This window comes from Pseudarcicella hirudinis (assembly GCF_900115665.1).
Classification (GTDB): domain Bacteria; phylum Bacteroidota; class Bacteroidia; order Cytophagales; family Spirosomataceae; genus Pseudarcicella; species Pseudarcicella hirudinis.
The window spans coordinates 57,672-254,167 of record NZ_FOXH01000008.1; the positions used below are offsets into that span (position 1 = coordinate 57,672).

The window sequence follows — 196,496 nt, forward strand, 5'->3', positions numbered from 1 at the left end:
CCATTGCTGCATGCTCACGTGAAGATCCTTCTCCGTAGTTTTGATCTCCCACTACAATTGTACCGATACCTTGTGCTTTATAAGCTCTTTGAGTAGCCGGAACCGGACCATATTCTCCCGTCAACTGATTTTTCACGTTGTCAGTCTTCTCATTGAAGAAGTTAACCGCTCCGATCAGCATGTTGTTTGAAATATTGTCAAGGTGTCCACGGTATTTCAACCAAGGACCTGCCATAGAAATATGGTCAGTAGTACACTTACCTTTTGCTTTAATAAGAAGTTTCAACCCTTTCACGTCTGTACCTTCCCAGGCAGTAAACGGATCAAGTAACTGCAAACGGTCTGAAGTTGGAGAAACTTTCACTTCCACAGAAGAACCGTCAATGGCAGGAGCCTGATAACCGGCATCTTCTACAGCAAATCCCGCTTTTGGCAATTCATCACCGACAGGAGCATCCAATTTAACCTGTTCTCCCGACTCATTTGTCAAGGTATCAGTTAAAGGGTTGAATGTCAAATCACCTGCAATAGCCAGCGCTGTTACCAATTCAGGAGAACCTACAAAAGCAAATGTATTCGGGTTTCCGTCGGCACGTTTAGCGAAATTGCGGTTGAATGAGTGAACGATAGTATTTTTCTCGCCTTTTTCAGCGCCTGGACGAGCCCATTGTCCGATACAAGGTCCGCAGGCATTTGCAAATACTTTCGCCCCGATTGCATTAAATGTATCGATAAATCCGTCACGCTCAATTGTATAACGAACTTGTTCAGAACCAGGAGTAATCGTAAATTCCGCTTTGGTTTTCAAACCTTTAGAAGCTACCTGCTTGGCAAGTGAGGCTGCACGGGAAATATCTTCATAAGAAGAGTTGGTACAGGAACCGATCAAACCAACTTCAACTTTAGTCGGCCAGCCGTTTTTCTCAGCCAATTCTTTCATTTTTGAAATCGGAGTAGCCAAATCCGGCGTAAATGGTCCGTTCAAATGTGGTTCCAATGTATCAAGATCAATTTCAATAACCTGATCGAAATATGCTTCAGGATTTGCATATACTTCCGGATCAGCAGTCAAATGCTCTCTGATTCCGTTTGCAAGAGCAGCCACATCTGCACGACCTGTTGACTCCAGGTAACGAGCCATTGAGTCATCGTATCCGAAAGTAGAAGTTGTAGCTCCGATTTCAGCACCCATGTTGGCGATAGTTCCTTTTCCGGTACATGACATTGAAGTTGATCCTTCACCGAAGTATTCAACTACACAACCTGTTCCACCCTTTACAGTAAGAATACCAGCCACTTTTAAAATAACGTCTTTCGCAGAAGTCCAGCCGTTAAGTTTTCCGGTTAATTTAACACCGATCAGTTTAGGGAATTTCAATTCCCAGGCAAGACCAGCCATTACATCACAGGCATCAGCACCACCCACTCCGATCGCAATCATTCCCAGACCACCTGCATTTACTGTATGAGAGTCAGTTCCAATCATCATACCACCCGGGAAAGCATAGTTTTCTAATACTACCTGGTGAATAATACCCGCACCTGGTTTCCAGAAACCGATGCCATATTTATCTGAAACTGAAGAAAGGAAATCGTAAACTTCTTTATTTTTATCAACCGCTACGGCTAAGTCAGTATTTGAAGCTACTTTCGCTTCAATAAGGTGATCACAATGAACAGTTGAAGGTACTGCTACTTTAGGGCGGCCAGCCTGCATAAATTGCAAAAGAGCCATTTGTGCCGTAGCATCCTGCATAGCTACACGATCCGGAGCAAAATCTACATAGGATTTACCTCTTTCAAAAGCTACTGATGTAGGCTCCCAAAGGTGAGAGTATAATATCTTTTCTGTCAAAGTCAGCGGTTTTCCTACCACTTTACGAGCGGCTTCAATGCGAGCAGGCATACGCTCATAAACCGCCTTAATCATTTCTATGTCAAAAGCCATAATAATTGAAGGTTTTTTATTTTTTCGGTATAAGTTCTTAAAGCAATACTTGGAATAAAAGCCTCTTCGGCACGGGAAATGTTATCTTTACGAACTTATAACAATTTATTCACCCACAAATCTAACACTGAAATGCGTAATTTGAATAATCTAGCATGCTAAATTAAATATACACAATCAATTCTTTATTTTGTGCAAAGAGTTTTTTGTTTAGTCGCAATTTAGCTAATTTCGTAAGTTTTGCACTTTAAAATAAACTATTTTATTTTCAGAGCTCAATTAACCTGCCTGCTTTTTCGTTAGTTCAGGTTAAAACATTTAATCAACCATTACTTTGATTTTCAAACATATTATTAAAAACCTTAACTCACATATCATTAACTCCATATTCTATAAGAGTTGCTTTTTATTTACTTTTTTATTCCTGCAGATTGTACCTGTTGTTTTTGGACAGGAGTCTTTTGAAACAGAATCTTTTATCAGAGAAGCTATTCAGAAGGCGCCATTCCATAACAATCAGCTTCAGGGATATAAAACGGTGGTGCATGCCCGGGAACTGGCTAAATTCAGTAATATTCTGAATTTTGTAAAAGGCCGGCTTTATACAAAAGAAGGCATTCAAAATGATATTCATTACGGAGTCGAAACTATTGCTGAGGTAACCTTCGAACAACCTAATCAATTTATACACCGGATTATTGCTTCCAGAGAAATTAACCGGAGTAATCCTGCTCCTGCCCTTTTCCTGAATCCGAATTTTTATCAGCCTGTCGTCGGAGAAAACTGCGTTTCACCTTTAGCAGGTAATGCCCTGAAATATTATTATTTCGAATTTCTGAGAAAATCAGAGGCTTTTGGTGAGGAGATTTATCATTTTAAGGTTACTCCGAAAACTATTACAGAACGCCTTTTTTCGGGAGAAATCGCTCTGAGCAAAAAAGATTACAGTATTAAAGGGCTTAAACTGACATGTGTTGCGGATGAAATCCATTATAAAATTGAACTGGAAAACCGTCCGTTTAATGCCTCATGGCTGCCCGCAGCGTTTCATGTAACAGTTTCAGGAAGAGTACTGGGATTTGCCGGAGAGTTCAGACATGATGCTATCATGTCTGATTATCAGCCTCTCACCTCAAAAACACCCGGATTCCCGGAAAAATCTGGGACAGAGATTCTAAATATCCAGGACATAAACTTTGATGCCACTTATCTAACCCAGGTTTTAAAAACCATGGAATCCAGTCTGAAAAGGAAGTGGACCAGTGACTCATTTGCGAAAGGTATCAGAAGAGATTCTGTTTCTTTTCTGAGCGATGCTTATGAAAAAACAGATGAATTCTGGCTGGAAAAGCAAAAAGACCTGCCTGCTATACTGACCGGAAGAGACAGCACTGCTGCTATGGCAAAAATTGATACTTTTCAGATTCAGAATTTCAGAATTAATCAATTGCTGTTTAGCCGTTCTTTCTATTTCGGAAAAAGAACCCGGAATTTTTATCCTTATGAACTTTATTACAAGTCTCCTCTTCTCGATTTTAACTTCAATACAGTAGAAGGCTTTGTGGCCAATATAGGGCTGGTTTTCAGAAAAAGATTTGACCTTTACAGATGGCTGGAATTTGAAGCAACCGGCCGGCATTCTTTTAACCTTGATAAAAATTCAGGGTATCTGAAGCTAAGATATAAGACAGAAACTGCCGACATTAACCTGACTGGCGGTACATTCATCGCACAGTATAATGCTGATTTACCGATTTCATATGAAATGAATTCGCTTTCTACCCTGTTACTTAAAAACAATCAGCTAAAGATTTATGAGAAAGACTTCATTTCTCTGACCCTGCAAAAGAAGTTTTCGAGCAGACTTTTTATCAGATCGGGTATTGAATTTGCGAGACGTTATCAGCTGGAAAATTCCACAGATTATTATTGGGTAAATTACCTGAACCGGACATTCACTCCTAATGAGCCAACTAACCTGGAATTAAAAAATAATGATTTTGATCCGCATAATGCGCTTTCCTATAATTTTCAGTTAGGCTTGCGGCCTTTCCTGAAATATCAGTTCGTTAATTCTGAAAAGAAAATAGACTGGGGTTCATCCCCTTTATTGATGTTTAAGCTCAGAGGGGGGATTCCGAATTTCAAGGAAAGTATCAGCAATTTCCAAAACATAGAAATTTCTGTCACACAGAACCTTAATCCTAATCCATGGGTTAAATTCGGCTATATTTTTACTACGGGTACTTTTCTGGGTAAAGAAAATGTTCCTTTTATTGATTTTAAGCATTTTAACGGAAATTTCACCCTCGTTCAGACAGGTGAAACTATGGGAAGCCATCGTTTATTAGGTTATTATCAAAACCTTGCAAACGGAGCAAATCAAAGGTTACAGGTAAACCATTATCTCTATAGCACCAGTGGCAGTTATGCAGAATTACTGACCCTGGCTCAGTTCAAGAAGCTGCTTTTGGGGAGAATTCCTTATATTAACCGTGCTGGTATTAAAGAGGTTATGATATTAAACAATACTTTTATCAATAATCTGAACCTTCATTATTCAGAACTTGGTTACGGACTGGATGGAATTTTCAGGGTATTGCGCTGTGAGGTTATTGCAAATTTCGTAAACGGACAATATCAGGGAATCGGGGCACGTATCAATATCAATACCAGACTACGGATCGGAAATATTCCTGAATAATTTTAGGAAAACTTTTCTATCAGACTGAAAACTGCGTCATTTAAAGGTCAAAAAAAGGCTCCGGACATTTTTAGAAAAAAAATTAATCTTGCCGAAAATAACTTACATATTATATATGTAGTGAATTTCTGCGACATAAAAAATGTATTAACTAAAACGCTTCAAGTGATTTTTTTGAAATGAAGTTTATATATTTGGCAAAACATACTTTTAAAACAATCCGTTTTGAAGGTAACCGGATATAGTAACCGTGCTAAATTTCCCACATAATTCTGTTGAATTATGCAATTAATACGATATGTCGAAAAACTTAGTTATAGTTGAATCCCCTGCAAAGGCAAAGACCATTGAGGGTTATTTAGGTAAGGATTTTACCGTAAAATCCTCGTTTGGTCATGTGCGTGATTTGCCGAAGGAAGATACCGCAATTGACGTCGAAAATGGTTACAAACCAACATATATTATCTCTCCGGATAAAGTAAAAGTCGTCAATGAATTAAAATCGCTTGCCAAATCCTCTGAAGAAGTGTGGCTTGCAACAGATGATGACCGTGAAGGAGAATCTATTTCATGGCATCTTAAAGAAGCGTTGGGACTTGCAGACAATACCAAAAGAATTGTTTTTCGTGAGATTACCAAAAAAGCAATCCAGAATGCTATTCAGAATCCCAGAACTATAGATACCGATCTGGTAAATGCACAGCAGGCACGTCGTGTACTTGACCGTCTGATTGGTTTTGAACTTTCTCCTGTTCTATGGTCTAAAGTCAGAAAAGGCCTTTCTGCCGGAAGAGTTCAATCTGTAGCAGTCCGTATTATTGTTGAAAGGGAAAGAGAAATTGAGGGTTTTGATTCTAAATCATCATTCAAAATTGTAGCTACTTTTAAATTGGAAGGCGGAAAGGTTCTTAATGCAGAATTGCCGAAGAATTTTGAAACCGAAGCACAGGCCCGGGAATTTCTGGAAAAGTGTAAAGGAGCTACTTTTACCATAAAAAACCTGGAAACCAAGCCTGCTAAAAAGTCTCCCGCTCCTCCGTTTACTACTTCCACCCTGCAACAGGAAGCATCCAGAAAACTGGGTTACTCAGTAGCTTCAACCATGCTTTATGCACAGAAGCTTTATGAAGCGGGTAAAATTTCTTATATGAGAACTGACTCAACCAGTTTATCAGATGAGGCTTTAGGCAAAGCTCAGGAATCCATTAATGATGCTTACGGAGATAAATACGTTCAGATACGACAATATAAAACCAAAAACGAAACTGCGCAGGAAGCTCACGAAGCCATTCGTCCTACCGATTTCAGTGTAAGTTCTGCCGGAAGTGATATTAAGGAAAAACGTTTGTATGAATTAATATGGAAACGCTCTATTGCTTCTCAGATGGCAGATGCTCAGCTGGAAAGAACTACGGCAACGGTTTCTATTTCAACCACTTCTGAGGAATTGATTGCTCAGGGAGAAGTCATTAAATTTGATGGTTTCCTTAAGGTTTATATGGAAGGCAAAGATGAGGAAGAAGATGAGGAGAATGCAAAAATGCTCCCTCCTTTGAATATCGGACAAATCCTGAACCTTGATAATCTCAAAGGTACTGAAAGGTTTTCAAGACCTCCTGCACGTTATACGGAAGCGAGTCTTGTAAAGGCATTGGAAGAAAAAGGCATTGGGCGTCCTTCAACCTATGCTCCGACTATCTCTACCATTATCAAACGAGAATATGTGGTTAAGGAAGACAGAGCGGGGAAAGAACGTGAATTTAAAGAACTGGTGCTTAAAAACGACCAGATTTCTGAGAAAACCAATAAAGAGAACTACGGTACAGAAAAAGCTAAATTATTCCCGACTTCTGTGGGAATGGTAGTGAACGATTTCCTTGTAGATAATTTTACGGAAGTGGTTGACTTCAAATTTACTGCCGAGATGGAAGATGAATTTGATGAAATCGCAAAAGGAAAAGTAGAATGGTCGAAAATGATTGATAATTTCTACAAAGGTTTTCACCAGACCATTGAAGAAAGTAAATCAGTCGACAGAAGTTCAGTTGGCTCATCAAGAGACCTGGGTATAGATCCTAAGACCGGAAAACCAATTTCTGTCAAGCTTGGGAAATTTGGTCCATACGTTCAGTTGGGAGATACAAAAGATAAAGATGAAGAGAAACCGGTTTATGTTAATCTGAAAAAAGATCAATTGGTTTCTACCATCACACTTGAAGAGGCTTTGGCTTTATTAGAACAGCCAAAACTGCCCAGAGAAATCGGTTTTTATGAAGACAAACCTTTGGTGATCGGAGTCGGGAAACTTGGTCCTTATATCAGACACGATGATAAATTTACCAGCCTTGCTCCAACTGACGATCCATTCACGATTACTGAAGAAAGAGCCATTGAATTAATTACAGAAAAACGCCAGTCTGAAGCCAATGATTCCCTGGGTGATTTTGAAGGAAGCCCTGTTTCAACCGGAAAAGGAAGATTCGGACCTTATGTAAAACATGATGGAAAATTCGTTTCTCTGCCTAAAACTGACTCTCTGACTACCATTACACTGGAAAGAGCTATTGAGATTATTTTAGCAAAAAGGAATCAGGAAGCGAATAAGTATATCAAGGAATTTCCTGAAAATGAATCGGTTAAAGTAGTAAATGGCATGTACGGGCCTTATATTCAAATCGGTAAAAGAAATATCAAAATTCCAAAAGATACTGAAGCTGCCTCTCTGACATTAGAAGATTGTCTTAAGCTCGGGGAAGAAGCCCCGGCAACTCCGGCCAGAGGCAGAAAGAAATAAATTAAAAATCCCCTTCCTGTTATTAGGAAGGGGATTTTTAATTATCAATCACCGTCTTCTGTGGCTTACAAAACACAGCTCTTCTTAATCCATATATCAATACTTCATCATAAATTCTCCCAGATTTACTTCAGTATCAAGATCCAGTTTTTTCCTGAGTCTGTATCTTTTCAGTTCAACACTTCTGTTTGTGATATTAAAAAGCTGGGCAATTTCTTTGGTAGAAAGATTCATTCTTAAATAAGCTGCCAGTTTAAGATCACTTGGGGTAAGGTTCGGATAGTTTGTGATAAGTTTTTTCAGGAATTCTTCATGTACCTGATTAAAGTTTGTCTCAAATATCTGCAAATCCTGTTCTGTTGAGATATTACTTTCAATCAAATGTAAAATCTGCTTATAAGAACCGATATTGTTCAGCCTTCCAATACTTTCATGAGGAAGCTTATTCACTTCCTGCCTGATATTCAACAATAATTCATTCTTTTTAATCAAAGTCATGGTTGAATTGGCCAGTTCTTCCGATTTTCTGACTATATCCTGCTCAAGTCTTTCATTTCTGAGCTGCATAATTTCCTTTTGGCTTAGCTCTTCCTGTCTGCGCATTCTTTTTTCCAGTTTTCGCTGCATTCTGACTTTTTGAATCAATAATCTGCGTAAATGGAATCGGTAAGAAGTATATCCAAGGCAGCCAATCAGGAATATATAAAAAACTTTACTCCAAAAATTCCAATACCATGGAGGTAAGATCTCAAACTCAAGCTGAGTCTCCTCATTACTTAAATTTGACTTCAGATGAAAAATATATTTCCCCGGGCTAAGACTATTAAACTCTTTGTGAGTAGCAGCAGAATAAGGAGACCAATTTTTAGTAGAATTTTCCAGCCAGAAGCTATACTTAACCTGATTGGTATAATTTGTTGTAGAAAAACTGATGGTCAGACTATTTTGGTTATGCTCAAAAAATAGTTCAGGAAAAACCCTGTTTTCATAGAAAATTCTATCCAGATCCGGATTATCTTCTACGCTGATACTTCGGATAAACGGGTTTCCATCCTTCGTCTCTGTCAAAGAGAAAATCCGTTTTCCGGGCAATACTGCAAAACCATTTTCTGTACATAGTACAAAATTCTGCTCATCAATTTTCCTGATATTTTCATAATCATCAACCCATTGGTTTCGTTTAATGGGAATTTCCTTCGTTTTTCCTTCAGCCTGAATAACACACAATCCTCCGTCTTTCCTGATGGCCAGGGTTTCCTTTTGTGAAAAAGAAAATACTTTACGGATTTCTGTACCGATCTGTTGTCTAAATTCAGCGGATAAGATGAATTTTTGCTGAGAGGGATCAAAAATCATCAGTCCGTTGGAGGTCGTTACAACAATCTGATTTCTGATTTTATTAAGATTAACCGAAGAGCCTTTCAATTGAGAACCGATAAAATCTTCTTTTTTCAAAACTTTCTTTGTATCGGGAGAGAGTTTAAGTCTTGAAAGACCATTTGGAGCATTATTTACCCAAATATCTCCTTTTTCATCCTCCTCCCACTGGCGAACAGATGAAGAAAAGTTTTCAACTTTGTGAGCCAGCTCCCAGCTCCCGTTTTTCCCTTTCCTGTACACACAAAGATGGGTATAGGTTCCTTGCAAAAGCAGCTCAGGATGATGTGCAAGTTTTTTTATAACCCAGCCTCCTGTAACATTTGAAATCTGACTGGCATTGGTTCCCTGAATCAGAAATGTACCATTATTATGTCCGCACAGAAGCTGCCCGTCAATGACCTCCAGATTCCAAACCTGTCCCTGTGTTTTCGGAATAAGCTGAAAAGAAGCATTTCCTGCATTTAGTACAGAACTAAATACGCCCTGATTTGTTCCAAGATAAATTCTACCTTCAAAAATAGCAGCATCATAAACTGTTCCAATATGACCATCAAAATCAGTATAAAATTTAATCGGGGAACTGAGGGCAATCAGATCGATACCTTTATCCATACCAACCCATAAATCTCCCGAAGCATCTTCCGTCAATGCCAGAACTGTATTATTTTGCAGTCCGTTTTTTGTATTGAGGTGCATCAGTATTTCTCCGCTCTGACTGGTGATAATCACACCATTCAGAATCGTTCCGAAAGCATAATTGCCATTATTCAGACAGATCCCCTTATTGAGCTGGTTTTGCTGTACAAAAAGATTGGTTTCGGCATTAAAGGGCAGGAAGTTTTTTCCGTTAAAGCGATAGATACTTTTACTGGTTCCAACCAGAATATCGTCAGTCCGCGTAGGTAAAATAATATTTACAGATTCTTTTCCTAAAAATTCACTTCCTTTTATTAATTCAAACCGGTCATTTTTCAACTCAAACAATCCTTTATCAATTACACCTACAAAAAGCCGGTTTTTAACATTGTGCATAAAAAGAATATTACCGGGAAGTTCCAGTTTCCTGACGGTATTATTCCGGTAAATAAACAGTAAAGCGAAAGACTGGAAAATAATCCCTTTTTCAGTAGGCAGAATATTCCAGACTGCTTCACGCCTGAAACCTTTGTCATGAATTAAAGGAACAAATGATTGATAGCTGAGCACTCCTGCCAGATTCGGTTTCCAGCAGCCAAACTCACCCAGTCCTCCGGTATAAATTTGTCCAAGAGAATCAATAGCTACGGAGCGCACAATCTGCTTTTGAGGTAATTCAAAAACCCGCCAGGTACTTCCGTCAAATTCAAGAAGCCCTCTGGAATTGGCAAAATAAATAAATCTGGTTTTAGGATGCCGGGCAATACCCCAATTCTGATAATTGGCATTGTAAATCTGGCGGGTAAAATGAGAAATCTCAGGTTTACATATGCTCTCAATATTTTGCGCAAAACAATTCAGACGCCATAACCAAAGAAAGATCAGGAGTATCAGAAAAGAGGTTTTCAGGAAAAATCTCTTCCGGAAAAAAGCAGTAAGGTATATTTTCATCGGGTCAGTAACATCATTATCATCAGGTCATCTACGGCATTTCAGGACTCCATTTTTTTGATTATTCACATACAGCACTTCTTATCCCGGATCAGATTAAAAATCTATATGACGTAGTAAAAACAGGCCATATATGTTAAGAAATAACGATTTGATGTAGTAATGATGTACCCCAAAATTAGGAAGAGTCTTCTAAATCACAATAAATTTGCCCTCACAAATTTAAATTTTTTATTAGAAAAGTAATAAACGATTTTTATTACCCTGTAATCTGAAACAATCTTAAATCTAAAGTACTGCCTTACAGTTCAGTAGTACTTTTTTTACACATGAAAAAAAAATTAATAACAGCCATTCTTTTTTCAGGCTTGTTTTTTGAAACAAAAGCCCAGAATGTCCCCTTACCAACTCTTGATAAAAGCCCCTTGTCTGAAAAGAAAGAGTACATTGAAACTATTCAGAAAACTACCTTTAATTACTTCTGGGATTTTGCTCATCCGGTTTCTGGTCTGGCACCTGAGAGATCTGCTACACCAAATGTAGTGACTTCCGGAGGCTCCGGCTTCGGGATAATGTGTGTCGTGGTAGGTAGTCACAGAGGCTGGATAACACGTAAGGCAGCCGTGAATCATTTGCTTAAAGTTACAAAGTTTTTGGCCAAAGCAGATCGCTTCCACGGAGCCTGGTCTCATTGGCTTGATGGCAATACCGGAAAAGTTGTTCCTTTCGGAGAGAAAGATAATGGCGGAGATTTAGTTGAAACAGCTTATCTGGTTAACGGTTTACTGGTAGCAAGAAGTTATTTTGATGGCAACACTCCTGATGAAGTTTTGTTAAGAAACCAGATTACCAAACTCTGGGAAGGCGTGGAATGGGATTGGTATGCTTCCAGAGGAGATAATCATCTTTACTGGCACTGGTCTCCAAATTATAACTGGGCGATGAATATGCCGATCAGAGGGTATAATGAATGCCTGATTACCTATGTGCTTGCCTTAGGATCTCCGACTCATGCTATTAAACCTGACGTTTATTCAAATACCTGGAAAAAGAGTGATTTTTATCTGAATGGTAAAGAATACCTGGGTTATAAACTTCCATTAGGCTTTCCTTACGGAGGATCTTTGTTCTTTGCGCATTATTCCTACTTAAGCCTTGATCCGCGATTGATGGACGATGGAACTACCAATTATTGGAAGCTTAATCTTGCACAAACCCTGATTAACTACAAACACTGCGTTGAAGAAGCACCTAAATCCTACAATTATTCATCAGAGAATTGGGGGCTTACTGCCAGTGATGATTATAATTTTTACGATGCCCATTCTCCAACCAATGATAATGGAACAATCAGTCCGACCGCTGCACTTTCTTCATTTCCATACACTCCTTATGCATCTTATCAGGCTATGAGATATTTCTACCTGAAAAAAGGAGCTATCCTTTTTGGAAAATATGGCTTTTTTGATGCTTTTAATGATACCAAAAATTGGTACTCAAACCAGTATCTGGCAATCGATCAGGGACCAATTGTGGTAATGATTGAAAATTACAGATCAGGTCTTTTATGGAAAATCGGACAGAATATTCCTGAATTATGGAATGGATTAAAGAAAATGGGGATTACAAAACCTGAATATCCTACCGGATTCTATATGTATCTGCCTGACCCGAAAACTGATGAAGTTGATTTAATGGCTCACACAGATTTCGCAAAATATGTACTTGATTTCGCAGTCAAAGGAACTGAACCGATCCAGATCGAACTAAGCGACAATTCCGGTCAAAAGACAATTCTAATTTCCAAAACAATCTATAAAAGCGGTATGCATCAAATTTTATTTCAAAGCAGGCCAGGAAAGTACCAGGCCATACTGACCCAAGGAGCACAACAGGAAACATTAAAGCTCAATCTCAGATAATTCTTCCTTTTGCTTAACCAAAGCTACATTATGAAAAAAAAACAATTACTTAACAGCCAGAGAAGGTTGAAAACAGGCAGTGTTTTCTTGCCTTTCAAACTCGCCTGCGTACTATTCACCTTTACAATACCAGCAATAAGCGAGGCTAATGCATCTTCTTTCCATAAAATAATTCTTGCCGATGGAAAAGTAACCGGAAAAGTAACCGATTCAAACGGAGAAGGAATTCCGGGAGCCTCTATCAGGGTAAAAGGCACAGCTACGGGAACAACTACAGATGTGAACGGAAAATTTATTCTGAATGCTCCTGCAAATGCTATTCTTGTTATTTCATCTGTCGGTTATGAAACACAGGAAATAGCTGTAAACAACAGAACAGACCTTTCCGTTGTACTTGCCACCTCTTCAAAAGAGTTGGATCAGGTGATAGTAATCGGTTACGGTACACAAAGAAAATTAGATGTAACCGGAGCTGTAGCACAAATTAAAGGGGATGAAATTTCTAAGCAGGCATCTACAAACCCGGTAAGTGCTTTACAGGGTAAAGTGGCAGGGGTGCAGATTACAAACTCCGGCGCACCTGGTGCTTCTCCTCAGATTCGTATTCGAGGACTGGGAACTGTTTATGGTAACCCGAATCCTCTTTATGTTGTTGACGGAGTCTGGTTTGACGATATCAGCTTCCTCAATCCGGCTGACATCGAAAATATCAGTGTTTTGAAAGATGCTTCTGCTCAGTCAATCTATGGTATCAGAGCTGCCAACGGAGTAGTCCTGATTTCAACCAAAAAAGGAAAGTCTGACCAGTCTTCGGTAACTTATAATGGTTTTGTAGGATATCAAAGGGTAACCAATCCGGTGCAAATGGCCAACGGAAAAGAATTTGCTACCATGATCAGTGAGCTGGCTAACTATAATGGCGCTGTTCCTCCTGCTGAATATGATCCGGCAAAATATGGTCAGGGAACTGACTGGACACGTCAGATTCTGAGAGGAGCCATGATTAACAACCACCAGATCACAATGACCGGAGGTTCTGAGAAATCTACATATAACTTCTCTTTGGGTTACCTTAATCAGCAGGGGCTTGTACAGGGAAATGATTTCACAAGATATACTGCCCGTTTACAAAACGATTTCAATCTTTCAAAATACCTGAAAGTTGGTTATAATTTAACCGGAGCTGCCAATAATTCAAATGATATTGATGAAGGAATTTTCCACCAGATTTATGCCGCAGCACCAATTGTTCCGGTACGCTATGCTGACGGAACCTACGGTGATCCGAGCGACTACAATCTTGGTGACGGCGCCAATTTCAACCCGCAGGTTACTGTAGATTACTTCAATCAGAAAGCTAAGAAGTACAGATTGACCGGAAACATCTTTGCAGACGTTAAATTCGCCAACCATTTTACCTTCCATACAAGTGTCGGCGGAGACTTCATTCAGACTGAAACTACTAAATATGATCCGGTTTATGCAGCTACACTGAAACAAAGAAGAACTGTAAGCTTACTGACACTTACCAGAACAGAAAACAGAAACTGGATTCTTGAAAATACCCTTACTTATGACAATGTTTTCAATAACGATCATAGTGTAAAGGTACTTGTCGGACAATCAGCTCAGCGTTATCAGTATTACCAGTTAACCGGCTCTGCCCAGAATGTACCGAATACAAGCGAAGGTGATTTTTACCTGAAATTAGGAAATGCTGTAGGAAGAGAATTAAAGGATGAAGGAGATCTTTCAACAGTAGCTTCTTACTTCGGACGGGTGAATTATGCATTCCAAAACCGTTATATGCTGAATGCTTCTTTAAGAGCAGATGGTTCTTCTAAATTCTACGGTGATCAGAGATGGGGCTTTTTCCCTTCTATTGGTGTAGGTTGGGTAATCAGTGAAGAAGCATTTATGAAAAACCAGACTACTTTCAACAATCTGAAAGTACGTGCAAGCTGGGGTAAAATCGGAAATGCTTCAGTTCCGTCAAGTCTTTCGGTATTGCGTGTGGCTCAGGATCCTTACTTAACTGCTATTTATGGCGGCGTGGCTAATACCGGTGCAAGTATCAACTCTATTGTACCTCCGACTACCTTTTGGGAAAGAGGTGTGGGAACTGACATTGGTATCGAAGCTGCTTTTATGAATAACAGATTAACCATTGATGCTGATTATTACAATAAAAAGACTGAATTAGCCATTTTCGACATTCCCATTTTAGCTTCTGTAGGAACTAACTCAAGTAAAATCATTGGAAACCAGGCTGATCTTCAAAACCGCGGCGTAGAATTGTCAATTAACTGGAAAGACAATATCTCTAAAGATTTATCTTTCTCAATCGGAGGTAATATTTCATACAATGACAACAAAGTACTTTCTGTAACAACCGGTGATAACCCGATTTACGGAGGTGGAGCAGCTTCAACAGGCGGTTCTTTCTCTACCCGTACAATTGCCGGACAGCCTATCGGTCAGTTCTTCGGTTATATTGTTGACGGAATCTTCCAGAATAGTGCTGAGGTAGCTTCTTCTGCACAACCAAATGCAAAGCCCGGTGATTTCAAATACAGAGACATCAGCGGTCCTGAAGGCAAACCTGATGGAAAAATTGACGGACTTGACAGAGCGCCGATCGGTAATCCGAATCCAAAATACTCATACGGTATTAACACCAGCTGGAACTACAAACAATTTGATTTAGCATTGGATTTTCAGGGTGTTGCCGGGGTTGACATTTACAATGCCAATTTAGGTTTACGTTTCGGTAACGAAAACTTCACAAAAGATTTCTATGACCACCGCTGGCATGGAGAAGGCACTTCAAATACCTATCCTTCTGCAAATATTGGTGGCGGAGATAACTATAAGCCAAACTCATTCTTTGTAGAAGACGGAAGTTATTTCCGAGTGAGAAATATCCAGTTAGGCTATACACTTCCTCAAAGACTGGTTGAGAAGATGAGAATCAAAAAACTGAGAGTTTATGCCAATGCTCAAAATGCGCTGAACTTCTTTAAATACAAAGGATTTTCTCCTGAAATCGTAGGTTCATTTAAAAACAACGGAAACGTTAAAGCCAATTCTGATGCCAACATTAATTCAGGTATTGACACCAATGTTTATCCGATGTTCGCTACCTACAACGTCGGTGTTAATGTTACTTTCTAAGTTTTCATGAATTAGACGGACATTAAAATTTGTCTTTTCTGACAAAAAATCTTTAAAACATTTAAGAATATTACGATGAAAAAATATCATAATACTATAAATCTCTTACAAAAGGTGAAATGGGTTGTCCCTTCCGTTTCTCTCTTTATTCTGGCTGGTTGCCAAAGCAGCTTCCTGGATGTTCCTCCGCAGGGACAACAATCAAGCGAAGCTTTCTGGAAAAATGAAGCAGATGCTACCAAAGCAGTAAATGCTATGTATGCCAACCTTCGTGAATGGAAAAATGTAGCCTTTGCTCCGGTGGCTGTTGAAAGCGTTGGTTCAGATGATACAGAAAAAGGCAGCAGCGCCAGTGATGCCACTTTCTTCAACAAATTTGACACGTTTACCGCAAGTTCAACTGAAGGACAATTAGGTGATTTCTGGGGAGGTCAATACCAGAACATCAACTTCGCCAATCAGGTTTTAGATAACATTCCGGCGATTTCAATGGATGCAAATCTTAAATCACGCTATTTAGCTGAAGCAAAATTTATCAGAGCTTATGCTTATTTCAGACTGGTAAGAGCTTTTGGCGATGTTCCTTTGAGATTACATGTGCCTAAAAATGCTTCAGAATATAATATTCCGAGAACACCGAAAGCGCAGATCTGGGCTGCAATTGAACAGGATCTGAAAGACGCAGCTGCTGTATTGCCACAATCTTATGGTGCAGCTGATGTAGGCAGAGCGACTAAAGGTGCCGCCCTGGCTCTTAATGCTAAAGTAGCTATGTATCAGAAGAAATGGAGCGATGTACTGGCACTTACCAATCAGGTAATGGGACTTGGATATGCATTGTTTCCGAATTATGAGCAATTATTCAGAATCCAGAATGAAAACAGCTCTGAGTCTGTTTTTGAAATTCAGTGTAAGCTTATTTTAGGAAATCCGGATGCTTCAAACTCACAATATTCTCAAATTCAGGGTGTAAGAGCTTCTGTTGGAGGCGGTTGGGGATTCAATACTCCTACGCAAAGCCTGGTTGATGAATATGAAGATGGAGACCCGAGAAAAGATGCAACGATTATCTTCAGAGGAGAAACAACTCCTGAAGGTGACGTCATTCCGGCTGCCGGAGATAATCCGATGTACAATCAAAAATCATATGTTCCTTTCAGTCTGTATGTTTCGGGCTATAATGAAGGGGCTGAACAGAATATCCGTGTCATCCGTTATGCTGAGGTATTGCTAATGAATGCTGAAGCTGCCAATGAATTAGGAAATTCAGCGCAGGCTCTGACCTCATTAAACGCTGTTCGTGCCAGAGCAAGAGGCGGTAAAGCAGGTATTCTCCCTGATGTAATTACTACAGATCAGGCAAAACTTCGTGCAGCGGTTTATCATGAAAGAAGAGTGGAATTAGCCATGGAATTTGATCGTTTCTTCGACGTAATCCGTCAGGGACGTGGTGCTGCAGTTTTTGGTCCTAAAGGATTTAAAGAAGGCAGAAATGAAGTATGGCCGATTCCTCAGACTGAAATCGATTTAAGTGCCGGTTTATTGAAACAAAATGCCGGCTATTAATTCTTCAACATTTAAAATCGGAATTATGAAAAATATAAAAAATAGTTTATTTCTTGCAGGAGTGTTGGGAAGCGGACTCATCCTCAGCTCTTGTTATGAGAAATTTGATGAAAAAAGCTACGCTCCTTCTATAAGCATCGGTGGATTTACCAGTACAAAAGATATAGCACCTTCAAATCTGGTAGGATACTGGTCTTTTGACAACAATTATATTGATGCCGTTTCAAACACTGCCGGAGAAAACAGCGGAACAAGTTTCGTTCCCGGCATAAAAGGAAATGCGATTCAGGGTGCTGACAAAAAATATGTAGTGTCGAACGTTTCACCTGCGGTTCAGAATCTGAAAAGTTTTACAGTTACAACATGGGTAAATACTCCTCAGAATACCAAAGGGATTGTAGGGCTTCTGGATATCGCAAATCCTGATTCATTTTGGGGAAATCTTACCATTTTTCTTGAAAATGGTTCCACTGACACCAAAGGTTTGCTGAAAATCCATGTAAATAATAACGGAACTGATGCCTGGCTTGGAAATTATGACCTGAATAATTTCTGGAATACCTGGACAAGTATCGGAGTCTCCTATGATGAAACCAGCTCCACTTTTAAGGTATTTGTGAATGGTAATAAAATTGCCACACAGGTTGTAAAAGGATTTGGTGCTATCAAATTCCAGAAACCAACCAGAATGGTATTCGGAACTGTACAATTCCAGACTTCTCCAAGCCTTAATAACGGAACGAGTCAGGATTGGGCCAGTTATTTAACCGGACAGCTTGATGAGGTCAGAATTTACAACAAAGCGTTGAGCGAAAGCGAAGTAAATGCTTTGGTAAAACTGGAAGGCCGCGGAAAATAATTTCCTGATTACAGATTTGAAAGAGGTTGCCGCTTAAAGCAACCTCTTTTATTTTAACTACTTCTACTTTTTGAAAAAATGAAGTCTCCATTCCTTTTAATTAGTTTTTTGATCAGTTCTTTTCTGTTTTCCTGCAAAAAAGATCCGGTTGATAATCCGCAACCTCCTGTTATACCCTCATCATTTAGTTTTAATACCCTGAAAGTTGACGGAGTTTTTAATGGTTTTGACTATTCGAATGTCAGTCCTCAGCCTGTTTTAAAACTTTCCTTTAAAGCCCCCGTTAACCAGACTACCATATCATCGGCTATTTTCTTCAGAGGAGAAAACGGAGCAGTTATTCCTTATATACAGACTTTCGAAAACGGCGATAGTACCATTGTTATTCAGCCTTCGACATCTTTAAGCCCGCTTACCAGGTTTATCGTTTCTGTAACCTCTGCACTTTTGTCGAAAGAAGGCGGAAAACTGCTTTCTCCCATTGCAGTCAATCTTACTACGGATTTTGACAAATCAGACAAATTCCCTCAGATTTCCGACTCTTTACTACTTGATAAAGTCCAAAGACAAACTTTTAAATACTTTTGGGATTTCGGGCATCAGGTTTCGGGTATGGCAAGGGAACGAAATTCATCCGGAGACATCGTAACCACCGGAGGAACAGGTTTTGGCTTAATGGCAATCGTGGTTGGTATTGAAAGGAAATTCATCAGTAAAAGTGAAGGATTGAGCAGAACAGGGAAAATTGTTTCATTTCTTCAGAATAATTGTCAAAAATACCATGGCGCTTTTCCGCACTGGTTAAATGGCTCCACAGGAGCTACGATCCCTTTCAGTACCAGGGATAATGCCGCTGATCTGGTTGAAACTTCTTATCTGATGCAAGGCTTGCTGACAGTAAGACAGTACTTCAACAGTGCTACAGACACTCAGGAAATTAAACTCCGGGAACAAATTAATACCCTTTGGAAAAATGTAGAATGGTCATGGTTCAGGAAAAACAATGAAGATAAACTCTACTGGCATTGGTCGCCGGATTACAATTGGGATATGAATATGCCGGTAAGCGGCTGGAATGAAGCATTGATTACTTATGTTCTGGCAGCCTCCTCTCCTGCTTTTTCTATTCCGAAATCAGTTTATGAAAACGGCTGGGCCAGAAATGGCTCTTTCTCAAACGGTAGCAGTTATTATGGCATTAAGCTGCCTTTGGGGCCAGCTAACGGAGGGCCTTTATTTTTCTCTCAATATTCGTTTCTGGGCATTAATCCCATCGGATTGAGTGATAAATACGCTGATTACTGGACGCAAAATGTGGCACATTCTCTCATCAATTACAATTATTGCAAAGCTAATCCCAAAAGCTATAATGGATACAGCGAAAACTGCTGGGGACTTACAGCCAGTGACGACAATAACGGTTATGCCGCACATGAACCCAATAATGATTCCGGAGTCATCAGTCCGACTGCCGCCTTGTCCTCTTTTCCATATACACCAAAGGAATCTATGCAGGCACTCCGCTTCTTCTACTATAAACTGGGAGATAAACTTTGGGGAGATTATGGTTTTTATGATGCCTTTAACCTCACAAATATCTGGTTTGCCAATTCAACCCTTGCCATTGATCAGGGACCTCAGATTATCATGATTGAGAATTATCGCTCACAGTTACTCTGGAAACTTTTTATGAGCTGCCCGGAAATCAAAACCGGAATGAAAAATATTGGTTTCCAAAGCCCATATTTGTAAAATTTCAATAAAATCTTATACTTTACAAACTCTAATTAATCATACAAAGTATTTGATTTAACCTTACCTAAAATGAAAAAACTGCTTTTTTTTATATTATTACTGGTCAGTACGTTTAAGCTGACAGCGCAGAAAAATCAGACCTATTGCAACCCGATTAACCTGGATTATGGTTACTGCCCGATTCCGAATTTTTCAGAATGGGGGAAACACCGTGCAACCGCCGATCCGGTAATTACCATGTATAAAGGAGATTATTATCTGTTTTCAACGAATCAGTGGGGATATTGGTGGAGCAGTGATTTAGTAAACTGGAAATTTGTATCCCGCTCATTCCTAAAGCCTCAGCACAAAGTTTATGATGACCTCTGCGCTCCGGCAGTATGGGTTCAGGGAGATACTTTACTGGCCTTCGGCTCTACTTATTCAAAAGATTTCCCGATATGGATGAGCACTAATCCTAAAGCCAATGAATGGAAAGAAGCCATTCCAGCTTTGGAAATCGGAGGCTGGGATCCTGCATTTTTTGTAGATGATGATCGTAAATTGTACATGTACAATGGAAGCAGCAACCAATACCCGCTGTATGGTGTTGAAATGAACCGTAAAACTTTTCAGCCAATCGGGACCAGAAAAGAGCTTTTGCTATTGAATGATGAAAGATACGGCTGGCACAGATTTGGCGAACACCTGGACAACACCTTCCTGAAACCTTTTGTTGAAGGCGCATGGATGACCAAATACAAGGGGAAATATTACCTTCAATATGGTGCTCCCGGAACAGAATTCAGTGGTTATGCCGACGGTGTAGCCGTTTCAGACAATCCGCTTGGCCCGTTTACACACCAGTCTATGCCATTTAGTTATAAACCTGGTGGATTTGCAAAAGGTGCAGGACATGGCGCCACATTTACCGACAAATGGAACAATTACTGGCATATCAGTACTATTGTGATTTCGGTAAAAAACAATTTTGAAAGAAGGCTGGGACTTTGGCCTGCCGGATTTGACAAAGATGGTGTAATGTATTGTAACCAGGCATTCGGGGATTATCCTCACTATTTGCCCAATTCGGCCAATAATCCTCAGGATCCTTCTGCTTCCGGCTTTACAGGCTGGATGCTGCTTAATTATAACAAATCAGTTTTGGTTTCTTCTACTTACGGAAACTATCATGCCAATAATGCTACTGACGAAAATATTAAAACCTATTGGAGCGCATCAGGCGGAAACAAAGGAGAATGGGTTCAGACTGATTTGGGAGCTATTTCAACCGTTAATGCCATCCAGATAAACTATGCCGATCAGGATGCTGAATTTTTAGGAAAACAGACCAATATCTACCATCAGTATAAAATTTATGCTTCGGCCGACGGCAAAAAATGGGAGGTTCTGGTAGATAAAAGCACTAATAAAACTGATATTCCTCACGACTATGTAGAACTTAATAAACCTGTTCAAACCCGATTCCTGAAACTGGAAAACATTCACGTTCCAACCGGAAAATTTGCGATCAGTGATTTTAGAATTTTTGGCAACGGAAACGGAGCAAAACCTGATTCTGTATCAAATTTCATCGTACTCCGCACCGAAAACGACAAAAGAAGTGCCTGGTTGAAATGGAAACCTGTTGATAATGCCTATGCTTACAACATTTATACAGGAATTGCTCCTGATAAACTTTATAATTGTATTATGGTACATAATGCCAACGATTACTGGTACAAAGGAATGGATAAAAATATGCCTTACTATTTCTGCATTGAAGCCATTAATGAAAATGGAGTTTCTGCCAAAACTGCTATCATGAAAGCAGAGTAAGGGTAGAAAATCTGAAAACTTAAGACTTAACTTTTCATCTCATCAGGGAGTCTTTCCGCAAGGATTGACTCCTTTTTTATCAGCGATCGTTTTAAACCATAAGATTCTTCTTTTCTTTTAGACTAAGCCCTGTTCACTTTCCCTGATTTTTTTGCAAATTCGCCAAAAACCGACTGAAAACTGATGAAAAAGAAAATTGTGGTATTAACCGGTGCAGGAATTTCTGCGGAAAGTGGCATCGCTACTTTCAGAGATTCTAACGGATTATGGGAAAATCATGCGATTGAAGAGGTCGCAACTCCAGAGGGCTTCAGGAAAAATCCTGCACTTGTTTTGGAATTTTACAATCAAAGAAGAAAACAGGCAATGTCTGCCCAACCTAATGACGGACATCTTGCTTTAAAAGCACTTGAAGCATTTTATGAAGTCCAGATTATCACTCAAAACGTTGACAATCTGCACGAAAAAGCAGGATCAGTTAATGTTTTGCACCTTCATGGAGAATTGTTTCAGTCAAGAAGTACCTTAAATTCCCGTAAAATTTACGAGATAGATGGATGGGAGCTTAAACTGGGAGACCTGGCAGAAGATGGCTCACAACTCCGCCCTAATATTGTATGGTTTGGCGAAGATGTCCCGAATATTATTCCGGCTGCTCAGCATTGCGCTGAAGCTGATATTTTTATCATCGTTGGTACCTCCATGCAGGTATACCCGGCTGCGGGCCTGATTGACTATGTTCCAAAATCCGTTCCGGTTTATGTAATAGACCCTCATATTCCTTCAATGCAGTCACGAAAAAACCTGACTTTTATCCAGGAAACCGGAAGCACTGGCTTAAAACAGCTTCATGAAATTTTAAGGAATTTGTCAATTAAATTGTCAGATGCCAAAACAAGCCGTAATTTTGAGTAAAATTCCCCTCAAATAACAATTCAGAACAAAACCATGACAATAATTGACGGTAAAGCCGTAGCAGAAGAAATTAAAAAAGAAATCGGTGCTGAAGTCGAAGCAATTAAAGTTTCCGGTGGAAAAATCCCTCATTTGGTTGCCATTCTGGTTGGTAACAATGGTGCATCAGAAACCTATGTAGCAAACAAAGTAAAATCCTGCGAAGAATTAGGATTCAATTCTACCCTTCTTCGTTTTGATCCGAGTATTTCTGAAGCTGAGCTTTTGGCTGAAGTTCAAAAAGTAAATAACAACGAAGACATGGATGGTCTGATTGTTCAGTTGCCTCTTCCGGATCATATCAATCCTGACAAAGTGATGGAAACAATCGATCCTAAAAAGGACGTTGATGGCTTCCATCCTATCAATATAGGCCGTATGGCGAAAGGACTTCCTGCTTATATTTCTGCTACGCCTCAGGGTGTACTGGATTTATTGGAAAGATACAATATCGAAACATCCGGAAAACATTGTGTGGTAGTTGGAAGAAGTCAGATTGTGGGTCTTCCAATGTCTATTCTGATGCAGAGAAATCATAAAGTCGGAAATTGTACAGTGACCTTAACGCATTCAAAAACCAAAAACCTTGCAGAAGTCTGCGCCAGTGCCGATATCCTCATTGCTGCATTAGGCCGTCCTGAGTTTATTACTGCTGATTTTATCAAAGAAGGAGCTGTAGTAATTGACGTAGGATTGACACGTGTAGAAGATGCTACTAAAAAATCCGGATTTGCCTTGAAAGGTGATGTAAAATTTGACGAAGTTGCACCGAAATGTTCTTTCATCACGCCTGTACCAAAAGGTGTGGGACCAATGACTATTGTTTCATTGATGAAAAACACGCTTCTCTCTGCAAAAGGCTTAATTTATTAATTCTGAGAAGATTTCATGGAAATATCATTATGAAATCCTAATATTGCAAAAAGATCGGATATAATGCGTATCCGATCTTTAAACCTAACCTTAAAAGCTTAAAAATGAAGAAATTTTACCTTTTGCTGCTATTTTTAGTAGTATTAAAAATTGTCGAGTCTATTCTGTAAATTTCTATTGACTGGCAAACCGATAAAATACCCCAAGCGGCAATTTTTTCCGAAATTCATCCTGTAAATATAATTCACCAAATTCATGATTGAGTTTTTGGCTGAAACTGCATTTCACCAGATTTTCTACAATTAAAGAAGAGAAACCCATTGAGTACATGTTCAGAATGAGGAAATAGTTTTCCTTATCCAGAATTTCGGCAACATTTTTCAGTAATTCATTAATCTGTTCTTCCAGTACCCATTTCTCTCCATCCGGGCCCCTTCCATATGCAGGAGGATCAAGAATAATTCCCTGATAAATATTCCCTCTTTTTACCTCTCTTTTGACAAATTTCAAGGCATCTTCAACCACCCAGCGAATATTATCAAGTTTACTGGCTTCCATATTGTCGCGAGACCAGGAAATTACCTGTTTAATAGAATCAACGTGTGTAACATCCGCCCCTGCACTTTTTGCTGCAATGGAAGCTCCGCCGGTGTAAGCAAATAAATTCAATACTTTGGGTTGTTTTACAGGCATTTTTGCAATTTTCTCTGTAATAAAATCCCAGTTATTAGCCTGCTCCGGAAAAATTCCTACGTGCTTGAATGAAGATAAAGCCAGTTTAAAAGTAAGATCAAGACTCTCTGTTTTGTAAGGCATATACCAACGGTCAGGCATACCTTTCTTAACCAGCCATTCTCCTTTTTCCTGACTTCCCTTGTCTTTTTTAAAATAAGCATTGGCTCTGTTCTGCCATTCTTCGTCTGTCAGACTTTTATCCCAGGCCGCTTGCGGCTCGGGTCTGCGAAGTATAAAATCTCCGAATTTCTCTAATTTCTCAAAACCGCCCGAATCAATCAGCTGGTAGGCTTTCCAATTTTGGGGAGTAAGAAGTTGAATTGTTTCGCTTTTCAATTTTTTGAAATTTAAACCTGGTAAAAAAATAGCGGCACCTGAGTGCCGCTGCAAAGTTACAATATGAGATGTCAGAAACAAGGTAGAATCAGCGTACAGGACCTTTCCCGACTAAATAAATACCTTAAAAACTAATCTTGCTCAGGAAAAATACATTTCGTTTAGCTCCTTCATTGTCATTACTGATTTTTTGATAGCCTGATGCCAGAAAATATTTTCCGTACCAAAAATCGATGTTATCTGAAGTCGTTTTCTTCACTTTATCTCCTTCCTGATCTGTCTCAATTTGCTTCTGCTGGGTATTTTCAAGGATTTTATCACCTTTTACAACTTTGGTAGAAATTTTACCTCCTGTCGAATAAGAAAGCGTGATTTCGTCACCGTTGATTGAGGCTTTTACCTTTTCAATCAATTTCGGTTCTTTCACGTCCTTCATTTCGATACTGTTATCCCATAAAAGCTTACCATTATCATCAAATGCAGCTACAACCGCATGTGTATAAACCCAGCCATCAAAAATCTGCTGGCTTCCGTAACTGCCATAACCTCTGTAACCCCACGGGCTATAATAACTGCTGAATGGGGAGTAAAGTCCGTAATTTCCATAACCCCAGCGATAAGGATTGTAAATTGAATACCAGGGATTTCCAAACATTCCCATACCGCCATAACCATATCCTCCCATACCAAACGGATAATTATTCTGGTAACGATAATCCGGATAGAAGGCTTCGGCTACCAGAATATATTTACCATCCTGTCTGATAATGTCATGAACAAGCAGTCTGTAATCAAGGCGAAGGTCCTCTCCTTTGTCTTTTTTATCCTGTATTTTTCGTTCCTGCTTTTCCTTTTGTTTGGGCGTCAGGAAGTTAAAGAAGTTCTTGAAATCTGTAAAGCTGTAAAACTTGGTATCAAGTACCTCATTATCAATAAGTTTACTTATATAAAGCCCTTGTGAGGTTGGCCCTTTGGACGATCCTATGGTGTTTTTATGTCCGTAAGTACCAAACATAATCTGCGTACTGTCTGAAATCTGATTTACTTTCCCGTTCATCATGGCAAATTCATCATTCGGATTCATCACAATCTGCGAAACCTGTTTTCCTTCTTCATCAAAAGACTTTACTACTAATTGATAGTTTTTCCCCCTTGTTCCAACTGCGTAAGTAACATTCACCGTATTATTGGTCGTATCAATTTCCATCGACTGAATTTCAGCCTGGCTTTTCAACGCACTCGGCAAAACCTTTGTTTTTCTTTCATTTAAACTGGTAAACAGAATTACCGGCTGGGAATTGACCATTCCGGCAATGAACACAGAAGCATTAATTGCCTTAAAATCAGAAACCTCCATCCGGTCAACAGAGTAAATCTGGAATTTTTCTACAAATCCGGGTCCTACATTAACTTTGATTACTTCGTAAGAATTACTTCTGTACCTGCTGAAAAGAAGGTATAAATTTCTACCATCATAACTATAGGTCACATAATCCAGGTTAGCTTCAATCGTGCCGTTTATAGACCATATTCTATCCAGATTTGTATCAAAACGTACCAGGTTAAATTCCTGTTTACTCAGTTGAGTCAGCAGAATTACACCATTATCTCCCAACGGAATTGTAAAGTACTCAGAGCTACTGGTTAAAAGCGGAATTTCAATTCTTTTAATATTCTGAGCACTTGAAGGCAGAACCAAACATAATATCAGGCTGTAAAAAAGAAATATTTTCGAATATTTTATCATTGGCTGATGGTGGTTATTGTTTTTGGAAATAGACAAAGGAATAGTAGTCAGGATTAATTCACTCGGAATATTTCTCCATATTAAACGTAGAAATCATACAAATCCTATGCAAAAACCATAAAAATTTAACCTTCGTGTGCTAAACCAATGATAATATCAAATTCTTCAGGTTTAACGGGTGTTACAGAAAGACGTGACTGGCGGACCAAAGCCAGATCACTTAAACGCTCGTCTGCTTTCATCTGCTTGAGTGTTACCGTTTTAGGAAATTTTTCTACAGCAGTCATCTCCACCACAACCCATCTTGTATCTTCGGTGGTCGGATCCTGATAGGCTTCTTTTACCACTTTCGCTAAACCAACTACTTCCAATCCTTCATTTGAGTGATAAAAAAATACAAGATCACCTACCTTCATTGCCTGCATATTATTGCGCGCCTGATAGTTACGCACCCCATCCCATACTCCAACTCCCTGTTTTACAAAATCATCCCAGGAATACGCACTTGGTTCAGATTTAACTAACCAGTAGTTCATAATTATATTTAGTTTAGTTGCTTACTTTATTTCCTCTGTTTAAGACAATTTCCTGCATGATGGAATCATACTCAATGCAAGATTTTGAAATTTAATGATAAGTTTCAAACAAATAGTCAGATAGTTTACAAAATTTGTAGAACTACCTGACTATCAAAACCTGGCTTAAATCAAAAATTTACGGAAATTTCGGAAATTTGCTGAAATCCGGCTTACGTTTTTCAAGGAAAGCATTTTTGCCTTCTTTTGCCTCTTCAGATAAATAATATAATAAAGTGGCATTTCCGGCTAATTCCTGAATACCCGCCTGTCCGTCAAGCTCAGCATTAAAGGCCGATTTAAGCATGCGCAAAGCCAAAGGGCTTTTCTCTAAAATCTTCTTACACCAGGCAACAGTCGTTTCCTCAAGCTCTTCCAAAGGAACTACTTTGTTTACCAAACCCATATCAAGTGCCTCTTTCGCATCATACTGGTCACATAAAAACCAGATTTCTCTCGCTTTTTTCTGTCCGACCACTCTCGCCAGATATGAAGCTCCGAAACCTCCGTCAAATGAGCCTACATTAGGGCCTGTTTGTCCAAATCTGGCATTCTCAGCAGCAATAGAAAGGTCACAAACTACGTGTAAAACATGACCCCCACCAATCGCCCAACCTGCAACCATTGCTACAACCGGCTTAGGGATTGAGCGGATAATTTTCTGAAAATCAAGCACATTCAATCTTGGAACAGTGTCTTCTCCAACATAACCTCCATGTCCGCGAACAGACTGATCTCCTCCTGAACAGAATGCTTTTCCGCCTTCTCCGGTTAAGATAATCACCCCAACTCTTTCGTCATCACGGCAAATTGTGATGGCATCAATCATTTCTTTTACGGTAAGCGGCGTGAATGCGTTATGAACCTGCGGGCGGTTTATTGAAATCTTTGCGATTCCTTCATGAAACTGGAATAAGATTTCTTTGTATTCCTTAATTGTTTCCCAATTGAATTTTGAAGTCATATGATTTATTTTTTCTCTGGTAATGTTTTCAGCCTGCTTTACAAGTCAGGAATATTATTGATCAGTTTTTACATTGATAAACTTCTACGCTGCGAAATTAGGGAATGTTTATGTTTGGTAAGAATTTTTGCTCCAAAATTAAATTTTTTAATGCTTACGCAACTTCAAACGCAAACCTTCCGTATTAAGTACGAATAGACTATCAAACCAAATTTAAAATGTCAAAATTTATGGAAAGGAAAGAATTTTTATCACTTGTGGGAATCAGTGTCGGGGCAATTATTTTAAATAACTGTATGACCTCCTGTTCATCATCAAAAAATGATCCGCAACCTGCAAACGGAGGTGGTTCTACAGGTGGAGGTACTTCAGGAAAAGTCGATTTATCCCTGAATCTGAATGATGCTACCTATGTCTCACTTAAAACCAATGGTACCGGACTTGTAGTCGGAAGTGTCATTGTAGCAAGAACTAAAGACGGTGACTTTATTGCGGTTTCAAAGACCTGTACTCATGAAGGAACAACCATTAATTTTGACAATGCCTCTACAGGATTTATTTGCCCGAATCACGGATCAAGATTCGATAGAAACGGAAATGTTACTTTAGGACCTGCCGCCATAGCTCTTAAACAATACAAAACCAGTTTTGACAGTGCCTCTAATATCCTAAAAGTAACCGAATAGCATTAACTTGCAGGGCATTTGAGAAGCCGGTCTGTATCCTTCTTCCCGAATGCCCTTTGCTTTTATCGGAAACTTTCAGGTTTATGCTATTTATTGATTCATTTTCTGACTTACCTGCTCCGGCTAAGGAGTACGAACATAAAGTTATAAATTTCTGCAAGGACTGGCTCTCCGGTCAGTCGACCTTCATTCTCAAAACCTCCGGATCAACCGGAGAACCCAAACCTATCCTGCTGAGCAGAAATCAAATGCAGGACAGTGCTAAACTGACTGGTCAAAAATTTAACCTCAAACCCGGTGATCATATTCTTGTATGCCTCAATGTGGAATATATTGCCGGAATTATGATGCTGGTCAGGGCCCTGGAATTAAAGCTGAAAATGACTGTTATCGAGCCTTCCGGCAATCCTCTGGAGGAATTCAACTTACAGGACTCTTTTGATTTTACAGCTTTTGTTCCTTTGCAACTGCAGAATATTCTGTCCGATTCTCCGGAAAAAATTGAAATTCTCAACAAAATGAAAGCCATTATTGTAGGCGGTGCAGCAGTCAATGAAAGGCTGGAGGAACAAATTCAATCGCTCAGTGTACCTGTTTTCAGTACTTATGGCATGACCGAAACGGTTTCTCATATTGCAGTCAGGCGGTTGAACGGTATCGATAAAACCAGTTCATTTGAGGTATTGAATGGTGTAAAAATAGATATTGATGACAGAAACTGCCTCAATATTGTCGCAGCAGCAGGAAATTTCGAAAAAATTCAAACCAATGATGTCGTTGAATTACTGGATGATACTACTTTTAAACTGATTGGCCGTTTCGACAATATTATTAATAGCGGTGGCGTGAAAATACAGCTGGAAAAGGTAGAAAAAAGTTATGAAAACCTTTTTAAAGAAATGAAACTGCCGTGCCGGTTTTTTGCTTTCGGGATTGATGATGAGAAACTGGGTCAGAAACTGGCCTTATTTATCGAAATGGCAGAAAAATCCCCGGAAATTGGCGAAAAGCTCCGCAATTATATTCCTGAATTTCTGGGCATTTATGAAATGCCTAAAGTCTTCTGTTTCATTCCTGAGTTTAAGGAAACGCCTACCGGAAAAATAGACAAAAAACAGACCATCAAAATGATTCAATAATCTGTTAAATGATTGTTTTTACAGGAATAGACCGTAAATCGTTACAATTATCCATAACTTTGCAAAATCCGGAACTCCTGATTAGTAAAGAGTTTCAGGAAGAATTCGAATATGCAACTGAAACAGCTTCAACAACTTCAAATAAAATACGAAACAGCAGATATTATTCCTGCCCCATACTGTAATCAGATCCTGCTAAGCCTTGAACAAAAAACAGAAGGTTTATCGGCTGATTTTCAGATTGTTTATACTTACAGAGATGACCTTACCGAAGAAGATCTTTACGATGAAGGTTTTACTTCTGAAGATGATTTTTCATGGAAAGGTATCTTAAACAAAGCCTGGCGAACTGCAATTGAACAACTTTTAGCCAAAACTCCTGAAAGACCAAATCACAAAGCACTGGAAGAGGAAGAAAATTTTCTCGAAATTTCAGTAGGTAAAAACTTTGAAGGACGCCCGCAAAATCAGGCAGAATGGGAATATCTTTTACAGGAATTGATGCAGGCTGTTTATGAAACCGCTCAGAAAGAGAAAAATCTCAGCCTTATTTACAAAAAAATAGACCGTGATAAGGATGTTCAGACTTTGTTCATTGATGTGTTTTTCAGTACCCGTAAAGCAGAAGCCTACACCGAAACCGGTTCCGGGAAGACTTTAAAGCAATTTGTCTGGGAAGATGCAACCCCTTTAATGCAACAGGTTTTTGTCGGGGAGTTTATCCCGGAATTAGCCAGTCAGAATGAGCCTAAAAATCCGGGAAAATATCTTACAACAGGAGACGGCTTTTGGTATGAATTCAGTAAAAGCCTTAAAAATCCGAACGGGAATAAAAAATATACCGTCACACTTCTGGATTATTTTGACGAGCTTCTGAAATAATATTTATCGAAAAAGCAGAGATTTCCAAGAAATAAATCTCTGCTTTTTATCTTCTTGAAAGTTCATTCTGTAATTCATCCACAAGTCCTTTAATTTTCTCCAGAGACAACTGTGGTTCAGGGAGTTGTTCACTGATAAAAGCCTTCACTTCCCATATTTCCAGTACATCTTTCAAACTGACTTCAAAACTTGGGATTGATTGGTTATCAGAGCTTAACAACAGCACGCCCTTGATTTTCGCCTGATTATATACCCTGCGATAAATAATTCCCTGATTTTGAAGAATAAGAATATAATGTCTGCCATCCAAAACGCTGGTTACATCAGCGATATGTTTACCAACTACCAAAGCTCCCGGAAAAGAGAAGTCCTCTCCTACTTCAAATGCACGGTATTTTCCCGCAAAAAGATTGGGAAGATTTCCTTGTGGCAAAGCCGAAAGAAATTCAGGCTTCTGGTATTTCAGCAAATATTCCGATGTCAGATTTCTTTTCACAATGCCAAAAGAATAACTGCTCTTTATTTCAGGCAGCAAATCATGATGCTGATTATTTACCTGCGGAAATTCAATGGGCTTGGTTAAGTTCTGCACCGTCACAAATCCACGGTATCCGTCAGCTCTGTTTACTTTTTTAGGCACTACAGGCTGAGCAACCAATTTTACCTGCTCTTCATTCCGTAAGTATTTTTCAATGACATGCGCAATGGGCTTAGGCTCAGCTTCAGCAATAAAATTCTGAGAAGGTTGTGTCGGAGGATTTATTCTTTGTACTGTTTGTCCGTTAAAAGTAGGCTGGGTAGTAGACAGGACAGAAGAAGGAATTTGTCCTACAGTCTGTCCAATATTAATGCCGGGGGTTTCCCTTATTTTCCGGATGTCTGTCTTAATCAGCGAATCCACAGATGTGCCGAAAACCTGTGCTATTGTTTTAAGGTTTTCAAGATTAGGATTAGCCCTTGCTTCTTCATAAGCACCTAATAACGAACGCTTTATATTGATCCTTCGGGCAAATTGCTCTTGAGTCAATCCATTGAGACGGCGAAGATATTTTATATTGTTGCTAACGATCGACATTGACAGGATGATGTTTTGTTACAAAAATATTTGATATAATTTTGAATGCAACACAAACAGAAATTTAAATTGGCAAGAATCCGGATTTATTGACAAAATGCTTCATTTTAAGATAATCAAAACATTTAAAATGTGATTCAGCTTTGCAACATCCTATAATTTCCCTAAATTCCAATAGTAATTATGCTACTTCAAAATCAATAAGCTAATCTGAAACAACTCATGGAAGAAACCATTGTGCCAAAAGATCTTGAACAGAAAATCCAGCATTTATTTCAATTACAGAAAAGTAATGCTTCAAATATTGCCCGGACCCCGGCAAATGAGAGAATTCAGAAACTCAGAAAGCTTTTAGATTACAACAGCAAAAATATAGAAAAAATACAAGAAGCCATCTTTCTGGATTTCAAAAAACATCCTTCTGAAGTCATAATCGGGGAATTGATGGGAGTAAATGGTGAAATCAAACACCTGATAAAGAACCTTCGTACCTGGATGCGTCCCCATAAGGTACCTACTCCTTTGAATATGTTCGGAACTTCAGCTTATGTAAAATTTGAACCCAAAGGGCAATGTCTGATTATTTCTCCCTGGAATTATCCTTTCAATCTGGCAATCAAGCCACTTGCTCAGGCAATTGCAGCCGGAAATACGGTTATTTTAAAACCCTCGGAATTAACCCCCAATACCTCTGCTCTGATAAAAGAAATGCTTTCGGGATTATTCCCTGAAGACGAGATAGCTGTGATTGAAGGTGATGCCAGGGTTTCAACAGAATTACTGAATCTGCCGTTTAATCATATTTTTTTTACCGGAAGTCCTCAGGTGGGAAAAATCGTGATGAAAGCTGCCAGTAGACATCTTGCTTCAGTTACCCTTGAATTAGGGGGAAAATCCCCTTTTATTGTTGATGAAACGGCAGATATTAAAACTGCCGGAGAAAAGCTTGCCTGGGGTAAATTTATCAATGCCGGACAAACCTGTATCGCTCCGGATTATGTACTGGTTCATAAAAATGTTAAAAGTAAATTGATTTCAGCTACGGTTGAAGCCACTGAAAAAATGTTCAATCCTGAAGCCGGGGGCCTTGAAAAAACAACTGACTTTTCCCGGATTGTTAATCAAAGACATTTTCTAAGGCTAAAATCTCTGATTGAGGATGCTCTCGAAAACGGAGCCTCTCTGGTGTATGGAGGAGAAACCAATGCAGGAGACAATTATATTTCGCCTACTATTCTGACCGGAACAGAAAAGGCCGGAAGAATTATGCAGGAAGAAATTTTCGGGCCAGTTTTACCGATTATTGAATTTGAGCAGAATGCCGAGGTAATTGAGAAAATTAATGCCGGAGAAAAACCCCTGGCTCTCTATATCCATTCTCGAAAACGATCAAATATCGACTATTTCATAAATAATACCTCCTCCGGGGGCGTAGTAATTAATGATGTGCTGATTCATTATGCCCATAAAGAATTGCCATTCGGCGGGGTCAATAATTCCGGAATAGGAAAATCAGGTGGAATTTGGGGTTTTACAGAATTTTCAAACCAAAAAGCCGTTTTAAAACAAAGGCTGAATCTGTTTAAAATGATCTATCCGCCTTACACACCAAGGGTAAAGAAATTACTTGGATTTCTTTTAAAGTACGTATGACCGTTTTTATTTTCAGGAATTGAAGAACATTGATTAACACCACCGTCCAATTATTTATTTACTTAGTCTCTTTCAGGTTTTTGCATGAGAAATATACTTCTGAATTTATTCTTATATTTTTGTTTAACAATTCCCGCTTTTTGTCAAGAATCAGCAACCAATCTCCAGCAAAACCCTTCAAATTTGAAGTGGAGTCAAATTAACACCCCTCATTTCAGGTTAATTTTCCCGAATGAACTCGGTAACACTGCTCAAAAAACAGCAAATACTCTGGAAACCGTTTATCAACCGGTAGGAAATACCTTAAAAGCTTATCCGAAGAAAATTTCTGTAATTCTTCAGAATCAAACCACTGTTTCTAATGGATTTGTCACCTTGCTGCCCAGAAGAACAGAGTTTTTTATTACACCGCCACAGGATTATACGCTTTTAGGGACCAATAACTGGCTGAATATTCTGGCCGTTCATGAATTCCGGCATGTTGTTCAGAATCAAAAAGCATTGACAGGCTGGACCAAAGCCTTTCAACGGATTTTCGGAAATAACGGCCAAAGTCTTATCTCATTTCTGGCAGTACCTAACTGGTTTTGGGAAGGAGATGCTGTTGGAACAGAAACAGTACTGACCCCCTCAGGAAGAGGCCGGATTCCGACTTTTGATATGGCTTACCGGGCCAATCTTTTAAGCAAAGAGCCATATAGTTATGCGAAAGCAGCCTGTGGTTCTTTTAAAGATTTTGTGCCGAATCATTACGTAAATGGCTATCTCCTTACCACTTATACCAAAACCAGGTTCGGGGCTGATGCCTGGGAAAAAATTCTTCAGGGAACTTATCAATTTCCTTTTTATCCTTTTTCTTTTTCGAACAATATTAAGAAACAGACTGGTCTTACTACAGAAAAACTCTATGGAGAAACCATCAGTTACTTCAAAAATACCTGGCAAAAAGAAATAGATCAAATTGAGGAAACTGCTGTCAATCCATTAAAAACCTCTGAAAATAAGTATTTCACCAATTATCAGTATCCTCAGATCTTACCGGACGGAAGGATTCTTGCCCTTAAATCAGGCTTATCTGACATTCAGCAATTTGTTATATTGGATAAAGAACAAAATGAAGAGAAATTATTCGATTTAGGTATTCTCAATGACGCAGGAATGCTTTCTGCTGCAGGAACAAAAATCGTCTGGGCAGAAAACACTTTTGATCCGAGATGGGCTCAAAGAGACTATTCTGTTATCAGATTGTACGACATCAATACCGGAATCAAACGAAATATTACCTCTAAAACGAGATTGGCCTCTCCTGCTCTCTCTCCGGACGGATCCAAAATAGCAGCCGTGGAAACTTCAACCGGAAACAGGTATTCGCTTGTAGTACTTGAATGTAGCTCAGGTAAAGAACTTTACAGGTTTTCAAATCCGGATAATGCCTTTTTCCTGCATCCCAGATGGTATAACAATGAGGCATTTGTTGCTATTACTTTGAAAAACAATGCGAAAGCAATCGCTGATTTCAATATGGAGAAGGGAGAAGAAAAAGAACTGTATCATGTTGAAAATGAAAACATAGCACATCCTGTACGGCTGGGTGAGTATTTGTTTTTTAATTCCGGAATTTCCGGAATTGATAATATTTTTGCTGTTGATCTTAAAACAGGAGAGAGAAAAGTCGTGACTAATCGCAAATTTGGTGCCTTTAATCCCGCTCCTTCAGCCGATGCCGGAATGATATACTTTAATGATTTTTCTGCCAAAGGTCATCGTATTGTCAGCATGCCATTCGATTGGTCAAAAGCGTTGAAATTTGATTCTGCATTTTACAGACCGACAAGATATTTTGGAAAAATGCTCTTACAGGAAGCTGGTGAGAATTTATTAAAAACTACGCCCGACAGCTCTTTTTCTATAAAAAAATACCGAAAATCTCATATATTTAATTTTTACAGTTGGGGAATTGTAACAAATTCTACCGGAGATAATCTCAATGTTGGTGTTTCATCTCAGGATTTATTGAGCACCACTACTTTATCTGCGGGCTACGGTTATAATTCAAACGAACAAAGAGGGCAGTTCTATACCAATTTCAGCTATCAGGGCTGGTACCCGATTTTGGATTTCAGTTATACAAATACCGCAAGAAGTACCGAAATTTATATTGACAGAGACAGAAACGGACCTTTGGATAGCCTCAGAAAAGATTCCTGGAATCAGCAGCAATTGAATTTTGGTTTGAGATTACCGCTTATTCTGACGCATTCAAAATACCTTGAAAGTCTGACAGCCAGTGTAAATACCTCATTAGTTACCGTTTACGGATATGATCTTCCGGTAAGATACATTACCGAATCATTCAACGGAACCTTCGGTTCAATGATTTATAACCTTGGCTATGCAAGACAACTCAAACGGGCAGCAAGAGATATCGCACCAAAATGGGCACAGTCGCTGAGTATCTATTTCAGAAATACCCCATTTGGCGGAAATATTTCCGCCAGCTTATTTGCAATACAGGGAAATTTATACTTTCCCGGTTTTGCCAGACATCATAGTTTGAGATTTCGGGGAAGTTATCAGCATCAGTCGCAAGGAAATTATCGTTTCGGCAGTCCGGTCACATTTCCACGAGGTTACGGATATACAAGCTTCGAAGATCTTTCGGTCGGCAGTATAGAATACCGTATGCCGTTATTTGATCCTGATTGGGAACTCGGAAGATTATTATTCCTGAAAAGACTAAAAGTCAACCTGTTTACAGATTTCGCACAAGGACAAAGTACAATAGCAGACGGTAGAACCGGTACCAGAAATTATCAGTCATTTGGCTTTGACCTGACATCTCAGTTTCATTTTATGCGTTTGTCACAGCAATTGGAAATAGGAGTCAGAGGCATTTATAAAGCGAGTGAGCAGCAATTTATTTTTCAACCTTTAGTGATTGATATCGGTTTTTAAGCCAATTTTGCAGGATTTTAATACCTTTAGAATAAAACAACAAGTTAATGCGGTACGGAAAATTCTTATGGGTGGGGCATATTTTATGGTGGTTGGTTTCAACATTTTACCTGAGGTATCCTCATACAAAATTTTTCCAGGAAAGACCAAATACGTTAATCTGGTATTTGATTGTCAGTTTTTTTCTGGGACTTACAGGGACTACAGTTTATACCATCGTTTTCAAAAGATTTAATAAAGACGAGCCACGTCAAACCTTTCTCTTCCCGATTCTGGGGTCTATGGTGGTTGGTGCACTTTTCTTTATTCAGGATGGTCTGACAGGGTTCATGCGATACGGGAACCCCAGTCGGGGAATTCCTCCTGAATGGAGTGACTATATTCAATACTATGTTGAATCGGTAAGATATGTGGCGCTTTGGTTTTTGCTTTACCATTTATTGCTGTATTCAAGAATTGCCAGGGAAAGAGATCAGTTATTAACGCAAACCAGGGTATTACTTCAAAATGCCCAATTAGAAATACTTAGAAATCAGTTAAATCCTCATTTTCTTTTCAATGCTATAAACAGTATCAAGGCACTGACCATCTCTGACCAGGAACTTGCCAGAAAAGGGCTTACTAATTTATCTCAGCTATTAAGGACCTCTCTTTCAATGGGAAGTTACCCGGTAGTTGAATTTATTGATGAATTAAAGCTGGTCAGAGACTATCTTTCTCTTGAAAAAATCAGGTATGAGGAAAGGATTACTTATTCTCTGGACATTCAAAGAGCTGTATTAAGACAAAATATTCCACCGATGACGTTACAATTACTGGTGGAAAATGCCATAAAGCATGGTATCGGGAAAAACAAAAAAGGAGGAATAATTCATATTTCCGCAAAATATAATAACGGTGTATTTGAACTAATTGTAAAAAATTCAGGAAAATTGGTGAAAGAAGAAAAAAAACGCTCCAATTCCGGGGTAGGTTTGCTCAATCTGGAGAAACGATTACTGATCAATTTCCCGGACAAAGCGGAGTTTATACTGAAAGAAGAAGATGAATTTGTGGTCGCCAGTATTATCATCCGCCCCTGAAAATTAAAAAAATCATATTCAGACTCATTGAGTGTGTATTCCATTATCGGAATTTGTATTAATGTTTGTAATTTTGAGCAATGAACCGACTCAAAGTATTCTTAAGTATATACATTTTATCTTTTGTCCTGATTTCCTGCGGAAGTGATTACAGAAGAGGCCGGACTATTCCGCCATTGCCTGAAGGAACAGAAAAGTCAAGAAGAGAAATTACCCTCAACTTTCTTTCAGATGCCATCAACGCTTCACCGGGTGTTTCGGATAACTATTACAAACGTTCACTGATTTATCTGGAAGAAAACAGACTTAATGATGCTCTTCAGGACATTAATGACGCACTGGATATTAACGGGAATATCGGTTCTTATTACCAGACCAAAGCTTTAATTTTGAGAGAAACCAAGCAAATCAGGGAGGCACTGGAAGCAGCCCTGAAAGCAGAGGTTCTCAATTCTGAGTCCCCTGAACTGTATAATTTACTCGGAGATTTATACCAGCAGCTTCGTCTTTTCAACAAAGCCAAACTTTACCTCAACAAAGCCGTACAAATTTCGCCGAACAATGGAGAAACCTATTTTTTTAAAGGGGAAATTTTCGCCAAACTCGGAGATACTACTTCTGCCTTACAGCTTTATGAGCAGACGCTCGCACTGAAACCCACTTATTTACCCGCTTATGTGCGGCTCTCAGAAGTCCATACCGCGCTCAGACAATATGATATAGCTTTCCTTTACAATAACGACGGCTTAAAATATTATCCGAAAAGTGCGGAGTTATTCTTTCAGCGGGGTTATACACTTCAGCGATCCTGGAAACTTGACAGTGCTGTTTCGTGTTATCTTAAAGCAGTAGCACTGGATCCGAAATTCGTCAATGCCAGTTTTAATGCCGGAATGCTCTATTTCAAATCCAGAGCCTATCGTCTGGCACTTCCGCAATTTGAACATACATTGAAATATAATTCCAGATTTCCTGAAATTGATTTCTATATGGGACAATCTCTGGAATATACCGGAGAATATGAAAGGGCTGAAGAATTTTATAAAAAAGCCCTTTTGATTAATCCTCAGGATTACCATTCACTAAACGGAATGTACAGAATCAAAAGGAAACTGTTGTATGGAGAAACCCTTCCTCCTGATTTTTCTGAGTCGGATTTGCCTCCGGATTTCGGAGAAGACGGGCAGGGACGCAGAGTAGATACTTCCTTAAAACAGATTCAAAGTATTCAGCCTAAATCCAAATTAGGACTGAAAACAGATTCCATCAGCAGGAAATCGATCAATCCTATTATAAAATAGTGAAGGTTCTTTAGCGGAATCTGATCTATATATGTTAAATTGGGTCTTTTTAGGGTACAAAAATGCTGAAAGGCAATTGCTTAAACTCATTAACGAAAGCTTTTGAAAGCCGGAAATATATAGTCGAACAATAAAAATTAACTAAATCTGTCTGAGGCATTAAATTTTTGCCGGAAAGTATCAGTTGTATGATACAGCCCCTTAAATCCAAATCTCAGGCTTCAAACTCAAAAACAATGATTAAAATTACCTTACCGGACGGCAGTGTAAGAGAGTATGCTCAGGGTTCAACTGGGATGGACATTGCCCTCAGTATTTCAGAAGGTTTGGCCAGAAATGTACTGGCAGCCAAAGTAAACGGAAAAGTTCAGGATGCCTCTTTGCCGATCAATGAAGATTCGGAGGTAGCTTTACTTACCTGGAATGATACTGATGGTAAACAAACATTCTGGCACTCTTCAGCCCACCTTCTTGCAGAAGCATTGGAAGCACTTTATCCAGGCACCAAATTCGGAATCGGACCCGCCATTGAAAACGGGTTTTACTATGATATCGATATGGGAGAAAAATCCCTGAGCCAGGATGATTTCAAGAAAATCGAAGATAAAATGCTTGAATTAGCCCGTCAGAAAAATGAATTCAGCAGAAAAGCTGTTTCAAAAGCTGACGCGATCGGGTATTTTACTGAAAAAAATGATGAATACAAATTAGAGCTTATCGACGGACTTGAGGACGGTTCTATTACCTTCTACTCACAAGGTAATTTTACTGATTTATGTCGTGGGCCACATATCCCGAATACAGGTTTTATCAAAGCTGTAAAATTAATGAGTGTGGCGGGAGCTTACTGGCGCGGAGATGAAAAACGTAAACAAATGACACGTGTTTATGCCATTACTTTTCCAAAACAGAAAGAACTTGATGAATATCTTCACTTATTAGAAGAAGCAAAACGCCGTGACCACCGTAAACTGGGTAAAGAACTGGATCTTTTTGCTTTCTCCGAAAAAGTAGGGATGGGTTTACCTTTATGGCTGCCTAAAGGTGCTATGCTGCGTGAACGTCTGGAAAATTTCCTTCGTCGTGCGCAGGTACGTGCAGGATATTCACCGGTTGTAACACCACATATTGGTTCCAAGCAGCTATATGTTACTTCAGGACATTATGCAAAATATGGCGCTGATTCATTTAAGCCAATCCATACGCCGGATGAGAATGAAGAGTTTCTTCTGAAACCTATGAATTGCCCTCATCACTGCGAAATTTTTAAAACAAAACCACGCAGTTACAGAGATCTTCCTTTGCGTCTGGCTGAATTCGGAACCGTATATCGTTACGAACAATCAGGAGAATTACATGGATTAACCCGTGTAAGAGGCTTTACTCAGGACGATGCTCATATTTTCTGTACTTCAGATCAGGTTGAGGAAGAATTCATGAAAGTAATCGATCTGGTACTTTATGTATTCAAAGCGCTTGGTTTTGAAAATTTCTCAGCTCAGATTTCATTACGTGACCCTGAGAATAAGGAAAAATATATCGGAAGCGATCAGGATTGGGAAAAAGCTGAAAATGCCATTATAAAATCAGCCGCAGCCAAAGGCCTTCCAACCGTTGTAGAGCTTGGAGAAGCAGCATTTTACGGTCCTAAACTCGACTTTATGGTAAAAGATGCTTTGGGAAGAAAGTGGCAGTTAGGAACTATTCAGGTAGATTATCAGTTACCTCAACGTTTTGAATTGGAATATACCGGTTCGGATAACCAAAAACATTGCCCGGTAATGATTCACCGTGCTCCGTTTGGTTCATTAGAACGTTTCATTGCTATTCTGATTGAGAACACAGCAGGAAATTTCCCGCTTTGGCTTTCACCTGAGCAACTGGCGATCTTACCGATTTCTGAAAAATACGAAAATTATGCGAATGAATTATTCCTTCGTTTACAGGAAGTGGATCTCAGAGGTTATGTTGACCACAGAGATGAAAAAATCGGACGTAAAATCAGGGATGCTGAAGTTTCAAAAGTGCCATTTATGCTTATTGTAGGTGAAAAAGAATCAGCAGAAGGCATGGTTTCTGTGCGGAAGAAAGGAGAAGGAGACCTGGGCATGATGCTGGTAGAGCAGTTTATCACCCTGGCTCAGGAAGAAATTAACAAGAATATTCTCAGGTTTTAACTGACCTTCAGAATTATGAGTTAGAAACATGATTATTTTAATGTTAAAAAAATAATTAATTTTGCATTGAATTAAGGATAAAACCTATCTTATAACTCATAATTCTCTTGTTAATTTCTATTTTTTACTTTAGCTTTCGAGAGTTTTAGGACAATACCCTGAAAACTCTAAACTTTTACTATCAACTATTAACTTTAACAGATAAAATATGGCGTTACGCCCAAACAACAATTACAGAGGACAGAAAAGAGAAGAAGAGCCTTACAGAATCAATAATCTTATCAAAGCAGTACCGGAAGTACGTTTGGTAGGTGAAAATGTTGAACAAGGTATCCTGGAATTTAAGCAGGCCTTGGCAATCGCAGAACAACAAGGATTGGATTTAGTGGAGATTTCTCCGAAAGCAGTTCCGCCGGTTTGTAGAATCGTAGATTATGCCAAGTTTAAATACGATCAGAAGAAAAAACAAAAAGAAATTAAAGCTAATGCTACTAAAACAGTAATCAAAGAAATTCGTTTTTCTCCGAATACTGACGATCATGACTTTAATTTCAAACTTAAACACGCCATCAACTTTCTGAAAGAAGGTGCAAAAGTTAAGGCTTATGTACACTTTGTTGGCCGTGCAATCGTTTTTAAAGAACGTGGAGAAATGTTGTTACTTAACTTTGCAAAAGGTTTGGAAGAACATGGAAAACCAGATGATATGCCAAGACTTGAAGGTAAGCGTATGTCTATTATCTTTTCGCCAAAAGCTCCCAAAAAATAAGTAGTTATCAGTCAGATCTGAATCGTTTCCCGGTCAGATCAGCTTGTAACCCTTAGCATATTTTGAAATTATTGTCATTCAAATATATAATTCCCTTTATGTTCCTGTTTTCAGGTATAAAGGGAATTATGCTTTTTCAGGAAAGTACATTCCATCCCGGAAATGGCATAGCCACCTTTTCTCTCGGAAAACCTCATCAGAAGAGAATTGAGACTCCCAATCCTGAATTTATCCATAATACTGCCGGAGCAGAAATTCCTGAAAAATGTACGAATCCCGCATTTACTAAAAATTCAGATTCTGTATTTTTTTGGGGTAATGTTCTGAAAACGGATTATTCCAGGGCTATACTTTTTGCCGCTTTACCCACCTGCATTCATAAAATCTACCTGATTATCAATGTACTGAGGATTTGATTTTCCTTTATTTTATGACACTTTATCTGTTCTTATAACCAATTTAATGGTAAAAAGCCTGTTATAAATCAGGCTTCAGTATAAGAAATACTTTACAAGAGTCGGCTTATTCCTTTCCGGAATAAGAAAAATCCTTATAAAATCCTTTTTACAATACCAATCAGGTACATACTCAGATGAAAAAATATATCTTTCTGCTTACAGTTTTATCATTCGTAATATTTCAAAGCTGCAATTCTGAAAAGCATAATAAAAATGGACAGGTCCGTGAACAATTCTGTCTTCCGGATTCTGTAAATAATAAACTTGAAACCGTAAAAGCCGATTTAGAAATCGTTCAAAGTGAATTGAATCTGACAGCCAAAGTAGCTTCCTTTGAAAACAAGGAGGTAAAAGTTGAGCCCTTGGTTAACGGGATTATTCAAGATATTGTGGTGGATTTGGGAGATTATGTCAAAAAAGGGCAAACTTTAGCCATAATCAGAAGTACAGATGTGGCTGATGTAGAAAACGATATTATCACAGCAGAGTCAAATCTGATGACAGCTAAAAAGAATCTTAAAGTTATGAAGGACCTTTATAAGTCTGGTCTTGCTTCCACGAAAGATATCGTCATAGCGGAGAATGAATTACTGAAAGCAGAATCAGAACTTCAGAAATCGAAAACGATTTCAAGCCTTTATTCCATTGATAAATCTCTTTATACGCTAAAAGCTCCTATTTCGGGTTTTGTACTTGAAAAAAATCCGGATATTTCTGAAACTATGCCATATCATCTTGAACAGACAGGTCCGTTTTTCAGAATCGCCGACCTTTCAGAAGTGCAGATTGTAGCACATGTATATGAAACTGATATTTCGAAGATCAAATTAGGCAACAAGGCAAAAATAAAATTACTGGCTTATCCAGGAGAATCTTTCATCGGCAAAATTGATAAAATCAACAATGTTATTGATCCCTCAACCCGAACCATGAATGTGAGAATAAACCTGAAGAATCCCCGTAACCTGCTTAAACCTGACATGTTTGCGGTAGCATCAATTATTTCTGATGAGACCAGTAAGATGATTACGATTCCAAGTAATGCGATTATCTCTGACAGAAACAGAACATATGTTATGATCTTCAAAGACAAATGTCATATGGAAACCAGAAGGATTAAAGTCACAAAAACAACAGGAAATAAATCCTATGTTTCTGAAGGACTGAAAGAAGGAGAGACAATTATGACAAAATATCAGAACATTGCATATGAAGCCATGAATGACTAACTAAAAATAAGATTAAAAAATCATAAAATAAGCTAATTTTTCTGCTGATTCAGAAATTTTAGCTTTATTTTTTTGTCAGATTTTAACAAAAGGTATTGAAATTTAAAAAAATACCTGTAACTTTTGCCGTAAATCATTTAGAAAGACACCGGTAGTAATTTAAACCATTCAGAAAAAATTACATCAAACCACCGGTCAGCAAGTTAATTCCTGTGAAGGCTCTACTGAAAAAATATGTGATACCGTTTATACTCCTGCTCACCTGGGGGAACGGTTTTACTATGTCTTTGAGAACCCAGGAGCTTTCAAGACCTGTCGATAAGCACAAGTATCTTTTTACACAAACCGAGCGCCCTGCTGCCAATGTTGTAAATTCACTTTATGCTTCTTTCGATTCGGACAATCAGGAAGAGGAAGACGATGAAGCAGATACGCTTGCTCAGCTGTTTATCGTTCCTGAAGCTTTAGAGTTCAGCTTTCCTCAGGTTACTTATCTACCGTTAACTTACCATAATTATACTTCTGATTCTTTTGACCCAACCCGGGAAAAATTATTCCTGCTTAATTGTATTTGGTTGATATAGAAATTGTTAGCTCCCACAGCTAATACATTTCCCATTGCCTGATTCTTCAAATCGGGTAATGATTAACTTCAAATATAATTTAGTCATGGCAACTAATAAAAACCTATCGTTTGAGGCAATCGTCAAAAAATATCAGCGCAAAATATATTATCATGTTCGTCGTATGGTTATTGACCACGATGATGCCGACGATTTAACGCAAGACACTTTTTTAAAGGTTTGGGAAGCACTCGATTCATTCAGAGGAGAGGCAGAAATATATACCTGGATTTATCGTATCGCTACAAATGAGTGTCTGAGTTTTCTTAAAAAGAAAAACAGAATGCTCTCAAATCCGGCTTCTGAGTATGCAGATGTTCTGGCTAATAAATTAGAAGATGAAGCTCCGGTTGACGCTGATGAAATTCAGGTTCAATTGCAAAGAGCTATCATGCAGTTACCCGACAAACAACGCTTAGTCTTCAATATGAGATATTTTGAGGAGATGAAATATGAAGACATTGCCCGTGTAACCGGTACTTCTGTCGGAGCCCTGAAAGCTACTTATTCAATTGCTGTTCATAAAATTGAAAATTTCATCAATGCCTTGCCAATTACCGGATACGGTGAACTGATTGCGGCATAATGAAACAAACGTTTTTTCAAAAGTAATCTATTTGTCTGATGATAATCACTGCTGGCGCTTGTTAGCAGTGATTTTTGTTTTATATAAACTCCAAATTTTAGTAAATACTTTAGAAGTTATATACGAGTTACATAGATTTTTTGTACCTTTGCACTCTATTTTACTGAAAACGGGCAACCGTTTATTACTTTTCACAATTTAACGTTTAACAGAAATGCCAAAAATTAAAACCAACTCTGGAGCTAAAAAACGTTTCAAAGTTACAGGATCAGGCAAAATTAAGCGTAAACACGCTTTTCATAGCCACATCCTTACAAAAAAATCTACTAAACGTAAGCGTAATTTAGTACACGCAACTTTAGTAAATCCATCAGATATGGATCGCGTAACTTTAATGTTGGTACTATAATTCTTTTGAATTAGAACCCCGATTTGCGATCTCTGATTTTCAGTTATTGTTCAACCAGAAATCTGGCTTTTTAAAGTTCTATGTTAAATAGACGCCAACTTTCAAAAAACAAAAAAAATTATGCCACGTAGTGTCAACCATGTTGCGTCCAGAGCGAGACGTAAGAAAATATTGAAACTCTCTAAGGGTTTCTACGGCAGAGGAAAAAACGTTTGGACCGTTGCCAAAAACAAAATTGAAAAAGGTTTGCAGTATGCATACCGTGACCGTAAAGTTAAGAAAAGAGATTTTCGTTCTTTGTGGATCCAACGTATCAACGCTGCTGCACGCCAGGAAGGTTTATCTTACTCAGTTTTCATGGGTAAATTAAACCAATCAGGTGTTGAATTGAACAGAAAAGTATTAGCTGACCTTGCAATGAACCACCCGGAAGCATTCAAAGCAGTTATAGCAAAAGTAAAATAGATTGAAAAGGCGGTTTAATCACCGCCTTTTTCATTTTAATTTTACTCATAGATCGGTTTATTCCGGTATTTGAGCCTGCCTCCTTCTCTGTTGGCAAAATGCATTCTGATTTCAGCAATAATTGAAATAGCAATTTCTTCAGGGGTAGATGCCCCAATGTCGAGTCCTACAGGACTGAAAATTCTTTCTTCATCTTCTTCCTTCACCGGATTATTTTCTTCTGCCAGCGCCGCAAACATTTTATCAGTCCGTTTCCTGGGTCCAAGCATTCCGATATAGGGGATATTGCCCTTCAAAAGGTATTTCAGATTTCTCAGGTCTGTTTCATAATCGTGAGCCATTAGAACTGCAACAGTATAATCATCTGTCTCAATAGAAGCATCTTTAGGTAGTACCGCGTCCGCCAATTCAAACAGCATCCTGTGGACTTTCAAAGGATTGCATACTACACTGACTTTCCATCCAACTTCCCTGGCAAGTCTTACGAAAGGATAAATGTCGTAATTCCCCCCAAAAAGAATCAAATGTATCTGAGGCAGAATTATCTCTATAAAAATACTAAGCTGTGTACCGTCTGACAAAGTAAAATCCCTGATCTGAGATTTGCCGGTCGACTGACAATGTCTGATTTCCGCCAGCAGTGGATTTTTCAGTTCATCTTCTGTAAATATTTCTGAAAGTCCCTGCTCATTATTAAAATGAAAGGAATCCCCCAAAGAAACTCCGGGAACTTCACCTTTTAACGAAGTAACAGTAAGTATGGTATTAGGCGTACGGCTGTTCTGGCAGTCTTTTAAAATCGAGACAGCATTATTCGGATTCTCAACATCCAAAGGATTCAGCAGAACATCTATGATTCCGTTACATCCCAAACCAACACCAATCTGATAAGGGTCATCATCCCTGGTATCATAAGTTACGAGGGAGGCTTTTCCATTTATCATCGCTAATCTTGCCTTTTTAAGGGCATCACCTTCCAGACAACCACCACTAATTCCACCTATCCATTCCCCCGAATCAGAAACAAGCATCCTAGCTCCGGCTCTTCGATATGAAGAACCCTCCACCCTGACCACTGTAGCCAAAGCGGCTTTATTATTTGAAAAATCTATTTTTTGATACGCTTCAATAATGCTTTTGATCTCTTTCATTTCATAAAATTACCCGGATAACTTTTAGCACCTTCTTACTATTTCCAGAACCATCTACTACACAAATCCCTGATTTTCAATCATTTTCATTACACTCAAAGAGACTTTTTGAAGAGGGATAAAATGAAGTTCCGGAGTATCTGACCTGAGCTGCGTCTTAACGAATTCCCAATCCGCAAATTTAAGCATTGAAATTTCCGTCTCCTGCATCTTAAATTCTTCCGTTTTCCGGGTAGTTTTTAACACAAAAACAGCAACATGTTCCCGGTCATACAAATCATTTACAACATCAAAACCATCTACAGAAATAACATCCAGCTGTTTAAGCTCAGATGCAACAATATTCAGGCCTATTTCCTCAGCCACTTCACGAACCGCAGCTTCATGATATTGTTCTCCTACCTGCAAATGACCTGCGATAGAAACGTCCCACAAAGACGGAAAAACATCTTTGGTTTCATGCCTCAGATTAATCAAAAGTTCAGCTTTTTCATTAATAACCCAAACCTGCACGCTTCTGTGCCAGTCACCGGACTGATGAACTTTCTCTCTCAGTTTAATAAAATTCAGACTCTTGTTTCCGGCATCAAATACGTCGAAATACTCTGCATTCATAAGGGTTATATTCAGGTAAAATTGCTTTCATTTAACTATAAGAAATACGTCATTCTGTCTTAAGTAAATATCAGTTTAAGACAGGCGATTGACAAACTGATCGCCAGCAAATAACGAAGCGTTGGCACATTAAATTTCTTACTGCCCAGGTAACTGCCGATAATTCCTCCTATAAATGCGACAATCAGCCAGGAGAATGTTTCAGGATTTGGAGTAAACCCTTTAGAAAACATACCGATGAGGCCGGAAATAGAGTTGACAAAAATAAACAAGGCAGAAACAGTAGCCGTTTCCTTCATTTTCCCCCAGTTCATCAACAGCATCACCGGACTTAAAATAATGCCACCGCCTATACCAAGCATTCCGGAAAGTAAGCCTATTCCTGCTCCAACCATTAAACCACCTATTAATGGAATAGGCGTATTTTCTCCCGGTTTATCCTTCGGTCGAAAAAGCAATCGAATCAGAGATATCAGAATACAGGCAGCCAGGACTTTCTTATAGATGGTGTCAGTAATCGGAATAGTTGCCCCGATAAAGGAAAAGGGAATACTGGCTAGGGCAAAAGGATAAAATAATTTCCATTTAAAATGGCCTCCGCGATAATACTGGTAGAAAGCCATTAAGGAAACAAAGATATTGAGAATTAATGCAGTTGACTTCATCAGAGATGGTTCGACACTAAAAAGTGCCATGGTAGCCAGATATCCGCTCGCCCCGCCATGTCCGACTGAAGAGTATAAAAATGCTACCGTTCCTAAGACTAATAAAAAAAGAATAGTTAGTTCTGAACTCATATTAATTAAATTTGCAGTAATCAAATGCTAAAGTATGGAAAAAATCAAATATAAAGTCAACGGTAGAATATGGGTAGAAGCAGAAGAACGCTTTATGGGTATAGGACGACTGGAATTATTACAGCATATCGATGAAACAGGTTCTATTTCACAGGCGGCAAAAGCCATGAAAATGTCTTATAAAAGAGCCTGGGACCTGATTCAATCCATGAATACCCAATCAGACAAACCTCTGGTAACTACACAAACCGGCGGTGAAAAAGGCGGTGGTGCCGCACTTACCGAAGAAGGCCGTTTATTTGTCACTAAATATAAAGAACTTCATGCCCGTTTCCAGTTATTTATCAGTGAAGAAACCTCAAGATTGTTTGATTAAACGTTGTATCCCTGCAAATATAGCGTTAAATGTAAAGAAATCCGATTGTAATTTATGAGGCTCTTATTTTATTTACTTCTTCCGCAAGATGCGTTACGGCAAAATTAATTTCCTCCTCTGTCGTGTATTTTCCAAGGCTAAACCGGATGGAAGAATGCGCCAGTTCATCGCTCAGCCCCATGGCTTTTAACACATGAGAAGGGTTGATTGAAGCAGAGGTACAGGCAGAGCCGTTGGATACCGCAAGATGCCTGAGATTCAAAAGTAATTGTTCCCCATCGAGGTCTGCAAAGGAGATATTACTCACGTTCGGCAGTCTTCTTTCCTTATTTCCATTTAACGAAGTGCCCGAAATTTCACTCAGGATTCTCCCTTCCAACTGATTTCTCAACCCGGAGATTCTTAACTGCTCCCCTTCCATAACATTTATGGCAAGTTCTGAAGCCTTTCCCAACCCAACGATTCCCGGTACGTTTAAAGTACCAGAACGCAAACCTCTTTCATGACTTCCGCCATCCATCTGAGCAACCAGTTTTGCAACCTGATAATTTTTTCTGACAAATAAAACCCCAATCCCTTTAGGTCCGTAAAATTTATGGGCAGACAAACTCATCAAATCTATTTCTTCTTTATTTACATCAAAAGGGACTTTCCCGATCGACTGAGTAGCATCTGTATGAAAAGGAATTCCATATTTTCGGGTAACTTCTGCCATTTCAGCAATCGGCAAAATAACTCCGGTTTCATTATTCGAATGCATGATAGTTACCAGAATCGTGTCAGTTCGGATTGCATTTTCCAGCTCACTGGCAGTAACCAATCCTTCAGAATCAGGCTTTAGATAAGTAATCTTTGCCCCGGCTTTCTCAAGGTGTTTACATACATCCAGAATTGCTTTATGCTCAGTCTGCACCGTAATAATATGTTTTCCTTTGACTTGATTTAACTCAAAAATACCTTTAAGCGCCAGATTATTTGCTTCAGTAGAACCGCTGGTAAAGATAATTTCTTTATCATCAGCCCCAATTAATGCGGCAACACGCTCCCGGGCAAGCGCAATGGCTTCGGCGGCCTTCCATCCGTAGAAGTGGGTACGTGAGGCAGCGTTTCCAAAATGTGTTGAAAAATACGGTAGCATTTCTTCCAGCACCTGCTGGTCAACAGGTGTGGTGGCATTATAATCAAGATAAATCGGGAAATTCATAGTCAAAGATGCCGGAAAAATAAAAAAAGGCAAGCATAACTGCTCACCTTTTAAATCATTTTTTTGGAGAATTTGTTCATTCCCCAATTATATCAAGTATTATTTTCCTCCGAAAAGGCCTCCCAGTAAGCCTCCAAGGCCTCCCTGCTGTCCTCCACCCATGAATTTTCCGGCGATGGTAGAAACATCATTCATGTCAATTTTACCGTCACCCAAAACATTCATGATTGTACCCATGTCAAAACTATTGTCATTAGGATCATTTGTTTTAGTGATCAGCGAGTTCATGACACCCGGAAGTACTTGCGAAACAATGCCGGAAGCAGCGCTTGAATCCAGTCCGAATTTCTGCATTAATCCGCCGATAGCATTCTGTGCAATACCTGAAACAAGAGGATTTGATAAGATTCCTGATCCAGCCTGACCACCTTGTCCACCCAATAACCCAATAACATTACTTAAACCACCTTGACCACCTTGAGCCTGTTGTTGTAAACCTCCGGTAATCGCACCTAAAATTGTTTGCATTGCTGAATCATTGTGTTGATTCGGAATCGCAGGATTGTTTACAATTGCGTCTTGAGAATGGTCCTGAATAAGACCCATTAATTGTTCTAACATGGTTGTATTTATTTTGGATAAAGACTTAAATTTTAAGCGAAAGGTATAAATTTTATCTAATACTTTTTTTAAATTCAAGCCTATTTAAAAAAAAATTTCATGTATGACGGAGAACCCATATTCTAAGTCACAAACTCCTGACTTAAAAACTAAAATTTTATCTTTAATTGAAGGCCTCTATTATCCAAGTGAGTCTGATGAACCATTAGAATACGTTGAATTTGAGCTTACAATTGAAAAAGAAAGGATTCCTCTTCTCACATTCCGGCAATTCTTAGGAATCAGAATAGAAACCCTGATTCAGCATATTGAGATCAGTGATTTCTTCAAACCTCTTTTAAAAATAGAGGATTATTTTGACGAATCTGACCTTAAACAAGTTGAAAAAGCTAAAAGTTTACAGCAGCTTTTACTTGAAAATCTGAAAGAAACAGAAGTACTCAGAGTGGGAGAAACAGAAGTAACGGTTTATGTTATTGGTAAGACTCCACAAAATACACTTGCAGGTATTAAAACTCTATTAATTGAAACTTAAAAAACACTGTTTTACCTGCAAACCAATTCCTGTAAAAACAGATAACATTTCACGCTCCGGTTCCGATAAATACGACTTGCCTGGCATTTTCGGCTGCAATGATTAAACTTTCTCCTGTTTCAGGAGTTTTAGAAATAAATCATATAATTTTGTATCATGAAACAACAAATTGCCCAAATACAAGCTTCTATCAGTCAAACACGTCAGACATTAACCGAGCATCCTGTTTACCAACAAATTCACCAGCTGGAACATTTACAGATTTTCATGCAGCATCATGTTTTTGCGGTTTGGGACTTTATGTCTTTACTTAAGGTTCTTCAAAGGAATCTTACCTGCGTTGAAATCCCCTGGATTCCGGTTGGAAATGCTGATACACGTTATCTGATTAATGAAATTGTAAACGGAGAAGAAAGTGATGTAGATCAGGATGGTAACAGATTAAGTCATTTTGAAATTTACCTCAATGCTATGCGTCAGGCGGGAACTGATTGCAGCCAGATGGAAAACTTTTTAACCCTTCTGAACAAAAAGGTTTCAGTATCGGAAGCCCTGATTCAGACAAATGCTTCAGACAGTGTAAAGCAATTTGTGGATTTTACCTTTGAAATCATTAATAGCGGGAAACCGCATATTCAGGCGGCCGTTTTCACTTTCGGAAGAGAGGATCTGATTCCTGATATGTTTGTATCAATGGTTAAAGATCTGAACAGGGAAATACCGGAAAAAATATCAGTTTTCAATTATTATCTGGAAAGACATATTGAGGTTGACGGAGATCATCACAGTCACCTTGCTATTCAAATGGTTGAAGACTTGTGCGGGGAAGATGCCCAGAAATGGGAAGAAGCCGCAGCATTTTCTCAAAAAGCCCTGGAAGTCCGACAAAAACTCTGGGATGGAATTGCAGAAAAAATCAAGGATTTAGCAACGATAGAGGCTTAAAAAAGCAAGAGGATTTGACAGTTTAGTTCAAATCCTCTTGCTTTATGCGTAAACCCTCAGCATTTGAGATATTTCCAGTTTCTTACTTTCCCTTCATCAAGCCATTCAATTGTCGTAGCCAGTCTCGACGCCCGGGTAGTTTCAGTCTTTGCATCTGTTAACCAGTCAACATATTCTTTTTTATTCGAATAACTAAACCTTTCAAAATGCTCCTGAGCAATGGGATTATCCTCCAAAGCTTCCAGCAGATAATCAGGAATAATCAACTCTTTAGGCGTTGCGGGAATGGCTTTCTTAGGTAGTTTTATTCCTTTTTCATTAAGAATCATAGCTTGTCTGATATATTCAGCAAGAACTTTATCCTCAGGTAAATCTTCAAGAGTCTTAATCTGTCCCAGGTGCCCCATAGCAGTTTTTTCTCCGACTGCAGATAAAATTCCGTTATTATCTTTTAACAATGAACCTAACCAGAATCCGAAAGCACAATGCTGTTTAAAAGCGGCCATACTGCACAAAATACTGCCTGCATATTCAAAATGCGGGAAACTCCATTTCATGGTTTCCTGCACATCGGGACAGGTATCATGAATGAGTTCTCTTAAATGTATAAGAACAGGTTGGGCAAAATCCGCAGATTTCACAATGTATTCGTCAATTCTGGTATCAAACTTCGGCATATGCATACAATTTTTGGTGAAAATTATTTAAAAGCCCGAATCAATCAAATTTCCTTACTTCTTATATTTTTCCCTGATTGCTTTAAACTCTGAACCTTTTTTCCATTTAGGAAAAGTAGTTTCATTGCTCAGCCTGTTTCCGATATTGAATAAGAGGGTGGCATCTTCAACAATTCCAGACATATCCCAATGAGGACTGTATTCATCAAAAGGAGAATGATATCTGTTTTTATTATAATCTTCTTTCTTGGCATTTCCCCATTCTTCACCATCTTCCAGAGATTGTGTTCCGTTTTCGATATAAAGTGCCGGAATACCTACTTTTGCAAAATTAAAATGGTCTGATCTGAAATACCATCCGCCCGAAGCATCCGGTTCTCCTCTGACGATGCGTCCCTGCTGAGCTGCGGCCTCTTTGGCATAATCATCCAACTCCGATTGTCCGTAACCCATTACTATTACATCTTTCATTTTCCCGAAAGGCTGTAATACATCCAGATTGATATCAGCAACGGTTTTACCTAAGGGAAAAATCGGATGCGTTGCATAATACTCCGAACCCAGAAGTCCCTGCTCCTCGCCTGTCACCGACAAAAACAAAATCGATCGGGCAGGCTTCTTTTTAAGATTCGTAAAGGCTTCGGCAATGGCAAGAACTGCTGCCGTTCCGGAAGCATTATCTGCCGCACCATTATAAATTGAATCTCCTTTAATAGCTTCTCCCTTTCCGAAATGATCCCAATGTGCTGAGTAGATAATTACTTCATCAGCTTTGGTTGTTCCGGGTAAAAGTGCCGCAACATTATTGGAAATTGATTTTTTTATCGCATTATGAAGCGAAAGAGAAGCTGTAAGGCCGAGATTCACAGGTTTAAAACCTTTTTTCTTAGCCGTTTCAAGTAAATCATCTGAAAATCCTGCCAATTTGAATACTTTAGAGGCCGTTTCCGCAGAAATCCAGCCTTCAATGGCTGCACGGGATTTATTATTATCAGGTCTTTGCAAATACAATTTAGATTTCGACCAGCCACTTCTTACCACCGGCCATCCGTAACTGGCTGCTTTGGTATCATGCACAATAATTATTCCGGTAGCTCCCTGTCTGGCTGCCTCCTCAAATTTATAAGTCCAGCGACCGTAGTAAGTCATCCTTTTGCCTTTAAACAAAGCCGGATCATAAAAACCGGGATCGTTTACCATTACCACAACCGTTTTGCCTTTCACATTCAATCCGGCATAATCATTCCACTGATATTCCGGTGCTACAATACCAAACCCTGCAAAAACCAACGGTGAATCCTTAATGCTGATATCTTCCTGAACCCGACGGGTTGCCGCCACAAAATCGTCTAAAAAGTTAAAGGCAAGATTTCCGTTTTTACCTTTTATATGCAATTGTCCTTTCGCTTTGGAAAATATTTCTACCATCGGAACCTTCTGAAAATAGCTTTTCCCGTTTCCTGGTTTTAATCCCAATTTTTCATAAGACTGTTTCAGATAATTAATGGTTTTTACTTCTCCTGAAGTAAAAGGCTTGCGCCCTTCAAATTCATCTGAGGCCAAAACCTCAATATGCCTGGCTAAATGTTGTCCACTGATCGTTTCCTGCGCAAGGCCCTGTCCTATTCCTGCAAAACTCATCAGGCCGGCCGCTATTAATTTAATTGTATTCTTTTTCATTTTATTATTAGTTTGCTGACTGCTGTGGTTTAGGCACTCAAATTCATTTATTTTTTACGGCAAGTTAAAACATATTTACTTTTTTGAAACAATCTTCCCGAAATCAATCCATAAAAGGCATAATCAATCCGGTAAGCTTATTCAAAGCCAATCTATTCCTACGGGTAAACTGCGGAAAATATTCTGAAGGGAAATTTAAAAATCATGGAGCGCACAATGGGAAAGACAAGAATAATACCTTATCCGTGAAGATTCCCCTGGCCTGCCTGGAAAAACAGAGGAGAGTTGAAACTTTTTAGTAATTACAGGTAGAAGTAAGACCTGAATATTAGAGATAAGACCAAACGAAATACCTTTCTACCTGTAATATAATACAAACAAAATCGGGTGTAGAACAAAATGTAAATGCAAGAACAAAAAACCTTATCTTACTTAACCCACAGTATTCCGTTTTTTGATGTTATTTTATGCAATTTATGCTGGTTAAACAGTTCGCTTAGCACTGTCTCCGCTTCCTGTTTGGTTATGTTACTCAACACTGAATATTCCTTTGTTGTTAAGCTGGGGAAATAACTGAATAATGTCTCCGGGTTAATTGTAAGCTCATTTTTTACAGCCTTCGGGAAAAGAGTCCGAACGAAAAGTTCAAACTCACTGTAGGGTTTAACACCATAAAGCATAAGGCGATTATTCTCCTGATTTGAAAAAAACAAAGTCGGAAACCCTCTAACACCAAGCTTTTTGGCTAAATCCAGATCTTCCTGAAAAAGTTGATTTGCTTTCCCCTCAAAATCTTGTTTAAATTGTTCGCTGTCCAGTCCAACTTCAGCCACAGCCTGCAAAATATGCTCCGATTTCGCAATATTCTTCTTCTCCATAAATACCATTTCACGAATCCGGCGTAAAAATGCTAAAGCAAGCTTATCCCCTTGCAGCTGAGCAGCTTTGAAGGCTATCGAAGGAGGATACGAGGAAGACAACGGATCTTCTAACCATACATCACCATCTATAGGCATTTCATAATGCTCACTTACTTCATCCCAATGACTTGCTACGTCGGAAGGTTTACTGATACCTCCGCTGTTATAAATATTCCAGGAAGGTAATAGTCCTCCCATACGATATTCTATCTCAACATTATTTCCATATTCAAGCTTTAACTTTCTTAACTGCGGTTCGATTCCCCAGCAGGAAGAACAGATAGGGTCTGTGAAATAAACAATACGAACGGGTTTCTGTCTGGCATTAATGTCCTCAAAACCTGAGAGCTCCACCGAGTCATTTACGCCACAAATGCCTTTTTCAATATCACATATCATTGGATTTTCCATTGTCACTTTATTCATTTTCAGGATCTGTTTATTTCTCATATCTGCAAAGGACATAAAACTATCATTCATCAGGACAGGATTTGAACGATTGTTTGCAAATTTGCGACAAAGAAAATAAAGCCACAATAAGTCAGAAAAAGATGACTACCCCAAAAAACCCAAAAAGTGAAGAAGGTTGTCCGGCAGAGGGACTTTTAAAACAATTATCAGGTAAATGGAAACCTCAGATTTTCCGTTTAGCCCTTGAAAGCCCTTTAAGATTTAATTCTTTACTTCGTCAGATTCAGGGGTCTAACAGACAAAGCCTGTCTGTAGCCTTAAAAGAGCTTGAAAGTGAAGGTTTACTGGAAAAGACAGTTATTCAGTTAAAGCCCCTGCATATAGAGTACGTTTTGTCTGAAAGAGGAAAATCTCTGGTCGCAGTATTCCGGCAGTTGGAAGGCTTATTATAGTATTATTTCCTTTAAAATCTTTTTAACCCGCTCCTTTTTCCGTTCAGAGCCTTATGTCCCACGGCATATTACAAGTCATGGTAGGAGTAAATCCAATACTTCTATCTTTGCGTCGTAAACATTAAGTTCAGTCGCAAGTGCGTTTTAATACAATTACAGAACACCCTTTTCTTTATAAATTAACCTTATTTAACTTTGATTATTTGTATGAAAAATAAATTTATCCGGTTAGCCTGTCTTCTGGTAACTTTAGCTTTAACCCAAGAATCTCCTGCTTTTTATAATCCCGTAAAACCTCCTGTAAAAGGTCAAAAGGTTAATACATCAGCAAAAAACATCAAACTTCCGGCAGGATTTTCTGCCAGTATTATTGCCTCGGATCTTGGAGCTACCAGACATATAGCGATCTCAAAAAAAGGTGATTTATATGTGAAATTATCAAAATTAAAAGATGGAAAAGGGATCTATTTGCTACGAGATACCGATAAAGACGGTGTAATTGATGATACAAAACTGTTCGGAGATTATCCGGGCACAGGCATTTACATCAGCAACGGATATTTGTACACTTCTTCAAATAGTGCGGTATATCGCTATAAATTGAATGCGAATGAAGAAGTTATCAATTTCGATCAGCCTGAGAAAATCGTAGGTGGTTTAGTGGACAAAGGACGTGACAATGCCAAGCCATTAGCTGTAGATAAACAGTCGAATATTTATGTAACGATAGGTTCCTATAATGACCCATGCAGAGAAGCCGGCAGCGGAAAAGGCATGAACCCATGCTCTATTCTGGATTCTGCGGGTGGTATCTGGAAATTTAATTCAGAGAAACTAAATCAGACTTTTGCCGACGGGATCCGTTATGCCACAGGACTGAAAAATTCGGTAGGTATTGCCTGGAATTATCATACCAACTCTTTATTTGCAACACAGCATGGAAGAGGGCAGTTTCATGATTTTTATCCTCAATATTATACAGCTAAACAGAGTGCTGAACTTCCTGCCGAAACTTTGTATGAATTACATCAGGGCGACAATGCGGGCTGGCCTTATATTTATTACGATCAATTTCAGAAAAAGAAAATTCTTGCACCTGAATATGGAGGAGATGGCATAAAAACCGGAGAAGAAAAAGCATTAAACCCTGTTGTGGCTTTTCCTGCTCATTTAGGGCCAAATGCCTTGTTATTTTATACAGGTAAAATGTTTCCGGAAAAATACAGAAACGGAGCATTTATTGCCTTTCACGGCCAGTCTCCGGAACTTCACAAAGGTTATTTGGTTGCTTTCGTGCCATTTGTCAATAATAAACCTTCAGGCAAATGGGAGATTTTTGCTGATAATTTTGCCGGAACGGATCTGGCAAAGCCAACGGGGCCGATCGGACACCGTCCCTGCGGACTTGCCCAGGGACCTGACGGAGCGCTATATGTAACGGATGACCTGAACGGAACAATCTTCAGGATTAGTTATAAGAAAAGAAAATGATAAAATTCCGGAACGCAGAAACGAAATTTTATCTGTAAATGCATTTATTTAAAAACACAGCTCTAACATTGAAATTCTCATGGAATACAGAAAATTAGGAACATCAGACCTTGAAGTATCGGTAATTACTTTTGGAGCATGGGCGGCAGGAGGCTGGATGTGGGGAGGAACAGAACGAAGCGAAGCAATTGAAGCAATCAGAGTTTCTTATGATTATGGTGTAACCTCAATCGATACCGCTCCCATTTACGGTCAGGGGAGCAGTGAAGAAATTGTTGGTGAAGCCATAAAAGGTCTTCCAAGAGATAAAGTGCAGATTCTGACCAAATTTGGCATGCGCTGGGATCTTGTCAAAGGAGATTTTGGCTTTAAGAGTTTTGACAATTCCGGAAAACCCATTGATATCTATAAATATGCGGCGAAAGAAAGCATCATCAGGGAATGCGAGGATAGCCTGAAACGCTTAGGCACTGATTATATCGATTTATACCAGATTCACTGGCCTGATTCAACTACTCCTATTGAAGAAACAATGGAGACTGTGGCTCAGTTAATAAAGGAGGGTAAAGTCAGACAGGCCGCTGTCTGCAATTACAGTGCCACTCAGATGAAAGAAGCCGAAAAGTATATTTCGCTTGCCTCAAATCAAGTACCGTATAGCATGGTTAAAAGAGGTATTGAAAAAGAAGTCGTTCCCTATTGCCTTGAAAATCAAAAATCGATTCTTGCCTACAGCCCTTTGGAAAGGGGTTTATTAACCGGAAAAATGTTACCGGGACATTCATTTCAGGAAGGAGATCACAGAGCATCACTACCTTTTTTCAAAGATGAAAACCTCAGAAGAATAAATGATTTTCTCAGTAAAATCAAACCGCTGGCAGACGAGAAAAATGCGAGTCTGGGTCAGTTAGTACTCCGCTGGACCATCGAACAACCAGGAATTACCATTGCATTAACAGGTGCCCGAAATGCTGCACAGGCTATACAGAATGCAAAAGCATCAGAGGTAAAATTAAGTAAGGATGAAATTGCTTTGATTTCTCAGCATCTTAGCCAGTTGACTCTTGCTTTGTAAGCATTTTCAGGCCGGGAAGTACTGAATCATAAAGGTTTCATGCCTTTTTTAATGGCCGGAAAACTTTAAAAGCAGGCTTTGTAAAGATATATGATCTATACAAGGCCTGCTTTTATGCTAAAAATTACTTAAATCTATACTTCTCAAAATCCTTCAGCATTTTAAAATCGGAAGCCGCTGTTACTTTAAAATCCGGAATCTTATATTCCAGTCCGAGCTGGTTGTACAACCACAAAGGATCTGCCTTAAATTTCTCATAATCCCCTTTCAATCCAATCTCGAGATCATTTACTCTTTGCTGGTATTCCGGTGAAAGATGCGTAAAAGCAGCATTTTCTTTCAGCCGGAATATATAAATCAGCAGGTTATAACAAGTTGTAAAATGACCACAGGCAATAACCGCAGACTGTTCATACTCGTTCACCTGCTTTTTGTCGAACCATAAGGTAGTGGGCATTTCAAATGCGCGCTGGGCAACAATCTGCATTTCCCGGCTTGGTAATAACTCAGGGGGATTAGCAGGAACATTGGTAAGTCTGTTTGTATCATTAGAAAAAGAAAGGTCATAAATATTATTGGCTTTTACCCTGAATTTCCAGTGTTTTTCCTCAAATAATTCATTTAGTAACAGGAACCTTATGCGTTTAAGAAACACATCAACATTCAATGTTAAAACAGAATTAAACCGCTCTTTCAGCATCTTAATCAGAATTTTCAAAGGTGTTGAACTGAAACTTTTTGACAGCCTGCCCACAATATCCTGCGGAAAATTCCTTTGCAAATCGATTCCATCAGTGTTATTTATACTGCTGTCCACTTTATTTTTTACCAATAAAAATAATAACAATACTCCCACAGAAGGAATCAGAAAAAACGTACTGACAATATAATAAATCAGAGCCTCAGACGGGCTACTCTTCAATTCAAAACTATAGGTTAAACCGGCAACTGACAGCAAAGTTACAACTAAGGCAAAACCACCGATCTGTTTAATATTCAGATCAAGCAGACTCCATTTCCCGGGCTCTTCTTCCGGAAAAGTGTAGGGAGTCATAAAATGACTTGCTACGTCATTTATCATCATAAAATCAAAAGGTTTGAATTTAGTTTCTCCCCTTAATCTCCTTTCATTGGCAACAATAAGGCTTTCTATTCCCTGATTATCGGTAGTTCCTCCGTCCATCATCCCGAATTTAAATTCCTTCCTGAGTCTCAGGGTCTGTAATATTTTTTTCAGTTTAAGGGGATCGTAGGATTTATTTTTTATTACATGGTCAATATCATATTGATTGTAAAGTAATCTGAGTTCTTCCTGTTTTAGCTCGGTTAGCTCTACATGAAGATTTTCAAGTATTTCTTCATTCGAAAGACGGGGATAAGTAAAATCCTCCGGAAAAACAATCGGCTCGAACCCTCCCGGAAAACAGGAAGAGGCCGCCAGTAAATCTGCCAGTTTTAAACCTTCTGCTGCTTTATGTTTCAGATTAACGATAAAATTGCCATATAAAAATCCTTTGTCAATCTTGTCATCTTCCTTTAATTTCACACATTGCCTGAAAAGCAAGCCCCTGTAGAAATCGGTTGTATTAAAGCAAACTTCATCCAGGTGAGATTTTCCGGTTTTAAGATCACCCAATTTCCCGTATCCGAAAAGTTCCTCATCATAGGTTAAAGCGAAAGCATTAATCAGATTTCTTGATTTTTCCGGGCGTTCTGTCCAACCGATATCTTTGCTGTCATTGAGTTTCTGCAGGACAATCTCCAATAAACTGGTAGCTTTCAGGTTCCGGAAGAGTTTCCGGTAAAATTCCTCAAAAGATTCTCCTTTAGCGGTTGAAAGTGCATAAGTAGCATTGGTGATGGTTCCTCCTGATGTAGAACTGATATAAGTGACTTTCTTTAACAAAGGAGTTTGAGCCTTATCATTCAATTTAACCTGATTAAGGTAAGAAATTACGCCCAGCCCATAGGAAGCTGCACGGAATCCTCCGCCAGAGATAGAAAGTGCAATGTTTTCAAAAGGTGTTTCCAGAGAAGGTAACTGATAACTTTTCCTGTAGGAATTCTCTGTTTCCGGTTCGGTATTCATAGTTTTTCGGCTTTTGGTGGTTATTTATCCCAAAATACATGAATTTGCCGATACATTATACTGGTTGTCAGTATTTTCTTTCTGTTTTTTTTCTTGTACGGTGTAAAATTTTCATGGAAACAAACCCTATTCACCTAAACTGTCATATTCTTTAATTAACCTCTGAAAGATAGCTTCAACAGGTTTCAATTCTGTTCCGGGATGAGATTGTCCGGCCCAAAGATTGGTAAATGCGGTATTATTCATTTCCTGTACATTTCTCCGCAATAAAGTAGTAAGGCTATTCTGAATCGGATATTCAGGAATAATCAATCCGGCTTTTTCAATTTCATCCATAAAGGTGTTTCTGATTCCTCTTGCCCAGCGGCCAGAAAAAGCTTTTGTCAGTGCCGTATCACTCTCCGTACCATTTGCCAGGGCAGCTTTATAGGCCGGAAATGCCAGACTTTCATCACTTCCCAGAAAAGCCGTTCCGATCTGAACTCCCTGTGCACCAAGTACAAAAGCCGCTTTAATGGTTTTTCCACTGTTTATTCCTCCTGCTGCAAGAACAGGCCGGTTAATCTGTTCTGTCATTTTGGGCAATAAAGTCATTAATCCGGTTTGAGGTAAAGATTCATCTGATAAAAAAGAACCCCTGTGTCCTCCGGCTTCAATCCCCTGAGCAGTTATCATATCAATACCCTTTTCCTCAATGATTCCGGCTTCTTTTAAGCTTGTTGCTGTTCCGATCAGAACAACTCCTTTTTCTTTTAGTACCCTGACGGCCTCATCATTAATTATACCAAAGGTAAAACTAACCACCGGAATGTTTTCGGACAAAAGAATATCAATTTGGTCTTCATAAGGGTAAAACTTTAAATCCGCAACAGACATTCTTTCAAACCTGATATGGTTATCGGCACAATATTTCTCTAAAAATACCTGCATCCGGTCAAATTGTTCAACATCGGGCTGAGGGAAGGAATTGGCAAAAAGATTCACGGCAAAAGGCTGATTGGTAAGGGTTTTCGTTTTACGAATCAATTCCGCGGTTTTTGCCGGAGAGAGGCCCCCAACCGGTAATGAACCCAAACCGCCCAGATTACTTATTTTAGCAACCATTTCCGGTGTGGTGGCGCCAAGCATCGGAGCCTGAATAACCGGATAAGCAATTTTCAATAACCTGGTCAGCTCATTATTTATTTTCATAGATACCATATTTAAGCTTTGTTTTCCTGAAAAATTAACCATTTAATTTCCGGATAAGTTTGATTTCAGGCTTTTAAATTTCAGGTTTTACCGACTGATAACAATCATTGGAAACATAATCACAGTGTCAAAAGCATAGTTTAGAATTATTCTCAGGTGGAAATCGCTGAGAATAATTGTAAATTTGCCAAAATTTAATTCGCATATTCTTAAAAATCATCAAAATGGATGTAGTTGACAGTAACGGTACTATTCTCGCGGAAGGCGATTCAGTAACCTTGATTAAAGACTTAAAAGTAAAAGGTACTTCTACCACGCTGAAAAGAGGGAAAATGATTAAAAATATCAAACTTACTTCTAATGAAGAAGAGGTGGAATGCAGAGTAGATAAAGTGCAAATGGTTTTGAAAACCTGTTTTCTGAAAAAGGCTTAATCACTGGTTTTTTTATCATCTTCCATGATGTTCCATTCTCATGCACAAGAGCCTTATGGCCTTTTAAGTTTCTCAAAATCAGGAAAATAATAAAACAGAAGACTTCTGTGCTAAATGCACAAAAGCCTTCTGCTCACTTTCAGATGTAATTATCTTACAATTTATTGATAATCGTATTCCAATAACTTGACTTACTATACGTTTTAGGAGAACCGGCAGTATAAGCCTGAAATTGTGGTGTAATCATGTTCATCGACCCGCCGTCACCATTCCATGACCAGCCTAAAACAGTCCAGCCTTTTCCTTTGGCATTATCTACCAAACCAGACCAGTCTGCACTGCCACTGGTACCATTTCCGAATTCCCCGACAATTACCGAACGTCCTGATGTATTAAGGTAATCAAGGTCTGCGGTGTTCATCCAGCCACTTCCTGTTACGGTTCCTGAAGTGTTTGTACGTTGCTGCACCCAGTTTCCTGCATAGATGTGCGTAGAAAGAATAATATTGGTATCATTAATTTTCACGCCTCCGGTACCTCTGGCTAAAACTGCATTTACAGCTACATAACTCTCTTGTCCCCAACCCGGAATGTCAATGATAATGCTACCGGAATATACCTGACGAACAATACTGATGGCATTATTATAAGCATTTGCATAAGCAGTGGCTGTAAGGTTATGACTTCCCCACTCATTCATCAGGTTGATGGTAAATCCTCCACCCAGCGAACTGTAATTGTTTTTCCACCAATTTGCAGCCGCAGTCAATTCATTGGCATCATCCGAACCTAACACTGAAGCTTTATGGTAAGTACAAATAATGGTTTTTCCTGCTGTTTTTGCCTCTGAAATCCAGCGTTTTGCATTTGTTTCCTGTCCTGGTTCTATTTCTATACGGACAGTTTTTATTTTATTCCCGGTATCAAAATTAAATGAATTACCACTGGTCATATAACGCCAGCCCAAATCCGCATTTCCGCTATTATAATATGAAGGTTGCAAATTTACCCCGTTTCCAAAAACACCTTCTACCTGAGTTTTTGTTTCCGGCTGAACAGAAGAGCTTTTATCTGAACAACCTGTAAAAACGGGAACGAATGCACACATTAATGATACACATGCCATGGTGGATATGGCCTGGAACAGATACTTCTTTTTCATGGTTACTTGCTGGTTTATTGTTTTAAGAAAATACTATTTTATGTGAATAAATTTATTACATCACAAAGGTATAAGCTAAAAACAATAACCATATAACACTATTTTATCTATATATTGTACAATAAAACATCACTGGTATTATTTGTATTATACTTAAATACTATTTTATCCTACATTCAATTTAATTACGCTATTATTAAACTTCATTTATTGACAAACGATGATTTTTCCATATGAATATCAAATAATATTATAAATGACTTATAAGTATTACACAGTGTTCTATACATTTTTTATCCATACAAATGAAAAAACAACGAAGAAAGCTTTATTTCACTATAAAATGGGCTCTGAGAGAGGCGTGATTATTTCTATCAAGCTGATAAAAATAAGAGCCCTCTTTTAATTGAACCGGAATCTGAAATCTATCGCCCATAAAATTAAATTTCTGCACAATTTTACCCTGAATATCAATGATAGTTCCTTCATACTGATCAAATTCCTTCAGAGAAAATATAAGATTCTGCCCTTTTTCCACCGGATTCGGAAAAGTAAAAACGGAAGAATCCTTGAATCTAAAAATGGTTAAAACAGAAGAAATCACCTCTTTTCCATTCTTAAAAATGATTCTTACCTGATATAGATTCGCTCCCTCATTTACTTCATTATCAAAGGATTTATATGCTTTTTCATCAGATCTGACACTGGTTTTATCAAACTCCGCCCATTCCCCGTTTCTTTGTTTCATAAAAATAACCCTGTCAACTATTTCAGGATTTATGAGGGCTATTGAAACCTGATTTCCCTCCGCAGTCAACACCCCTTCCAGATTTTGATAATAACAGAAAACGTCAGGGTTCTGAATGTCAGTTAAAGTACTTCTGAGCCCTTTTTTACCTGAAAACAGCTCCGGTTCTATGGCCAGATAAGGATAATCTTTTTGTTTAGCCAATACAATTGAGGTATCAGATGTTGCTCCGATTTTCGCCCATACACCTGAAGAAGGGTCATATCCCAATATATCTGTTTTTGCTCCGGAAACATTCGGACTTTCCCAGCTGATTCCGATTGAATCCGCACAAACAAACTGAAGGTGTATTGCAGGGGCAGGACTGATTATGAAAGCTGCACTTTCATAAATATGATTCCCAATCTGCATTCTGAAAATACCTGTGGTAAAACTATCAGGACACTGCCATTGAGTCCACCCTCTTTGAAGAGGTACCTCATCGCTAATCAACACCCATGATTTACCATCATCTTTTGAAAACTCAAGTTTAGCCTTTTCTGTCGTAAAGGAATTTTTCCAACGGATTATCTGAGTAGTTCCCTTTTCCAATTTAGAATCGGAAACCGGATTAGTCCATTCAAATTGTTCAGATTCCTCCCATTGAAAAGCGATGCTGAAAGCCTGCTCCTCTCCGGAGATTTTACCGGCATTAATCCTGATAAGGTAGCTTCCTGCGTCCTGATTTTCCAGGCTGATCTGTTCTACATTATTCAGATGATCAGGACCTCTGAAAGCAGGTTTTAATAAGGAATCTGCATGAGGAAAGGTACTTAAAACCCAGGGATTCCAATGTACTCCTTCATGAATCAGTTCCATGTCCAGATCATTTATCAGGGCTTTTTCATTCATTTCCTGGGCAGGGAGATCGTTCCACACTAATGTCAGTTTTAAACTTTTTCCCTTTGGCACTTCAATTATCTTTTCCCAAACCTGACCTTTGATTATTTTATCGGAAAAATATCTTTTTTCAACCAAAGTTCTGGCTGCCTCAAAAGCATTCAGGTTTCCAAACCCTGTCTGATGATCAATTCCCTTAATACCTACATCCTCTGCAGAATTAATCAGAACGGCCTTCAGCAGATCTGATCCCGGTAAAACCTGATTTTCCTGACTGAAAAGTTCCTGCAATAAAGCTGTAACTCCGGACACGATTGCGCTGGCTTCGGAAGTTCCGCTGATCCCGAATGCTACAATTTCCGGTTTGATTCTTCCGTCATAAGCAGGTCCTCTGGAACTGAAACTTATTAATTCCTCCTGAGCGTTTACAGCTCCGACCGTCAGAATATTTTTTGCCATTTTGAAATTTCCGGTCAGATTCGCCATTCCGTCTATCTTACTATATTTTCCTGAAATACTTTGAGAAAAGCCATTATTTCCTGAGGAGAATATATTTAAAAGGGTGGGAAACAAAAGCGCCTGTTCATCAAATGCTTTAGCATTTTTTCCATAAAAATTCTCAATTTCTGTTCCGTAAGAGTGGTTCACTACCGAAATCAAATGCTGCTTTATAAACAGTTCATTCTCCGGCATTTCACCTGAAAATCCGACCGGAAATATTTTCAGCCCCGGCGCTACTCCTTCAGAAAAAGGAGAAAAAACGCCTGAACCTGCCATCACTTCAGCGACCATCGTAGCATGAGGGGTGATTGTCTGAGAAGAATAAGAATTTGTCATAATTCTACCGGACAAATCTATATCATTCAGATCCGGAGAATCTTCTTTCTGGGCAATAGCAATATACTTTCCTGATAAAGCAGGAAATCGGTTTTTGAGTAGTAAGACCTTATTAAGCGAAAAATCAAGTTGCTGAATGTCCGCACCAATGTGTTCAGGAATTGCCTTTTGTATAGAATATGAATGCTGATTGATCGGTAAAATCCGGTTTTGAGAAATTACCGTAAAATCAACGGCAAGCATAATTCCCGGTAAAAGGAAATACGAAAAAACACTTTTAACAATTTTCAAGTGAAACAGTTGTTCAGAAATTATGTGCTAAATGTAGTTAATGTTACAGAATTCCGCTAATTCTTTTCGTATTCCATATTGAATTTCCAAAGGCTTTTCTCTCCCTCTTTCATCCAGACTTTTACGCCTTTTCTTTTAAACTATTTTCTCAACAAAATTTAACTTTTATTATGATTTTAAAAAATTGAGCATTAGATTTCAGACAATAAACACAAATATTCCACATACATGTACAATAAAACGCAATCATCATTAAATATTACAAAAACAACTATATTAAATACCAAATAAATTACTGAGTACAAAAACACACTTTACATACTGCTATTAATCTAATCTGCTAAATTTTAAAATGATGAAACTATCAATCGGATTCTTTGCTGTTTTTTTGTTTTTATGGACTTTTACGGCATGCAAAAAGGAAACAATTATTGAAGTGGAAAGGAAGACCAGCTGGCAACTCAATGAAAATTATTTATATGAGGAGAGGATTCAAATGAATAGTTACGCTGACGGGGATGCCTTATACACAGTTGGTGCCAACTCTTTCTCTAAGATTACCGTTAACAAAACTGATACCTCCAAACTGAACATCGAATTTCCGAATACACCCTATAGCTATCAGCTTCAATATAAATATCCTATCTCGGCCAGAGTCTCGATTGGTCTGAGTCTGACAAACTCCCAGATAGGTTTTTTACCCATTAAATGGCCGGGAGGAGAAAATAGTGCTACCATTTCTATGAAAGATCAGGATCCTGCATTCTATCATTTTGATTTTCCTGAATACTGGCAAAGTGAATGCATCGGGATTAACAACCTGGATCAATGTCTGATTCCGTACCAGGCGAAGGAATCCGGTGCATCTAATGCGCTGAAGTTTATGGCTGTTAATCTGAAGGTTTCAAAAAATGCTCAGAACGGATTCGATAAGGTTGAAGCCTCAAGTGTAAAAAGAATCAAAATTGATAACAATACCGGAGCTATTATTAGTTTGCATACCATTAATAACTTTTTTTATATCACCTGTGCCAATATGACGCTCAGAATTTCCCCTGATTTAAAGGTCAATATCATCAACAAGGTAAAATTTTACAGAATTTTCTCTCTGAATGGCGCAATCTATGGTTTTACGGAATCACAGCTCTACAAATCGACCGATAATGGTTTGAACTGGGTCAGTATTGCTTCTAATATCGCCAATACATTTTCCAAACTTAATTATTATCTGATCGGGGGAAAAATATGCGGTGCCTATAACAGCCAGATTTTCATTTTTGAATTTGCCAATAATCAGATGACTACAAGAGAACTGGCCAACGACGGCATAGGTGGCAATACCATCACTTCTATTTCTGAGTTTAATAAAAAAATCTTTGTCACCACCTTATCCGGAGTCTTTACAAAGAAATCTGACAAATTCCTGACTTATAAGTAAAGTACCTGAAAGTTGCTTTTATTTTCGTTTACGGCCCGTTCAATACCTGAGGCTCTTACTTATTAGTTTGACAATAAACATACAATGCCAATGCCTTTTCGTATCAATGCAGTTTCAGCAAAGTACAAAAAGGCATTTTCTCTTTTAAAATCAGATTAATCAATGGTTCGGAATATTCTGTCCCATCTTATTTTGCCATTAAACAATCCTTTGGCCGGAGCAAGAGACATCCAGACAAAAACTGCTTTTCCGACCACATGATCAAACGGTACAAATCCCCAAAAACGGCAATCTTCGGAGTTATGGCGGTTATCTCCCATCAAAAAGTAATAGTCCTGCCTGAAAGTATATGAAGTAACAACTTTTCCGTCAATAGTGACTTTATCCCCCTGTATCACCACCGAACTGGTTCCGTCTTTCCTCCGGTATCCTTCATAATCACGAATAACCATACCGTACAAATCGATGTTACGAGCAGTTAGGGGGATTGTCCAACCCTCTTTTGGCACAGTCAAAGGGCCGAACCAATCTGAATTCCAGCCAAAGGAATCCGGAATAAATTGTGAAAGTTCTCCATGAAAACTTCCATCCTGTGCCTGTTTGTAAAATGGCTTGCCCTTTTCTCTTTTCGTGGCGGCAACGGCACTCAGAATAGCTTTCGATTGTAACATCGACTGAACATGTTCCGGGGAAGTACTTACAAGATATACATAAACCCGCTTTGAAGTAACAGAGTCTGTTTTTTCTGCCAGATAATCAAAATCGTTGGAATATTCAGGGGTAATATGATACTGATCGAAAAAACTTTTATCCAGGGGCTGAGCGGTTGTTAATTCATATTGATTCTGCATTCTCAACGGATTTTTCATGGCTTTTCCATTGAGAAAAACCTGCATATCCCGAATTTCAACTACATCACCCGGCACTCCTATACAACGTTTAATATAATATGTTCTTAAATCCAGCGGAGCGTTGCCATCATCCGGAAAATCAGGAACATTGAAGACAATTGCTTCTCCTGATTGAGGTTTTCCAAAGCCAGGCAACCTGAAAACAGGCAAGTTTATCCAATCCAGATAAGATGGAATATTGGTTCCCCAGATTTTCTGATGGGTCAGCGGTACCTGCAAAGGAGTTTTTGGCGTCCGGATACCATAATGTAATTTACTGACAAAAAGGTAATCACCAACCATTAAAGAACTCTCCATAGAGGGTGTTGGAATGGTGAACGCCTCAAAAAAGAAAAAACGGATTAAAGTAGCAGCAACAACTGCAAAAGCCACTGAGTCTATCCATTCACGGAAAGCCGATTTCATTTTATTTTTTTTCTCTGACATTTTATGAAACTGATGATATTTTATACCATTAGTCGCAAGTAATAGGAGATAATTACAGGTTTTGTGAAATAAAAAAAAGCATCGGGAAATCCCAATGCTTTTCTACCTGCTACCTGGTAATCAAACCTTAGTTGATTGCATTTGCGGAAGCGGCAACTCTTGCGTTTTTGTTGTCAACAATTCCGTTTTCAATGTATTTAATTTTAACACTTTTGGTAGTATCTGTCGAACTTGGCACTCCTACTAAAAGAACTGTATAAATTTTAGATTGTGTTAAAGTAATCTTACGGGTTGTATTAATTGAACCTGAATTACTTACCTTAACATTCACATCCCCGATACTTACCGGAACAAAATTTGAAACGGAAGCATAGGCAGCATTTTTCTTAACAACATCTGTTCCTCCGGCATTAATTGTAACCTCCGGAGACTGCGTAGAGTCGGCAATAGCATTGATATAACGGATATATGCTTTTCCTGTTACCACGGAAAGACTGTCAAAATTATCTCTTACCACTACATTTTTATAAGCTTTATTATTACCTACCAGGAATGAAGAATAGAATTTATTTACCGTAAAATTGCCGGAATTGATAGTCAGTGTGTTTCCCGTTAAATAATCATAAGTACGCACCTCTCTTGTACCCGGATAAATGCTGATATAGCCTCCGGTAAAACTTGTATAAGCCAGCGGACCCGGAAGAAGATTTCCGGAAAGTGTAACGCCTATTCCTGATTTGTCAGGAGCCAGGTTAAATGCCATTAATGCGGCAGTCGGTGTTGGCTGCACATTGTCATTGTTAAGAGAACAAGACGAGATAAATAAACCGGCTACTACACTACTTACTGCTAATAAGAACTTTACATTTTTTTTCATTTCTCTTAAACGTTTTAAATGTTTTACTTGATTGTTTTAAGTCATGATGACCACGTGAGAAATACTTTCTCCTTTCAGTCATTTCTGACATTTTACCCCTTAAAACATCTGAAGAAAAGCAAGAATCAATTCATTTATTTCATAAGCGAAATCCGTATCTGTTTTCCAAGCCACAGCCAAACAAGCCAGCCCTGACGCCGGTTGAATCTTTGTACACTTAAAAATGACTGTGGAAGTACCTGAGTTTTCCACTTCAATCGCCCAATCATTGTAAAATCTCCCTCTGCTTTACTCAACTGTTTATTCCGGAATGTTTTTTGGGTGATAAAAGTGTTTACATATTTATTTTCCGATTTGGAAGTTGACAAGAAGTCAGATCATTATTATAAACCATAACTGAGAACAGAGACGTGCATAATAATAACGTTTCAATCACTAATTATTGGTATTTTCTTCTTGTAATTAAATGATAATTTTGCCGGCTATATTAAAAAGACACTTTAAGCCCCGGAAGGGTTGGAATTAAACAGGCGTTTTTTTTTTAAATTTTCTACTCAGGCTTACATTAAGGAGATATTCCATTCATTATCAAGCCATAAGCTTTTAGAAAAATATATTTACTTTCCTGATTCCCTCTCAGTAATTTTACCATTCTCTTTACTTTTTTTAATTATCATGTATCTTTGAGATAGTTAGTAAAATTGTTCAGGTGCTTTATTTCAAGACTAAAATCATGCAATCTCAGGCAACTTCCCCCCTCGAATACATAGACTCTTTACCTGAAGACAGGAAGAAAGTCATGACAGCATTAAGACATGAGATCCTCAAAAATCTTCCGGACGGATTTTCCGAAGTAATCGGTTATGGAATGCTTGGTTATGTAGTTCCTCATTCACTCTATCCGGCCGGTTATCATTGCGATCCGAAATTGCCGTTACCCTTTATGAATCTGGCCTCTCAGAAGAACTTCATTGCCATTTATCATATGGGCATTTACATTAATAAAGATTTGCTGGACTGGTTTACGGCTGAATATGCCAGGCAGAGTAAGGTTAAACTCGATATGGGCAAAAGCTGTATCAGGTTTAAGAAAACGGACCAGATACCAATTTGTCTTATCGGAGAATTAGCTTCAAAAATTACACCTGCACAATGGATTGAGATGTATGAACGATTGAAAAATGAGCGATGAGATGAAAAGGAGCATCGGTGCATCCCTTCTTCAGTATTTCAGGCTGTCTCATTAGCAAAGTACACAGACATAAAAAAAGCCCCCGAATTTACATTCGGGGGCTTTTAAGAATTTTATAACTATTATTTCACTTCTTCAAAAGGAACATCTTCAGCCTGAGAGCTTCCTCCACCGGAATTAGCAGTTTGTTCTGTATTATCTGCATTTGGCTGAGCTTCCTGACCTGCTGCATACATTTCCTGAGAAGCTGCCTGCCATGCATTATTCAATTTCTCTAAAGCAGCGTCGATAGCTGTTACATCCTGAGAACCATGAGCAGTTCTCAATTCTCCCAATGCATTTTCAATAGCTGATTTATTTCCTGCAGAAAGTTTATCACCATATTCCTTCAACTGTTTTTCTGTCTGGAAAATCAATGAATCAGCCTGGTTTATTTTTTCTACTTTTTCTTTTTCAGCTTTATCAGCTGCTTCATTAGCTTTAGCTTCGTTACGCATTCTTTCGATTTCAGCGTCAGTCAAACCACTTGAAGCCTCGATACGGATTTTCTGCTCTTTTCCGGTTCCTTTATCTTTCGCAGAAACGTTCAGAATACCATTGGCATCAATATCGAAAGTAACTTCGATTTGCGGAACACCACGTGGTGCCGGTGGAATATCTGCAAGGTGGAAACGACCTAATGAGCGGTTATCTTTCGCCATAGGACGCTCTCCCTGTAAAACATTCAATTCTACTGAAGGCTGGTTGTCAGATGCAGTAGAGAATGTCTCTGATTTTTTTGTCGGGATAGTTGTGTTAGATTCGATCAGTTTAGTGAAAACACCACCCATTGTTTCGATACCTAATGATAAAGGAGTTACGTCCAATAAAAGAACGTCTTTCACTTCACCGGTTAACACACCACCCTGAATTGCTGCACCAATAGCAACTACTTCATCCGGGTTAACACCTTTTGAAGGCTTTTTACCGAAGAATTTCTCTACTTCTTCAGCAATACGCGGAATACGGGTTGAACCACCTACCAGGATTACCTCATCAATATCAGCATTTGTAAATCCGGCATTTTTCATAGCACGACGACATGGCTCCAATGTTCTTTGGATCAATGAATCAGCTAACTGCTCAAATTTTGCACGCGTCAATGAACGAACCAGGTGTTTCGGAATACCATCAACAGGCATGATATATGGCAGGTTAATTTCCGTAGAAGCACCTGAAGACAATTCGATTTTCGCTTTTTCAGCAGCTTCTTTCAAACGTTGAAGAGCCATCGGATCTTTGCGAAGATCAATTCTTTCATCAGCCAGGAATTCTTCAGCCAACCAGTTAATAATCACCTGATCAAAGTCATCACCACCTAAGTGTGTATCACCATCAGTTGATTTTACTTCAAAAACACCATCACCCAACTCAAGGATAGATACGTCAAACGTACCGCCACCTAAGTCGAAAACAGCAATTTTCATATCTTTTCCTATCTTATCAACACCATAAGCAAGTGCTGCTGCAGTAGGTTCGTTAATAATACGTTTTACATCAAGACCTGCGATCGCTCCGGCTTCTTTTGTTGCCTGACGCTCTGCGTCATTAAAGTAAGCAGGTACAGTGATGACTGCCTCATTAACAGTTTGTCCTAAATAATCTTCAGCTGTCTGCTTCATTTTTGTCAGAATCTGCGCTGAAATCTCCTGAGGAGTATAAAGGCGATCACCAATACGAACTCTTGGTGTATCATTGTTGCCTTGTTCTACGGTGTAGGCTACAGTTTTTAATTCACTACCAACTTCAGAGTATTTTCTACCCATGAAACGTTTGATAGAAGAAATGGTATTTTGTGGGTTGGTGATTGCCTGACGTTTAGCAGGATCCCCAACTTTGCGTTCGCCGTTTCCATTGTCCAAAAATGCCACAATAGAAGGCGTAGTACGACGACCTTCTGAGTTAGCAATTACGACTGGTTCGTTACCCTCCATTACTGCTACACACGAGTTGGTAGTACCTAAGTCAATTCCAATAATTTTTCCCATTGTTAGAGCTTATTAAGTATATTAATGTTATTTTATGCTTTTATCTGATGTCAGATTTTTACTGACAGCTTAATTTGAACAATCATAATGCCAAAACGAAACTGACATTTACAGCGTGACAGATTGTCACAAAATGACAGTTTTATTGACAAAATTGCTGAAAACAATTTAACACTAACTGACAAAATCCGATGCAGGTTTACATTCACACTAAATTTGAAGAAAGAGAAACAGAGTCGCTGAAACTATCCCTGAGTAAAAATTACAAGGTTATTATCGGATCAGAATTACCGGAAGAATTGAGAAAGGATGCTTTTCTGACTTCCGAAATCTGTCTTGGAAATGTCCCGCTTGCATGGGCGCAGGAAACGAAAAAGCTGCAATGGCTGCAATTGCATTCTGCCGGACTGGATCCTTATCAGGAATTAAATGAAATTAATTTTAAAATTACCAACCTCAAAGGCTTCTTTGGTCAGTCAGTTGCAGAAACTGCTCTCGCCGGAATTATGGCTATGTACCGGGGTATCGACAGACTTTCCAGATGGCAGACTGAAAAACATTGGGTCGGCACACCTTTAAGAGCCAGCCTGCAATTGTTAAGTAAGTCAAATGTAATTATTCTGGGTTCGGGAGCAATCGGTCTGACACTGGAAAAACTAATGAGTGGTTTTGATTGTGATGTTAAAGTTTTTTCAACGAAAAACATAGATCAGCTGGATGCACAATTACCGGCCTGTGACATTCTGATTTCCTGCCTGCCTGAAACGGCAGAAACAATAGGTCTGATTTCAGAAAAAAGACTGCATTTATTAAAAAAAGAGGCATTATTCGTCAATGTAGGAAGAGGATCCAATACAGATGAAAACGCTTTAATAAAATTATTGGAAACCAATCCAGATTTCAGAGCAATGCTGGATGTTACTGAAACAGAACCTTTACCAAAGGAAAGTCCGCTATGGCATTTGCCGAATGTATTGCTTACTCAGCATACTTCAGGCGGCTGGGATGATGAAAACATGGGGAAAGTGAAATTCTTCCTCAAAAATCTGGAAAGATTTGAAAAAGGAGAAACCCTTGAAAATATCGCAAATCTGAAGAGAGGATATTAGTTTCCGGAGAGTCAGGAGACGTTTCACCTTCATTTAGCTCTCATAAACGAATTACAATTCACCTAAAAAACAGTACTTATATTTAATCCGTTTGTATCTTCACATAACCCGACGGCTATGTGAAGGCACAAACGTGAGTGGAAATCCGGGCATTTATTTAATCAATATCGGGTATAAATTAACCGTAAGGCCTTTGGCCAGACAAATATTTATTACCTGATCAAAAGACTTTTGACTCCGGGAGCCCTCCTGAGGGGGTGCATCTCCGATCACAATGATAAATCTCTTGGTCTTCGAACTCCAGCTTGCCCTGTTCACCGTTTCATATATTCCATCATAGACAGACTCAGGAGTGTCTCCGCCTCCGTACACATTAATCGCGTTAAGAAAGGATCGGGCAATTGTATAATCGGTATTTAAATCCGAAAAGTGATACCAATTCGTATCATAATTATTATCATTGTAAGTGGCCATCCCTAACCTGGTTCCGGCAGGAAGTTTTGATATTATGCTGTTTAAGGAGCTTTTTACTTCAGAAATGTCATCCCCCATACTTCCGGTATTATCAATTAAGAAAATGATGTCTGAATTAGGCTGTGCATTTTGATTAATAATGTCAAGAATTACCTTTGGCACTTCTTTGGCACCAGGTGCATCATACCGCTTACCTCCGGTTTGTGAACCGATTTCCGTAAAGGCATCATCTGCGGTCAGTACTTTAGTGTACCCTTCCTCTACCTGACTGCTCATGGTTTTTTGTCCATTCGGATAAACTCCCGCCACACGATAATAATATCTTGATCCGGAAGTAACCTTCAAATCAGTAAAAGTGGTATCGGATATCTCTCCGACTAATACAAAATTCAGATTGCCCGGATTAGAAGTTGAGACATAATCAGTCCTGAACAACTGATAGCTTTTTACACCTTTTAAGGGAGTCCAGCTCAGTGCGACTTTCAAGGAATATGTCCCTTTTGAAGCCTTCAGTACGGGTGGGGAAATATCTATTTCCAGATCTCTGGCGCAATTAAACAGGCCAAACAGAATGAGCATTATGCAGGTAATTGCTTTAAGGTTCTTCATTTTTAAAACAGAGTTTAAATACAGTATTAGATTCCCGCCCCAATTCATCAGGTTACAGACCGGATATCAAATTATTTTACCTCTGTTTTTTTTGAATTATATATTCACCTCAATCAATGAAGAAACAGATATGCTTCTTCTGCATTTGACTCGTTTAAGTCTTCGAGAATCAGTATTTACAAACAAAAAGCCATGACCTTCGGGAAAGTCATGGCTTTTTGTTTGTAAACTTTATTTTTTCAGTTAAAATTTGGCCCTGATTCTGCTCAGTGTTTCCTGTGCTACTCCTAAATAAGAGGCCAGATGAGTAACCGAAACCCGGTTGATAATATCGGGAACCTGATTTAGCAACTGATCATATTTTTCCTTTGCAGTATTGAACTGAAGCAGTTTAAGACGCTCTTCAACTAACATGAAATTATCAGTAATGATGTTTCTCCAGAGTCTTTCGATTTGCGGGAAATTATTAAATAAATTCTCTACATCCGGAAAATGAAGTTTATAAATCTTAGAATCCTCAAGTAGTTCTATGTTGTAATTACTTGGATTTCTGGAGAAAATACTGTCAAACGCACTGACGATACGGCCTTCAAAACCAAAAGAAGTCGTCACATCTTTCCCGTCTTTTACATAGAAAATTCTGGCTGCCCCTTTTTCAATAAAGTACAGATCCTTGCAAATACTTCCCTGTTCGAACAGAAGATGCTTCTTGGGAAGATGCACTTCTTCTATCAAACCACTCAAAACTTCCTGAATGCGTGCATTCAGTTGAGTAAACTGATCAAAGTATCTGAATAAATTTTCCATAATCTAAGACAATTCTATAAATCTAAAAATATTACTGTTCAAAAGTTTTTTTGTATTTATTTTATTAAAGCAAGTGGTATTTCAAAAAAGTCGTTATTGTACTTTTCTTACAAATATATCAATTTCTATCAAAATAGGCTATAAAAAATTGTATTAATTTGGAAACAAATTGATAAAACGCATTGTTAGCAGTATATTTGAATAATTTTTGCTTTTCATCAATGATTTTTATCATCTGAAAGTCCGGACAAGGCCGGTATCTTTGAGAAATCTGAAATTAAATCATATTTGAAAAAGAACTTCGTTTAAATTACAAGAACAAACAAATACCCTAAGAAATGGCGTACAAGCAAGATTTTACTTACGTTACAGGAACAGAACCACATCGCACCCGTACCCGCGAAATCCTGAAAGCTCACCCTGAAGTAAAAAAATTGATTAGTAAAAATCCTATGACTGCCGTTTGGATACTTGCCTGTGTAAGTATTCAGATTGTTATGGCTTATTTGGTAAAAGACCAGGCGTGGTGGGTTATTCTCGCTGCAGCATGGTGTATCGGCGCTTTTCCTGTACATACACTTTTTGTATGTATCCATGAAGCCGCTCATAATCTGATCTTCAAAAAACCATCATGGAATGTATATGCAGGTATTATTGCAAACTTTCCTTCCTTACTTCCTACTGCGATCTCTTTCAAAAATTACCACCTGAAACATCATGCTTTTCAGGGAGTTCATGAACTGGATGCTGATCTTCCGGATCATTGGGAAGCTAAAATGATCAATAACTACTTTATCGGAAAAGCACTTTGGTTATTGCTATTTCCAATATTTCAGGCTATTCGTACGATCCGTTGTATTGAATTAGCGGTGTTCGACAAATGGGTGATTATGAACATTGTTGCCCAGATTGCTTTTGACGCAGTTATTGTTTACTTTCTTGGATGGCCGGCATTGGCTTACCTTGGAGCCAGTTTCATGTTCTCTGTAGGTCTTCACCCACTTGGAGCAAGATGGATCCAGGAGCATTATCTGGTACTTGACAAGAATCAGGAAACTTACAGCTATTATGGTGGCCTGAATGGAATTAACATGAATGTTGGCTTCCATAATGAACACCACGATATGCCTTCAATTCCATGGAATAATCTGCCGAAATTGAAAAATACAGCTCCGGAGTTTTATGATAATCTGTTATACCACACTTCCTATACTAAACTATTTTTTACCTTCTTATTTAGTCAGGAAGTAGGCCTTTATTCAAGAATTGTCCGGAAAGAAAGAGGAAGAGTTTCATTAACGGATACCACAATGCCGGATGTCCAAATGATAAAAGAAGAAATATCTGCTTAATGTAATGAAAGCCCCGACAGCAATCGGGGCTTTTTTATGTCATTTTGAACAAAGATTTTTTTCTATACTTCTTTTAAAATGTCATAGGCAAAACGGAGAATTATTCCCGTTACCACTACCAGAAAGAACATCCTCACAAAACTGCTTCCTTTGGTCAGCGCAAGCCTGGAGCCTGCAACCGATCCCATAATATTGAATACGGCAAGTGGCAAAGCTACTTTAAAAATAACATCTCCGGTATATAGAAAATAAACTATAGCAGGAATATTGGTGGCACAATTGATGATTTTGGCATTGGCAGAAGCATTCAGAAAGTCAAGTCCAAAGATTATCACAAAGGCAAATATCAGAAAGCTGCCCGTTCCAGGGCCGAAGAACCCGTCATAAAAGCCTAATCCTCCGCCTATCAGCAAACCCAATAGTAATTGTCTATTCCCCGTCTGCTTTGGGTTATGAATATTACCAAGGTCCTTTTTAAAATAGGTGTAAATCAGTACTAAAATCAATAAAACCAGAATCAATGGTTTCAAAACGGATTTATCAAGCGAGCTAACCAATCTTGCTCCTAACACTGAAAAAATACCTGCTGAAATAATGATGGGAATGAGAAATTTCCAGTTTAATTTTACTTTTCTGGCATATTGAATGGTGGCAACAAATGTTCCTGAAAAAGACGCCAGTTTGTGTGTCCCGATAATTGCAGGAATAGCCAGACCTGGTAAGAAGATTAATAAAGCAGGCAATTGAACCAACCCTCCTCCTCCTACCACAGAATCAATAAATCCTGCCAGAAAGGCAAAAAAACATAGATATGCTAAAATTTCAAGTGAGATGTCTGTCATGATGAAGTACAAAAAATGCCACGGGAAATTCCCGTGGCACAAAACTAATTGATATTGTCGAAAAATATACCTGATTAAAATAAACCAGGACTATTACTGAAGGCTTTAAGCAAGTACCAAAGTTTTTTGATTGACGGTAACAATTTCACCGGACTTAATCTGCACTTCGTCGCCATAAACATTAACGGATAAGGCATCTCCGGCGAGGTTTTCTATAATTACTTCCTGTGCTGTTGTTTTAATATTCAGGGTATTGGTTCTGAAACGAATTTTGAAGGAGAACGATTGCCAGTTTTCAGGCACAAACGGGCTCAAATGAATTTTCCCGTTTTTGATTCTCATTCCTCCGAAACCTTTAATAATCGACATCCAGGTTCCGGCCATTGAGGTAATATGGCAGCCATCTTCCGTATCATTGTTATAATCATCAATATCCAAACGAGCTGAACGATGATAGAATTCATAACTCCTCGCCTTATCACCTAATTTCGCAGCCAGAATCGAATGAACGCAGGGACTCAAAGAGGATTCATGAACTGTTCTTGGCTCATAAAAATCATAATTTCTTCGTAAAGTCTCTAAATCAAAGTCATCTTCAAAGAAATAGATTCCCTGTAAAACATCCGCCTGTTTGATAAAACATGAGCGCAGGATTCTATCCCATGACCATTTCTGGTTAATTGGCCTGTCTGATTCAGGTAAATCTTTCACTAATGTCAGCTCTTTATCTAAAAAGCCATCCTGCTGAAGGAAAACACCTAATTCTTTGCTTTCCGGGAAATACATATTATCGATAATATGCTGGAAATGCGCAAATTCCTCTTCTTCATTCAGGTTAGTCAAAGCAAGTAATTCCGCATATCTTCCAGGATCAGAAGCTTTTACTTTTTCAGCTGATTCTATCAGGTATTTCAAACACCAGACAGCAATGTAATTAGTGTACCAGTTATTGTTTACGTTATTTTCGTATTCATTTGGTCCGGTTACACCAAGCATCACATATTGCTTACGATATTCAGACCAGTTTACACGCTGAGCCCAGAATCTGGCAATACCTAACAACACCTCTATACCATATTCGGCAAGATATGCTTCATCTCCAGTATAGTTGATGTAATCATAAATCGCATAGGCAATCGCCCCGTTTCTATGAATCTCTTCGAAAGTAATTTCCCATTCGTTATGGCATTCTTCTCCGTTCATAGTTACCATCGGATACAGAGCAGCCCCGTTTCTGAAGCCCAGTTTTTCTGCATTTTCAATGGCCTTCCCAAGCTGTTTCCATCTGTAGATCAGCAAATTACGGGAAACCTGCTGGTCAGCGGTTGCCAGATAGAACGGAATACAATATGCCTCAGTATCCCAATAGGTTGAACCGCCATATTTTTCTCCGGTAAAGCCTTTCGGACCGATGTTCAGTCTGGCATCTTCTCCGGTATAAGTCTGGTTCAACTGGAAAATATTAAAACGTATTCCCTGCTGGGCAGCCACATCACCTTCAATAACGATGTCGTTTACCTGCCATTTGGAAGCCCATTTTTCAGCCTGTTCTTTAAGAATCAGATCAAACCCTTTCGCAGCAATTCTTTTCAGATAGGCTTTGGCATTGGGAAGAAGGTCTTCTTTAGTATGATTTTCAGAAGAAAGGTTGACAGCATATTTAATCAAAACTATCTCTTCACCAGATCTGGCTTCCAGGGTAACCTGGCTTCCTACATACTTTTCCTTTTTAATCGGTAAACTTTGGAAGTTTGCCAAAGTGCCATTTTGAAAAATCTCAAATTTCTGTCCGGTAACTACATGAAAACCAGTCTTTTTGGTCTCCATTTCAATATATCCTTCAGCAAAAGCGGTCTCTTTCTGAACTTCATCCCAGAACTTCTCATCATAATTGGCATCTTTATTTTTAATATCGCCGTCGATGTAAGGAGTCAGAGTAATTTTTCCGTCAAAATTCAAGGGAGTGATGGCGTAATGGATTGCTCCGGATTCGTCATCTACAATAGAATTCAACCTTTTTGCAAAAATTTTAACTTGTTTTCCACCTGGAAGAGCAGCTACAAAAGAACGTTCCAGGTAACCTTCTTTCATATTAAGTACTCTGCGAAACTCATGTACCTCACAAATATTCAGATCAAGTGTTTCATCTTCAATTTCAACATTGATACCAATCCAGTTGGCAGCATTTAAAACTTTAGCGAAGTATTCCGGGTAACCGTTTTTCCACCAGCCAACCCGAGTCTTATCAGGATAGTAGACGCCTGCTACATAATTTCCCTGGAGTGTCTTTCCTGTAAACGTTTCTTCAAAGTTTCCACGTTGCCCCATTCGGCCGTTTCCAAGTGAACAAACAGACTCTGTTATTTCGTTGAACTCGCGATTAAACCCTTCTTCAATGATGCACCACTCATCGTGTTTCAGGTAATTTTTCATGTTTTGTAATGGATGGTTAATGGAAATTTATGGAACATTTTCTTATCAAGCAATCACTTGGCACACACATATTTACATATTCTTGAAAATGTTACATTATATATAAACTGAATGCGAAAATAAGGCAAAATAAAAAAAGGTTCCGTAGTGTGCTAATGTGTTTTTTGAAAAAAAACACCGCAGGTTGCCCTTAATAAATTAAAAATTCAGACGGTCCAATGTCATTTCTTCGAAAGTCGATATGACAAAATCTGCTTCGGTCAGGATGTCTGAAGAACCGACACCGACAGCTTTCATTCCGCCTGCTTTTGCAGCCTGAATTCCGGCAACAGCATCTTCGAAAACGGCGCATTCAAATGGTTTACAGCCAGTTGCCTCAGCCCCCAGTAAAAACACCTGCGGATCCGGCTTCCCTTTTGTAATATTATTCCCATCAATGATAGCATCAAAAAAGTCCAGCATTTTGATTCTTTCAAGAATCAGTCTGGAGTTTTTACTGGCCGAACCCAGTGCTACTTTTATACCGTTTTCCCGCAAAACATTTAAAAATTCAGGAACGCCGGGCAGTACTTCATTTGGCGTCATTTTATTCACCAGTTCAAGATACCATTCATTTTTCAGGGTAGCCCAATGTAGTTTTTCCTCCTCAGAAAGCTCTACTCCGCCCCATTTAAGAATCAATTCCAGGGATTCCATTCTTGAAATACCTTTTAATTGTTCATTCTGATGTTCTGTAAAATCGAATCCTAGTTCGTTTGCCAGTCGACGCCAGGCTTGAAAATGATAAACTGCCGTGTCAACAATTACTCCGTCCAGATCAAAAAGGCAGGCTTTTACTAAAGTCATTTCGTTAAAATTTGTAGTATTAAATGTGGCGGTTTAAAGACGTGGAGCTTTTTCAGCCCGTTTCCGTTCAGATTACACCTTTAATTTAAGGAAAAATCTACTTAATAAAAACCGCCACCTGTATTTGGTTAAATTATTTTTGTAATTCCAGCACCGTTACAGACATTCCGGCGACCCGGATAGTCTTCAGATCCGTCAGATCTGTCTTAGTTATTACATTTCTGGCTCTGGTAAATCCGGTAGTTCTTTCTGAAAATCTTGAAGATTCTACCACTTTTTCATCTTTATTCTGATTCAGAATCACCATAATTGTCTGGTTATTATCGTATCTGAAATAGACATAAATACCACTTTCCGGTGTAAACTGCATTAATTTTCCGGTCGTAATGGCACTTGATCCTTTCCGGAAATTTGCCAGTGTTTTCACAAAATCAAATGCTTCATTTTCTTTGGCATTTCTTCCGGCAGCCAGAAACTTGTTTTCCTTATCCCCGGCCCATCCGCCCGGAAAGTCTTTTCTTACTTCGGCATCAGACGGATCTTTAAAGTTTTTGGTAAGAATTTCTGTTCCGTAATAAATCTGGGGAACACCTCTGGTAGTCAGTAAAAAGCCAAGCCCCATTTTGAACTTGCTTAGATCTTCCTTAATCACTGAATAAAACCGGTCAATATCATGGTTATCAAGGAAAATCATATTTCTGTTGGCATCCTGATAAATCATATCAGAAGCAAGTGTGGAATAAATCCTGTTAAACCCTTTATTCCAGCCAAATTCATTATTCAGGGCATCGCTGATAGCATTTGACAAAACAAAATCATTGGCAGAAGGCAGATTGCTTTTGAATGGAACATTAAAATTATTTCTTGATAAATAAGCCTGGCTCACAATATTTGAAACAGAATTTTCCCCGGTTATAAACATATCCGGATATTCCTGAAGCAAGGCCTCATTACAGCGATTCATAAATTCCAGATCATTGTACATATAGGTATCTATTCTCCAGCCATCTATTCCGAAAAACTCTACCGTCCACAAAGCATGCTGAATAAGGTAATTACCTACCAATTCATTTTTATTATTCAAATCCGGCAAAGCAGGTACAAACCAGCCGCTCTCCATAATCTTTTTATCTGAAGCTGAACCGTGCAAAATGTCAATCAGGGGTTCATCACGGTAAGTGGTATTGGTATAAGTGTCCCATTGATTAATCCAGCTTTTCATAGGCAGGTCTTTCATCATCCAGTGGTTACTGGCAATATGGTTATAAATAGCATCCTGGATAATTTTAATTCCTTTCTCATGTGCCGCGTCGATGAGTTTCTTATAGGTATCGTTTCCTCCTAAACGTTTATCTACGTTGTAAAGGTCTGTAAAATGATAGCCGTGGTAAGAAGATCGCATGCTGCCACCTTCATTTGTCTGAAACTGATTATTTTCGAGAACCGGATTTAACCACAAAGCGGTAGCACCCAATTCCTGAACATAGTCAAGATGCTGAATAATCCCCTGTAAATCACCGCCATGTCTTAAAAAAGGATTACTTCTGTCGGCCAGCGGATCAGCCATATCAGGAAATTTATCATTTGAAGGATCTCCGTTGGCAAACCGATCAGGAAGAATCTGATAAATCAGATCTTTAGAGGTGATTTCCTGCGGTTTTTTATCTCTGACTTTCAATTCATATGGCTGGGAAATTTTAACAATCTGGTCAACAGCTTTCTTTTTCCCGTTTTTCACCTGTACTGTTTTCCGGAATTCAAGCATAAATTTACCCGCCCGGGTTTCGGGTGCGATGGTCAGATTGATAAAAAGATAATTAGGACTTTCAACCTTCTGAACACCTTCAATTTTTACACCGGGATAATTGGCAGAGACCTCGAAAGCAGAGATATCTTTTCCGTAAACCAGTAATTGAAGTTTAGGGTTTTTCATGCCCGTCCACCAGTTGACCGGTTCCACTTTCTGAATGCTCTGAGCCCTTGTTTCTCCGGAAATCAGTGCAAAAAAAAGTAGTCCGAAACCGATAAAATTTATTATTTTTTTCATATGAATGATTTGGTTAATGGTAATTATTCTTCAAAATAAAGCAATCACACTATTTTATCATAGAAAAATGATGCTTACTTTTGAAGATTGAAAGAAAAATAAAACTGTGCTAAACAGTTATAATACCAAATATTATTTCGAAATATGACTAAAAATACCTTCAAAAACATAATTTTATTTGTAGCATTACTTCTACAACAAATGATTTATGCGCAATTAAAGTCAGAAAGCCCGAAAGGTGAAAATTTGATAAAAAGTCATAAAAAAATTGCAAATTCTTTCAATGACACTTCTGTAACGGGGGAAAAAGTGAAAAAAAACGGAAAAGTGATTTTGAAAAGTGGAACTTCAAAAAAAGTTTCGCAAATTGATTCTGCTATTGTGAATGATTCTACTGAAATTTTTTCAGATATCGTAAAAGTTAAACCCATAAATCCTGATAAAAAACGGACTCCGAAAGTTATTCCTGCCGTTCAAAAATCTGAAAAGAAAACCAGACCCAAAAGTATGAAATTAAGAAATGACAAAATTGTTGTTTACCAGATGATGTTCCACCTCTGGGGAAACAAAAATACTACTAACAAAATGAATGGTTCCGCCGCCGAAAACGGCGTAACGAAGTTTTCCGACATTAATACCAAAGCTCTTTCCGAACTGAAAAAATTCGGTTATTCTCATTTATACATGACTGGTCTGATTGAACATGCAACAATGGAAGATCTGACAGCTTTCGGCATTCCCAAAGACCATCCGGATGTGGTAAAAGGAAGATGCGGCTCACCTTTTGCCATTAAGGATTATTATGATGTAAATCCTTTTTTTGCGGAGAAACCGGAAAACAGAATGGCAGAATTTGAAGCCATGCTGGCAAGAGTACATAAAGCAGGCCTGAAATTAGTAATGGATTTTGTTCCGAATCATGTGGCAAGGGTTTATCATTCCGATATGAAACCTAAAGGAATCAAAGATTTCGGAGTAAGTGATGATACCAGTGTTTCTTTTAACGCTCAGAATAATTTCTATTACCTGCCCAATACAGAATTTAAAATTCCTGATGGTGTAAACTCTCCGGTAAAAGCAGATAAACCGTATAGTGAAAGTCCGGCTAAAGCCAGCGGAAATGATGTTTTTTCTGCCCATCCGGGTATTGATGACTGGTTTGAAACGGTAAAGCTGAATTATGGTGTTGATATTCAGGATCATCGCAGGACACATTTTGACCCTATCCCTTCTACCTGGCTCAAAATGACTCAGATTCTGGAATACTGGACAAAAAAGGGTGTTGATGGTTTCAGATGTGATATGGCAGAAATGGTTCCCGTTGAATTCTGGGCCTATGCTATTCCTAAAACAAAAAAACTTAATCCCAATCTGGTATTCATTGCAGAAATCTATAATCCCAATGAATATCACAATTATATCAATGTCGGTAAATTTGATTATTTATATGATAAAGTCGGGCTTTACGACGGATTGAGGAGACTGGTTGAACAGAAACCTGAGGCCACAGTAGAAGACATCACCAGAGTCTGGCAAAATGAATCGGGGGATATTTCCGAGCACATGCTCCGTTTCCTTGAAAATCATGATGAACACCGTATTAATACACCTTCATTTGCCAAAGGAAATCCTTTTGCCGTTATTCCGGCAATGGTGGTTACTGCCACTTTACACACAGGCCCTTTAATGATCTATTTTGGTCAGGAAGTTGGTGAAAAAGCCAATGATAAAGAAGGTTTTAACCAGGCAGATGACCGTACTTCCATGTTTGATTTCTGGGGTGTTCCGGCACATCAGGCCTGGATGAACGGAGGTAAATTTGATGGAGGTCTTCTGACAGACGAACAAAAAGAGCTGAGAGCATTTTATGGAAATCTTATCAAATTCACCAATAGTTCTGAAGCCATCAGAGAAGGGGGTTTCTATGACCTGCAATATGTTCAGGATGAGCGTTATGACCGGAAAAAAGTGTATAGTTACATCCGTTACTCAGACAATCAAAAGCTATTAATTATCTGTAATTTCGATTTCAGTAAGGAGCAGAATCTTAATATTCAGATTCCTGAAGGAGCCTGGAATGCGATGGAATTAAATCCTAAAAATAAATACACTTTAAAAGGCGTTTATGATCAAAAATCCAGGATTGTTATTGAATCGGAAAAGGCTATTCCTGTAACCCTTGCCCCGAATTCGGTTAAAATCTTTGAAATTTCTGAAAAGAAATAATCCGGTATTCAGATTCGTGCAGCGGCGTAGAAAAATCGGAAGAAAACATGGATTGACAAGAGGTTTCTGCTTACGGGCAAGACCTCTTTCCTGATATTAATATCATTTTTCACTCTCCCATTTAACCATTATTTATGAAAAAAATCAATAAACCCTTTCTGAGTCTTTCGCAGATTATTAATATGAGCGTGGGATTTCTGGGTATTCAATTTGGTTTTGCCCTACAAAACGGAAATGCTTCCCGTATCCTGCAAACCTATGGCGCAGATGTTGAGCATCTTTCTTTGTTCTGGCTGGCAGCTCCTTTAACGGGTATGATTGTTCAACCTATTATCGGACATTATTCTGACCGTACCTGGACTAAACTTGGGAGACGAAGACCATTCTTTCTGACCGGAGCAATTCTGGCCTCTTTGGCTTTAATATTCATGCCAAATGCCTCTTTTCTTACCGGACTTTTGCCAGCGGTTCTGGTTGGCGCAGTTTTCCTCATGTTTATGGATGCTTCATTCAACGTAGCGATGGAGCCTTTCAGGGCTTTGGTGGCAGATAATTTACCTGATGAACAAAGCACTACTGGATTTTCAGTACAAACTGCATTAATCGGGATAGGCGCTGTGGCGGGAGGATTTCTGCCTCAGATTCTGAATCAGAATTTTGGCATTTCAAATGAGTCTGTCAACGGAAATGTGCAGGAAAATGTACTGTATTCGTTTTACATCGGAGCAGTAGTTATTCTAATTGCTATCTTATGGACGGTGTTTACCACAAAAGAATATTCAGCAGAACAAAGAGCTTCGTTTGGCTTTGAAGGTGAAACGGAAAAACATGGTTTGCTTGAGATTGTAAAAGATTTTGTTGCTATGCCAAAAACGATGAAACAACTGGGACTTGTTCAGTTTTTTTCATGGATTGCTTTATTCTCTATGTGGGTATATTCTACGCCTGCGATCGCTCATCAGGTTTATGGCCTTGCTCTGACAGACCATAATTCTAAATCCTATAATAATGCCGGAGACTGGGTAAGCTCATTATTTGCTATTTACAACGGGGTCTCTGCTATTTATGCTTTACTTCTTCCGACACTTGCCGGAAAATTCGGAAAAAAAGCGACTCATGCCTTTTCATTAGTCTGCGGGGGCATCGGATTACTTTCAATATATTTTATCAAAGACCCTGATATACTGATATTCAGTATGGTTGGTGTGGGTATCGCCTGGGCAAGTATTCTGGCTATGCCTTATGCCATTTTAGCCAACAGTATTCCGATTAAAAAGATCGGTGTTTACATGGGAATTTTTAACTTTTTCATCACATTTCCACAAATCGTAAATGGCTTATTCAGTGGTCTGATGCTCAAGTATGTATTCAATTCCAATAGTATTTATGCAATAGTTTTGGCAGGTTTTTTTATGATTTGTGGTGCAATTTCCGTTATGTTTGTTAAGGAATCCAATTAAAATTTTCATTTGAGGATTCCTGTTTAATGCCGGAATACATGATAAAAAGGTATTAAACTGAAATACAAATCATTAACTGATTTAAAATCCTTACAATAATGAAATCCACCGGTATTAATACATTCAGAAGGTTTAAGCTTTATGGCTTAAGCCTTTTCTTTTTTACTTTTTCCTTATCATTTAAGGCAGTCTCCCAGGAAAATGACAAGCAGATTTTCGATAAAGTAATGAAAACTTCTCTTCCAGCAGGAAAGGCTCAGCGGATCTTAAAAATCGCAGAATATTTTCAGGAATCTCCTTATGTTGCAAATACGCTTGACATAAATCCTAAAGAGGAACTGGTTGTGAATTTAAGAGATTTTGATTGCGCCACTTTTGTTGAAAGTTGTATTGCATTAGGCCTGACAACAGATCAGTCGTTTGAAACTTTTCAGAAAAACCTGCAAAAGCTGAGATACCGGGGTGGGAAAATTGAGCATTATGGTTCCAGATTGCATTATTTTAATGATTGGCTGTCTGAAAATGAAAGAAAAGGGATCATTAAAAATGTTTCCAGGGAATGCGGGGGAAAACCATTCGTAAAAGTAGTAGATTTCATGACGGCTCATGTTGGAAAGTACCCGCAACTCGAAAATTACAGGGCATTGGAGGCCGTCAGAATGGCTGAAGTGAATCTGGATAAGCAAAAGCTCTTTTTTATTCCTAAAACACTGGTAAGCAAGATTGAAAATTATATCAGCGACGGAGACATTATTGCCATTACTACTTCGTTAAAGGGTCTTGATGTTTCTCATGAAGGGTTTGCTATTCGTCAGAATGGACGCATCCATCTTTTACACGCTTCCCTCGACCTGAAAAAGGTAGTAATAACCAATGAACCGCTGGCTGAATACCTCGCAAAACATCCTGCGCAAACGGGTATTATGGTGGCAAGAATTGCAGGAAACTAATGATTTTACGAAAGGGAATCTCCGTTGTGAAGATTCCCTTCCGGATTTAATAACTTGCCACAACTGTTATCTCAATATTTGCTCCGATTGGCAGGTTTGCCACACCAATGGTTGTTCTTGCCGGAAAACTTCCTGAGAAATATTTGCCGTAAATTTCATTGACTTTCTGGAAATAACTCAGGTCTTTCATATAAATGTTAGTGTTCACTACATGATTCAGATCCAGTTTTGCTGCTGAAAGAATGGCTTTTATATTTGCCATAATCTGAACAACCTCTGCTTCTACTCCACCCTCAACCAATTTCCGGCTAACCGGGTCTACGCCAACCTGCCCGGATACATATAAAAAGCCATTTGACTTTATGGCCTGAGAATATGGTCCGATTGGCTGCGGAGCTTTATCTGTATTAATAACTTCTTTATGCTGGCAAAATGCCTGAAAAGAGATAAGACAAAAAAGGAAAGAGATGGCTTTTTTCATGAGCTGTGTTAAAAAATTATGAAAATTAAAAGAACAGAAAGTAGAGTCTTTATTTAAGTACCGGAATTATACAGGTAGTCAGGGGCTTACAAGATATGAAATATATTTTTCAATTATTTAGAATAGCAGGTTATAGTTTTATTTCAATTAAATCTTAAATTTGAAATTATCAAATTCCCCAAACAGGAAAATCTCTCTTTACGGATAGTCAGTCCTGTTATGTTTGACCAGATATTTCAGAATAACTTTAAGCTGTATAAAGATTTTACTATAACATACCCCCTAACACTAATCTATATAATTACATGAAAGAATTTGACAAAAAAGAAGCAATTTTTAATGCCATGCTCGAACTGATTGTGAAACATGGTTTTCATGCTTCCCCGATGTCAGATGTCGCGAAACATGCCAATGTTGCGGCCGGGACTATTTATCATTATTTTAAGAGTAAAGATGAATTGATTTGTGCCTTGTACGTAAGACACAAGGAGCAAATGAATGAAATTCTGTTTAAAAATGATGACCCGAGCAGACTGTTTAAAGATCGTTTCCGAATTTTTTATCTTCTGCTGTTTAATCATTATACCAAAAATAAAAACGAGTTCATTTTCCTTGAACAATTCATCAATTCTCCCTTTGTCAATACTTTTTCAAGAGCTGATTTACAAAAGTTTGACCAACCTACCTACGATTTTATCAGAAAGGCTATTTTCACGCAGGTTTTAAGAGATATTTCTCCGAAGATATTAATTTCGATGATTATGGGAAGTGCACATGCTCTGATTAAACTTCAGCTTTCAGGAGAATACAATATCTCTCTTTCTGAGCTTGAAACAGCATTTCTGGTTTGCTGGGATGGCATAAAAAGACCTTAAGAAAGAAGCAATAATTCTATCGCAGATTTGTACAAAAGATATATTTCAAAAAAAAGGTAGGAGATCCCTACCTTTTTTTATTGAAGATTTTGAAAGCAAGATATAAACCCGCCAGCATTAAAATAAATATAAAAAGGGAAAGCAGGCTCTCCGCTGAATTACTGAGTTTTGATTGAAGGTAAAGCATTTCAAAGTGGAATTATCGTCTTTTAAACCATGAATTTATTTACTATGATGTCCTGCATGCATATTTTCTGCCATTTTTACTGCCTCATAAGCATTTACAATACCACCAGTTGAACTTAAAGAACCGAAGTCAACCAATTCTCCGCTTCCTGGCTGAGTTACTTTAGTACCGGGCAAGGTCAATGCTGAACTCAGGATAATCTTTTTAATCTGAGCGGCATTAAGCTCAGGATAATAGGATTTTAACAAGGCCGCTATTCCGGTAACCACAGGTGCTGCCATACTTGTTCCACTTAAATCTTCATATTTTGATCCTACAACAGTTGATTTCAAATCAACACCCGGTGCGAAAACATCTACGCTTTTATGTCCGTAATTTGAAAATTCCGCTACGGCTCCCGGGGGAGAAACCCATGAACTTGCTCCTACTTCTATCCAATTTTCAGCTTCTTTTCCATCAAGGTATTTTCTGGTCGGGAAATTATCATTTACATCAATATCTTCATTCTCATTTCCGGCAGCATGAATAAATAATACACCTTTAGCCTGTGCAAATTTTACGGCCTCATCAACAGCTGTTTTCTGAGGAGAAATGGCCTTTCCAAAGCTCATATTAATAATTGAAGCACCATTTTCTGCGGCATAACGGATGGCATTCGCCACATCTTTGTCTCTCTCATCTCCATCAGGAACAGCCCTTAGCACCATGATTTTCACATCGTTACAAACGCCTTCTACTCCTAAGGAATTATTTCTGTTTGCAGCCACAATTCCGGCAACATGTGTTCCGTGTCTGGCATCAGGGCCTTTTACTTCATTATTACCGTATCCTTTTTCTTTCAGGTTATTAATATCATCTCCTACGATATTTCTTGGATTATAGTCAAGGTTAATCGCGAATTTGTATTGGGAATTGAAGTAATCATAAGCCTCTTTCAGCTTTTCTTCATTTTGCCCCATTTGCTCCAGCACTTCAAAAATTCTTTTCGCTCTTTTCAGATCATCAGAAGAAGCATCATTTATTTTGGCCAGATCCTCCCGGGTAAAATCTGCTTTATTAAAATAAGTCGTAAGCAGCTGTTTGGATTCATTATATTTTTCATAAAGCTTGATAACAAACGGCCCCTGTTCTTCCAGCTCTTTCACCTTTTCTTCGTACTTAGCCTTATATTTCAGGTATAGATCATAGTCGGCTTTCATCTTTGGTGTAAGAGAACCTGCATCCTGCGTATTTTCAAAAACCTTTTTTAACCTGGCATACTCGCGGGTAATTTCAGTTGTTTCCTTATCAATATCCTGCCCGTTTTTATTGCCCAGAAAATCCCAGCCATATATATCATCTACATATCCGTTTTTATCATCATCAATTCCGTTTCCGGGAATTTCCTTCTCATTTTTCCATATCCTGCCCAATAAATCTTCATGTGCAATATCTACTCCTGAGTCAATAATCGCCACGATTACGGCATGAGATTTCTTTTTGTTCAATATCTCACGGTAAGCCTTTTCCGTACTTACACCCCTCACCCCATTTTCCTGATAATCAAGATTGAACCAATTCAAGGGAGCTTTATCAGCAGAAGATTCCTGCATCTGAGCAAATAATGGTCCTGATGCCAGGCCCAAAAAGCTCAAAAGAATACATTTTTTAACATTCATTATACTCACATTAAATAATTGAAAAGTCTTATTTTAACAAAATTAACTTAAAATCTGATCTCAGATTTCAAATTAACTGAAGTACACAGAAAATAAGTTATTAACAGGAAAATCCGGCTCTCAATATGATGTAAAATTGTTCCTGTTTCCGCTATTTCCCTGAAATTACCGGAAAGTAATAATTCAACGCTTATCCAATTATATTTTGAATAAGCCTGTTTTAAAAAACGACAAAATACATTAACAAATTATTACCTCTTTAACAAAGATATTGATTCTGCCTTCTGGTCAGTCTTTTTTTTCCCGACTGAAATATTACTTCCTGCATCACGGGCGGCAAGTCTTCCGTTTTCCTGGAATATTTTTAAAGGGGCTCCGTCAGGTGTCCGGATAATTGAATAGATATAATTGGCAGGTTTGTTAAGGTAGTAAAAAGTTTCAGGCTCCACAGCCACCTCGTATCCCTGTCCCTTAACCGCATAAAATGCAGGTTCTACTTCCTCATAGAGAAAGCTAAGCTGACAATCGAGTGAATTAGGGCTATTTTTATCAATCTTACGGATCTGCTCTCTGACCAAACCAAGTGCTTCCGGCTCGGAAAGTACAATCTTTTGATTTTTAACTGATAAAACCGCTGAACGGTCTTTCTTTATCAGCAGCTCTGCATTGAAGATGTCTTTATAAAAACGAATACTTTTTTCAAGATTTTCAACAATCATCTGCACATGATCTATTCCAAAAGTGTTGGCTTCTTTATCCTCTCTTTCCACTAAAACAACCAATTGATTATCATATCCATACATTGCTACGGCATTTATTTCCTGTTCTCCGGGCAGATAAAAATTCTCTATCGCAAATCCATACCCCGCTTTCAGCAAGGTTTTAACCGTCTTTTTCAGATTTTTGGTATTAATGGCAACCCAGTGCAAGCCATAAGATGAAATGGTTTCAGCAGCCGTTCCGAAAGATTCAGTTTTTTTCTCTTTTCCGGAATTCTGAACATTCACAGCTGAAACTTCCTGATATGAAATATTAATGGTAGCCTCCTTCGGTCTGAGCGTAAGAATATCTACATTTTCAGAGGGGTTAAGTGATTTCCCTTCAAGCCTTCTTGCTTTAAAATATAAGCGATAGAAATCACTTGTGTTTTCCTTATCAATAGAGTCTTTCATGTGAAGATGAATTTCATCTAACTGAATCAGGGTTTGGGCATAAACGTTATTAAAAAAAGCAAGAAACGGTAATACTAATAAAAGTCTTTTCATGGATCATACGTTAGAAATGTGAAGCATTTACTACCAGATTATAAAAATCAAGCTAGCAGACCTGAAAAGGTCCGTCTACACAGCACAAAACTACTTATTCGTCACTAAAGTTATAAAATTCTCAATATATCAAAACAAATTTGAAAAAAATATTAAGCATAACAAGTATTTTCCATACAAAAGCATCCATAAAAAAACCAATTTAATCTTGAAATTATCACTTTTCATTTTTTACTTCTCCAAAACCTTACGTACAATTTCCTCTTGGTGTGAACCTAAACACTCCTTAAATTGTATAAAAGACATAATCTATCTTTTATTTAGACTTTATGGACTGAGTAATTGACCAGAGTTAACCGGACTAAGTATAAAATGATACCCGAAAATAACACTACCGAAACTATTAATACGTCAAATTGGAAACATCAATACTATCCCATAATTATCTGTTTTTCAGGTTTGTTAATTTTACTGATTATTAACGGACTGACTACCACTACCATTTCTGTGTTCGACAAATCGCTTTTGGATGAATTCCACTGGACCAGGAGTGAATTGAAGTGGCGAGACTCTCTTACCAATGGAACGGCATTTGCATTTATCCTGTTTTCCGGCATCCTCATTGATAAAATAAGGGTTAAAAAGCTCATGCTTTCAGGCGCAGTTCTGCTGACTGTCGCACTTTTTTCATACAGTTTTATTACCTCAAAATTTCAGGCTTATTTCCTGCATATCCTGATGGGTTTGTCTTATGCCACAGCCGGTTCAATCTCTGCCATTATACTTGTTTCAAGCTGGTTTAAAGAACACAGAGGTATTGCTTTGGGCGTAACGCTTGCAGGAACCAGCCTTGGAGGTTTTATTTTTCCTCCCCTGATCGGAAGCTGGATTGACCTGTACAGCTGGCGGGATGCCTTTATGATTCTCTCTATTCTTCCGCTTGCGCTGTTCTTCTATATTCTGCTGATCGTAAAAAATGCACCCTCAGAAATCGGATCTGTAGCTTACGGTGAAGACAGAAATATTTCGGAAAAAACTTCAGATCTTCTTGATAACGGCCTGACTCTTTCCGAAGCATTTAAAACCCGTACATTCTGGCTAATCTGCATCTGCGGGATGTTTACATTTTATAGCGTGGTGGGCATTGTCTCCAATATTTTCATGAATGCTATCGGACTGGGATTTTCTGAAACTAATGCCCGCTGGCTGCTTACCTTGTATTTTGGTATTGCGTTTCTTGGCAAATTTGCAATTTCTTCACTTTCCGATTATTTCAATACTTATATCGTTTTCACAGTTTGCTGCGTCGCATTAATGCTCGGGAGTCTGGGATTTGCTACCCTCAATCTTTCATTTCTCATTCCTGCAACAATCATTACTGCGCTGAGCTGGGGCGGCATTTACACACTTTACAATGTATTGACTGTCAAAACCTTCGGATTAAAATCTGCCGGAAAAATCAACGGAACTATCAGCATGTTTGAATCTGCCGGAGCTTTCGTCGGGCCAGTACTGACGGGTTGTATTTATGACAAAACAGAATCGTACCGGAATGCTTTTTTAATCATCACCTTTATTATGTTTCTGGCAACCGTATTATCTTTGAATTTTAAGAAGGCCGGAATCATGGATAAACAATAAACATTCCACTTCATCACATCTCAGCATCAGCTTATTTAAAACCATTGCCAATGAATATTTTTGACGAAATTATTGAGAGACATAATACTGAAAGTTATAAATGGGATTTTTTCAATGATCCTGCCGATACAATTCCTATGCCGGTAGCAGATATGGATTTCCGGGCTCCTGAACCTGTTTTACAGGCACTCAGAGAAGTAACTGAACATGGAGTAATGGGTTATTCTATCGTTCCGGAGGAATTAGGAGAAGTTCTTCAGAAAAGACTGGAAAACTTATATGGCTGGAAAACTGAAAAAGACTGGTTTGTATGGATTCCTGGGCTAGTGCCGGCGCTAACTGCTACCTGCAAGGCCATCGGAGAGGCAACAGATGCTATTATCACTCCCATTCCGGTATATCATCCTTTCCATCTGGCTCCAAAGTGGGTTGGGAAAACCTTACAAACCTTCCCGATGAAACTGGAAAACAATCGCTGGACGTTTGATTTCGAAGCATTGGAAGCTAATATTACAGAAAACACTAAATTGTTCATGCTTTGCAACCCTCATAATCCTGCCGGAACGGTATTTACCAAAGCAGAATTAGAGCGACTGGCAGATATCTGTGCTAAGCATAACATCGTAATTTGTTCAGATGAAATTCATTGCGACCTGATTCTTGATGAAACCAAACCGCACATTCCAATTGCAGGATTAAGTCAGACTGCGGCTGACCTTACTATTACCTTAATGGCTCCAAGTAAGACTTTCAATATTGCCGGCTTAGGATTTTCAGTAGCAATTATCTCAAATCCTGAATTAAGAAGCCAATTTGAAGCTGCCAAAATGGGCTTTTTCCCTCCTCTTTCCCGTTATTCCATTAAAGCTGCTCTGGCAGCCTATCGCGACAGTAAAGAATGGCATGATGCACTTTTGAAATACCTGAAAATTAACCATGATTTACTGATAGAGAGAATTAATGCACTGCCGGGTTTGACAATGTATCCGCATGAAGCTACTTATCTGGCATGGATCCAGAGCGATTATCCTGATATCCTTGAAAAACTATTAGCTCATGGAGTAAGGGTTATTGACGGCAGTACTTTTATGGGGAAAGGATTTTTCAGGTTAAATTTTGCTTGTCCGAAATCAGTTTTAGAAGAGGCTATTTCCAGAATTGAGAAGGCTATTATCGGTTAAAAGTATCCATTTTCTTTCAACAAAATAAAGATTAAATATGTCTGAATTAAAGCTATACATGGTATTACTTGGCTGCAAACCTACCGGCAGGCATGTTGAACAACATGATATTTTCTTTGGAATTGCTGACTCTCTTAAGGAACTCGTCAATGATATGGAAGCATTTTGGCCAGAGGCTGGTAAAATCCATATTGATGCCTGGAGAGAAGTGACAAATGTCGATGGATTCAAAATTCAGGTATCATTAAAACAGGCGGCCGAAGACTTTACCGAACAAAACAACAAACTTTTCTTCATCAATCTCGGAGGTTATCAGGAGAATAAATTTGAAGAACAGCATTATTTTATGCTTACTGTAAAGCAAGATCGGGCAGCAGCTTTTAAGGAAGCCAAACAAACTTTATTCTTTCAGAACAATCATTTTGAGGGTGCTTCGTCTCATATTGACGACAAATATGGAATCGATGTTGATGAACTTTATGAAATTGAAGATATTCTTTCGCCGTCTCAAAAAGAGAAATATAAAATTAAACTCTCTCCCTCATCTGAAACAGAGCAGGATCCTATTCATTTAGGATATCTGAAACTATCCCTGCTTAAATAGGCCGGGATAGTTTTTCTATAAATAGATTACCATTCAGATCGTTTCTGTCAAAAAACCTGAAATATAGAAACCTGATACAGATCAAAATCCTTTCCTTGAAGAAATCTCTGCGTTTATATTACTCCGTTCTGATATAGATAAAAACAGGTTTTTACACCATTTCATCAGAGGTAAATCTTTATTTCTATCAACTTACATCTCTTTGAAAAAGCCAATAAAACCTCAAAAATATCTTGTTTTTCTGCAGGGAAATGCCTAAATTGATACCTTTGAAATAGAGGAAATATACGTTTTTAAATAAAACCAGCAGATCATGAATCCTGAGTTTTAACATAATACTAAAGCCTCTGTTTACCATTTTCCTGTAAAAGATCTGCATGCTTTGTGATTGTGCAACCACTAATTAAAGAAAACAAAATTTAGCGTTGTCACAAATAAAAACACAAATAATGGAACAGCAACTGGAACAAATCCGTGAACAGCAAAAAGCGTCGTGGAATAAATTTTCTGCCGGCTGGAAAAAATGGGATACGATCACAATGGATTTTTTGAGACCAATGGGTCATGAAATTATCCGATTATTGAATCCGAAAAATGATGAACTAATTCTGGATGTGGCAGCAGGAACCGGTGAACCCGGATTGACTATCGCGTCTATGCTGACCAACGGAAAAGTTATCATTACTGACCTCGCAGATGATATGCTTGCCATTGCAAGGGAAAATGCTGCCAAAAGAGGTATTATGAATATTGAAACCCGTACCTGCGATGTTTGCGAATTACCTTTTCCAGACAATACTTTTGATGCAATAAGCTGCCGTTTCGGTTTCATGTTTTTCCCTGATATGTTACTAGCGGCTAAAGAAATGGTACGTGTATTAAAACCCGGAGGAAGAATCGCCACAGCTGTCTGGAATGTGCCCAAAAAGAATTTCTGGGTTACCGCTATTATGGGAACAATCAATAAAAACATGGAACTGCCTGTTCCCTTACAGGGTGCACCCGGAATGTTTCGTTGCGCCGAAGATGGTTTTATTTCAGCTTTGTTCATGCAGGTGGGTTTAAAAAACATTTCCCAAAAAGAAATTACAGGACAATTGAATTGTCAGACAACTGATGCTTATTGGAATATGATGACCGAGGTAGGTGCGCCTATTGTTGCAGCACTCAGCAAAGCTGATGAGGCGATGAAAGAGAAAATAAAAGGAGAAGTGTATCTGACAGTTAACGAAAGGTATCCTGATGGAAATATTATGATCGACTCCAGCGCGCTTGTCATTTATGGAGAGAAATGATTGACAATATTGATTCCGGACAGAATGTTGAAAAATTGAAAAGGTGATATTCTATTAAAATCGGGATACTCAAAGATCTGAAATCGTTTATCAGTAATAAATGTGGAGACCAGAAACCACTTTAAAAACGGGGCGTAACCGAAAAGCCAAACGAGTAGAAAACTAAATGTCATGCCAAAATATGTAATTGAAAGAGAAATTCCCGGAGCGGGAAAATTAACAGCCGAACAATTAAAGGCCATTTCACAAACCTCTTGTGGAGTATTAAGTAATATGGGCCCTCAAATTCAGTGGGTTCACAGCTATGTAACCGCTGATAAAATTTATTGTGTTTATAATGCGCCAAATGAAGAAATGGTTCGACAGCATGCTTCACAGGGAGGTTTCCCGGCAAATTCTATCAATATGGTTTCAACAATTATAGATCCTGTAACTGCTGAGTAATGGTTTATAGAATGTTTTTCTCTGCTTTGCAGCTGGCAAAGCAGAGAAAAACTTGTATTCTTACATCCTTGCTTCTCCCAGATACACATTTTCCCCCTTCAATGTAATAACATCCTTCCAGTTTCCGTATTTAACAACCAGTGTTACTTTCTGATCAGCACCTGTGGCTTTGGGATTCTGGGCGGCTAACAAAATTCTTCCTTTCGAAACAAGTGCTCTGACAAGAGGTAAAGATTTTTGTCTTAATTCTGCTGCATTCAACTGAGAAAAACTTTTCCCGCCATCAAATGAAACTTCCGGAATCACTGCCTGATAATTAGTCTGTAAAAAATCATTATGCTTACTCAGTCTGTATAATCCGGCAATATAATATTCGTAACAGGCATAATTTCTCTGACGAGGATTTTGAAGTGTCGACTGGTTTTTAGTCATTTTAAAAACTTCATCCCAAAACCATGCACCTTGTGCGCCTGACATAACCGTAAAAATTGAAGTAGCCTCCGCCAGTTTAGGTGGAACGGGAGCATTGGGAAGATTCGTGGTAAACATCCATTCTACCGGAATTCTGGGAATGGAAGACCAATGTGCATTGACTTCCTGATCTGCCATAATCTGATAGATCCCGTCCCGGTTTTCAAGGTTATTGGTTAAGAAATATCCTCCGGGTGTCTGGAAATCTACAAAATCACGGTAATTTTTTTTATCTGAACCTGCCGGCCAGTCCCACATCCACATCTTGGATGAAGGGTTTTTATAGTTTTCAAGGTTAAAATTGCCCATTTCAATAGGGCAACCCGGATTATAAGTACCTACTTTTGCCCCAGCCACTACATTCTGTTTGGTAGTCTCGACCAATAAGCGATACTTTTTAGCCATTTCATTGAAATAAGCTATGTCAAATTTATCATCAGGAATATTTCTACCGGGTGAATTTGGTGCCAGATATTTCTTCTCAGGTTTATATAGTACATTTTCCAGATCCCAGACAAACAAATCAACTGTCGCTCTCATTACACTTCCCTCTGCACAGTCGTGATAATGGTTAAAGCATATTCCTTGCAATTGAGCCACATAATTCTGAAATTTCTGATCCGTCTCGGCAAATGGGTCCATCACGCCTAAAGGCGCATTCGAAAACATAGCATTAAACTGCGTAAAATAATTAGCCCCCATCATAATGGCCCGTTGAGAAACTTTGGATTTTACTTTTTCCTGATCGCTCATTCTAGAAATATCAACGTGTGTAAATCCGCGGCTGAGAATCTGATCAAGGTTATCGTTTTCCATTCTTGCGCCATGAAATACAAATTTGAACTGTGAAGGCAAATGAAAAACGGGAAATTTCTCCCAACCGATGTAATTATTATCAGTTACGGCAGAAAAAGGAAAATCTGGTGTTTCTGTCAGTCGATTTTGAAGCGTGGCGGGATTCAGTTGCAGAGAAAAATGCTCATTCTGGGAAAAATCAGCATCTTCAGGAAATTGTTCGCGGTAAAAATTATACCCGAATATGGCCGTTCCGGCCAGTATGCAAAAAGCAAAAATCTTCAAAACAGTATTCATTTTAAGGTCTGACATTAAGCGCTGAGGCTTTTTCCTCTAACGTTTCAAAATCCCGAATATTTCCGGACTCAAAATTATTGAAAAGAAACGAAGCGCAAAAATGCTTTTTATCAAGCTGAAAATTTAACATATTTGCGAATTAAGCCTTAATTTTTCATGCTCAAGCCAAACATTAAGATTCTTTTAGCTGCATTGCTCATCATTTGTCTCGTTGGTGGTATGTTTTTATATGAATCCTCAGAAAATGAAAATGATCTTTCTGAAACGTCTCTGAACCAAATTCCGGAAATTCAGGCCCGGCAAAGTTTACAGATCCCGGAAACTGTTACGGATGAATCAGACAATGAAATGGAATTCAGAAATGATGCTTTTCTTTTCAAAATAAGGAAAGACTCTTCTTCATACATTCTGACAGCCTATGAAAATTCAAAGAAAATAGCTCAAAACAGTCTCAAAGGAATCAACGGAATTATTTCGGCACAGGTGACGGATCTTAACGGAAATGGTTCTCCCGAAATTCTGATTTTCTTAAACGCCGGGAAAGGAATGGCTTTTACAGGATATGAGCTCCGGCAGAATCAGCTGATACCGTTCAATTTACCGAAATTGATCGGAAGGCCTTCGTTTGGTTATGCAGGAGAAGATACCTTGTTTCTGAGAGGAAATAAAATTGTACGGCAATTTCAATTCAGAAATGCTGAATTTACATCCTTTCCTTCCGGCACCAGAACCTGTGAGTATAGTCTTGGCTATAATTTAAAGTTTGCCATGCAGAAATCCATTGATTCCGAATAAACTAATTTTCCAGAAATGTCTCTATCGCCTCAGATTATCAAAGTTGATTCAAATGAAAATCACCTGCTTTCTCAGTTATGCAATCGTATCTACAGACAGCATTTTCCCTACCTTTGGGATGAGGGGGGCCTTGAATGGTACACCCAAAAAGTTTATGCACCGGAAGTTCTGAAACTCGAAATTGAACACCCGAATACAGATTTCTTTTTTATGAAAATGGGAAATGAACCGGTAGGTTACATTAAACTGAATTATACTTTCGGAAAAGATCCGGAAGGAATGGAGGTTGAAAGAATTTATTTTCTTGAAGAGTTTGCAGGACAAGGTTTGGGTAAAAAAATGATACTTTTCGCTTTTGATTCAGCACGTTCTCTCGGAAAATCCTGCATTTATCTGAAAGTGATGGACAGCAGTGCTAATTCCATTGCATTTTATCAGAAAACAGGCTTTGAAATTATCAGTAATTTCAGACTGGATGACGAATTCAGGCTTATGAAATCTGAATTAAGAGGAATGCATCTGATGAAAAAAACACTCTGATTTGTTAAACAGCAATCGCTCACTATTACTATTTACTATGGAAAACAAAAAACCACTTCGTTCTCAAAATTGGTTTGGAAAAACCGGGAAAGATGGATTCATTTATCGTGCCTGGATGAAAAATCAGGGTATTCCACCTGATATGTTTGACGGAAGACCTGTTATCGGAATCTGTAATACATGGTCGGAACTGACTCCTTGTAATGCACATTTCAGAGATCTGGCTGAATCTGTTAAAAAAGGGGTGCTCGAAGCAGGAGGTTTTCCGGTTGAATTTCCGGTAATGTCTTTGGGAGAGACGCTGATAAAACCTACAGCCATGCTTTACCGCAACCTGGCCAGTATGGACGTTGAGGAATCTATCAGAGCCAATCCGGTAGATGGTGTGGTTTTACTATGCGGTTGTGATAAAACGACTCCTTCCCTAGTGATGGGTGCTTGCAGTGTAGATTTACCAACGCTGGTAATCTCCGGCGGCCCTATGCTGAAAGGGCACTGGAAAGGCAAAAATATAGGAACATCCGATGTATGGCGGTTTGCAGAAGCCTACAAACTCGGTGAAATTTCCCAGAAAGAGTTTGTAGAAGCTGAAGCCTGTATGGCACGTACACAGGGACATTGTGCGGTTATGGGTACAGCCTCCACGATGGCTACCATGGTTGAGGCCCTGGGACTTTCTTTACCAAATAACGCGGCTATTCCTGCGGCAGATGTCAGACGAAAAGTGATTTCTCAAATGTCCGGAAGAAGAATTGTTGAAATGGTGAAAGAAGACCTGACTTTATCAAAAATTCTCACCCGTGAAGCATTTGAAAATGCAATTATGGTCAATGCCGCAATTGGCGGTTCAACCAATTTTGTCATACATCTTCTTGCAATTGCCGGCAGAATCGGGGTGGATCTGAATATTATGGATTTTGATAAATATTCTCAAAATGTTCCGCTTTTAGCGAATATTCAGCCTTCAGGTGAGCATTTTATGGAAGATTTGTATTATTCCGGAGGTTTACCTGCTGTAATCAAGGAATTGGCAGGTATTATTCATAACGGAGCAATTACTGTAAATGGAAAAAGTATCGGAGACAATTCTCTGGAAGCAGAGGTATATGACCGGAACATTGTAGCAACCCTGGAAAATCCTTTCAAACCGGAATCCGGAATTGCTGTTGTAAAAGGAAATCTTGCTCCGAACGGGGCAGTTTTAAAGCCTTCAGCAGCCACTCCGGCGCTGATGGTACACCGGGGAAAAGCTGTCGTTTTTGAAACCATTGAAGATTATCATGCCAGAATCGACGATCCGGCTTTAGAAGTAGATGAAAATTCAGTAATGGTTCTGAAAAATGTTGGCCCGAAAGGTTATCCCGGAATGGCAGAGGTAGGAAACATGGGGATTCCTAAAAAACTTCTGGAAAAAGGCGTTCATGACATGGTCAGAATTTCTGATGGCAGAATGAGCGGCACAGGCTTTGGAACGGTAGTTTTACACGTTTCACCTGAGGCAGCAGACGGAGGGACTTTGGCACTGGTTCAAAATGGCGACTGGATTAGTCTGGATGTTCATCAGCGAACTTTAAATCTGGAGGTCTCTGAGGAAGAGTTATCGGAAAGACGTAAAAACTGGAAACCTTTAGACCTGGCTATCAACAGAGGGTATGTCAATCTTTATATTAAACATGTAGAACAGGCTCATTTAGGTGCAGATATGGATTTTCTTAAAGGCAAATCCGGCAGCGAGGTTACCAGGGATTCTCATTAAAATCAAGTCTTTTCTGCCTGATCTCTCTTTCTCATTAATCTGAGAAAGGGAGATTCTGATCATTATTTATACAAATCCGGAAAATCTTTTCCAAAAGCAGTATAAGGGTCACTGTAAAACTTCAGAAAATCAGAAACAGATTCAAGTCCTGTTTCTGTAAAAGCAGCAGGTTTCCCTGCCTTTTTGGCATATGCATCAACTATTTTCAGCTTTTTCAAGCCTGCTTCTGATCTAAATTATATTTATTATTCCTGTCCCAAATCTCTGTAGTCGATCCGGTAAATAATTAAGATTTCCGAAACATAAAACACCGGTACAGTCTTTACGATATGAACAATGTTTTTTTGTTCTTTTAGCTTTGTCATTGGATAAATTAGTACCATATTTGAAATTCAGAATTCTTCTCAGAAAATTACCGGAACAATCTTTTTCAGGGTAAACCGGGAATCATAAACAAACCATATTATCCATTAAAAACTTACCTCAATGATGCAGACAAAGCGATTAGTTCTCACTAAAATCAGTGAAAAAGATGCCGACAAATATTATATCATGAGTTGCGACGAAAACGTAATGAGATTTATTACAGGAAAGGCACTGAACAGACAGGAGTCTGATGAAATGCTTTTAAAAATTGTTGAAAAAAGTAATCTGCATCCTCTTTTTGGAACATACATGGTAGAAGACAAAGAAAGCGGGGAGTTAATCGGAGGTGCCAGATTCACTTATGAAGAGAAAGATCAGATTGAAATAGGTTTTCGCCTGCTTGAGAAACACTGGGGAAAGGGTTATGCAGGCGAAATTGCTTTAAAACTCATTGAATTTGGCAAAGAAATCGAACCGGATTTTGATATTATTGCCTATGTGGAATCCCGGAATGCCGGATCAATCAGGGTCCTTGAGAAATCCGGCCTGAAGAAAATCGAAACACTTCCCGAGGGAAACCGGATCAGATACAAATATTCGCTTTACAAAGCCTGATGATATCAGTGGTCTCCGTAAACCTTTTCTCCCGCCTGAATATTAGCTGCCAGTCTATTCTGAGCAGGGGGTAAAGGGCATGTGGCAAAGGCTGTAAATGCGCAGGGAGGATTTATCGATTTGTTGAAATCAATAACTACTTTGTTTCCATCTGCAGGTTTAGGTACATATAAAAATCTTCCTCCTCCATAAGTAGTTTTTCCGGAAGTCTGATCAGCAAACACAATAAACAGGGAATTTCCTTCTCCTGTTGCATCCAGTTTATATTTTTTTCCCTGAATTTCAAATGACAGCGTTCCTGCCAAAGGTTGCTCGGAAGTTAAACCGATCACATCGGTGATGGCAATAGTTTTCGGGCTGGCAGGAGCTTCAAATGTCCCTTCAATTTTCCAGCTTTCCTCCACCGGAAAACGATCAATACGGGTGAAGTTTTTCAAAGATTCACTTTCAAAATCCCGGAGTCTGACTCCGTATTTATTTCCTCTTTTGATAATAAACCAGCTTAAACTTTTATAGGAAAGTACCAATGGTTTTGTATTCGTTCCGTCAAAAATCACTCCTTTGCTGAATAATTCATTATTAGCCCTGATTTGAATACCCGGAAGTACATTTAAAGTCACAATCCCATTCTTCAGTACAAAAGTTCCTAATTTGTTTTCTGCTTTACCCTTCGGGAAAATTACCTTATTTCCAATGGCAGTGCCAAAGGTGTTTTCCCCTTCTTCAAGCCAGTAAAGCCCTACCACATTCAGCCAGCCTGATTCACTTTTTAAGGTATTTACTCTCTGCTGATGCCAGAGTTCAATCTGGTTTTTATAATCAGTATCTTCCGGTTTTTCTTCTATGTTAAAGGCAGAAAGCCCAAGCAATAAGCATATTAAAGCAGTATATTTCATGATTTTATTTTAGTCTATAGGACAAATATATAAAATTATTTATTCACTGTGAAATACCAATCAGGCAATTTGAAATATAAATGGAAACCTTTCTTTCAATAAAATATTTACTGTTTGTCTGAACCATTTCCCGTAAAAACAGATTTTTAAAAAAAATAGAGTGACTAGTCGGTACTGTTTTATCCGGATTTCATTGAAAACAGAATCAGCGAAACAAGTATTTATTTTCAATAAGTCTAAAATCATATTTACCATAAATCCGTCTTTATCAGATTTAGCAAATTATTATTAAACTCTTTAAAAATGGCCTTTTCAGCTCAAAAAACAATAAAAGTAATAGTGACCGGATCAACCGGAATGGTTGGTGAAGGAGTTGCTTATGAATGTCTGCAACATCCTCTGGTTACAGAAGTGTTACTAATCAACAGAAAACCCGGTGGTATGAATCACCCGAAAATCAAGGAGATTATTCATACAGACTTCTTCAATTTCTCTGCTATTGAAGATCAATTGAAAGGATACGATGCCTGTTTTTTCTGTCTCGGGATTTCATCTGTCGGGGTAAAAGAAGAAGATTATTTCAGCATGACACATACGCTTACACTTCATGTGGCTGAAACGCTTTCCAGACTTAATACTGATATGACCTTCTGCTACATTTCAGGGGCTGGAACTGACAGCACTGAAAAAGGTCGTTCTTCATGGGCGAGGATTAAAGGAAAAACTGAAAATGATTTATTCAAACTGCCTTTCAGGCATGTTTATGGTTTCAGACCCGGATACATTAATCCGACAAAGGGTTTGAAAAATACGCTTCCTTATTACAAGTATTTCAGCTGGGCTTATCCGTTCTGGAAGGCAATTTTGCCAAAATATGTACTGACCCTGAAAGAAATCGGATTAGCCATGATTAATTCTGTCAACCACGGTCCTGAACAACATGTCCTGGAAGTAAAAGATATTGAAGCACTTGCCAGTGTACAAGGTTAAATGCTCCGGAGAATATTAAAAAGGGATAGGATCATTGTAAATAATTCTGCCCCTTTGTTCTGTTTAGCTGAGTTTGAGCAGCCTTTCCAAATGGTGGTAATCTATTCCGAAATAGGTCTTGGTCTCCTGAATTTTCTTTAAGATTCCGGCTTTTTTATCATCTCTCTCTTTGGACTTAATCCCCACAACCAGGACATTCTTAGGTGTATGAGCATCTGAGATAAATTCAAAAACCTTGGTTTTATATCCAAAATACTCAAGAATCAATGCTCTGATTCCGTCAGTTACCATTTCCGCCTGGCGTTCCAGAAAAATTCCGTATTTAGTCAGGAAATTCAATTCATTCTCTGCTTTATTTTTCTCAATTTCTCTCCGGATCTGTTTATGACAACAAGGTGCTACAACAATAAGCTCCGCTCCTGCCCTGATGCCTTTATAAATTGCATCATCAGTAGCCGTATCACAGGCATGCAAAGCAATTAACAGGTTAATATGCTCACTTTCAAACTCTTCGATCGTACCCTGAACAAAGTTGAGCTGATTAAAACCGGATTTCCCGGCAATGCGATTACATAAATCCACCATATCCTGCCGGTATTCCACTCCGGTGATTTCTGTATTCAGTTTGAGTACATTATGCAAATAATCATACAAAGCAAAAGTTAGGTATCCTTTGCCTGAACCCATATCTACTGCTTTTTTCAGCTGTGTTCCCGGTACTTCCTTAATCAAAGAACTGAGTATTTCAACATAATGATTGATCTGTTTATATTTATCCTGTGCATTTTTAAAGACCTCACCTTTCTCATCTGTAATTTTCAAATCATAAAGATATGACCCGCTTTCAGGCTTAATCAATCGCTTTTTCTCTTTATCGTGCCCGGCTGAAGGAAGTTCTTTTGCTGAAGGTTCTTTTTGTTTCAGTGAAGATTTAAGATTCCTGAGTTGTTCAAACACCAGGTCCGACTCTGTAGTAAATAAAACAGATGTTTTGAAACCTGTCAGCAAATACTCTTTCACCAGGCGAATCCCCTCGTCTGCTGCATAATTCTTTACGATATCTTTGGTTTTATACCGAAAAGTAAAGGCAAGTTTATCTTCACGTTTAATCAGCACTTTTCTGATGTAAATGTTCTTAAGATCCTGTTCTTTTCCCTGGTAATTTCCCAAAGAAACTTTTACAAAAGTATTGGAAGTTATGCTTTTGGTTAAACTACTGATAAACTGTTCTATGTGTGATTCAATCGTCATTATCCTGATTTTAAAATACAAAGATACGGGAACAGCCTGAAAGCAATGATATTTTCATAAGCAAAGCAGTTTAATAGTTCTACATTTCATAATTTCACAGGATTTTAGAGGCAGACTGATGTTATAAGAGCCCTTTTATTGACTATTTATAAACCTGTTTTATCATTATGAAAATACATATCATGGGAGCCTCCGGATCAGGGGTTACTACATTAGGTCAAAAACTTTCAGACACTCTTCACATTCCATATTTTGATAGTGACGATTATTTCTGGGTAAAAACAGAACCTCCTTTTACTACCCGCAGAGATCCTGAAGAGAGAAATCAGTTGATTGCCTCAGATCTGAAAGTCCATCAAAACTGGATTTTCGGAGGATCGGTAATTAATTGGGCTCCTCATTGGGTTGACTCTTTCGACCTGGTAGTTTTCCTATGGGTTAATCCTGAAACCAGAATTGAACGCTTAAAACAAAGGGAATACGAAAGATACGGAGAGGTTATTTTTAAAGATCCTGCCAGAAACGCACAGTATCTGGAATTTATAGAATGGGCAAAAGGTTACGACAGGGAAGAAACAACAGGAAGATCTTTGAAAACACATGAAAGCTGGTTAAAAAAGGTAAAATGCCCCATCCTGGAGCTTCGGGATAACCTTACTCCTCAGGAGAGAACATACGCTGTCTTAACCGAAATCAAAGCTTTGCATCTATCGACCGACATATAAACTATTCATTCTATTTTCTCTATCGCTGATAAAAAGGATAATATTTGATAGGAAATTTATGAAAAAGTGAAAAAATGGCAGCTCTTTTTTCAAATTATATAATTTTAATTCTAAATTGCCGTTCTGTATAACTAAAAAATCTAAATATTCCATAGAGAAAAAATACGAATAGATCACATATAGAATAATTTGCTACTTGTCTCTCGAAGCGAAAACTGGTAATTTTTAAGGGTGGACGAAAGTAGGCGAATGACTCCCGTCATTGACGTGGCTTGTTTGCTTTACCCGTCGGCATACCAGTGCCCCGCTTCCGAAGCAATTCAAGTTTCACGTCATTTTTATGTCCTGGCCTCAGGGATTTAACTATTCCTCACTACACTTTCTTATTAAAATCAATAATATGTTAAGAAAATTCATTCTTATCTTCTGCGCGCTAGCATTCACTGATTGCCAGAATAAGTCAACCATCAACTTAGCTCAGGCCGAAGCCCTCTTAAAAAAAACGATACATTTTCCACTCATCATTGAGGAAAAGATAGACCTTGAAGACTGGAGTACAGCAAGAAAAATGCGCAAAATGGGTTTGGATAAAAATGGGTACGTTTTACTGAATACACATTTTTTTTATCGAGGAAAAAGAATCCTGTTCACTCCTAAAGCTCAACCTTTCTTAGGAAAACATTATTTAAAAAGGGACATTTGGGGGGAAACCAGCATTCAGGTTATTCAACAGGGAATTAAGAATCTCGACAAAATCGTTGCCATAAAATTTGCCCGCAATGCTAACAGAGCTACAATCATGTACAAAATAAAATACTCGAACCTCAATCCTTTCAGTAATTTAAATTCCTCCATTTCCGGCTCCGATGATGATATTCATATGATTTCCTTTGAATTTGTCAATGGAAAATGGATTAATATACAATATCCCGGAGAGGAATTTATGGGTTGGTAAGCATTTTCTGTGAAAAGTGACTGATTTTAATAAGCGTAATCCCGGAGGTAAAATGATTTTTTTAAAAGAAGAAGATGACTTCGCGGAATCAGGGGAAACTTAAAGAGAGAGGTAATTAAATCTCATATTTCAGACAGAAAGACTTGTTTTGAAAAGCCTGACTCAATTCAAAACAAGTCTTTCTCAGTTCTTAGTTTGCTTTTACTTCGGTAAATACCGCTTTCACTCCGGTATAGTATAAGGTAGTAGTTGCTTCAAAACCTGAATCGGTTCCGACAATCAGCCACATCTCCCCTTTGGCATCAGATTTACCAATAAATTCTCCGGTACGCTTTACCACAACATATTTATTAGAATCCGTACCATTTGCTACATTACCAATCACTTTCATGTCATCACCACTACCGGCCTGCTGCATTTTTTTAATGTTCATGGTATAATGTTTTGAGACAGAATCTACTACTTTCTTAGGTTCGATGCTAGTCATACCAATTCCGAAATACACAGATTCTCCGGGTGCTCCCCCTACTCCCATCTGATTTTTCGCCGCATTTGAGGCAAAAGAAACTTCAAACGAAGCAGCATACGCCTGATTAGGCTTCAGACCTGAAACCTTCTTTTTCATAAACATAAACAAGTCGTCACTGTGGTTATTACCCGAAATTCTGATGGCCTTTTTCAGGGTGTCTAATGGCAGAGGAAGTTTTTCATGGCTAAACTTCAATTCGTAGAAAGTCTCCTGCCCAACCGGATAATCAGCAAAATCTCCAACCCAGCCTTCAGCTGATTTTTCAAACGTATCGTTCAACGATAACTGAGGGTTTGTGTTGTTTTTGTCGTCTTTACAGGAGAAGAGGAGTGCTGCAGCAAAAATGCTTAAAACTAATTTTTTCATGCGTGTTTTTGTTTGTTTAATTTCCTGAAAGACTCCGATCTCAAAACTTTGGTTGGAAAATAATTTTAAATATTTTGCACACATATCCTTATTTTCCTGACACACAAGCTACTTAAGTCAGAAAATATTTTTGCGCTCAAAGTCAGAAATTCTATCAGGAAACGGCGCATATTTCAGACTTTTCCCCAACAAAAAACTCGTTTTCAAAGGGTTTTATTCCTCAGAAAACGAGCCTTTCATGATTTAATTTATGTGATTCTTACTTCACTTCTGTGAATAATACCTTTATTCCGGTGTAGTACAAGGTAGTGGTAGATTCAAAGCCGGAGTCCGTACCGACAATTAACCAAAAATTGCCGTTTGCATCTGTTTTACCGGTAAATTCCCCAGTCCGTTTGATAATAGTGAATTTGCTGAGATTTGTGCCATTTGCCACATTTCCAATCACTTTCATATCATCTCCGCTCTTACTCTGGTTTATTTTCTTGATATTCATTTTGTAAGAATGGCTGACAGAATCTATTACTTTAAGCGGTTCTATACTGGTAATGCCAATGCCAAAAGATACATCTTCTCCGGGTGCTCCGCCAGCTCCCGCCATATTCTGAGCAGCAGAAGAAGCAAAAGAAACCTCAAATGCTCCGGAATATGACTTATTGGCTTTAAAACCAGTCAGCTTCTTCTTCAGAAACATGAATAAATCATCACTGTGGTTATTACCGGAAATCCTTATTGCCTTTTGAGTAGTGTCTAAAGGCTGGGGAAGGTATTCCTGACTAAATTTTAATTCATAGAAAGCTTCAGATCCTACAGGGTAATCTGAAAAACCTCCGACCCAACCCTGAAATGACTTTTCAAAAGTATCATTCAGCGTAAGATTCGGGGTGGGATCCGGGGTGGGAGTTACATCAGTACTTGATTTTTTACAAGAAAAAATGAACCCGGCAAGGATAATGCTCATAAATATTTTTTTCATAAGGATTTGATTATCTTAATTTCCGAAAAGACTCCCTTTTTCAGAATTAAGTTGGAAAAATTGTTAAAAATTGTGATCAGATATTTTTTCACTTACAAGCAAGGTCATTTACAAGTAAAAAAAATCTCAATTTGTAAAATCTTTGTTGTAAGAATTATCAATCCTAACGAGTTAGTGAACACATTATTTTGCTATCCGGAAGGATTTTCATCTTTTTCCTAAACTGTATTGAACTATCCAATGAAGTCTCAGAATTTACCGGAAAGCATAAGAATGTTTGAAAATAAAGTCGCCATCGTTACAGGGGCAGGTATTGGAATCGGCTTTGAAATAGCCCGGCAATTAGCCGCAGGCGGTGCAAAAGTGATCCTCAATGACATTGACGAAAATCTGGCTAAATCAGCCGCAGAAATCATCCGAAAAGAAGGTGGAATTTGTGAAAGCTGCCCGGGAGATACCAGTGACATTCATACTCCCCAAAAGCTTGTTGACCAATCAATTGGCTCATTCGGGAAAATAGATATTGTTGTGGCTAACGCAGGAATAACAACCTTCGGGGATTTTCTGGAATATCAGCCGGAATCCATGCAAAAACTCCTTAATGTGAACATTTTCGGGACATTCTTTCTGGCACAAGCCGCTGCAAAACAGATGATTTCTCAGAAAAACGGCGGAAGGCTTTTATTTATTTCATCAGTTACAGCTCATCAGGCACATAAATTTCTGGCAGCTTACGGGATGACAAAAGCCGCCATCGAACAGCTTGCCAAAAATCTTGTGGTAGATTTAGCACCACACCAGATTACCGTCAACACAGTAGCTCCCGGAGCCACTCTGACAGAAAGAACCTTAGAAGATTCTGCTTATCTCGAAACCTGGTCAAGAATTACACCCACCGGAAAACCTGCCTCTGTAGAAGATATTGCGGCTGCCGTCCTGTTTCTGGTTTCCCCGCTTGCAGGACATATTACCGGGCAAAGTCTGGTAATTGACGGAGGATGGACTTCCGTCGGGCCTTCGCCTTACTGATATTTTGTTAACTTTGTGCTGAATGCTCAGACAACAGACAGCTTTAGTTGTTGATTATCAATAACTTTAATTTGCAAAAGGGCTATTCTCAATAAAAGCGATAAAACTTCGTTTTGAAACCGAACAATTAAGTACACGATGAAAAAACAACAACTTTACCTAAAATTCTACTTATTCCTATTTCTTTCCATTTGGATTGCTGGCTGTAGTTCTTCCTCAGATCCGACTCCAACTCCTCAGGGCAATAAATATCTTGTCAGCAGTACCCTGATTACCAATCTGACGAAAACTCAGATTATTACCAATGCCAATGTCTTTTTTGGCAGTGATCCCACTTTAAATCTGTTCATTCAGGCGGTTGTGAAAAGTGACCTTAAAGTTTATAAGGTTATTTATAAAACAAAAAATGCCGATAATACAGACATTCAGGCCTCAGGTCTCCTGGTTATTCCTTCCACTACGGAAGCAATGCCTTTGATAAGTTACCAGCACGGTACTCAAACTGACGAAACTTTTGCTCCTTCTTACTTCAATTTAAAAAGCACTGATACTCAGGGCGTCTCACTGATTTCATCCAACAATTTCATCATTTCCTGCCCGGATTATATTGGCTATGGTGTTTCAAAGAATCTTGAACATCCATATCAACACAGAGAAAGTCTTGCTCAATCAAGTCTGGATATGACAAGGGCTTCTATAGAATTTCTCAAACAGGAAAAAACCTCCTGGAATAACAAACTAATGTTAACCGGATATTCTGAAGGTGGTTTTGCTACTATGGCTTTGATGAAAAAGATTGAGCAGCAATTTCCAACTGAATTTAGCCTGACTGCAACAACCTGTGGTGCAGGAGGTTATAACCTGAGTGCTTTTGTTAAAACCATTCTCAACGAAACTACTCAGGGCGTTTCAGAGTATAACAATTATTATGCCTGGGTACTTAGAACTTACAATAAGATTTACGGGCTTAACCGCCAGATGAATGTTTATCTGAAAGAACCGTATGCTACCAGCCTTCAGAATAACGGAATTAATGCAAGTCTTCCGGGAAGTTTCAATCTGCTGGTGACTGACAGTTTCAAAAAAGGAATCAATGACGGAACTGATACCCCTTTCATCAATGCCATAAAAGATAATGATACTTTTGACTGGAAACCGTCTTCTCCCTTACAGTTATATCATGGTTCTGCAGATAAATTGATTTTTTACAGTAATTCTGAATCTACCTATAATGCTATGATTGCTCGCGGAGCCACGAATGTGGAGTTGAAAAAAATCGAGGGGAAAGACCATATCGGGTCTATTCAGGATTATTTATTGGGCACTTTTACCTTTTTCTCTTCAAAAAGATAGAAAATCCTTAAAATATTTCCCTTTTTCAGAAAAAACTATAAAATTTTGAATAACAGAGCCCTGACAGCTATTTGAACGCTGTCAGGGATTTTTTATATTTGCATTAATAAATCAATAATTTTCATTTTTTGCTGATGCAGCTTTCCCTTATCTCAGTTATGCCGGAGTTAGAAAAGAAGGTCTTCCTGGACGTTTTTGCGAAGGTATGCTATGACGGGCGCTTAAGTAAACCTCATTTGAAAACTATTGAAGGACAACATATTCCTGCCGATCTGAAGGTTGGCTGTCCTGCTAAAATTCTTCTGAATTTTCCGGAAGGAACGATCTACAAACTGGATGCCAGGCTTATTCAGAAAAATGGCAGAAGACCCTATTTTCTGACGATCAGCCATAAAAGAATCCAAAGAGCCATAGAGTTTTTCGAATATAATCTACAGTTACAAAAAGGTATCAGGCCAGAGCTGAAAGCTAAAAAATCTGTAAGTTTTGAGAAAAATAAAAAATAACATCCTTTTCAGAAAAACATGCGTTCGGCAAGTCTGAATGTATTGCAATGGGCATTTACTATATCTGCAATTCTCGGTGAATATCCTCCTCCCATAGATACCACAATCGGTAATCCGAAAAGTTTAGCCTGCTCAAATACAAACTCATCTCTGCTATAACATCCTTGTGTTGAAACATTTAACTTTCCTAATTTATCAGTCGATAAAATATCCACCCCTGAGATGTAAAACAGAAAATCAGGTCGATGTCTGACGATCAGGGCCGGTAAAGTCTGATAAAGTATTGATAAATATTCTTCATCGGCTGTATAAGTCGCAAGGGCAATATCCAGATCAGATTGTTCTTTTTTCATCGGATAATTTTCTGAACCATGCATGGAAAATGTAAAAACTCTCGGTTCATTTCTGAAAATCTCAGCCGTGCCGTTGCCCTGATGTACGTCCAGATCAATTATTAAAATTCTTTCAGACAGCTTATTATCCAGCAAATAGTTGGCTGCTACCGCCACATCATTCAGTAAACAAAATCCCTCTCCTTTATTACTGTAAGCATGATGCGTTCCCCCCGCTACATTCATAGCTATTTTGTTTTCAAAGGCGAAATGGCAGCTATCAATTGTGCCCTGAGTGATAACAGTTTCCCTTTCTACGAGTTTCTGCGTAAGTGGAAAACCTATTTTTCTAACCATTTTAGGGTCAACAGAAAGGTTTTTCAGATCATTCCAGTAAGAAAGGCTATGTGTTCTCAGAATCCATTTTTCTTCGACCGCTTCAGGGTAAAAGAAATTGGCAGCCGTGCAGGTTCCTTCATGTAGTAATTGTTCCGGAATCAGTTCATATTTTATCATCGGAAACCGATGACCTTCAGGCAATGGGTGCTGATATATAGGCGAATAGGCAATTTTTAACATTTAAAACACAAACGATATTGAGTAAAATCATTTACAAATTAAGGAAGGTTCCCTTTTTCCTGAACAAAAATAAAACCCACAAGGTTTTCCCTGTGGGTTTATAACATAAAGATTTTTAGTTTTTACAACAAAGCTCTGTCCAGGTGAACATAACCACCGTCCACATGAATCAGTTGTCCGGTAGTATGGCTTGAACGTTTTGACATCAAAAAGGCCACCATATTGGCAATTTCTTCTGAGGTTGTCATACGATTTCCCAAAGGAATTTTGCTGTTAATCTTCGCCAATGCTTCCTCCGGATCAGGAAGTGTTTTAATCCAGCGGTCATACAAAGGCGTGTAACATTCAGCCACAATGAGGGCATTTACCCTGATACCATATTTCAGTAGTTCCACCGCCCATTCACGTGTAAGTGCATTTCTGCCTCCGTTGGCTGCTGCATAGGCAGAAGTTCCTCCTTGTCCGGTTTCAGCCGTTTTCGACCCGATATTAAGAATTACACCTTTTGTTTCTTTCAGATAAGGTAAGGCATAATGGGCCAAAAGATAATAATGAATGAGATTGCTGTGCAAAGAAGCCATAAAACGTTCATAATCTCCGCTCTCCAAACCTACTCCGTCATTTACTCCGGCATTATTAACCAGCCCGTCAATCCTTCCGAATGTTTTTACAATCTCATCAATCGCTTTTTTACATTCTTCAGGCCTTGTTAATTCTGCCACAAAAGAAAAAGCTTGTCCTCCGGTAGCATGGATTTTAGCAATTGCCAGTTCATTATCCTCTCCGCTTCTTCCAACTATTGCAACCATCGCTCCTTCGGTGGCAAGTACCTGAGAAATTCCTTCACCAATACCTTTAGCTCCGCCTGTAACGATTATTACTTTTTCTTTAAGTCCTAAATTCATATAATTTTAGTTATTTGATGCTCTATTAAAACATCTTCAATGTTAGAGATTGTAAAATCTTACTGCATTTTCACCCAGAATCTTTGCCTTTTCAGAAGCAGATAATTTACTGATATAATTGTCAATTACAGCAAGCATTTTTTCATAACTGCCTGCCACCAGACAAACCGGATAATCAGAACCAAACATCAGACGATCTGTTCCGAATGCTTCAAAAACCACATCCAGGTATCCCCGAAGATCTTCTTCTTTCCAGTTTTGCCAGTCAGCCTCCGTAATCATACCAGAGAGCTTGCAGTTTACATTTTCGTAAAGCGCCAGTTTCCTGATTTCCTTACGCCATTCATTGATTTCAGTGCCTTTTATATCAGGTTTTCCGATATGATCCAGAACAAACTTCTGATCCGGAAACAGTTTTGCAAACTGTATACTTTGAGCTAACTGATGATAATAAATAAGAATATCATAAGTAAAGTCATAAGCTCCCAATTCTGTAATGCCTCTTCTGAAATCAGGTTTCAGCATAAATTCCGGATCTTTTTCTCCCTGAACCACGTGTCTGAAACCTTTTACGTTTTCGAATTGTGAAAAATATTCCAGTCTTTCGTAAATATCATTACTCTTCAAATCAACCCAGCCAACCACACCTTTGATAAAGTCATTGCTTTCTGCCAGAGCCAGCAGAAATTCCGTTTCACTTTCAGACTGACTTGCCTGAACAGCTACACAGCCATCAAAACCATTGGCTTTGAGAACTTCCAGAGAACCCTCCGGTAAAAAGTTCTTCTGTATAACAGCCATATCATCAGTAATCCAGGAATCTCTGACCGGATCAAATTGCCAGAAATGCTGATGAGCATCTATTTTTAGTGCCATAAATTATGCCTTTTTATCTCAGAAACACATTTATCCTGAAAGCAAATTATAAGGCTTTCCAGTTTTTTGCAGTTTGTTTTTGCGTTCCCAGACCTTCGATTCCTAATTCAACCACATCACCTTCTTTCAGATAAATCGGTGGTTTGAAACCCAGACCTACGCCCGGAGGTGTTCCTGTTGAGATAACATCGCCCGGAAGTAAAGTCATGAAATGACTTAAATAAGATACCAGGGCAGGAATCTTGAAAATCAATTGATCGGTATTACTGTTCTGGAAAGTTTTTCCATTTACGGTTAACCACATTTTCAGGTTATTCACGTCAGCTACTTCATCCTGTGTTGCAAGAATTGGTCCGAGCGGAGCAAAAGTATCATTACTTTTTCCTTTACTCCAGTTACCTCCTCTTTCCAACTGAAATTCACGCTCTGAATAATCATTATGCAGGCAATAACCCGCTACATAATCGAGCGCATCAGCCTCCTCTACATATTGCGCTTTTTTCCCGATAACTACCGCAAGTTCCACTTCCCAGTCAGTTTTCTGAGAATTTTTAGGAATAATAACTTCTTCGAAAGGCCCTGTTAAAGCAGTAGTAGCTTTGAAGAAAATGATCGGTTCTTTAGGAATTTCAGCACCCGTCTCACGGGCATGATCTGCGAAGTTCAAACCAATACAAACAATTTTTGAAGGACGGGCTACACAAGAAGCGATTCTTGCACCAGCCGGAATTTCTGATAATTCTGCCTGCTTTTCAGCCAGAATTTCAGCCAGTTTTGTTAAGCCGTTTTCAGCAAAAAACGTCTCATTATAATCATTTACAAAAGCAGAAACGTCATACCATTTCTCATTTACTACGACGCCCGGTTTTTCATTACCAATCTCACCAAATCTGAATAACTTCATAATTATTTCGGTACTAATGTTAAAAAATTCGTTTTATTAATCATCTCCGGAAATACTTCCGGAATTCAGCTTATTTCGTTAAAACACTCAGCATTTTTTCAGCCACAAACTGGTTGCCCAATTCATTCAAATGCACTCTGTCGGTAGTCAGGATACCTTTTTCCTTATTTTCCTTGTTGTTTTCAAGGTTGTAGGCAAGGAACTCTTTTCTCAGGTCAACTATCGGGCAATTCATTTTTCCTGCTACATTTCTGATCGTTTGTGAGAATAAATTTAAATCTCCGTCAGAATCATTACTGAAATCTGTTCGCTCACCGATACAGGCAGGTGTACAAACAATTACCTTGATGTTATTGGTCTGAAACTTTTTGATAAGCGCTACATAAAACTTTTCAAACTTATCGATATCAGTTCCGGTAAGGCTGGTTCTTTTATGCCATACATCATTTACTCCTACATAAATTACCACCACATCCGGTTTTTTGCTTAACACATCATCTTCAAGACGCAGGTATAAATCATATACTTTATTTCCTCCTATTCCGGCACCAATCAATTCATATTTATCTTTTGCAGCCTGGCTTTCAAGAATCTGTTTCATTTTGGTGATATATCCTGTTGGTCCAACACCAGCCTGTGTGATAGAATCCCCAAAAAATATTACTCTTATTGGTTTATCCTGTTTCATAGCAATACTAAAAAATGCAAGGCAGCTGAATACAAATAATCTGATTTTCATAGTTCGGGATAATTAAGGTTTGTATCGTTGAAATTGGTTAAACAGACAAAGTTTCCTCTCTTCCTCACTTGCGCCGGCTATCATTTGTGAGGAAATAAACAATAGCAGCCTTTTTCGTTTATGACGTAATTGAAAATACACGAACAAACTAACGTTTATGAGGACACAAACGAGGACAGCGATGGCACAGAAATTTTAATGTTTCAGTACAGCTGTTAACTGTTCAATTTGATAAAACCGCCATCAATAGGGTAATCAGAACCTGTAATGAAGCCGGCTTCATCTGAACATAAATATAAAGCAAGGTTTGCTATTTCTTCAGGCTTTGCCATACGGCCGATCGGCTGGGTGGCTGAAAGTTTTGCAAACATTTCTTCCTGATTATCAGGGTAATTTTTGGCAATAAATCCATCAACAAATGGCGTATGAACCCTTGCCGGAGAAATGCAATTGCAGCGGATATTCTGCTTAACATAGTCTTTCGCCACTGAAAATGTCATGGTAAGTACTGCTCCTTTTGACATTGAATAGGCAAAACGATCTGATAGCCCGACTGAAGAGGCGATGGAAGCCATATTCAGAATTACACCGCCGTCATTAGCTTTCATTAATGGAATAGCTGCGGAAAGGCAATTATAAACACCTTTCACATTCACATTAAAAACTTTATCAAAATCAGCCTCTGGGGTATTCTCAAGATTGCCGACATGGGCAATTCCTGCATTATTAATCAAAATATCAACTTTGCCTATTTTAGCAAAAACCTCTTTCACTTGTGCCTGATCTGCCACGTTACATGAAAATGCCTGTGCTTTTCCTCCTGCGGCCAGAATCTCTTCCACAGCATTTTGTGCAGCACTTTCATTCAATTCCAGAATAGTTACAGAAGCTCCCTGTCTGGCAAAAAGCACTGAAATAGCCCGGCCAATTCCGGAGCCTCCTCCGGTAATTACGGTACTTTTATTATCTAATGCGAACATATTTTTTATATTTAAAAGCAAAGAAAACTCTTTTTAATATTTACCTGTAAAATTATCAGGTTCCCGGAAATCATAAAGAAACCCCTCTTCTCCAGAACATAAAGTCATCCTGGCCTAATAGCATCGCTTTTGTCTGATATTCTCCTGAAGCCAGTCCGATAATATACTCTAAAACCTCTTCTCCCATCTGTTCTACTGTTTTCTCTCCGGAAATAATTCCGCCACAATCAATATCGATGATTTCAGGCAATTTTTCTGCCAGTTTGGTATTGGTTGACAACTTCACCATCGGAGAAACAGGATTTCCTGTCGGTGTTCCCAATCCGGTAGTAAAAAGCTGAATGGTAGCACCAGAACCGGCCATTCCTGTGGTTGCCAATACATCATTTCCAGGCGTACAAACCAGATTCAATCCTTTATGCGTAGCATATTGCCCATAACCTAAAGTATCTTCCACCGGAGAAGTCCCGGCTTTTTTGGCTGCACCTGCCGACTTGATAGCATCTGTAATTAAACCGTCTTTGATATTTCCCGGAGAAGGGTTCATGTCGAACCCGGCTCCTACAGCTTCAGCACGTCTGGCGTATTCAGTCATCAGATAACCAAATTTATCAGCAACCTCTGCAGTAACTGACCTGTTTTGCAATTCCTGCTCTACCCCGCATAATTCCGGAAACTCTGCAATCATTACCGTTCCGCCCAAAGCGACAATCAAATCTGCGGTATGGCCTATGGCCGGATTAGCAGAAATACCGGAAAAACCGTCAGAACCTCCGCATTTTACCCCTACTCTCAATTTGCTTAGCGGTGCAGGTTTGCGTTCATTTTTATCAATATCAATTAAACCTAAAAAGGTCTGACGAATTGCTTCTGAAAGCATGGCAGACTCACCGCTTCCCGTATCCTGCTGTTGCTCAAATACATATAAAGGTTTTTGAAAGTCCGCATCCTTTTCGCTGATAGCCTTTCTGAATAAATCCACCTGTGAATGCTGACAGCCCAGGCTCAGTACAGTCACTCCGGCAACATTGGGATTCACACAATATCCGGCTAAAAGTTTTACCAGATTTTCAGAGTCCTCACGATTTTCACCACAGCCACTTTCGTGAATCAAAAACTTGATACCATCGATATTTTTAAAAACTCTTTGCTGTTTGTAGTCAGATTTCTGTTGCTGAAACTGAAAAGATTTCAAAGCATCAATTCCGGCTCCTTTCTGGTATAATTCCAATAAAGTCGAAACCTGATCCCGATATACTTCCGGTTGCGCGTAACCCAGTTCTTTCAGGAAAGCATCTTTCAGAATATTGATATTTCTATTCTCACAAAAAACCAATGGTATCACCAGCCAATAGTTCTGCGTTCCTACCTGGCCATCTGCACGGTAATAACCATTAAAGGTTCTGTCTTTCCATTTTGAAACATCCGGCGCAGTCCAGGTATAATCCTTTAATTTACCTTTAAATGTATCAGAAGCGTGTTTGAGATTAAATGTATGTATCAGACCGCCTTTTGGAATATCCGACTGCGCTTTTCCCACCAGTACCCCGTACATAATAGCCTCTTCCCCTTTTTCCAAATGTGTAGTAGTGAACTTATGCTTGGCGGTAATGTCGTCCTGTAAAATAATGGTATCACCTTTAAAGTTAATTTCTTGCCCTTTTTTCAGATCAGTTAATGCAACTAAGAGGTTATCTTCAGGATTAATTTGTAAAAATAGTTGTTTCACAATGAATATGTATTTGGATATTATTAATTGGAATCTAATTACAGGATAAAGACAATTCGTAAAAATTAATACCCAAATTTAACCTAAAGATTTTGAAAAAAATCATAGACTGCCGGGTTGAATCTATTGCAAATGCAATGGATTGCACAAAATTACCTGCAAACGAAATTCAGTATTTCATTTACTACTGAACATTACAGCATAAGCAGGGAAATAAGCCATTACGATTTAGTGTTGGAACTCTCAGATAGACAGGCATTCAGCCATTTTCTTTTCTTTAATGGCTGAAATTATAGCAAATGAGACTTCAAATATGATTGCTGAGAAGACATTCAGGAGGTCAGGATGAGGCAATTGTCAATAAAAAAGCTGCCCGAACACAGGGTTTCGGACAGCTCTTAAAATTTATTGATTTCCTTATTTCACTTTTCTTTCGATCTCTTTCAGATTTTCCATCTTCTTATTTTTAAGGAATCCTGTAATATCTTCAAAATGCTCTCTGACACGTTTATTACCGAATTCAAACACTTTTGAAGCCAGTCCGTCAAGGAAATCCCTGTCGTGAGAAATCAGGATAATTGTTCCTTCGAAACTTCTCAGGGCATCTTTCAGAATGTCCTTGGTTTTTAGATCAAGGTGGTTGGTAGGTTCATCAAGGATTAAAAGGTTTACAGGTTCAAGCAATAACTTAATCATTGCCAGACGCGTTTTTTCTCCTCCTGACAATACTCTGACTTTCTTATTGATGCTCTCTCCGCTAAACATGAATGCGCCTAAAATATCTTTGATTTTAGTACGGACATCTCCTACAGCGATATTATCAATGGTTTGAAAAACCGTCAGATCTTCATCCAGCAGCGACGCCTGATTCTGGGCGAAATAGCCGATCATTGAATTATGACCAACTTTCAGTTCACCTTCGAAATCAATTTCTCCCATGATCGCTTTTACCAGGGTTGATTTCCCTTCTCCGTTTTTGCCGACAAAAGCCACTTTTTCACCACGCTCAATCGTCAGAGACGCATCTTCAAATACGAGATGATCACCGTAGCTTTTACTTACATTCTCTACAATGACCGGATAATTACCTGAACGGGGAGCCGGAGGAAACTTGATGTTTAAAGCTGAAGTATCTATTTCATCCACCTCAACTATTTCCAGTTTTTCCAGCATTTTTACCCTCGACTGCACCTGAAGGGTTTTAGAATAGGTTCCTTTAAAACGATCGATAAACTCCTGGGTTTCAGCAATCATTTTCTGCTGGTCGTTAAACTGCTTCTGCTGCTGCTCGTGACGTTCTTTTCTTAACTGTAGATATTGAGAATAGTTTACCTTATAGTCATAGATACGACCCATTGTTACCTCAATTGTACGATTGGTAATATTATCGACAAAAGCTCTGTCATGGGAAATCACAATTACAGCTTTGGCGCTATTCACTAAAAAATCTTCCAGCCATTGGATAGACTCAATATCCATATGGTTGGTTGGCTCATCAAGAAGAATCAGGTCCGGATTCTGTAATAAAATTTTCGCGAGTTCAATACGCATCCGCCAGCCTCCGCTGAATTCGCTGGTAGAACGAGTAAAATCTGAACGCAGGAAACCTAAACCCAGTAAGGTTTTTTCTACTTCCGCATCGTAATTGATTTCTTCAATTGAATAATATTTCTCACTGATTTCAGAAACCTTTTCAATGATGGCCATATACTCATCTGACTCATAGTCTGTACGCGTTTCAAGCTGGGTATTAAGCTCATCTATTTCAGCCTTCATACTTAACACCGAAGCAAAAGCCTTAGCTGTTTCCTCAAAAACAGTGGTGTTGTCTTCAGTAAGAAGATGCTGAGGTAAATAGGCAATTACAGCATCATTTGGCGCAGAAATTTTTCCCCTGGTAGGTTTATCTACCCCTGCTATAATCTTGAGTAAAGTGGACTTACCGGCTCCGTTTTTACCCATGAGCGCAATCCTGTCCTTATCATTGATGTTAAAAGTTACTTCACTAAAAAGAGTTCTTCCGTTGAACTCGACTGCTACGTTATCTACTGAAATCATGAGTTAAATTATATGAAGTGCAAAGATAAGGCTTTGGGAGATTATACAGAGGGGTTTCATGAAAGTAAAATTAAAATATGTGCCATTACCCGGTTATCAGGATCAGACAACATATTTAATTCATTTGTTTGATACCGTTTAAAAATCCTTCTTATCTTTCGTTCAGTATTAAAAACACTGAAGTGATAATTGGTAACAATTTAAAATCTGCAAAATCATGACCATTAAAGAAGCCAATCTCACCCTTAATGTAAAAGACATGGATCAATCTATCTCCTTTTACACCTCCATTGGTCTTACGGTAAAAAGTCGCTGGGGTAATTATTATGCGCAACTCGTTGCTCCCGGAATCCTTATCGGATTGCATCCGGCCAGTGAAACCAATCTGGCAGGTAATTCCGGAAATGCCTCCATCGGTTTTACTACCGATAATTTTGAAGAAGCAAAAGCTTTATTACAAAGCCTGTCGATTGAAACATCAGACAGAAATGAAGCAGGAGGTCAATTTATACATTTCAATGACCCGGACGGGACAGCGCTCTATTTTATAAAACCTAAATGGTAAATATCCCGGAACAATCAGGCGCAGCTATTTCTTAATTAAAACAGTGTTTTGAGAAAGTGTCCAAAACTTGTTTCATATTTGTGAAAGAATTCTTCAACCTTTCAGGCACATATGATCAGGTTTCCTGTTAAAAAGCTTTCATTTAGAACCTGGCTTCAGATAATCGGTATCTGGACATTCGTTTCTGTGAGTATGGGTACGCAAATGTACCTGAATTCCAAACAAGGAAATCCTGATGCTGTTTGGCTGAATTTTGTCCTGAAGCAACTCCCAACCTGGTTTTTATGTGCCATGTTGACGCCGGTAGTAATGTTTTTTTATGAAAAATTCCCACTGGATACACCTGAATGGAAATCGAATGCGATCAAACAAACTGCCACCGCTATTATTATTCTTGCCTTCTTTGCTCATCCGAGGTTATGGGCTATGTCCTATATTGTAAACCGTGACATTCGGAATATCTCCTCTGATGAATACCTGAATTTATACCTTTCACAGATGGCCTGGGACTGGGCTATTTATGTTTTCATTGTAGCAATTTTCTTTGCGGATAAGGCTAACCGAAAGAGAAAGGAAAATGAATTACGTAACAGGGAACTTGAAAATCAGCTTAATCTAGCACAATTGGATGCCTTAAAATGGCAATTAAATCCTCATTTTCTCTTTAATACACTCAATACTGTCAATTCTCTTATCCGTACGGAACAATATCCCCTTGCTATTCAGGCAAATGCAAGGCTGGGAGATTTTCTCAGAACTACACTTTATGCAGAACCCCGGCAATTTGTTTCCTTACAAAAGGAAATGGAATTTCTTGATCTTTATCTCAACATTGAATTTCTCAGATTCAGAGATCGTCTTAAAGTAAAAAAGGATATTTCCAGAGAAAGTCTTGACATAGAGGTACCTTATTTTATTTTACAACCGCTTGTCGAAAATGCCATTAAACACGGAATTGCCAAACAAATTGAGGCAAGTCTTTTATCAATCCGGACTTTCGTTGAATCTGATTATTTAACCCTGAATATTTATAACGAAGGAGAATTATTGCCTGAAAACTGGGAAATCAGCAAAAGTAAAGGAATAGGCTTGATGAATGTTTCAACCAGACTTGCCAAAACCTATGGTGAAAATCATACATTGGAGGTCTGTAATCATGAAAGCCTCAAAGGCGTTCTCGTTACTATGAAAATCCCGAGATAAAAACCTATGAAAAACAAATTAAAAGTTATCATTGCCGATGATGAACCTGAGGCAAGGCATTCTATTGAAGTTTTATTGTCGAAACAGGACGACATTGAAATTATCAGAACAGTCAATAATGGCCCGGAAGCATTAGAAGTTATTCTCAATCAAAAACCGGATCTGGTTTTTCTGGATATTCAGATGCCGGGAATGGACGGATTTGAAGTACTGGAAAAACTTCAGCATACCTTTATGCCCACTTTCATTTTTGTGACTGCATTCGATCGCTATGCCGTCAGGGCATTTGAAAAATCCGCTGTTGATTACCTGCTGAAACCTTATGATGATGAACGTTTTTACCAAAGTCTTGATAAAGCCCGAAACCTTATCGCGCTGAACAAAACCAGACAGCAAATCGAAAGGATTGAAGATTTATTGCAATCTATTCAGGCTCCGCAAACGCCGGAAACAGTTTATCAGGAAAGACTTCCGGTTAAAAATCATGGAAAAATCACCTTTTTGCCCGTCAACACAATTGTTTATTTAGAAGCCGAAGGCAATTTTGTCAAAATCTTTACAGAATCCGGGATGAAAATCTCAGGTTATACTTTCAAACAACTGGAACAACTGCTGAATCCTGTAAAATTTGTCAGAATCCATAAGTCTTTCATGGTAAACATCGACCAGATCGAATCCCTGGAGCCATATTTTCATGGGGATTATTCTGTTTCTATGAAAACAGGTGCACAGTTAAAAATGAGCAGAAATTTCAAAGATTCGCTGAAAACACTTTTTACCTGAGCTTAATTTACAGGTTTTCTTGTACCGGAAAAGTTTGCTACTTATTCCGGTCTCAGTCCTTTTCAACAGAAATTTATCGCTTCTTGGAATTTTCAGGGAAAAATGAAGCATTTGAGTATGTTTTCTTTGTGGTAGTCAAATTGAATTTACCCAAATCATACAATCACCTCCTCCATGAAAACAAGTGCTTTTATTATTTTTTTCCTGAGTACATTTTTATCTTTTTCCCAAACTGAAGTCTCTATTCCCTGGGCCATGTTTCATGGCTGTGAAAAACATTGCGGCATTTATCCTGCCAGAGAGTTCAGAAACTTTGGCAGCAGCAAGTGGAAATTCAGGACCGAAGGGAAAATCTTTTCATCTCCTGCCGTTTTTAACAATGTCGTATACATTGGCAGTGAGGACAAAAACTTATACGCCATCAATACGGATGATGGAAAACTGAAATGGAAATTCCCAACAGACGGAGCTGTTCATTCTTCTCCGGCAGTATTCAAAAACACTGTTTATTTTGGCAGTTTTAGCGGATATTATTATGCCTTAGATGCAGTGACAGGAAAAGAAAAGTGGAGATTTAAGACTGAAGGAGAAAAAAAATCAGGTGCAAAAGGCCTTTGGTCTCTGAAACCTGCCAACCTGTTCATGGAGGATTTATATGACTTTTTCCAGTCTTCACCCGTTATCAATATGGATGAAAACGACCTGACTTTATACTTCGGAAGTGCTGACGGACATCTTTATGCAGTAGATGCGGAAAACGGCAAACTGAAATGGAAATTTAAGACAAATGGAATAGTCAATTCCTCTCCTACGCTGTATCAGGGCAAGGTTTATATCGGCAGCTGGGATACTTATCTGTATGCCCTTGATGCTAAATCCGGAAAGGAAATCTGGAAGTTCAAAACAGGAGATCAGCCTGACATTCACCTTATGGAAGGCATACAGGCCTCCGCTGTAGCAGATGATGGTTTGATTTATCTTGGTGCAAGAGATGCAGGACTTTATGCACTGAATGCAGAAAACGGGCAGTTAGTCTGGAAAGCTTCCGGAGAAGGTTCGTGGTTTGTCGGTACACCTGCTGTAAAGGGCGGCGTGCTTTATATCGGAACATCAGATTCATATTTAATGCTGGCCTTAGACGCAAAAACAGGGCAGGAAAAATACAGATTTAAGACCAAAGGCTATAATTATTGTTCTCCCGCACTGGTAGGCTCTACCGCCTATTTTGGGGATTTTACCGGAAGAATGTACGCTTTGGACCTCAATTCAAAAGGAGATTCATGGCATTTCTTTGACACAGATTCAAGAAAAAAAACAGCAGCACAAATTCTGAATCATGAGGGAATACTCAGCTTTAAACATATTGCGAAAGATTTAGATCATTCCTTATTTTCAACTACGGAATATGTCATGAATCAGCTCTATACCCTTGGCCCGATTGTCTCCTCTCCTGCCATTAAGTCAGGCATTATTTACTTCGGCAGTGCAGACGGTTATCTGTATGCCGTAAATTTAACGGAAGAAGTACAGGCTATTCCTAAAACCAATCACAGCCACCACTAATACATTAACATTATAACAAAACTTCTGAATACAATGCAAGCATCAGATTTTCAACCTGATGCTTTTTTATTGGATCTGCCTGAAACAACAATCTGATAAAATCATAAATATTATTTGTATAGTCCTATTCAAACATTTATTAAAAAGAATAGGAATAAAATGCAGCAATTTTTAAGTTTGTCTTTTTTAAAGGTGATTATGTCAAATTCCACTGAGGCAAAACTTACAGATTCAATACTTTGGAATGCTTTCAGAGCGGGAGATGAAATTGCGTTTGGACAAATCGCCGAGCAATACTACCGGAATTTATTCAGTTACGGACTAAAGTTTTCCAAAGACCGGGAATTGGTAAAAGATTGTATTCAGGATCTGTTCATGGACCTTTGGTACAAAAGGGAAACCCTGGGTGATACGGAATTTGTAAAGTTTTACCTTTTCAAATCTTTAAGAAGAAAAATCCACAAAGAAATTCTCAAAAATCACTGGATCAGTGAAGAAGACGATCTGGTCTTTGAAGCTGAAAATATTGAAACAAGATCAGTTGAGCAGCAAATCATCGAACTGGAAACAAATGAATTCCAGATACAGCAATTAAAACTTCACCTTGACACTTTACCTAAAAGACAACAGGAAATCATCTACCTCCGCTTCTATGAAAATCTTGACAATGAAGCTATCGCAAATGTAATGTCTATCTCCCGTCAGGCGGTGGCAAACCTGCTATACCGTACAATCAGGGAGCTAAAAGACCGTCTCTAACCTTCCTTTTTCGGCAAAAAGTACTATTTGTTAAAAAAATATTATTTTTTTTGGTTATTCTGAAGTAAAAGCCGCCTATGTATTAATAAACGCTTTAGAAAGAATGAATCAATATCAGCATTATTGCCTTGAAGATTTCGTTTTGGATGCAAAATTCCAATCCTGGGTTCGCTATCAGCAAGCGAATGAGGAAGATTTCTGGCAATCTGTCATACATAATTATCCTAACCTTACTGAAGATATTAATGGAGCGAAAACATTTTTACGAAGTGTCTACAAACGTTATGAAACACAGCTAAGTGACAATGAACTGCAATTTGAAATCAGAAAGCTGGTAGAAAAGGCAAGGCAGGATAAAAATCTGACGCTTAAGGGAAAACCTGCTGTTCCGGAAACGAGCCATCCTTACTTCTTAAGAACCAAAAGTATAGTCTGGATGAGCAGAGCAGCGGTAGCAATGTTTATACTCGGACTCGGTCTTTGGTTCTGGAAGATTCGCCCTCAATCTGCTTATGATAAAATGACGGGAGGATTATCTCTTACTGAAAAATATAATGATACCTCTGAAAAACAATCCTTAACACTGAGTGACGGAACACTGATTGTATTGGAGCCAGGCAGCCGGATCAGCTATCCTCAAACATTCAGCGGAGACCGCAGGGAGGTTTATTTATCAGGAATAGCCTTTTTCAAAGTCAGCAAAGACGCCAAACATCCCTTTTTTGTATATGCCAGCGAACTGGTAACGAAAGTGCTTGGCACCAGTTTCATTATTAAGGCTATAGAAAAAGAAAAGGAATCTACCGTTGAAGTAAAAGAAGGAAAAGTTTCGGTTTTCAGAAATCCTGAAGTCCGGAATCCGGGAAATCTTCCGGGAAAAGTATCAGGTGGTCTGGTGCTGACAGCCAATCAAAAGATCGTATTTGAAAAGGAAAGTACGCAAATGACGAAGACTCTCAGTGATTCTCCAGAAATTGTCAGTTCATCAAAATTGAATCCTACATTCGAATATAAAAACACACCCGTTTCAGAGGTATTTTATTCCCTTGAAAATGCGTATCAGGTTGATATCATCTTTGATGAAGAATTGCTGAAGGATTGTCCGCTGACAGCTTCCCTGGACAATCAGACTCTTTATGAAAAACTATCAATTATCTGCGAAGCAATCGGCGCACAATATGAACTGCTGGACGGACAGATTGTGGTGCAGAGTAAAGGCTGTAAAAATTAAAACCAATTTGAAATAACTTAACCCTAAAATGTGCATGACAAAACCCCAACCCATTTAAACAAAAAAGGACGGCAATAGTACGAGTATTACCGACCTTCCTCTGAGTTTTTCCCGAAAAGTTTACCGAAATAAACAACATCCTTTGGCGAGGATGCAGGGAGTCGTTTTACCAAATTTTCACCTTAATAAAACATTTCAAAAGTATGGAAAAAAACATACGTTTCCAAGTATTTATCATAGCCATGCGAATTTCGCTTATTCAGATTCTTATTGCAGGCTGGTTTATTTCAGGTGCATATGCCATTGATGGCAATGCCCAGTCATTATTAAGCCAAAAAGTCACCCTCCGGATTCAGAAACAGGAGGTAGAACAATTATTGACCAGTATCGAAAAACAGGTAAATGCAAAATTTGTATTCAGTTCAAAGATTATACAATCCGACAAACGAATCAGCATCAGTGTCAGAGAAGAACCCCTTTACAAAGTACTAAATGAGGTGTTTACCGCTCAGAATCTAGATTATCGGGTCTCCGGGAACTTAATCATTATCAGTCGCCCTCCCACTAACACGCCTGGTTCGTCAGCCATTTCACCCTCAGGCGAATCAACTGAAAAAATCGCGGGTTACTCCGTTTCAGGAAAAGTTACAGATTCCAAAGGCGAAGCTCTGATTGGTACAACTATCCTCATCAATTATCAGAACAGAGGGCAGGTTGCAGATAAAGATGGTCATTTTACTTTCAACAATATTCCGGAAGGACAATATATACTTTCATTCAGCAGTGTAGGTTTCTCTTCTGCAAAAAAAGAAATAAGCATTAACGGAGGTGATGTTCAGGTAAATATGGTTTTACAGGAAGATAACCTGCAACTGGAACAGGTAATCGTTACTTCAAGCGGTTCACCGAAGAAGAAAATCGAATCCAGTGTGGCCATTTCTACAATCAGTGCGAAACAATTAAGCCAGAAACCGCCCTTGAACAGCACAGATTTGCTAAAAGCCATTCCGGGACTTTCTCCGGAAAGCAGCGGCGGTGATGGCCCCGGTAGCGTAAGGGTAAGAGGTTTACCTGCCGGAGGGTACATTTTCATGGGAGTAATGGAAGACGGATTACAGGTTCTTCCGACAGGTTTCAGTAATACACCTTCTTCAGATCAGTATTATAAAGTAGATCTGACTGTGAAAACAGTGGAAGCCGTAAGGGGTGGAAATGCCGCTATTATTCTGGCAAATACTCCGGGTGCCTTGATTAATGTTATTTCACAGACAGGTGGAGATGTGCTGGCCGGAAAAATTAAATTCACCCGCGGACTTTCACAAAATGCCAATCGGGTTGACTTTAACCTCGGCGGGCCTTTATCACAAAAAATGAAATTTAATATCGGTGGTTTTTATCGCATGGACGACGGAATCCGTCCGGCTTCTTATCGCTCAACCGAAGGAGGACAATTAAAACTCAATCTGACTTATAACCTGACGCCGAAAACCTATCTCAGGTTTTACGGAAAATATCTTAATGATAAAACCGGATGGTTATTACCTTCCTACTATAGTTATGACGGATCAGGACTTGGAGAAGCCTTACCAAATTTCGATTTATTGACACAAACACTGGCAACAAGAGATACAAAAGTTACCTTAAATGCTCCGAACGGACAAACCTACAATTTCAATCTGGCCGACGGGGTGAAAACAGAGCTAAGTTATGGAGGAATAGAATTTAACCATTTCTCTGAAAATGGCTGGAATATTAAAAACAACCTTCGTTATCAGAATGCAGATGCGGTCTTTAACGGTGGATTTATTTCAGCACCACAGGCATATTTAAGCACAGCGAAATATTATTACCTGGACGGGCAGCAATTAATTAATCCGACTGGTTATTATACCGGTCAGTCATTTGCAGGAAGTATTTCTTCCGACAAACAATTTATTGATAATCTTGACATCAATAAGCAATTTGGGAAGCACTCTATTACATTTGGTGCAGCTATTCATTCGTATCATAGTGAAATACTTTCACTTGGCGCTGCTTTTGCCACTGAAGTTACAGACAAACCACGCATACTTTTGGTCAATACCCCTGCAGGAACAGGTTTTTCCGGCACAAATATCAGCGGGTTCAGAAATGGAACAACCCTGACCAGCTCATTGCTTGCTTCGGATGAAATTAACCTGAATGACCTGACAATTGACCTGGGTTTCAGAGCAGACAGATTCGATATCAGCGGGAAAAGATTAATCAATGCTGCGCCGTATACAAATTATACACCATTTGATGAGAGCAATACTTATACTACTTCTTCTTTAGGATTAAATTATAAGGTAAATGAAAGAAATGCCATTTTCGGCCGTGCGACAAGCACCTACAGTGCTTTGAATATCACCGACTATTCCAACTTTGCTTTCAATCCGAGCGGCGTCAGAGATCGTTCGATATTTATGTCGGAAATCGGCTATAAAGTAAACCTGCCAAAGTTCTCCTTATTCAGTTCACTGATATATGCCAAACTGACCAATATTTCTTCTTCGATGAGTGTTCCTGATACCAAAGGTACTTTTATCGCGGTTCCTACTTTTGCTTCCAGTAAAAACATCAGTGCGGAAATTGAAGCGGTTTATTCTCCGCTTAAAAACCTGAATTTCAGAGTAACTGCAACTGTTCAAAACAGTAAATATGAAGATTATCAGGTAACTGCGCCAACTAATGCCAGAGAAGATTTAGCGGGAAAACCATTTATTTACAGCGGAAATAAGGCAGAACGTATTCCTGATTTATTGTATGAATTTTCAGTAAATTATTCTTACAGAATTTTCGACGTATTTGCCAGTATCAGACATGTCGGAAAACGCTGGAGTTCTCCAAGTAATGTATATCAGTTAGGTGCTTATGATGAATTTTCCCTTGGAATTGATGCCAGAGTGTCAAAATCTGTCGGCTTAAGAATCTGGGGAGATAATCTTCTCAATAGCAGAGGTTTAACCGAAGGCAACGTAAGAGGAGACCAGTTTCTTGCAAACGGTGATTTTGCAAAAGGCTCAATGCAAATCGGACGGATGATTCTTCCAAGAAGTCTCTGGGCCTCTTTCACTTACTCTTTCTAAATACCTGACCTTTTGCGTGGCTGCCGAAAATCGCAGTCACGCAAATCCTTCCGATGACCTTCATTATTAAAACTATTTATCAAAATGCGCTATCTCTGTTTACTTTTGATAATGGCCGGATGTTTTTCTACGCCCTTATCTGCTCAAAAAAACGATAAACCTGAAGTTTTGAAACGCCCTAAACTGGTAGTTGGGATCGTGGTAGATCAGATGCGGTATGATTACCTGTATAGGTATTATAACAAATATTCCGAAAGAGGTTTCAAGCGACTCATCCATGATGGATTCAATTGCAGAAACAATCATTATCATTACGCTCTTACTATTACTGCCGCAGGACATGCTTCAATCTATACCGGTTCAGCCCCTTCGGTTCATGGAATTATCGGGAATGACTGGTATGATAAAAAACTTGGAAAGAAAATGTATTGTGTAGCAGATACAGCTGTACAGACTATCGGTTCTTCCAATATCTCTGCCGGAAAAATGTCACCGAAAAACCTGAAGGTCAGCACTATTACTGATCAGTTACGTATTGGCACTTCCTTTCAGTCTAAAGTAATAGGAATCGCTTTGAAAGACCGGGGAGCAATTCTTCCGGCCGGACATACGGCTAATGCGGCCTATTGGTTTGATGGTAAAACCGGAAACTGGATTACCAGCAGTTTTTACAGAAATGATTTACCGCAATGGCTCTCAGATTATAACAACAGAAAAAGACCTGCGGAATTGTTAAGTTCGGGATGGAAAACGCTTTTACCCGTTGAACAATACACCGAAAGTACAATTGATGCCAAGGATTATGAATTTAAGTTCCCGGGAGCTGCAAAACCGGTATTTCCTTATGACCTTGCCGGGGTGGCCGGAGATGCTTACGGAATTTTATCAAGTACTCCGCATGGAAATACCCTCACCAAAGAAGTTGCCATTGAAGCAATAAAAAATGAAGGGCTGGGAAAAGGGAATTCCTGCGATTTTTTAGCCATAAGCTTTTCAGCACCCGATTATGTGGGACATGCTTTCGGGCCAACTTCTGTTGAACAGGAGGACTGTTATCTTAAATTGGATATAGATATGGCCGAAATTCTTGAGCATTTAGACAAAACACTGGGAAAAGGGAATTATCTCGTATTTCTCACGGCAGATCATGGTGTGATGGACGTAACAGACTGGTGGAATGAAAATCACCTTCCGGCAGGAAGAATGAATATTCCGGGTATGATGACAGGCGTAAAAAAAGCGCTGAAAGATCGTTTTGGAGATGGAGAATTTATTACAGCTTCAGAAAATTTTCAATTGTACCTTAATATGAACCTTCTGAATGCTAAAAACATCAAAATTGAAGAAGTACACAAGGTAGTCAGAAATGCAATGCTTGATTTTGAGGGTATTGCAGAAGTCCTTAACCTTCATGATCTTGCTCATGCCAATCTGAACGATTATTTACTGACTCTTTACAAAAATGTCAATCATAGTAAACGAAGCGGAGATCTTCAACTGGTGGGTGAACCCGGATGGATGGCAGGGCCCATTGCAGCAAATCATGGTACGCCTTATAACAACGATACCCATGTACCCTTGTTATTTTATGGCTGGGGTATAAAATCCGGTGAAACATTCAGAAGAACTGCGGTAGCCGATACCGCTCCGACAATCGCAGCCTTGCTAAGTATTCTGGAACCAAATGGAAATATCGGGGAGGTTATAGAAGAAATATTCAGGAAATAATAAGATTTTAACCACTATCTGAAACTATTGAGTATAACAGATTTATGATAAACCGCCGGAAACGACGGAAGGTATGCAAAAAATCCGGGCTTGATTATCTATCGTTCATGAGAACACAAATGATGGATAATCAGGCCCGGAATGCGTAAGTTCAATCTACAACTCAAAAATTTTATCCATCAGCATCCACTTTTCACCTTCTCTGGCTAACGGAAGAGCCTGCTGGTATTTCCACATCAGGTTTTCCCATTCCTGTACTTTCGGATTATTTTTGTCCATTTCTCCCTTCTGTTCAAAGCTGAAATGCTCATTAACTTCCATAATCATAAACAGACGGTTACCAAGTCTGTAAATCTGCATTACTTCAACTCCTGCATCAGTAATCGATTTCAGTATTTCAGGCCAGACGTTTTTATGATAAGCCTCATATTCAGCAATCAGCTCCGGATCATCAACAAGATCCAATGCCAGACAATATCTTTTCATTCAATTATGCGTTTTCGACTTTAGAACCTTTTAATGCAAAATAAACCACATATACAAAACAAACTAAAGGTACACATAAAGCCGCCTGTGGTCCGATTTTGAACAATGAAGCTGTGATCGGAGGAATAATTGCCCCGCCAACGATCGACATAATTATTAATGAAGAAGCCAGTTTAGATTCTGCACCAAGGTCTTTACAGGATAAAGCAAAGATTGTCGGGAACATGATTGACTGACAGAAATAAATCAGACTTATCGCAATTACAGCAACAATACCTCCGGTAAACATGGCTGTTAAAACCATTAAAACCGCCCCGATTGTATAATATGCCAGTACCAGATTTGCTTTGATTCTTGCCATAAACCAGGTTCCGACGAATCGACCCAACATGAACAATACCAAGGCAAATGAAGCGTGGAAACTTGCAATCTGCGTAGGAGTCATAGTATCATTCAGACGATACAACCATTCAACAATAGCCAAATGCTGATTTCTGGCAAAATCCAGCTTTAAATCAACAAAATTACCCCAAAGGGATACTTGCGCCCCAACGTTACAGAACTGGGCGATAATTCCAAGTACAAGGTGTTTATGACGAAGCAATCCTCTTATTGTGATATTTTTAGAAGACTTTTCTTCTTTCAAACCTACCTCAGGCATTTTTGTCATGGCAAAAAGGAAGGCTACAAATAATACTACTCCGCCAATAATCAGATAAGGTACCTGTACAGAATGAGCTTGTGAGATGCGTACCGCTTCCGCTTCGGCAGATGGCATGGCATTGAGCATGTCTTTGGTATATTCTTTCTTCGAAAAAATAAAAAGTCCCCCGATAATCGGTCCGAGGATGGTACTGATTCCATTGAAGGATTGTGAGAAATTAAGACGCCATTCTCCTTTTTGAGGATCTCCCAAAACTGTTACATAAAGATTGGCAGCCGTTTCAAGGAAAGCAATTCCGCTGGCAATCATAAACAATGCAAAAAGGAAAAAGCCGTAAACTCTTACTTCAGCTGCCGGATAGAATAAGAATGCGCCGCCGGCATACATCAGAAGTCCCACAAGAATACCCCATTTATAGCCCAGTTTTCTCATCACATATCCTGCCGGAAGTGCCATCAGGAAATAACCCAGGTAAAAGGCCGTTTCCACGATATTTGCCTGCCAGCGATGTAAATCAAGCGCAGTCTGAAATTGTTTTACAAGAGTTCCGTTTAAACTGTTTGCCAAACCCCATAAAAAGAATAAGCTGGTTACAAGTGCAAAAGGTACGAGGTAATTTGTTTTTTCTCCGGAAGCTGAGATAATCTGCACTTCAGAACTATCGGTTGGTAATGCCATTTATCTGATTTTTATTTTGATTATTTATAGTACAAAGAGAAACAATTATTGATTTATACTCTACATAATTTCAAAAAATTCTGCAAAAAATTATAGTTTTCGCAAAGCTGGCCTTTATCAGCAGCCTGAGTTCCTGTCTTTCAGGTCACTCCCTGAGCATTGTTTTATTCATTTTTATCCGGTTTTTCTGAAAACTTCAGATTTCCTCCAAAGTCATGATCTAGCTTTGAAGTATAAATCGTCTTTCTCAACAATTCCCCTTTTCGTCGAATTATTGTGGCTAACGGTATAATATAGCATAGCAAAGTGAAAGAAATACTGTTGGTTTGTAAGATAATCAGTTATACAATCCCGGTAGCGCTTTTAAATTTCAAATAATCAGAGTTCCGAAAAGGAAAAAGGGATTACCTTATAACAGCATTTATTCCAATATGAAGAAAATAATTTTTATCCTGTTTTTTATCAGTATTCAGTTTGCCAAGGCCCAAACACCTTCGGAAAGTCCTAATAAGCCTCCGGTGGTTCCCATGCCCAAAGGCAATTCTAAAATTTCCGGCTATGTAATTGACTCAGCTGCTACCAAAGCGGTTGAATTTGCCAACATTGCTCTTTTCAGCAAAATCACCAATAAACCGGTTGACGGAACTGTGGCTGATGAAAAAGGAGCTTTTTCACTTAACAGAATCGCAGCGGGAGATTATAAAATTCTTATTTCATTTATCGGTTTTTCACAAAAAACCATAGATAATGTCAGAATTGAAAAAGGAAAAGATCTTGACCTTGGTATCATAAAACTTGCTTCTACTTTTAAACAGCTTGATGAAGTAACTGTAACTGCTCAGAAAGCGGTTATTGAAGAAAAAGTGGATCGGTTGGTTTATAATGCAGAAAGAGACATTTCCTCAAAAGGTGGAGATGCTTCAGATGTATTGAAAAAAGTACCGATGCTTTCTGTGGATCTGAACGGCAATTTATCATTGCAGGGAAATTCAAACATTCTGGTATTAATCAATAACAAACCATCTTCTATCATGGCCGGAAGTATTGCTGATGCCTTAAAGCAGATTCCGGCAGATATGATTAAGTCTATCGAGGTTATCACCTCTCCTTCTGCAAAATATGATGCTGAAGGAGCCGGAGGTATTGTCAATATTATTACCAAAAAGAATACTTTACAGGGCTTGAATCTGAACGTGGACGGAGGTTTGGGAAACCGTTCTTCTACTTTCGGACTAAACGGAAACTATCGTAAGGGGAAATTGGGCTTTAATGTTGGCGGAAACGGCCGATTCATTTATAACAAGGCTTTTACAGACCTGGAACAAAGTACAGAACTGAATGGAAATACCATCAGAACAAGTCAGAAAGCAGATGCTTTCGATCATGGTTTTTTCGGACAATATTCTTTCGGTTTTGATTACGATATTGCCAAAAATCAATCGCTGACAGGGAATGCCCGTTTTGGCATCAGAAATTTTAACCGTGACCAGAATCAGACTACTTATCTGTACACAAATGATGTAGAAAGTTCTGCATCCAAAAGAGATGTTTACAGCAAAGACTTATCAAATTCTGTTGATTTGAACATCGACTATGTAAGAACGTTCAAACCGCAGCAGGAATGGACTATTTCTACCCAATATTCTCAAAATAACCTGACTAATAACTTCGATGCCAATATCCTGAATCAGGGCGGAGATTTAACAGGTCGTCAGCGGAACATTAACCTGAATACCAATAAGGAATTTACTTTACAAACTGATTATACTACCCCGATCAATGAGCATCAATCACTTGAATTCGGAGCAAAAGGGATTTTCAGACAGGTAAACAGTAATTATCAATATTTACTTTCAGCGCCAGGTTCAGATTATGTGATTGATCCGAAACGCCCTACAGGATTTTTGGATTATGCGCAGAATATCGGAGCAGGATATTTGTCATATACTCTTCAGACAAGCAATAATTACACTTTCAAGGTAGGCTCAAGGTATGAATACACTCATATCAAAGCCAATACCGGAGAAAGCAAAATTGACATTCCTGCTTATGGTTTTCTTGTACCGAGTGTTAATATTTCCAAAAAAACGGGAGAATCTTCAACCCTGAAACTTTCATATAACCGAAGAATTCAAAGACCGGGTCTGCAACAGCTGAACCCGAACTTCAATGCGGCAAACCCTCAGAATATTACCAAAGGTAATCCGAATCTAAAACCGGAAATTACCGATAAAGTAGAATTAGGATACAGTACTTACATCAAGAAAACATACCTTAGTTTAACACTTTTCAGTCGTCTTAACAGGGATGACATTCAACAGATGAGCCAGCGTTCGGATACTGTGGCCGGGGCTGTCATTACAACTTTCCAAAACATCGGAAAAGAGGATAATTATGGTACAAATTTGTATGCAACTATCAATATTACGCCAAAATGGAGTGTAAGTGCCAATTTTGATGCCATGTACCGATACATAGAAGGTCTTGCACCGGACCTTGAAGGAAAGTCTATCACTGTCAGCAATACGGGCTGGAGTTTCGGTGGTCGTCTCGACTCACAGGCACAATTAGGCAATGGCTGGGCGGTTCAGGGTAATTTTGGAACCAGAGGAAAAAGAGTTCAGCTGCAAGGAAGCCAGACTGGTTTTATTATGTATTCTCTTGGTTTCAGAAAAGAATTTAACCAGAAAAAAGGGACACTTGGCCTGGCTGCTGAAAACTTCCTGACAAACGGAATGTCTTTCAATTCTGAATTAAATTCTGTTCAGTTTAAGCAAATCTATAACCAGCAGATTTATAACTCTACCATTAAGCTGACATTCAGTTACAAAATCGGGAAAATGAGTGTTTCTGAGAAGAAGAAAAAATCTGCCAGAGGCGAAGAAGAATCTGAATAAAAAAAGAGGTGTTGTTACGAAATTGTAACAACACCTCTTTTTCTGCAACTGAAACTATCTTAATTTCTTTAGTGCCTGCGACAACTCATAAGCCTCTTTTATCGCCAGTTTATCCTTATCAGACAACTCAATAATATCAGTCGCTTTATCTCCCACAAACCACATTCTTATTTCAGCATCATAATTTTTTGCAATCGCCGTGATGATCTCATCAATTTTGCGTTTAAAATGGTTCTTTTCAACCACTCCATCTGATAAAGCCTCAGTGTAATGGTCATCACTGTAAGATTCAAGCTCAGAGGTTTCATACATTTTATCTCCGATTTTAAGCCTGACTTTTTTGTGAAAAATCCAATCCGCGCCAAACCAGTTACTTTCCAGATAAATAAAGCCCTTATCATTCACATGGACCAATAAGCTCTTCTGCTTGTCAGCGTCTTCCTGGTTCAAATGATTATACCAGCCTACATTACTTAACTGTTCTTTTTCAAACGAGAAATTAGACAAAAGTCTCTCGAGGGTTTTTCCGGCTTCAATTTTCTCTTCCTGAGCAAGCACTGGCTTTCCAGGCTTATTTGCATTGGGTGTTTCAACTACTGAGTCAGGAATGACGCTCACTTCATTCTTTAAAGTATCGTCATCAAAGTATCCGGAAAAAAACAGGACAACCGGAGTGACAGCAGCAATAAAAACGATGAACAATAAAATTAATTTTACCCCGGAACCTGAGTTCTCCCTCGGACTCTCCGACTTTACCGGTGGTTCTTCAGATAATTTATCAAGAATTTTTTCAGTCATTTAGGTATTTAGTATATCAGTGTGTTTAATCTTTTGTGCTCAATTGTTTCGGGAAAATCCCTGATAAATACCCATACAATCCATCAATTCCGAAACATACATTTCAGAAATCATTATTTCGTTTTTAATAATCATTGAAGAGCTAACCCGGATTTCAACAAGTCAAAATACAGTCTTTCAATAATAATTTCAACATTTTAAGGAGCAGGAATATTCAGATTTGCCAATAGGCTTCCCCGGAAACATACTATGCTCCGGAAGATTTTTAAGGGAGGGTAGGGTAAATATGACGCATTGGAACATAGTTTCCTTAAGAGTGGCTAAAGTTGAATATACGTTATAAATGTACAAACTTTACTCATTGAAAAAAATGAACCGGATAATATTTGAACTAAATTCTCAATAAAATGCTAAAATAGTTCAATCAGATCTCTGATTTTAACGAGTCTAATTGGTTTTATCCAAAATGACGCTGTTACTGTCTTTCGGTAAGATATATTTCTTATAATACCATTTATTCATTGAATTACCTTCATTATCGAAAATTGAATCCTCCGACTGGTAGGCATCCCGTTCTTTTCTGGAAATGAAATAATTGGTTGCTACCAGATATCTGGTTCCTTCAGGAGCCTCATCTTTATAAAACTCCAGTTGGATTGTCTTTCCATCTTCAAGCCAATAAAGGAGAGCCATATCATCCTTTATATTTTCACAGAATTGTTTACCATACTTTTTCAGGTAAACGGCTTTAAGCACTGCAAATGCATTAAGCACATTTTTTTTGTAAATAGCCGGCTGAGAGTGCTTCAATGAAACTTTCAGTAAGGAATCATTATGATAAACCGGAAGCACTGTAAATCTTGCATTTTTCAGGCCCGGAATATCAAACATGCAATTGATTTCTTTTATCCCCGAAACTTTCTTTTGTTTTTTCAGAATCTGAGTATGTGCGTCAAAATCATCCCGGTACTGGCCCAAAACATAGCCCAAAATAACTTCTTTATTTTGGGGTTCTTTTATGGTCGAGTCGTTTTGAATCAGGGTCTGACAATCTATCTGTATTTCCTTTTTTTTCTCTTTGCAGGAAATTAAAAAACAAAATATCAAGAGTAAGGGCAACTTTAAAAAAAATCTACTCATCAAGAATTCTTATATTTAAGCGAAAAATAGCAAGCATTACAAAAATAATAACCTGACTGTAATTTATTTCTAAAGAACAGTAATTTATACTCTTTTGTTATTATTTTTTTGAAAAAAAAGCTATTTACCCCAAAATAATTTCTTGTGGCTCAGTATGTCGTATTTTAAAAGAAAAGTCCGAGTATTAATTTAATCAATATTACAGCTAAAACGATAGCAAGGAGTCCGGTTATTACTTTCTTCCTGAATTTTCGCTTTTGCCTCTGCTCCCTTCTCTTTAAGATTCTGTCATAATTATAATCGCCTATCATATCAATTTCCGGTGTGTGCGTTAATAATAATTTCCGGGATAAATTTACAACCTGAATCTGTTTCAAAAAATAGGCAATTTTACCTGATTTTTAGTCCTAAAAACTACGTAAAGTTCGATTAGTTAAAAAGATTCTTGTTTTAACAATACAATAACATTTTTTAATTTTTTCCTGAATGTATTGTAGAGCTAATTTCTCAAAATTGGACAAAAACGATCATTTTCCTGAGTTATCTTTTTTTTGGAAAAACAAGAATTCACAGAAACAATATCCGCAGTTATTCTTCATTCCGTTTTAGTCCCGAAAAACACCGGAATCTATGCTGAGTTCCTTCTGAGCACATTTTTAACGAATCAAAATATGAATGATTCCTATCACATTCCGTGCCAGTTTCGGAGCTTTTTATCAGATATCTGTATAGCAACTGGCATGTTCTTTTTGGATAAGGAAACATAGAAATTGTTTTTTACCAAATCAAAACATGTATTATTATGAAAACGAGATATTTGTTAGCCGGAACAATTGCCCTTATGACAGGCTTAGCTTCATGTAATTCAAAGACGGATTCTAAAGACTCAGCTCAGGAGCAAAACGAAAGAAGAATTGAATCTATGGCGATAACCGATTCTTCTGCAAAAGCCAAAGAAACTGATGCCAATTCGGTGATTGAAATTGCCAGCGGTAATATGATGGAAGTTGAATTGGCTAAAGTAGCAGCCTGGAAAGCTACTTCTCCTAAAATAAAAGAATTAGCCAAAATGATTGTGAAAGAGCATTCAAACACAAGCAAGGAGATTAAAAAACTGGCAAGTGATAAAAATATAGTTCTTCCTAAATCGCTGATTAATAAACACCAGGAACTGGTGATCGATGTAACTGCCGAAAACGGTAAAAACTTCGACAAAAAATACATGGATGTCTTACTGGAAGATCACAAGGAAGATATTGAAAAGTTCCAGGTGCTTGCCGATCAGGGAAATGATGCAGAATTGAAAGCTTTTGCCTCAAAAGCACTTCCAGTGCTGATAAAACATAAAGAATTAGCGGAAGAAATTGAAAAGGAAAGCAACAATAAATAGATTCATGTATCTTATTTAAAAGCAGAGAATTCCCGGGTTTCAGGTAAATCCGGGAATTCTCTGCTTAATAAATTAAACAAGGTTAAAATATTCTATTTCTTCCTGAATTTCTTCAAAAGATCAAGTTTAATGTTTACTTCTCCATTTTCCTGTTTTGCTCTTAAAAAGATGTTGGCTCCGATTTTTTCAGGATTATAGGAGGAGAATTGATAAGTAGAATCACGTTTTTTCAGATTCATCAGCGGAATCTGGATACTCAGATCGGTTTTATCTCCAAAACTATAAATTCCTTCCAGAAAAAACGTCAGAACATTTGATTCAATCTGCATCGGTTTTATCTCAATCTCCCCTCCTTTCAGCACAAAATTATTGCGGATTGGGGCAAATCTAACTTCCTCCCATTTGCGTTTCTTAAAAATGATCTTTTTCATTTTAAGGAACGGTTCAAAAGAAACTATTTCGGCATTGTTGAGGTCAATGAATAACTTTCCATCCATAGAATTCTGAATCAATGACACATCCCGTCTGAGTTTTGCCCTGAATTTAAACTCGCTCGAAAGTTTACCTCTGATGTTTTTATCTGTAATAGCCTTTTGTCCGAAATTGTTAAAAGCCCCGAATACTGAATGAACATCAGTATTGATTAGTTTTCCTTCGGCATGAAGCTCCGGGTTACCATTAGCATCCAAATGGTCAATTCCTCCGGAAATATTCACAGCACCGCCACAGGCCTTCAATGAAAAATTCTCCAATTCTATCTTTTTACTGGTCAGATTCATTTTCCCCCTAACATCTCTGGCAGACAGCTTAAAGTATTCCAGGTGATCTGATTGCAGACTCGCCTCGATTCTGATGTTACTAACTGCTTTATCAAGCACTTCAGATAATTTAAATTTAGTATTTTTAGGCTTATCAACCACCTTGGTTTTATTGGAATTAAGCAAAACTTCCACCCAATTAAGCTTCCATTCAGGGATTCTGATATTTACAAAAGCTTTCAGTATTTCATCATCTTTAAACAAATAAGGGCAGAGGCCCTCTACTTTTCCGTTTACAAATAGCTTGTTTTGCCCATCCAGGAAGTTTAAATCAGGTATTACTATCAGTTTTTCATCAAAAACAATAAGTCCGTTCAGTTTTCCGATTCTTATTTTCTGAGGAATATAATTGACTCCAATGTCTTTAAACAAAACATTACCCTTAAAACTGCCGTTCAGTTTATTGGTTTTCATGTTAAACATTTCCGAAAGATTTCCCTTGTATTGAAAAGTCATTTCAGCATGGCCTTCTTTCACAGAATATCGGGTCGGATCAAACAGGGCATTCAGGGAAGAAGTATCAGCTCTTAATTTACCTTTTATAAATGCTTTTGGAAAAAGCAGATCATTAATCACCAAATCTCCTTTAACCGGAAAGGTCTCAAAAAAACCGCTGATTCCATTCGCAATAATTCTTGAATTAGCATCGCTGACAGGTTTTTCAGGATCAACATGATTAGAGTAAGATCCTTTTGTATCCAAATTATGAAAAAAGCCCAAAGGAAGTTTATAATGAAACGACTGTGCCAGAAAATCAATATCAAGATTCGGAGTACCTCCCTTTAAAGAACCATTCAGATGCACATTGGCTGTAACTTTCGGATTGATACCGATATCTCCGATAGATTTTTGAAGATTCTTAGGTAACAGTTTTAAAGCTGTGGTTAACTCGAGTTTATTGGTTTCGAAATTGAGCTTTATTTTTTCAGCGGCAGGATTGAAATCAACCAGTCCGGTAATCCCGATTTTATCTCCGGATTCAATTTCCAGGGAAGATGGGTCAACAATCAACTTCCGGTCCTTATCATCAAAAGCAAGGGAAAGGTTCAATCTGGTTTCCTGGTCTTTCAAAAAAGCACCGTTTTCTGCATTAAAAACCATTCCGCTAAATCGGGAATGCCCGTCCATTTTTAACTGCCAGGCAGTACCTTTTCTGGTTACGGTATTGCTTAATTTATGAAAAGATGTCCCGAAATATTTCTGAGAACTGGAATCTATCTGATGGATCTGAAAATTCTCAAAAGTTATCAGGCTTACACTTTCAATAAAATCAGGATTTTGCTGATCTTTTTCCTCTGCTGAATCTTCATGTTTTCCGGAAAAAACAGAAAGATTGGTGTAACCGTCTTTTCCGGTAAAAATATTGAGTCTGGCATTCGAGACATTCAGACTTCTGACGATCAGTTTTCTCAGAAAGATAAAACGGGTATCGAGGGTAATATTGACCTGTTCTGCTTCAAAAAGATTGGTCTGATGTTTTTTAAACAGGCTGTCCTGAAGTTTGATATCAAAAAGGGAGAAAGTAAAGCCAATGCCATTCCGAAGGGGTGTAAAATTATAATCACGGACTTCAAGTTTACCATTGATCTGCCGGTTAACTATTTCCTTAACCTTTACAAAAACCAGTTCCTTATTCCTGTAAACCCATATTCCTGCCGCGGCAAGTGTCAGAAAGACCCCCAGGAGGCATATCGTGATAATTTTAAAAACCTTACGAATCATTGATTTAGAGAAGTAGTGTGAAGATGATATGAAAAGATACCAATTTTTCGCAGAAATTAATAATTATGTTATGGCTTCATATCAATCCATTGCTCCAATCTTTCCTGAAAACAATGTGTCGGACTTTCATTATAGTAAATGACAGATCAAAAAAAATCCGATGGCTTTGGCCCATCGGATTCTCAGATTATTAAAAACGCTATTCCGGGAGTAAATGTTAAAGTCTGCCCATAATTGACGAAAAAATGGTCCACCACATGATAAAGCAAATTACCGAGATCAGTCCCCAAACCAGAACACTAACTTGTCTTTTTTCTGTTTTTTCACTGACATCATGGAGATTTTGTATACGCTCGTTCGCCATAATTACTTAATGTTTTAATGAATGTTCTATGGGTTAAGTTTAGGTTTATGCCCCTTTCAGGCAATTATAATAATCCTGATAGTTTAAATAGGTTTAGCAGGATTTTAATGTACTAATTCACCAGCAGAATAAATTTTTATGTTACTCTCACCAGGATTTTAAACGAGGTAAGTATTAATTAGTCACATCTAAATTTCAAATTCACTAAAAAGTAGTACAAATTTAATCATCTGCCAAGCCTTGTTTACAGGTACTTTTGCGGGTTTTCAATGTAAAAACATATCCTCCAACAATCTAATCTGCTCATTTCCACCACCTTCAGGTTTATAGGATGAGCCATAAATAATCAGACAATCCCGTTTCTTTATTTTTTCAGCTCTTTGTATTTTCTTTCATAAAACTATGCAAGAGAATCATCCATCTGAAGGATTTTAAAACTGTTAAAAAATGCCCCAACGGAAGCCATCAGGGCAATTTCAGATAACAATTTTACACACTAATTTTTCATAAATATACATAAATCAGAATCCATAAGTATCTTGAAAACAGAATCTTACTTAATAGCAGGCTTTATGTTTCAAACGCAAAAATTCTTTTCTGAAAACAGAAATGAATTATCATAAATCAAGAAACGTTGGATTGCTAAATATTGAGAAAGAAGTTTCAAAACCTGTTAAATATCAAATACTTAACATTTGTTATCTGATTGCAGTCAGGAGATAGTTCTTGGGAGAGGAATTTCGTGGACCAGCATGGGCTCAAACGATGGACCCCCTGATTGTGATTTGAAATTGCTCGTCACAGGCAAGCCTGTCAAAGCCTGAATATACTTACAAATCCCTAAAGATAACGTTGTGATATCAAAAAGCCCTTTCATCCGGAGTACTTAAACCTCCAAATGAAAGGGCTTTTGATTAAATTTCAGTTGCTATAATCAGTTGCTATAACTCTTATTTAAAGGAATAGCCGAGTTGCTCATCTTCGTCTTCAAATTCTAATTCGGCATCTTTCTCCCAGATTTCCATTTCACAGGGCTTGCAATTAAATTTCAGTTTATACTCATTTTCACCATGCTTCAGTGTTAAAGGTTCTACCAATTTCTCACCCATTGTATCACGCTGGAACCTCGCACACTTCCCTAACTCATATTTGACGCAATATTTGGTAGTCATTACCCGAGCTTTTCCCGGATCCCATTGTAATTCAAATGCCTTTTCAATTTCAGTAACACCATGTCTCTTATAGAATGCTCTCGCCATTTTATTTGAAACATTGTACATAAAATCAAGTTTTTGTACAGGATACGGATGGCTTGTCTTACTGATCTGAAACTCTTCCCGATGATACTCTTTTACACGAATGTCAACCAGTTGATCAAGCACTTCTCTTCTTACTTCGTTTACTTTTGAGATCGGCAGAAACCAATTATTTGAAATTTCAACCTCAGTTTCATCGACAATGAATGGGGTATTGCCAGTTTTTTCCAGATTCTTTTTAATATTCGGTATTACGGATTCCTGGTTTTTAGCTAACTCCTTTACCGTTTGAAATGCAGCCACACCTTGATGTCCGTCTTCATCAACAGCTGATAATCGGAATCCATCCTCTGTCTCGGTAAACTTTAATGAAACGCCGATTTTGCGAACGGCGCTATTCTCCTTTTCAACCATTTTGTTGAACTCAGCATCTGAATTCCTATAAATGATTGTTCCTACCGGCAGAGGTTTAAAAGTATTTGGTACGACAATATTATTGACTATAATGTTGATTTGCGCACCGTCCGCTTCTCCGTTCTCATTGATAAAATACAGACCGTCCCCGTTATTTAATTTCTCGTAGTTTTCAATTACATAGCCATTTGTCCTGACTTCAAGTAACTTACCTATCAATTGCCCCTGCGATTTAGGACTTTCCCAGGAGCCTATCTTTTCTTTACGTTTATTTACAAAATAGTCCGTATATCCTCTATTGAAACTTCTATCCATTTCCGGCTCGAAATTGTAGAATGTTCTGCCGGAAGAAGCCTTTTGAAATTTGTTGTTATTCTCTAAAAAAGCGTCTAATTTCTTCCGCAGATAAGAGGTATTGTTTTTAACATAAACAATATCCTTCAAACGGCCTTCTATTTTAAATGAAGTAACACCCGCTTCTATCAAATTGGGAAGCTGATCGCTCAGATCCAAATCTTTAATTGATAATAAATGGCTATTGGCAATTAAGGTTTTTCCGGTACCATCAATTAACTGATAAGGTAAACGGCAGTTTTGTGCACAGGAACCTCTGTTTGCACTACGTTCTCCCCCGGCGATACTCATATAGCAATTACCGCTAAAAGAAACACAAAGGGCTCCCGAAACAAAGAACTCCAACTCCACATCCGTTGCTTCACTGATTTCTCTGACCTGGTCCAGGTTCAGTTCTCTTGCCAGAACAACCCGTTTCATTCCGGCATCTTTCAGGAATTTGACATGCTTTGCATCTCTGTTGTTTGCCTGAGTACTGGCATGAATGACAATCGGCGGCAAATCCATCTCCATAATTGCCATGTCCTGAATAATCAACGCATCAACACCTATATCGTATAATTCATATATCAGTTTTCTGCACAATTCTAATTCGTTATCATATAATATCGTATTGATAACGACAAAAACCTGCGCCTTAAAAAGATGTGCATATTTTACCATTTCAGCTATATCCTCCACAGAATTGGTGGCATTGGTACGGGCACCAAACAGCGGAGCACCAATATATACTGCATCAGCCCCTGCATTAATTGCAGCCATACCCTGATACAGGTTTTTGGCAGGTGCAAGAATTTCAATTTTCTTTCTCATACGATATTTCGCAACGCACTATAATTTATAATTTACTTCAATAAAAATACAAAATTAGAAAATACTTAAGGAAAAATAGTTTTCCAGCGGAATTATCTTATGATTTCAGGTAAGTCCCGTGCCCGGATTGACACACAATGATGCACTTTACGTTTCTTTGAACTCAATTAATAAGGTAGTTGTATGGGATTGAAGGTTTTTCAGAAAGGGATATTCTGAATTTTGGTTTGGCGTTTTATCCGGATTAAGCTTGATTATCCTTTGAAAGCGGTTTGAGAGTGATACAGATTATTGTTTTCAGCCTGTAAGCGAGATTTAAACTAACTTAAAATACAACATCCGACAAACCAAAAAGGAATGCCGGATGTTAGTATTGTTTAATTTATCTGAATAATAACTGCGAAAACTGGAAAATATCGTGTCGCCAGACGGGCCAGGTATGTCCCCCGGCATATTCGCTGTATTTGTATCTGATACCCATTGCATCAAATTTTTCCAGCATTATTTTACAATTATCATGTGCAATATCCTCTTTTCCTCCCATCGAAATCCATAATTCTTTAAGGTTGGTATTGATTGTTCCTGCATTATTTTTCATAAAATCATACTGAGGATCTGATAGTTTAGGATTATTTGCCCACCATCCCGAGCTGAATACACCCAAATAAGAGAACATACCACTGTTCCTGATGCCAGCATAAAGTGTTTGTAACCCTCCCATCGAAAGACCTGCCAAAGCCCTATGCCGGGCATCTGTCTCTACCCTGAAATTACTTTCTATAAAAGGAATTGCACCGTTTTTCAATTCGTTTTCAAAAGCCCGTAACTGTACTTCGCCAAAATTAGCGATCCCACCCGGCCCGCCAACATTACCATCAAGCATAGCAATTACCATGGGTTTTGCCTTTTGTCCCGCTATTAAGTTATCCAGTATGAGGTCGGTATGTCCTTGTGCTGCCCAGCTACGCTGATCTTCTCCCCCACCATGCAACAGGTACAAAACGGGATATTTTTCAGTAGAATTATCATATCCGGGTGGTGTATAAATGTACATTTCACGCCAGGAGTTGCTGGCTTTTGAGAAATATTTCTTAATTCGAATATCTCCGTGAGGAACATCTCTCAAAGCATAAAAACCTCCTTCTTTATATGGAATTTCAATACCGCTTGCCTGTCGGCCCATCCCGTAAAAAGTTTCGCTGGCCGGGTCAGCAAGTGCTACGCCATCTATCAGCAAGGAATAGTAATGAAACCCGCGACTTACTGAGTCAGTGGTTACATACCAGACTCCGCTGGTATCTTTCGACATATCGTATTTTTTTCCTAAATCAATCTGTACTTTCTGAGCATTCGGAGCTTTCACGCTGAATATGACTCGATTATCGGGCAGAATCTGAGGATACTGGGCATTGCGAATATTGGTACTGGCAGGAGTACCCAGAATAGTATATTTAGTAAAAGACGAAATATCTACAGGTTTGAATAAAAACTGAGAGTACATATACAAACCGTTTTTCCAGACTTTAAAATCGTGAACCCCGGGCTCGATATAATAAATATGTGGCACATCATTCCGGTATAAATAATCATGAGTTCGTTTGCTGAATGAAAGCAATCCATCGTTATTGCCGCAGGAAATCCACAGTAATTTAAGTCTCTTTTTAGCCTCTTCAGGATTTGGCACTAATTCCTCCGGAATCCTGGTATTGGGAGCAGATGAAAAACCTCCTACCCAGGCAAATTTGTCTAAATTTCCCAAACCAAAATTAAGAGATTGTCCTCCCCCCATAGAAAGTCCGGCAATTGCACGGTTTTCCCGGTCTGTTAAAACCGCATATTTTTTTTCGATAAATGGAATCAGGTCATTCAATAAATCTTTTTCAAAAGTAGCAAAAGCCTGTACTTTGTCAGGGGCCATAATATTGCCCATGGCCCGGTCGTCTTTCATTGCACGTCCATTGGGCATTACTACAATCATTGGCTGTATTTTTCCTTCAGCATATAAATTATCCAATATTACCTGAGGCTTGCCGCCGTTGAGCCACTCTTTTTCATCACCTCCTATCCCATGTAAAAGATATAATACCGGATATTTTGTTTTCTTATTAAAACCGGGTGGGGTATATACTAAAGCTTTTCGGATAGTTCCTACGGTTTTAGACTCATATTTTATGGAATCTAAAGTACCTCTGGCAATATCCGCTCTTATCTGATCGAAACCATTGGGGCCTTCTTTTTCTATTTTCTGGGCATAAACCATCAGGTTTACCAGAAAATATATTGAAAAACTTACTATTGCTTTTTTCATATTTTCACTGTTAAAAGGTTAATTATCTTTCCATTTTATACCCAACAGGTAAATTATCCGGGAGTCAGTTTTATATTCTGAGACTAATGATCCCGAATTGCTTCTCATTACTGTTTAAAACTATATCCCATCAGTGAAAGCATTTTTACAGCATAACGTTTACCAAGTTCTCGGTATCCAGCTGCATTGAAATGCAGGTTGTCTGCTGCATCTGTACAACCGCCTGATGAAATTATATGGGCGTTTTTGATTGTTTTCGGCAATGTAGCGATGATTTTATTCATACTTGCGCAAATACCTCCCTGATCGGCGTTTACAGTTTCCCCTGCCAGCAAAGGCACTTTTTTAGCTTTTAAATGAAGGTCTTTTATCAGGTTATCATATACTACTTTAACCTTTTTAGTCCAGAGTGAATCATTCGTATTGGATTCACCCTGATGTAAGAGAATGCCTTTAATCACACCGTCTTTTTGTGCAAGCTTTGCCATTTCTACCAATCGGCCATATGGATTCCCATCGTATTCTTTTACCATATTTTTTAACCAATCCGGGGCAGTAGTTACATATGATTCATAATGTTCCTTATCAAAAAGCTCTATTTTACATCCTCCGACCGAAACATTAATAACGCCTACTCTTGCCTTTTCGGGAAGGTTGGCAAGCATGGTTCTTCCAAAATAATCAACTGGTGTCAGTCCGGTACGGCAACGACATAAAGGAGGAACAGCGGTGTACCAGTTCCCCTTACTTCTACCTAAATCAGGGCAGTCAACCGCTTCCAATACCTGAAAACGTTTATCGACATTAAGGGTATCCTGAGGCTCAAATCTGGCATTTCCTTCCATATTGGATTGCCCGAAACTAAGAAAAATATAAAAGTTCTTATCTTGAGAAAAAGCATTAAAACCTGTAATTAACAGATTAATGACTACTAAAAAATATAATCTCTTCTTTTTCATTGCTATTTAAACCGGATAGTTTTGATGTTTAATAACTTACTTTGTCCCTTCGGAAATCTGATAAAGAGGTCGTGATGTCCTGAAACGCCTTTTATTTTTTGTGTCAATATTTTCCAGGAATTATTAGTTTCAGAAAACGGTATGGTTGCAATCAACCTGCCTGTACTCAAATCATCAAGCCAAATCTCTATTTTTCCACTTGATTTTGCCATTACCTGTACCTGAATCTGTGAAACAGCTTTTGTTGAATATCCCAGCTCAAGCCCTGAAATCATCAGCCATCCTCCCAAATCTGAAGTATTGGTAACAGCTTCTTCTGAATCAATTTTTACTTTTTCTACACCATAGTAATTACTGTATCCAGCGACAGGGAGTTCAGAAAAACCATCTTTGCAGACAAAAAGGTCAAAATCAGCTGTTTTTCCTTCTGCAAACAAACCCAGGCTCGTACCAACCCAGGAATTAAACTTAGGCTGAGCTTTATCAAGATTAACAAGACTTATACTTTCCCCTATTTTTATCCAGTTATTACCATCGCCACTTGCGTATGCTGTTAAATCATGCTGGTTTCTGGTGATTTTCAGCCAAACTATATTCCCGAAAGTATTTGGAACAGCATAAGATGTTTTATCAAACTGAAAGATGATTTTCCTGCCTTTGTCAAAACTGCTGTAAAGGCGTGCAGATACAGTCTGATCCCCGTTGGTCATATAAATTCCGGCTTGCTGATCTGGCTCAGAAGCATCTATATCAACCTTTGTTACAGCTGAGTAAAAGTGATCCGTTTCTTTTTGTACAATACTGGTACGGGCGCTGTCAGGACTAAGACGCAGCCATCCTTTTTTTGCATCCAAAGAATATCTGCCGGCATCTTTTTTACTGAGAAAGTGCCAACTCAGTGCCAATGATGTCTGGTTAAATTCATCTGAATCTACACTCCTCCATAAATCCGCCGATTGGGGAAGAGCAGGTCTGGCAACCGGTAAGGAGGTCGGAGGTACTCCCCAGGGTCTGTCACCTTCCCAGATAACCTGGTATAAAGATGTCTGACGACCCATGCCAGACCAGTCATCTCCGTCGTATTTTTCGTAGCTTTGCCCGATAGTCCACCAGGTACCATCAGCCAACTGGATCGGTGCTGCAATATGATTAGGACGGCGGAAACCTACCCCGGGATCTGTGACGGGTTTGAAAAATTCACCCAGTCGCTCCCATTTCGTTGAATCACTTGTTAATGCAGAGGCTCTCAGAACATATTGTCCTCCCGACACATCCCCTGCCGGAAAGTAGTAATAATAACCATTACGTTTACACATTACCGGGCCTTCAGCCCAGCTATATTGCAGTCTGGCATTGATCCAGTCCAGGTCAATTACTGATGAGGTTAACTGCCCGTCTTTTCCTAATTCTTGTAAACGATTGGTTTTTTGCCCGTTTTTAATGACCATATAAGGTTTTCCATCGTCATCCACAAAAATAGAATTATCATAGCCTAAAGGTCCGGTTTGAGGATTTGATTTCACCTGAACCGGTTCAGACCAGGGACCCAGCGGAGAATCCGCTTTACTAAACCACTGACCATTTGCTGAAAAATAAATCCAATAAGAGCCATAAAAATAAGTAATTGCTCCCTGCCATGTTCCGGCTGAGGGTTTGTCTGTTACCCAGGGAGCTTTTTGCGGTGGCAGTACCCGACTAATTACTTTCCAGTGAACAAGGTCTTTGGAGTGATAAACCGGCATATAAGGTGTAAAATGAAAGCTTGAACCACAGTGATAGAAATCATCTCCAACTTTTAATAAGGTCGGGTCCGGGTGGTCACCGGGTAAAACGGGATTTACAAAGGTCTTTACGGCGTTGTAATTGTCGAATTTATCAGCTTTTTTTTGCGCGGATACGCTCAGATTAAAACAATATAACAAAGCTACAGTAAAATTTAAGCACTTATTTTTTAGATGTGTAATTTTCATGATACTATGGTTTAATTTCAAATTCACTTCTGATAACCCAAATCGTTCCACCTATTACAGTCAATGAGGCTGTTATACTTTAATGGGCATAACCAGGTTGAAACACTCTGATTTCCAAATAGCTTATTTCAGAAAAGATGTTAGTTTTAAGCATTTTGGATAAACCATTTGGAATAACAGATGGGTATGATCATTATTTTGACAAGATTAATGTTCTTTTGAAATCTGATTTTCAATATGGAAAAAGTCGAAATCCGCAAATCCACCTGCTTGCCGGGTAGCATAATTAAATAACCCGAAACGATACCCCATAAAATGTGGAATAGTATAAGTCATTTTGAGTGGTTCGCCGATGGCAATCCATGACTTACCGTCGAGACTGTAATAGAAATAAGCTATATCTGCTTTTTCTTTGAAATTACATTCAATTTTGAAATATACTGTTTTCTGAATAAGCGGTATGCCCGGGCTTTCAACTGGTTTTCCGGAACCTGCATTAATCATCACGACTGATTTATTACCGTTAATTACTTTTACCCCAACTAAACCATAGTTTTTCTGTAATACGCTAAGACCGGCAAAATCACCTTCTTTCATATTTGAAATATCCAGCGAAGTAATACCTGAGCATTCCGGGCCTATGGTACGTTGGGTAAGGGTATTTCTGGCCAAAAGAAATGTCGAATCTATACGGCCTGTTTTTAGTCGTAAAAAGCCTTTTCTTTCAGCAACAGACCAAAGTGAATTATCCGGATTATGATTCCACTGCCAAACTAAAGGCAAAGAAGGATCACCTTTTTTACGGGTAAACTCATCGGAAGCAACAATATCCGGGATTAAACTTTTATTGGCAGGAAGGTCTAATTTCTCCGGGACTTTGCCATTTTCACCCAATACCGGCCATCCATCTACCCACTTTACCGGAACAAGATAAGGAATACGCCCAACGGCTCCATAATCACGGAATAGGTACGAATACCATCTTCCATCGGGAGTGTCAATCAGGCCTCCCTGCGCCACACCTAAATCCTGTAAAGCTATTTTACCTTCCCAGGGTCCGGTAATTTTATCAGCACGATGAATGACCACCGTGCGCATACCGCCCCTTGGCCAGGTAATATTGAATAAGTAATATTTGCCTTTTACTTTAAAGAGCTGAGAGCCTTCAGATGGCAACCCGGTATTTGCTCCGGCAGGAGAACTGGCATTTTCAATAATTACCTGCTCGTTTGTTCCGTTTTTTACTCCGGAAACATCAGGGTTTAATTCTACCAGCCTGAGCTTGCCTCCGCCATAAATCAAATATACCCGGCCATCGTCGTCAAAAAACAAAGTATGATCATGGTAAGCAGGTCCGAAAGAAATAGCTTTCCATGGGCCCTTCTCAATGTTTTTAGTAGTATAAATATGTGTTTTACCCGTAGTTTGTGCAAAAGTTGTTACATAATAAATGCCATTGTGATAACGGATACTACTAGCCCAAGAACCTCTGCCATAAGTATTTTTTCCGTTTGTTAAATTCAGTTCATTGATACTGGCCAGCGTGTCATAAGCATAGCCAAGCATTTCCCAGTTGACCAAATCCTTTGATTTCATAATCGGCACACCCGGACTCATATGCATGGTTGTGCTACTCATGTAATAGGTATCTCCGACCCGGATCATAGCCATGTCCGGCACATCGGCAAAAATGATCGGGTTTTGAGCTTGTTTTACCTGCGCTATCAAACTTTGCGAAGCAAAAAAAACAATAGCTGCAAAAAGTCTTTTTATCATTGGAATAAATATATGTATCGTTTAATATTTTCAGGAAGAGCTTTTACCTGTTTCATTCTTTTATGCGCTCAACTCCTTTTGTGGTTTGCACAACTTTCTGAATAGTTCCGTCAGGATTGTAATAGAGGTAGTCTACGCAGACAGAACGGCGGTAGCCTCCGCCTGTAGGCAAAACACCATTGTGATAAAAAAAGTAAGACTTACCACGATAATCAATAATACCCGGATGAGTCGTAAAGCTATTTACAGAAGTATCCTGGACTACTCCCCGATAAGTCCAGGGGCCTGTTGGTGAAGATGCAGTGCAATATTCAATGGTTTCAGGCATATTGGCGGCATATACCAGATAGTACAAACCATTCCGTTTATAAACCCAGGGTGCTTCAGTAAAATCAGTCGGCTTGAAAGTATTTATGGGGCCATCCAGTTCTATCATATTTTCTTTTAATCTGGCATATTTACAGCTCCCGTTACCCCAAAAGAGATAGGCTTGTCCGTCATCATCTATAAAAACAGTCGGATCAAGATCATCCCATGAGTGTTTCATATCGGTGGTCATTTCATTGGTAATTAATGCCTTGCCAAGTGCATCTTTAAAGTTACCAACGGGGCTGTCGGAAACGGCCACACCTACAGCACAGCCGCCTTTGCTCACATCATTGCTTTTATGATTTACTGAAACATACCAGTAGAATTTGCCATTTCTGAAAACACATTGTGCTGCAAAAGCACCACCAGACGACCATGAAAATACATCAGGACTTAATTTAGCACCATGATCTTTCCAATTGACCATATCAGTACTCGAAAGTACATGCCAGTCAGGCATTTTATATGACTCCACCCCGACAGCTGCCGTATCATGACCAACATATAAATAAATGATACCATCATGTACCAACGGTGCCGGATCAGCAGTAAAAATATGTTTAATAACAGGATTCTGAGCAAGTACTTTACCGGCTGAAAAATATGCAAGTAAAGCATACATTATGACTGTAAATTGTTTCATTCTAAATTTTGTATTAAGACTTCTCTATTTAAAAATGGGCCTTCCCCTTTATATTTCAGACATTTAAAAGAGGCTAAATTATTACGTCCTTTGTCAGATGAGGTTACATACTTTCAACACAGGTAATAAAACCTCCTGCAATTTTGGTATTTAAGGATTTGGCATGAAATAGAAATGCCTTTCATTCTGAAAAATCACTAAACCTGCTTTTTCATTTTCTTTTGCCATAGAAAAGCCGGGCTTATTCAACCATATGGTTATCATAAACGCAGGTTTGTGTTTGAATTCGATTTTATGATTACCTTGGCAGGCTTCTGAAGTTTATCTCTTTCATTCACTCGACAATATCAACTGTTAATGCTCATACATCTGTAAGTATGCGCATCAATACGTTCGGTCACTAATATACGTAATTTAGTCTCAGGAGAATTGAACTAAACGCTTATTTAATTATAGCCCATTCTCCCATTTTTTCAGGAACATGCTTTTCTTTCAAGACAATCCCCGATCGGGATTTCTTTAATGGTGTAAAGTAAGTGAATGAATAAAATATTGCGTAGCACAAATTACTAAATATGCTTCCCAAATGTTCAGTAAGATTGAAATAGTCAAATAAATATCAATTACGTTACAAAAATGAGCCTGTATCTAAGAAAAGTGTCAAAACAAATAGATTTTTCACGGAAAAAGAAAGTAAATTATCAGGGCTGTCCCGAAAAAATCCGGAGCAGTCCTGATAATTTATTAAGCCCTAATAACCGGGATTTTGTGGAAATTTTGGCCCTTCTGTAACACGATCAATCTGAGATTGCGGAATTGGCCGTAAAGTATGAAATTCCTGAATATATGGTGCTGCTTCCGGATTCCATGATTTTACTCTTCTCACGAGCGATTTTGTACGAACCAAATCATGCCATCTTTGCCATTCTCCAAAAAACTCGCGACTTCTTTCGTCCAGAATAAAATCCAAAGTAACATCACTCGCCTTTATTGTCAGTGCTGAGGCTGCAAGGGCATTCTGAGCAGAAGTATTCGTTTTTCTAAAAGATGCTCTTTGTCTGATTACATTGATCATTTCGGCAGCTTTTGACAAATCTCCTTTCTTAAAATAGGCCTCTGCACCAGTTAAATACACGTCGGAAAAACGATATAATACACAAGGCCTGGTAGACGGATCATTGAAGTTTGCTCCTCTGCTCGGATCCATAAACTTCTTCAGAGCAGGAAAGAGATCACTTTTCCATAAACTCGGCGGTACAACAATGCCTTTGAATGGTCTTGAACCCACAAACTGCGGAGCTCCGGCTACTTCATAATCCGGCAGCCAGACAGCAGTATCAACGCCAATAGTTGTTGAGAAAGAAATACCTCTTTTATTATTTGCCGCAGTAGCACTGTTAGTGATAGAAGTATTAGCTATATATACTGTATAAAATGAATTAGCATATCTTGAATCAGCATCCCGGTTAGTGAAAGCCTGATCGAGGAAATAATTTTTCCCGGAATTTGCTCCGGAAGACCATTTAAAGCTGTTTGGACGAATGCGCTGGTATGGACGACCATAATATGAGTCTCTGATCATCCCGGATGTTCCACTATTAACAATGTTTCCGGCATTTACGAAAGAGTTAACACCGCTATTATTCGGATAATTCCAGTTAGTAAACCATGGGCTTAAGTTCTGTGCAGCACCGCCGCCGGCAGCACCACCTACACTATAATAACCATATTTAGGATCTAACAAATGGTCACTTACAAACATTGTTTCTTTACCATAATCATTGGCCGGTACAAAGGCATCACCATAATCCTGCCATAAATCCAGTCCATAAGTTGATTTTTGGGCAATAATATCACTGCAGATATTAGCTGCCTGTGCAAAATCATCATTGGAGGAATTCAACCACCCTCTGGTTAAATACACTTTTGCCAGCAATAACTGAGCAACCGGTTTTGTAGCCGCTTTTCCAAGAAAAGGTGCAGTCGGAGTATTTGGCAAATCAGTTGCAGCTTCTGTTAAATCCTGAATAATCTGTTTGTACACATCAGCAACCGGTTGTCTGGAATCAGCCTGAGACGGAACCGTAATAAATTCGGTATGTAAGGGAACGTCACCCCAGGTTTGTACCAGATAAAAATACCAAAATGCCCGCAAGAATTTGGCCTGAGCTAAATATTGTTTTTTAGTTGCATCCGGCAAATCAATTGACTGACCATATTTCAATACACCGTTCAGCGTATTAATATCCGTAAAAGCAGCTCCCCATGCAGAACCAAAATTACTTCCGTTCAGCCCGTTATAAGTATGGGTTGCTCCTCCTCCGCTACTTGCTCCCTGAATAAACTCATCGGTTGCAGCCTGCATCTCAATTGTAAACCCTTCTGTTCCCCACTGCCCTCTGATATCATTATAAACCCCGGCAATACCTCCTAATACACCAGCGGAACTGTTAAAAAATGAAGGGACAATCTGTGACTGAGGATGTTCTTCTAATATTGAGTCACACCCATAATTAAACAGGGTTGCGAAGGTAAATATCGTTAATCCAATTATTTTTTTCATGTTACGATAATGTCTAAATTTAAAATTTAAGATTCAAACCAAGTGTAAATTGTCTTACCGGAGGGTTGTTCATGTTTACGCTTATTTGTCTTCCCTGTGCTCCCGCATCTCCTGCATTGGAAGGATTTAAAGTTCCTCCGTAACCATTCCCTTCGGGGTCAAGAGCCAGGTTATCACTTACTAATGGTGAATAAAGGATGAACGGATTGGTGGCGTTTAAGTAAATTCTGGCAGAACTCAGACCCAATTTCTGTAAAAACTGACTGGCTATTTTATAACCGATATTAATACTTCTGCACTTTATAAAGGATCCATCATAATATCCCAGCGTTGACCCGAAATAAGCTACCGCTGTACCTGCGTCAGGTGATGGGAATGCGTTGGTTGGATTATCCTTCGTCCAATAATCTACCTTCATCTGATTGACGCGACTTTGATTGAAGAAAGCAAAACCACCTGTTCCTCCGGCATCTCCTGTTAAATATGGCACTACTACTTTCATTCCCATTCTGGCATAAACCACAACAGAAGCATCGAAATTTTTAAAAGTAAATCTGTTAGTAATTCCACCTTCCCATTTTGGCTGGAAATTTCCGATAATCTGACGGTCATCAGCCGTTATTTTTCCATCTCCATTAACATCCTCCACTCTGATTTGTCCGGGGTATTGAACCGGGGAAGTCTGTTTGGCTAATGTGCCGTCATCAGCATCTTTCTGCTGCCAGATACCGATCTTTTTATAATCATATATCACAGAAAGAGGTTCTCCGACAAACCACCCCGCACTTTTATTGAATTGCTCATCCGGAGTAGTTAACTGGGTAATTTTTTCTCTGTTGAAAAAATAGGTTACATCTGCACTCCAGCTAAATCCTTTGGGATTTCTGAATATTTCAAAAGTCAAAGAGGTTTCCAGGCCTTTGCCTTCTGTTTTTCCAAGATTTTTCAGGGTTGAGCCTGCACCGTTACTCTGAGGAAGTGGAACCGATAATAAAATGTCCCTGGTTTGCTGCTGGTAATAATCTACCGACCCAGTAATTCTATTATTGAATAAGCCAAACTCAAGACCAATATCAAATTGCGAAGTTGATTGCCAACCTAAATTACTGGCAGGAAGGCTTGTAACAGTATAGGCTAATTGTTGTCCGGAAGTACTTGTACCAAAATTATAATAACCTGTTGACAAAGCTCCAAGTGTAGCATAAGCTCCGACGTTTCTGTTACCCGAAATACCCCAGCCACCTCTTAATTTAAGATTTGATATAACCGGAATGTCTTTTATAAAACTTTCGTCAATCATATTCCATCCTAAACCAATAGCCGGATAATTGAAGTATTGTTTCCCGGGTGATAGCGTTGATGAGCCATCTCTTCTAAAAGTAGCAGTAAATAAATACCGGTCATTGAAAGTATAATTTACTCTGCCCATATAAGAAAGTAATCCTGTTTCAGAGAAAAAGTTTCCTCCGTTTGTCGTTGCAGTTGGTTGTCCGGAAGCAAGCGCAAAGTTTGAAGTAAGAATATAATCAGCCGGCACACCTTTTACATTGAAGCTACTTCCCAATGAATGGTTTTTAGTAATTTCAAATAATCCTGTCACACTGATTTTATGTTTCTGAGCAAAAACTTTGTCATAATAAAGCAAATGCTGAAGGTTATAATCCCAGTACTCTGTATTACTTATATCAGCATTGGAAGAAGTCTGAACGGTAGAAGAGTTGAGATAGGTAAGCGGTCCGCCATAGCCATTGAAATTACTCTGACTAAAATTCAAACCTGCATTAAACCTGTATTTCAATCCATTCCAGATATTAGCTTCAGCATACAAGCTGTTAAAAGACCTGAATGCCCTGCTACGGGACAAAATAGAGCTGCTTTTCGTAATCAGCGTCAGCGGGCTTACCTGAGCAGCATCGATTGAACCGATTGCCGGATTGATATTCACTGTACCGTCGGCGTTATAAGGAGATGCCAGCGGTGTTAATCTTACGAGTCCTCCCGGAATACCTCCCCCACCCGGATTATTCGTATATGACAATGTATTTAGGGTATTTAGTCCGACTTTTACATGTTTTCCAACTTTCTGATCGATAGTTGCTCTGATATTGGTTCTGTCAAAATTCTGATTCGGGATAATTCCGGTTTCATTAAAATATCCAAGTCCTAATGAATATTGCGTATTTTCTACTCCACCCTGTAAACCCAGCTGATGGCTGGTATTATAGCCTTGTCTGAAGATGAGGTCCTGCCAATTGGTAGAAATTCCTGCCGCTAATGCTTCACTTTCCGCCGGGGTTAAAGGATATGGATTTGTTCCAGAACTACTCGGCCAGTTACTGTGATTATTGAGTGCAGCAACATCTTTGAATTTAGCGTATTCTGCCCCGTTCATGACATTATATTTCCCCATTACATTTGTTATCCCATGGTACCCGTCATAACTTAAAACAGGTTTACCAGTTTTGCCTCTTTTGGTTGTAACTAAAATTACCCCTCCGGCTCCTCTTGATCCATAAATAGCGGTCGCGGATGCGTCTTTTAAAATCTCAAGACTGGCAATATCATCCGGATTCAAGTCATTGAGTCCGCCAAAAGGAATTCCATCAACTACCACCAAAGGGCCGTCCAATGCATCACTTGCTCCTGCATCAGTAGTTAATGATCTGTTTCCTCTGATTCTGATTTGTCCCTGAGCCCCGGGTGTTGAACCATTACTTACAATTGAAACCCCTGCGGCACGCCCTTTTAACTGGCTGATTAAATTAGGAGCAGGTACTTCTCTCAGAGTAGCTTCGCTTACTGAAGCTACTGCACCGGTAATGTCTCTTTTCTTTTGTGAACCATAACCTACCACCACTACCTCATTAAGTTCTTTTGTATCGGCAAACAAGATAACGTCAACAACCGTTTTGACTCCTGTATTTATTTCTTCTGTTACATATCCGATACTGGAGACAACAATCGTTGCATTTTTAGATACATTACTCAGATTGTATTCACCATTCGCATTTGCTACAGTGCCACTATTTGTTCCCTTTACTTTTATTGACGCACCGGATACAGCTTTCCCATCCACCGTCGTCACTCGCCCTTTCAGACTTTGCGCACTTACGGTAAAGCTGCTAATTAATAAAATCAGCATAAACCATACTTTGTAATATGGAATATCCTGTCTTTGAAAAATAAGATAGTCGAATTTTTTCATAAGAATTTTGAATATGATTGTTTGGACAAATTGTTTAATCTTTCTGAAACAGAAGACCTTTTTGACGCCGTAAAGTAAGTAGATGACAAAAAAAATGTACGGCACATATTACCAAACATGCTTCACAAATGTTCAAAATGACATGAAATTGTTAAATTATAACTGTCAATATTACAAAAAACAGCTATCCGGACACTAGATTAGCATTAAACGAAGCCTCCCGGGATTATTTAACTATAAGCCTTATACTTTAGCGTAGCTTAAACAGGTAAAATGAAATGATCAAAAAAACCGATTCCGGCATTCTGTAACTTTCAGTGAAGTACTAAAAGCTAAAAATGCCTAAATCGGTATAATTTTAAAAGACACACTGTACCTTTCAGGAAATTCCGTATAGGATCCGTCAGGATTAATAACTCTTATCTATATACTTTAAACTAAGAGTGCATGATTTCATCAAAAGTGTACATTTTTTTAGTGACATCTCTTTTTAACAGAATAAATTGAGAAGGAGAAACATTATATTTTGCTTTAAAAGCTCTTGTAAAATAATTAGGGTTAGAAAAACCTACCTCATAACCAATATGTGAAATTTTCATATCGCTCTTTTCCAGGAGCATTGCCGCTCTTTTTAGTTTAATAGAACGAATAAATTCAACCGGTGTCTCACCTGTCAGACTGAGGATTCTGTTATACAGCGTTCCTCTGCTCGTATTCATTTTCCTGCTCAACTCTGTAATTGATAAATCAGGATTACTGATATGGTCTTCTACGTATTGGGAAATTTTCAGGATGTACTTTTCATCTTCTGAAACAAACTCCTTGTCAGGAACTTCAAGGTTAATATGTTTGCAATAAGTATCCTTGAAGGTGCTTTTCAGGTTTAACAAATTATTGATTTTAATATTCAGCAACTGAAAACTGAATGGCTTGGTCAGATAATCGTTTGCTCCTGTTTCCAGTCCTTTTAACTGATTAATTTCTTCTGACAAAACTGTCAGCAATATTACCGGAATATGTTTGGTTCTGTTATCGTTCTTTATTTTTTTTACCAGAGCGATACCATCCATATTTGGCATATTTATGTCACTTACAATAATTTCAGGATGGGATGAAAGAGCTTTTTGCCAGCCTTCTTTGCCATCAGAAGCTTCAATAATTCTATACTTCCCTTTCAGACTTTCCTGAAGATATGACCTGATATCTTCACTGTCATCTACCAAAAGCACTACAGGTTTTTCAATTTCAGAAGATTCCTTGCATTCTTCCTCATTGCATTCATAAACATTCGCTATTTCTTCTGCTATGAAAACAGTGTCAGCACTTTCAGATTCTTTTCTTTCAGGCAACGGTAAATAAACAGTAAAAACACTTCCTTTACCTTCTTCGCTTTCAACTTTAATATTCCCGCCATGAAGCCTGACAAACTCCTGTGTAATTGAAAGCCCAATGCCGCTTCCCTGATTAAGAATATTAGCATTGTTATTGACCTGATAAAATCTGTCAAATATCTTTTCTAATTTATCTTCAGCCAAACCAACACCATCATCACCAATAATGAGTTTAATGCCATTTCCAGCCTCAGATTCAATATGAAAATAAACGCTTCCGTTTTCATTTGTAAATTTAAGGGCGTTAGATAACAAATTGAATAAAATACGCTCGACCTTATCCTTGTCAAAAACGGTATAGTATTTCCTGATAGAGCTTTTGAAGTCAAGATGAATATTCTTGCGTTCGGAAATGTATTTGAAAGAATCAAATATTTCTTTAGCCACATTAATTAAATCACCTTCAGTGGCATTTAATTTCAACTCATTATCTTCTATCTTACGAAAATCCAAAAGTTGGTTAACGAGATTTAGCAGTCTTTTTGCATTTCTGTTAATCAGATTGAGGGTGTCAAGTTTTTCAACACTGTTTTCTTTTAGCAAGAGGTTTTCTATAGGATTTAAAACAAGGGTCAGCGGTGTCTTTAATTCATGGCTGAGATTGGTTAAGAACTTTATTTTCAGTTGTTCTAATTCCATCTTTCGCTCAGCCTCAGTTCTTTCTTTTTCTATCAGATGCTTTACTTCACGACGCTCCTGCTCCAGAGCAAACTCATATCTTACATTCTGTATAGCTCTTCTGCGAAGCATCCAGAATGTAATTGTCAAAATCAATAAATAACTAAAATAAGCATAATAGGTACGCCAGAAAGGGGGATTAACCGTAATTTCAACCACTCTTTCGGGAGTATGCCAGGAACCATCCTCACTTCCGGCTTTCAGTCTGAATTTGTATTTCCCGGGATCTAAATTTGTATAAACGGCCGTGGTTACTGAACCAACATGATTCCATTCTTTATCAAAACCCTCAAGCATATAGGTATATTGGTTTTCCTGTGGGGCAGTATAATTCAAGGCCGCAAAATCCAAGGAAAAATTCTGCCTATAACTCAGTTCTATTTTCCTGGCGGTTGCAATCGGCTCCGTAATTTCTGAGTTTCCAATCGGCTTAACACTTTTATTGCCGATCTTTAAATCTGTGATTATCAGTGAAGGAATTTTTCTGTTTTGATACAGGGATTTCGGATTAAAATAGTTGAAGCCTTCATTTCCGCCAAAATACATTTCTCCGGTACTGGTTTTTATTCCTGCTCCGATATTGAAATTACTTTGCTGAATACCATTATGATAAGTATAATTCTTGAAGATCTTCTTTTGCGGGTCAAAAACACTGATGCCTTTGTTTGTGCTTACCCATAATTTACCGGAATCATCTTCCAGTATTTTGTAAATCACATCATTGCCGAGGAGATTTTTCACACTGTACTGATGAAACGCTTTGGTTTTGTCATTATACAGGCATAATCCTCCACCTAAGACCCCCACCCAAATCTGTCCGGATTTATCGCAATGAACATCCAGTACCATATCTAAGGGTAGATTGCTGGTATCATGGTTAAATACATCAAGTTTATTTTGTGAAGGGTTATACATAGCCAGGCCCCCTCCTTTTGCACCAACCCATAAATTTCCCTGCCTGTCTTCCTCAATTGCTGAGATGTAACCGTTTGTTAAAATATTCCGGGTATTCCGGGGGTAAAAGATTTTACTAAAATGGAGTAAACTTCCTGTTTTTATCTCGTACTTATAAAGTCCGTTTCCGTTGGTACCAATCCAAACGTTTCCGGACTTATCTGGTTTAAGACAATTGACAGGAATATTAGTAGGATCTGTTTTACTTTTAGAAATTCGTATATTCCTGATCGCACTGGAGGATAGATTGATCTCATAAACCCCATAAAGAGAAGTACCAGCCCATAGTTTCTCTGCCGAACAAGCCAGTGATAAAACAGCAGCTTTTCCTTTCTTCTTTCCAAATAGAGAAATCTGTTTTAAAAGTCTGGTGTTTTTATTGAAAATATTGAGTCCGTTATTATCCGTACCTACATAAATATCACCGTGAGGGCCTTCTGCAAATGAAGAAACAACACCAGTACTGAATCCGTCTTCCTCCGGCGTATTAAATTTTACATGGTTGAAAAATGCTAAATTGGTATCATATTTATTTACGCCTCCCTGTATCATTCCAATCCAGTAAATACCACTGTCATCTATATAAATATCTTTTACTGAGTGTCCTGCAAAACATCCTATCCCACTATATTTTCCCGACGACGACTTATCTACCCGGAAGGTTTTACCAGTCTCCGGATTGAAAATGTTCAGTCCGTCTTCTGTTCCTACCCATAGTTTTTCATCTTTATTAAAAGCAATTTTATAAATACTGTTATTACTAAGCGACTGAATATCAGAACCAACCCCTTTAAAACACCTGAAGGTTCTGTTCCTGACATTCATTTTATTAAGCCCTTCTCCTGTCCCAATCCAAATATCCCCTGCTTTATCTTCTGTTAAAGTGCGTACAATGTCATTCGAAATAGTTGACGGATTTCCCTTACTATGCAAAAACCGGGTAAAATCTCCGTTTCGGGGATTGAATAAATGCAAACCGGCATTTGTACCAACCCATATCTGATGTTTGCTATCTTCGAATACGCATAAAATTACATTAGAGGTTAAACGATTCTTTTGGGGAGGATTCGCCTTATAAGCAACTACTTTTTTTGTTTTGGGGTTAAAATAATACAAACCCGAGTAAGTACCAACCCAAATATTTCCAAGATGGTCTGCCTGTAAACATCTGATCCATCCCAGTTTACTAAAATCAAAATTGATAAAATTATCCAGATTCCTATTGTACAAGGATAATGTTATACTCGTTCCGATCCACAGATTTCCTTCCTTGTCTTCCTGCATTGCCATTACGCTGCCTCTTCCGATATTTGTCGAATCAGTTTCGCTATGACGATAGACTGCGAAATTTTGTCCATCAAATTTATTCAGGCCATCATCTGTTCCGAACCACATCAAGCCATATTTATCTTTTAAGATCGTATTTACGGTATTTGACGAAAGCCCGTTTTTGCTGTTGAGATTGATAAAGTCATAGTTTTTTACCTGCCCGACAGCTTGTTGGAACAGCAACAGTAAAAAAACTGAGAGGTATTTATTTTTCATGATTAATCACATTTTCAACCAACAATTGAAACAAGAAGAAAGCATTTAAATGAGGTATATAAAACAAAGTAATCAATCATCAACCCGATCAGATAAATCAATAAATAAAATGTGTAAAATACACACAAATATAAACATAGCTATCAAACCACTCATACAATTATTCAAAATAATATTATAAAAATATCATTTTTGTCTTGCGAAATATATCAGCAGCGTATTTCGGCTTTGTACTTTGCTCCTCCTGAATCTGTTATTCAACTTTAAACAGCAGCATTTTTATTAAGTACAATATATTCAGACGGGGACACATTGTATTTTGCTTTAAAGGCTCTTGCAAAATAATTGGGATTAGAAAAGCCCACTGCATAAGCAATCTGGGATATTTTCATATCGTTTTTCTGTAAAAGCGAAAGTGCTTTTTTAAGTTTCAGTGATCTTACGTATTCAACAGGTGTTTCTCCTGTAAAACTCAATACCTTTACATAAAGTGTTCCTCTGCTGACAAACATTGCTTTACTTAATTCTTCAATGGAAAGGTTAGGGTTTTCAATATGTTCCTCCACATAGCGGGAGAATTTTAACAAAAACTTCTCATCTTCAGAAACAACCTCTGTTTCAGGGGTTTCAACCTGAATGTGCTTGCTATAAGTATTTTTCAGCAAACTGTTCAGGCTAAGGAGATTTTCTATTTTAATACTTAGCAGATGGAAACTGAAAGGTTTGGTTAAGTAATCACTGGCACCAGACTCTAAACCTTTCAGCTGGTCTGTCTCTTCAGTCAGAACCGTCAGCATTATAATCGGAATATGCCTGGTCCGGGTATCATTTTTGATTTTTTTTACCATTTCAATTCCGTCAACTCCGGGCATATTCACATCACTGATTATTACCTGAGGATGATAAGCCAGCGCTTTTTGCCAACCCTGTCTTCCGTCAGAGGCTTCCAGTATCTTATATTTACTTTTCAGACTTTCAACCAGATATGCTCTCAGATCATCATCGTCATCAACAATCAGTACAATCGGCATCTCAATCTTCGGAGGTTCGTTTTTAGCAAAACTTTCTATCGGAGCCAGTTCATCTTTTGTGGTCATTAAAGGAGCGGATTGCTGAAAATCAATAGGTAAAAATGGTAAAGAAATAATAAAAGCACTTCCTACTCCTTCTTCGCTCTCTACTTTGATCGTTCCTCCATGAAGTTTTACAAACTCCTGAGCAATCGCCAAACCAATTCCGCTTCCCTGGTTTAATATGTCGGAATTATTATTTACCTGAAAAAATCTTTCAAAAATTTTATCCGTCATATCTCCCGGTAACCCGATGCCTGTATCACGAAGAATCAGCCTGACGCCGGTTTCTCCGTCTCCTGTAATCTGTAAACTTACATTTCCTCCTTCGTTAGTAAATTTTATGGCATTAGAAAGTAAATTAATAAGGATTCGCTCTAATTTATCCTTGTCGAACGCAGTAAGATAGTTACTGTATGCACTGACAAAATGTAAATTAATACTTTTCCTTACTGCAATATATTTGAAGGAATCTACAATTTCCTGGGTAAATGATATCAAATCTCCTTCTGTTTTATGCAGATTCAGCTCATTGGCTTCTATACTTCTGAAATCGAGTAACTGATTTACCAGATTTAAAAGTCTTTTGGCATTTCTGCTAATCAGATTAAGCATTTCCAGTTTTTCTGTACTGTTTTCCTGAAACATCAGATTTTCAATCGGATTCAGCACCAAAGTCAGCGGCGTTTTTAACTCATGGCTCAGATTGGTCAGGAACTTTACCTTTATTTTTTCAAGTTCCGTTTTTTGTTCGGCATCGTGTCGTTCTTTTTCAATCAAATGCTTCATCTCCAGGCGTTCCTGGGTTCTTGCAAATTCATTTTTCAACTTTTGAATAGAACTTCTTCTTATTGCCCAAACCGCAAAAACAATTAATAAAAAGTAAAAGAAACAGGCATAATAAGTGCGCCAGAAAGGTGGTTTTACAATCACATTAATTACTTTTTCAGGTGTTTGCCATGAACCATCTTCACTATAGGCTTTTAATCTGAAGGTATATTCCCCCGGATCCAGATTCGTATAAACAGCAGTGTTAGACGTTCCTACCTGATTCCATTCTTTATCAAAGCCTTCCAGTTTATAGGAATATCTGTTTTCATGAGGAACGGTGTAGTTCAATGCAATAAAGTCCAGTGAAAAGTTCTGTTTATAGTTCAGAACCATTTCTTTAGCGATCGAAATATGTTCAGTTATTTCAGCATTTTCAGAAGGATTTACCTGTTTGTTGTTGATTTTCAGACTGGTAATTACCAGCGGAGGTATATTCTTCTTTTGGAAAATACTGGTAGTTTTAAAATAATTAAACCCATCCAGGCCTCCGAAGAATAATGTTCCGTCGGATGTTCTCAGACCGGAACCAACATTAAATGTGCTTTGCTGAACGCCATTATAAGATGTAAAATTTCTAAATACCTTTTTTTGAGGATCAAAAGAACTAATTCCTTTATTTGTACTGATCCATATTTTCCCGTTTTCATCTTCTAAAATTTTATAAATCACATCGTTTGATAATGAATACCCTTCATCAAATCGTTCAAAAGATTTTGTATTGACTTTATAAAGACATAGTCCTCCGCCCAGACAACCAACCCATATTCTGCCGGTATGGTCGCAAAAAATACTTTGTATTTTATCCATAGGCAACCCGCTGTTGGTATGATTAAAGACTTGAAATCGTTTTTGTCCGGGATAATACACCGCTATTCCTGTACCATTTGAGCCAATCCAGAAGTTGCCCGACTTATCCTGGTCGATTGCGGTAATGAAGCCGTTTAACGGAATTTGTCCTGAAGCACCCTGAAAAATCTTTTCACCGGACTCAATGGAATTACTGACAGGGTCGTATCGGTGAACCCCGCTTCCATTAGTTCCCATCCAGACATTCCCGTTTATATCAGTTTTAAAACAATTTACAGGTGAATCTGTGGCATCCGTTTTACTTTTAGGAATATGAAAGTATCTGGAAGCTCCTGTATTGATATTAATATTGTATAAACCTGCCTGATAAGTCCCGATCCAGAGTATCCCTTTTAAAGACTCCAAAGCAATTATTGAGGAAACATTTGCCTTTTGTTCTTTTAAGCGATAAGGTTTTATCCGGCCTGTTTTACGATTAAACAAATTCAGTCCTGTTCCTTCGGTTCCGATGAATATATCACCGGAAGGGCTTTCAGCAAAGGTCATTACAGAGCTGCCTGTCAATCCGTTAGGGTCGTATGAGTTATACTTTTTATGATTAAAAAAAGTCAGATTAGCATCATATTTATTTACTCCTCCCTGATGAACTGCTATCCAATATATCCCTGTATCGTCAATGTAAATATCTCTGACAGAACGTCCGCTGGTACTTGGCACGAAGCCGTTTTGTTCCAATAATGAGCTTTTTACTCTGGTAGCCCGTCCAGTTTCAGGGTTAAAAATATCAATGCCTCTGTCTGAGCCGATCCAAAGCTGCCCTGCTTTATCAAATAAAACTTTATAAATACTATTACTTGATAAGGTATTTATATCATCCGGATCAGATTTATAACAGCTGAAGTTTGTTTTTGCTATATCCATCACATTGAGCCCGCCTTTATTTGTACCAATCCAGAGTTTACCTTTTTTGTCTTCAGCGATGCTGTTAATGTGGTTGGAGGAAATTGTTCCGGGGCGATCTGAATTGCTCAGGAATCTGGTAAACTGACCATTCTGATGGTAAAGGTGCAATCCATCGTCTGTTCCAATCCATATATTGTTATGACTATCCTCGAAAATACAGAGAATAGTGTTTGAGTTTAGCCCTGATTTGTTGTCAGTTTTTGTTTTAAAACCTCTGACTTTCCCGGTAACCGGGTCAAAAACAAACAGACCTGAATAAGTACCAACCCAAATCTTACCGGAATGATCGGCACATAAACTAATAATCCAGCCGAATCCGGTAAAATCATAATTGATGAACGAGTCCAGATTCAGATTATACATGGAGAGGGTAAAATTTGTTGCTAACCAGATTTTGCCTGACTTATCCTGTGTCATGGCAGTTACCGGCCCTCTTCCAATACTTGTACTGTCAGTGTCTTTATGATGATATGCTACGAAGTTTTGCCCGTCAAATCTGTTAAGACCATCTTCTGTACCAAACCACATAAACCCACTTTTATCCTTAATAATGGCATTAACAGAATTGGAAGTAAGTCCGTTTTTGCTACTAAAATTAATGAACTTATATTCCTTCTGCTGCCCGGAAATCAAATGAGCAACCAAAAAAAAGATGACTAAAAAGTAAATCCTATTCATTTTATATGCTGTTAACTATCAACAATTGACTGTACCTGCTAACCATTATTGCTTTTCCTGACACAAAATCCGATTCCGGGCATACGGCCTTCATTAAAGCCAGCCAATACCTTGCCTTTTAAGTAAAGCAAGGTATTGGCTGGTAATTTATCTTTATCTTCTATATGGAATGAAAAAGAGGTTTATTTAATTCATCCTGTTTACTTTAATAAACATTTAGCAATTACACACTATTTGCTGTTAGCTTTCATGGATTCAGCGACATAAGAATATGCCATCTTTCTCAGATACTGTCGTGTCCACAATCCGACTGGTTCGTCTGCTCTCCAGCTTGAGTTTGCCGGACTATCCAACGGACTCCACAAGGTAATACCATATCTTTGTGCAGCAGGGATAATTTCAAAATACTTATCAATTACGTATTTATACATCTCTGCCTGTGCCTTGTATTGCTCCTGGGTAGCATTTGCAGTTTTTACTCCACCAAGGCCAATATCCAATTCCGAAATTTTAATCATTTTTCCGGTAGCAGCTAATAACTTAAACATTTCTGCAATCCTGGTTTTATCGGCTCTGATATCTATATGCATTTGTGTTCCGATACCATCTACTTTCGCTCCTTTCCCTTCAATATATTTCACATATTCAATTATTCCGCGGCATTTATCCAGGTTATATTCCAGGTTATAATCATTGATAAAAAGTATGTCATTCGCATTTCCATATTTTCTGGCTAACTGAAAAGCGGTTACTGCGTAATCTTTACCCATATAGTCCTGCCAGAAAAACTCATCTGCAGCCAATGTTCTGCCTGCCCCTGTTTTAAGTTCATAAGGTTTGCCATCATCCATAGGTTCGTTTACAACATCCCATGCTTTTACATAAGATTTACTCACAGACAGGATACCCGACATCCAGTTATCTAATGCTCCGGAAACAAGAATATTTTTCTCCCGGGATGTTTTCTCAGCAATTGTTACAGTTCCACCTGTTGCTTTTGAGCTTTTCAGTACCACATTATCTATATACACAGTTCCGGCAAATTCCCCGTAGCTGAATACAAGTTTATTTCTGTCGGCAGCAGTTGCTGTAGTGGAAATATCAACCAATTTCCATTCTTTTGTAACAGCTATCTGACCAAAACCATTTGAAGCATAGCTTGGGCTTTGCAGTTCTGGTCTGATAATTCCTTCTGCCGTTCCTTTCACCCAAAATGATAATGAGTAGGATTCCCCATTACTGAGATTTTTACCTAAATCAAGTGCCGTCTGAACATCCCAATAGTTTGTCGTCTTAGCTGGAATTGTTACATAAAAAGCCTTGCCTTTGTTATTATATCCCAGTCCGTCAGCAGTGATACCTCTGGTAGAGTTGCCGCCGTAACCTTCCCAGCCTGAACCTGTTTCAAAATCACCATTGGATACCAGATTTACCACAGCGGGGGTTCCCTGTGTATCATATACATAAAGATTATTGATGTCTATGTAATAGTCTACGTCGGGCTTATAGCCTAAATCAAAGTTAATCCTGATGGATGTTCCTGTAAAATCACTTACCTGAAATCTGATTTCCTTCCAGGAAATACCAGTTGTAAAAGTTGCCGAGGCTTTTCCTGTCTTCATCCAGTCAATCTGAGGGGTATTATTGGTTAAACCCTCAAAAGAAATTCTGCCTTCCCCAGCCACATCCGATTTAATATAACAGACTACTTCATATTTGTGACCCGGAATAATACTAATACCCGGGCTTGTTAACTGTAAGCCGGTTGCTGAAGCAGAGCCACCGGAAGATGACAGTTTTATGGCCTTCGTTCCGGCACCCATCCCTGCACTATTTACTACCGAAATTCCTGAGCCATTATTTGTCACATTCCATCCTGTCAGTACTCCGCTCTGCAAAGCAGAAGTATTGAGGTCATTAGGGAAAGAAGGTGCTGTAACCAGCATCGGCGCAATAAGTCCGTTAAGATAACCTGCATTCTGATTAGCATGCCAGCATAGTGTATGTCCATATACTGAGATGCCGCCATCCTTTGCTGTTTCCAATAGTTTGCTGACATTATCCAGTGCCAGGCTGCCATTGTTTTGTACTACTGCACCATGTTTCATTTCATAGCCCAGGGCTATTTCATCGAAGTTTTTATTGGCAAGCCGGTACATTACACCCTTATTGACATAATCAGAAAGAGAAAGAGCTACGCCAAATTTAAAATTAGGATTTGCATTGCGGTTAATATAGGATTTCAATGCGGGATAGGCATCAATATCTTCCTGAGCAGCAACACTTTCCGGCTTGAGTACGCTAAATTCCAGTGGCTGATACGTGCTGCAGGAAGTGGCAAAAAAAGTGGCCAGTCCCAATGCTGTTTTATATAATTTATTCATACGACAACTGTTCCGGTTAAACTAATTATTACTTTGCTACAGGTGAAAATGTTTCCATCGTCACGGTGCGGTCACGCATAACGAGTGTGTCTGAGGTAGAAACTTTCATTCCTGCAACCTCTACTTCATATTTCAGATACAGGGCATCTCTGTCCTTATTTCCCCAGCTATTTTTCTCTCCTTTTTTCACAAAAGCACCGCTTCCGGTTGCTGTGTAAGCGTTTGATGCGGAAGAAATTGTACACTTGCCACCATTGCCTTCAAACCTAAGGATAAGTGTGACAGTCACATTTTTGTTGTCCTTATCTTTGAATACTACAGGAAATTCCAGCTCACTCAAAGATTTTGTGGTCAGTTTATTTACCTCATCTTTTTCAACAAATTGTGCATGACGAACCACCGTTTGGTTAACATTACCTGTTACCATGTCTTTTCCACGTCTGAGGTAATTCCCATGCCAGGAGTTAACATATTTTATGGCATACAAAACAAAGTGTTTGCCATAGAGTATAGAATCGGCATCAACTACACTCGTCATGGTTAACGGAATCACATAAGTATTTTTAATTGATTTCGGATCTGCAAAAAACTCATCCGTCAGTTGAATATCAACTCCTCCTGACAACGTTCCTTTAGGAATAATAATCTTATCTGAACTTAAGGAGTAGTAACTATTAGGCATAGGAAGGACTTCATCTTTCCCTGCTCCAAATAATAAGCCGTTTTTCAGAAGAGAATTATCAACTGCAACTTTGACAGATACATCTTTTCTACTTTCGTAAACTCCTCCGATTGAGGCATAAATCTGACATTTATGTGCATTATCCAAATCAGTATTTACATAGGTATCCTCACCTAAGGTAATAGTCCTCACAGGATACTGATAAGCGAAATATACAGTTTGGTATTTGTAATCCGGAAATTCATTTTCCGTATTGCAGGCGGCAAGTCCGAGAAGGATCAGTACCGACATTAAAACTAATTTCTTCATAAATATTAAATTTTATCCATAATAGAATTATTGCGGATTGTTAATTCCATCCTTCATTTTGTTCAAGAGCTGAGAACTTCAGTATTTCTGAATAGGGAATTGGTCCGTATTTCATATAATTTCTGAATACCCTGTCCTGTACAGCCGGAAGTATGGTATAAACACCATTCTGAATACTTACCCCTTTAGCGGGTTCAGTAAGTTCTGCATTCCAGCGACGTAAATCCCAGAATCTGAATCCTTCAAAACAAAGTTCCAGCCGGCGTTCGTTACGAATCAACTGGCGCATCGTTTCCTTATTACCTTTTGCACTTTCCAGATAAGCATCATTATTGGATGTACCTACTCCTGCTCTTCTGCGGACGGCTCTGATTATATCATAAGCAGAATAGGTATTTGAACCCATGCCGTTTGGCCCCCAGGCCTCATTGGCAGCTTCAGCATAAGCCAAAGCAATTTCCGTATAACGGATATGCGGCTTATAGTGTCGCTGATTAGTGGCAGATGTCGGATTCAGGTTTACATCCTGTCGTAACAGCTTCCGCAGATAGTAACCGGTTCTTGTTGAAGTTGCCACTTTGTTAAGGGCATCATTGGTTGTACCATTAGCGGTAGTATTGATGGTTGTATTATTTACACCCGCTGCTGCACCATTCACAAGTATAAACATTTTGAGACGCGGGTCACGATTGGCATATGGATCGGCAGCATTATACTCACTGTTAGGGTTATTAATCGGATACCCGTTCAGCATTGGAAATGCATCTACAAGATTTTGGGTAGGATTGATACGTCCGTTTCCAAATAAGGTCGGAGGAAAATTTGCCTGCTCTAAATCTCTGTTTTCTCCCCAGTTATTACGCCACAATATTTCAGGCGGATTGGCGCCATCTTTAATATTAGCAAGCTCAGCCGTATTTGAATACCAGGTAAGCCCGCTTGCTGCATTATTTGTTACAGCATTCAGTCCGCCGTTTAAATTCAGCACATTGGCCGCATAATTGGCTGCATCTGCCCATTTATTTGTATTGCCGTTATTAAAAGCCGGGCTGGCGGCCAATAAGGCTGCCTGTGCTCTTACAGCTTTAGCAATCCGGCCCGTAAATAAACCACTGAAAGTAACCCCGAATGCACGGTTATATTGTTCAAGCGTTACTTTTCCATACTTCGATGGTATCAGAGATTCCTGTCCAAGAGAAATATTCTGATAATCCAAAGGAAGCTTGACGTCAGCACTGTCCAGATCCAGATAAATCTGTTTCATACAATCATCAAAAGATGCCCTTGGCAAGTTATAATTATCAGACGTTGTCTGCGGTTTAAGTAAAATGGGTACACCAAGCATCGTTCCCCCTGTTCCTTTTCCTGCATGAGTCATCAAAAGATGATACATCAGTAAAGCCCGAAGCCCGTAAGCTTCTCCTTTAATACGAGTGGTGAACAATCTGTTGGCAACAGGATCTGTTACCCATTGCACTTTGTTTACTTCCCCAAGCATTATATTCAGATATTGTATTCCGGCAAAACAGTTTGTCCACTGGCTTGCCGGATTATTGTTGGCTGTCCACTGACCAGTTGCCATTTTAAGATATCCGTTATTCTGATCGTTACTTACCGCATCGTCAGTTGCCACATCATTGAAAGACCAGGAGTTTGTCGGAATTCTGTTATAGCCATTCAGCAATATACCGAAAGGAAATCTTGAGTCACTCGGTAAATAAGCGCTAGGGTCTAACTGCCTGTTATTCTCTATCGCAGGTTCTATCAGATCCTCACATCCGGTCAGCAATACAGCAATGCAAACCAATATTTTTAATATTCCTTTATTCATATACAACATAGTAAAATATTCAACATATGATATTTTCAAAAACTCAGAAAAGTGCTTTTACCCCCAAATTAAACAAGCGGGTTTGAGGGGCACTTCCAACATTAAGCTCCATCATCTCACGATTATCTGAAATAGTCAGCAGGTTAAAACCACTTACATAAACGCCAAGTTCACGGACAAAAGATTTCAGTTTTAATACATCTGACAGGTCATAGGTAATCTGCACTTTTGTTAAATCAAAGCGATTCGTTTGATAAATCCAGAAATCCGATGAACGATAGTTGTTGTCGCTTGTCAAAGTAGTAAGTCTCGGATATTTAGCGGTCAGTTTTGTTTCTTCTGTCCATCTGTCTCTGACAGCAACGGAATACTTATCTTCCCCATCTACCCAGAAATAAGAACTGCTGCGCATAGCATTAGCCCCAAAGCGACCAAGTCCTATTGCGAAAAAAGTAAGTTTTTTCCACTGAGCAGTGAAATTTATACCTAAAGTAAGCGGAGCTCCAAACCAGCCGCCTTTTCCTAAAAATACTTCGTCCCGACTGTTAATAATACCATCCCCATTTTGGTCTTTGTACTTAATATCACCAGGCTTTACCTGTCCGAATGTTTGTACAGGAGAATTTGCTATATCTTTTTGGTCCTGGAATAATCCAAGGCTTTCCAAGCCCCACATGGCGTCGAGGGGTTTCCCCTGACGATTCTGATAAGCATCTTCGTACAATTCGGCTCTTTTAGAAGCGGTTGTCTGATAATAGGTGCCATTTACTCCCAAGCTCAGGTTTACATCCCCATATTTTTTATTCAGATTAACGCCAAAGTCAAAGCCAATACGCTGATCTTCGTTATAATTTACATAAGGAATAAAAGAAGATACCGGAAAACCTGTTGTGAAATAACCCGGGAATAAAACAGATGCCTGAATAATATTTCCGGAAATTCTATTGGCAAAAAATGTCCCGTTTAATGTTAATAATCCTTTGAAAAACGAACCTTCGAAACCAACACTAACTTCTTCTCTTTTAGGAAATTGCATATCAGGATTATCGCCTCTTCTTGATTCAGTTGCCTGGATTCCCGTACCATCTTTCCAGCCATACCAGGAACCAGCACCTGTATAAACCCCCTGATATAAATAGTAATTCGGGATATCAAGGTCTGTATGTAAAATACCGGCAGAAGCTGTCAGCTTTAAATCATCAATTATATCCGAATTTTTAAGGAAATCTTCCTGGCTCAATCTCCAGCCTAAAGAAAGTGAAGGAGAAAATGCCTGACGGTTAGCAGGTGGAAGTTTAGCAGAATGAATATAAGCTGCACTAAAATCAAGGTAGTATCTATGTTTAAAATTATAGCCCGCCAAAAATCCTAAATTTGCATTACTTGTTTTGTGGTAAACAGCAGATTCGGATTGCTGAAACCCATTGGCTAATAAAATAGCAGATAAATGATGAGCCTCATTATAGGTTCTGTCATAATTTAATTGCCCTGAAAATGCAATCGTTTGGCGATACCTGTTTCCGGATACATTCTGTGTTCCGGATTTCGCATCCTGATTATAAACAGTAAGGCTGCTGATCAGGTCTTTTCCACTATAATTATTCCAGACAGGAGCATAGGTGGCATAAGAATAATTATAAGACAAAGTATATTCTGTAGCATAGTCAACAGCGAAACCTGATTTGAAGCTTAAGCCTTTTAATACATTTCTGAGATCAGCTTTAATACCTGTATTAAACTGAAACTGGCGGTTAGCAAATTGATTATTACCTCCGGAGTAGATGGCAGCGATTGGATTCGTCTGGTCCAACTGAGTACCGCCAAGTAAGTATTTCCCATCGATAATATTATTGCTGTTCTGAATTAAAATCTGTGAAGCTGCGTCATCCTGCTCGATCATACTAAGCGGAATAAGTGGTGCAAAACGATTCGGACGAACCGTTGCTGCACTACCCCAAAAGTCAGCGTTTACACCACGACCTGTATAAAAAATAGCCGTTGCATCAGCATTCAGACTTATATAGTCATTCAGATTAACGTCTATATTTCCACGAAAGTTAAGTCTATCTGAATTATTATTAGTTTTCGCCTCTCCGAAGTTCAGCAATGAGCCGGATGTTGCAAACCCTAAATTTGTATAATATTTAACCCTTTCATTTCCACCTGAAATTTCAGCGGTGAGATCATAACTGCCATAACTGCTTTTGAGGTACTCAGATGAGTAAAAATCTATGTTAGGATAACGATATTTATTGATTCCGGAAGCATAATTATAAATATCGGTCTCTGAATATAAATTCGTTAATCCATCATTTCTGCGAGCCTCATTATACAAAGTCATGTACTCCGCCGAGCCCAGATAACGCGGAAGAGCTTTGGGTACATTTACACCACTATTCACTCTGAGGTCAAATCTGCTCTGCCCTGCCACCCCTCTTTTGGTAATTACATTCACTACTCCTTTAGCAGCACGGCTACCATATAATGCTACAGCGTTAGCCCCTTTCAAAAATACAATTTGCTCAATTTCTGTTGGCATCACGTTTCCGGTCTCACGAGGAACACCATCTATCATGAACAAGTAACTTCCCATTCCCCAGTTACTATTTCCGTTAAATCCCGGAACAAAAGACTCCATACCTTCCAGTATATACGTAAAATAATTCTTATTCAGAAGTTCCTTCACATTTACAGAAGCTACTCCGACCGGCAAATCCTCTTTATCAGCATTGCGGAAAGCCAGATGTACCGGCTCCCTGTGCTCTTCAGGGAAAATTACAATCTCAGTGATTTTCGGATCGGCAGTAATATGTTTAGTTTTAAAGCCTTTTGCTACAACCGAAATCATCTGTTTTTCCGGAATTTCAATACTAAAATTCCCGGAGGCATCAGTGGCAGCAGTCTTTCCTGTTTCATCAGAGCTGCTTACAACAGCCCCAATCACAGGTTGTTTATCTGAACCAGTCACTCTGGCTTTAATTTTAATAATCGGGGGATTCTGTGCCATTACCGCAGCTTTTGAAAAAATCAGCAATGCACATAAAACCATCAGTATTTTTATAAACTTCATTTCTTGCTCGTTTATCTGTTAATTATATGATTTGGCTCCCTATTACCATCCGGGATTTTGAGAAAATTCCAGATACAAATTCACATCATTAACCTTCAATGGCAGCCAATTATGTTTTTCCGTGAATTTGCGTTCCAGTATGACAGACTCTCTGATATTTAACACTCTATTTTCTCTGGGGTCTTTTGCCGGATCCAAAGTAGCAGCTCTGTCAAATTCAATTGACTTTTTTAGTGTATAAGGATTTTTAGAAATCATTAGCCAGCGGCGAAGATCATTGAAGCGATGACCTTCAAATGAAAGCTCAACCGCACGTTCACGTCTCAGCTCCTCCATATAAGTATCCAGAGAACCTAAAAATTTCGCATCTACATGTCCTGCTCCGACTCTGTCTCTAATAACATTGACGGCATCAACAGAGGTTTTAGCATAACTCCCGGCTTTACCCATAGCCGAGCCGTATCCTTGTGCAGCGGCTTCAGCATACATCAGATAAATATCTGCTAAACGCATATAAGGAAGGTGTATGTTAAGACTTTTATCATAACCATATCCCTGATCATACTTATTGGCGGTTCTAGGAACAAACTTGAATAATAAATATCCTGTGCGGCTGCCTGTAGCGATATCACGGTAAGAACCCCCTGTATTCAGGTTGGCATAACGGTTATTGATTTCATTAGCATTCGGGATACTTCCTGCAACCATTCTCACTCCGTCGAAAATAATATCATTGTAAAAACGGGGGTCTCTTCCTTTCCAGGGATATTCCGGGTTATAACCGGATTCAGGATCCGCTTTTGTGATGTCTTTAATAGGTAAACCGTTAGCCATTCCGTAGTTATCGACATAATTAGCTGTCGGTACGAATTTCACATCGCCTTCACTGATAATAAGCGGGCTATATTGTTTACTCGTTCCCCAGTTTGAATTATTTGCTCCGTAATAAGGCCCCCGAAATATGGCCTCGGTACCTCCGGGGATCTGCCAGTTCTGACCTGTTGTATAGAAATTAGAAGAATATTGTGCAAAGGGCATTAACCGGTAAGGTGCCTCTCCGCTCTCACATAAATTAAGCAATTCAGCAAAAGCATCCGCTGCCTTTTTGCAATATTCAGCATTATAAGAAGTACCGCCGCCGGAGACTGAGTTCATCAACGGACTACCTGCCCAAAGAAGATTTTTACCCAAATAGCCAAGCGCCATAATCTTATTAATACGCAAAACGTTCTTTCCCAGTGTTCTTTTACCCGCAGTTGTGTTATCCCAGTTAGTCGGCAATAAATTGGCCGCTTCTCTGAAATCAGCCGCAGCCTTATCCGCACATTCACTATATTTAAGACGGGGAAGTGTCAGTTTCTGGTCTCCCGGTAATACTTTATCAATATATGGAAGTCCTCCGAAATATTGCATAAACATGAAATGGTACCATCCTCTGAAAAACAACAGCTGACCTTTAATTAAATCTTTTTCTTCCTGTGTGGCATCAGTAAGTTTATCAATATTTTCCAAACCCAGATTAGCCTTACGGATACCGTACCAGCCCAGTCCCCAAAGTGATTTTGCAAAGCGGTCATCATTGGTAGAATTATTGTTGCGATCCATCCAACCTGCCTGCCAGCCATCAAAATTGCGTTGCCAGCCCCAAAAATCACCATTGTCAATTTTTACTCCGAAATGAAAGTTCTGAGCTGTAGATTGGATTTCATCCTCTCCCCAGTTCCAGGAATTAGTCCAGTAGCCATTAGAAAAGTCCGGAATAGTATGATAAAGTTCTTCGGTAAAACCCTGAAAATTTACAAAATTTTTAAAGGCATCTTTCTCAGACACAAGAGATTGAGGATCACGATCCAAAAAATCTGAGCACGAAGTAACTCCGAAAGTCATAGAATAAACTACAGCTATGCACAAAAGTTTTATTCTCTTTTTCATTATTTTAATAATTGATTAGAAAGTAATGTTCAAACCCAAATTATATCTCTTTACTGTAGGATAAGCACCCTGAGATGCCCAGCCGGTACCGGCAAAGTTCGATTCTCTGTCATCCGGCATTTTGCTCCAGGCAACAAGGTTGTTCCCATTCAGGTAAATTCTCAGACTGCTGAGTCCTAATTTTCTGCTGAGCTCCGGAGTTAAGGTATATGCTATTTCTGCATTTTTTAATCTCACGTATGAGCCATCGTACATATACTGTGTACCTCTGTAATCACCAAACGGAGTTGTTAGCCAGCGCGGAACAGGCGTTCCGGAGGTATTTGCAGGCGACCAGTAATCTCCTTCCTGATAAACAGTATGGCTTTGTGAGCTTAAACTTGTAAAAACAACCTGACGAGTTGCATTATTTACAGCATATAACTGCACAAAAGCTGAAAAACCTTTCCAATCAAAACCTAAAGTAGCATTATAGGTATTCTGAGGCCAGCTGGTATGCCCATACGGAATTCTATCCTGTGAATCAATAACCCCGTCTCCGTTATAATCAACCAGATAATAGTTCCCTAATAATTTCTGGTTGTCGTTTACATTGTGCATTGTGCTTCCATACAGCTGATCCCAGCTATTATACATGCCCTTACTTACATATGAATAAGACTGATCAATCTGCATTCCTTCCGGCTTCTGATAATCCGGCAACAATTCCGGAGTAGCCCGTTCAAGAATTTTGTTTTGCGTATGTGTCATATTAAGATCTGCCCACAGACGAAATTTTCCGACGTTTTTATTAAAATGAAGCTCTAACTCATAACCACTTGCCTTTACAGCTCCTAAATTTGCTACCGGTGGAGATGCCCCAAAATAACTCGGAACGTCAGACCTGCCTGTCAGCAGAATTTTACTTCTGTTATCCTGAAAGAAGTCGGCCTTACCTTTGATAAAACCTTTGAAAATTTCAAAGTCTAAGCCCAGATTGAATTTCTCTGATTGTTCCCATTGTACGGTCGGGTTTCCTACTGTGGCTTGCGAATACCAGGTGTACGGACTTTGCTCTGCCCCTTCGCCGGTTACTCCCAATCTTGACGTTCCGCCGTAAGTCCATTGCTCCAGATAAGGCCACCTTACTCCCAGATTATCAAAACCGGTTTGTCCGTAAGACATACGAAGTTTCATCGAATTGATAAATTTCAATGAATTCATGAATTTTTCGTTTGAAATAACCCAGTTTGCTCCTCCGGATGAGAAAAAGGCAAAGCGGTAGTCTTTTGCGAACTGCTCAGAACCATTATAAGCGCCATTATACTCAACAGTGTACTTATTGTTGAAAGTATAAGTAGTTCTGAATACCCAGTCTTCTCTGTAAGATGGAATTGTACTACCGCTTGCAAACACATTCCTGTTTGTTAAGCCCATTAAAGTGACGTTGTGTAAACCTGCAAAAGTTTTGTTGTAATTAAGCTGTAGCTGGTAAAACAGGCGACGCTGGCTGGCACCGATGTTTCCCGCTGCCGGCGCCCACTTTATACCTTCCTGAAAGTCAAAACCAGTAATACCATCTACAGCCGACTGGAAAGTTTCAACACCTGTTTCAGGATTTACCCACTTGCGCTGAGTACCGTTATAAAGGTCATTAATACCCCGGTCCGATTCTATAAAAGTGTTATCCAGAGAGATCGTTCCTGTCGCTCTCAAACCTTTCACCAGCATGTCCAAGTCCTGATCTAAAGTAAAATCTGTGGTTATGCGGGCTGTAGTCTGATATTGCAGACCACCAATGGCAAGGCTTAATGCGGAGTTTTCAGCTCTTGCCTGATTTGGTGCATAAAAACCCCAGGAACCATCTGCATATTGCGGCAAAAATAAGTCGGGAGCTGCTGCATAAGCATCAATCCACGGCCCATACTGATTTCCTGTGAATCCCCAGGGACTTTTTCTTACGCCATAAGACCCGGAAAGGTTTGTTTTAAAAAGAGTGCTCGGCGTCAGCTGAAAGTCTAAATTACTCCGGACATTAAGTCGATTGAAGCCAAAACCCTGTTTATACCCTCTTTTATTATCATAGATTTTAAATAAATCTGCTTCCTGCAAAAAGTCTGCGCTGGTAAAATATTTTACAAAGTTTGTTCCTCCACTGATATTCAGATTGGCGTTATTTGAGATGGCATAAGAATTAAATAGCGCTTTTTCCCAGTCAACATTCGGGTAACGTTCTGCTTCCTGCAAATTAGCCGGATTACGGTATTTGTTAAGAATAGCCTGAGGCAAGTAATCCCTCCACCCTTCCGGTTTTGTAACAAGTTCATATTCAATTGCATCATTTCTGATTCTCAAAGCATCATATGAATCATACTTCTGAGGTAATTTGGAAGGAGCTTTGACAATCGTATTTACAGTAGCCCTGATGGAAGCCTTTCCGGTTTTGCCCCGTTTGGTGGTAATCAAAATTACTCCATTCGCACCCCTTGAACCGAAAACCGCAGTTGCTGAAGCATCTTTCAGTACAGTAATTGTCTCAACAGAACTGATATCAACGCTATTCATCGGGCGCTCTACACCATCAACCAGAATGAGAGGATCTGAATTGTTCCAGGAGCTGCGGCCACGAATAATAATCTGAGGATCTTCTGCTCCCGGAAGACCAGTACTGGCATTAGTAATTAAGCCTGGTACATTTCCGGTCAAAGCAGCGCCTAAACTTGAAACACCACCCGCCCGCTCTAATTCTTTACTCGTGGTTTGTGTAACCGAAGCAACAACACCTTCTTTCTTTTGTTTTCCATAACCCACAACTACTACCTCATCTAACGCAGACTGAAATTCTTCCAGCACCACATTAATACTTGTTTTATTGCCAACCAGTACCTCCTGTGTTTTATAACCAACCGAACTGAAAACCAAAACTGTTTTTGGCGTACAGGCAATGAAAAATGCTCCATCCTTATTAGCACTGGTACCACGGGAAGTCCCTTTTATACTAACGGTTGCACCTGGAATCCCTTCTCCTGAAGCAGACTTAACAGTTCCTTTTACTGTCTGAGCATTTAAAGAAAAACCGGAAAACTCAATCAGAAGGGAGATACACCATACAACTAAGTATAGCCTCTTCTGAATGATTGAAATAGCTAAGTTGAATTGTTTCATAGATAAATAATATGATTCATTTAATAAATAATATGAAATTACTATGCAAAGTAAAATGATAGTAAAAAAATAGATTAGCACTAATCACTAAATATCCAAGACAAATGTTCAGCCTTATCAAAAAGTGTCCATTTTACACTATTATTATCAAATAAAGTTTTTCCAAGCCCGATTTTCTCCGTACAGAGATACACTTAGTCTTCAAAACCTAAGAGATCAATATACGCTCACTTGAGGCAATACAATAAGAACAAGGAGGCTTTCCTATGTGCAATGGCTATACAGAATTGATATTTCGGAGAGTGCTTCAGCTTTCCTGAATTATTATTTTAAATAATCGGAAAAATGAAAGTATCATTTACATATTGTAAAAGGGCAGATAAGAACACAGGTTTTTGATTTGCAGAATAGTGTCTGGTAATATTAAAACATAAAAAAGGTTCTCCATTATTCCCGCCTGCACAGGAGTAATGGAGAACCCGGATATGATGTACTGATAATTATTACATAGTCACGACATGACTGTATTAAACGAAGTCATGTTGACATTCAATTATGATTTAAAGATAAGGTTCTATTGTCTTTATTTTCCCGTCGGTATCATAAGTAATTTCTGTAACTTTTACACTCCTCAAATGTGTTACGCCTTCTGAAAGGCTTGAATCATGATAAAACAGATACCATTTACCATCTGCTTCACAAATAGAATGATGGGTCGTCCAGCCTACTACGGGATTTAAAATACGACCCTGATAGGTAAAAGGGCCGTAAGGATTATCGCCGATGGCATAACAAAGAAAATGTGTATCTCCCGTTGAATACGAGAAATAGTATTTTCCCTGGTAAAAGTGCATCCATGAAGCTTCAAAAAATCTTCTTTCATTATCACCAGCCAGTAATGGATTACCATTCTCATCCAAAATCAGAACTTCTTTAGGTGTTTCTGCAAAACCAAGCATGTCATCCGAAAGTTTGGCTATTAACGGATTAAGCGCTGTTTCATTTGCTTTGGGCTCCTGATTTTCAGGTGAATATTGATTATTACGATAACTCTGAAGTTGTCCGCCCCAAAGTCCCCCAAAATACATATAGTACGAGCCGTCTTCATCCTCAAAAACCGCAGGATCAATTGAATAGCTTCCAGCAATCGGCAGAGGTTCCGCGACAAAAGGGCCTACAGGTGAATCTGCCACAGCTACGCCAATCTGAAAAATATTATCTGCTTTTTTAGCAGGGAAATACAGGTAATATTTCCCGTTTTTACAGGCAGCATCAGGTGCCCACATCTGACGTTCAGCCCATGGAACATCATTTACATGAAGCGCTACACCATTATCGATAGCCTCACTTGTCACTGAATCCATTGAAAGAACATGATAATCTTCCATGGCAAAATGGCTCCCCAAATCATCAAAAGGAATACCTGCCTCAATATCATGAGAAGGATAAATATAAATTTTATTGTTAAATACATGAGCAGAGGGGTCAGCTGTATAAATATGTTTTACAAGTGGCTGAGAAATTGCTCTGCGATTCAAATCTCCAAAATCAATGTGTGCTATGCTTACTTCAGGCATTTTTCTAAAATTTTATGCGTTTCTTCTTTGCTTTAATTCTTTTTCAATTTTTAATTCCATGACTTTGTCGATCTCATACCAGACAACCAGAACTGCTCCTAAAATGAAAAGTATTCCGGGATAAATACTTACAGCCCTCCTGATCCCCGAAACCGTTTCCACAGTTTGTCCGGCTTTTTCAGCAATATATCCTGACCTCGATAACAGAATCGCACCAATAGCGCCACCAATACTTAAACCGGCCTTTAAACCAAAAATCATGGCAGAAAAAATAATGGCAGTGGCTCTGCGGTTATTTTTCCATTCTCCATAATCAGCCACATCCGCAATCATCGCCCAGAGTAACGGAATGGTAACACCATAAGTAAATCCGTGGAAAATCTGCGTAACAAAGACCACTCTGATAGAATCTCCAGAATAGAAGTTAAACATTATTAAGCATAAGGCAGAAAGTGCCAGAAAAATACCAAAAACATTACGTTTTCCAAATTTGTCGGCCAAAGGTTTTGAAAACATAATCCCGGCTATCATCATGATAATTCCACAGGCATTAAATAAACTATTAGCTGAAGTTGGAGCATCTTCCGGCCATTCAAATTTTCCTAATCCTAAACCAGTAATAAATTGATTCAAACCTTTTATGAAATGATTAAAGCCAACCTCCTCCAAAAAAGCCGTCTGAGCAACAGGATTCAGGTAATACTTGAAATAGTAAATATACATCCCCCCTTTTAGTGATAAAGTAATAAAAATCAGCACAGTTAAAGAAAGCATAATCGTCCAGGGCCGGTTCTTTACTAAATCCGAAAGGTCCTGACTTACACTACTATTTTCTTGTCTGGCAGATATTACCCGTTCTCTGGTAGTAAGAAAAGTGATTAAGAAACAGGCGACACCAATTGCGGCAAAAAAAAGCATTACTTTTTCAAAACCAACCACCTTGTCGCCATGCCCCAGTGAAATAGTCAGAGGTAATAATAAAGATTGAATGATAAACTGAGCGATCATTACCGCCACAAATCTGTACGACGACAAACTGTTACGATCCGCCATATCGCCAGTCATAACGCCACTCAAAGCTGAGTAGGGTAAATTATTAGCAGAATAGACAAGCACTAATAGCAGGTACGTGACCAAAGCGTAAATTACTTTACCGCTTTCGCTGAAATCGGGGGTGGAAAATGCCAAAAGAGCAATAACTCCAAAAGGCACAGAAGTCCAGAGAATCCATGGTCGGAATTTTCCCCAGCGGGTACTGGTTCTGTCGGCAATTAAACCCATTACCACATTAAAAAAGGCGCCGACAATTCCTCCGGTAAAAATCACTATACTTGCTTTCCCGGCAGGTATTTTATAGACATCTGTATAAAAATATGCCAAAAATGTCATTAATGTCTGAAATATTAAGTTAGCAGCTAAATCTCCCAGACTGTAACCTATTTTCTCTGAAATAGATAGTTTCCTTATTCTTTTCTCTTTAATCATCGGAACCGGTTATTTTGTAGTCTTTAGATTTATTACAGCCTGATATGCTTTTTTGGGTTCTAAGGCTCTGTCGAACAACAATGGGTAATTAGTACGATTTCTGATCGGAAAACCATTCAGCCATGAATGACTGTCATCTACTCCCCAGAAAGTCACCCTGCTGATTTTATCCCGATGTTTTAAGAAAAGTTTAAAAAGATCCGTATAACGATTTGCCAAAACTGTCTGAATGGAATCAGGCAATGAATCTTTGTAAGGATTCATCGCCGGGCTTTCTGCAAAACGTTGATTGACATCTGCCCCTTGTAAATCCCAGGGATTAGGTAATACAGAAAGGTCTAATTCAGTGAAAGCCACTTTAATACCCAATTGAGAAAATTCAATGATAGAGGTTTCAATTTCCTGCAGATTGAGTTTATGAATACTCCAATGCCCCTGAATTCCAACCCCATCGATTTTCGTTCCACCTGCCTGAAGTTTCCTGATAAGCTCGATTGCACCTTTACGCTTTGCAGGTTGTTCTATATTGTAATCGTTATAATATAGAGCAGCATGGGGATCAGCTTTGGCTGCCAAATCAAAAGCATTTTTGATATAGTCTTCACCCAGGTTATTCAGGAAAACAGATTTCCGTAGTGTTCCATCTTCATTTAAGGCCTCATTTACCACATCCCAGCTATTAATTTTTCCGGCATATCTTCCGGCAACCGTATTGATATGCTCGGTCATAAATATACGTAAGGAATCTGCATTTTTAATTTTACCTGCAAAAGCAGGTAATTGAGAATGCCAGATTAAAGTATGACCTACAATATACATGCCGTTCTTCAGGCCATATTCAACGTATTTATCTGATAAATCGAAATTATAATGATTCGGGGTGGGATGAATAATCTGAGATTTCATGATGTTCTCAGGAGTAATCGCATTGAATTCCCGTTTGATTAATCTATTGGCTTTTTCATTCCTTTCGAGAATATGTTCTGTCCCCAAGGCTGTGCCTATCAGAAAATCATCCTCATAAGCAGACTTGAGAGACTGAATTTTGTTCTGACCAACAGACGGGGAAACAGATAAAGCACAAAATAAAAATGCACTGTAAAAAGGTTTTGCAATTTTATGATAATTCATACTCTTTTTCATATAAATATTCTAGTTGATAATTCATTTAAGGACACGGGATATGTAACTATAAAACCTTATAGGAACATAGGACAGATAGAATAATATTTTTCAGATTATGCCAGTCTGAGCATGTAAATTTTGGGATAAAAAATAACCGGGATTATGATTAAGCAGGTAAATAAGAATAAACCTTTCCTTATTATGCCATTGAAAAATAAGACGATTGAGTTTCATAAAATTGTTAATGTATCAGAATGTTTTTGGGAAGATGTAAAGTAAGCAGATGGCTAAAAAATAAAGTAGCACATATCATCATATTTACGCATCAAATGTTCAAAGTGCGTAAATATGCTTTGATTATAACTTTGGGATAAGTCTATGTTTCTACTTTATCTGGAGTTTTATAGGGTTTTATGTATTGTTATCTCTTCGATGGTAAGATATGCCTGGTGCGTTACAGACATTTTACTTCATTTATTATCCATAGTCAAAAAAGATTGTGGATAGGGAGAGTCCATCTCTAAAGATCTTCTGTTCGGTACAAAACATCTTTAGACTCTTTATTTATTCATACAAATTTTAGAAGGATATTTTGAAATTGTACTTCAACACTCCATTTATCTGGCTTTTTATTCAAATCAAACCATATAATCATACCTTTGTTAATCCTTTCTTTTCTATAATTTTTACAGATTCAACGGAATAATCTCCATTTCCAAATTCCACTCCACAATAAGGACATATTTCATAGTGGGACAATTTCCCTCTTTACCCCAAGGCAAATCGTCAATATATAATCCACATACTCCGCAATAATATTGTTCCATAATAATATTGTTTTAACAAGTATTTCACAGCATCCGTAGATCTAAACAATGTTCTTGATGCTCCTACTCCATTAATTATTCATAGTCAAAAAGAATACGGACAGGGGAAAGACAAATTCTTCAAGTTTAGCTCAATAATGCATCCTCTTCCTCATTACCCAGGAATTTACCTGACACAATCTTCTTTGCTATTTAAAATTTAAGTCTCCAAAGGAAGACTTAAATTAATTAGGATTATTGTTCGCTATAAAATACTTTCCAGTTTGATTTCTCTAAGTCTTTAACCTTTAATCTTTCTCTCTTAGAATAAAGCCGATACTTCATTATAGAGTCTTTACCCACAGTTCTTATTAAATTATTAGTAAAGAAAAAAACCGTCAAGGTACTGTCTTTACATCTTTCATTAATGAAATACTCCCATGTATCTGTAATCAGCAAATTTCTTTCTTCTTTCGGTTTTATGATATTTGAAAATAAATAATTAATCTCCCCTTTTTCTTCAACAATTGGGTAAAAGATAATACTATCTGCAACCTCATAATATATAGTATCCACTGAATTATTAACTAACGTTAGTTTACCATCTTGATGTTCACATCCTATCGTAAACATTAAAAAAGATAATATAAATATGATGATTAAATTCTTCATTTTATATTTTGTTGGATAATTCTTTAAAAAGTTAGGATGAAGATCTCTCCCAAACCATATTTCTGCCATCTTGTTAGCTCTTTTTTCAGTCCAGTGTTCATTAAATTGTGTAAGGTTGTTGAACACTCCCGCTATATCAAGACAACACAAAAAATATAGATATGATAATAAATATTATAAAAAGAGTATTAATTACTCTTGTCAGTTTTAAAAGAGTTTTTACATCTTTTAGCTCTCTTTCGCCTTGAGCTTCTATTCTAAAAAAAGGAGTATATCCATATGAAGTAATATTTTTAAAACTTGTAAAAGTGTCTAAAAGGTCAACATTTCTAAATTTTTTCATAAAAAGAGCTATTTTTATTTTAAAGAAAAAAATCCCTCCTCCTATTAAGTAAAGTAAAAATCCTAAAAAAAACTCTATCGCATTTCTCATTAGCTATTTTATTTTAAAATTATGTTGAACTCTAGTATTATCTTGTGGGGTCACGCCAGTTAACTTAATACTTTTACTTGTAGGATTCAAATCCGAAAATTTAATCCCAGCTGAATCACAGATACTCTCTATCGTAAATGATCCGAAGTCAAAAAGACTACGGACTGGGTGTATGCTATAATACACTATAGTAAAAGAAAATACTTTTTCATCCTCTCCACTGCTTCAACTACTTTTCCTCTGTATTCATAAATAGTGTATTTACCATCGCTTTCAATATTATGAGATTTTGCATCAAAATAACCTCCAACTAGATCAAAAAAAATTTAAACCTGTTATAGTTTTCTTCTTCAAAATTTTCTATTTGTTTTAATACCGTCTCTTCTTCAATATAATCGTATGAATAGTAAATGTTAAATCCAAAATTGACTTCATCATTAGCCAATGCTTTATCTAATGCTTCTAAATATATTCTAAAAAACTCTTTATCTTCCATAATTTCCATAGATTTCAGGGACTTCACTCCCAAGGCCAATGTTACGTATTTTACTATTTGATTTTCCAATATGAAGATGGGGTAATCTTTTTCCTTGTGCCCATTTACCGTTTAAACCTTTACTCGAAAGAGTATGAACATCAAACCTTTGTTGAGTCTCATATTCCTTTTTTGTTACGATAGTAAATCCGTCTATTTTACCACTTCTTGCTTTTAAATGGATTAATTTTCATATTAGCTATAAATGCCAAACCAGTTTGTATACCTACTGAAGTTACTATTTTCTTTGCATCATCATTTGATAGTCCCGTTCTAACATACGAATTATAATAATTCGCCTGCGCCAATGGATCAAAATTGTACATTAGTGAACTAGGGTTGTTTGAAATTAAAGTAAAAAATGCCATCTCATATGCTTACCGTGTCAAAGACACTATATACCATAACTCATCCGTAGTCAAAAAGACTACCGACAGGGGAGTATAGTATTATAAACCCATACAAGATTAGCAAATGCCAGGCAGCCAATTGCAGATAATTTTACAACTCCTTGTTTTGAAACTTCAATCAAACGATTGGTTACCTGCGGAGTAATTACTACAATGGCAGGAATTGCAGAGGATTTCAGAATTTTCGCTGAGACCTCATTTGTAGTTACAGCACAGGATGAATTGGCATTATCTGTAACCACTACAAAATACCACAATTCTCCATCATCATTTGCCCTATAGTTGTTTGTTAAACAGGGGGTGGATAGAGACTTTCTTCCACAGAAACACTAAAACTAGAGAACGCGAGGCTTATCTATGCATGACGTATCCCATGTGCACTTACTCAGCATATGACCTAAGACAATAGGCTACATCTCTCTCAAAGCCTTCTCTATCAAATAGTTTTACTTTTATAGAATTAAAAATAACAAACGACATTAAAAGCTCCTTTGCCAACATTTTTTTTACCTCATTTGCATCTGCATTTACAAAAACGTTATAGTCTAACTTTATATTATAGACCAAAGCATCTGTTCGTTCGTAAGGTCGTCCATCTTGGATCGTAATCTCCTTACCTTTTTTATATTTTGGTTTCCTTACTTTGTGAAAAAAGTCAAATTCTGGAGCAACGCATATAATTCCTACGTACAGAGTACGCAAATCATCTCCATAATCCCTTGTTCTTAAAAATTCCGATATATTATCGGACACTTGTTTAATGTAATCTGAAACTCCATTTTTTATAATAGGTTCAGAAACCTCTTGTGTTAACGCAAATTCCATTATCTAAATATTTTATTCCCTGGAGGCAAGGCTCCATTTATAAGTACATATTTATAAATCTGTATTTTTTTCGCAATTTTTATTTCTACTTGGTTACCTGAAAATTGGGGTAGTAAAATACGATTCTATTACGTCTTCGAATTAAATAAACCATTGGTGCCGACACATAAGTTGAAATGAACGATTATTTGAAATTAAAACAAAAAATGCCATCTCATGTGCTTACCGTGCCAAAGACACTATATACCATAACTCATCCGTAGTCAAAAAAGACTGCGGACAGGGGATTTAAATGTCCCTTAGCAAGACTTAGACCATACCATTCTTGGAGTTATTCTTCAAATGAATGGCTGATTATATTAAAATCTTTTTTTTGAGAGCATACTTTTGTTGCTAAACCTGCTATGGTACCAAAGTCCTTTTTAAGTGTTATTTTTGCATTACCAAGCATAGTCTGATTATATAATTCTTTACTGAAATTATCATAATCTAATATTTTGATTTTATTTCGACCATAGCGGTAATTATATCTCCATAAACTACACCAAATAGTAGCAACTATTTCTCCCGATTGTATGTCATATGCTTCAACCAAATATAATGTATCAATTGGCTGTTTTAATTCTGCGCTTATCATTCTAGTTAATGATTTACGAGCATCAAAAAAAAGCTCTGCTACATGAAATGTCGATTTATCTTTAAATTTTTGATATCTATAAACCTTTTTAGATAAGACATCAAAAGACTGTTGAGAAAAACAAATTAATTGACTTGATAGTATTATTAAAATTAATAAAAAAGTTTTCATAATATATTAATTTAGTAGGAAACACGTTGGGAAACAATAAAAGGACGAGTTACAGTGCTACCTCCAAATGATGGAATCTGAAAACTTCCTACTTGCATTGGTTGCGCATAAACACCTATATGAGTGGACTTTATAATAATCCGTGTCGGCTCGTATCCATTACCATTTGCATCAACAGCATAATGAGTTCGTAAAGGAAGACCTTGTTCTGAACGCAGTTGATTTTCTCTATGAGTTGAATATAGCTCTGCTTTTGGAATATTTTGCGTATTCCCATCGGAACCAGTTATCGACACCCAATTAGATTGATCCAATGTTCTTTTGTATTTGTCCTCAATATGAGCCATCTCATGCCCCAAACTTATATAGGATGGAGGGGTTACACCACCCTTTTCAGTAGGAATTAAACTTGTCGAACTTGGATTAAAATTTATATATCTTCCCTCCGAATCAGCAGAATTTCTATTACTACTCAAAATGTTGACATTCGTTGAAGAGTTAGAAAGAAAATCCACTAACTCTCTACCTTCTTTGCCAAGCCCTAATCGGGCTAAAGCACTTGATACTTATTAATAAACTTATCATCCCCAGAATAAATATTACCCTGATTATCATAAAAACCATATCCACCCTTTTGGGTAAATCCATAATTATAGGACACTCCATTTCCACTTACTTGAATACTATCACCATTAATATCTATGTTACTCACAGGGTTGTTCGCAGCATACTGATAAGCTGAAAGACTAGAATATTTTTCAGCAAACCTATCCACAACAAACCATCTACCCAGGGTGTTATCATACTGTCTCGCTCCATAATCCAGCCAACTCGTCTCACTATCTGATTCCTTACCATTATACAAGCGGTCATTACTTCCGGGACCCTTTAATATACCACTCGGAAAGCCTGTATTCGCATCCATCCCAAAACCATGATAGTCTATCTTCTGCCATACATTCGCATTATCATCATCATCGATCACCAATCGCACATTCCCAAGATGATCCTTCACTGTGTAATAATACACATATTTACTCTCACTACTCCCCTCATACCAGCCATCCCTCGGCATCACATGACCTTCCTCTGTTCCTATACGCCTGATCCCTCCATCACCATCATTGATCTCCACCGGACCTACATAATATACCTTCTTCCCATTCTTCGCCTGTCTGAAAGCCAGCTTCGTCCCATCTGCCGCATAATCATAACCCTGTGTTAATCCATCCAGCGTTACACTCTGCTGTAAATTTAATAGATTATATTTTATCTCTGTTATCTTTCTGGCTGGATAATTCGTCATATTTCCATTTCCGTCATAACTGAAATTACCCGAAAATCCACTCGTTGGATAGCCATCATTACCAGAGTTATCACTTACACTTAATAATCTGTTCGAATTCCCCTCCTGACCACCTCCTTCATACTGATAACTCAAATTATCTATCAAAACTCCATTCGCATTCTTTCGCTGTAATGACTTTATGTTCCCATTCCTATCATATTCTATCCCCTCTTCTGAAAACTTCGTCGAGCCCTTCCCTTTTGCAGAAGTCAAACGATTTACTCCATCATAACTATAATCCATCCCCCCGTCATTCAACCATGTAACCGAATTGATATTCCCATTGTATTGGCCCGTGTAATCCAGGTTATGTCGGAAATTTAAGCCCGTTGTCGCATTCAAACCATAACTCCCTAATGGCAACTTCGTATTCGCAGAGGACTCCTTCCACCAGCCTCGGATGTTATACGAATAAAACTGAGCCTCCGTAAAACGAATTTTACCCTCCTTTTTTAGTGTCTTCGCTGGCAACCTCCCTAAACTCCGATCTAGTAACTGCCCTAATCTATTATAATTCAATGAATCCAGTAAATGCGGTACTTCCTCTACGTCTTTCCCATTCTTGTTCTCTAAAATCTGATGACATATCGACGTTAATCTATCAGCATGATCATATGTGTATTTCTTGTAGATCGTAAAGGGTTTCGTAGAGGGGGCTATATTTACCTTCTCCTCTAACACCTGACCTGTATACGATAGCTTATGAGACGTCGTCAGCCTGGTTGTCCCCCCTGCCCCATACCCATTCTCTACCGTCTGGACCACACGACCTCTTACATCATAATAAATCCCCGTCGAGATCTCCCCGCTTATACTTCCATCCGACTTTAAGATTGCTGCTGTCTTCCCCGTCAACATTCCCTTTACATTCGCCTGGTCTATCGCATCTAACTTATAATCTGCATTGAAAGCATTGGATACACTTCCATAATCATCATAAAAAAACTGCTCCAAGACTGTATTTCCCTGTTTTTTCTTCCTCAAACGGTTTAAGCCATCATACTCATAAGCTATCACTATCCCTCTACCATCTGTCCTAGAGCTAAGTAAATCCTGATCATTATAAACCATTTTTACTACCTGCGAGCCCGGTAACTTCTTCTTGGATAAACGACCACGGTTATCATACAGATACAAATAACCAAGATTATTAAAATTACTCTTATCCACTGCTGATAAGGACGTTCCCCCAGGTATGAACATCCCCGATAACTTAGGGGGTATTACGGCTCGTAATTGCCCAAGATCATCATATACATAATACGTATCCAGAAAACCCTGAGAATCTTTACCCGTAAAAACACGCTTTAAGACAACACGACCACTCTTATCCTTATACTCCCGTACTCGGTTGCCTCCTGAAAAACCCGTACCATTCTCATCTACCCTCTCTACTATCGACAGCTGACCTGCTCCATAAGTACCATTCGGAGTTATTGAATTCGTCAAATCTGTGATTGATGTATCCGAAATAATTCCCGCTTCAAATCGAAGTACTTCGCTGCCATCATTGAGAAGATACCGAACTCGTACAGTTTGATCTCCCGTCCCACTTACCCAATCCTGACCAGCTCCTGCTTGCCGTATCACCCGGTTTAAGGGAGATGATTCATAGTTTGTCTCTGAAAATCCCCGTGAATCATTATATTGTGCTCCTGCCGTTAGGGTCGGACTTGTAACAAAATTCCCCTGACCGGCATCTACTGCAAAAGGAACTGTTTCTTTGCTCATTCTACCTATGTTGTCATACTCCATACCAATTACAATATCCTCCCCTTTACTCCCCTGCTGAACCATAACCGTCTGAATTGGTCGCCCCAAGCCATCTAAATACGTAACCTTATGCTGTACTTTATATGGATTAGAATAGTCCCCAACTGTTACAGTTGATTCCTTGTGTATCGTTTCCCGTACATAATTATTTGGCTTGCTTTGACCCCATATTGAATTGCAAACCAGTATAAGTAACAATATCTGTAATACTTTATTCATCCCTTTAGTTAATTAAATAGTCAAAATAGCTCAGATAGGTTCTTACACCTTATAATAAGAACCTGATGAAAGTAATATTGAATAAAAGAAAAAAGCTCTTTGCAAAACTTGCTCTATTTTTAAAAACAATCTGTCAAACCATAAAACCAGTTTTAAACAATTAATAGACAATACGATTCTAATCAGTCCTTTTTTAGACCGACGGCTTTCTATCATTAATCCTATGTAATGAAATAATATAAAAGAGAAAGGGAGACGTTAAAGATTATATACGGATGTATGAACCTCCAGCCCTTAGAGTTCCATACGACTCTAAAGATTATTAGTTAAATAAATAACATTCTCTCTGACACGGTAAATCGAAATGAAAAATAATTTGAAATGAAAACAGTAATTTGACATACTATAGTACTTACTGTGTCAAAGACACTTTACACCATAAATTATCCGTAGTCAAAAAAGACTACGGACAGGGGGGTAAAGTAAGATGTTCGTTCTAATAATCCCAATTCTCTTCTAAACCCATTTACTACTGTTTCTATTGCCCCTATCGCATTTGGGTTATGTCCAACTTCGCCTGGTTTGGGAGGATCATCAAACTGAGGGATGAGCATCACCTTCGACAAGATTTAAACAAACATTCTGATTAACTCCTCAAAAGTATTAGTCTCATCAATCATTTTATCTAAACCACGTCCATCATCTAATGGCAACCAAAGACGTTTATTCTTTGACACATGGGCTTTGATTCTAATTTTTAACTCCTCAAAAGTTACTGGCTTGGGTTCTTGTGAAAAAATTGGTTTAACTTTTACCATTAAGCCAACGCTTTTGATACTTTCCCAAAGTAATAGGTTGCTATCCTGTTCTAAACTTTGAATAAAGTATTGTTGCCCTTCTGAATCAATTACTTGAATATTTGAATTCCATTCGCTTTTAGCACTTAAAATACGTTTATCTGCAATAAAAGTATTCATTGAAATCATTTTTTTATCTTTTTCAGTAAATAGGATAATTGGCTCTTTCATTGTGTTATTATTTTTTTCCATTTCCTAATCTCATGGTTTGAGGTAATAAACCAAATTTGAAATAATTTGGGGTTGATGAAAATATGTACATCGCTTGCCAACCTGGTATGCTGGATTGTAAACCATAGCTTGTTCCATGAGCCCATCTCATGTGTGAGGCATGAGTTGAAAACCTTGTCAAATTCCATGCCTGATTTCCAATAGGTTTTAGCCATGTATGTTGAGCCATTAACTCTTGTGAAATCAGCCAATGATGTTTCGAACCTGTCATATCTATACCTAAACGCTTTAGTCGTGAAACAGTAGTACCATACTCATGCGACATCCCCACTCCAAAATAACGTCTTATACCACCTTTCACACCTGCTTTAAAAACCGCTTTACCGACTCCCATAACAAGAGCCTTTACTAAAAATACATCAGAAATTGCCAATGCTGTATGCCCTATGCCTGTCCAAGTATCTCCTCTGTCAAAAGCATCAATTGCATCTGCTCCCGAACCGACTACTGGTACATATCGCCAACCACTATCTTCACTTAAACCACTTGCTGTTTTTGGTTCTTCTGTCTTTTTGGTTTTGTCATCATCTGGACAGCAATTATTTTGTTCACTATTATTGCCATTTTGTCCTATTCCATATTCTTGTTGAACATTCTTCCAGCTTACTTCTTTTCCATTATCTTCATACTTGCCTGTTTCCCAATTGTATTTTGAAGCCATACCATCAGGGTCAATCATCAAAATTGGGTTATTTTCGCCATAGTTGTATGGTGTAAGATGCTCAAATTCTTCCGCCAATGGGTCAATTACCATCCACCTCCCCAAGGAACTATCATACTGCCTCGCTCCATAATCCAGCCAACTCGTCTCACTATCTGATTCCTTACCATTATACAAGCGGTCATTACTTCCGGGGCCCTTTATT

General features: G+C 38.5%; 145 protein-coding genes and 1 pseudogene (1 of these 146 only partly in view). 65 read left to right on the forward strand and 81 right to left on the reverse strand.

What is annotated here, in order from left to right; genetic code table 11:
- Positions 1-1,948: the 5' portion of an aconitate hydratase gene (locus BM179_RS14615; RefSeq protein ID WP_092017894.1), read on the reverse strand. Its footprint begins 314 nt before the window's first position; the window shows 1,948 of its 2,262 coding nt (coding positions 1-1,948); it begins with the start codon at positions 1,946-1,948; its stop codon lies off the left edge, out of view.
- Between the two features lie 334 nt (positions 1,949-2,282).
- Here BM179_RS14615 and BM179_RS14620 point away from each other — a divergent pair, with 334 nt between their 5' ends.
- On the forward strand, positions 2,283-4,652 hold the full coding sequence (locus tag BM179_RS14620) for a DUF5686 family protein (protein WP_092017895.1): 2,370 nt from the start codon (positions 2,283-2,285) through the stop codon (positions 4,650-4,652).
- Positions 4,653-4,950: 298 nt separating this feature from the next.
- Positions 4,951-7,446 (forward strand): type I DNA topoisomerase, encoded by a 2,496-nt coding sequence (topA, locus tag BM179_RS14625; RefSeq protein ID WP_092017896.1) that lies wholly within the window; start codon positions 4,951-4,953, stop codon positions 7,444-7,446.
- Positions 7,447-7,542: 96 nt separating this feature from the next.
- On the opposite strand, the gene BM179_RS14630 is transcribed toward topA, so the two are convergent.
- On the reverse strand, positions 7,543-10,413 hold the full coding sequence (locus BM179_RS14630; RefSeq protein WP_092017897.1) for a two-component regulator propeller domain-containing protein: 2,871 nt from the start codon (positions 10,411-10,413) through the stop codon (positions 7,543-7,545).
- A 329-nt stretch (positions 10,414-10,742) separates the two neighbouring features.
- Here BM179_RS14630 and BM179_RS14635 point away from each other — a divergent pair, with 329 nt between their 5' ends.
- The 8 genes from BM179_RS14635 to BM179_RS14670 all read left to right on the forward strand — a co-directional run bounded on the left by BM179_RS14635 (position 10,743) and on the right by BM179_RS14670 (position 23,334).
- A complete protein-coding gene (locus tag BM179_RS14635; RefSeq protein WP_092017898.1) occupies positions 10,743-12,335 on the forward strand; it encodes a glucoamylase family protein in 1,593 nt (530 codons plus the stop codon).
- Positions 12,336-12,365: 30 nt separating this feature from the next.
- Entirely contained in the window at positions 12,366-15,509 is a 3,144-nt protein-coding gene (locus BM179_RS14640) for a SusC/RagA family TonB-linked outer membrane protein (protein WP_092017899.1), read from the forward strand.
- A gap of 75 nt (positions 15,510-15,584) precedes the next feature.
- The gene (locus BM179_RS14645) at positions 15,585-17,075 is read left to right on the forward strand and encodes a RagB/SusD family nutrient uptake outer membrane protein (protein WP_092017900.1); all 1,491 of its coding nucleotides are present in this window, start codon (positions 15,585-15,587) and stop codon (positions 17,073-17,075) included.
- 25 nt (positions 17,076-17,100) lie between these two features.
- Positions 17,101-17,934, forward strand: coding sequence for a LamG domain-containing protein (locus BM179_RS14650; RefSeq protein WP_092018030.1), 834 nt, complete (start codon positions 17,101-17,103; stop codon positions 17,932-17,934).
- A 78-nt stretch (positions 17,935-18,012) separates the two neighbouring features.
- Positions 18,013-19,686, forward strand: coding sequence for a glucoamylase family protein (locus tag BM179_RS14655; protein WP_092017901.1), 1,674 nt, complete (start codon positions 18,013-18,015; stop codon positions 19,684-19,686).
- Between the two features lie 72 nt (positions 19,687-19,758).
- Positions 19,759-21,507, forward strand: coding sequence for a family 43 glycosylhydrolase (locus BM179_RS14660; RefSeq protein WP_092017902.1), 1,749 nt, complete (start codon positions 19,759-19,761; stop codon positions 21,505-21,507).
- Between the two features lie 183 nt (positions 21,508-21,690).
- Positions 21,691-22,422: an SIR2 family NAD-dependent protein deacylase gene (locus tag BM179_RS14665; RefSeq protein WP_092017903.1), complete on the forward strand. Its 732-nt coding sequence runs from the start codon at positions 21,691-21,693 to the stop codon at positions 22,420-22,422.
- 33 nt (positions 22,423-22,455) lie between these two features.
- Positions 22,456-23,334 carry a bifunctional 5,10-methylenetetrahydrofolate dehydrogenase/5,10-methenyltetrahydrofolate cyclohydrolase gene (locus BM179_RS14670; protein ID WP_092017904.1) on the forward strand — a complete coding sequence of 293 codons (879 nt, stop codon included), beginning with the start codon at positions 22,456-22,458 and terminating at the stop codon, positions 23,332-23,334.
- A 174-nt stretch (positions 23,335-23,508) separates the two neighbouring features.
- Here the strand turns inward: BM179_RS14670 and BM179_RS14675 are convergent, their stop codons facing one another.
- The 4 genes from BM179_RS14675 to menB form a co-directional block, all read right to left on the reverse strand.
- Positions 23,509-24,405: a class I SAM-dependent methyltransferase gene (locus tag BM179_RS14675; RefSeq protein ID WP_177219413.1), complete on the reverse strand. Its 897-nt coding sequence runs from the start codon at positions 24,403-24,405 to the stop codon at positions 23,509-23,511.
- 124 nt (positions 24,406-24,529) lie between these two features.
- Entirely contained in the window at positions 24,530-26,152 is a 1,623-nt protein-coding gene (locus BM179_RS14680; RefSeq protein ID WP_092017905.1) for a hypothetical protein, read from the reverse strand.
- A gap of 125 nt (positions 26,153-26,277) precedes the next feature.
- Positions 26,278-26,688 (reverse strand): EVE domain-containing protein, encoded by a 411-nt coding sequence (locus BM179_RS14685; RefSeq protein WP_092017906.1) that lies wholly within the window; start codon positions 26,686-26,688, stop codon positions 26,278-26,280.
- A 178-nt stretch (positions 26,689-26,866) separates the two neighbouring features.
- A complete protein-coding gene (gene menB, locus BM179_RS14690; protein ID WP_092017907.1) occupies positions 26,867-27,691 on the reverse strand; it encodes a 1,4-dihydroxy-2-naphthoyl-CoA synthase in 825 nt (274 codons plus the stop codon).
- 230 nt (positions 27,692-27,921) lie between these two features.
- On the opposite strand from menB, the gene BM179_RS14695 reads away from it, so the two are divergent.
- The 3 genes from BM179_RS14695 (at position 27,922) to BM179_RS14705 (ending at position 30,398) form a co-directional block, all read left to right on the forward strand.
- Entirely contained in the window at positions 27,922-28,377 is a 456-nt protein-coding gene (locus tag BM179_RS14695) for a QcrA and Rieske domain-containing protein (RefSeq protein WP_177219414.1), read from the forward strand.
- An 83-nt stretch (positions 28,378-28,460) separates the two neighbouring features.
- Positions 28,461-29,516, forward strand: a complete 1,056-nt coding sequence (locus BM179_RS14700) for an AMP-binding protein (RefSeq protein WP_092017909.1) — start codon at positions 28,461-28,463, stop codon at positions 29,514-29,516.
- A gap of 111 nt (positions 29,517-29,627) precedes the next feature.
- Positions 29,628-30,398, forward strand: a complete 771-nt coding sequence (locus tag BM179_RS14705; RefSeq protein ID WP_092017910.1) for a hypothetical protein — start codon at positions 29,628-29,630, stop codon at positions 30,396-30,398.
- A gap of 46 nt (positions 30,399-30,444) precedes the next feature.
- Here the strand turns inward: BM179_RS14705 and BM179_RS14710 are convergent, their stop codons facing one another.
- Positions 30,445-31,473, reverse strand: a complete 1,029-nt coding sequence (locus BM179_RS14710) for a helix-turn-helix domain-containing protein (RefSeq protein WP_092017911.1) — start codon at positions 31,471-31,473, stop codon at positions 30,445-30,447.
- Between the two features lie 222 nt (positions 31,474-31,695).
- Here BM179_RS14710 and BM179_RS14715 point away from each other — a divergent pair, with 222 nt between their 5' ends.
- From BM179_RS14715 to rplT, 12 genes are all read left to right on the forward strand, one after another.
- Positions 31,696-33,126, forward strand: coding sequence for an aldehyde dehydrogenase family protein (locus BM179_RS14715; protein WP_092017912.1), 1,431 nt, complete (start codon positions 31,696-31,698; stop codon positions 33,124-33,126).
- 183 nt (positions 33,127-33,309) lie between these two features.
- The gene (locus BM179_RS14720) at positions 33,310-36,081 is read left to right on the forward strand and encodes a BamA/TamA family outer membrane protein (RefSeq protein WP_143095235.1); all 2,772 of its coding nucleotides are present in this window, start codon (positions 33,310-33,312) and stop codon (positions 36,079-36,081) included.
- A 47-nt stretch (positions 36,082-36,128) separates the two neighbouring features.
- The gene (locus tag BM179_RS14725) at positions 36,129-37,163 is read left to right on the forward strand and encodes a sensor histidine kinase (RefSeq protein ID WP_092017914.1); all 1,035 of its coding nucleotides are present in this window, start codon (positions 36,129-36,131) and stop codon (positions 37,161-37,163) included.
- Between the two features lie 80 nt (positions 37,164-37,243).
- Positions 37,244-38,464: a tetratricopeptide repeat protein gene (locus BM179_RS14730; protein ID WP_092017915.1), complete on the forward strand. Its 1,221-nt coding sequence runs from the start codon at positions 37,244-37,246 to the stop codon at positions 38,462-38,464.
- A 236-nt stretch (positions 38,465-38,700) separates the two neighbouring features.
- Positions 38,701-40,641 (forward strand): threonine--tRNA ligase, encoded by a 1,941-nt coding sequence (thrS, locus tag BM179_RS14735; RefSeq protein WP_092018032.1) that lies wholly within the window; start codon positions 38,701-38,703, stop codon positions 40,639-40,641.
- A gap of 208 nt (positions 40,642-40,849) precedes the next feature.
- On the forward strand, positions 40,850-41,410 hold the full coding sequence (gene infC / locus BM179_RS14740; RefSeq protein ID WP_092017916.1) for a translation initiation factor IF-3: 561 nt from the start codon (positions 40,850-40,852) through the stop codon (positions 41,408-41,410).
- A 98-nt stretch (positions 41,411-41,508) separates the two neighbouring features.
- Positions 41,509-41,826, forward strand: a complete 318-nt coding sequence (locus BM179_RS14745) for a hypothetical protein (protein WP_092017917.1) — start codon at positions 41,509-41,511, stop codon at positions 41,824-41,826.
- Between the two features lie 176 nt (positions 41,827-42,002).
- Positions 42,003-43,097, forward strand: coding sequence for an efflux RND transporter periplasmic adaptor subunit (locus BM179_RS14750; protein ID WP_092017918.1), 1,095 nt, complete (start codon positions 42,003-42,005; stop codon positions 43,095-43,097).
- A gap of 281 nt (positions 43,098-43,378) precedes the next feature.
- Positions 43,379-43,681 (forward strand): hypothetical protein, encoded by a 303-nt coding sequence (locus tag BM179_RS14755; RefSeq protein ID WP_092017919.1) that lies wholly within the window; start codon positions 43,379-43,381, stop codon positions 43,679-43,681.
- 85 nt (positions 43,682-43,766) lie between these two features.
- Entirely contained in the window at positions 43,767-44,306 is a 540-nt protein-coding gene (locus BM179_RS14760; protein ID WP_229632955.1) for an RNA polymerase sigma factor, read from the forward strand.
- Between the two features lie 214 nt (positions 44,307-44,520).
- A complete protein-coding gene (rpmI, locus tag BM179_RS14765; protein ID WP_092017921.1) occupies positions 44,521-44,715 on the forward strand; it encodes a 50S ribosomal protein L35 in 195 nt (64 codons plus the stop codon).
- A gap of 120 nt (positions 44,716-44,835) precedes the next feature.
- Positions 44,836-45,180: a 50S ribosomal protein L20 gene (rplT, locus tag BM179_RS14770; protein WP_092017922.1), complete on the forward strand. Its 345-nt coding sequence runs from the start codon at positions 44,836-44,838 to the stop codon at positions 45,178-45,180.
- A gap of 41 nt (positions 45,181-45,221) precedes the next feature.
- Here rplT and BM179_RS14775 read toward each other — a convergent pair whose 3' ends face one another.
- Genes BM179_RS14775 through BM179_RS14785 form a run of 3 tightly spaced genes read right to left on the reverse strand, consistent with a single transcriptional unit; the run spans position 45,222 to position 47,743 of the window.
- Positions 45,222-46,331 (reverse strand): XdhC family protein, encoded by a 1,110-nt coding sequence (locus BM179_RS14775; protein ID WP_092017923.1) that lies wholly within the window; start codon positions 46,329-46,331, stop codon positions 45,222-45,224.
- A gap of 57 nt (positions 46,332-46,388) precedes the next feature.
- Positions 46,389-46,946, reverse strand: coding sequence for an NUDIX hydrolase (locus BM179_RS14780; RefSeq protein ID WP_092017924.1), 558 nt, complete (start codon positions 46,944-46,946; stop codon positions 46,389-46,391).
- A gap of 59 nt (positions 46,947-47,005) precedes the next feature.
- The gene (locus BM179_RS14785) at positions 47,006-47,743 is read right to left on the reverse strand and encodes a sulfite exporter TauE/SafE family protein (RefSeq protein ID WP_092017925.1); all 738 of its coding nucleotides are present in this window, start codon (positions 47,741-47,743) and stop codon (positions 47,006-47,008) included.
- A gap of 34 nt (positions 47,744-47,777) precedes the next feature.
- Here BM179_RS14785 and BM179_RS14790 point away from each other — a divergent pair, with 34 nt between their 5' ends.
- Positions 47,778-48,119, forward strand: a complete 342-nt coding sequence (locus BM179_RS14790; RefSeq protein WP_310586953.1) for a winged helix-turn-helix domain-containing protein — start codon at positions 47,778-47,780, stop codon at positions 48,117-48,119.
- A 52-nt stretch (positions 48,120-48,171) separates the two neighbouring features.
- On the opposite strand, the gene BM179_RS14795 is transcribed toward BM179_RS14790, so the two are convergent.
- Together BM179_RS14795 and BM179_RS14800 are read right to left on the reverse strand one after the other, a co-directional pair.
- Complete coding sequence (locus tag BM179_RS14795) at positions 48,172-49,323, reverse strand: cysteine desulfurase family protein (RefSeq protein WP_092018034.1); 1,152 nt, start codon at positions 49,321-49,323, stop codon at positions 48,172-48,174.
- A 99-nt stretch (positions 49,324-49,422) separates the two neighbouring features.
- Complete coding sequence (locus BM179_RS14800) at positions 49,423-49,944, reverse strand: DUF937 domain-containing protein (protein ID WP_092017926.1); 522 nt, start codon at positions 49,942-49,944, stop codon at positions 49,423-49,425.
- A gap of 103 nt (positions 49,945-50,047) precedes the next feature.
- On the opposite strand from BM179_RS14800, the gene BM179_RS14805 reads away from it, so the two are divergent.
- Together BM179_RS14805 and BM179_RS14810 are read left to right on the forward strand one after the other, a co-directional pair.
- A complete protein-coding gene (locus tag BM179_RS14805; protein ID WP_092017927.1) occupies positions 50,048-50,479 on the forward strand; it encodes a nuclease A inhibitor family protein in 432 nt (143 codons plus the stop codon).
- 156 nt (positions 50,480-50,635) lie between these two features.
- Positions 50,636-51,424: a DUF3050 domain-containing protein gene (locus BM179_RS14810; RefSeq protein ID WP_092017928.1), complete on the forward strand. Its 789-nt coding sequence runs from the start codon at positions 50,636-50,638 to the stop codon at positions 51,422-51,424.
- Positions 51,425-51,480: 56 nt separating this feature from the next.
- Here BM179_RS14810 and BM179_RS14815 read toward each other — a convergent pair whose 3' ends face one another.
- The 3 genes from BM179_RS14815 to BM179_RS14830 form a co-directional block, all read right to left on the reverse strand.
- Entirely contained in the window at positions 51,481-52,101 is a 621-nt protein-coding gene (locus BM179_RS14815) for a YdeI/OmpD-associated family protein (protein ID WP_092017929.1), read from the reverse strand.
- Positions 52,102-52,155: 54 nt separating this feature from the next.
- Positions 52,156-53,781, reverse strand: a complete 1,626-nt coding sequence (locus tag BM179_RS14820) for a M28 family metallopeptidase (RefSeq protein ID WP_092017930.1) — start codon at positions 53,779-53,781, stop codon at positions 52,156-52,158.
- Between the two features lie 428 nt (positions 53,782-54,209).
- On the reverse strand, positions 54,210-55,127 hold the full coding sequence (locus tag BM179_RS14830) for a ClpXP adapter SpxH family protein (RefSeq protein ID WP_092018035.1): 918 nt from the start codon (positions 55,125-55,127) through the stop codon (positions 54,210-54,212).
- A 125-nt stretch (positions 55,128-55,252) separates the two neighbouring features.
- Between BM179_RS14830 and BM179_RS14835 the strand changes: the two genes are divergently transcribed.
- From BM179_RS14835 to BM179_RS14845, 3 genes are all read left to right on the forward strand, one after another.
- On the forward strand, positions 55,253-55,564 hold the full coding sequence (locus tag BM179_RS14835; RefSeq protein WP_092018036.1) for a winged helix-turn-helix transcriptional regulator: 312 nt from the start codon (positions 55,253-55,255) through the stop codon (positions 55,562-55,564).
- Positions 55,565-55,771: 207 nt separating this feature from the next.
- Positions 55,772-57,055, forward strand: coding sequence for a PQQ-dependent sugar dehydrogenase (locus BM179_RS14840; RefSeq protein ID WP_092017932.1), 1,284 nt, complete (start codon positions 55,772-55,774; stop codon positions 57,053-57,055).
- Between the two features lie 79 nt (positions 57,056-57,134).
- Positions 57,135-58,130, forward strand: coding sequence for an aldo/keto reductase (locus BM179_RS14845; protein WP_092017933.1), 996 nt, complete (start codon positions 57,135-57,137; stop codon positions 58,128-58,130).
- Positions 58,131-58,254: 124 nt separating this feature from the next.
- Here the strand turns inward: BM179_RS14845 and BM179_RS14850 are convergent, their stop codons facing one another.
- Positions 58,255-60,219: a patatin-like phospholipase family protein gene (locus BM179_RS14850; protein WP_092017934.1), complete on the reverse strand. Its 1,965-nt coding sequence runs from the start codon at positions 60,217-60,219 to the stop codon at positions 58,255-58,257.
- A gap of 126 nt (positions 60,220-60,345) precedes the next feature.
- Complete coding sequence (locus BM179_RS14855; protein WP_177219415.1) at positions 60,346-61,410, reverse strand: NAD(P)H-dependent flavin oxidoreductase; 1,065 nt, start codon at positions 61,408-61,410, stop codon at positions 60,346-60,348.
- A 224-nt stretch (positions 61,411-61,634) separates the two neighbouring features.
- On the opposite strand from BM179_RS14855, the gene BM179_RS14860 reads away from it, so the two are divergent.
- Positions 61,635-61,844 (forward strand): alkylphosphonate utilization protein, encoded by a 210-nt coding sequence (locus tag BM179_RS14860; protein ID WP_092017936.1) that lies wholly within the window; start codon positions 61,635-61,637, stop codon positions 61,842-61,844.
- A 154-nt stretch (positions 61,845-61,998) separates the two neighbouring features.
- On the opposite strand, the gene BM179_RS14865 is transcribed toward BM179_RS14860, so the two are convergent.
- Both BM179_RS14865 and BM179_RS14870 read right to left on the reverse strand, forming a co-directional pair.
- A complete protein-coding gene (locus BM179_RS14865) occupies positions 61,999-63,006 on the reverse strand; it encodes a cellulase family glycosylhydrolase (protein ID WP_092017937.1) in 1,008 nt (335 codons plus the stop codon).
- A gap of 328 nt (positions 63,007-63,334) precedes the next feature.
- A complete protein-coding gene (locus BM179_RS14870) occupies positions 63,335-65,761 on the reverse strand; it encodes a S8 family peptidase (protein WP_143095236.1) in 2,427 nt (808 codons plus the stop codon).
- Positions 65,762-66,113: 352 nt separating this feature from the next.
- Between BM179_RS14870 and BM179_RS14875 the strand changes: the two genes are divergently transcribed.
- Positions 66,114-67,199 (forward strand): hypothetical protein, encoded by a 1,086-nt coding sequence (locus BM179_RS14875; RefSeq protein ID WP_143095237.1) that lies wholly within the window; start codon positions 66,114-66,116, stop codon positions 67,197-67,199.
- Positions 67,200-67,354: 155 nt separating this feature from the next.
- Here BM179_RS14875 and lepB read toward each other — a convergent pair whose 3' ends face one another.
- Positions 67,355-68,536 (reverse strand): signal peptidase I, encoded by a 1,182-nt coding sequence (lepB, locus tag BM179_RS14880; protein WP_092017940.1) that lies wholly within the window; start codon positions 68,534-68,536, stop codon positions 67,355-67,357.
- Between the two features lie 127 nt (positions 68,537-68,663).
- Positions 68,664-69,413 carry a DUF4397 domain-containing protein gene (locus BM179_RS14885; RefSeq protein WP_092017941.1) on the reverse strand — a complete coding sequence of 250 codons (750 nt, stop codon included), beginning with the start codon at positions 69,411-69,413 and terminating at the stop codon, positions 68,664-68,666.
- 733 nt (positions 69,414-70,146) lie between these two features.
- Between BM179_RS14885 and BM179_RS14895 the strand changes: the two genes are divergently transcribed.
- The gene (locus BM179_RS14895; RefSeq protein ID WP_092017943.1) at positions 70,147-70,605 is read left to right on the forward strand and encodes a DUF1801 domain-containing protein; all 459 of its coding nucleotides are present in this window, start codon (positions 70,147-70,149) and stop codon (positions 70,603-70,605) included.
- Positions 70,606-70,727: 122 nt separating this feature from the next.
- Here BM179_RS14895 and dnaK read toward each other — a convergent pair whose 3' ends face one another.
- Complete coding sequence (gene dnaK / locus BM179_RS14900; protein WP_092017944.1) at positions 70,728-72,632, reverse strand: molecular chaperone DnaK; 1,905 nt, start codon at positions 72,630-72,632, stop codon at positions 70,728-70,730.
- A gap of 191 nt (positions 72,633-72,823) precedes the next feature.
- Here dnaK and BM179_RS14905 point away from each other — a divergent pair, with 191 nt between their 5' ends.
- Positions 72,824-73,741, forward strand: a complete 918-nt coding sequence (locus tag BM179_RS14905) for a D-2-hydroxyacid dehydrogenase (protein WP_092017945.1) — start codon at positions 72,824-72,826, stop codon at positions 73,739-73,741.
- A gap of 153 nt (positions 73,742-73,894) precedes the next feature.
- Here the strand turns inward: BM179_RS14905 and BM179_RS14910 are convergent, their stop codons facing one another.
- Positions 73,895-74,824: a vWA domain-containing protein gene (locus tag BM179_RS14910; RefSeq protein ID WP_177219416.1), complete on the reverse strand. Its 930-nt coding sequence runs from the start codon at positions 74,822-74,824 to the stop codon at positions 73,895-73,897.
- Positions 74,825-75,067: 243 nt separating this feature from the next.
- Entirely contained in the window at positions 75,068-75,631 is a 564-nt protein-coding gene (locus BM179_RS14915) for a Crp/Fnr family transcriptional regulator (RefSeq protein WP_092017947.1), read from the reverse strand.
- Positions 75,632-75,969: 338 nt separating this feature from the next.
- Between BM179_RS14915 and BM179_RS14920 the strand changes: the two genes are divergently transcribed.
- Complete coding sequence (locus BM179_RS14920; RefSeq protein WP_092017948.1) at positions 75,970-76,983, forward strand: fatty acid desaturase; 1,014 nt, start codon at positions 75,970-75,972, stop codon at positions 76,981-76,983.
- Positions 76,984-77,045: 62 nt separating this feature from the next.
- Here the strand turns inward: BM179_RS14920 and BM179_RS14925 are convergent, their stop codons facing one another.
- From BM179_RS14925 to BM179_RS14940, 4 genes are all read right to left on the reverse strand, one after another.
- On the reverse strand, positions 77,046-77,825 hold the full coding sequence (locus BM179_RS14925) for a sulfite exporter TauE/SafE family protein (RefSeq protein ID WP_092017949.1): 780 nt from the start codon (positions 77,823-77,825) through the stop codon (positions 77,046-77,048).
- Positions 77,826-77,930: 105 nt separating this feature from the next.
- Positions 77,931-80,258 (reverse strand): glycoside hydrolase family 65 protein, encoded by a 2,328-nt coding sequence (locus BM179_RS14930; RefSeq protein WP_092017950.1) that lies wholly within the window; start codon positions 80,256-80,258, stop codon positions 77,931-77,933.
- 198 nt (positions 80,259-80,456) lie between these two features.
- A complete protein-coding gene (pgmB, locus tag BM179_RS14935; RefSeq protein WP_092017951.1) occupies positions 80,457-81,104 on the reverse strand; it encodes a beta-phosphoglucomutase in 648 nt (215 codons plus the stop codon).
- 133 nt (positions 81,105-81,237) lie between these two features.
- A complete protein-coding gene (locus BM179_RS14940) occupies positions 81,238-83,151 on the reverse strand; it encodes a glycoside hydrolase family 13 protein (RefSeq protein WP_092017952.1) in 1,914 nt (637 codons plus the stop codon).
- A 144-nt stretch (positions 83,152-83,295) separates the two neighbouring features.
- On the opposite strand from BM179_RS14940, the gene BM179_RS14945 reads away from it, so the two are divergent.
- The 3 genes from BM179_RS14945 to BM179_RS14955 all read left to right on the forward strand — a co-directional run bounded on the left by BM179_RS14945 (position 83,296) and on the right by BM179_RS14955 (position 87,787).
- On the forward strand, positions 83,296-85,377 hold the full coding sequence (locus tag BM179_RS14945; protein ID WP_229632956.1) for an alpha-amylase family protein: 2,082 nt from the start codon (positions 83,296-83,298) through the stop codon (positions 85,375-85,377).
- A gap of 134 nt (positions 85,378-85,511) precedes the next feature.
- Entirely contained in the window at positions 85,512-86,837 is a 1,326-nt protein-coding gene (locus BM179_RS14950; RefSeq protein WP_092017953.1) for an MFS transporter, read from the forward strand.
- Between the two features lie 98 nt (positions 86,838-86,935).
- Positions 86,936-87,787, forward strand: coding sequence for an N-acetylmuramoyl-L-alanine amidase-like domain-containing protein (locus tag BM179_RS14955; protein ID WP_092017954.1), 852 nt, complete (start codon positions 86,936-86,938; stop codon positions 87,785-87,787).
- Positions 87,788-87,833: 46 nt separating this feature from the next.
- On the opposite strand, the gene BM179_RS14960 is transcribed toward BM179_RS14955, so the two are convergent.
- Positions 87,834-88,268, reverse strand: a complete 435-nt coding sequence (locus BM179_RS14960) for a Rid family detoxifying hydrolase (protein ID WP_092017955.1) — start codon at positions 88,266-88,268, stop codon at positions 87,834-87,836.
- Between the two features lie 305 nt (positions 88,269-88,573).
- On the opposite strand from BM179_RS14960, the gene BM179_RS14965 reads away from it, so the two are divergent.
- Positions 88,574-89,143, forward strand: a complete 570-nt coding sequence (locus BM179_RS14965) for a TetR/AcrR family transcriptional regulator (protein ID WP_092017956.1) — start codon at positions 88,574-88,576, stop codon at positions 89,141-89,143.
- Between the two features lie 222 nt (positions 89,144-89,365).
- Here the strand turns inward: BM179_RS14965 and BM179_RS14970 are convergent, their stop codons facing one another.
- Together BM179_RS14970 and BM179_RS14975 are read right to left on the reverse strand one after the other, a co-directional pair.
- Positions 89,366-90,988, reverse strand: a complete 1,623-nt coding sequence (locus BM179_RS14970; RefSeq protein WP_092017957.1) for a S8 family peptidase — start codon at positions 90,986-90,988, stop codon at positions 89,366-89,368.
- A gap of 251 nt (positions 90,989-91,239) precedes the next feature.
- Entirely contained in the window at positions 91,240-92,253 is a 1,014-nt protein-coding gene (locus tag BM179_RS14975) for a VOC family protein (protein WP_092017958.1), read from the reverse strand.
- Between the two features lie 372 nt (positions 92,254-92,625).
- On the opposite strand from BM179_RS14975, the gene BM179_RS14980 reads away from it, so the two are divergent.
- The 5 genes from BM179_RS14980 (at position 92,626) to BM179_RS15005 (ending at position 97,418) form a co-directional block, all read left to right on the forward strand.
- Entirely contained in the window at positions 92,626-93,894 is a 1,269-nt protein-coding gene (locus tag BM179_RS14980) for an MFS transporter (protein ID WP_092017959.1), read from the forward strand.
- Positions 93,895-93,944: 50 nt separating this feature from the next.
- A complete protein-coding gene (locus BM179_RS14985; protein WP_092017960.1) occupies positions 93,945-95,075 on the forward strand; it encodes a MalY/PatB family protein in 1,131 nt (376 codons plus the stop codon).
- 37 nt (positions 95,076-95,112) lie between these two features.
- Positions 95,113-95,679, forward strand: coding sequence for a DUF1543 domain-containing protein (locus BM179_RS14990; RefSeq protein WP_092017961.1), 567 nt, complete (start codon positions 95,113-95,115; stop codon positions 95,677-95,679).
- Between the two features lie 449 nt (positions 95,680-96,128).
- Complete coding sequence (locus BM179_RS15000) at positions 96,129-96,974, forward strand: class I SAM-dependent methyltransferase (protein ID WP_092017963.1); 846 nt, start codon at positions 96,129-96,131, stop codon at positions 96,972-96,974.
- A gap of 171 nt (positions 96,975-97,145) precedes the next feature.
- Positions 97,146-97,418 (forward strand): DUF4242 domain-containing protein, encoded by a 273-nt coding sequence (locus BM179_RS15005; RefSeq protein ID WP_092017964.1) that lies wholly within the window; start codon positions 97,146-97,148, stop codon positions 97,416-97,418.
- 60 nt (positions 97,419-97,478) lie between these two features.
- Here BM179_RS15005 and BM179_RS15010 read toward each other — a convergent pair whose 3' ends face one another.
- Positions 97,479-98,996 (reverse strand): hypothetical protein, encoded by a 1,518-nt coding sequence (locus BM179_RS15010; RefSeq protein WP_092017965.1) that lies wholly within the window; start codon positions 98,994-98,996, stop codon positions 97,479-97,481.
- 141 nt (positions 98,997-99,137) lie between these two features.
- On the opposite strand from BM179_RS15010, the gene BM179_RS15015 reads away from it, so the two are divergent.
- The 3 genes from BM179_RS15015 to BM179_RS15025 are packed head-to-tail and all read left to right on the forward strand — an operon-like array spanning position 99,138 to position 102,072.
- A complete protein-coding gene (locus BM179_RS15015) occupies positions 99,138-99,776 on the forward strand; it encodes a hypothetical protein (RefSeq protein WP_143095238.1) in 639 nt (212 codons plus the stop codon).
- 15 nt (positions 99,777-99,791) lie between these two features.
- Positions 99,792-100,316 carry a GNAT family N-acetyltransferase gene (locus tag BM179_RS15020; protein ID WP_092017967.1) on the forward strand — a complete coding sequence of 175 codons (525 nt, stop codon included), beginning with the start codon at positions 99,792-99,794 and terminating at the stop codon, positions 100,314-100,316.
- 37 nt (positions 100,317-100,353) lie between these two features.
- Positions 100,354-102,072 carry an IlvD/Edd family dehydratase gene (locus tag BM179_RS15025; RefSeq protein ID WP_092017968.1) on the forward strand — a complete coding sequence of 573 codons (1,719 nt, stop codon included), beginning with the start codon at positions 100,354-100,356 and terminating at the stop codon, positions 102,070-102,072.
- A gap of 62 nt (positions 102,073-102,134) precedes the next feature.
- Here BM179_RS15025 and BM179_RS25355 read toward each other — a convergent pair whose 3' ends face one another.
- On the reverse strand, positions 102,135-102,290 hold the full coding sequence (locus BM179_RS25355; protein WP_177219418.1) for a hypothetical protein: 156 nt from the start codon (positions 102,288-102,290) through the stop codon (positions 102,135-102,137).
- Between the two features lie 268 nt (positions 102,291-102,558).
- Here BM179_RS25355 and BM179_RS15030 point away from each other — a divergent pair, with 268 nt between their 5' ends.
- Positions 102,559-103,053 carry a GNAT family N-acetyltransferase gene (locus BM179_RS15030; protein ID WP_092017969.1) on the forward strand — a complete coding sequence of 165 codons (495 nt, stop codon included), beginning with the start codon at positions 102,559-102,561 and terminating at the stop codon, positions 103,051-103,053.
- A 5-nt stretch (positions 103,054-103,058) separates the two neighbouring features.
- On the opposite strand, the gene BM179_RS15035 is transcribed toward BM179_RS15030, so the two are convergent.
- Positions 103,059-103,949, reverse strand: coding sequence for a DUF1684 domain-containing protein (locus BM179_RS15035; RefSeq protein ID WP_092017970.1), 891 nt, complete (start codon positions 103,947-103,949; stop codon positions 103,059-103,061).
- Between the two features lie 303 nt (positions 103,950-104,252).
- Here BM179_RS15035 and BM179_RS15040 point away from each other — a divergent pair, with 303 nt between their 5' ends.
- On the forward strand, positions 104,253-104,939 hold the full coding sequence (locus BM179_RS15040; protein ID WP_092017971.1) for an NAD-dependent epimerase/dehydratase family protein: 687 nt from the start codon (positions 104,253-104,255) through the stop codon (positions 104,937-104,939).
- A gap of 63 nt (positions 104,940-105,002) precedes the next feature.
- Here the strand turns inward: BM179_RS15040 and BM179_RS15045 are convergent, their stop codons facing one another.
- The gene (locus BM179_RS15045) at positions 105,003-106,190 is read right to left on the reverse strand and encodes a class I SAM-dependent methyltransferase (protein ID WP_092017972.1); all 1,188 of its coding nucleotides are present in this window, start codon (positions 106,188-106,190) and stop codon (positions 105,003-105,005) included.
- A gap of 167 nt (positions 106,191-106,357) precedes the next feature.
- Between BM179_RS15045 and BM179_RS15050 the strand changes: the two genes are divergently transcribed.
- Together BM179_RS15050 and BM179_RS15055 are read left to right on the forward strand one after the other, a co-directional pair.
- Positions 106,358-106,915, forward strand: a complete 558-nt coding sequence (locus tag BM179_RS15050; protein WP_092017973.1) for an AAA family ATPase — start codon at positions 106,358-106,360, stop codon at positions 106,913-106,915.
- Between the two features lie 400 nt (positions 106,916-107,315).
- Positions 107,316-107,870, forward strand: coding sequence for a hypothetical protein (locus BM179_RS15055; protein WP_143095239.1), 555 nt, complete (start codon positions 107,316-107,318; stop codon positions 107,868-107,870).
- Positions 107,871-108,060: 190 nt separating this feature from the next.
- Here BM179_RS15055 and BM179_RS15060 read toward each other — a convergent pair whose 3' ends face one another.
- Positions 108,061-108,765 (reverse strand): hypothetical protein, encoded by a 705-nt coding sequence (locus tag BM179_RS15060; RefSeq protein WP_092018038.1) that lies wholly within the window; start codon positions 108,763-108,765, stop codon positions 108,061-108,063.
- A 259-nt stretch (positions 108,766-109,024) separates the two neighbouring features.
- Complete coding sequence (locus BM179_RS15065) at positions 109,025-109,741, reverse strand: hypothetical protein (protein WP_092017975.1); 717 nt, start codon at positions 109,739-109,741, stop codon at positions 109,025-109,027.
- A gap of 240 nt (positions 109,742-109,981) precedes the next feature.
- Between BM179_RS15065 and BM179_RS15070 the strand changes: the two genes are divergently transcribed.
- The 3 genes from BM179_RS15070 to BM179_RS15080 all read left to right on the forward strand — a co-directional run bounded on the left by BM179_RS15070 (position 109,982) and on the right by BM179_RS15080 (position 112,629).
- The gene (locus tag BM179_RS15070) at positions 109,982-110,770 is read left to right on the forward strand and encodes an SDR family NAD(P)-dependent oxidoreductase (RefSeq protein ID WP_092017976.1); all 789 of its coding nucleotides are present in this window, start codon (positions 109,982-109,984) and stop codon (positions 110,768-110,770) included.
- 138 nt (positions 110,771-110,908) lie between these two features.
- Complete coding sequence (locus tag BM179_RS15075) at positions 110,909-112,123, forward strand: alpha/beta hydrolase family protein (protein ID WP_092017977.1); 1,215 nt, start codon at positions 110,909-110,911, stop codon at positions 112,121-112,123.
- A 158-nt stretch (positions 112,124-112,281) separates the two neighbouring features.
- Positions 112,282-112,629 carry a hypothetical protein gene (locus tag BM179_RS15080; protein ID WP_229632957.1) on the forward strand — a complete coding sequence of 116 codons (348 nt, stop codon included), beginning with the start codon at positions 112,282-112,284 and terminating at the stop codon, positions 112,627-112,629.
- An 8-nt stretch (positions 112,630-112,637) separates the two neighbouring features.
- Here the strand turns inward: BM179_RS15080 and BM179_RS15085 are convergent, their stop codons facing one another.
- From BM179_RS15085 to BM179_RS15120, 8 genes are all read right to left on the reverse strand, one after another.
- On the reverse strand, positions 112,638-113,540 hold the full coding sequence (locus tag BM179_RS15085) for a histone deacetylase family protein (protein ID WP_092017979.1): 903 nt from the start codon (positions 113,538-113,540) through the stop codon (positions 112,638-112,640).
- 122 nt (positions 113,541-113,662) lie between these two features.
- Positions 113,663-114,445, reverse strand: coding sequence for an L-fucose dehydrogenase (locus BM179_RS15090; protein ID WP_092017980.1), 783 nt, complete (start codon positions 114,443-114,445; stop codon positions 113,663-113,665).
- A 42-nt stretch (positions 114,446-114,487) separates the two neighbouring features.
- Positions 114,488-115,321, reverse strand: a complete 834-nt coding sequence (locus BM179_RS15095; RefSeq protein ID WP_092017981.1) for an amidohydrolase family protein — start codon at positions 115,319-115,321, stop codon at positions 114,488-114,490.
- Positions 115,322-115,367: 46 nt separating this feature from the next.
- Positions 115,368-116,225 (reverse strand): fumarylacetoacetate hydrolase family protein, encoded by an 858-nt coding sequence (locus BM179_RS15100; protein WP_092017982.1) that lies wholly within the window; start codon positions 116,223-116,225, stop codon positions 115,368-115,370.
- Positions 116,226-116,295: 70 nt separating this feature from the next.
- Positions 116,296-116,964: an SGNH/GDSL hydrolase family protein gene (locus BM179_RS15105; RefSeq protein ID WP_092017983.1), complete on the reverse strand. Its 669-nt coding sequence runs from the start codon at positions 116,962-116,964 to the stop codon at positions 116,296-116,298.
- 215 nt (positions 116,965-117,179) lie between these two features.
- Complete coding sequence (locus BM179_RS15110) at positions 117,180-117,944, reverse strand: SDR family NAD(P)-dependent oxidoreductase (RefSeq protein ID WP_092017984.1); 765 nt, start codon at positions 117,942-117,944, stop codon at positions 117,180-117,182.
- A gap of 70 nt (positions 117,945-118,014) precedes the next feature.
- Entirely contained in the window at positions 118,015-119,673 is a 1,659-nt protein-coding gene (locus BM179_RS15115; RefSeq protein WP_092017985.1) for a UxaA family hydrolase, read from the reverse strand.
- A gap of 417 nt (positions 119,674-120,090) precedes the next feature.
- The gene (locus tag BM179_RS15120) at positions 120,091-121,731 is read right to left on the reverse strand and encodes an ABC-F family ATP-binding cassette domain-containing protein (protein WP_092017986.1); all 1,641 of its coding nucleotides are present in this window, start codon (positions 121,729-121,731) and stop codon (positions 120,091-120,093) included.
- A 217-nt stretch (positions 121,732-121,948) separates the two neighbouring features.
- On the opposite strand from BM179_RS15120, the gene BM179_RS15125 reads away from it, so the two are divergent.
- From BM179_RS15125 to pafA, 8 genes are all read left to right on the forward strand, one after another.
- The gene (locus BM179_RS15125) at positions 121,949-122,296 is read left to right on the forward strand and encodes a VOC family protein (RefSeq protein ID WP_092017987.1); all 348 of its coding nucleotides are present in this window, start codon (positions 121,949-121,951) and stop codon (positions 122,294-122,296) included.
- Between the two features lie 111 nt (positions 122,297-122,407).
- Positions 122,408-123,499, forward strand: coding sequence for a sensor histidine kinase (locus BM179_RS15130; RefSeq protein WP_092017988.1), 1,092 nt, complete (start codon positions 122,408-122,410; stop codon positions 123,497-123,499).
- A gap of 6 nt (positions 123,500-123,505) precedes the next feature.
- On the forward strand, positions 123,506-124,282 hold the full coding sequence (locus tag BM179_RS15135) for a LytR/AlgR family response regulator transcription factor (protein WP_092017989.1): 777 nt from the start codon (positions 123,506-123,508) through the stop codon (positions 124,280-124,282).
- A gap of 174 nt (positions 124,283-124,456) precedes the next feature.
- Positions 124,457-125,845: a PQQ-binding-like beta-propeller repeat protein gene (locus tag BM179_RS15140; RefSeq protein ID WP_092017990.1), complete on the forward strand. Its 1,389-nt coding sequence runs from the start codon at positions 124,457-124,459 to the stop codon at positions 125,843-125,845.
- A 159-nt stretch (positions 125,846-126,004) separates the two neighbouring features.
- Positions 126,005-126,604: an RNA polymerase sigma factor gene (locus BM179_RS15145; RefSeq protein ID WP_229632958.1), complete on the forward strand. Its 600-nt coding sequence runs from the start codon at positions 126,005-126,007 to the stop codon at positions 126,602-126,604.
- 103 nt (positions 126,605-126,707) lie between these two features.
- Positions 126,708-127,835 (forward strand): FecR family protein, encoded by a 1,128-nt coding sequence (locus BM179_RS15150; RefSeq protein ID WP_092017991.1) that lies wholly within the window; start codon positions 126,708-126,710, stop codon positions 127,833-127,835.
- A 203-nt stretch (positions 127,836-128,038) separates the two neighbouring features.
- Positions 128,039-130,942, forward strand: a complete 2,904-nt coding sequence (locus BM179_RS15155; protein WP_092017992.1) for a carboxypeptidase-like regulatory domain-containing protein — start codon at positions 128,039-128,041, stop codon at positions 130,940-130,942.
- Between the two features lie 84 nt (positions 130,943-131,026).
- Positions 131,027-132,670, forward strand: a complete 1,644-nt coding sequence (gene pafA / locus BM179_RS15160; protein ID WP_177219419.1) for an alkaline phosphatase PafA — start codon at positions 131,027-131,029, stop codon at positions 132,668-132,670.
- A 156-nt stretch (positions 132,671-132,826) separates the two neighbouring features.
- Here pafA and BM179_RS15165 read toward each other — a convergent pair whose 3' ends face one another.
- Positions 132,827-133,156, reverse strand: a complete 330-nt coding sequence (locus BM179_RS15165; RefSeq protein ID WP_092017994.1) for an L-rhamnose mutarotase — start codon at positions 133,154-133,156, stop codon at positions 132,827-132,829.
- A gap of 4 nt (positions 133,157-133,160) precedes the next feature.
- Positions 133,161-134,498, reverse strand: a complete 1,338-nt coding sequence (gene fucP / locus BM179_RS15170; protein ID WP_092017995.1) for an L-fucose:H+ symporter permease — start codon at positions 134,496-134,498, stop codon at positions 133,161-133,163.
- Positions 134,499-134,929: 431 nt separating this feature from the next.
- Here fucP and BM179_RS15175 point away from each other — a divergent pair, with 431 nt between their 5' ends.
- Positions 134,930-137,395, forward strand: a complete 2,466-nt coding sequence (locus tag BM179_RS15175; RefSeq protein WP_092017996.1) for a TonB-dependent receptor — start codon at positions 134,930-134,932, stop codon at positions 137,393-137,395.
- Positions 137,396-137,449: 54 nt separating this feature from the next.
- On the opposite strand, the gene BM179_RS15180 is transcribed toward BM179_RS15175, so the two are convergent.
- Entirely contained in the window at positions 137,450-138,193 is a 744-nt protein-coding gene (locus tag BM179_RS15180) for a hypothetical protein (protein ID WP_092017997.1), read from the reverse strand.
- A 447-nt stretch (positions 138,194-138,640) separates the two neighbouring features.
- Positions 138,641-139,300: a hypothetical protein gene (locus BM179_RS15185; RefSeq protein WP_092017998.1), complete on the reverse strand. Its 660-nt coding sequence runs from the start codon at positions 139,298-139,300 to the stop codon at positions 138,641-138,643.
- A gap of 835 nt (positions 139,301-140,135) precedes the next feature.
- Here BM179_RS15185 and BM179_RS15190 point away from each other — a divergent pair.
- On the forward strand, positions 140,136-140,723 hold the full coding sequence (locus BM179_RS15190; RefSeq protein ID WP_092017999.1) for a DUF4142 domain-containing protein: 588 nt from the start codon (positions 140,136-140,138) through the stop codon (positions 140,721-140,723).
- 92 nt (positions 140,724-140,815) lie between these two features.
- Here the strand turns inward: BM179_RS15190 and BM179_RS15195 are convergent, their stop codons facing one another.
- From BM179_RS15195 to BM179_RS15340, 32 genes and pseudogenes are all read right to left on the reverse strand, one after another.
- On the reverse strand, positions 140,816-143,263 hold the full coding sequence (locus BM179_RS15195) for an AsmA family protein (protein ID WP_092018000.1): 2,448 nt from the start codon (positions 143,261-143,263) through the stop codon (positions 140,816-140,818).
- Between the two features lie 217 nt (positions 143,264-143,480).
- Positions 143,481-143,627, reverse strand: coding sequence for a hypothetical protein (locus BM179_RS25360; RefSeq protein ID WP_177219420.1), 147 nt, complete (start codon positions 143,625-143,627; stop codon positions 143,481-143,483).
- A gap of 950 nt (positions 143,628-144,577) precedes the next feature.
- Complete coding sequence (locus tag BM179_RS15200) at positions 144,578-146,464, reverse strand: peptidase U32 family protein (RefSeq protein WP_092018001.1); 1,887 nt, start codon at positions 146,462-146,464, stop codon at positions 144,578-144,580.
- A gap of 382 nt (positions 146,465-146,846) precedes the next feature.
- A complete protein-coding gene (locus BM179_RS15205) occupies positions 146,847-148,772 on the reverse strand; it encodes an alpha/beta hydrolase-fold protein (protein WP_092018002.1) in 1,926 nt (641 codons plus the stop codon).
- Between the two features lie 107 nt (positions 148,773-148,879).
- On the reverse strand, positions 148,880-149,731 hold the full coding sequence (locus BM179_RS15210; protein WP_092018003.1) for a sialate O-acetylesterase: 852 nt from the start codon (positions 149,729-149,731) through the stop codon (positions 148,880-148,882).
- Positions 149,732-149,733: 2 nt separating this feature from the next.
- A complete protein-coding gene (locus BM179_RS15215) occupies positions 149,734-151,701 on the reverse strand; it encodes a family 43 glycosylhydrolase (RefSeq protein ID WP_092018004.1) in 1,968 nt (655 codons plus the stop codon).
- A 207-nt stretch (positions 151,702-151,908) separates the two neighbouring features.
- A complete protein-coding gene (locus BM179_RS15220; RefSeq protein WP_092018005.1) occupies positions 151,909-153,477 on the reverse strand; it encodes a glycoside hydrolase family 43 protein in 1,569 nt (522 codons plus the stop codon).
- Positions 153,478-153,529: 52 nt separating this feature from the next.
- On the reverse strand, positions 153,530-154,489 hold the full coding sequence (locus BM179_RS15225; RefSeq protein WP_092018006.1) for a glycoside hydrolase family 43 protein: 960 nt from the start codon (positions 154,487-154,489) through the stop codon (positions 153,530-153,532).
- A 751-nt stretch (positions 154,490-155,240) separates the two neighbouring features.
- Positions 155,241-157,052 (reverse strand): RagB/SusD family nutrient uptake outer membrane protein, encoded by a 1,812-nt coding sequence (locus BM179_RS15230; RefSeq protein ID WP_092018007.1) that lies wholly within the window; start codon positions 157,050-157,052, stop codon positions 155,241-155,243.
- Between the two features lie 19 nt (positions 157,053-157,071).
- Positions 157,072-160,257, reverse strand: a complete 3,186-nt coding sequence (locus BM179_RS15235; protein WP_092018008.1) for a SusC/RagA family TonB-linked outer membrane protein — start codon at positions 160,255-160,257, stop codon at positions 157,072-157,074.
- A gap of 437 nt (positions 160,258-160,694) precedes the next feature.
- Entirely contained in the window at positions 160,695-164,825 is a 4,131-nt protein-coding gene (locus BM179_RS15240; protein WP_092018009.1) for a hybrid sensor histidine kinase/response regulator transcription factor, read from the reverse strand.
- 263 nt (positions 164,826-165,088) lie between these two features.
- Positions 165,089-169,174: a hybrid sensor histidine kinase/response regulator transcription factor gene (locus BM179_RS15245; protein WP_092018010.1), complete on the reverse strand. Its 4,086-nt coding sequence runs from the start codon at positions 169,172-169,174 to the stop codon at positions 165,089-165,091.
- A 230-nt stretch (positions 169,175-169,404) separates the two neighbouring features.
- Positions 169,405-171,558, reverse strand: coding sequence for an endo-1,4-beta-xylanase (locus BM179_RS15250; protein ID WP_092018011.1), 2,154 nt, complete (start codon positions 171,556-171,558; stop codon positions 169,405-169,407).
- 28 nt (positions 171,559-171,586) lie between these two features.
- A complete protein-coding gene (locus tag BM179_RS15255) occupies positions 171,587-172,549 on the reverse strand; it encodes a DUF5627 domain-containing protein (RefSeq protein WP_092018012.1) in 963 nt (320 codons plus the stop codon).
- Between the two features lie 40 nt (positions 172,550-172,589).
- Positions 172,590-174,380: a RagB/SusD family nutrient uptake outer membrane protein gene (locus BM179_RS15260; protein WP_177219421.1), complete on the reverse strand. Its 1,791-nt coding sequence runs from the start codon at positions 174,378-174,380 to the stop codon at positions 172,590-172,592.
- A 43-nt stretch (positions 174,381-174,423) separates the two neighbouring features.
- The gene (locus tag BM179_RS15265) at positions 174,424-177,450 is read right to left on the reverse strand and encodes a SusC/RagA family TonB-linked outer membrane protein (RefSeq protein WP_092018013.1); all 3,027 of its coding nucleotides are present in this window, start codon (positions 177,448-177,450) and stop codon (positions 174,424-174,426) included.
- Positions 177,451-177,492: 42 nt separating this feature from the next.
- Positions 177,493-179,382, reverse strand: coding sequence for a RagB/SusD family nutrient uptake outer membrane protein (locus BM179_RS15270; protein WP_092018014.1), 1,890 nt, complete (start codon positions 179,380-179,382; stop codon positions 177,493-177,495).
- A 15-nt stretch (positions 179,383-179,397) separates the two neighbouring features.
- A complete protein-coding gene (locus tag BM179_RS15275; protein ID WP_092018015.1) occupies positions 179,398-182,526 on the reverse strand; it encodes a SusC/RagA family TonB-linked outer membrane protein in 3,129 nt (1,042 codons plus the stop codon).
- A 560-nt stretch (positions 182,527-183,086) separates the two neighbouring features.
- Positions 183,087-184,103 carry a glycoside hydrolase family 43 protein gene (locus BM179_RS15280; RefSeq protein WP_092018016.1) on the reverse strand — a complete coding sequence of 339 codons (1,017 nt, stop codon included), beginning with the start codon at positions 184,101-184,103 and terminating at the stop codon, positions 183,087-183,089.
- Between the two features lie 12 nt (positions 184,104-184,115).
- A complete protein-coding gene (locus BM179_RS15285) occupies positions 184,116-185,588 on the reverse strand; it encodes an MFS transporter (protein WP_092018017.1) in 1,473 nt (490 codons plus the stop codon).
- 9 nt (positions 185,589-185,597) lie between these two features.
- Positions 185,598-186,731 carry an endo-1,4-beta-xylanase gene (locus tag BM179_RS15290; protein WP_229632959.1) on the reverse strand — a complete coding sequence of 378 codons (1,134 nt, stop codon included), beginning with the start codon at positions 186,729-186,731 and terminating at the stop codon, positions 185,598-185,600.
- A gap of 1,043 nt (positions 186,732-187,774) precedes the next feature.
- Positions 187,775-188,260, reverse strand: coding sequence for a hypothetical protein (locus BM179_RS15295; protein ID WP_143095240.1), 486 nt, complete (start codon positions 188,258-188,260; stop codon positions 187,775-187,777).
- Positions 188,261-188,327: 67 nt separating this feature from the next.
- Positions 188,328-188,624 carry a hypothetical protein gene (locus BM179_RS15300; RefSeq protein ID WP_092018020.1) on the reverse strand — a complete coding sequence of 99 codons (297 nt, stop codon included), beginning with the start codon at positions 188,622-188,624 and terminating at the stop codon, positions 188,328-188,330.
- Between the two features lie 310 nt (positions 188,625-188,934).
- The gene (locus tag BM179_RS15305; protein WP_092018021.1) at positions 188,935-189,189 is read right to left on the reverse strand and encodes a hypothetical protein; all 255 of its coding nucleotides are present in this window, start codon (positions 189,187-189,189) and stop codon (positions 188,935-188,937) included.
- A 397-nt stretch (positions 189,190-189,586) separates the two neighbouring features.
- Positions 189,587-189,826 carry a hypothetical protein gene (locus tag BM179_RS15310; RefSeq protein WP_092018022.1) on the reverse strand — a complete coding sequence of 80 codons (240 nt, stop codon included), beginning with the start codon at positions 189,824-189,826 and terminating at the stop codon, positions 189,587-189,589.
- A 124-nt stretch (positions 189,827-189,950) separates the two neighbouring features.
- Complete coding sequence (locus tag BM179_RS15315) at positions 189,951-190,394, reverse strand: Imm44 family immunity protein (protein ID WP_092018023.1); 444 nt, start codon at positions 190,392-190,394, stop codon at positions 189,951-189,953.
- Positions 190,395-190,725: 331 nt separating this feature from the next.
- A complete protein-coding gene (locus BM179_RS15320; protein ID WP_092018024.1) occupies positions 190,726-191,202 on the reverse strand; it encodes a hypothetical protein in 477 nt (158 codons plus the stop codon).
- Between the two features lie 11 nt (positions 191,203-191,213).
- A pseudogene (locus BM179_RS15325) lies at positions 191,214-191,723 on the reverse strand (M91 family zinc metallopeptidase); the annotation flags it as partial.
- Between the two features lie 29 nt (positions 191,724-191,752).
- On the reverse strand, positions 191,753-194,521 hold the full coding sequence (locus tag BM179_RS15330) for a DUF6443 domain-containing protein (RefSeq protein ID WP_218159227.1): 2,769 nt from the start codon (positions 194,519-194,521) through the stop codon (positions 191,753-191,755).
- Between the two features lie 464 nt (positions 194,522-194,985).
- A complete protein-coding gene (locus BM179_RS25365) occupies positions 194,986-195,156 on the reverse strand; it encodes a hypothetical protein (protein WP_177219423.1) in 171 nt (56 codons plus the stop codon).
- A gap of 15 nt (positions 195,157-195,171) precedes the next feature.
- Positions 195,172-195,570, reverse strand: a complete 399-nt coding sequence (locus BM179_RS15335) for a hypothetical protein (protein ID WP_218159228.1) — start codon at positions 195,568-195,570, stop codon at positions 195,172-195,174.
- Between the two features lie 7 nt (positions 195,571-195,577).
- A partial coding sequence (locus tag BM179_RS15340; protein WP_143095241.1) for an RHS repeat domain-containing protein occupies positions 195,578-196,496 on the reverse strand: 919 nt, incomplete at its 5' end.

Bases quoted from the DNA above. Each gene is read 5' to 3' on its own strand.
- topA (WP_092017896.1), top strand. From the start codon at position 4,951: ATGTCGAAAAACTTAGTTATAGTTGAATCCCCTGCAAAGGCAAAGACC.
- BM179_RS14630 (WP_092017897.1), bottom strand. From the start codon at position 10,413: ATGAAAATATACCTTACTGCTTTTTTCCGGAAGAGATTTTTCCTGAAA.
- BM179_RS14635 (WP_092017898.1), top strand. From the start codon at position 10,743: ATGAAAAAAAAATTAATAACAGCCATTCTTTTTTCAGGCTTGTTTTTT.
- BM179_RS14640 (WP_092017899.1), top strand. From the start codon at position 12,366: ATGAAAAAAAAACAATTACTTAACAGCCAGAGAAGGTTGAAAACAGGC.
- BM179_RS14645 (WP_092017900.1), top strand. From the start codon at position 15,585: ATGAAAAAATATCATAATACTATAAATCTCTTACAAAAGGTGAAATGG.
- BM179_RS14650 (WP_092018030.1), top strand. From the start codon at position 17,101: ATGAAAAATATAAAAAATAGTTTATTTCTTGCAGGAGTGTTGGGAAGC.
- BM179_RS14655 (WP_092017901.1), top strand. From the start codon at position 18,013: ATGAAGTCTCCATTCCTTTTAATTAGTTTTTTGATCAGTTCTTTTCTG.
- BM179_RS14660 (WP_092017902.1), top strand. From the start codon at position 19,759: ATGAAAAAACTGCTTTTTTTTATATTATTACTGGTCAGTACGTTTAAG.
- BM179_RS14665 (WP_092017903.1), top strand. From the start codon at position 21,691: ATGAAAAAGAAAATTGTGGTATTAACCGGTGCAGGAATTTCTGCGGAA.
- BM179_RS14670 (WP_092017904.1), top strand. From the start codon at position 22,456: ATGACAATAATTGACGGTAAAGCCGTAGCAGAAGAAATTAAAAAAGAA.
- BM179_RS14680 (WP_092017905.1), bottom strand. From the start codon at position 26,152: ATGATAAAATATTCGAAAATATTTCTTTTTTACAGCCTGATATTATGT.
- BM179_RS14685 (WP_092017906.1), bottom strand. From the start codon at position 26,688: ATGAACTACTGGTTAGTTAAATCTGAACCAAGTGCGTATTCCTGGGAT.
- menB (WP_092017907.1), bottom strand. From the start codon at position 27,691: ATGACTTCAAAATTCAATTGGGAAACAATTAAGGAATACAAAGAAATC.
- BM179_RS14695 (WP_177219414.1), top strand. From the start codon at position 27,922: ATGGAAAGGAAAGAATTTTTATCACTTGTGGGAATCAGTGTCGGGGCA.
- BM179_RS14700 (WP_092017909.1), top strand. From the start codon at position 28,461: ATGCTATTTATTGATTCATTTTCTGACTTACCTGCTCCGGCTAAGGAG.
- BM179_RS14705 (WP_092017910.1), top strand. From the start codon at position 29,628: ATGCAACTGAAACAGCTTCAACAACTTCAAATAAAATACGAAACAGCA.
- BM179_RS14710 (WP_092017911.1), bottom strand. From the start codon at position 31,473: ATGTCGATCGTTAGCAACAATATAAAATATCTTCGCCGTCTCAATGGA.
- BM179_RS14715 (WP_092017912.1), top strand. From the start codon at position 31,696: ATGGAAGAAACCATTGTGCCAAAAGATCTTGAACAGAAAATCCAGCAT.
- BM179_RS14725 (WP_092017914.1), top strand. From the start codon at position 36,129: ATGCGGTACGGAAAATTCTTATGGGTGGGGCATATTTTATGGTGGTTG.
- BM179_RS14730 (WP_092017915.1), top strand. From the start codon at position 37,244: ATGAACCGACTCAAAGTATTCTTAAGTATATACATTTTATCTTTTGTC.
- thrS (WP_092018032.1), top strand. From the start codon at position 38,701: ATGATTAAAATTACCTTACCGGACGGCAGTGTAAGAGAGTATGCTCAG.
- infC (WP_092017916.1), top strand. From the start codon at position 40,850: ATGGCGTTACGCCCAAACAACAATTACAGAGGACAGAAAAGAGAAGAA.
- BM179_RS14745 (WP_092017917.1), top strand. From the start codon at position 41,509: ATGTTCCTGTTTTCAGGTATAAAGGGAATTATGCTTTTTCAGGAAAGT.
- BM179_RS14750 (WP_092017918.1), top strand. From the start codon at position 42,003: ATGAAAAAATATATCTTTCTGCTTACAGTTTTATCATTCGTAATATTT.
- BM179_RS14755 (WP_092017919.1), top strand. From the start codon at position 43,379: ATGTCTTTGAGAACCCAGGAGCTTTCAAGACCTGTCGATAAGCACAAG.
- BM179_RS14760 (WP_229632955.1), top strand. From the start codon at position 43,767: ATGGCAACTAATAAAAACCTATCGTTTGAGGCAATCGTCAAAAAATAT.
- rpmI (WP_092017921.1), top strand. From the start codon at position 44,521: ATGCCAAAAATTAAAACCAACTCTGGAGCTAAAAAACGTTTCAAAGTT.
- rplT (WP_092017922.1), top strand. From the start codon at position 44,836: ATGCCACGTAGTGTCAACCATGTTGCGTCCAGAGCGAGACGTAAGAAA.
- BM179_RS14775 (WP_092017923.1), bottom strand. From the start codon at position 46,331: ATGAAAGAGATCAAAAGCATTATTGAAGCGTATCAAAAAATAGATTTT.
- BM179_RS14780 (WP_092017924.1), bottom strand. From the start codon at position 46,946: ATGAATGCAGAGTATTTCGACGTATTTGATGCCGGAAACAAGAGTCTG.
- BM179_RS14785 (WP_092017925.1), bottom strand. From the start codon at position 47,743: ATGAGTTCAGAACTAACTATTCTTTTTTTATTAGTCTTAGGAACGGTA.
- BM179_RS14790 (WP_310586953.1), top strand. From the start codon at position 47,778: ATGGAAAAAATCAAATATAAAGTCAACGGTAGAATATGGGTAGAAGCA.
- BM179_RS14795 (WP_092018034.1), bottom strand. From the start codon at position 49,323: ATGAATTTCCCGATTTATCTTGATTATAATGCCACCACACCTGTTGAC.
- BM179_RS14800 (WP_092017926.1), bottom strand. From the start codon at position 49,944: ATGTTAGAACAATTAATGGGTCTTATTCAGGACCATTCTCAAGACGCA.
- BM179_RS14805 (WP_092017927.1), top strand. From the start codon at position 50,048: ATGACGGAGAACCCATATTCTAAGTCACAAACTCCTGACTTAAAAACT.
- BM179_RS14810 (WP_092017928.1), top strand. From the start codon at position 50,636: ATGAAACAACAAATTGCCCAAATACAAGCTTCTATCAGTCAAACACGT.
- BM179_RS14815 (WP_092017929.1), bottom strand. From the start codon at position 52,101: ATGCCGAAGTTTGATACCAGAATTGACGAATACATTGTGAAATCTGCG.
- BM179_RS14820 (WP_092017930.1), bottom strand. From the start codon at position 53,781: ATGAAAAAGAATACAATTAAATTAATAGCGGCCGGCCTGATGAGTTTT.
- BM179_RS14830 (WP_092018035.1), bottom strand. From the start codon at position 55,127: ATGAATAAAGTGACAATGGAAAATCCAATGATATGTGATATTGAAAAA.
- BM179_RS14835 (WP_092018036.1), top strand. From the start codon at position 55,253: ATGACTACCCCAAAAAACCCAAAAAGTGAAGAAGGTTGTCCGGCAGAG.
- BM179_RS14840 (WP_092017932.1), top strand. From the start codon at position 55,772: ATGAAAAATAAATTTATCCGGTTAGCCTGTCTTCTGGTAACTTTAGCT.
- BM179_RS14845 (WP_092017933.1), top strand. From the start codon at position 57,135: ATGGAATACAGAAAATTAGGAACATCAGACCTTGAAGTATCGGTAATT.
- BM179_RS14850 (WP_092017934.1), bottom strand. From the start codon at position 60,219: ATGAATACCGAACCGGAAACAGAGAATTCCTACAGGAAAAGTTATCAG.
- BM179_RS14855 (WP_177219415.1), bottom strand. From the start codon at position 61,410: ATGAAAATAAATAATGAGCTGACCAGGTTATTGAAAATTGCTTATCCG.
- BM179_RS14860 (WP_092017936.1), top strand. From the start codon at position 61,635: ATGGATGTAGTTGACAGTAACGGTACTATTCTCGCGGAAGGCGATTCA.
- BM179_RS14865 (WP_092017937.1), bottom strand. From the start codon at position 63,006: ATGAAAAAGAAGTATCTGTTCCAGGCCATATCCACCATGGCATGTGTA.
- BM179_RS14875 (WP_143095237.1), top strand. From the start codon at position 66,114: ATGATGAAACTATCAATCGGATTCTTTGCTGTTTTTTTGTTTTTATGG.
- lepB (WP_092017940.1), bottom strand. From the start codon at position 68,536: ATGTCAGAGAAAAAAAATAAAATGAAATCGGCTTTCCGTGAATGGATA.
- BM179_RS14885 (WP_092017941.1), bottom strand. From the start codon at position 69,413: ATGAAAAAAAATGTAAAGTTCTTATTAGCAGTAAGTAGTGTAGTAGCC.
- BM179_RS14895 (WP_092017943.1), top strand. From the start codon at position 70,147: ATGCAATCTCAGGCAACTTCCCCCCTCGAATACATAGACTCTTTACCT.
- dnaK (WP_092017944.1), bottom strand. From the start codon at position 72,632: ATGGGAAAAATTATTGGAATTGACTTAGGTACTACCAACTCGTGTGTA.
- BM179_RS14905 (WP_092017945.1), top strand. From the start codon at position 72,824: ATGCAGGTTTACATTCACACTAAATTTGAAGAAAGAGAAACAGAGTCG.
- BM179_RS14910 (WP_177219416.1), bottom strand. From the start codon at position 74,824: ATGAAGAACCTTAAAGCAATTACCTGCATAATGCTCATTCTGTTTGGC.
- BM179_RS14915 (WP_092017947.1), bottom strand. From the start codon at position 75,631: ATGGAAAATTTATTCAGATACTTTGATCAGTTTACTCAACTGAATGCA.
- BM179_RS14920 (WP_092017948.1), top strand. From the start codon at position 75,970: ATGGCGTACAAGCAAGATTTTACTTACGTTACAGGAACAGAACCACAT.
- BM179_RS14925 (WP_092017949.1), bottom strand. From the start codon at position 77,825: ATGACAGACATCTCACTTGAAATTTTAGCATATCTATGTTTTTTTGCC.
- BM179_RS14930 (WP_092017950.1), bottom strand. From the start codon at position 80,258: ATGAAAAATTACCTGAAACACGATGAGTGGTGCATCATTGAAGAAGGG.
- pgmB (WP_092017951.1), bottom strand. From the start codon at position 81,104: ATGACTTTAGTAAAAGCCTGCCTTTTTGATCTGGACGGAGTAATTGTT.
- BM179_RS14940 (WP_092017952.1), bottom strand. From the start codon at position 83,151: ATGAAAAAAATAATAAATTTTATCGGTTTCGGACTACTTTTTTTTGCA.
- BM179_RS14945 (WP_229632956.1), top strand. From the start codon at position 83,296: ATGACTAAAAATACCTTCAAAAACATAATTTTATTTGTAGCATTACTT.
- BM179_RS14950 (WP_092017953.1), top strand. From the start codon at position 85,512: ATGAAAAAAATCAATAAACCCTTTCTGAGTCTTTCGCAGATTATTAAT.
- BM179_RS14955 (WP_092017954.1), top strand. From the start codon at position 86,936: ATGAAATCCACCGGTATTAATACATTCAGAAGGTTTAAGCTTTATGGC.
- BM179_RS14960 (WP_092017955.1), bottom strand. From the start codon at position 88,268: ATGAAAAAAGCCATCTCTTTCCTTTTTTGTCTTATCTCTTTTCAGGCA.
- BM179_RS14965 (WP_092017956.1), top strand. From the start codon at position 88,574: ATGAAAGAATTTGACAAAAAAGAAGCAATTTTTAATGCCATGCTCGAA.
- BM179_RS14970 (WP_092017957.1), bottom strand. From the start codon at position 90,988: ATGAATGTTAAAAAATGTATTCTTTTGAGCTTTTTGGGCCTGGCATCA.
- BM179_RS14975 (WP_092017958.1), bottom strand. From the start codon at position 92,253: ATGAAAAGACTTTTATTAGTATTACCGTTTCTTGCTTTTTTTAATAAC.
- BM179_RS14980 (WP_092017959.1), top strand. From the start codon at position 92,626: ATGATACCCGAAAATAACACTACCGAAACTATTAATACGTCAAATTGG.
- BM179_RS14985 (WP_092017960.1), top strand. From the start codon at position 93,945: ATGAATATTTTTGACGAAATTATTGAGAGACATAATACTGAAAGTTAT.
- BM179_RS14990 (WP_092017961.1), top strand. From the start codon at position 95,113: ATGTCTGAATTAAAGCTATACATGGTATTACTTGGCTGCAAACCTACC.
- BM179_RS15000 (WP_092017963.1), top strand. From the start codon at position 96,129: ATGGAACAGCAACTGGAACAAATCCGTGAACAGCAAAAAGCGTCGTGG.
- BM179_RS15005 (WP_092017964.1), top strand. From the start codon at position 97,146: ATGCCAAAATATGTAATTGAAAGAGAAATTCCCGGAGCGGGAAAATTA.
- BM179_RS15010 (WP_092017965.1), bottom strand. From the start codon at position 98,996: ATGTCAGACCTTAAAATGAATACTGTTTTGAAGATTTTTGCTTTTTGC.
- BM179_RS15015 (WP_143095238.1), top strand. From the start codon at position 99,138: ATGCTCAAGCCAAACATTAAGATTCTTTTAGCTGCATTGCTCATCATT.
- BM179_RS15020 (WP_092017967.1), top strand. From the start codon at position 99,792: ATGTCTCTATCGCCTCAGATTATCAAAGTTGATTCAAATGAAAATCAC.
- BM179_RS15025 (WP_092017968.1), top strand. From the start codon at position 100,354: ATGGAAAACAAAAAACCACTTCGTTCTCAAAATTGGTTTGGAAAAACC.
- BM179_RS15030 (WP_092017969.1), top strand. From the start codon at position 102,559: ATGATGCAGACAAAGCGATTAGTTCTCACTAAAATCAGTGAAAAAGAT.
- BM179_RS15035 (WP_092017970.1), bottom strand. From the start codon at position 103,949: ATGAAATATACTGCTTTAATATGCTTATTGCTTGGGCTTTCTGCCTTT.
- BM179_RS15040 (WP_092017971.1), top strand. From the start codon at position 104,253: ATGGCCTTTTCAGCTCAAAAAACAATAAAAGTAATAGTGACCGGATCA.
- BM179_RS15045 (WP_092017972.1), bottom strand. From the start codon at position 106,190: ATGACGATTGAATCACACATAGAACAGTTTATCAGTAGTTTAACCAAA.
- BM179_RS15050 (WP_092017973.1), top strand. From the start codon at position 106,358: ATGAAAATACATATCATGGGAGCCTCCGGATCAGGGGTTACTACATTA.
- BM179_RS15055 (WP_143095239.1), top strand. From the start codon at position 107,316: ATGTTAAGAAAATTCATTCTTATCTTCTGCGCGCTAGCATTCACTGAT.
- BM179_RS15060 (WP_092018038.1), bottom strand. From the start codon at position 108,765: ATGAAAAAATTAGTTTTAAGCATTTTTGCTGCAGCACTCCTCTTCTCC.
- BM179_RS15065 (WP_092017975.1), bottom strand. From the start codon at position 109,741: ATGAAAAAAATATTTATGAGCATTATCCTTGCCGGGTTCATTTTTTCT.
- BM179_RS15070 (WP_092017976.1), top strand. From the start codon at position 109,982: ATGAAGTCTCAGAATTTACCGGAAAGCATAAGAATGTTTGAAAATAAA.
- BM179_RS15075 (WP_092017977.1), top strand. From the start codon at position 110,909: ATGAAAAAACAACAACTTTACCTAAAATTCTACTTATTCCTATTTCTT.
- BM179_RS15080 (WP_229632957.1), top strand. From the start codon at position 112,282: ATGCCGGAGTTAGAAAAGAAGGTCTTCCTGGACGTTTTTGCGAAGGTA.
- BM179_RS15085 (WP_092017979.1), bottom strand. From the start codon at position 113,540: ATGTTAAAAATTGCCTATTCGCCTATATATCAGCACCCATTGCCTGAA.
- BM179_RS15090 (WP_092017980.1), bottom strand. From the start codon at position 114,445: ATGAATTTAGGACTTAAAGAAAAAGTAATAATCGTTACAGGCGGAGCT.
- BM179_RS15095 (WP_092017981.1), bottom strand. From the start codon at position 115,321: ATGGCACTAAAAATAGATGCTCATCAGCATTTCTGGCAATTTGATCCG.
- BM179_RS15100 (WP_092017982.1), bottom strand. From the start codon at position 116,225: ATGAAGTTATTCAGATTTGGTGAGATTGGTAATGAAAAACCGGGCGTC.
- BM179_RS15105 (WP_092017983.1), bottom strand. From the start codon at position 116,964: ATGAAAATCAGATTATTTGTATTCAGCTGCCTTGCATTTTTTAGTATT.
- BM179_RS15110 (WP_092017984.1), bottom strand. From the start codon at position 117,944: ATGTTCGCATTAGATAATAAAAGTACCGTAATTACCGGAGGAGGCTCC.
- BM179_RS15120 (WP_092017986.1), bottom strand. From the start codon at position 121,731: ATGATTTCAGTAGATAACGTAGCAGTCGAGTTCAACGGAAGAACTCTT.
- BM179_RS15125 (WP_092017987.1), top strand. From the start codon at position 121,949: ATGACCATTAAAGAAGCCAATCTCACCCTTAATGTAAAAGACATGGAT.
- BM179_RS15130 (WP_092017988.1), top strand. From the start codon at position 122,408: ATGATCAGGTTTCCTGTTAAAAAGCTTTCATTTAGAACCTGGCTTCAG.
- BM179_RS15135 (WP_092017989.1), top strand. From the start codon at position 123,506: ATGAAAAACAAATTAAAAGTTATCATTGCCGATGATGAACCTGAGGCA.
- BM179_RS15140 (WP_092017990.1), top strand. From the start codon at position 124,457: ATGAAAACAAGTGCTTTTATTATTTTTTTCCTGAGTACATTTTTATCT.
- BM179_RS15145 (WP_229632958.1), top strand. From the start codon at position 126,005: ATGCAGCAATTTTTAAGTTTGTCTTTTTTAAAGGTGATTATGTCAAAT.
- BM179_RS15150 (WP_092017991.1), top strand. From the start codon at position 126,708: ATGAATCAATATCAGCATTATTGCCTTGAAGATTTCGTTTTGGATGCA.
- BM179_RS15155 (WP_092017992.1), top strand. From the start codon at position 128,039: ATGGAAAAAAACATACGTTTCCAAGTATTTATCATAGCCATGCGAATT.
- pafA (WP_177219419.1), top strand. From the start codon at position 131,027: ATGCGCTATCTCTGTTTACTTTTGATAATGGCCGGATGTTTTTCTACG.
- BM179_RS15165 (WP_092017994.1), bottom strand. From the start codon at position 133,156: ATGAAAAGATATTGTCTGGCATTGGATCTTGTTGATGATCCGGAGCTG.
- fucP (WP_092017995.1), bottom strand. From the start codon at position 134,498: ATGGCATTACCAACCGATAGTTCTGAAGTGCAGATTATCTCAGCTTCC.
- BM179_RS15175 (WP_092017996.1), top strand. From the start codon at position 134,930: ATGAAGAAAATAATTTTTATCCTGTTTTTTATCAGTATTCAGTTTGCC.
- BM179_RS15180 (WP_092017997.1), bottom strand. From the start codon at position 138,193: ATGACTGAAAAAATTCTTGATAAATTATCTGAAGAACCACCGGTAAAG.
- BM179_RS15190 (WP_092017999.1), top strand. From the start codon at position 140,136: ATGAAAACGAGATATTTGTTAGCCGGAACAATTGCCCTTATGACAGGC.
- BM179_RS15195 (WP_092018000.1), bottom strand. From the start codon at position 143,263: ATGATTCGTAAGGTTTTTAAAATTATCACGATATGCCTCCTGGGGGTC.
- BM179_RS25360 (WP_177219420.1), bottom strand. From the start codon at position 143,627: ATGGCGAACGAGCGTATACAAAATCTCCATGATGTCAGTGAAAAAACA.
- BM179_RS15200 (WP_092018001.1), bottom strand. From the start codon at position 146,464: ATGAGAAAGAAAATTGAAATTCTTGCACCTGCCAAAAACCTGTATCAG.
- BM179_RS15205 (WP_092018002.1), bottom strand. From the start codon at position 148,772: ATGAAAAAAGCAATAGTAAGTTTTTCAATATATTTTCTGGTAAACCTG.
- BM179_RS15210 (WP_092018003.1), bottom strand. From the start codon at position 149,731: ATGAAAAAGAAGAGATTATATTTTTTAGTAGTCATTAATCTGTTAATT.
- BM179_RS15215 (WP_092018004.1), bottom strand. From the start codon at position 151,701: ATGAAAATTACACATCTAAAAAATAAGTGCTTAAATTTTACTGTAGCT.
- BM179_RS15220 (WP_092018005.1), bottom strand. From the start codon at position 153,477: ATGATAAAAAGACTTTTTGCAGCTATTGTTTTTTTTGCTTCGCAAAGT.
- BM179_RS15225 (WP_092018006.1), bottom strand. From the start codon at position 154,489: ATGAAACAATTTACAGTCATAATGTATGCTTTACTTGCATATTTTTCA.
- BM179_RS15230 (WP_092018007.1), bottom strand. From the start codon at position 157,052: ATGAAAAAAATAATTGGATTAACGATATTTACCTTCGCAACCCTGTTT.
- BM179_RS15235 (WP_092018008.1), bottom strand. From the start codon at position 160,257: ATGAAAAAATTCGACTATCTTATTTTTCAAAGACAGGATATTCCATAT.
- BM179_RS15240 (WP_092018009.1), bottom strand. From the start codon at position 164,825: ATGAAAAATAAATACCTCTCAGTTTTTTTACTGTTGCTGTTCCAACAA.
- BM179_RS15245 (WP_092018010.1), bottom strand. From the start codon at position 169,174: ATGAATAGGATTTACTTTTTAGTCATCTTTTTTTTGGTTGCTCATTTG.
- BM179_RS15250 (WP_092018011.1), bottom strand. From the start codon at position 171,558: ATGAATAAATTATATAAAACAGCATTGGGACTGGCCACTTTTTTTGCC.
- BM179_RS15255 (WP_092018012.1), bottom strand. From the start codon at position 172,549: ATGAAGAAATTAGTTTTAATGTCGGTACTGATCCTTCTCGGACTTGCC.
- BM179_RS15260 (WP_177219421.1), bottom strand. From the start codon at position 174,380: ATGAATAAAGGAATATTAAAAATATTGGTTTGCATTGCTGTATTGCTG.
- BM179_RS15265 (WP_092018013.1), bottom strand. From the start codon at position 177,450: ATGAAGTTTATAAAAATACTGATGGTTTTATGTGCATTGCTGATTTTT.
- BM179_RS15270 (WP_092018014.1), bottom strand. From the start codon at position 179,382: ATGAAAAAGAGAATAAAACTTTTGTGCATAGCTGTAGTTTATTCTATG.
- BM179_RS15275 (WP_092018015.1), bottom strand. From the start codon at position 182,526: ATGAAACAATTCAACTTAGCTATTTCAATCATTCAGAAGAGGCTATAC.
- BM179_RS15280 (WP_092018016.1), bottom strand. From the start codon at position 184,103: ATGCCTGAAGTAAGCATAGCACACATTGATTTTGGAGATTTGAATCGC.
- BM179_RS15285 (WP_092018017.1), bottom strand. From the start codon at position 185,588: ATGATTAAAGAGAAAAGAATAAGGAAACTATCTATTTCAGAGAAAATA.
- BM179_RS15290 (WP_229632959.1), bottom strand. From the start codon at position 186,731: ATGAAAAAGAGTATGAATTATCATAAAATTGCAAAACCTTTTTACAGT.
- BM179_RS15295 (WP_143095240.1), bottom strand. From the start codon at position 188,260: ATGGCAGAAATATGGTTTGGGAGAGATCTTCATCCTAACTTTTTAAAG.
- BM179_RS15300 (WP_092018020.1), bottom strand. From the start codon at position 188,624: ATGAGAAATGCGATAGAGTTTTTTTTAGGATTTTTACTTTACTTAATA.
- BM179_RS15315 (WP_092018023.1), bottom strand. From the start codon at position 190,394: ATGGAATTTGCGTTAACACAAGAGGTTTCTGAACCTATTATAAAAAAT.
- BM179_RS15320 (WP_092018024.1), bottom strand. From the start codon at position 191,202: ATGAAAACTTTTTTATTAATTTTAATAATACTATCAAGTCAATTAATT.
- BM179_RS25365 (WP_177219423.1), bottom strand. From the start codon at position 195,156: ATGCTCATCCCTCAGTTTGATGATCCTCCCAAACCAGGCGAAGTTGGA.
- BM179_RS15335 (WP_218159228.1), bottom strand. From the start codon at position 195,570: ATGAAAGAGCCAATTATCCTATTTACTGAAAAAGATAAAAAAATGATT.